General features: G+C 69.6%; 244 protein-coding genes, 3 tRNA genes, 3 pseudogenes and 1 riboswitch (1 of these 251 cut by a window edge). Of the genes and pseudogenes, 136 read left to right on the top strand and 114 right to left on the bottom strand.

Annotated features, from left to right (window positions below):
• Positions 1 to 84: 84 nt before the first annotated feature.
• On the bottom strand, positions 85 to 648 hold the full coding sequence (locus KIS93_RS33675; protein ID WP_080043865.1) for a YceI family protein: 564 nt from the start codon (positions 646 to 648) through the stop codon (positions 85 to 87).
• Positions 649 to 744: 96 nt separating this feature from the next.
• Between KIS93_RS33675 and KIS93_RS33670 the strand changes: the two genes are divergently transcribed.
• Positions 745 to 1,266, top strand: a complete 522-nt coding sequence (locus KIS93_RS33670) for a MarR family winged helix-turn-helix transcriptional regulator (protein ID WP_080043866.1) — start codon at positions 745 to 747, stop codon at positions 1,264 to 1,266.
• Here the strand turns inward: KIS93_RS33670 and KIS93_RS33665 are convergent.
• The gene (locus tag KIS93_RS33665; RefSeq protein WP_080043867.1) at positions 1,235 to 1,741 is read right to left on the bottom strand and encodes a SigE family RNA polymerase sigma factor; all 507 of its coding nucleotides are present in this window, start codon (positions 1,739 to 1,741) and stop codon (positions 1,235 to 1,237) included. The genes KIS93_RS33670 and KIS93_RS33665 overlap by 32 nt on opposite strands.
• Before the next feature lie 218 nt (positions 1,742 to 1,959).
• Between KIS93_RS33665 and KIS93_RS33660 the strand changes: the two genes are divergently transcribed.
• The gene (locus KIS93_RS33660) at positions 1,960 to 2,901 is read left to right on the top strand and encodes a hypothetical protein (protein ID WP_080043868.1); all 942 of its coding nucleotides are present in this window, start codon (positions 1,960 to 1,962) and stop codon (positions 2,899 to 2,901) included.
• A 6-nt stretch (positions 2,902 to 2,907) separates the two neighbouring features.
• On the top strand, positions 2,908 to 3,699 hold the full coding sequence (locus tag KIS93_RS33655) for a MauE/DoxX family redox-associated membrane protein (protein ID WP_230465680.1): 792 nt from the start codon (positions 2,908 to 2,910) through the stop codon (positions 3,697 to 3,699).
• Between the two features lie 103 nt (positions 3,700 to 3,802).
• On the opposite strand, the gene KIS93_RS33650 is transcribed toward KIS93_RS33655, so the two are convergent.
• Positions 3,803 to 4,984: an ATP-binding protein gene (locus KIS93_RS33650; protein WP_080043869.1), complete on the bottom strand. Its 1,182-nt coding sequence runs from the start codon at positions 4,982 to 4,984 to the stop codon at positions 3,803 to 3,805.
• A gap of 235 nt (positions 4,985 to 5,219) precedes the next feature.
• Here KIS93_RS33650 and KIS93_RS33645 point away from each other — a divergent pair, with 235 nt between their 5' ends.
• The 5 genes from KIS93_RS33645 to KIS93_RS33625 all read left to right on the top strand — a co-directional run bounded on the left by KIS93_RS33645 (position 5,220) and on the right by KIS93_RS33625 (position 9,043).
• The gene (locus KIS93_RS33645) at positions 5,220 to 5,702 is read left to right on the top strand and encodes a SigE family RNA polymerase sigma factor (protein ID WP_230465681.1); all 483 of its coding nucleotides are present in this window, start codon (positions 5,220 to 5,222) and stop codon (positions 5,700 to 5,702) included.
• A 79-nt stretch (positions 5,703 to 5,781) separates the two neighbouring features.
• Positions 5,782 to 6,879, top strand: coding sequence for a TolB family protein (locus KIS93_RS33640; protein WP_186404554.1), 1,098 nt, complete (start codon positions 5,782 to 5,784; stop codon positions 6,877 to 6,879).
• Between the two features lie 11 nt (positions 6,880 to 6,890).
• On the top strand, positions 6,891 to 7,349 hold the full coding sequence (locus tag KIS93_RS33635) for a MaoC family dehydratase (protein WP_080047354.1): 459 nt from the start codon (positions 6,891 to 6,893) through the stop codon (positions 7,347 to 7,349).
• A gap of 39 nt (positions 7,350 to 7,388) precedes the next feature.
• Complete coding sequence (locus KIS93_RS33630) at positions 7,389 to 7,856, top strand: SigE family RNA polymerase sigma factor (RefSeq protein WP_230465682.1); 468 nt, start codon at positions 7,389 to 7,391, stop codon at positions 7,854 to 7,856.
• On the top strand, positions 7,853 to 9,043 hold the full coding sequence (locus tag KIS93_RS33625) for a TolB-like translocation protein (protein ID WP_080043873.1): 1,191 nt from the start codon (positions 7,853 to 7,855) through the stop codon (positions 9,041 to 9,043). Before KIS93_RS33630 ends, KIS93_RS33625 begins: the two co-directional genes overlap by 4 nt.
• Here KIS93_RS33625 and KIS93_RS65875 read toward each other — a convergent pair.
• From KIS93_RS65875 to KIS93_RS65870, 7 genes are all read right to left on the bottom strand, one after another.
• The gene (locus KIS93_RS65875) at positions 9,033 to 9,374 is read right to left on the bottom strand and encodes a hypothetical protein (RefSeq protein ID WP_230465683.1); all 342 of its coding nucleotides are present in this window, start codon (positions 9,372 to 9,374) and stop codon (positions 9,033 to 9,035) included. The two genes, KIS93_RS33625 and KIS93_RS65875, sit on opposite strands and share 11 nt — an antisense overlap.
• The gene (locus KIS93_RS33615) at positions 9,371 to 10,891 is read right to left on the bottom strand and encodes a radical SAM protein (RefSeq protein WP_080043874.1); all 1,521 of its coding nucleotides are present in this window, start codon (positions 10,889 to 10,891) and stop codon (positions 9,371 to 9,373) included. The genes KIS93_RS65875 and KIS93_RS33615 overlap by 4 nt, the downstream gene beginning before the upstream one ends.
• A complete protein-coding gene (locus KIS93_RS33610) occupies positions 10,888 to 11,619 on the bottom strand; it encodes a prolipoprotein diacylglyceryl transferase (RefSeq protein ID WP_080043875.1) in 732 nt (243 codons plus the stop codon). Before KIS93_RS33610 ends, KIS93_RS33615 begins: the two co-directional genes overlap by 4 nt.
• 6 nt (positions 11,620 to 11,625) lie before the next feature.
• Positions 11,626 to 11,904: a hypothetical protein gene (locus tag KIS93_RS33605; protein WP_222107683.1), complete on the bottom strand. Its 279-nt coding sequence runs from the start codon at positions 11,902 to 11,904 to the stop codon at positions 11,626 to 11,628.
• A gap of 1,070 nt (positions 11,905 to 12,974) precedes the next feature.
• Complete coding sequence (locus tag KIS93_RS33600) at positions 12,975 to 13,619, bottom strand: response regulator (RefSeq protein WP_080043877.1); 645 nt, start codon at positions 13,617 to 13,619, stop codon at positions 12,975 to 12,977.
• Positions 13,620 to 13,677: 58 nt separating this feature from the next.
• Positions 13,678 to 14,631 (bottom strand): sensor histidine kinase, encoded by a 954-nt coding sequence (locus KIS93_RS33595; protein ID WP_246005390.1) that lies wholly within the window; start codon positions 14,629 to 14,631, stop codon positions 13,678 to 13,680.
• Positions 14,625 to 14,816: a hypothetical protein gene (locus tag KIS93_RS65870; protein ID WP_246005389.1), complete on the bottom strand. Its 192-nt coding sequence runs from the start codon at positions 14,814 to 14,816 to the stop codon at positions 14,625 to 14,627. The genes KIS93_RS33595 and KIS93_RS65870 overlap by 7 nt, the downstream gene beginning before the upstream one ends.
• Positions 14,817 to 15,225: 409 nt before the next feature.
• On the opposite strand from KIS93_RS65870, the gene KIS93_RS33590 reads away from it, so the two are divergent.
• Entirely contained in the window at positions 15,226 to 15,495 is a 270-nt protein-coding gene (locus KIS93_RS33590) for a hypothetical protein (protein ID WP_080043878.1), read from the top strand.
• A gap of 150 nt (positions 15,496 to 15,645) precedes the next feature.
• Positions 15,646 to 15,718 (top strand) — tRNA-Arg (locus KIS93_RS33585).
• A gap of 54 nt (positions 15,719 to 15,772) precedes the next feature.
• Here the strand turns inward: KIS93_RS33585 and KIS93_RS33580 are convergent.
• The 18 genes from KIS93_RS33580 to KIS93_RS33495 form a co-directional block, all read right to left on the bottom strand.
• Entirely contained in the window at positions 15,773 to 17,221 is a 1,449-nt protein-coding gene (locus KIS93_RS33580) for a tyrosine-type recombinase/integrase (RefSeq protein WP_080043879.1), read from the bottom strand.
• Positions 17,221 to 17,412: a helix-turn-helix transcriptional regulator gene (locus KIS93_RS33575; RefSeq protein ID WP_080043880.1), complete on the bottom strand. Its 192-nt coding sequence runs from the start codon at positions 17,410 to 17,412 to the stop codon at positions 17,221 to 17,223. Before KIS93_RS33575 ends, KIS93_RS33580 begins: the two co-directional genes overlap by 1 nt.
• Positions 17,413 to 17,545: 133 nt before the next feature.
• A complete protein-coding gene (locus KIS93_RS33570; RefSeq protein ID WP_080043881.1) occupies positions 17,546 to 18,757 on the bottom strand; it encodes a DUF3631 domain-containing protein in 1,212 nt (403 codons plus the stop codon).
• Positions 18,758 to 18,782: 25 nt separating this feature from the next.
• On the bottom strand, positions 18,783 to 19,625 hold the full coding sequence (locus KIS93_RS33565; protein ID WP_246005427.1) for a bifunctional DNA primase/polymerase: 843 nt from the start codon (positions 19,623 to 19,625) through the stop codon (positions 18,783 to 18,785).
• Positions 19,626 to 19,668: 43 nt separating this feature from the next.
• Positions 19,669 to 20,547, bottom strand: coding sequence for a deazapurine DNA modification protein DpdA family protein (locus tag KIS93_RS33560; RefSeq protein ID WP_420895877.1), 879 nt, complete (start codon positions 20,545 to 20,547; stop codon positions 19,669 to 19,671).
• A 323-nt stretch (positions 20,548 to 20,870) separates the two neighbouring features.
• Positions 20,871 to 21,341 (bottom strand): single-stranded DNA-binding protein, encoded by a 471-nt coding sequence (locus KIS93_RS33555; RefSeq protein ID WP_080043884.1) that lies wholly within the window; start codon positions 21,339 to 21,341, stop codon positions 20,871 to 20,873.
• A 67-nt stretch (positions 21,342 to 21,408) separates the two neighbouring features.
• The gene (locus tag KIS93_RS33550) at positions 21,409 to 21,654 is read right to left on the bottom strand and encodes a hypothetical protein (protein WP_155128763.1); all 246 of its coding nucleotides are present in this window, start codon (positions 21,652 to 21,654) and stop codon (positions 21,409 to 21,411) included.
• 5 nt (positions 21,655 to 21,659) lie between these two features.
• Positions 21,660 to 22,346 (bottom strand): helix-turn-helix domain-containing protein, encoded by a 687-nt coding sequence (locus KIS93_RS33545; RefSeq protein WP_080043886.1) that lies wholly within the window; start codon positions 22,344 to 22,346, stop codon positions 21,660 to 21,662.
• Between the two features lie 232 nt (positions 22,347 to 22,578).
• Positions 22,579 to 24,858 carry a DNA translocase FtsK gene (locus KIS93_RS33540; protein WP_080043887.1) on the bottom strand — a complete coding sequence of 760 codons (2,280 nt, stop codon included), beginning with the start codon at positions 24,856 to 24,858 and terminating at the stop codon, positions 22,579 to 22,581.
• Positions 24,858 to 25,223, bottom strand: coding sequence for a hypothetical protein (locus KIS93_RS33535; protein ID WP_222107682.1), 366 nt, complete (start codon positions 25,221 to 25,223; stop codon positions 24,858 to 24,860). The genes KIS93_RS33540 and KIS93_RS33535 overlap by 1 nt, the downstream gene beginning before the upstream one ends.
• 11 nt (positions 25,224 to 25,234) lie before the next feature.
• On the bottom strand, positions 25,235 to 25,573 hold the full coding sequence (locus KIS93_RS33530) for a hypothetical protein (RefSeq protein ID WP_080043889.1): 339 nt from the start codon (positions 25,571 to 25,573) through the stop codon (positions 25,235 to 25,237).
• On the bottom strand, positions 25,570 to 25,812 hold the full coding sequence (locus KIS93_RS33525; protein ID WP_155128765.1) for a hypothetical protein: 243 nt from the start codon (positions 25,810 to 25,812) through the stop codon (positions 25,570 to 25,572). The genes KIS93_RS33530 and KIS93_RS33525 overlap by 4 nt, the downstream gene beginning before the upstream one ends.
• Before the next feature lie 2 nt (positions 25,813 to 25,814).
• Positions 25,815 to 26,066, bottom strand: a complete 252-nt coding sequence (locus KIS93_RS33520) for a hypothetical protein (protein ID WP_080043891.1) — start codon at positions 26,064 to 26,066, stop codon at positions 25,815 to 25,817.
• A complete protein-coding gene (locus KIS93_RS33515; protein ID WP_080043892.1) occupies positions 26,063 to 27,028 on the bottom strand; it encodes a hypothetical protein in 966 nt (321 codons plus the stop codon). The genes KIS93_RS33520 and KIS93_RS33515 overlap by 4 nt, the downstream gene beginning before the upstream one ends.
• Complete coding sequence (locus KIS93_RS33510) at positions 27,025 to 27,420, bottom strand: RRQRL motif-containing zinc-binding protein (protein WP_080043893.1); 396 nt, start codon at positions 27,418 to 27,420, stop codon at positions 27,025 to 27,027. The genes KIS93_RS33515 and KIS93_RS33510 overlap by 4 nt, the downstream gene beginning before the upstream one ends.
• Complete coding sequence (locus KIS93_RS33505) at positions 27,420 to 27,983, bottom strand: hypothetical protein (RefSeq protein WP_080043894.1); 564 nt, start codon at positions 27,981 to 27,983, stop codon at positions 27,420 to 27,422. Before KIS93_RS33505 ends, KIS93_RS33510 begins: the two co-directional genes overlap by 1 nt.
• Positions 27,983 to 28,351: a WhiB family transcriptional regulator gene (locus tag KIS93_RS33500; protein WP_080043895.1), complete on the bottom strand. Its 369-nt coding sequence runs from the start codon at positions 28,349 to 28,351 to the stop codon at positions 27,983 to 27,985. Before KIS93_RS33500 ends, KIS93_RS33505 begins: the two co-directional genes overlap by 1 nt.
• 270 nt (positions 28,352 to 28,621) lie before the next feature.
• Positions 28,622 to 28,780 carry a hypothetical protein gene (locus KIS93_RS33495; protein WP_155128767.1) on the bottom strand — a complete coding sequence of 53 codons (159 nt, stop codon included), beginning with the start codon at positions 28,778 to 28,780 and terminating at the stop codon, positions 28,622 to 28,624.
• A gap of 677 nt (positions 28,781 to 29,457) precedes the next feature.
• Between KIS93_RS33495 and KIS93_RS33490 the strand changes: the two genes are divergently transcribed.
• Positions 29,458 to 30,297: a transcriptional regulator gene (locus KIS93_RS33490; RefSeq protein WP_080043897.1), complete on the top strand. Its 840-nt coding sequence runs from the start codon at positions 29,458 to 29,460 to the stop codon at positions 30,295 to 30,297.
• A gap of 56 nt (positions 30,298 to 30,353) precedes the next feature.
• A complete protein-coding gene (locus KIS93_RS33485; protein ID WP_080043898.1) occupies positions 30,354 to 31,106 on the top strand; it encodes a protein phosphatase 2C domain-containing protein in 753 nt (250 codons plus the stop codon).
• Positions 31,107 to 31,454: 348 nt separating this feature from the next.
• On the opposite strand, the gene KIS93_RS33480 is transcribed toward KIS93_RS33485, so the two are convergent.
• The gene (locus KIS93_RS33480; RefSeq protein ID WP_080043899.1) at positions 31,455 to 31,883 is read right to left on the bottom strand and encodes a hypothetical protein; all 429 of its coding nucleotides are present in this window, start codon (positions 31,881 to 31,883) and stop codon (positions 31,455 to 31,457) included.
• A 211-nt stretch (positions 31,884 to 32,094) separates the two neighbouring features.
• On the opposite strand from KIS93_RS33480, the gene KIS93_RS33475 reads away from it, so the two are divergent.
• Both KIS93_RS33475 and KIS93_RS33470 read left to right on the top strand, forming a co-directional pair.
• Positions 32,095 to 33,525: a M20/M25/M40 family metallo-hydrolase gene (locus tag KIS93_RS33475; protein ID WP_080043900.1), complete on the top strand. Its 1,431-nt coding sequence runs from the start codon at positions 32,095 to 32,097 to the stop codon at positions 33,523 to 33,525.
• Positions 33,526 to 33,565: 40 nt separating this feature from the next.
• Positions 33,566 to 34,051: a hypothetical protein gene (locus KIS93_RS33470; RefSeq protein WP_080043901.1), complete on the top strand. Its 486-nt coding sequence runs from the start codon at positions 33,566 to 33,568 to the stop codon at positions 34,049 to 34,051.
• A 4-nt stretch (positions 34,052 to 34,055) separates the two neighbouring features.
• On the opposite strand, the gene KIS93_RS33465 is transcribed toward KIS93_RS33470, so the two are convergent.
• A complete protein-coding gene (locus KIS93_RS33465) occupies positions 34,056 to 34,799 on the bottom strand; it encodes a class I SAM-dependent methyltransferase (RefSeq protein WP_080043902.1) in 744 nt (247 codons plus the stop codon).
• A 145-nt stretch (positions 34,800 to 34,944) separates the two neighbouring features.
• Between KIS93_RS33465 and KIS93_RS65865 the strand changes: the two are divergent.
• Positions 34,945 to 36,060: pseudogene (locus KIS93_RS65865) on the top strand (BTAD domain-containing putative transcriptional regulator); the annotation flags it as partial.
• A 2,052-nt stretch (positions 36,061 to 38,112) separates the two neighbouring features.
• On the opposite strand, the gene KIS93_RS33455 reads toward KIS93_RS65865, so the two are convergent.
• Together KIS93_RS33455 and KIS93_RS33450 are read right to left on the bottom strand one after the other, a co-directional pair.
• Complete coding sequence (locus tag KIS93_RS33455) at positions 38,113 to 38,949, bottom strand: ABC transporter permease (RefSeq protein ID WP_080043903.1); 837 nt, start codon at positions 38,947 to 38,949, stop codon at positions 38,113 to 38,115.
• Positions 38,946 to 39,950, bottom strand: coding sequence for an ATP-binding cassette domain-containing protein (locus KIS93_RS33450; protein ID WP_080043904.1), 1,005 nt, complete (start codon positions 39,948 to 39,950; stop codon positions 38,946 to 38,948). The genes KIS93_RS33455 and KIS93_RS33450 overlap by 4 nt, the downstream gene beginning before the upstream one ends.
• Positions 39,951 to 40,082: 132 nt before the next feature.
• Here KIS93_RS33450 and KIS93_RS33445 point away from each other — a divergent pair, with 132 nt between their 5' ends.
• Both KIS93_RS33445 and KIS93_RS33440 read left to right on the top strand, forming a co-directional pair.
• Positions 40,083 to 40,907 (top strand): hypothetical protein, encoded by an 825-nt coding sequence (locus tag KIS93_RS33445; RefSeq protein WP_186404552.1) that lies wholly within the window; start codon positions 40,083 to 40,085, stop codon positions 40,905 to 40,907.
• Entirely contained in the window at positions 40,904 to 42,115 is a 1,212-nt protein-coding gene (locus KIS93_RS33440; RefSeq protein WP_186404551.1) for a S8 family peptidase, read from the top strand. Before KIS93_RS33445 ends, KIS93_RS33440 begins: the two co-directional genes overlap by 4 nt.
• Here the strand turns inward: KIS93_RS33440 and KIS93_RS33435 are convergent.
• The 5 genes from KIS93_RS33435 to fxsA form a co-directional block, all read right to left on the bottom strand.
• On the bottom strand, positions 42,112 to 43,395 hold the full coding sequence (locus KIS93_RS33435) for an HEXXH motif domain-containing protein (RefSeq protein WP_080043906.1): 1,284 nt from the start codon (positions 43,393 to 43,395) through the stop codon (positions 42,112 to 42,114). The two genes, KIS93_RS33440 and KIS93_RS33435, sit on opposite strands and share 4 nt — an antisense overlap.
• A complete protein-coding gene (locus KIS93_RS33430; protein WP_230465685.1) occupies positions 43,392 to 44,588 on the bottom strand; it encodes an FxsB family cyclophane-forming radical SAM/SPASM peptide maturase in 1,197 nt (398 codons plus the stop codon). The genes KIS93_RS33435 and KIS93_RS33430 overlap by 4 nt, the downstream gene beginning before the upstream one ends.
• A gap of 48 nt (positions 44,589 to 44,636) precedes the next feature.
• Entirely contained in the window at positions 44,637 to 46,274 is a 1,638-nt protein-coding gene (locus KIS93_RS33425; protein WP_080043908.1) for an nSTAND1 domain-containing NTPase, read from the bottom strand.
• A 10-nt stretch (positions 46,275 to 46,284) separates the two neighbouring features.
• Entirely contained in the window at positions 46,285 to 46,989 is a 705-nt protein-coding gene (locus tag KIS93_RS33420) for an SIR2 family NAD-dependent protein deacylase (RefSeq protein WP_080043909.1), read from the bottom strand.
• A 265-nt stretch (positions 46,990 to 47,254) separates the two neighbouring features.
• Complete coding sequence (fxsA, locus tag KIS93_RS33415) at positions 47,255 to 47,419, bottom strand: FxSxx-COOH cyclophane-containing RiPP peptide (protein ID WP_080043910.1); 165 nt, start codon at positions 47,417 to 47,419, stop codon at positions 47,255 to 47,257.
• Positions 47,420 to 47,569: 150 nt separating this feature from the next.
• Between fxsA and fxsT the strand changes: the two genes are divergently transcribed.
• Positions 47,570 to 50,101: an FxSxx-COOH system tetratricopeptide repeat protein gene (gene fxsT / locus KIS93_RS33410; RefSeq protein WP_155128769.1), complete on the top strand. Its 2,532-nt coding sequence runs from the start codon at positions 47,570 to 47,572 to the stop codon at positions 50,099 to 50,101.
• A 7-nt stretch (positions 50,102 to 50,108) separates the two neighbouring features.
• Here the strand turns inward: fxsT and KIS93_RS33405 are convergent, their stop codons facing one another.
• A complete protein-coding gene (locus KIS93_RS33405) occupies positions 50,109 to 50,327 on the bottom strand; it encodes a hypothetical protein (protein WP_155128771.1) in 219 nt (72 codons plus the stop codon).
• Between the two features lie 97 nt (positions 50,328 to 50,424).
• Between KIS93_RS33405 and KIS93_RS33400 the strand changes: the two genes are divergently transcribed.
• Both KIS93_RS33400 and KIS93_RS33395 read left to right on the top strand, forming a co-directional pair.
• The gene (locus KIS93_RS33400) at positions 50,425 to 51,183 is read left to right on the top strand and encodes a PAS domain S-box protein (protein ID WP_080043913.1); all 759 of its coding nucleotides are present in this window, start codon (positions 50,425 to 50,427) and stop codon (positions 51,181 to 51,183) included.
• On the top strand, positions 51,167 to 51,622 hold the full coding sequence (locus KIS93_RS33395; RefSeq protein ID WP_155128773.1) for a hypothetical protein: 456 nt from the start codon (positions 51,167 to 51,169) through the stop codon (positions 51,620 to 51,622). Before KIS93_RS33400 ends, KIS93_RS33395 begins: the two co-directional genes overlap by 17 nt.
• Here KIS93_RS33395 and KIS93_RS33390 read toward each other — a convergent pair whose 3' ends face one another.
• The 3 genes and pseudogenes from KIS93_RS33390 to KIS93_RS33380 form a co-directional block, all read right to left on the bottom strand.
• A complete protein-coding gene (locus tag KIS93_RS33390; protein ID WP_080043915.1) occupies positions 51,623 to 52,606 on the bottom strand; it encodes an LLM class flavin-dependent oxidoreductase in 984 nt (327 codons plus the stop codon).
• A 66-nt stretch (positions 52,607 to 52,672) separates the two neighbouring features.
• Positions 52,673 to 53,955 (bottom strand): annotated as a pseudogene (locus tag KIS93_RS33385) (glycoside hydrolase family 6 protein).
• Positions 53,956 to 54,120: 165 nt separating this feature from the next.
• Entirely contained in the window at positions 54,121 to 54,681 is a 561-nt protein-coding gene (locus KIS93_RS33380) for a TetR/AcrR family transcriptional regulator (protein WP_080043917.1), read from the bottom strand.
• 96 nt (positions 54,682 to 54,777) lie between these two features.
• Between KIS93_RS33380 and KIS93_RS33375 the strand changes: the two genes are divergently transcribed.
• The 5 genes from KIS93_RS33375 (at position 54,778) to KIS93_RS33355 (ending at position 58,714) form a co-directional block, all read left to right on the top strand.
• On the top strand, positions 54,778 to 56,589 hold the full coding sequence (locus KIS93_RS33375; RefSeq protein WP_080043918.1) for an MDR family MFS transporter: 1,812 nt from the start codon (positions 54,778 to 54,780) through the stop codon (positions 56,587 to 56,589).
• A complete protein-coding gene (locus KIS93_RS33370; RefSeq protein ID WP_080043919.1) occupies positions 56,586 to 57,014 on the top strand; it encodes a hypothetical protein in 429 nt (142 codons plus the stop codon). Before KIS93_RS33375 ends, KIS93_RS33370 begins: the two co-directional genes overlap by 4 nt.
• A complete protein-coding gene (locus KIS93_RS33365; protein WP_080043920.1) occupies positions 57,011 to 57,247 on the top strand; it encodes a hypothetical protein in 237 nt (78 codons plus the stop codon). The genes KIS93_RS33370 and KIS93_RS33365 overlap by 4 nt, the downstream gene beginning before the upstream one ends.
• 13 nt (positions 57,248 to 57,260) lie before the next feature.
• Complete coding sequence (locus KIS93_RS33360; protein ID WP_080043921.1) at positions 57,261 to 57,749, top strand: universal stress protein; 489 nt, start codon at positions 57,261 to 57,263, stop codon at positions 57,747 to 57,749.
• Between the two features lie 194 nt (positions 57,750 to 57,943).
• A complete protein-coding gene (locus KIS93_RS33355; protein WP_186404549.1) occupies positions 57,944 to 58,714 on the top strand; it encodes a M15 family metallopeptidase in 771 nt (256 codons plus the stop codon).
• 15 nt (positions 58,715 to 58,729) lie between these two features.
• Here the strand turns inward: KIS93_RS33355 and KIS93_RS33350 are convergent, their stop codons facing one another.
• Positions 58,730 to 60,004: a site-specific integrase gene (locus KIS93_RS33350; protein WP_186404548.1), complete on the bottom strand. Its 1,275-nt coding sequence runs from the start codon at positions 60,002 to 60,004 to the stop codon at positions 58,730 to 58,732.
• Between the two features lie 23 nt (positions 60,005 to 60,027).
• On the bottom strand, positions 60,028 to 61,404 hold the full coding sequence (locus KIS93_RS33345) for a helix-turn-helix transcriptional regulator (protein WP_080043924.1): 1,377 nt from the start codon (positions 61,402 to 61,404) through the stop codon (positions 60,028 to 60,030).
• Positions 61,405 to 61,766: 362 nt separating this feature from the next.
• Between KIS93_RS33345 and KIS93_RS63675 the strand changes: the two genes are divergently transcribed.
• The 12 genes from KIS93_RS63675 to KIS93_RS33285 all read left to right on the top strand — a co-directional run bounded on the left by KIS93_RS63675 (position 61,767) and on the right by KIS93_RS33285 (position 68,293).
• Complete coding sequence (locus KIS93_RS63675; protein WP_080043925.1) at positions 61,767 to 62,054, top strand: helix-turn-helix transcriptional regulator; 288 nt, start codon at positions 61,767 to 61,769, stop codon at positions 62,052 to 62,054.
• 10 nt (positions 62,055 to 62,064) lie between these two features.
• Positions 62,065 to 62,853, top strand: a complete 789-nt coding sequence (locus KIS93_RS33335; protein ID WP_155128775.1) for a hypothetical protein — start codon at positions 62,065 to 62,067, stop codon at positions 62,851 to 62,853.
• Between the two features lie 126 nt (positions 62,854 to 62,979).
• Entirely contained in the window at positions 62,980 to 63,930 is a 951-nt protein-coding gene (locus KIS93_RS33330; protein WP_155128777.1) for a helix-turn-helix domain-containing protein, read from the top strand.
• Entirely contained in the window at positions 63,911 to 64,642 is a 732-nt protein-coding gene (locus tag KIS93_RS33325) for a P-loop NTPase family protein (protein WP_080043928.1), read from the top strand. The genes KIS93_RS33330 and KIS93_RS33325 overlap by 20 nt, the downstream gene beginning before the upstream one ends.
• Positions 64,643 to 64,656: 14 nt before the next feature.
• Entirely contained in the window at positions 64,657 to 65,007 is a 351-nt protein-coding gene (locus KIS93_RS33320; RefSeq protein WP_080043929.1) for a hypothetical protein, read from the top strand.
• Positions 65,007 to 65,543: a hypothetical protein gene (locus KIS93_RS33315; protein WP_080043930.1), complete on the top strand. Its 537-nt coding sequence runs from the start codon at positions 65,007 to 65,009 to the stop codon at positions 65,541 to 65,543. The genes KIS93_RS33320 and KIS93_RS33315 overlap by 1 nt, the downstream gene beginning before the upstream one ends.
• Positions 65,544 to 65,615: 72 nt before the next feature.
• Positions 65,616 to 66,041: a hypothetical protein gene (locus KIS93_RS33310; RefSeq protein WP_080043931.1), complete on the top strand. Its 426-nt coding sequence runs from the start codon at positions 65,616 to 65,618 to the stop codon at positions 66,039 to 66,041.
• Entirely contained in the window at positions 66,038 to 66,454 is a 417-nt protein-coding gene (locus KIS93_RS33305; protein WP_080043932.1) for a hypothetical protein, read from the top strand. The genes KIS93_RS33310 and KIS93_RS33305 overlap by 4 nt, the downstream gene beginning before the upstream one ends.
• A complete protein-coding gene (locus tag KIS93_RS33300; RefSeq protein WP_080043933.1) occupies positions 66,451 to 66,882 on the top strand; it encodes a hypothetical protein in 432 nt (143 codons plus the stop codon). The genes KIS93_RS33305 and KIS93_RS33300 overlap by 4 nt, the downstream gene beginning before the upstream one ends.
• Before the next feature lie 181 nt (positions 66,883 to 67,063).
• Positions 67,064 to 67,744, top strand: coding sequence for a hypothetical protein (locus KIS93_RS33295; RefSeq protein ID WP_080043934.1), 681 nt, complete (start codon positions 67,064 to 67,066; stop codon positions 67,742 to 67,744).
• Positions 67,741 to 67,950, top strand: a complete 210-nt coding sequence (locus KIS93_RS33290; RefSeq protein ID WP_080043935.1) for a helix-turn-helix domain-containing protein — start codon at positions 67,741 to 67,743, stop codon at positions 67,948 to 67,950. Before KIS93_RS33295 ends, KIS93_RS33290 begins: the two co-directional genes overlap by 4 nt.
• A 202-nt stretch (positions 67,951 to 68,152) precedes the next feature.
• On the top strand, positions 68,153 to 68,293 hold the full coding sequence (locus KIS93_RS33285; protein WP_155128779.1) for a hypothetical protein: 141 nt from the start codon (positions 68,153 to 68,155) through the stop codon (positions 68,291 to 68,293).
• 7 nt (positions 68,294 to 68,300) lie between these two features.
• Here KIS93_RS33285 and KIS93_RS33280 read toward each other — a convergent pair whose 3' ends face one another.
• Positions 68,301 to 68,759, bottom strand: coding sequence for a hypothetical protein (locus KIS93_RS33280; protein ID WP_080043936.1), 459 nt, complete (start codon positions 68,757 to 68,759; stop codon positions 68,301 to 68,303).
• A 128-nt stretch (positions 68,760 to 68,887) separates the two neighbouring features.
• Here KIS93_RS33280 and KIS93_RS33275 point away from each other — a divergent pair, with 128 nt between their 5' ends.
• The 28 genes from KIS93_RS33275 to KIS93_RS33140 all read left to right on the top strand — a co-directional run bounded on the left by KIS93_RS33275 (position 68,888) and on the right by KIS93_RS33140 (position 89,883).
• On the top strand, positions 68,888 to 69,136 hold the full coding sequence (locus KIS93_RS33275; protein ID WP_080043937.1) for a hypothetical protein: 249 nt from the start codon (positions 68,888 to 68,890) through the stop codon (positions 69,134 to 69,136).
• Between the two features lie 36 nt (positions 69,137 to 69,172).
• Positions 69,173 to 69,511: an HNH endonuclease gene (locus tag KIS93_RS69160; RefSeq protein WP_080043938.1), complete on the top strand. Its 339-nt coding sequence runs from the start codon at positions 69,173 to 69,175 to the stop codon at positions 69,509 to 69,511.
• 326 nt (positions 69,512 to 69,837) lie between these two features.
• Entirely contained in the window at positions 69,838 to 70,359 is a 522-nt protein-coding gene (locus tag KIS93_RS33265; RefSeq protein WP_080043939.1) for a P27 family phage terminase small subunit, read from the top strand.
• On the top strand, positions 70,349 to 71,917 hold the full coding sequence (locus KIS93_RS33260) for a terminase TerL endonuclease subunit (protein WP_155128781.1): 1,569 nt from the start codon (positions 70,349 to 70,351) through the stop codon (positions 71,915 to 71,917). The genes KIS93_RS33265 and KIS93_RS33260 overlap by 11 nt, the downstream gene beginning before the upstream one ends.
• On the top strand, positions 71,914 to 72,084 hold the full coding sequence (locus tag KIS93_RS33255; RefSeq protein WP_186404546.1) for a hypothetical protein: 171 nt from the start codon (positions 71,914 to 71,916) through the stop codon (positions 72,082 to 72,084). Before KIS93_RS33260 ends, KIS93_RS33255 begins: the two co-directional genes overlap by 4 nt.
• Entirely contained in the window at positions 72,081 to 73,448 is a 1,368-nt protein-coding gene (locus KIS93_RS33250; RefSeq protein WP_080043941.1) for a phage portal protein, read from the top strand. Before KIS93_RS33255 ends, KIS93_RS33250 begins: the two co-directional genes overlap by 4 nt.
• Positions 73,445 to 74,215 carry an HK97 family phage prohead protease gene (locus KIS93_RS33245; RefSeq protein ID WP_080043942.1) on the top strand — a complete coding sequence of 257 codons (771 nt, stop codon included), beginning with the start codon at positions 73,445 to 73,447 and terminating at the stop codon, positions 74,213 to 74,215. The genes KIS93_RS33250 and KIS93_RS33245 overlap by 4 nt, the downstream gene beginning before the upstream one ends.
• Positions 74,212 to 75,657 (top strand): phage major capsid protein, encoded by a 1,446-nt coding sequence (locus KIS93_RS33240; protein ID WP_080043943.1) that lies wholly within the window; start codon positions 74,212 to 74,214, stop codon positions 75,655 to 75,657. The genes KIS93_RS33245 and KIS93_RS33240 overlap by 4 nt, the downstream gene beginning before the upstream one ends.
• 54 nt (positions 75,658 to 75,711) lie before the next feature.
• A complete protein-coding gene (locus tag KIS93_RS33235) occupies positions 75,712 to 75,912 on the top strand; it encodes a hypothetical protein (RefSeq protein ID WP_080043944.1) in 201 nt (66 codons plus the stop codon).
• The gene (locus KIS93_RS33230) at positions 75,913 to 76,344 is read left to right on the top strand and encodes a hypothetical protein (RefSeq protein ID WP_080043945.1); all 432 of its coding nucleotides are present in this window, start codon (positions 75,913 to 75,915) and stop codon (positions 76,342 to 76,344) included.
• 10 nt (positions 76,345 to 76,354) lie between these two features.
• On the top strand, positions 76,355 to 76,633 hold the full coding sequence (locus KIS93_RS33225; RefSeq protein WP_080043946.1) for a hypothetical protein: 279 nt from the start codon (positions 76,355 to 76,357) through the stop codon (positions 76,631 to 76,633).
• A 4-nt stretch (positions 76,634 to 76,637) separates the two neighbouring features.
• Positions 76,638 to 77,393 carry a hypothetical protein gene (locus KIS93_RS33220; RefSeq protein ID WP_080043947.1) on the top strand — a complete coding sequence of 252 codons (756 nt, stop codon included), beginning with the start codon at positions 76,638 to 76,640 and terminating at the stop codon, positions 77,391 to 77,393.
• On the top strand, positions 77,390 to 78,232 hold the full coding sequence (locus KIS93_RS33215) for a hypothetical protein (protein WP_080043948.1): 843 nt from the start codon (positions 77,390 to 77,392) through the stop codon (positions 78,230 to 78,232). The genes KIS93_RS33220 and KIS93_RS33215 overlap by 4 nt, the downstream gene beginning before the upstream one ends.
• Positions 78,233 to 78,284: 52 nt before the next feature.
• On the top strand, positions 78,285 to 78,746 hold the full coding sequence (locus tag KIS93_RS33210) for a hypothetical protein (protein ID WP_080043949.1): 462 nt from the start codon (positions 78,285 to 78,287) through the stop codon (positions 78,744 to 78,746).
• Positions 78,746 to 79,180: a hypothetical protein gene (locus tag KIS93_RS33205; protein WP_080043950.1), complete on the top strand. Its 435-nt coding sequence runs from the start codon at positions 78,746 to 78,748 to the stop codon at positions 79,178 to 79,180. The genes KIS93_RS33210 and KIS93_RS33205 overlap by 1 nt, the downstream gene beginning before the upstream one ends.
• Positions 79,181 to 79,195: 15 nt before the next feature.
• Complete coding sequence (locus tag KIS93_RS33200; RefSeq protein ID WP_080043951.1) at positions 79,196 to 79,699, top strand: hypothetical protein; 504 nt, start codon at positions 79,196 to 79,198, stop codon at positions 79,697 to 79,699.
• 241 nt (positions 79,700 to 79,940) lie between these two features.
• Positions 79,941 to 80,426, top strand: a complete 486-nt coding sequence (locus tag KIS93_RS33195) for a phage tail tube protein (protein ID WP_080043952.1) — start codon at positions 79,941 to 79,943, stop codon at positions 80,424 to 80,426.
• Positions 80,423 to 80,926, top strand: coding sequence for a hypothetical protein (locus KIS93_RS33190; RefSeq protein ID WP_080043953.1), 504 nt, complete (start codon positions 80,423 to 80,425; stop codon positions 80,924 to 80,926). Before KIS93_RS33195 ends, KIS93_RS33190 begins: the two co-directional genes overlap by 4 nt.
• Complete coding sequence (locus tag KIS93_RS33185) at positions 80,899 to 81,234, top strand: hypothetical protein (RefSeq protein ID WP_080043954.1); 336 nt, start codon at positions 80,899 to 80,901, stop codon at positions 81,232 to 81,234. Before KIS93_RS33190 ends, KIS93_RS33185 begins: the two co-directional genes overlap by 28 nt.
• Positions 81,221 to 84,721 carry a coiled-coil domain-containing protein gene (locus KIS93_RS33180; protein WP_080043955.1) on the top strand — a complete coding sequence of 1,167 codons (3,501 nt, stop codon included), beginning with the start codon at positions 81,221 to 81,223 and terminating at the stop codon, positions 84,719 to 84,721. The genes KIS93_RS33185 and KIS93_RS33180 overlap by 14 nt, the downstream gene beginning before the upstream one ends.
• A complete protein-coding gene (locus tag KIS93_RS33175; protein WP_155128783.1) occupies positions 84,718 to 86,562 on the top strand; it encodes a hypothetical protein in 1,845 nt (614 codons plus the stop codon). The genes KIS93_RS33180 and KIS93_RS33175 overlap by 4 nt, the downstream gene beginning before the upstream one ends.
• On the top strand, positions 86,562 to 87,128 hold the full coding sequence (locus KIS93_RS33170; RefSeq protein ID WP_080043957.1) for a hypothetical protein: 567 nt from the start codon (positions 86,562 to 86,564) through the stop codon (positions 87,126 to 87,128). Before KIS93_RS33175 ends, KIS93_RS33170 begins: the two co-directional genes overlap by 1 nt.
• An 87-nt stretch (positions 87,129 to 87,215) precedes the next feature.
• Complete coding sequence (locus KIS93_RS33165) at positions 87,216 to 87,506, top strand: hypothetical protein (RefSeq protein ID WP_080043958.1); 291 nt, start codon at positions 87,216 to 87,218, stop codon at positions 87,504 to 87,506.
• A complete protein-coding gene (locus KIS93_RS33160) occupies positions 87,503 to 87,703 on the top strand; it encodes a DUF7620 family protein (RefSeq protein ID WP_080043959.1) in 201 nt (66 codons plus the stop codon). Before KIS93_RS33165 ends, KIS93_RS33160 begins: the two co-directional genes overlap by 4 nt.
• Positions 87,696 to 88,013 carry a putative phage holin gene (locus tag KIS93_RS33155; RefSeq protein ID WP_080043960.1) on the top strand — a complete coding sequence of 106 codons (318 nt, stop codon included), beginning with the start codon at positions 87,696 to 87,698 and terminating at the stop codon, positions 88,011 to 88,013. The genes KIS93_RS33160 and KIS93_RS33155 overlap by 8 nt, the downstream gene beginning before the upstream one ends.
• Entirely contained in the window at positions 88,010 to 88,756 is a 747-nt protein-coding gene (locus tag KIS93_RS33150) for a peptidoglycan recognition protein family protein (RefSeq protein ID WP_080043961.1), read from the top strand. Before KIS93_RS33155 ends, KIS93_RS33150 begins: the two co-directional genes overlap by 4 nt.
• A gap of 275 nt (positions 88,757 to 89,031) precedes the next feature.
• A complete protein-coding gene (locus tag KIS93_RS33145) occupies positions 89,032 to 89,526 on the top strand; it encodes a lamin tail domain-containing protein (RefSeq protein ID WP_080043962.1) in 495 nt (164 codons plus the stop codon).
• Positions 89,527 to 89,685: 159 nt separating this feature from the next.
• Positions 89,686 to 89,883: a hypothetical protein gene (locus KIS93_RS33140; protein WP_222107681.1), complete on the top strand. Its 198-nt coding sequence runs from the start codon at positions 89,686 to 89,688 to the stop codon at positions 89,881 to 89,883.
• A gap of 81 nt (positions 89,884 to 89,964) precedes the next feature.
• Here KIS93_RS33140 and KIS93_RS33135 read toward each other — a convergent pair whose 3' ends face one another.
• On the bottom strand, positions 89,965 to 90,219 hold the full coding sequence (locus tag KIS93_RS33135) for a GntR family transcriptional regulator (RefSeq protein ID WP_080043963.1): 255 nt from the start codon (positions 90,217 to 90,219) through the stop codon (positions 89,965 to 89,967).
• Positions 90,220 to 90,721: 502 nt separating this feature from the next.
• On the opposite strand from KIS93_RS33135, the gene KIS93_RS33130 reads away from it, so the two are divergent.
• Positions 90,722 to 91,051: a hypothetical protein gene (locus KIS93_RS33130; RefSeq protein ID WP_080043964.1), complete on the top strand. Its 330-nt coding sequence runs from the start codon at positions 90,722 to 90,724 to the stop codon at positions 91,049 to 91,051.
• A gap of 665 nt (positions 91,052 to 91,716) precedes the next feature.
• Here KIS93_RS33130 and KIS93_RS33125 read toward each other — a convergent pair.
• The 6 genes from KIS93_RS33125 to KIS93_RS33100 form a co-directional block, all read right to left on the bottom strand.
• Positions 91,717 to 93,807 carry a cell division protein FtsK gene (locus KIS93_RS33125; protein ID WP_080043965.1) on the bottom strand — a complete coding sequence of 697 codons (2,091 nt, stop codon included), beginning with the start codon at positions 93,805 to 93,807 and terminating at the stop codon, positions 91,717 to 91,719.
• Positions 93,804 to 94,709 carry a hypothetical protein gene (locus KIS93_RS33120; RefSeq protein WP_080043966.1) on the bottom strand — a complete coding sequence of 302 codons (906 nt, stop codon included), beginning with the start codon at positions 94,707 to 94,709 and terminating at the stop codon, positions 93,804 to 93,806. The genes KIS93_RS33125 and KIS93_RS33120 overlap by 4 nt, the downstream gene beginning before the upstream one ends.
• A 76-nt stretch (positions 94,710 to 94,785) precedes the next feature.
• Positions 94,786 to 95,574, bottom strand: a complete 789-nt coding sequence (locus tag KIS93_RS33115) for an RNA polymerase sigma factor (protein WP_080043967.1) — start codon at positions 95,572 to 95,574, stop codon at positions 94,786 to 94,788.
• A complete protein-coding gene (locus KIS93_RS33110) occupies positions 95,571 to 95,885 on the bottom strand; it encodes a hypothetical protein (RefSeq protein WP_080043968.1) in 315 nt (104 codons plus the stop codon). Before KIS93_RS33110 ends, KIS93_RS33115 begins: the two co-directional genes overlap by 4 nt.
• A complete protein-coding gene (locus tag KIS93_RS33105; RefSeq protein WP_080043969.1) occupies positions 95,882 to 96,244 on the bottom strand; it encodes a hypothetical protein in 363 nt (120 codons plus the stop codon). Before KIS93_RS33105 ends, KIS93_RS33110 begins: the two co-directional genes overlap by 4 nt.
• 78 nt (positions 96,245 to 96,322) lie before the next feature.
• Positions 96,323 to 96,952, bottom strand: coding sequence for a hypothetical protein (locus KIS93_RS33100; protein WP_080043970.1), 630 nt, complete (start codon positions 96,950 to 96,952; stop codon positions 96,323 to 96,325).
• A gap of 599 nt (positions 96,953 to 97,551) precedes the next feature.
• Here KIS93_RS33100 and KIS93_RS33095 point away from each other — a divergent pair.
• The gene (locus KIS93_RS33095) at positions 97,552 to 98,397 is read left to right on the top strand and encodes an NUDIX hydrolase (RefSeq protein WP_080043972.1); all 846 of its coding nucleotides are present in this window, start codon (positions 97,552 to 97,554) and stop codon (positions 98,395 to 98,397) included.
• 117 nt (positions 98,398 to 98,514) lie between these two features.
• Here KIS93_RS33095 and KIS93_RS33090 read toward each other — a convergent pair whose 3' ends face one another.
• Positions 98,515 to 98,868: an STAS domain-containing protein gene (locus tag KIS93_RS33090; protein WP_186404545.1), complete on the bottom strand. Its 354-nt coding sequence runs from the start codon at positions 98,866 to 98,868 to the stop codon at positions 98,515 to 98,517.
• A gap of 24 nt (positions 98,869 to 98,892) precedes the next feature.
• Between KIS93_RS33090 and KIS93_RS33085 the strand changes: the two genes are divergently transcribed.
• Positions 98,893 to 98,982: transfer RNA gene (locus tag KIS93_RS33085), tRNA-Ser, on the top strand.
• Between the two features lie 161 nt (positions 98,983 to 99,143).
• Positions 99,144 to 99,584, top strand: coding sequence for a BP74-related protein (locus tag KIS93_RS33080; RefSeq protein ID WP_186404544.1), 441 nt, complete (start codon positions 99,144 to 99,146; stop codon positions 99,582 to 99,584).
• 56 nt (positions 99,585 to 99,640) lie between these two features.
• On the opposite strand, the gene KIS93_RS65860 is transcribed toward KIS93_RS33080, so the two are convergent.
• Positions 99,641 to 101,917, bottom strand: a complete 2,277-nt coding sequence (locus tag KIS93_RS65860; protein ID WP_230465687.1) for a nucleotide-binding protein — start codon at positions 101,915 to 101,917, stop codon at positions 99,641 to 99,643.
• A gap of 114 nt (positions 101,918 to 102,031) precedes the next feature.
• Here KIS93_RS65860 and KIS93_RS33070 point away from each other — a divergent pair, with 114 nt between their 5' ends.
• Positions 102,032 to 102,988, top strand: a complete 957-nt coding sequence (locus KIS93_RS33070) for an NAD(P)H-quinone oxidoreductase (RefSeq protein WP_080043974.1) — start codon at positions 102,032 to 102,034, stop codon at positions 102,986 to 102,988.
• A 5-nt stretch (positions 102,989 to 102,993) separates the two neighbouring features.
• Complete coding sequence (locus KIS93_RS33065) at positions 102,994 to 103,515, top strand: bacterial proteasome activator family protein (RefSeq protein WP_080043975.1); 522 nt, start codon at positions 102,994 to 102,996, stop codon at positions 103,513 to 103,515.
• A gap of 152 nt (positions 103,516 to 103,667) precedes the next feature.
• On the opposite strand, the gene KIS93_RS33060 is transcribed toward KIS93_RS33065, so the two are convergent.
• Positions 103,668 to 104,438 (bottom strand): HAD family hydrolase, encoded by a 771-nt coding sequence (locus KIS93_RS33060; protein ID WP_329607653.1) that lies wholly within the window; start codon positions 104,436 to 104,438, stop codon positions 103,668 to 103,670.
• 250 nt (positions 104,439 to 104,688) lie between these two features.
• On the opposite strand from KIS93_RS33060, the gene KIS93_RS33055 reads away from it, so the two are divergent.
• On the top strand, positions 104,689 to 104,892 hold the full coding sequence (locus KIS93_RS33055; RefSeq protein WP_080043977.1) for a cold-shock protein: 204 nt from the start codon (positions 104,689 to 104,691) through the stop codon (positions 104,890 to 104,892).
• A 241-nt stretch (positions 104,893 to 105,133) separates the two neighbouring features.
• A complete protein-coding gene (locus tag KIS93_RS33050; RefSeq protein WP_080043978.1) occupies positions 105,134 to 106,501 on the top strand; it encodes a hypothetical protein in 1,368 nt (455 codons plus the stop codon).
• On the opposite strand, the gene serS is transcribed toward KIS93_RS33050, so the two are convergent.
• The 4 genes from serS to KIS93_RS33030 all read right to left on the bottom strand — a co-directional run bounded on the left by serS (position 106,465) and on the right by KIS93_RS33030 (position 110,493).
• On the bottom strand, positions 106,465 to 107,727 hold the full coding sequence (serS, locus tag KIS93_RS33045; protein ID WP_080043979.1) for a serine--tRNA ligase: 1,263 nt from the start codon (positions 107,725 to 107,727) through the stop codon (positions 106,465 to 106,467). The two genes, KIS93_RS33050 and serS, sit on opposite strands and share 37 nt — an antisense overlap.
• Before the next feature lie 123 nt (positions 107,728 to 107,850).
• The gene (gene pheA, locus KIS93_RS33040; RefSeq protein WP_080043980.1) at positions 107,851 to 108,771 is read right to left on the bottom strand and encodes a prephenate dehydratase; all 921 of its coding nucleotides are present in this window, start codon (positions 108,769 to 108,771) and stop codon (positions 107,851 to 107,853) included.
• Positions 108,772 to 108,842: 71 nt separating this feature from the next.
• Positions 108,843 to 109,262 (bottom strand): DUF4446 family protein, encoded by a 420-nt coding sequence (locus KIS93_RS33035; RefSeq protein WP_230465688.1) that lies wholly within the window; start codon positions 109,260 to 109,262, stop codon positions 108,843 to 108,845.
• 22 nt (positions 109,263 to 109,284) lie between these two features.
• Entirely contained in the window at positions 109,285 to 110,493 is a 1,209-nt protein-coding gene (locus KIS93_RS33030) for a glycosyltransferase 87 family protein (protein ID WP_230465689.1), read from the bottom strand.
• Positions 110,494 to 111,272: 779 nt separating this feature from the next.
• Here KIS93_RS33030 and KIS93_RS33025 point away from each other — a divergent pair.
• A complete protein-coding gene (locus KIS93_RS33025) occupies positions 111,273 to 113,702 on the top strand; it encodes a hypothetical protein (RefSeq protein WP_230465690.1) in 2,430 nt (809 codons plus the stop codon).
• A 625-nt stretch (positions 113,703 to 114,327) separates the two neighbouring features.
• Here KIS93_RS33025 and mptB read toward each other — a convergent pair.
• The 4 genes and pseudogenes from mptB to KIS93_RS33010 form a co-directional block, all read right to left on the bottom strand.
• Positions 114,328 to 115,539: pseudogene (mptB, locus tag KIS93_RS65855) on the bottom strand (polyprenol phosphomannose-dependent alpha 1,6 mannosyltransferase MptB); the annotation flags it as partial.
• Between the two features lie 34 nt (positions 115,540 to 115,573).
• Positions 115,574 to 116,113 carry a DinB family protein gene (locus KIS93_RS33020; protein WP_080043984.1) on the bottom strand — a complete coding sequence of 180 codons (540 nt, stop codon included), beginning with the start codon at positions 116,111 to 116,113 and terminating at the stop codon, positions 115,574 to 115,576.
• A gap of 44 nt (positions 116,114 to 116,157) precedes the next feature.
• Complete coding sequence (locus KIS93_RS33015; RefSeq protein ID WP_080043985.1) at positions 116,158 to 116,883, bottom strand: glycosyltransferase family 2 protein; 726 nt, start codon at positions 116,881 to 116,883, stop codon at positions 116,158 to 116,160.
• A 33-nt stretch (positions 116,884 to 116,916) separates the two neighbouring features.
• Positions 116,917 to 117,264, bottom strand: coding sequence for an STAS domain-containing protein (locus KIS93_RS33010; protein ID WP_080043986.1), 348 nt, complete (start codon positions 117,262 to 117,264; stop codon positions 116,917 to 116,919).
• A 310-nt stretch (positions 117,265 to 117,574) separates the two neighbouring features.
• On the opposite strand from KIS93_RS33010, the gene KIS93_RS33005 reads away from it, so the two are divergent.
• Positions 117,575 to 117,847: a hypothetical protein gene (locus tag KIS93_RS33005; protein ID WP_230465691.1), complete on the top strand. Its 273-nt coding sequence runs from the start codon at positions 117,575 to 117,577 to the stop codon at positions 117,845 to 117,847.
• A 17-nt stretch (positions 117,848 to 117,864) separates the two neighbouring features.
• Here KIS93_RS33005 and KIS93_RS33000 read toward each other — a convergent pair whose 3' ends face one another.
• Complete coding sequence (locus KIS93_RS33000) at positions 117,865 to 118,971, bottom strand: sensor histidine kinase (protein WP_080043988.1); 1,107 nt, start codon at positions 118,969 to 118,971, stop codon at positions 117,865 to 117,867.
• Between the two features lie 63 nt (positions 118,972 to 119,034).
• Positions 119,035 to 119,727, bottom strand: coding sequence for a response regulator transcription factor (locus KIS93_RS32995; RefSeq protein WP_080043989.1), 693 nt, complete (start codon positions 119,725 to 119,727; stop codon positions 119,035 to 119,037).
• Between the two features lie 94 nt (positions 119,728 to 119,821).
• On the opposite strand from KIS93_RS32995, the gene KIS93_RS32990 reads away from it, so the two are divergent.
• From KIS93_RS32990 to KIS93_RS32980, 3 genes are all read left to right on the top strand, one after another.
• Positions 119,822 to 119,995 (top strand): hypothetical protein, encoded by a 174-nt coding sequence (locus tag KIS93_RS32990; RefSeq protein ID WP_155128785.1) that lies wholly within the window; start codon positions 119,822 to 119,824, stop codon positions 119,993 to 119,995.
• A gap of 6 nt (positions 119,996 to 120,001) precedes the next feature.
• A complete protein-coding gene (locus KIS93_RS32985) occupies positions 120,002 to 120,199 on the top strand; it encodes a DUF6412 domain-containing protein (protein WP_080043990.1) in 198 nt (65 codons plus the stop codon).
• A gap of 84 nt (positions 120,200 to 120,283) precedes the next feature.
• The gene (locus KIS93_RS32980; RefSeq protein ID WP_080043991.1) at positions 120,284 to 120,931 is read left to right on the top strand and encodes a YidC/Oxa1 family membrane protein insertase; all 648 of its coding nucleotides are present in this window, start codon (positions 120,284 to 120,286) and stop codon (positions 120,929 to 120,931) included.
• On the opposite strand, the gene KIS93_RS32975 is transcribed toward KIS93_RS32980, so the two are convergent.
• Together KIS93_RS32975 and KIS93_RS32970 are read right to left on the bottom strand one after the other, a co-directional pair.
• Positions 120,932 to 121,363 carry an ATP-binding protein gene (locus KIS93_RS32975; protein WP_230465692.1) on the bottom strand — a complete coding sequence of 144 codons (432 nt, stop codon included), beginning with the start codon at positions 121,361 to 121,363 and terminating at the stop codon, positions 120,932 to 120,934. It lies immediately after the preceding gene.
• Between the two features lie 142 nt (positions 121,364 to 121,505).
• A complete protein-coding gene (locus tag KIS93_RS32970; RefSeq protein ID WP_080043993.1) occupies positions 121,506 to 123,374 on the bottom strand; it encodes a sensor histidine kinase in 1,869 nt (622 codons plus the stop codon).
• A 94-nt stretch (positions 123,375 to 123,468) separates the two neighbouring features.
• Here KIS93_RS32970 and KIS93_RS32965 point away from each other — a divergent pair, with 94 nt between their 5' ends.
• On the top strand, positions 123,469 to 124,047 hold the full coding sequence (locus KIS93_RS32965) for a methylated-DNA--[protein]-cysteine S-methyltransferase (protein WP_080043994.1): 579 nt from the start codon (positions 123,469 to 123,471) through the stop codon (positions 124,045 to 124,047).
• On the opposite strand, the gene KIS93_RS32960 is transcribed toward KIS93_RS32965, so the two are convergent.
• The 3 genes from KIS93_RS32960 to KIS93_RS32950 form a co-directional block, all read right to left on the bottom strand.
• Positions 124,007 to 125,323 carry a purine-cytosine permease family protein gene (locus KIS93_RS32960; protein WP_080043995.1) on the bottom strand — a complete coding sequence of 439 codons (1,317 nt, stop codon included), beginning with the start codon at positions 125,321 to 125,323 and terminating at the stop codon, positions 124,007 to 124,009. The genes KIS93_RS32965 and KIS93_RS32960 overlap by 41 nt on opposite strands.
• A riboswitch (TPP riboswitch) is annotated at positions 125,314 to 125,426 on the bottom strand. Its footprint overlaps the gene before it by 10 nt.
• A gap of 54 nt (positions 125,427 to 125,480) precedes the next feature.
• Complete coding sequence (locus tag KIS93_RS32955) at positions 125,481 to 125,804, bottom strand: rhodanese-like domain-containing protein (RefSeq protein WP_080043996.1); 324 nt, start codon at positions 125,802 to 125,804, stop codon at positions 125,481 to 125,483.
• Positions 125,801 to 126,190, bottom strand: a complete 390-nt coding sequence (locus KIS93_RS32950; protein ID WP_246005388.1) for a winged helix-turn-helix transcriptional regulator — start codon at positions 126,188 to 126,190, stop codon at positions 125,801 to 125,803. Before KIS93_RS32950 ends, KIS93_RS32955 begins: the two co-directional genes overlap by 4 nt.
• Positions 126,191 to 126,313: 123 nt before the next feature.
• Here KIS93_RS32950 and KIS93_RS32945 point away from each other — a divergent pair, with 123 nt between their 5' ends.
• Positions 126,314 to 127,708 (top strand): MFS transporter, encoded by a 1,395-nt coding sequence (locus KIS93_RS32945; protein WP_080043998.1) that lies wholly within the window; start codon positions 126,314 to 126,316, stop codon positions 127,706 to 127,708.
• Positions 127,709 to 127,714: 6 nt separating this feature from the next.
• Here the strand turns inward: KIS93_RS32945 and KIS93_RS32940 are convergent, their stop codons facing one another.
• Positions 127,715 to 128,593, bottom strand: a complete 879-nt coding sequence (locus KIS93_RS32940) for an Fpg/Nei family DNA glycosylase (protein WP_080043999.1) — start codon at positions 128,591 to 128,593, stop codon at positions 127,715 to 127,717.
• Positions 128,594 to 128,638: 45 nt separating this feature from the next.
• The gene (locus KIS93_RS32935) at positions 128,639 to 129,244 is read right to left on the bottom strand and encodes a TenA family protein (protein WP_080044000.1); all 606 of its coding nucleotides are present in this window, start codon (positions 129,242 to 129,244) and stop codon (positions 128,639 to 128,641) included.
• 24 nt (positions 129,245 to 129,268) lie between these two features.
• Here KIS93_RS32935 and KIS93_RS32930 point away from each other — a divergent pair, with 24 nt between their 5' ends.
• Complete coding sequence (locus KIS93_RS32930; protein WP_080044001.1) at positions 129,269 to 129,967, top strand: GOLPH3/VPS74 family protein; 699 nt, start codon at positions 129,269 to 129,271, stop codon at positions 129,965 to 129,967.
• Positions 129,968 to 130,000: 33 nt separating this feature from the next.
• Here KIS93_RS32930 and KIS93_RS32925 read toward each other — a convergent pair whose 3' ends face one another.
• Complete coding sequence (locus tag KIS93_RS32925; protein ID WP_230465693.1) at positions 130,001 to 131,290, bottom strand: LCP family protein; 1,290 nt, start codon at positions 131,288 to 131,290, stop codon at positions 130,001 to 130,003.
• A gap of 244 nt (positions 131,291 to 131,534) precedes the next feature.
• Between KIS93_RS32925 and KIS93_RS32920 the strand changes: the two genes are divergently transcribed.
• Positions 131,535 to 132,887 (top strand): hemolysin family protein, encoded by a 1,353-nt coding sequence (locus tag KIS93_RS32920; RefSeq protein ID WP_080044002.1) that lies wholly within the window; start codon positions 131,535 to 131,537, stop codon positions 132,885 to 132,887.
• Between the two features lie 2 nt (positions 132,888 to 132,889).
• Positions 132,890 to 133,894: a hemolysin family protein gene (locus KIS93_RS32915; RefSeq protein WP_329607655.1), complete on the top strand. Its 1,005-nt coding sequence runs from the start codon at positions 132,890 to 132,892 to the stop codon at positions 133,892 to 133,894.
• A gap of 311 nt (positions 133,895 to 134,205) precedes the next feature.
• Here the strand turns inward: KIS93_RS32915 and KIS93_RS32910 are convergent.
• Positions 134,206 to 134,288, bottom strand: a tRNA-Leu gene (locus KIS93_RS32910).
• Between the two features lie 199 nt (positions 134,289 to 134,487).
• Here KIS93_RS32910 and KIS93_RS32905 point away from each other — a divergent pair.
• The 7 genes from KIS93_RS32905 to pknB all read left to right on the top strand — a co-directional run bounded on the left by KIS93_RS32905 (position 134,488) and on the right by pknB (position 143,226).
• Positions 134,488 to 135,228: an FhaA domain-containing protein gene (locus tag KIS93_RS32905; protein WP_080044004.1), complete on the top strand. Its 741-nt coding sequence runs from the start codon at positions 134,488 to 134,490 to the stop codon at positions 135,226 to 135,228.
• Between the two features lie 17 nt (positions 135,229 to 135,245).
• The gene (locus tag KIS93_RS32900) at positions 135,246 to 135,716 is read left to right on the top strand and encodes an FHA domain-containing protein FhaB/FipA (RefSeq protein WP_080044005.1); all 471 of its coding nucleotides are present in this window, start codon (positions 135,246 to 135,248) and stop codon (positions 135,714 to 135,716) included.
• Complete coding sequence (locus KIS93_RS32895; protein WP_080044006.1) at positions 135,713 to 137,017, top strand: Stp1/IreP family PP2C-type Ser/Thr phosphatase; 1,305 nt, start codon at positions 135,713 to 135,715, stop codon at positions 137,015 to 137,017. Before KIS93_RS32900 ends, KIS93_RS32895 begins: the two co-directional genes overlap by 4 nt.
• Positions 137,018 to 138,406 carry an FtsW/RodA/SpoVE family cell cycle protein gene (locus tag KIS93_RS32890; protein WP_080044007.1) on the top strand — a complete coding sequence of 463 codons (1,389 nt, stop codon included), beginning with the start codon at positions 137,018 to 137,020 and terminating at the stop codon, positions 138,404 to 138,406.
• Positions 138,403 to 139,866 carry a peptidoglycan D,D-transpeptidase FtsI family protein gene (locus KIS93_RS32885; RefSeq protein ID WP_080044008.1) on the top strand — a complete coding sequence of 488 codons (1,464 nt, stop codon included), beginning with the start codon at positions 138,403 to 138,405 and terminating at the stop codon, positions 139,864 to 139,866. The genes KIS93_RS32890 and KIS93_RS32885 overlap by 4 nt, the downstream gene beginning before the upstream one ends.
• 21 nt (positions 139,867 to 139,887) lie before the next feature.
• Positions 139,888 to 141,273: a serine/threonine-protein kinase gene (locus KIS93_RS32880; RefSeq protein WP_080044009.1), complete on the top strand. Its 1,386-nt coding sequence runs from the start codon at positions 139,888 to 139,890 to the stop codon at positions 141,271 to 141,273.
• An 84-nt stretch (positions 141,274 to 141,357) separates the two neighbouring features.
• Positions 141,358 to 143,226: a Stk1 family PASTA domain-containing Ser/Thr kinase gene (gene pknB / locus KIS93_RS32875; protein WP_080044010.1), complete on the top strand. Its 1,869-nt coding sequence runs from the start codon at positions 141,358 to 141,360 to the stop codon at positions 143,224 to 143,226.
• Positions 143,227 to 143,358: 132 nt separating this feature from the next.
• Here the strand turns inward: pknB and KIS93_RS32870 are convergent, their stop codons facing one another.
• From KIS93_RS32870 to KIS93_RS32860, 3 genes are read right to left on the bottom strand one after another with little or no spacing between them, the layout of a single operon-like run.
• A complete protein-coding gene (locus tag KIS93_RS32870) occupies positions 143,359 to 143,931 on the bottom strand; it encodes an anthranilate synthase component II (RefSeq protein ID WP_080044011.1) in 573 nt (190 codons plus the stop codon).
• Between the two features lie 10 nt (positions 143,932 to 143,941).
• The gene (locus KIS93_RS32865) at positions 143,942 to 144,100 is read right to left on the bottom strand and encodes a hypothetical protein (RefSeq protein WP_186404542.1); all 159 of its coding nucleotides are present in this window, start codon (positions 144,098 to 144,100) and stop codon (positions 143,942 to 143,944) included.
• 1 nt (position 144,101) lies between these two features.
• Positions 144,102 to 144,710: a class E sortase gene (locus KIS93_RS32860; protein ID WP_080044012.1), complete on the bottom strand. Its 609-nt coding sequence runs from the start codon at positions 144,708 to 144,710 to the stop codon at positions 144,102 to 144,104.
• A 145-nt stretch (positions 144,711 to 144,855) separates the two neighbouring features.
• Here KIS93_RS32860 and KIS93_RS32855 point away from each other — a divergent pair, with 145 nt between their 5' ends.
• Positions 144,856 to 145,101 carry a cell division protein CrgA gene (locus KIS93_RS32855; RefSeq protein ID WP_080047363.1) on the top strand — a complete coding sequence of 82 codons (246 nt, stop codon included), beginning with the start codon at positions 144,856 to 144,858 and terminating at the stop codon, positions 145,099 to 145,101.
• Between the two features lie 35 nt (positions 145,102 to 145,136).
• On the opposite strand, the gene KIS93_RS32850 is transcribed toward KIS93_RS32855, so the two are convergent.
• Both KIS93_RS32850 and KIS93_RS32845 read right to left on the bottom strand, forming a co-directional pair.
• Positions 145,137 to 146,003 (bottom strand): rhomboid family intramembrane serine protease, encoded by an 867-nt coding sequence (locus tag KIS93_RS32850; RefSeq protein WP_080044013.1) that lies wholly within the window; start codon positions 146,001 to 146,003, stop codon positions 145,137 to 145,139.
• A 128-nt stretch (positions 146,004 to 146,131) separates the two neighbouring features.
• Positions 146,132 to 146,668 carry a peptidylprolyl isomerase gene (locus tag KIS93_RS32845; RefSeq protein WP_080044014.1) on the bottom strand — a complete coding sequence of 179 codons (537 nt, stop codon included), beginning with the start codon at positions 146,666 to 146,668 and terminating at the stop codon, positions 146,132 to 146,134.
• 186 nt (positions 146,669 to 146,854) lie between these two features.
• On the opposite strand from KIS93_RS32845, the gene KIS93_RS32840 reads away from it, so the two are divergent.
• Positions 146,855 to 147,328 carry a YtxH domain-containing protein gene (locus KIS93_RS32840; protein ID WP_080044015.1) on the top strand — a complete coding sequence of 158 codons (474 nt, stop codon included), beginning with the start codon at positions 146,855 to 146,857 and terminating at the stop codon, positions 147,326 to 147,328.
• A 184-nt stretch (positions 147,329 to 147,512) separates the two neighbouring features.
• A complete protein-coding gene (locus KIS93_RS32835; RefSeq protein ID WP_080044016.1) occupies positions 147,513 to 148,589 on the top strand; it encodes an Rv3169 family protein in 1,077 nt (358 codons plus the stop codon).
• A gap of 4 nt (positions 148,590 to 148,593) precedes the next feature.
• Here the strand turns inward: KIS93_RS32835 and KIS93_RS32830 are convergent, their stop codons facing one another.
• Positions 148,594 to 149,088 carry a hypothetical protein gene (locus KIS93_RS32830; protein ID WP_080044017.1) on the bottom strand — a complete coding sequence of 165 codons (495 nt, stop codon included), beginning with the start codon at positions 149,086 to 149,088 and terminating at the stop codon, positions 148,594 to 148,596.
• A 124-nt stretch (positions 149,089 to 149,212) separates the two neighbouring features.
• On the opposite strand from KIS93_RS32830, the gene KIS93_RS32825 reads away from it, so the two are divergent.
• Together KIS93_RS32825 and KIS93_RS32820 are read left to right on the top strand one after the other, a co-directional pair.
• Positions 149,213 to 149,884, top strand: coding sequence for a response regulator transcription factor (locus KIS93_RS32825; protein ID WP_080047364.1), 672 nt, complete (start codon positions 149,213 to 149,215; stop codon positions 149,882 to 149,884).
• On the top strand, positions 149,881 to 151,239 hold the full coding sequence (locus KIS93_RS32820; protein ID WP_230465694.1) for a sensor histidine kinase: 1,359 nt from the start codon (positions 149,881 to 149,883) through the stop codon (positions 151,237 to 151,239). Before KIS93_RS32825 ends, KIS93_RS32820 begins: the two co-directional genes overlap by 4 nt.
• Here the strand turns inward: KIS93_RS32820 and KIS93_RS32815 are convergent.
• Positions 151,224 to 152,018, bottom strand: coding sequence for an MBL fold metallo-hydrolase (locus KIS93_RS32815; RefSeq protein WP_080044018.1), 795 nt, complete (start codon positions 152,016 to 152,018; stop codon positions 151,224 to 151,226). The genes KIS93_RS32820 and KIS93_RS32815 overlap by 16 nt on opposite strands.
• A gap of 43 nt (positions 152,019 to 152,061) precedes the next feature.
• On the opposite strand from KIS93_RS32815, the gene KIS93_RS32810 reads away from it, so the two are divergent.
• Complete coding sequence (locus KIS93_RS32810) at positions 152,062 to 152,493, top strand: VOC family protein (protein ID WP_080044019.1); 432 nt, start codon at positions 152,062 to 152,064, stop codon at positions 152,491 to 152,493.
• Positions 152,494 to 152,496: 3 nt separating this feature from the next.
• On the opposite strand, the gene KIS93_RS32805 is transcribed toward KIS93_RS32810, so the two are convergent.
• The 5 genes from KIS93_RS32805 to KIS93_RS32785 form a co-directional block, all read right to left on the bottom strand.
• Positions 152,497 to 153,138, bottom strand: a complete 642-nt coding sequence (locus tag KIS93_RS32805) for a response regulator (RefSeq protein WP_080044020.1) — start codon at positions 153,136 to 153,138, stop codon at positions 152,497 to 152,499.
• Positions 153,139 to 153,154: 16 nt separating this feature from the next.
• Complete coding sequence (locus KIS93_RS32800) at positions 153,155 to 154,318, bottom strand: sensor histidine kinase (protein WP_080044021.1); 1,164 nt, start codon at positions 154,316 to 154,318, stop codon at positions 153,155 to 153,157.
• A gap of 23 nt (positions 154,319 to 154,341) precedes the next feature.
• A complete protein-coding gene (locus KIS93_RS32795) occupies positions 154,342 to 154,797 on the bottom strand; it encodes a hypothetical protein (RefSeq protein ID WP_155128787.1) in 456 nt (151 codons plus the stop codon).
• Between the two features lie 76 nt (positions 154,798 to 154,873).
• Complete coding sequence (locus tag KIS93_RS32790; RefSeq protein ID WP_080044023.1) at positions 154,874 to 155,317, bottom strand: hypothetical protein; 444 nt, start codon at positions 155,315 to 155,317, stop codon at positions 154,874 to 154,876.
• Between the two features lie 15 nt (positions 155,318 to 155,332).
• Positions 155,333 to 157,135, bottom strand: coding sequence for a flavin-containing monooxygenase (locus tag KIS93_RS32785; RefSeq protein WP_080044024.1), 1,803 nt, complete (start codon positions 157,133 to 157,135; stop codon positions 155,333 to 155,335).
• Positions 157,136 to 157,283: 148 nt separating this feature from the next.
• Between KIS93_RS32785 and KIS93_RS32780 the strand changes: the two genes are divergently transcribed.
• From KIS93_RS32780 to KIS93_RS32770, 3 genes are read left to right on the top strand one after another with little or no spacing between them, the layout of a single operon-like run.
• Complete coding sequence (locus KIS93_RS32780) at positions 157,284 to 158,612, top strand: hypothetical protein (protein WP_080044025.1); 1,329 nt, start codon at positions 157,284 to 157,286, stop codon at positions 158,610 to 158,612.
• Positions 158,613 to 158,660: 48 nt separating this feature from the next.
• A complete protein-coding gene (locus KIS93_RS32775; protein ID WP_080044026.1) occupies positions 158,661 to 158,996 on the top strand; it encodes an ArsR/SmtB family transcription factor in 336 nt (111 codons plus the stop codon).
• Positions 158,996 to 159,262, top strand: coding sequence for a hypothetical protein (locus tag KIS93_RS32770; RefSeq protein WP_080044027.1), 267 nt, complete (start codon positions 158,996 to 158,998; stop codon positions 159,260 to 159,262). Before KIS93_RS32775 ends, KIS93_RS32770 begins: the two co-directional genes overlap by 1 nt.
• Positions 159,263 to 159,268: 6 nt before the next feature.
• Here the strand turns inward: KIS93_RS32770 and KIS93_RS32765 are convergent, their stop codons facing one another.
• The 3 genes from KIS93_RS32765 to KIS93_RS32755 form a co-directional block, all read right to left on the bottom strand.
• Positions 159,269 to 159,706: a protein-tyrosine phosphatase family protein gene (locus KIS93_RS32765; protein WP_080047366.1), complete on the bottom strand. Its 438-nt coding sequence runs from the start codon at positions 159,704 to 159,706 to the stop codon at positions 159,269 to 159,271.
• A gap of 88 nt (positions 159,707 to 159,794) precedes the next feature.
• Positions 159,795 to 160,505, bottom strand: a complete 711-nt coding sequence (locus tag KIS93_RS32760; RefSeq protein ID WP_080044028.1) for an aminoglycoside phosphotransferase family protein — start codon at positions 160,503 to 160,505, stop codon at positions 159,795 to 159,797.
• Positions 160,502 to 161,290, bottom strand: a complete 789-nt coding sequence (locus KIS93_RS32755; RefSeq protein WP_080044029.1) for an SGNH/GDSL hydrolase family protein — start codon at positions 161,288 to 161,290, stop codon at positions 160,502 to 160,504. The genes KIS93_RS32760 and KIS93_RS32755 overlap by 4 nt, the downstream gene beginning before the upstream one ends.
• Positions 161,291 to 161,384: 94 nt before the next feature.
• Between KIS93_RS32755 and KIS93_RS32750 the strand changes: the two genes are divergently transcribed.
• A complete protein-coding gene (locus KIS93_RS32750) occupies positions 161,385 to 161,990 on the top strand; it encodes a TetR/AcrR family transcriptional regulator (RefSeq protein WP_080044030.1) in 606 nt (201 codons plus the stop codon).
• Here the strand turns inward: KIS93_RS32750 and KIS93_RS32745 are convergent.
• The 3 genes from KIS93_RS32745 to KIS93_RS32735 form a co-directional block, all read right to left on the bottom strand.
• Positions 161,950 to 162,402: a DUF5946 family protein gene (locus KIS93_RS32745; RefSeq protein ID WP_080044031.1), complete on the bottom strand. Its 453-nt coding sequence runs from the start codon at positions 162,400 to 162,402 to the stop codon at positions 161,950 to 161,952. The genes KIS93_RS32750 and KIS93_RS32745 overlap by 41 nt on opposite strands.
• Before the next feature lie 25 nt (positions 162,403 to 162,427).
• On the bottom strand, positions 162,428 to 162,631 hold the full coding sequence (locus KIS93_RS32740) for a hypothetical protein (RefSeq protein ID WP_080044032.1): 204 nt from the start codon (positions 162,629 to 162,631) through the stop codon (positions 162,428 to 162,430).
• A gap of 74 nt (positions 162,632 to 162,705) precedes the next feature.
• A complete protein-coding gene (locus KIS93_RS32735) occupies positions 162,706 to 163,158 on the bottom strand; it encodes an Lrp/AsnC family transcriptional regulator (RefSeq protein ID WP_080044033.1) in 453 nt (150 codons plus the stop codon).
• A gap of 63 nt (positions 163,159 to 163,221) precedes the next feature.
• Here KIS93_RS32735 and KIS93_RS32730 point away from each other — a divergent pair, with 63 nt between their 5' ends.
• The 6 genes from KIS93_RS32730 to KIS93_RS32705 all read left to right on the top strand — a co-directional run bounded on the left by KIS93_RS32730 (position 163,222) and on the right by KIS93_RS32705 (position 168,686).
• Complete coding sequence (locus tag KIS93_RS32730; RefSeq protein ID WP_080047367.1) at positions 163,222 to 163,956, top strand: AzlC family ABC transporter permease; 735 nt, start codon at positions 163,222 to 163,224, stop codon at positions 163,954 to 163,956.
• A 6-nt stretch (positions 163,957 to 163,962) separates the two neighbouring features.
• On the top strand, positions 163,963 to 164,295 hold the full coding sequence (locus KIS93_RS32725) for a branched-chain amino acid transporter permease (protein ID WP_080044034.1): 333 nt from the start codon (positions 163,963 to 163,965) through the stop codon (positions 164,293 to 164,295).
• Between the two features lie 129 nt (positions 164,296 to 164,424).
• A complete protein-coding gene (locus KIS93_RS32720) occupies positions 164,425 to 164,862 on the top strand; it encodes a Fur family transcriptional regulator (RefSeq protein WP_080044035.1) in 438 nt (145 codons plus the stop codon).
• 33 nt (positions 164,863 to 164,895) lie between these two features.
• Positions 164,896 to 167,130 carry a catalase/peroxidase HPI gene (gene katG, locus KIS93_RS32715; protein WP_080044036.1) on the top strand — a complete coding sequence of 745 codons (2,235 nt, stop codon included), beginning with the start codon at positions 164,896 to 164,898 and terminating at the stop codon, positions 167,128 to 167,130.
• 196 nt (positions 167,131 to 167,326) lie between these two features.
• Positions 167,327 to 168,442 (top strand): AAA family ATPase, encoded by a 1,116-nt coding sequence (locus KIS93_RS32710; protein ID WP_080044037.1) that lies wholly within the window; start codon positions 167,327 to 167,329, stop codon positions 168,440 to 168,442.
• On the top strand, positions 168,435 to 168,686 hold the full coding sequence (locus KIS93_RS32705; RefSeq protein ID WP_155128789.1) for a hypothetical protein: 252 nt from the start codon (positions 168,435 to 168,437) through the stop codon (positions 168,684 to 168,686). Before KIS93_RS32710 ends, KIS93_RS32705 begins: the two co-directional genes overlap by 8 nt.
• A 6-nt stretch (positions 168,687 to 168,692) precedes the next feature.
• On the opposite strand, the gene KIS93_RS32700 is transcribed toward KIS93_RS32705, so the two are convergent.
• Genes KIS93_RS32700 through KIS93_RS32690 form a run of 3 tightly spaced genes read right to left on the bottom strand, consistent with a single transcriptional unit; the run spans position 168,693 to position 171,706 of the window.
• Positions 168,693 to 170,198, bottom strand: a complete 1,506-nt coding sequence (locus KIS93_RS32700; protein WP_080044039.1) for a tripartite tricarboxylate transporter permease — start codon at positions 170,196 to 170,198, stop codon at positions 168,693 to 168,695.
• A 24-nt stretch (positions 170,199 to 170,222) separates the two neighbouring features.
• Positions 170,223 to 170,684, bottom strand: a complete 462-nt coding sequence (locus tag KIS93_RS32695) for a tripartite tricarboxylate transporter TctB family protein (RefSeq protein ID WP_080044040.1) — start codon at positions 170,682 to 170,684, stop codon at positions 170,223 to 170,225.
• Positions 170,681 to 171,706 (bottom strand): tripartite tricarboxylate transporter substrate-binding protein, encoded by a 1,026-nt coding sequence (locus KIS93_RS32690; protein ID WP_080044041.1) that lies wholly within the window; start codon positions 171,704 to 171,706, stop codon positions 170,681 to 170,683. The genes KIS93_RS32695 and KIS93_RS32690 overlap by 4 nt, the downstream gene beginning before the upstream one ends.
• Positions 171,707 to 171,885: 179 nt before the next feature.
• On the opposite strand from KIS93_RS32690, the gene KIS93_RS32685 reads away from it, so the two are divergent.
• Together KIS93_RS32685 and KIS93_RS32680 are read left to right on the top strand one after the other, a co-directional pair.
• Positions 171,886 to 172,608: a response regulator transcription factor gene (locus tag KIS93_RS32685; protein ID WP_080044042.1), complete on the top strand. Its 723-nt coding sequence runs from the start codon at positions 171,886 to 171,888 to the stop codon at positions 172,606 to 172,608.
• 6 nt (positions 172,609 to 172,614) lie between these two features.
• Complete coding sequence (locus KIS93_RS32680) at positions 172,615 to 174,015, top strand: sensor histidine kinase (RefSeq protein ID WP_080044043.1); 1,401 nt, start codon at positions 172,615 to 172,617, stop codon at positions 174,013 to 174,015.
• Here KIS93_RS32680 and KIS93_RS32675 read toward each other — a convergent pair.
• A complete protein-coding gene (locus tag KIS93_RS32675) occupies positions 174,012 to 174,986 on the bottom strand; it encodes a TAXI family TRAP transporter solute-binding subunit (protein ID WP_080044044.1) in 975 nt (324 codons plus the stop codon). The genes KIS93_RS32680 and KIS93_RS32675 overlap by 4 nt on opposite strands.
• Positions 174,987 to 175,084: 98 nt before the next feature.
• Complete coding sequence (wrbA, locus tag KIS93_RS32670; protein ID WP_080044045.1) at positions 175,085 to 175,693, bottom strand: NAD(P)H:quinone oxidoreductase; 609 nt, start codon at positions 175,691 to 175,693, stop codon at positions 175,085 to 175,087.
• Between the two features lie 144 nt (positions 175,694 to 175,837).
• Between wrbA and sigJ the strand changes: the two genes are divergently transcribed.
• Positions 175,838 to 176,737, top strand: coding sequence for an RNA polymerase sigma factor SigJ (sigJ, locus tag KIS93_RS32665; RefSeq protein WP_080044046.1), 900 nt, complete (start codon positions 175,838 to 175,840; stop codon positions 176,735 to 176,737).
• Positions 176,738 to 176,766: 29 nt separating this feature from the next.
• On the opposite strand, the gene KIS93_RS32660 is transcribed toward sigJ, so the two are convergent.
• Together KIS93_RS32660 and KIS93_RS32655 are read right to left on the bottom strand one after the other, a co-directional pair.
• Entirely contained in the window at positions 176,767 to 177,192 is a 426-nt protein-coding gene (locus tag KIS93_RS32660; RefSeq protein ID WP_230465695.1) for a GNAT family N-acetyltransferase, read from the bottom strand.
• 97 nt (positions 177,193 to 177,289) lie between these two features.
• Positions 177,290 to 177,940: a hypothetical protein gene (locus tag KIS93_RS32655; protein WP_155128795.1), complete on the bottom strand. Its 651-nt coding sequence runs from the start codon at positions 177,938 to 177,940 to the stop codon at positions 177,290 to 177,292.
• A gap of 183 nt (positions 177,941 to 178,123) precedes the next feature.
• On the opposite strand from KIS93_RS32655, the gene KIS93_RS32650 reads away from it, so the two are divergent.
• Positions 178,124 to 179,668, top strand: a complete 1,545-nt coding sequence (locus tag KIS93_RS32650) for a type 1 periplasmic-binding domain-containing protein (RefSeq protein ID WP_168014671.1) — start codon at positions 178,124 to 178,126, stop codon at positions 179,666 to 179,668.
• Here the strand turns inward: KIS93_RS32650 and KIS93_RS32645 are convergent.
• From KIS93_RS32645 to KIS93_RS32630, 4 genes are read right to left on the bottom strand one after another with little or no spacing between them, the layout of a single operon-like run.
• Positions 179,655 to 180,848: an FHA domain-containing serine/threonine-protein kinase gene (locus tag KIS93_RS32645; RefSeq protein WP_080044049.1), complete on the bottom strand. Its 1,194-nt coding sequence runs from the start codon at positions 180,846 to 180,848 to the stop codon at positions 179,655 to 179,657. The genes KIS93_RS32650 and KIS93_RS32645 overlap by 14 nt on opposite strands.
• Complete coding sequence (locus KIS93_RS32640) at positions 180,849 to 181,919, bottom strand: protein kinase family protein (RefSeq protein ID WP_155128797.1); 1,071 nt, start codon at positions 181,917 to 181,919, stop codon at positions 180,849 to 180,851.
• A gap of 21 nt (positions 181,920 to 181,940) precedes the next feature.
• A complete protein-coding gene (locus KIS93_RS32635) occupies positions 181,941 to 182,921 on the bottom strand; it encodes a protein phosphatase 2C domain-containing protein (RefSeq protein ID WP_080044051.1) in 981 nt (326 codons plus the stop codon).
• On the bottom strand, positions 182,918 to 183,619 hold the full coding sequence (locus tag KIS93_RS32630; RefSeq protein ID WP_186404541.1) for a vWA domain-containing protein: 702 nt from the start codon (positions 183,617 to 183,619) through the stop codon (positions 182,918 to 182,920). Before KIS93_RS32630 ends, KIS93_RS32635 begins: the two co-directional genes overlap by 4 nt.
• Positions 183,620 to 183,757: 138 nt before the next feature.
• Between KIS93_RS32630 and KIS93_RS32625 the strand changes: the two genes are divergently transcribed.
• A complete protein-coding gene (locus KIS93_RS32625; RefSeq protein ID WP_080044053.1) occupies positions 183,758 to 184,570 on the top strand; it encodes a hypothetical protein in 813 nt (270 codons plus the stop codon).
• On the opposite strand, the gene KIS93_RS32620 is transcribed toward KIS93_RS32625, so the two are convergent.
• On the bottom strand, positions 184,546 to 185,451 hold the full coding sequence (locus tag KIS93_RS32620; RefSeq protein ID WP_080044054.1) for a hypothetical protein: 906 nt from the start codon (positions 185,449 to 185,451) through the stop codon (positions 184,546 to 184,548). The two genes, KIS93_RS32625 and KIS93_RS32620, sit on opposite strands and share 25 nt — an antisense overlap.
• A gap of 203 nt (positions 185,452 to 185,654) precedes the next feature.
• On the opposite strand from KIS93_RS32620, the gene KIS93_RS32615 reads away from it, so the two are divergent.
• Positions 185,655 to 186,065 (top strand): hypothetical protein, encoded by a 411-nt coding sequence (locus KIS93_RS32615; protein ID WP_080044055.1) that lies wholly within the window; start codon positions 185,655 to 185,657, stop codon positions 186,063 to 186,065.
• 47 nt (positions 186,066 to 186,112) lie between these two features.
• Here the strand turns inward: KIS93_RS32615 and KIS93_RS32610 are convergent, their stop codons facing one another.
• Entirely contained in the window at positions 186,113 to 186,469 is a 357-nt protein-coding gene (locus KIS93_RS32610; protein WP_080044056.1) for a hypothetical protein, read from the bottom strand.
• Positions 186,470 to 186,764: 295 nt separating this feature from the next.
• Between KIS93_RS32610 and KIS93_RS32605 the strand changes: the two genes are divergently transcribed.
• Positions 186,765 to 186,932: a hypothetical protein gene (locus tag KIS93_RS32605; protein ID WP_155128799.1), complete on the top strand. Its 168-nt coding sequence runs from the start codon at positions 186,765 to 186,767 to the stop codon at positions 186,930 to 186,932.
• 111 nt (positions 186,933 to 187,043) lie between these two features.
• Here KIS93_RS32605 and KIS93_RS32600 read toward each other — a convergent pair whose 3' ends face one another.
• Entirely contained in the window at positions 187,044 to 187,457 is a 414-nt protein-coding gene (locus tag KIS93_RS32600) for a hypothetical protein (RefSeq protein ID WP_080044057.1), read from the bottom strand.
• A 275-nt stretch (positions 187,458 to 187,732) separates the two neighbouring features.
• Between KIS93_RS32600 and KIS93_RS32595 the strand changes: the two genes are divergently transcribed.
• Together KIS93_RS32595 and KIS93_RS32590 are read left to right on the top strand one after the other, a co-directional pair.
• Entirely contained in the window at positions 187,733 to 188,371 is a 639-nt protein-coding gene (locus KIS93_RS32595; protein WP_080047369.1) for an HD domain-containing protein, read from the top strand.
• A gap of 33 nt (positions 188,372 to 188,404) precedes the next feature.
• Complete coding sequence (locus KIS93_RS32590) at positions 188,405 to 189,325, top strand: NADP-dependent oxidoreductase (protein ID WP_080044058.1); 921 nt, start codon at positions 188,405 to 188,407, stop codon at positions 189,323 to 189,325.
• Positions 189,326 to 189,438: 113 nt separating this feature from the next.
• On the opposite strand, the gene KIS93_RS32585 is transcribed toward KIS93_RS32590, so the two are convergent.
• Complete coding sequence (locus KIS93_RS32585) at positions 189,439 to 190,182, bottom strand: SDR family oxidoreductase (protein ID WP_080044059.1); 744 nt, start codon at positions 190,180 to 190,182, stop codon at positions 189,439 to 189,441.
• A gap of 163 nt (positions 190,183 to 190,345) precedes the next feature.
• Between KIS93_RS32585 and KIS93_RS32580 the strand changes: the two genes are divergently transcribed.
• The 4 genes from KIS93_RS32580 to KIS93_RS32565 all read left to right on the top strand — a co-directional run bounded on the left by KIS93_RS32580 (position 190,346) and on the right by KIS93_RS32565 (position 194,423).
• Positions 190,346 to 191,383 carry an AraC family transcriptional regulator gene (locus KIS93_RS32580; protein ID WP_080044060.1) on the top strand — a complete coding sequence of 346 codons (1,038 nt, stop codon included), beginning with the start codon at positions 190,346 to 190,348 and terminating at the stop codon, positions 191,381 to 191,383.
• Between the two features lie 211 nt (positions 191,384 to 191,594).
• Positions 191,595 to 192,089 carry a hypothetical protein gene (locus KIS93_RS32575; RefSeq protein ID WP_080044061.1) on the top strand — a complete coding sequence of 165 codons (495 nt, stop codon included), beginning with the start codon at positions 191,595 to 191,597 and terminating at the stop codon, positions 192,087 to 192,089.
• A gap of 479 nt (positions 192,090 to 192,568) precedes the next feature.
• A complete protein-coding gene (locus tag KIS93_RS32570) occupies positions 192,569 to 193,588 on the top strand; it encodes a hypothetical protein (RefSeq protein WP_080044062.1) in 1,020 nt (339 codons plus the stop codon).
• A 286-nt stretch (positions 193,589 to 193,874) separates the two neighbouring features.
• Positions 193,875 to 194,423, top strand: coding sequence for an EF-hand domain-containing protein (locus tag KIS93_RS32565; protein ID WP_080044063.1), 549 nt, complete (start codon positions 193,875 to 193,877; stop codon positions 194,421 to 194,423).
• 151 nt (positions 194,424 to 194,574) lie between these two features.
• Here KIS93_RS32565 and KIS93_RS32560 read toward each other — a convergent pair whose 3' ends face one another.
• Complete coding sequence (locus KIS93_RS32560; protein WP_155128801.1) at positions 194,575 to 194,919, bottom strand: hypothetical protein; 345 nt, start codon at positions 194,917 to 194,919, stop codon at positions 194,575 to 194,577.
• Between the two features lie 618 nt (positions 194,920 to 195,537).
• On the opposite strand from KIS93_RS32560, the gene KIS93_RS67680 reads away from it, so the two are divergent.
• Genes KIS93_RS67680 through KIS93_RS32545 form a run of 3 tightly spaced genes read left to right on the top strand, consistent with a single transcriptional unit; the run spans position 195,538 to position 196,844 of the window.
• Positions 195,538 to 195,660 (top strand): hypothetical protein, encoded by a 123-nt coding sequence (locus KIS93_RS67680; RefSeq protein ID WP_268966908.1) that lies wholly within the window; start codon positions 195,538 to 195,540, stop codon positions 195,658 to 195,660.
• Between the two features lie 57 nt (positions 195,661 to 195,717).
• Positions 195,718 to 196,371: a helix-turn-helix transcriptional regulator gene (locus KIS93_RS32550; RefSeq protein ID WP_155128803.1), complete on the top strand. Its 654-nt coding sequence runs from the start codon at positions 195,718 to 195,720 to the stop codon at positions 196,369 to 196,371.
• Positions 196,368 to 196,844 (top strand): hypothetical protein, encoded by a 477-nt coding sequence (locus KIS93_RS32545; RefSeq protein ID WP_155128805.1) that lies wholly within the window; start codon positions 196,368 to 196,370, stop codon positions 196,842 to 196,844. The genes KIS93_RS32550 and KIS93_RS32545 overlap by 4 nt, the downstream gene beginning before the upstream one ends.
• A gap of 783 nt (positions 196,845 to 197,627) precedes the next feature.
• Here KIS93_RS32545 and KIS93_RS32540 read toward each other — a convergent pair.
• Entirely contained in the window at positions 197,628 to 197,822 is a 195-nt protein-coding gene (locus tag KIS93_RS32540; RefSeq protein WP_155128807.1) for a hypothetical protein, read from the bottom strand.
• Positions 197,823 to 197,979: 157 nt separating this feature from the next.
• Positions 197,980 to 198,309 carry a hypothetical protein gene (locus tag KIS93_RS32535; RefSeq protein WP_155128809.1) on the bottom strand — a complete coding sequence of 110 codons (330 nt, stop codon included), beginning with the start codon at positions 198,307 to 198,309 and terminating at the stop codon, positions 197,980 to 197,982.
• Between the two features lie 241 nt (positions 198,310 to 198,550).
• Here KIS93_RS32535 and KIS93_RS32530 point away from each other — a divergent pair, with 241 nt between their 5' ends.
• The 4 genes from KIS93_RS32530 (at position 198,551) to cutA (ending at position 201,407) form a co-directional block, all read left to right on the top strand.
• Positions 198,551 to 198,781 carry a hypothetical protein gene (locus KIS93_RS32530; RefSeq protein ID WP_155128811.1) on the top strand — a complete coding sequence of 77 codons (231 nt, stop codon included), beginning with the start codon at positions 198,551 to 198,553 and terminating at the stop codon, positions 198,779 to 198,781.
• Between the two features lie 473 nt (positions 198,782 to 199,254).
• Positions 199,255 to 199,776: a hypothetical protein gene (locus KIS93_RS32525; RefSeq protein ID WP_080044069.1), complete on the top strand. Its 522-nt coding sequence runs from the start codon at positions 199,255 to 199,257 to the stop codon at positions 199,774 to 199,776.
• Positions 199,777 to 199,967: 191 nt separating this feature from the next.
• Entirely contained in the window at positions 199,968 to 200,747 is a 780-nt protein-coding gene (locus KIS93_RS32520; protein WP_155128813.1) for an SMI1/KNR4 family protein, read from the top strand.
• A 327-nt stretch (positions 200,748 to 201,074) separates the two neighbouring features.
• Positions 201,075 to 201,407, top strand: a complete 333-nt coding sequence (gene cutA / locus KIS93_RS32515) for a divalent-cation tolerance protein CutA (RefSeq protein WP_080047371.1) — start codon at positions 201,075 to 201,077, stop codon at positions 201,405 to 201,407.
• On the opposite strand, the gene KIS93_RS32510 is transcribed toward cutA, so the two are convergent.
• The gene (locus KIS93_RS32510; RefSeq protein ID WP_230465696.1) at positions 201,373 to 202,842 is read right to left on the bottom strand and encodes a helix-turn-helix domain-containing protein; all 1,470 of its coding nucleotides are present in this window, start codon (positions 202,840 to 202,842) and stop codon (positions 201,373 to 201,375) included. The genes cutA and KIS93_RS32510 overlap by 35 nt on opposite strands.
• 376 nt (positions 202,843 to 203,218) lie before the next feature.
• Between KIS93_RS32510 and KIS93_RS32505 the strand changes: the two genes are divergently transcribed.
• The gene (locus KIS93_RS32505; RefSeq protein ID WP_155128817.1) at positions 203,219 to 203,452 is read left to right on the top strand and encodes a hypothetical protein; all 234 of its coding nucleotides are present in this window, start codon (positions 203,219 to 203,221) and stop codon (positions 203,450 to 203,452) included.
• A gap of 146 nt (positions 203,453 to 203,598) precedes the next feature.
• Entirely contained in the window at positions 203,599 to 204,330 is a 732-nt protein-coding gene (locus tag KIS93_RS32500) for a GntR family transcriptional regulator (RefSeq protein ID WP_186404540.1), read from the top strand.
• A gap of 11 nt (positions 204,331 to 204,341) precedes the next feature.
• Here KIS93_RS32500 and KIS93_RS32495 read toward each other — a convergent pair whose 3' ends face one another.
• Entirely contained in the window at positions 204,342 to 205,595 is a 1,254-nt protein-coding gene (locus KIS93_RS32495; RefSeq protein ID WP_230465697.1) for an SNIPE associated domain-containing protein, read from the bottom strand.
• Positions 205,596 to 206,023: 428 nt separating this feature from the next.
• On the opposite strand from KIS93_RS32495, the gene KIS93_RS32490 reads away from it, so the two are divergent.
• From KIS93_RS32490 to KIS93_RS32455, 8 genes are all read left to right on the top strand, one after another.
• A complete protein-coding gene (locus tag KIS93_RS32490; protein WP_080044074.1) occupies positions 206,024 to 206,440 on the top strand; it encodes a plasmid replication, integration and excision activator in 417 nt (138 codons plus the stop codon).
• Positions 206,437 to 206,727, top strand: a complete 291-nt coding sequence (locus KIS93_RS32485; protein WP_080044075.1) for a hypothetical protein — start codon at positions 206,437 to 206,439, stop codon at positions 206,725 to 206,727. The genes KIS93_RS32490 and KIS93_RS32485 overlap by 4 nt, the downstream gene beginning before the upstream one ends.
• Before the next feature lie 82 nt (positions 206,728 to 206,809).
• Positions 206,810 to 208,228, top strand: a complete 1,419-nt coding sequence (locus KIS93_RS32480) for an FtsK/SpoIIIE domain-containing protein (protein ID WP_080044076.1) — start codon at positions 206,810 to 206,812, stop codon at positions 208,226 to 208,228.
• Complete coding sequence (locus tag KIS93_RS32475; protein WP_155128819.1) at positions 208,225 to 208,380, top strand: hypothetical protein; 156 nt, start codon at positions 208,225 to 208,227, stop codon at positions 208,378 to 208,380. The genes KIS93_RS32480 and KIS93_RS32475 overlap by 4 nt, the downstream gene beginning before the upstream one ends.
• Complete coding sequence (locus KIS93_RS32470) at positions 208,377 to 209,984, top strand: replication initiator (RefSeq protein ID WP_080044077.1); 1,608 nt, start codon at positions 208,377 to 208,379, stop codon at positions 209,982 to 209,984. The genes KIS93_RS32475 and KIS93_RS32470 overlap by 4 nt, the downstream gene beginning before the upstream one ends.
• Positions 209,985 to 209,998: 14 nt before the next feature.
• Positions 209,999 to 210,205, top strand: coding sequence for a helix-turn-helix domain-containing protein (locus KIS93_RS32465; RefSeq protein ID WP_080044078.1), 207 nt, complete (start codon positions 209,999 to 210,001; stop codon positions 210,203 to 210,205).
• Complete coding sequence (locus tag KIS93_RS32460; protein ID WP_080044079.1) at positions 210,205 to 211,386, top strand: tyrosine-type recombinase/integrase; 1,182 nt, start codon at positions 210,205 to 210,207, stop codon at positions 211,384 to 211,386. Before KIS93_RS32465 ends, KIS93_RS32460 begins: the two co-directional genes overlap by 1 nt.
• 786 nt (positions 211,387 to 212,172) lie before the next feature.
• A complete protein-coding gene (locus KIS93_RS32455; protein WP_080044080.1) occupies positions 212,173 to 213,597 on the top strand; it encodes a DNA sulfur modification protein DndB in 1,425 nt (474 codons plus the stop codon).
• A 599-nt stretch (positions 213,598 to 214,196) separates the two neighbouring features.
• On the opposite strand, the gene KIS93_RS69155 is transcribed toward KIS93_RS32455, so the two are convergent.
• The 3 genes in view from KIS93_RS69155 to KIS93_RS32440 are tightly spaced (at most 39 nt apart) and all read right to left on the bottom strand, a layout consistent with a single transcriptional unit that may run on beyond the window.
• Positions 214,197 to 215,246 carry an MBL fold metallo-hydrolase gene (locus KIS93_RS69155; RefSeq protein ID WP_186404539.1) on the bottom strand — a complete coding sequence of 350 codons (1,050 nt, stop codon included), beginning with the start codon at positions 215,244 to 215,246 and terminating at the stop codon, positions 214,197 to 214,199.
• Positions 215,230 to 215,958 (bottom strand): DNA-binding transcriptional response regulator, encoded by a 729-nt coding sequence (locus tag KIS93_RS32445; protein ID WP_155128823.1) that lies wholly within the window; start codon positions 215,956 to 215,958, stop codon positions 215,230 to 215,232. The genes KIS93_RS69155 and KIS93_RS32445 overlap by 17 nt, the downstream gene beginning before the upstream one ends.
• Before the next feature lie 39 nt (positions 215,959 to 215,997).
• Positions 215,998 to 217,414 carry the 3' portion of an ATP-binding protein gene (locus KIS93_RS32440; RefSeq protein ID WP_155128825.1) on the bottom strand. It continues 740 nt past the right edge of the window, so only the last 1,417 of its 2,157 coding nucleotides appear in the window; its start codon lies beyond the right edge, outside the window; it ends in the stop codon at positions 215,998 to 216,000.

Raw genomic sequence — 217,414 nt, 5'->3', positions numbered from 1 at the left:
TGTGGGTAACTGCCTGTGGATGAAGCCCGCCCAGAGCTGGAGCGGGCTTCATGCCTGTGGATAACGTACCGCGGGAGCGCGGGATCAGGCGGCCGGGTTGGCCTCGCCCTCGATCTCGATCTTGATCTTCTTGCCCACGAGCACGCCGCCGGTCTCGAGCGCCTGGTTCCAGGTGAGGCCGAACTCCTCGCGGTCGATCTCCGTCTTGATCGAGAAGCCCCAGACCTCCTGACCCCACGGGTTGGTGCCGACGCCGCCGTACTCGACGGCGAGCTCGACCTCCTTGGTGACGTCGCGGATCGTCAGGTTGCCGGCGACGACGAACTCGTCACCGGAGTGGCCGACGACGCGGGTGCTCTTGAAGGTGATGTTCGGGAACTTGTCGGCGGCCAGGAAGTCGTCGCTGCGCAGGTGACCGTCGCGGTCCGGGACGCCGGTGGAGATGCTGTCGGCCTGGATCGTGAGCTCGGCGGCGGACTCGAGCGGGTTCTCCGCGATCGTGACGGAGCCGCTGAACGTGCCGAAGTGGCCGCGGACCTTGCTGACCATCATGTGCTTGACGACGAACCCGATCGTGGTGTGGGCGGCGTCGAGGTTGTAGGTGCCGGCGGCCGGGATGGTCAGGGACTCCCAGGTGCGCGTGGTCATGGGGTTCTCCTCAGAGAGTGTCGGTCGAGCGGATGTCTGCGGCAACAACTTTCTACATGAGGAATATTCCGCGCGTCAACTAACGTCGGATAAGGTATGAGCGTGACGAACTTCGACGACTCCCGGCTGACGGCCATCGGACTGCTGACCGAGGTTCACTCCGGGTTGATGAGCCGGTTCCAGCCGGTGCTGAGCGCGGCGGGGTTGTCGGAGATCGACTTCGAGACCGTCATCCGATTGGCACGTTCCCCGCATCAGCGGCTGCGGATGAGCGATCTCGCCGCGCAGACGCAGCTGTCCACGAGCGGGGTGACGCGCGTCGTCGACCGGCTCGAACGGGAAGGGCTGGTCAGGCGCGAGTCGTGCGCCAGCGACCGCCGGGCCTCCTACGCCGTCCTCACGGACGCGGGGCGGGAGCGGATGGAGTCGGTGCTGCCCGATCACCTGCGTGACATCGAGGAGTGCTTCACCGGGCTGCTGGGGGCCGATGAGCTGGAGGCGTTCCTCAAGAGCCTGCGCAAGATCAGGGACGTCGTGCGACCCTGCGCCACCGCCGGCGCCACCGGCGCTACAGATGAGGCCTGCCCTACTGAGCGGGAAGCTCCAGCGCGGTCCTGAGCTTGGCCATCGCGCGGGACACCGTGCTCTTGACCGTCCCCACGCTGATCCCCAGCGTCTTGGCGATCTCCAGCTCGGTCATGTCCTCGTAGTACCGCAACACGATCGCGGCCCGCATGCGTTCAGGCAGCTCCCGCAGCGCCTGTTCGAGCGCCTCGTGGACCTCCGAGGACGACGACCCGGCCGGGTCGCAGGCCGCCGGCCGCTCGGGCAGCTCGTCGGACGGGTACTCCTCCAGCTTGCGCCGCCGCCACTGCGAGATGTTGATGTTCACCATGGCCCGCCGCACGTAGCCGTCCAGGGCGCCCCGGTCCTCGATGCGCTCCCAAGCCTGGTATGTCTTGGTCAGCGCGCTCTGCAACAGGTCCTCCGCGTCGAGCGGATGTCCGGTGAGCTGATGGGCCGCGCGCAGCAGTGCGGGGCCGCGCGCCGTGACGTACTCGCGGAACTCGTCTTCCCAGCTGGTGGTCTGCATCGTGGCCAGAATCGCAGCCCGATGCCCTATTCGGCCTGAACCGCAATTCAGGTTTCGGCCCGCCGAGGATAAAGGTCCGTCAAGGTCGGTGGTGGTTTGTACGCCGCCGTAGGTGAAGGCACTTCCCCGGGGATGCGTATTTTGCTCTGTTCTGGGCCACTACGGTGGGAGCCGCCCTCAAGTCATGTGAATCTAGTACCCGAGCGAGGGAGGGGCGGATGGTCTATCCGAGCGTTGAGCGCCGCCGGGTGCTCGCCGCGGCCGCGCTCGGCCGGCAGAGCGGGGTTCCCGGGCCCGAGCCGGGCGACGGCGAGCCGCTGCGGGCCGTCGCCGGCGAGGTGCTGGACGTCAGCCCGCACCTGATCACCATCGAGACCCCGTCGGGCACCGAGGAACGCCTGGTCATCGCCCCCTGGGCGACCGCCTGGCACGGCGCCGAGGTCGCCCCGGCCGACCTGCCCGTGGGCTCCATGGTGCTGATGCGCGCCCTGCGCGACGGGCGCGTGGTCGACCGCATCTGGGCCGACACGACCCGCATCACGGGAACGCTCCTGTCGATCGAGGGCCGCAGGGACCTGACGGTCGAGCTCGACTGCGGGCCGCATCGCGGCCACCGCACGGTGATCATCCCTTACCGCTCGTCGGGACGGCTGCAGGTGCGCCATCCCAAGCTGGAGCCCGGTTACCTGTTCGACGCGATCGGCGTCAGGCGTGACGGGGCGAGCCTGGCGCTGCTGCCCGCGACCTCCCAGCCGCCCTACCCGGCGCGGTCCGTGCCGCCCGCGCCGCCGGCGTACAAGCAGTCGCGCATCGGTGGCACGGTGACCTGGTCGGACACGTTCGACGAGGAAGAGCGCGGCGCCGCGTACCCGATGCTGGAACGTACCGACACCGGCTGCGCCCGCGCGGGCGTGTCGTGCGCGGGCCTGCCGTACCTGTCGGTGGGGTCGCTGCTCCAGGTCAGGAACGTGTGCACCGACCGCACCGCCAACGTGCCGGTGATCGCGTGCGGGTGCGTGGCGGGGCGGTTCTGCGACCGGTGCGTCGAGTGCGACACCTCGCCGCGCGGGCGGATCGCGGAGCTGTCGCCGTCCTCCTACGTGGAGCTCGGCGGCGAGCTGGTCAAAGGATGCTTCAACGCGCAGCTCGGATTGGGGTGAGGCTTGGTGCTCGGATCGCAGCTCCCGCTCCTGATGGCCATGCTCCTCCTGGGGACGGCGGCCAAGGTGCTCACCGTCGCCACGAGGAGCGAGCCGGGCGGGCTGTCGAGGCTGGGGCCCGCGGTGCTGGTGCCGGAGCGCGTCCAGGGCCCGGCGCTGCTGGTGTGCGCGGTGGGCGAGCTGGTGCTGGCCGGGGGGCTGCTGCTCACGACGCATCCGCTGTTCCGCTGGGGCACGGTCGCGTTCTTCGCTTTGTCCACGTACGTGCTGCTGGAGCTGCGCAGGCGGCGGCCCGACGCGGGATGCGGCTGCTTCGGCGAGGTGAGCTCGGCCCCGGTCGGGCTGCGCTCGATCGGCCGGACGGTGGCGCTGACCGGGATGGCGGCGGTGTCGGTGTGGTCGCCGGTGCCGGGCTGGCAGGCCGCGCTCGCGCCGTCGTGGCTGCTGGCGGCGGGGGTGGCGGTGCTCGCGGCGCTGTCGCCCGAGATCGAGGAGCTGATCGACCGCGTACGGTATCGCGCCCCTTGTGAGCAACGCCCGGCCCCGGCCGAGTCGGTCACCCTGTCGCGCCTGAAGGCGAGCGGCACGTGGCGGGCGCACGAGGGCGAGCTGGTCTCGGCCGACCCGTACGACACGTGGCGGGAGCTGTGCTGGCGTTTCTTCGCCTTCCGCAACCACGACGATGACGACGTCGTGTTCGCCGTCTACCTGAGCGGCCGGCGCCCGGCGGTGCGGATGGCCGTGGTCAGCAGGGAGGACAGCGGATCTCTGCCGGAATATACGCCCGTATCGGCATGACGCTAGAAAGCCGTATACGACTCTCGAAAAGCATGGCGATATAGCTCTATTGGGCTGTCTAGCTTCCCCACTAGACAGCCCAATAGAGGTCTAGGGGCGTCGCTCAGATCGGCTGAGCCCGCAGGAACTTCCCGAAGTGCGGCACCGTGAACGCGATCAGCCCGCGCTCGGCGCTGTAGATGAGACCCTTCTTGATCAAGCTGTCGCGAGCGGGCGAGAGGCTGGACGGCTTGCGCCCCAGCGCGTCGGCCACCTCGGAGGTCGGCACCGGATCGTCGCCGATCTGCGCCATGGCGTGCATGTAGTCGCGCTCGGCCGGCGTGGCCCGCTCGTAGCGGCTGCCGAAGAACCCGACCGCCAGCTCCTCCTCGGCCTCCGGCGCGGAGACCTTGACGTCGTCGAGGGTGATCGGGCTGCGCGGCGCGAGGTCCCAGGCCACCTTGCCGTAGGCCTGCACGAAGTAGGGGTAGCCGTCGGCCGCCTCGTAGAGCGCGTCGAGCGCCTCCTGGGTGAACTCGACCTCCTCCTCGCGCGCCGGCAGGATCAGCGCGAGGTCGGCCGCCTCCCGGTCGAGCTTGTCGATGCGCGCGTAGCGGAAGAGCCGCTCGGAATAGCTCTTGCTGGCCGAAAGGACGCTCGGCAGGTGCGGCAGCCCAGCGCCCACCACGATCAGCGGCCCGCCCGTCTGCGACAGCTCGTGGCAGGCGGCGCAGAGCGCGGAGACGTCGGCGGGCTGGACGTCCTGCATCTCGTCGATGAACAGGGCGATGCCCACCGCCAGGTCGGTGGCCACGCTCGCGGCGTCGACGAACAGCTCGGTGAGGTCGATCTCCAGGTCGCCCGAGTCGGCGCGCCCGCGGCTGGCCGGCACCTCGATCCCGGGCGACCAGTGGGAGGTGCCCTTGGCCGCGGCCGGATCGCGCATCGCGAACGCCTTGAGCACGCCGAGGAACTCCTCGATGCGCTCGGGCGCGCGGTGTCGCGGCGCCAGCTCGCGGATGGCCATGTGCAGGGCGGCGGCCACCGGCCGCCTGATCGACTGGTCGGGGCGGGCCTCGATCTTGCCCGTGCCCCACAGCCGCTGCATGGCCATGGACTTGAACGTGTTGAGCAGGACGGTCTTGCCCACTCCCCGCAGGCCGGTCACGACCATGCTGCGCTCGGGGCGGCCACGGGCCACCCGCTCCAGCACGACCTCGAACTGCTGGAGCTCACGATCACGGCCGGCGAGCTCAGGCGGGCGCTGCCCGGCGCCTGGAGCGTAGGGGTTTCGCACAGGGTCCACGCTCTCGGACTTTATTGCCGGATATAGCGGCCGTCTTAGATTTGGGAAGAAAGTGCTACGGCGTGTCCGAGCAGGGGCGGGCGCGAGCACCGTCATCGGACACACCCCCTCTCACCAGGCCGAACCTCTGTTCGATTGCGGTACCTAGAACTGTAGCGCGGACTCGAACACCTATGCGATGGTTTCGAGTAAAGATCTTTGCAACAGCCCGGAGCCCCAGCCGCGTCCAGGAGATGTGGAGTTCGAGGATTTCGTACGGGCGCGGGGCCCCGCCCTGCTCCGCTACGGCTACGTGCTCACCGGCAACGCCGACGACGCGGCCGACCTGGTCCAGGAGGCGCTGCTGAAGCTGAGCGGCTCCTGGGCCCGGGTGCGCAACAAGGACAACCCGGAGGCGTACGTCCGCACGACGATGGCCAGGCAGCACGTGAGCTGGTGGCGCAGGCGGCGCAGGGAGCACCTCACGAACGACGTGCCCGAAGGCTCCTACACCGACGTGCACACGTACGGCGAGCTGTGGAGGGAGCTGGCCACGCTGCCGCGCAGGCAGCGGGTCGTGCTCGTGCTGCGGTACTACGAAGACCTGTCCGACAAGGAGATCGCCGACATGCTCGGCATCTCCCGGGGGACCGTGCGCAGCCAGGCGTTCCACGCGCTCAACGCGTTGCGCGTCAAGCCGTCCGTACGCGCGTCACTACGAGGGGAGCAGCGGGCATGAGGAGCGAGGAAGAGCTGATCGGCGCGCTGCGGACGGCGGGCGAGCACGCCCCGACGACGCCGGCGGCCTGCTGGCGGGCGTGGCGCTGCGCAGGCGGCGCAGGACCCGGCGGCGGCTGCGCGTGCTGGCGGCGGCAGCGGCCGTGGTGGTGCTGAGCGTGGGGATCAGGGGCGTCGTCCTGACCGGCGGGGGCGAGGGCGACGTGGCCACGACCCCCACCGCGACGCCCCCCACCGAGACGCAACGGCCGCGATCGGGACCGGTCGGGCAGGTCTGGCCGCGCGCGGTCTTCACGGTGCCCACCGAGAACGCCTCCGGCGACACCCGCCTCCCGCTCACCGGCGTCAGCGCGACGCAGATCCTGCTGCTGTCCCTCCCCGCGCAGAAGAGCCCCCTGCTGGAGATGTACGACTCCACCACCGGGCAGACGCGCGTGCTCGCCGAGCTGCCCTCGTCCCAGAAGCACATGGGGCCGATCGTGGCCGCCGACGGCGCGAACATCGTCTGGTCCGTCGGCGGCCGATCCTCCGCCGAGATCTGGACGATCCCGCTGACGGGCGGCGAGCCCACGGCGGTCACCGGCCTGTCCGGCGAGCGGGCCGATCTCGAGGCGCTCTCGGTGAACGGCGGCCAGGTCATCTGGTCCGAACGGTCCGGCGACGTGTGGCGCGCCCCCCTGACCGGCGGCGGCGCCCCCGAGCGCATCCCGTTCGGCAACGGCCTGCATCTGCTGCGCTGGCCATGGGCCGGCGACGTGCCCGGCGGCCCCGACACCAGCGACCGCAGCCAGACCGAGATCGTGGACCTCACCCTCGACACGCGCGTCCCGATCACCGTGCCCGACGGGGTGAAGGGCCTGCGCTGCGGCCCGCACTGGTGCTCGGGCCGCGACGCCAAGGGCGTCTTCGTGCAGCGGATCAGCGGCGGCGAGGTGCACCGCGGGCTCGACGGTTTCGGCCACCCGAAAGCGCTGTCGATGGCGCCGATACTCAATCGGTTCGTGGTGCTGAAGAACGGCGTGTACGACGCCGAGACCGGAGTGACGGCCACCATCCCCGCGCGGGCGTCGTGGCTGAGCATCGGCACCTCGGCCGAGCCCAGCACCGTCGTCTACTGGGAGGGCCGGTCCGGCACCTACGAGGTGCTGAACTTGGCAGCCGTCCCGTCGGCCCAATAGCGTTCGTGGCCATGCGGACCTTCGCGAACGTACAGGAACTCAAGGCGGCCGTCGGCGAGAAGTTCGGCCCGACCGAGTGGCGCACCGTCACCCAGGAGCAGGTCAACACCTTCGCCGACGCCACCGACGACCACCAGTGGATCCACGTGGACGTGGAGCGCGCCAAGGAGGGGCCGTTCGGCGGCACGATCGCCCACGGATACCTGACGCTGTCGCTGCTGCCGTCGTTCATGTTCTCCCTGATCAAGGTGGAGGGCATCGCGATGGGCGTCAACTTCGGCCTGAACAAGGTCCGCTTCCACAAGCCCGTCCCGGTCGGCGCGCGCATCAGGGCCGTGGGCGAGCTCATCGACGTCAAGAACAGCCCGGCCGGCTACCTGTCCACGCTGAAGATGACCGTCGAGATCGAGGGCGAGAAGCGGCCCGCCTGCGTCGCCGAGACCCTGTCCCTCTACGTGGCCGCCGAATAACCGTGCAACAGATGGTCCCCTGACGCGATCCCTGGGTTCGTGGAGGAATTCGACGAGTTCGTCCGGGCCCGGGGCGACGCGCTTCTCCGGTACGGCTACGTGCTGGCCGGCAACTCCGAGGACGCGGCCGATCTCGTCCAGGAGGCGCTGGCCCGCCTGGGTGACGCCTGGCCCAGGGTGCGCAAGAAGCACGACCCCGAGGGTTACGTCCGCACGACCATGGTCCGGCTGCACATCAAGTCGTGGCGGCGGCGGCACCGGGAGGACCTGGTGGCCGCCGTCCCCGATCACGGTGAGCCCGACCGCTACGCCGACGCCGACCTGTGGGCCGAGCTCCAGGAGCTGCCCCGCAAGCAGCGGGCCGTGCTCGTGCTGCGTTACTACGAGGACCTGCCGGACCACGAGATCGCCGCGATCCTCGGCGTCTCCCGTGGCACCGTACGCAGCCAGGCGGCCCGCGCCCTCGACAAGCTCCGGATCATTCGAGAGGCACGGGTGCTGCGATGAGAAGCGAAGAGGACCTCGTCCTGACCATGCGGGCCGCGGCCGGGCAGACCCGGCTGCCCCCGGACCTGGCGAGCGGCGTGGCGGGGCGGCGGCGCGCCCGCCGGGCTCGCAAGCGGGCGGGGGCGGCGCTGGCGGCCGCGGCGGTGGTGATCGTCATCGGCGGCATCTCCGTGGGGACATCAGGGCAGGAACGGACGATCCCGCCCGCAGCCTCCCCGGCTGGGCAGGAACCCGCCGCCTCCCCCTCGTCCGCCATCAGGCCCGCCACCGAGGTGTGGCCGGAGGCCGTGACCAGGATCCCCGCGACGGACCGCCCCGTGACCGCCCTCAGCGCGACGGAGGTGCTGCTCTACAAGGACGAGCGGTTCGAGGTGTACGACTCCGCCACGGGCCGGACGCGCGTCCTCGGCCGGGTGCCCGCGGCCCCGTCACGGGTGGCCGTCGGCACGCAGGACATCGCCTGGGCCGACACGAAGCTCGGCCTCTGGGTCCTGCCGAGGCAGGGCGGCCAGGCCAGGCGCGTCGGGACGGCGGCGGCCGACGTCTACGAGCTCGCCGTCACCGACGGCTTCCTCGTCTGGTCGGGCGAGCGCCCCGGCGTCTACCGGATGCCGCTCGCCGGCGGCACGCCCGAGCTGATGCCCGGCGCCGGCGAGCTGCGCCTCGCCTCCTGGCCCTACGCGCACGCATGGGACGCCGCCGGCAACGTGACCAGGATCGTCGACCTCGAAACGGGCAGATCCACCCCGGTGGCGGTGCCCGAGGGCGCCGACCGCTGGCAGTGCGGCCCCGAATGGTGCACCGGCCTGGTGAACGAGCGCCCGATCGTGCAGCGCGTGGACGGCTCCGGCCGCCGCACGCTGCCGCGCACCTTCATGGGGTACGGCCTCTGGTGGCTGCTCGACGACCGGCACGCCCTCTACCGCGTCTACGAACCCGACGTGAACAAGGCGGGCGTGCCCCTCGCCATCGTGTACGACCTGGCCACCGGGGAGATGGGCGGGGTCGGCGAGCGCACGCCGGGCGTCGAGGGCGGCGACGTCGGCCGCGTCCAGGACTTCCCCACGCTCTTCTGGGACGCCGGCGCCCGGTTCTACCGGCACTGCGCCGACCGGTCCTGCGAGATCAGGACGCGGGGCGGCGGCAAGGAGTACACCGTCCTGAACGTGGCCGCGATCAGAGGATGATCGCCGCCACGGCCGCCAGCGCGATGAGGCCGAGGTAGGCCAGCACGAGCCGGGTGTCCCGGAGGAAACACTTGCTCCGGGTCAGCCCGGCCCGCCGCGCCCTCCAGTAGCCCGCGAACCCGAGCGCCGCGAACCCCAGCACCGCCCAGGGGCCGAGCAGCCAGGCCAGCAGGGCGACGGTCGCGTATATGCACAACCGCAGCGGATCGTACGGCGCCTGCGCGTTCTTCTCCGTGTCGGTTCGGCCCGCGCTCGTTCGGCCCGCGCTCGTGTGGCCCGCGCTCGTGTGGCCCGCGCTCGTGTGGCCCGCGCTCGTTGGACCCGCGCTCACTTGGCCACCACCGAGAGTCGTTGCCTGGACAGCTCCGGCCACGCCTGCACCGCGCAGAACGGCGCGCACTGATCCCGCTCACCCGCGCGCGTGCCCACGTGCACGCAGCACTGCGTGAGCCGCTCCTCGATCATGGTCGACAGGTCCATGAACGGCTTCACCGTGATCCGCACCACCCGTTCCCCCAGCATCCTGCGCAGCTTCCTGCGCCGGCCCGGCAGCGCCGACGACGCCAGCGCGAGCAGCGTGGAGACGCCGAGGTCGCAGTTCTCGCAGATGGTCCGCCACAGGTCTCCGACCTGCGGATGCGACAGCGACGACTGCTCCGACAGCAACCCGAGCAGCGACTCCTGGACGGCCAGGCGCAGCTCCTTCGGCAGCTCGGTGTCGGCGATGCGGTTGGAGACCAGGCCCAGGTTCGCCTTGAGCCGGTCGTGGCCGATCAGCGCGGTCAGCGAGCGCCACTGCCGGGCGTCGTCGCGGATGAGGTAGCCGACCGAGCAGCAGTGCGGGTGGGAGCAGGGCAGGGCCGTCAGGTCGCGCCAGGTCACCAGGCCGTCGGTCTGCGGGCCGAGGCGCTTGAGTACGCCGGTGTGGGTGAGGCGGTCGTTCGGGTCGATGGTGGCCGACCTGCCCGAGCCGAACTGGGGTTGCAGGGAGACGCCTCCGACGTACGGGGTGTCGAGCGCGAGGCGTACGACGTCGCCGATCTCCCCGTCGTTCACGCCGAGGGCGGCCGTCATGACCAGGGTCGTGAAGATCTCGCGCTCGGACAGCCTGGCGACGGCCTCGGCCTTGATCCGGGTCAGGTCGCCGCCCCGGTGGTGCCGGGACGCGTCGGCCGACGTGCCGTCGTACTGGAGGTAGACCTCGACGCGCTCCCTGTGCTCGGTGAGCAGGTCGAGCAGGGAGTCGTCCTTCGCCAGAAGGACGCCGTTCGTGTTGATCAGGATGCGGGTGATCGGTCGGGCGGTCAGCTCGGCCAGCAGCGTCTTCAGCTCGGGGTGGAGCGTGGGCTCGCCGCCGCTCAGCATGAGGACGTCGAGCTTGCCGTTCTCCCGCTCCAGGCGCTGGTCGACGTTGGCCAACACGTCCGGCACCGGGACGACGCCGGCCAGGTCGGGGGAGCTGTCGGCGAAACAGGTGGGGCAGCGCAGGTTGCAGGTCTCGGCGATGTCCTCCAGGAGGATGCACGTGTGCTGGGTCTGCAGCTCGGGCAGGCCCCGCAGGTAGGCGGAGGGGATCGGGTCGAAGTTGCCGGCGGTGTCGGGGACGTGCTGCTTCGTGGGGGCCGTCCACTCCTCCAGGTACCTGAGGATCTCCGGGTCCTCGTCGTACAACGTCCGGATGAACCCGTGCTCGCGGCAGCCGCGCTCCAGCCACACGCGGCCGTCGCGTTCGGCCAGGTAGCCGCTCAGGCGCTGCACCCGGTCGAGGGGGCGGTCGTGGCAGCTCGGGCAGAACGCGTTGACGTACCTGAGGATGCGGTCGCCCCGCAGGCCCATGCCTGCGCTCATGTCATGACCTTTCGTCCGAAGAGGGGTGCGTAGTGGCCGCGCCGCCAGCCGTAGCCGAGCCGGACGGCGAGCAGCAGCATCCCCGGGATCAGGAACCACTGCGGCCTCGTCAGGTCGAGCCACACCGTCTCGTTCGCCCTGGTGAACTCGACGAGGAAGCGGAAGACGGCGTACCCGGCGACGTACAGCGTGAACAGCTCACCCGGCCGGGTCAGCCGCTCGCGCGCCCACAGGAGCGCGGCGAACGCGGCGAGCTGGAAGATGATCTCGTAGATGAACGACGGGTGCATCGCCTGGCCCGTGAGACAACCCGGGCACTCGGGGGTCGTCGGCGGGGCGTGCACACCCCACGGCAGGTCCGTCGGCCGGCCCGGCGCCTCCGTCAGATGGCAGCCGATCCGGCCCACCGCCATCCCGAGCGCCACCGCCGGGGCGAACAGGTCGCCCGTCCGCTCCTTGTAGCCGATGATCCGCTTGGCCACCAGCACGCCCACGTACGCGCCGGTCAGGCCGCCCAGGATGCTCCTCGACCCGTACAGCCACAGGCTCTGCAGCTCCAGCGTCTCCATCCAGCCCGCCAGCCGCATCCCGATCGCGCCGCCCACCAGCGCGCCCGCCACCGCGATCAGCGACTGCTCGTTGAGCGCGCCACGCCTGCGCGCCTCCCGGACGAAGACGACGGCCGCCACCGCCACACCCAGTCCGACGAAGATCTCGTGATAGGGCATGGGCCGTCAGCCGTACAGGCTCGGGTTCAGACCGGTGCAGATCCCCGCAGAAAGGATCGACCACAACGCCCAGCCGATCATCAATCCCAGACCCAGGCCCCTGCTCCACGGCTTCCGCACAAAACACAACCCGACCCCCGCCCCTAGCCCGGCCACCGCCAGGATCACGGCACCCGCCGCCAAGTACGGGTTGGCGCTGCCGCTGGCGCCCATGGCGGCGAAGAACAGGAAGAAGCCGACCACGAGGTTGAGGACGCTGTAGATCGCCAGACCGGCGAACAGCATGCCGATGAGCATGCCCGTGGAGCCGCTGCTCGGGGGTGGGGGCGGCGGCGCATACCCACCACTTCCCGGCCCGTACCCCGGCCCCCCACCGTAGGGCAGCGGCCCACCGTACGGCTGCCCACCATGCCCTTGCCCCTCGTACTGAGGCTGCCCGCCGTACTGCGACTGCCCTTCGTACTGGGGCTGCCCGCCGTACTGCGGCTGCCCACCGTGCTGGGACTGCCCACCGTACTGCGGCTGCCCCTGCCCGGGACCCGTCCCGTACGGCGGCTGCCCCAGAACCCCTCCGTACGGCTGCTGCCCCTGATCCGGCACCCCGTATGGCGCCTGCCCTTGCCCTGGGCCACTGCCTTGCTGCGGCTGCCCCGCTCCAGCCCCGGGCTGCCCCTCCCCCAGGCCGCCCTCATACGGCGACTGCCCCGCACCAGCCCCGTACGACGGCTGCCCCTGAGACGGCACACCCCCATAAGGCCCCTGGCCCTGCCCCTGCCCGTGCGTTTGACCCTGCGCCCAGCCGTGAGACGACGACCCGCCTTGAGCGGGCTGCCCCGAAGGCGGCTCCCACGGCAGCTCCTGTCCCCGAGACACCCCCTCTCGGGCAGGGCTCCCAGGCCCCGCATCCGGCGGCAGGAACAACGGCCGCCCACCATGCCCATGCCCCAGCTGCCCCGGTTGCTCCGGTTGCCCCTGCCCTGGCTCGCTCTGACCTCGCTCGCCGAGACCCGGCTGGCCCGGCCCACGCTCGCCCTGACCCCGCTCGCCTTGGCCCGGCTGGCCCTGACCTCGCTCGCTCCGGCCTTCGGAATCCGCCACCTCGCCTTCACCGCCGTCCAGCCCCGGAGGCGGCATGAACACCGGCTCCGGCCTCCCGCCCGGAGGAGCAGCCGACGGCGGAGTCCCCGATCCCTCATCCGGCGCCGCCCCGGCCCCTGATGCGTCGTCAGGCTCTTCGGGCGGCGAAGGTGGTGGCGTTGTACTCATTGGCTTGGTCTACCCCTCTAGTCATGATCAGACTAGGCACCCGAGATTGCCATCGGATCAACACCCCACCACATCACCGCCCGCCCCCTCTACAGCCCCTCCGAGTAGTAGATCGCCGCCTGCACCCGGCTCTTCAGCCCCAGCTTGTTCAGCACCCGGCTGACATGCGTCTTGGTAGTGGCCTCCGCCATGTCCAGCTCCTTGGCGATCTCAGCGTTGGACAACCCCCGCCCGATACAGGCCAGCACCTCCCTCTCCCGGGGAGTCAGCTCCGCCGGCCCACCCGGTTCGGCCCCCACCTCCCGCCGCGCGACAGGCGCCTGCTCGGCAAAGGCCGCGATCAGCCTCCGCGTGACCCCGGGCGAGATGAGCCCATCCCCCCGAGCCACCACCCGGACCGCCTCGACCAACGCCTCGGCCTCGGTGTTCTTCAGCAGGAACCCGGCCGCCCCGGCCCGCAACGCCCCGAACACGTACTCATCGACATCGAACGTCGTCAGGATCAGCACGTCACAGACACCCGCCAGCTCCCGCGTGGCGGAAATCCCATCGAGCCGCGGCATCCGCACGTCCATCAGCACGACATCGGGCCGCAGCTCCCGAGCCATGGCGACCGCCTGCTCCCCGTCTCCCGCCTCGCCCACGACCTCGATGTCGTCCGTCCCGTCCAGGATCAGCACGATCCCGGCCCGGACCGCCGCGTGATCGTCGGCCACCAGCACCCTGACCGTCACCAGCCACCACCTTCATCCACTCCACCGCACGCCGACAGCCGGAGAAAGACCAGCCCCGCTAAACCTCCACAGCCGTGGGGAGGACGGCCGAAACCCGCCACCGCCCTTCATCCCGGACTTCCCCCGCGTCGAACAGGCCTCCGACCAGCGAGGCCCGCTCCCGCATCCCGATGAGCCCCGCCCCGGCCCCCGGCAGCCCCGCCTCCCGCCGCCCCTCGCCCAGGCCGTTCTCCACGCTCACGCGCACCTGCTCACCCTCGTACACGACGGCCACCGACACAGGCGGCTCCCCGTGCTTGAGCGCGTTGGTGAGCGACTCCTGCAAGATCCGGTATCCGGCGAGATCGACGGCCGCCGGCAGCTCCCGAGCCTCCCCCTCGACCCGCAGCTCCACCGCCATCCCGGCCTCCAGCACCCGCTCGACCAGGGTCTCCGCATCGGCCAGCCGAGGCCGGGTGGGCTCACCCTCGTCCCCCTCCTGCCGCAGCAGCCCGATCATGGCCCGCATCTCGGCCATCCCCTGGACGCTGTTCTCCCGTACGGACTCCATCACCCGCCGCACGGTCTCCCGATCGAGATCCTTACGCGAGAGCGCGGCAGTGGACTGGATCGCGATGGCACTGAAGTGGTTGGCGATCATGTCGTGCAGCTCGCGCGCCATCCGCGTGCGCTCGGCGGCGACCGCCGCCTGCCGATCCAGCTCGCTGAGCCGGGCCACCTGCTCGGCACGCACCCTCTCGGCCGCCGCCCGGTCCCGCTGCTCCCGCAGCACGACCGCCGTGGTGACCGGCGTGACGAGCACCAGCCCGGCCTGCACCCCCATGACGGCCAGCATCCGCCAGTCCGCCATCACGAACCCCGCCACGGCCCCGGCCACCACGGCCAGCACCCCGGTGACGCCGAGCAGCACCCGCGCGAACCGGGCCGGGCCGTAGAGCGCGGCGGCGTACAGATTGTCGGTGAAGACCAGCACCGTCCCCAGGGACGGCCCCACGAACCCGTCGATCACCACCCCGACCACCCCAGCCCCAGAGAGGCCAGGGGAGCCCGCTGCCGCACCAGAACCCCCGCACAAGTGAATGCCAGCGGCACGCACAACACCCACTCCGGCACCCCGCGATGCACATAGGACTCGCCCGCGATCAGCACCACCCCCACCGCGAAGGCGAGCCCGGCCCCCAGCACCACCTGTTTCATGCCCTCATCCCACCACCTCCCGCCCGCCGCTCCCTCCTACGAAGGTCCTCCTGTGGATACACCCTTCGATGTATCCGCGGACAACGACTTATCCACAGCTCCTGCGACCGGAAGCCCCACCATGAGGAGTTCATCCACACCGGTCGTGCATAACTCTCCACCCGCTCGACGAGAGGGGTTTCCCCAACCGCACACTCATTGCGACGATGTGCTCACGATTCGTGGGACCCGGGCCCCGGACAGCAGCCGGACCCAAGGGATCCCTTCCAGCTACCGCAAGGGGTAGGGGCACGTGAACATAGAAGCGGAGATTCGCACGCTGAAGCTCCGTGTGGACGCCCTCGAAGCAACCGCGCGCGCCGGCAGGGCCACCTCCGGCCGCCGTCGCAAGAGGGCACGACGCCGCCGCATGACCATCCCGGCACAGAACTGCACCCCACTGGAGGACACCCCACTCGTCGGCACCCCGGCCGACCTCACCACCATCACAGAGCTCCGGGCCGAACTGTCCCAAGACGTCTCCGCCCTGAACGACGAGATCGGCGGCTTCCGCAGACAGTCGAACGACCACTTCTCGAAGCTCCGCGGCCAGATCCAGGACCAGCACCACTCCGTCCACCGCAGACTGACCGACCTGGCACAGGTCATCGAACGCCTGGCCAAGAAACTCGACACCTAGCCCACGTAGGGACCCTAACCCCAGGTCAAAACCCCGATCACCCCTCCACGACCACCCGGCACACCCCCCAACCCCGGACCAGCGACCCCATGATTGCCGTTTCTGGTTCGAGGTACTCCTCAGAACCCGCTATGCTTGCTTACGCAGCGAGCGGCCGTAGCTCAATGGATAGAGCATCTGACTACGGATCAGAAGGTTAGGGGTTCGAGTCCTCTCGGCCGCGCAAGGCGAAAGCCCTGGTCATCACCTCGATGACCAGGGCTTTTTCGTTGTTCGATCACCTCTCGCTGTCCGGCTGCGTCCGGTTCTCGCCGGTCGTCTCCGGGTGATCCTTCCCAATGCCTTCCCGAGGGATGGGGCCCAGAACTTCGGCGATCCGGCGCATGGCTATCTCGTCATGGCCCACGAGGCACTTCTCGTAGGTGCGGTGCAGGATCTCCACACTGTTGCCTGCCCACTCGGCAACCTGCTTGGGTGAGACGCCAGCGTTGAGCCAGGTGGAGAGACAGGCGTGCCGTAGGTCGTAAGGGCGCTTGGCCAGCGGTGATGCGTACTCCTCTGAGGTCAGCGCCTCCTTGCGCGCCTTGTCCCAGATTCGTTTGATGGTGCTCGTGGCCAGCACGCCACCGTGGGTCCCGTAGAACACGCGCCCCGCGGGACCGGTGCCGTTCTCCTTGAGATGCTTGCGAAGAATGGCCACCAGCTCGGGCGGACACGGGACAGAACGGGTTTCTCCCTCGGCGCGGTGCTTGAGGCCACGCGTATCGCGCTGATCTCCGGTGTCGGTCCACTCCTTACCGGCGTCTGGTGTCGCGCTGGTCAGGTAGAACTCTCCCCAGGTGTCGGCCGCGTCGGGCAGAGTCATCTCCTTCTCTCTCAGATTGACGGCCTCTTCGGGCCGTAGCCCTGCGAAGTAGAGCGCCGCGAAGAAGGGCATGAGTAGAGCACCACTCGGCTTCTGTCGCTCCACTGCAGCGAGCAGGGCGCGGGCTTGGTCAGGATTGACCACGGAGCGCCGGTCTACTTGAAAGGTCGTCTTGACGACTTTCCACTTGAGGTCTGGGATGGGGTTCTTGTCCAGCAGTTTGAGTTCCACAGCGTAGGTCATGGCGTTGGTGAGGATCACGCGGTGTCGCCGGTTGGACGTGGCGGCCACGCGTTTTCCGTCCAGTCTCGTCGTGGCGGCGTTGAGCATTGCTCGGGCGGTGACCGCCATGGACAAGGCCGAAACCCGAAGGGAGTGCCTTTCTACCCATTCGAGGATCTCGCGCGTCCCGCTCGGACACCTGGGACGCGCTTTGGTGTTGAATCCCCACCGCCGAAGCGCAGTCCTGATGTCCCGCGCGTCGTATGGGTACGTGCTGCTGTCGAGCATGCCGAACGTGGCCATGGTGAGGGCGTAGGCGATGCCGGCGCGGTGCTTGGCGGACGCGTCGGTCCACTTCATGTCTACGAACTTGCAGGCGAATCGGTACCAGCTCATGTCCGGCCGGTCGGCGCGCGCCCACGAGATGGGTTCTCCCGTGGTCAGGCTGAACGGCTCACCGTTTCTTGCGGCGGTGACCAGCTTGCTGCGAAATGCGTCCGCTTGAGCTTCCTTCTGGAATGACCTCTTCCAGTTCAAACCGTTGGTCTGCCATAGAACGCGGTATGAGGTGACCACGCCCTTTGCGTTCTTCCGCCTCTCGGTCTTGAATACGCGAACGTTGAAGGTCGTGTCACTCATCAGGCGGCAACCTCCAGGCTGGCCAGCCAGCGCTCGTAGTCGATGCGGCGGATGCGAAGGTCGCCGTTGGGCAGCTTGATGCAGCGCGGGGCGCGGCCCTTCTGACGCCAGTCGTAGAAGGTGGAGCGGGCTATGCCAAGTTCAGTGCAGAGGTCGGTGACGGTCATGGGCTTGCCTGCAGTGGTCGCCATGAGCGTGTTTCCTTCCGAGTTTCTGTGATCGACTCAGGCAGGTGGATGCGCGTTGTGAGGGGGGTAGCCGTACCAGCCGTACCAGCCTCGTTTTTGCTGGTCAGGACCGGTACGGCTTTTTGGGTGGTACGGCTCAAGCCGTACCAGGGGTGCAAGCCGTACCGCTTTGACCTGGGGATTCGAGGCTGGTACGGCTGGTACGGCTTCCCCTCCCGAAGTGCACGACTTCGCCGTTGTCGGCGGCCTCGCCGGGGTCGTCGTCGCGGTCCGGGGCGGGCTCGATGGGCGGGCAGTAGCGTGCCCAGGCGTCGGCGAAGTCGGCGCGGTGGTAGCCCTTGGCCTGCCCGACCGGCTTGGGGAAGCGGATGGTGTCGGAGCGGATGTCGTATTCGCGCAGCATGGTGCCGAGCTTCATCGCGGTCAGGCCGGCCGGTCCGTGCTCGTGCCATTCGGCTTCCGGGTTGGCCTTGAGCCGTTCCAGCAGCATCGCGGTGGGCAGGGCGGTGTCGGTACCGAACGCGGTGCGGCAGTCGGTGAGCAGGCGCAGCCCGGGTGAGGGCCGGCCGTGGTCGTCGGCTTCGGCGGTGAGGGTGAGGGCGGCGGCGCGGGCGCGTTCGGGCCAGGTGCCGCCGGCGTGGTCGGCGACGATGACCAGGGGTTCCCAGGTGTCAGCGGCACGGTCTTCGACGGGCATGGCGGGTTGGGCCTCCTCCAGACGGGGCAGGTCGGCGCGGAGCCATTGGTTGAGGGCGGCGGCCAGGTCGCGCAGCGGGGTGCGGTCGCGGCGGTGCCGGTAGGGGGCGGCTTTCTCGCCGGGGCCGCGGCGGCGCATGCGGATGACGATGGCGCGGTCTTCGATGGTGTCGGGCATGGCGCCGATGCCCGCGAGGGCGGCCATGGCGAAGGTCGGAATGCTTTCCACGCGGTTGGCGGCGGCGTCGTAGCGTTTGGCCGGCCGGTTGCGCTGGTGGCCGGCGTTGAGTAGGCCGCGCAGGTCTTCGTTGCCGTCTGCCTTGGGGCCGAAGATGGTGTCGGCCTCATCGACCAGCAGGGTGGGCGGGTCGTCGGAGATGGACCGGTAGACCGCGGCCGGGCTGGAGTTGACGGTGATGAACGGCGCGTGGCAGGTGGCCTCGACGATGTCGAGGAGCCGGGATTTGCCGCATCGCTTCTCGGGGCCGCGGATGACCAGGCGCGGGGCGTGCGGCCAGGCGGGTTGCGCGTGACTGGCGGCGATCCACAAGGTTACGGCGTCGGCGGCCTCAGGACGCGGCAGGATGACGTAGCGGGTCAGGGCGGCGCGCAGCCGGTCCAGCAGGTCCGCGCCGGGCGGGTGGTCGGTCATGGTGGGGCCTCCCAGATGGTTCGGGTCAGGCGGCAGACAGGTGGCGCGGGCGGCGGGCGCCGTGCCGCAGCCCGGAGGCCACGGTGCGGGCGGCTTCGCCGCGGGACAGTCCGAGTTCGACCCCACCCTGTTCAAGCAGCTCTTTCACCTCCGCTTCGGGCAGGGCGCCGCCGGCGATGAGTTCGCCGAGAGCGGCGGCGGCGCCGAACAGGGCGCGGTTGCGCTGGCCGGGCCGGGCGGCGGCCAGGTGGTCCAGCTCGCGGTTCAGGGCCGCGCGCAGGTAGGCGGAATGGCGGTTGTCGGGGATGGGGACGTGCACGGGCCTCTTGGCCGGTAGCGGGGCGGGTTGCAGGAGCTTGAACAGGGCGGGCGGGAGCGCGGGCGGGGCGGTAGCGTGCTGCACCGTGTACCGTCCGGTGCCGTCTGGCAGGGTGACGGTGCTGCCGGGGGCGACGACGTAGCCGCCCCAGGCGCGGGTGTCGATCAGCCACCCGAGGGTGCCGTTAGTGCTGGGTAGCCGGGTGCCGGGCGGGGCGGTGAAGTACAGGTGCAGGCCGCCGCGGCGGGTGCGCACCTGCAGCGTTTCCCACGGCACGCCGATGCCGGCGCGCTGGCAGAGCAGCGCGAACACATCGGCGCCGTCGCCGATGCCGGGCAGGTTCCAGGCGGGGGGCGGGTGCTGGCCGGGCTTGGGCACATCGAGGTCGATGACGACCAGCCCGGCGGGGCCGGTGGCGATGCCGGCGTTGTACGGGCGGTGCTGCCACCAGGCGTGAACCTGTTCGGGGTCGCAGGTGGCGCGCTTCTCCCAGTCGGTGAAGCCGCGCGGGGCGCCTTGTCGCCGGCGGCGAGGGGGAAGACGGGCCAGCCGCGTGCGGCGGCGGCCAGGGCGTAGCGCAGGGCGGGTACGGTCATGCGGCGCTCCGCGTGGCTGGTTTAGTGAGCAGGTCGAACAGGTCTTGTTGGCGGCAGGCGTGCTCCAGTTCGGTGATGACGCGCTGCCGCCAGGCGGTGGCGTAGGTCAGGCAGTTGGCGCAGTTCTTGTGGGTGTGGCCAGGCAGGGGCGGTTGCCGGCGGGCGGCGTAGCTCCACGCCAGCGAGTCAGCCGAGGCCAGGTAGCGGCCGTACTTGTGCAGGCCGCCGGTCTTGACGCCGAACCCGTGCAGGCGCAGGCCGCCTTGTGCGAGGGTGGCTACGATGTGGGCGATCTCGGCGGTGGATTGGCGCCGGCAGACCGAGCCAAGTCCGACGCGGGGCAGCTCTGCCAGGCGTACGCCGGCGGACTCATACAGCTTCACGCAGCGCAGGTAGTCGGCCAAGCTCCAGCCTTGCAGGACGGGGATGAAGGGCAGGTCCGGGGCGATCTCGCGTAGGTGCAGGTAGTTGGCGACGGTGCGGTGTTGGTGCTCGGTGATGCTCAGGCCGGTGCGGGCGAGCATGACGGGTTCGCACATCCAATCTTGGGGTGCGGCGAAGTCCAGGCCGCCGATTGTGGCGGCGTAGCCGGCGACGGCTTCGGCGTAGGCGTCCGGCGGGATGGTCCAGGTGCCGTGCAGGCTCAGTTCGGTGAAGCCGCCGGAGTCCAGCGCCCACCGGCAGCCAGCAGTCAGGGGGCGGCGGCGCGGTCGGCGTGCGAGCTGGCGGTGGCTGACGAACAGCGGGAAGGTGACCTTCTCCAGCACGTGGGGTTGGTGCATGCCGAGGTAGAACCGAACCGCTGGCGGCGCGATGTGCCGTGGTGCGAGGGCGGGCGCGACGGGTCGTGTCGTGCCGGTAGGGGCGTGGGTCATGCTGCTGCCCACCCCTCGGATTTAGTGAGGGCGGCGGTCAGCGCCCGTTCCAGGCAGAGCTTATGAACGGGGCGCTGGTCATCGTCGAGCAGGAAGCACGGTCGGCTGCAAAAGCGGCAGGGGCGGCGGCGTCCCCCGCCCCAATGCTCGCGGCCCTTGTGCCAATCCAGGGACACGCGCCCCTGGTAGATGCGGTGGCCGCTCTGGGCGGTGGCTGTCATGCTGGTAGGCGCCTTCCTTCTGTGGGTTGGAGGGGCGGGCGGCCTCGGCGTGTGCTTGGCGGCTGTCGCCGAGGCCGCACGGATGCGCTGACTGCATGCGGGCTAGAACGGTGGCTCGTCTCCCATGCCGGCGTTGGCCGGGGCGGCGCTCGCCCACGGGTCGTCGGGGCCGACGTCGAACCCGTTGGCGTGGCCGTTGCTGCCGGTACGGGCGGCCTTGTGGGGTTTGGCGGTGGCGAAGCGCAGGGACGGGCCGATCTCGTCTACGGTCATCTCGGTGACGGTGCGGCGGTCTCCGTCGCTGGTCTCGTAGGTGCGCTGGCGCAGCCGGCCGGTGGCGATGACGCGGGTGCCGCGGGTGAGGGATTCGGCGACGTGCTCGCCGAGGTCGCGCCAGGCGCTGCAGCGCATGAACAGCACCTCGCCGTCTTCCCACTTCTCGATGCTCTTGTTGTAGGTGCGGGCGCTGGAGGCGATGGTGAAGCCGGCCACGCCCACGCCGGTCTGCGTGTAGTTGAGCTTGGGGTCGTCGGTCAGGTTGCCGATGATGGTGATGGTGGTTTCGCCGGACATGGCAGGCCCTTCCTTCCAGGGTTTCGAGGCCAGGCGAGAGGGGTTCGAGGGTGCCGCTCGGTGGTGGTCAGCGGACGTTGAACAGGCGCACGCCAGCGCGGAGCTTGAGCCCGCGCCCGTCGCAGTCGGGGCAGTAGCCGAAGGAGTGCGCGAACAGCCGGGAGCGGCGTTCGCCGGTGCCCTTGCAGCGGCGGCAGTCGGTGTAGGGGTGGCGCTTGAGGCTGATCCGGTAGGTCAGCAGGGCCGCAAGGATGAGCACGGCCAGCGCGGTCAGGCAGATCATGATGGTGAGCAGCGCATCGAGGATGGACATGCCGGTCACAGCGACCCCACCTCCACCATGCCGGGGTCGCTGTAGCGGCGGCCCAGCTTGGTGAGGGTGACCAGCGGGGAGGGCACCAGCACCCTGTTCTTACGGCGGGCGCACGGGTCGCAGTACCGGTCGGCGGTGCGGAGGTTCAACCAGACGGTTGCGCCGGCCAGAGTGCGCCCCTTGCAGCCGGTGCAGGTGTCGCTCGGCTCGACGCGCAGCACCGCCCGGTAGACGTGGACGGTGTGCCCGTCGCGCCAGGCGGCGTAGGAGCCGCTCGTGGTCGTGGTGGTATAGCCGACCTGTTCGAGCTGGGCCAGCACGTCGGTGGGGACGCCGATCTCGGCCTGTAGGAAGTCGGACGGCAGCGGGCCGTAGACACGCAGGTGCAGCAGAGCGTCCGTGGCGGCGTGCAGCAGCTCGGCGGCCTTCTTGCCGGGCGCGGTCAGGTGGACGTTCAGCTTCCTCGGGTTGGTGACGTCGTGCACGACGTCGGGGGCGGGCCCCCAGGCGCTGCCGTGCTCGCGGCCGGCGATGTACTCGGCGTCGGCCAGGTCGTGCAGGTCGTCCAGGCGGGTGCTGGTGCGCTCGCCCAATTGGTCGGCGCGGAAGCCGACGCGGGCGGCGCTGGCGCTGTAGGTGAGGAGGTAGCGCAGGATGCGCCACTGGGGCGGGGTGAGTCGCAGCGGGTTCATGATCGTGCATGCCCTTCCGCTTGGTGATCGGGAAGCCGGGCCGTGACACGCGGTGCTGTCACGGCAAGGGGCTGGGGATGGGAGTTACAGGTCAGAGGGGTCGTGACAGTCGTGACAGCACCCCCGTGACAGGGGCGTGACACGTGCTCGTGACACGCCCGTGACAAGATCGTCCGCGCGCAGGCGCGCGCGTCTCACGCGCAGCCGCACGGGCGCGTGCGCGGGCGGAGCGTCACGCCGCGCGGCCGGGCTCGTCCCTGTCGAGCGGGCCCAGGTCGACGATGGTGAACGTCTTGCTGGTGCCGGACTTGCCGGCGTTGAGCACTCCCCGCCCGGTCAGGTCGGTGAGGACGTTGTAGATCCAGGTGCGGCCCTGGCCGGTGCGCTGGCGGACCTCGGTGAGGTCGTCGTCGGAAGCGGTGAACGTCAGCCGCCCGGCCTGGTGGCGTTGGCGCAGCCAGGCGTACAGCAGGGCCCGTGACTGGGCCGGGTCCAGCTTGAGGGTGGGCCCGTCGGCCTGCAGCGCTGATGCCTCCTCCGGTGTGGGCTGCTGTATGGCGTCGTCCGGGCCGGCAGTGATGGCCGGGTCGGGGTCGTCGCTGTGGGCGAGCGCCGCGGCGACGGGGTCGCCGGCCTGGCGGAGTTGCTCGACCAGGTCGCGGGCGGCGTCGTCGGCGGCCACCAGGGTGGGCCGGGCATCGCTGTCCGGGGCGGGCGGGCCTACCACGCCCTTGCGTTCCAGGGCTTCCAGCAGGCGCAGGCAGTCTTCCCAAGTGATGCGCAGCTTGCGCTGCAGCATGGCGGGCGTGGCGCGCTGCGCGGCGATGACCAGTTCGGCGGCGTCGGCGAGCAGTTCGGCAAAGTCGGCGGCGAACTGCTCCCGCTCGTCCAGGTCGGCCTCTTCGGTCGGGGGGTTGGATGCCGCGGCCAGTGTGGTGGCCGGGGTGGTGGTCCGGGACAGGGCGGCGGTGAAGGGGTCCACCTGCTTGGCCGCGGCCGGCCAGGCGGCGGCGTGCGCCTTCATCGCGGCCCGCTCCTCGCGGCTGTCGCGCCCCCAGGAGTAGGTGCGCAGCGGCATCGCGTAGTGCGTGGTGCGGATGCCGGGCGCATCCAGCAGCGCCATGCCCGGGTAGTGCACCTCCCACTCGTGCGGGGCGGCGTCGGCCTTGCGCTGCCGGGCCGACACCCCGTACTTGACGTCGTCGGGGTCGTTCAGCCCGAAGCACATCTTGGCCATCTGCGACCGGAAGATGGTCGGGATCTGCGTGTAGTCGGCGCGCTGCAAGCTCAGGATGACGCTGCCGCCGGCCGAGCGCAGCTCCTTGAGGATCTCGCTCAGCTTCTCCTCATCGTCGGCGCTCAGCTCGTTGACCAGCTTGGCGATCTCCTCGATGTGCAGGTACCAGTACGTGAGCCCGCAGCCGGGCTCCCACTTGCTGTAGTTGTGCTCCGACAGCCACTTGGTGCGCTGCGGGATCGCCTTGTGCAGGGCGCGGATCAGATCCACCGCGCCGGCCTTGCTCGTCTCCAGCCGGTGCAGGCCCTCGCGCAGCGGCCCCATCGTCTGGTCGTCTTTCGAGATGTCGATGGAGAAGATGGCCGCATCGGTGCGGGTCATGATCTCGGCGCACAGATTCCAGGCGCCGCCGATGCTCTTGCCAGACCCGGACATGCCCATCACCTGCAGATGGAAGCCGACGAACCGCACCAGCACGTCGTCACCGTCCTGGTACAGGCCGGGCCGCACCGGCTGGTCGATGGACGCGCCCGGGTGGGACGGGCCGGGCCAGGGCACCGGCTCGCGGATGGTGCGCGGGTTGGAGACGGTCACGAACGCCCGGTCGGCGCGGTCGTCGTCGCGGGCGATGGTGACGCTGCCCGGCGGGAGCTGCATGCCGGACTCCAGCCGGTCGGTGGCCTTGATGGCGTCGTCGGCGGTCTTCTCCCCGGGCGGGAGCTGCATCTGGCCCTTGACCTTGTGGTCGGTGACCTCGATGACGCGCGCCTTGGCGCCCTTCAGGCCGGCCTGTTCCTTGCTGCGGTTAAACAGCGCCGACAGCGCGTCACCACCGGAGGCGAAGTCGCTGTCGTCGCCGGCGGCCAGCCGGATCACGGTGCGGATGTTCCACGACACGGCCAGGGTGAGGCCGCCGAAGAACAGTGACCCGTAGATGACCGGCACGTCCAGGCCGGCGATGGTGGCGGCGGTGAACCAGGCGCACGCGCACGCGGTGGTCAGCGTGGCGTGCAGCCGCCCCACCATCCGGCGGGCGTGGGTGATGGCCCAGGTCAGCCCGGTCAGCACCACGGTGCCGAGGGTGCAGCCGACCGCGGCCCAGGCCACCTCGGGCGGCTCGCCCCACAGCCGGTTCGACAGTGCGGCGGCGCCGGTGACGATGAGGATCAGGATCCACGGCGGTACCAGCACGCCGACCTTGGACACCGCGGAGACGACCAGGCGTTCGGTGGTGGCGTCCTGCACGAGCTGCAGCGACGGAGTCTTGCCGCGCATCACAGATCAACCTTCCCTTTGTAGTCCGCCCGCTTGTTGGGGCGCTCCTTGTCGGCCAGCGCATCGGCGAACTCGGTGCGGAATTGGATGTTGAACTTGACCACCTCCGCGGAGATGCCCTGCGCCAGCTCGCACGCGTCGGCCAGCACGCCGGCCACTCGCCGGGCGCGGCGGCGAACCCCCTTGCCGCGCAGCAGCGGGTGGTCCTTCAGCTCCTCCATCGCCGTTTCAGCGTCCGAGCGGGCCTGGTCCAGCTCGCGCGCCATGTCGTGCGCGAACTGCTGGGTGGCGGAGCTGTAGGCGGCGATCTGGGCGGGAACCTGCCCGTGGAAGACCATTTCGGCGATCTCGTCGAGTCGCTCCATGCCGGTCCCCATCAGGACGACACCTTCCATTCGTCGGCGCCGCCGAAGTTGCGGCGGTAGGTGGCGGGGAACGTCTGGCCCTTGTCAGCCAGCGCTGCGACCAGGTCGCGAGCACGCTTGAGCCGCTTGGCCACGCGCCGGGACCGGGCGCGGGTGTCCAAGCCGAACATGTACCAGCGGCCCCGCATGGTGGACATGGCCGCCTCGGCGTCCGCCGCGGCGATCTCCAGCTCGATGCCCCACCGCTCGGCCAGCTTGGTCAGCTCCCGGCCGTACAGGTGGAACGCCTGGCCGAGCGAGCCCACGAACTCGATCGTGGACAGTTCAGTGATCCTGCGGTTGTGCCTCACCGGCGCACCTCCTGGGCCTCGTCGGGGGCGGTGTCCGCCCACGTCCGCACCTCGCTAGTGAGGCGCAGCAGCGGGCGGACGCCGAGCACGGAAGTAACCCACTCATCAGCCGCGGTGACCAGCAGCAACACGGCGATCAGCGCCAGGCGCAGCCAGAGCCGCCACCCGCCGCCCCGTCCCGGCTTGGGCCGCGGCGGGGCGTCGGTGATGACGTACACGACCGGGGTCTGGGTCGTCACGGTCACCGCCTCCTCGACCGCCGACGCCGGGCCGCGGGATACCGGCGACCCGGCTTCCCGGCAGCCAGCACGAGCACCCTGCGCAGCGGCGGGCCGGCCAGCAGGCCAGCGGCGACACCGGACAGCCAGATCGCCATCTCGGCGGGCCAGTTGGTGAACCACGCCACCGCGACACCGATGACGACGGCGAACACGGCGATCGTGGTCAGCGCGCCGGCCAGCGCGTCGGCGACGGGACTACGGCGGCGGCTCATCGCGGCACCTCCCCACCCGCGGGGGCTTCCTGGGCGAGGGCGTCGCGCACCGCGCGGGCGCTGTCCATGCCGCACCGCAGCAGGTCGCGGATCTTGCCCGCGCCCGGTTGCGGCGGCAGCACACCGGCGGCGATCAGGTCGCGCGCCTGAGCGATGAGGGCGTCCACGTTGACGGCGGAACGCCTGTACGACGGACCGGTACCCCTCCCGGTAATGCCGTGATCCAGGTGCGCGAACGCGGCCAGGATGATCGGCAGGGCGGTGACGACGGCCACCGCCACGATCGGCCCCAGGATGTGCAGGACCAGCCGCGACAGCGAGAACGGTTCGGCGACCCAGGGCAGGTACGGCCAGGCGTTCATACCGAGCGTGAGCGCCAGGAACAGCCGCTCGATGCGGATCAGCTTACGATCGTCCAGCGGCCGACCGCGGGTGGCCAGGTAGGCGCGGGCGCCGACGACGACCAGCAGGGCGATCGACAGGAACGGCTCGACCAGCCAGGCGAACAGCCAGCGCGGCGACCAGGATTCGGCGCCCTCGGCGGCGAAATGCTGGACGCCGGCGGTGGACCAGGCCAGCGCGAGCGTCAGCGCCACCATGGCCGCGACGACCAGCAGGCGGCGGGCGCGGGCGGCCTGCCAGGCGCGCATCGTCGGGTCCTGGCCCAGCAGGTGCAGCCGGGCCGCCTCGTGTGCCTTGCGGCGCCGACGCCGCACCTTGGCCGTGTCCAGCAGGAACGGCGTCTCGTCGTCCTGCAGCGCGGCCAGAGCGCGGGCCTCGGCGACCTCGGCACGCAGCCGCCGCACCCGCCGGCTGTCCGGCAAATCACCGGGCAGGTCGTCGGGTAGGAGGTCGCCCGGCACGGCCGACGACGCGGCGAAGTGCCGTTCCAGCGCAGCCAGCTCGCGGGCGACGTCGTCCGGGTCGGGGTCAGGGGGCGGGATAGCGGTCAGGGTGGTCATGCGGCACGCTCCATCTCGCGCCGGTCGGCGCAGTCCAGGCACAGGCCCAGGTGACGGGGCAGCACGTAGCCCGCATCACGCTGGCAGTGAGGGCAGGTCCGGCGGGCGGCGTTCGCCTTGGCCAGCGCGGCACGCTGCCGGACGGTCGCAGTGCGCTTGGGCAACGCGAAGCGCACGTCGTACAGGTAGGCGGCGCGCACCCCGCCGCGGGCGCGGTAGCGGCGCGAGGCCCACAGCACCTGCCCCTGCACGCCCTGCCCGCCGGGCCGCAACCCGGCGGCGGTGAGCTGGCGGCGGGTGAGCAGGTGCGGCGGGGCCATCCGCCACGGCCACGTGGGCAGGCCGTAGTGCCGGCCAGTCGGATCCCAGAAGCGGGCGCGGATACGGGACATCAGCGCCCCGCCTCATCCGATGCCGGACCGTCGGCGACCTCGACCTCCGCGGCCACGGGCACGGGAGCGCGGCGGTAGCAGGACACGCGCACGTCAACGCCCTTGTAGGCGCCTTGGGCGAGGATCAGCGTGCTGGTCCCGTAGCGCTCGGTTTCCTGCAGCTCCAGCCCCAGCGCGCGGGCGTACTCGCTGACCTGCTCCGGGGTGTTCGCCGAACCGCACAGGATGCCGGGATCCAGGTTATTTACGGTCCAGGCCAGGCGCGGCAGGCCGTCGAGGGTCAGGATGCAGGCCAGCGTGCGCGCGGCGATCAGGTCCGCGATCCGGTCCAGGTCGGCCTCGGTGACCTCGCGCCAGGCGCCCAGATCGCCATCGTTGAACAGGCCCTGCAGCATCGACCGCGGGTAGGCCCGCCGCACCCTCGACAGCGTCTCGCGCGCCTCGGTGAGCAGCGGGGTGCCGTCCAGGCAACCGAGGCAGGCGCCGGTGTCGTCGCGGACCGCGACCCGGAATTCGCGCACCGAGAAGCCGGCACCGCCGGCCAGGGTGAGGGGCGCGGCCATCACGCCACCTCCCGCGGGCTCGGCGCCGAGGCGTCGCGCCCGCCGGCCAGGCCGGCGATCTCCTCGGCGGTCAAGCCCGCCCACACGCCCGTCTCCGGGCGCGCGTCCAGGGCGTAGAACAGACACGAGGCCCACACCGGGCACTCGGCGCACACCTCGCGCGCCACCCGCTCACGCGCCACCCGCTCCTCCGCGGACTCCGTCGTGAACAGGTCTGGGCCGGTGTGCAGTTCGGGGTCGAACCCGCACGCGGCTTCGTCGGCCAGATGCCGCGGCATGTCCCGGGTGACGGCGGACAGCAAGGCCAGCGCCGCGCGGTCGCGGGCCGGCACCCTCGCGCGTGGAGGGACAGTCAGGTCATGGGTCATGATGGGTGGTGCTCCTTTGCAGGGAGTCGAACGGGGGCGGCTCGGGTCTTGGCGGATCAGCAGCCGCCCCCGGCGGGCAGGGGAAGGTCAGCGCTTGACGAGCGCTTGCGCTGGACACGGGCAGTCGTGGCCGCTTCGCGGCGACTGTGCGACCGTCCAGCGGGCGGGCGATGCCCGGCGTGCCCCGGCGGGGAGTCGAACCCCTGTCTGCGACCATCGGGGCGGACATGCGCAGAGGGGGCGGGCTAAACGGGAAGTCACCAGGCCAGGTCAACCGGCGGTGGCCACCTCGACATAGACGCGGACCTCGGGCTGAACGGGAGCCGAAGGGCACAACCCCTTGATCGCGGTGACGGAGAACGTCTCACGCAAGGTGAGCACGGCATCGGCGACGTCGCCGGGGGTTCCAGTCAGACGGATGGACAGCATGAAGCACTCCCTTTGGGCGAGTAGCAGAGACGTGAAGCGGAGATGGGGACGTGCCCCGGCGGGAATCGAACCCTGCCTACGACCATCGGGGCGGTAGACGATCAGTGCGATGGATGGCAGCTCCAGCACGGCCAGGGAGCACCGCCGTAAACCAGGACCGTGCGCTCATGCAGATCGGGGCGTACGCGTCGAGTGATAGCAATCCACCCCGGGCAGTCACCCGTGTACCTCTCGATGCCGTCCGGACTGTAGAACTCGATGGCCTTACGCCGCTTCATAAGGTCAATCCCTTCGGTGTGGCAGTCGGTGGCAGCGCCCCGGCAGGGAGTCGAACCCTGTCTGCGACCATCGGGGCTGAAAGATGAAGGTCCGCACGGCCGGATGGCCCGTGCGGTCGGGCTCTTTGCGGGAGGTATGTGTTGCTCCCGCTGTAGGCAGAACCCCTGCCCTCCGGCTGCCAAGGTGCCGGGAACCTCGGCCCCCTCTGTCCGGGGCCCCTTGTGGTTTACCCCTACAAACCATGCGGTTCACCGGGGCTAACGACAGCGAAGCATGGCCCGCCAAGGAGCGTCAACCCCCCTAAACGAAAAAGTGCTGGGGGGCGAACGACGCGAGCGTGGCGTAGCCCCGCTAAACGTCGCTAGAGTCGTCTAGGGGGGTCTAGACGGGAGAGCGGCATGAGCAAAGAACTCGAAGCACTGAGCGCCATCACGGATCCGCGAGAGCGAGCCAAGAGGGTTGGTGTCCTCATTGACGATCATCAAGCGGCCATCGCGGAGCTGTCACGCGTCCGGCGCGAAGCCATGGAGGAGATGCTCGCTTCCGGCATGAGTCAGTCCCAGATCGCCGCCTTCCTCGACATGTCCAAGGGGCGCATCTCGCAACTCCTCTCGGCCGGCGTGAAGCCGGAGCGGGCGTTCCTTGGCACTGGCAAGCTCACGGTTGCCATCGGTGCGAAGCGCGAGGTGAATCGGACGGACCCGAGCGACACGCTCTCCGCGGAGTCGTTCACGGCGTACGAGCTGATCGCGGAAACGGCTCGAAGCGTTGGCTTGGATGCGACGAACGAAGTGGTGCCGGCCCCAGGGTTGGTGCATCTCAATAGGCCCAACTTGGTGGTCCTGACAAATCCCAGGCTTCTACCATTTCTCAGTCAGGTCATGGAAGCGGATCCACATATTCGCTACATGAACGACGACAAGGGGTGGTATCTCCTCGACTTGACCGATGGAACGGAATATCGCTCCCCCAGGGATCACGGTGAATCAGCCGACTTCGGGTACCTCGGCCGCTTGCCAAGGCCGGACGGTAAGGGCAATTTCCTCTATCTTGCTGGCACGCATGCCCCAGGCACTCTCGGCGCAGCGCAATACCTCGCTGAAAATCTCGTCGATCTACACCGAGAGCTCAAAGTTCGCAGATTCTCCATGATAGTCAGGTACGAATTCGAGCCCGGAAATCAGCTAAAGATGCGCTCGGTGGAGCGCGTTACGCCTGTCTATCGGCATGAGGGGTGACGTTGCGAACCCAAATCGCAAGTGAAGCAGGGTCGCCGTCCAAGCCAAACGAGGATATGGCCATCATCGGACCGCGCATTCTGGCTGTCCTAGACGGGCTCACAGAACGCACCGAGTCTGGCTGCGTTCACGGCGTATCCTGGTACGTGGCACACTTGGCCGGCGCGATCGTAGCGCATGCCAACCATGACCCCGTGGAGACGCTGAAAGCCGCAATCGCTCACACCGCCCACCTACACAGGGAGTCCTGCGACCTTTCTCACATCGGCACGCCATCTGCAGCGGTGGGAATAGTTCAGCTGGATGAAGAATTCCTACAATACCTGGTGCTTGGCGACGTGACAGTTGTCATCGACTCAGGAAATTCTGAGCGCGTAATATTTGACGACCGAATCGAGCGCGCCACCAAAGAATTTCGGCGTGAAGTTGACTCGCTCACCGCGAATTCACCAAAGAAGGAGGAAGCGCTTATACGCATGAAGCATGCGGAACTTGCGGTGCGCAACACAGAAGGCGGCTACTGGATTTCAGCCGCAATCCCCGACGTGGCAAATCACGCTCTTGTCGGGAAAGTTCCTCTCTCTGAAATAAAGAGCGTTTCGATGCTTACGGATGGCGCAGCTCGTGCGGTGGATACGTTCGGGCTTGGCGAGTGGCGTGAGATAATTGATCTCCTCTCCACCGAGGGACCCAACGCTCTGATACGCCGTGTGCGTACTGCGGAGCACTCGGACCCCGTCGCACGAAAATGGCCACGGAACAAGGTGTCCGACGACGCAACTGTGATCATTTGTGATCTGACTGCCTAAGCAGAGGAACCCAGAGTCGGCGGTGGGCCTTGGTCTGAGGGCGCGCTGTGCTGCTCGCTGCGAGACGTTCCCCGGTCAGCCGATGGCCTTACTACACCAGGGCCTTGACGGCTACAGAGGTGGCTCTCAGGGATGATCCTTTCCCAATGCCTTCCCGCTCTGCGGTACATGCTCGGCTCTCTAACGCAGAGTCGCAGGTCAAGTACCTGACGAGCTGTTCATGAGTCTCCCCCTACGGATCAGAAGGTTAGGGGTTCGAGTCCTCTCGGCCGCGCACAGCAGAAAGGCCCGCTACCAGGGGTTCCTGGGAGCGGGCCTTCGTGTTCGTCCAGGGAATGCGCGCCTGCGTCAGGCCGGAATCTGCTTCTCGTACCAGGTGTAGTAGAGGTAGGTGCTGCCGGGCCCGGTCAACGTGCCGTACACCTGCCAGAAGCTGTTGGGGCCGACCGAGTAGCGGAAGATCTTGTCCCCGGGCTGGTCGTCCACGAACACCGTCTGTTTCTGGTCCGCCCAGATCCGTATCTCGATGGTGAAGGTCGAGGTGTCCGGGATGTCGAGGCAGATCTCGAACGTGTACGCCGGCGGGCCGCCGATGTTGTAGCTGCGACCGTCCACCGCGGGCCGTTGGACGTTGGTGGGGACGTAGCTGTTGACGACCCGGGTGTATCCGCCTGCGGCGCAGTCGATCGCGGAGGTGGCTGCGGACGCGGGGCTGGTGCCGGTGAGCGTGGCGCCGAGGACGCCGGTGGCGACGAGAGCGGAAATGATGCGCTTCATACCTCTCCTCATCGTGCGGGGGCTCTTCACTAAGTAGTTGAAGGCTGAACTGATTCTGGCGAGACCGCCATATCCGAACACGCCCGAGCAAAGATCTGTGCACCCTTGAGTAAAGCGAGGGGAGGTTCCGTCTCTCTTCGGCGAACTTTGCCGACGCGTTCCCGGCGAGATCGGAGCCGCCAGGGCGCGGCGTTTGCGTCAGTATGGCCGCATGGACCATCAGAAACTTCGCGAATCGATCAGCGAGACCTGGGCGACGGACGTGCTGCCCAGCCTTTCCGGGCTGATCGAGATACCCGCCGTGTCGCCCGCCTACGACGCCGCCTGGGAGGAGCACGGGCAGCTGCGGGCCGCCGTCGAGCACGTCCGGAGCTGGGTGGCGGCGCGGGGCCTGCCCGGCGCGCGGTGCGAGGTCCTGCGGCTCGACGGCCGCGCCCCGCTCCTGCTCGTGGACGTGCCCGCGACGCCGGGCGCGGCGGCGGCCGGGACCGTCCTGCTGTACGGGCACCTCGACAAGCAGCCGCCGCTCGGCGACTGGTCGGAGGGGCTGGGCCCGTGGCAGGCGGTGCTCCGCGGCGACCGGCTCTACGGCCGCGGCGCCGCCGACGACGGGTACTCGGGCTATGCCGCCACGACCGCGCTGGAGGCCGTACGCGAAGCAGGCGGCGAGCACGCCCGTGCGGTGCTGCTGCTGGAGACCGGCGAGGAGTCCGGCAGCCCGGACCTGCCCGCGTACCTGGAGCGGATCGCCGACCGGCTCGGCGAGGTGTCGCTGGTGGTCTGCCTGGACGGGGGCGGCGGTGACTACGAGCGGCTGTGGCTGACCACGAGCCTGCGCGGCGCGGTGCAGGCGACCGTCACGGTGCGCGTCCTGGAGACGGGCGTCCACTCCGGGCTCGGGAGCGGCATCGTGCCGAGCTCGTTCCGGATCATGCGCCAGCTGCTCGATCGGGTGGAGGACCCGGAGACCGGCGAGGTCAAGGTGCCCGAGATGGTGGCGCCCATCCCGGACGAGCGGCGCGCCGAGGTGGCCGAGCTCGTCGCGCTCCACCCGAAGGTCGCCGTGCCCCCGCTCCCGCTGCTGCCGGGGATGCGGCGGGCGTCCGACGACGCCGTCGAGCTCGTCCTCAACAACACCTGGCGGCCGACCCTGTCCGTGACCGGCGCCGGCGGGCTCCCGGACCCGTCGGTGGCGGGCGCCGTGCTGCGCGCCTGGACGTCCTTGCGGCTGAGCTTCCGCCTCCCGCCCTCGGTCGACGCCGAGGTGGCGCGGGCCGCGCTGGAGAAGATCCTCACGACCGACGTGCCGTACGGGGCGCAGGTCGAGGTCGGCGACTTCATGATCCTGAACGGCTGGCACGCGCCGGCTCCGGCCCCCTGGCTGACCGCGGCATTGCGGGAGGTCGGTGATCGTGTGTTCGGCAAGCCGTGCCAGAGCCTGGGCATCGGCGGCGGCATCCCGTTCATGGAGATGCTGGGGAGGCGGTACCCGCGGGCGCAGTTCGTCGTCACGGGCGCGCTCGGCGCGGACTCCAACGCCCACGTGCCGGACGAATGGCTGCACGTCCCGTTCGCCGTCCAGGTGACCGAGGCCGTCGCGTACCTCCTCGACGCGCACGCCCGCGACGGCGGGCCCGCGTAACCACCGGGCCCTGGGACGCGGCGCGTTAGGATCCCGCCCCATGGAGGAGACGTTCCCGTCGCGGGCGGTGCGCGGGGTCGCGGTGCGGTGCGGGACGGTGGGCAACTGCGATCCCGACTTCGCGTCCTTCAGCCTCGACTTCGAGCCCCTTCCCGGCGGGCGCACCGGGTACGAGTTCGTCGCCGACCGGGACTACGGGCTGGATGAGTACGACCTGGAGCTGCACGAGCTGTTCGCGCCCATGATCGATCGCGGGGTCCGGCTCAACCTGACGGGGGAGCCCCGGCCCCGCTTCGTCACGTTCATGGCCGACACGGCGCCACGCGCGTTCCCGATCGGGCGGCTCGACGGAGCGGCCGACGGGCCGGTGATCGCGCTCCGCGTGGTTCTGGTGAGCGTCCGCTACCACGCGGTGGACTCCAGCGAGGGCATTCACCAGTACGGCGGCTGGCGGGCCGCGCACAAGGCCCGGTGCCTGCTCGCGGGCGTCCGGCCCGACCCCGATGCGAGAGATCGCGCCTCTTGAGGGGTCACGATGGTACGAGCGTGGTCACGTATCCGGGGAAGAGCACGACCAGCTCTTCGTCGCCGAACACCTCGGTGAGGGTGCTGCGGCACCAGGCTCGGATGTCGTCGAGGGTGCCTGCTCCGCGGGCGATCGCGCTGTGCACGCTGACCTCGCTCAGCACGTAGCGGAGGTAGTCGTCGAGGGTCATCGGCAGGGGGATCTCGACGTCGGTGTGGTTGAGAAGGTGCAGTCCCGTCCCGGTGAGGGGGAGTCGCGGGCGCCGGCCTGGGGATGAGGGGAAGTGGTGCTCGAACGACTGGTACCAGGCCGCCAGCGCGTCGTTCGTGGGTGAGTGGCGGCCCTTGGCGAAGTCGTACACGAGGAAGAGCCCGTCCGGGGTCAGGACGCGGGCCACCTCGGCGAGCGCCGCCGGCAGGTCGGTGTAGTCGAGTGAGCCGGCCGCCGCCACCAGGTCGAACGAGGCCGCGGCGAACGGGAGCCGCTCCGCTGCGCCGAGGGCGAAGCGGGCCGTGGGAGCGACGGTGTGGCGGTGGGCGAGCATTGCCGGGATCGGCTCCAGGCCGACGACGTGCTCGGCCAGGGGAATGAGAGCGGCGGTGGAGACGCCGGCACCGCAGCCGATGTCCAGCGCTCGGACGGCCGGGCGGGCGGGGAGTGAGGCTGATGCGAGAAGGTGGCGGTGCACGGGAGGGCGGTCGAAGGCGTAGCCCGCCGCCAGGCGTTCGCTGTCGTAAACGCTGGTCATGGCTCTTCTCCTGGTGATCTCCTTCGCCGCGTCCAGGCGGTCCGCGTCACGTCGGCACGATAGCCGGTTCCGGGGGCTCAGGCCGGTCGGGCCGGGGACGTTTCGGGTGATTCGGTGGAGGGGTGGCGGTCCGTAAGCTGAGGGGGTGTCCCCCGTACTGGTCCTGCTGGATGGCGTTCGATGGCAGGGTGTGCGCGTGGTCGGTGATCGCGCGCACACCCTGCTCGCCGTGCTCGCCCTGGAGGGGCGGGCGGGGGTAGGGGACGAGCGGCTGGTCGAGGAGTTGTGGCCGGAGGAGGCGCCGGCGAATCCGACGAAGGCGCTGCAGGTGGTCGTGTCGCGGACCAGGGCGGCGACCCGGCCGGATGTCGTGGAGCGGATCCCCAGGGGGTACCGGCTGGGGTTGCCGGCCGAGCAGGTGGATGCGTTGCTGCTCGGTGTGCTGGTGGAGGAGGCGCGGGCGGCGCTGCATGCGCATGATGTCGCGCTGGCGCGGCGGCGGGCCGAGGAGGTCATGGCCATGGTCTCCGTGGAGGCCGCCGCCGGTGGAGGGGATGGCGCGAACGGGGCGCTGGGTGAGTTGCGGCGGGTCGCGGCGCGGTGGGTGGGTGAGGCGCGGCGGGTGGCGGCGATCGCGCGGGCGCGCGGCGGCGCGCACGAGAGCGCGTTGCCGCTGCTGGAGGAGGTGGCCGGCGAGCGGCCGCACGACGAGGAGCTGCTGGCGTGCCTGCTGCGCAGCGAGGCCGCCGTGCGGGGGGCGGGCGCGGCGCTGGAGCGGTACGAGCGGTACCGGTCGGGGCTGGTGGCGCGGCTGGGCGCCGAGCCGGGGCCGGAGCTGGCCCGCGTGCACGCCGAGTTGCTCGTCGCGGATCGCCCGGTGCGTGACGGCATCCAGTTCGACGGATCCTCGCTGCTGGGCAGGGACGCCGACATCCGGGCGGTGCACGCGTTGCTGCAGACGAACCGGGTGGTTTCGATCATCGGCCCCGGCGGGCTGGGCAAGACCCGGCTGGCGCACGTGGTGGGCAGGAAGGCCGCGCAGCCGGTGGCGCACTTCGTCGAGCTGGTCGGCGTGTCCTCGCCCGAGGGCGTGGTGGGCGAGGTGGGCTCGGCGCTGGGGGTGCGGGACTCGGTCGGCGGGCGGCGCACGTTGACGACGGAGCAGCGGGCGGACGTGCGGGCGCGGCTGGCGCAGCAGCTCGACCAGGTGCCGGCGCTGCTGATCCTGGACAACTGCGAGCACGTGATCGGGGCGGTGGCGGACCTGGTCGGGTTCCTGACGGTGACGACGCGCGACCTGCGGGTGCTGATCACGTCGCGGGCCCCGCTGTCGATCCCGGCCGAGCGCGTCTACCTGCTGGGCGAGCTGCCGGCGGGTGACGCGGTGGAGTTGTTCCGGCAGCGGGCGACGGCGGCGCGGCCGGGGGTGCGGCTCGACGGGGCGGCGGTCGGAGAGGTGGTCGCCCGGCTCGACGGGCTGCCGCTGGCGATCGAGCTGGCCGCGGCCAAGGTCCGGGTGATGTCGGTGGAGGAGATCGCCCGGCGCCTGGCCGACCGGTTCGCGTTGTTGCGCGGCGGCAACAGGACGGCCCCCGACCGGCACCAGACGTTGCTGGCGGTCATCGACTGGTCGTGGAACCTGCTGGACGAGCCGGAGCGGCGGGCGTTGCGGTGGTTGTCGCTGTTCGGCGACGGTTTCACGCTGGAGGCGGCCGAGCACGTGCTCGGCCCGGACGCCCTGCACGTGGTGCACGCGCTGACCGAGCAGTCGATGCTGAGCGTCCGCGAGACCTCCTACGGCCTGCGTTACCGCATGTTGGAGACCGTCAGGGAGTTCGGCCGGATGCGGCTGAAGGAGGCCGGCGAGGAGGCGGCGGCTCGGGAGGCGCAGCGGGCGTGGGCGGTGGAGTACGGGCTCGCGCACGCGTCGAGGCTGTTCGGCCCGGAGCAGTTCGAGGCGGCCGACGCGCTGCGCGCCGAGGAGGGCAACCTCGCCGACCTGCTGCGGCAGGCTCTCAGCGAGTCCGAGGCGGATGCCGAGACCACGGTCCAGCTGCTGGCCGGCATCGGCGCGTTGTGGTCGATCCGCGGCGACCATCCGCGGGTGCTCGCCCACCGCGACGCGATCATCCAGGTGGTGAGCGGCTGGCGGCCGCCGCCGCACCTGGTCGAGGTGACCAGGGCCGCCATGCTGATCGCGCTCATGAACATCATGGTCACCAACGACTCCCGTGACGAGCCGCTGCGTGACCTGCTCCGCACGCTGCCCACGAGCGAGGCGACGAACGCCCGGGTGGCGGCGATGGCGGAGGTGGCCCTGGTCTGCCACACGCCCGACGGCGCCGAGATGCGCCGCCGGCTGGCGGTGCTGCGCCGCAGCCCCGTGCCGGAGGTGGCGCTGTCGGCGGCGCACGCGAGCATGCACGTCCTGGAGAACGCGGGCGACGTGCACGGAGCGATCGAGGCCGCCGAGCGTACGCTGGAGATGATCGGCGAGGACGACGGGCCGTGGCAGGTCGCGATCGTCAACGCCGTGCTGGCCCACCTGACGTTGCACCTCGGCGACCGTCACCGGGCGGTCGGGCACGCGCGCGCGGCCATCCCGGTGCTGAGCCGGCTCGGCGCCGCCGACGACGAGACCCAGCTCCGGGCGTTGCTGCTGGCCTCCGCGCTGGCCGACGGGGATCTCGGCACCGCGCAGGCGGAGCTGGAGGCGATCCACCGGGTCAGCGAGAGGGAGATCGTGCTCGGCGGGGTGGCGATGGTCTCGTTGTGCTCGGCCGAGATCGCGCTGGCCCGCGGCGAGACGGCGGCGGCGCTGCGGGAGTACCGCACGGCCGTCCAGCGGGCCCGCGACCTGCGGATGCCCGGGGTGCCGGCGTCGGGGCGCACGCCGTGGACGATCGTCGCGGAGTCGGTCACCCTGGCGGCGCACGCCTACTACGCCGGGCCGCAGGACGTCCCGTACGGCGCGGAGCTGTTCGCCGACGCCCTGGGCCACGACCTGCTGGCGGTGGACGATCCCGCTCTCGACTACCCGATGTGCGGCTCGATGATCTTCGCGTTGGGCGCCTGGGGCCTGCTGCGGGAGGCCATGGCCCCGCGTGACGCGATCGGGCTGCTGGTGCTGGCGGAGCGGTTCGCGTACAACGCGACCCTGCCGAGCATGGCGTTCGAGCGGATCGTGCCGCACGCGGAGCGGGCCGCGCCGGGGGCGCTGGCCGCCTGGCGGGCGGAGTACGGCGAGCGGCGCGGCGCCGACCTGCTCGACGAGGCGCGTGCCTGCATCGAGCGGGTACGTGGCCGCCGCGCCTCACATGTGCCGCTTGTAGCTGCGCACCGACAGCGGCGCGAAAATGGCGATGACGATCAGCGACGCGAGGAGCGTCCAGGCCACCGAGCCGCTGACGAGCCCGCCGTTGGCGAGGTCGCGGGCGGCCGTGACCAGCTGTGACACCGGGTTGACCCGGACGAACGCCTCCAGCCAGCCGGGCAGCGTCTCCACGGGGACGAACGCGTTCGACAGGAACGTCAGCGGGAACAGGATCATCATCGAGATGCCCTGAACGGCCTGCGCGCTGCGGGCGATCGTGCCGACCCAGGTGAAGACCCACGCCAGCGACCATCCGGTGAAGATGGCGAGCAGGATCGCGCCGAGCACGCCGGCGACGCCGCCGCCCGGCCGGTACCCCATGACCAGGCCCATGCCGAACGTCAGGGTGGCCGCGATCGCGTACCTCAGCAGGTCGGCCACCATCGGCCCGGCGAGCGGCGCGATGCGGGCGATCGGCAGCGACTTGAACCGGTCGAAGACGCCCTTCTCCATGTCCTCACGCAGCTGCGTGCCGGTGGCCATGCAGGTGGTCAGCACGGTCTGGGCGAGGATGCCGGGGATCATCAGGGGCAGGTAGCTCTCCACGTCGCCCGCGATGGCGCCGCCGAAGATGAAGGCGAACATCGCGGTGAACAGGATGGGCTGCAGAGCCACGTCGAAGAACTGCTCGGGGTTCCTGCGCATCTTCTTCAGCGCGCGCCACGCCATCGTCAGCGTCTGGGCGATCGTCTCCCCCACGGTGACGCGCCGGCGGGCCGCGGCCACCCGGTCGGCGGCCTGGACCGCCTCGCGGGCGGGGGCGATGGTGCTGGTCATCGGCTCTCCTCCAGGGCTCTGTCGCCGTGGTCGTCCGTCTCGTGTCCGGTGAGAACGAGGAACACCTCGTCCAGGCTGGGCTTGGCCACGCTCACCGAGGAGATCGACAGCCCGGCGGTGCGCAGCGCGATGAGCACGTCCGCGGCGAGGTCGGCGCGGTCGAGCGCGACGTTGAGCCGGCCCTGCTCGGGGCTGAGCACCGGCTCGGAGCCGAGCACGCGCCGGACGACCTCCACGGCGGCGGGCACCTCGGCGGGCTCGGCGAGCAGCAGCTGGAGGGTGGAGTTGCCGACGGCGCTCTTCAGCTCGTCGGGGGTGCCCTCGGCGACCTTGCGGCCGTGGTCGATGACGGCGACGCGGTCGGCGAGCTGGTCGGCCTCGTCGAGGTACTGCGTGGTCAGCAGCACCGTGCAGCCGTCGGCGACCAGGCTGCGGATGGTGTCCCACATCTGGCCGCGGGTGCGCGGGTCGAGGCCGGTGGTCGGCTCGTCGAGGAAGATCAGCGGTGGTCGGGTGATGAGGCTGGCCGCGAGGTCGAGGCGCCGGCGCATGCCGCCGGAGAACTGCGCGATCGGCTTGTCGGCGGCCTTCTCCAGGCCGAACTGGGCGAGCAGGTCGATGGCGATGCCGCGCGCACGGCCGGCGGGGACGCCTTGGAGGCGGCTGAAGAGCCACAGGTTCTCGCGGGCGGTCAGGTTCTCGTCGACGGAGGCGTACTGTCCGGTGACACCGACGAGCTGGCGGATGACGTGGGGGTTGCCGGCCACGTCAACGCCGAAGATCTCCGCGCGGCCGGCGTCGATCTTGAGCAGGGTGGCGAGCATGCGGAGGGTGGTGGTCTTGCCGGCGCCGTTCGGCCCGAGGACGCCGAAGATCTCGCCGGGGCGCACCTCCAGGTCGATCCCGTCGACGGCACGGTGCTCGCCGAACGACTTCGCCAGACCTTCCGTACGTACGGCCGGTTCGCCGCCCCCGGTACGTCCGAGTTCTGCGATGTTCATGGCTCCACTGTCGGGGACGGCGGTTTCACGACGCCCTCACGTGGTTTCACCAGGTCTCACGAACGATAAGGTCAAGACGCCCAAACTGACCGAAACCGAGCGGCCCGGCTCGCACGACAGGAGAGATGACTGATGTACCCCCCGTCCGGCTCCGGGCCGGGGATCCATCCCCCTCACGCACCATGGCCACCCCAAGCACCGCCCCCGCCTCCTGCCCGGCCGCCCCGCAAGGCGTGGCGGATCCTCCTCGGGCTGGTCGCCGCGGGCTTCGGGTTGCTGGCCCTGCTGGGCGGCGGCGCGTTCATCGCGAAGGCGTACACCAACAGCCGGCAGGTCATCCACAACCCCGCCTACACCAAGGACCTGTGGCGCAACGTGCCCGTCGAGACGCTGTTCCCCGCGCGGCTCGGCCGCGAGCACCCCGACAAGACCTACCGCGACCCGAACGACGAGCGCGGCTGGACCAGGGCGGCCATCTCCTCCGACACCTCGTGCGAGAAGGCGCTGTCCGGCGGGCTGGCCGCCGCTGCCGTCAAGGGCGGCTGCGTCGCCGTCCTGCGCGCCACGTACCTGGACGACACCGGAGGAACCGCCGCCACCGTCGCGTTGATCGCCTTCCGCGACAACCAGTACGCCCGCCAGGAGCTGCAGGACGTCATGGAAGCGGCGGACGACCAGCCGGAGCACGTCGTACGCGCCCTGCCCGCGCCCGGCACCCAGTGGAAGGACGCCACCCGCGCCGGCAACGGCGGCTGGAGCATCGGCGACACGCCCCTGTACGTGGCGGTCACCGCCGGGCCCGCCGACGGCCGCGTTCCTGGACGGCTGCCGCTGCCGTGGGGCAGGCGGGCCTACCCGCAGAAGGAGGACCGCGAGCCGTGGGCGCACACCGCCCAGGGCCTCGCGGAGAGCATCTCCACGAGGGTGCAGGCCGAGGCGAGGAAGGTGGGCGCGTGATCCGCCGGCTGGCCACTGTGGTCATCGGCCTGGTCGTGGCCACCGCGACCCCCGCCGTGGCCGAGGCGCCGCGCGGATGGGAGCAGACGGTCATGCGGGTGCCCGCCGCCCAGCGGCTCGGGCAGGGCAAGGGCGTCACGGTCGCGGTCCTGGACTCCGGGGTGATGCGCGACCATCCCGAGTTCCGCGGCCGGGTCACCACCGGCCCCGACTTCATCGGCGGCGGCGCCAGGCCGGGGCAGTCGTACTGGGGCGAGCACGGCACCGCGATGGCCTCCAGCGTGCTGCGGGTCGCGCCGCAGGCCAAGGTGCTCGACGTGCGGGTGCTGTGGGACAAGGAGGACCCGGCGCGCAAGCGCGCCGAGCGGGCCGCCGAATCGGGCGGCCCCGCCGGCGAGCAGAGCAGGAAGGCCGCCACCGCGCTGGCCAAGGGCATCCGGTACGCCACCGACAAGGGCGCCCAGGTGATCTCCATGTCGCTCGGCAGCGACGAGTGGGGCCTCGGCAGCGACTACGACGAGCTCACCGCGGCGGCCGTCGACTACGCCCTCGGCAAGGGCGTCGTCCTGCTGGCCAGCGCCGGCAACGGCGGCTCCACCGACCCGCTGGAGGTGGACGCGAACAACGTCGTCTCCTACCCGGCCGCCTACCCGGGGGTGATCGCGGTGGCCGCCATGGGGCCGGACGGCGGGCGGGCCTCGTTCTCGCAGGTGCACACGTACAACCAGATCGCCGCGCCGGGCGTGGACATCTACGCCGCCGACAACGGCGGCGGCTACCGGATGGGGGACGGCACCTCGCCCGCGTGCGCGCTCGCGGCGGGCACCGTGGCGCTGATGTTGTCCCGCAACCCGGACCTGACGCCCCGCCAGGTGCGCGACATCCTGGTGAAGACCGCCCGCAAGCCGCCGTCCGGCTACACCGTGTTCCTCGGGTTCGGGCTGGTCGACGCGGCGGCGGCGGTGCGGGCGGCGGGCTCGGCCAAGGACTCCGAGATCGCGGCGGCGCCGTACAAGGGGGAGAAGTACTTCGGTGACGGGCCGGTGGCCGCGCCGACCACCAACCCGCCGATGGACATGTCCTACGTGGCCGTCGGCGGGGTGGGCGTCGGCGTGGGGCTGCTGTTCCTGGTGGTCGCCGCGCTGCTCATGCGCCGCCCCAAAGCCCGCCCCGTACACCACCCCCGGATGCCCGGGCCTGGTTTCTAGGAGCGGGAGTTGCGTTCCCGCCACAACGACCGATGCCGGTCGGCGGCCCCCTCCGCGAGGGTGGCCGCCGCGGCGGGCACCGGCTCGCGGGCCCACGCGTCCAGCCGCCGGGCCATGCCGCGCACGAAGCTCACCCCGGGCGGCGTCAGCGCCCCGCTGTCGAGCAGCGTGCCGGCGACCAGCCGGGCGGCCGAGCGCCAGCGGGCGAACTCGGCGTTGGCCCGCACCTCCGACTCGCCGCTCTCGTGGTGCCGCTGGCGCTCCCAGAAGTCGGTGACCCCGACGTAGGCGTAGGTGCCCTGGAGCAGCCCGGCGGCGGGCCGCGGGTCGGGGCGCCACGGCGCGTAGTAGCGGGAGCCGTCGTCGGGCCTGGTCAGGGGCACGATGTCGAGCAGCGCCGAGAGCTTGGCGTGCTGGGTCTCGTGCGCGAGCGTGACCGCGAGCGCGTGGGCGTCGGGCGGCGTGGACATGGCGATGCAGCCGAACGTCTCGCGCGAGGTGGCGCTGGACATGCCGTCGGGCGGCGGCGACAGCGGGGTGAAGACGGTGATGGCCGCCGACACCTGCTTGGCCATGGGCAGGTGGTTGCGGACGAGCAGGTCCCAGCCGCCGTCGAGGAGCTCCTGCCAGTGCCCGGCCTCCTGCGGGGTCAGCGGGTCGCGCAGCGCCCCCGAGCCCGGCATGCGGTGCGGGTCGAGGTCGTCGATGAGCACGTCGATGTGCTCGCCGCCGGCCCGGGCGGACAGGCGGTGCAGCGGCCGCCAGGCCGGCTCGTCGTCGCTGATCTGCAGGAACCTGCCGCCCACGGAGACCTCGGCGCCGTCGGCGGAGCAGTGCACGGTGACGGCGGTGACGCCGGGGCCGACGGTGAGCCGGCCGAGCGAGGGCAGGTTGAGCACGCCATCGGCCACGGCGACGTCGAGGTCGCAGGCGAAGCGGGCACGGATGGCGGCGGCCGCGGCGATGGCCGACATGCGCTCGGGGCTTTCGAGCGTCTGGATGGTGTGGCGGGCCCAGGCGCCGACGGAGGGGTGGTGGAGCACGGCGTTGACCGCCTCCGGATGGGCGGCCTGGATGCTCGCGAGCAGGTCGTAGGCCCGGCGCACCTCGGGCCAGCGGGCGTGGCCGGCGTCGCGGGTGGTTTCCAGCACGCCGCGGACGAGGAGGAGGTGCCTGCTGCGCTGGCCGGCCTTGAGCCGTTCGACGGTGTCCGTCCCGCCGGCGCCCGAGGCGAGCTCGTCGAAGGCCGAGGCGGGGATGCGGTGCTCTGCGAGGTTCATCGGAAGTCCTTCTGCAGTGCCATGAGGTCACGTTTGATCGTGTTTGCGACGTGAGTGATGAGTCGCAGCAGGTCGGCGCAGTAGACCGAGGGGTTGCGGAATCCGCTGCCAGGCCGATAGCGATGAGCATAGTGGCCGCCGCCACAGACGCGCGCGACCTCGCAGGCGCGGCACGTGTCCGACAGCGCGTCCCAGCCGATCTGACGTGCGGCGATGCCGGGCAGGCGGAGCGCGTCGTCGAAGGAATCGCGCGACACGTGCAGCCCGGTGAGTGGTGCACCCTCGTAGGCGGACTTGAGGATGTCCGACTGCTCGATCGTGCCGTCCGTCTCCACGACCACCATGGCAGTGGGTGACAGGCCGATCTGCTCGCTGGCCGACGCCCCGCCGACGAGCAGGTAGATGATCTCGTCGAACAGGCGCACGTTCGCGGGCCGGGCGGGCGCGGCGTACCACTGGTCGAAGATCTCGATCAGCCAGTCCGCGTACGGCGTCGCGCCGTCGTCGCGGCCCAGCCCGGGCGGCGGCTGCGCCCAGGTGCCGTGCGGCAGCAGGAAGTCGATCGTGGGCGGCCCGAAGCCGAGCAGGGCCCGGTAGGTCTCCGTCGGGTCGTTGCGCAGGTCGACGATGCACAGCAGGCCGCGGAACAGCCGCTCGAACGGCGGCTCGGCCAGCAGTCGCAGGCCGGCGGCCACCTTGTGGTAGCTGCCCCGCCCGTCGGCGGTGGTGCGGCTGCGGTCGTGCGCCTGCCGGTCGCCGTCGAGGCTGACGCCGACGCCGATGCCGAGCCGGTCGAACAGGCTCAGGTACGTCCGGTCGAGCCGCACCCCGTTGGTCTGCGCGGTCACGGCGACGTCGGCCTCGACCGCGTCGCGCACGGTGCCGACCAGCCGCTCGATCTCCTCGGGGCTGACGAGGAGCGGCTCGCCGCCGTGCAGGATCAGCTCGACGGACGGGAGGTCGTGCGCGCGTACGTGCTCGGCGATGCGCGCCGCGACCGCCGTCACCACGTCGGGCGCCATGCGCAGTGGTTGTGACCGCCAGCTCTGGTCGGCCATCTCGTACATGTAGCAGTACGTGCAGGCGAGGTCACATCTGCTGTGAATTTTCAGGATGAACTGCCGGAACGGGGTGGGCCGCCAGCCGCTCGCCGCCAGCGCGGCCAGGTCGAGTGTTAGAGGCCACTCAGGCAAGGCCGGCCTGCCCCCGGGTCTGGTGTCATGGCCGTCGAGCATAATCAGTCACGAAGGGTCGCGAAGCTTTTTCAGGGTCTGCTGGGCAAGATCTGAAGGCAGGCCGCTGATGATCGCGTCGGCCGCCTTCGGAGTGCCCGATTTGAGCAGCGCCTCGGCCAGCGCGACGCGGGCGGCCACGTCGTTCGGCGCCCAGTTGAGAGCGGCGCTGATGCGTTCGATGGCCCGCATCGGATCTCCCTGAGCCAGCCACAGGAGGCCGTCGGTGGTCAGCGCCCTGGCCACGCCGTCGAAGCGCTGCCGCTCGGCGAAGATGCCCGCCGCCTCCTCGCAGTACTTGCGGGCGATGTGGATCTCCCCTCTGGCGGCGGCGACGCTGGCGAAGATCTCCGCCGCCTCCGCGCGTACCCAGGAGGCGCCCGCGTCGGCGGCCCGCACGGCGGCGTCGGCCAGCCGGCTGGCGCCTTCCCAGTCGCGTTCCTGCAGCGCCAGGCGGGCCTCGCGCAGGGACGACTCGGGCGAGTCGGAGCGGGAGACGGGGGCGATGAGCCGGTCGTGGGTCAGCTCGTACCAGCGGATGCCGAGCCGCTGCTCGGCGCGCAGCAGGTGGCGGTCCTCCAGCGCGCGCACGATCTCGTTGGGCATGCCCTGGGTGGCACGCAGCCCTTCGTACACGGCGTTCCTGGTGCCGTGCTCGGTGATGAAGACGTTGCGCATCCAGTAGCGGATCTCGGTCGCCGGCACGTTGTACTCGCTTGCGACCTCGGCGATCGTGCGTTTGTAGAACTCGAAGAGGAACTCCTCGACCTGGGCGTAGAGGCGGGCGTGGTCCTCGGTGATCTCGGTGACCTCCGCGGGCAGGGACGCCCAGAGCGCGGAGCACACCACCTGGAGCTGGATCGGCTCGACGGTGTCGAGCTGGATGGTCGAGGTCTCGCCGATCTCGTTGACGAAGTCGACCGTGCGCAGCTCGTCGATGAGCAGGTCGGCGGCGGCCCGCGTGATCGTCCGGTGCGTGTGGACGAGCGGCTTGCGCACGGCCTCCTTCGCCTTGGCGAGGCTGAGGGGGTGCAGGTGGAAGCGGGTGCGCGAGCCCTGCCCGATCGGGCGCTCGTAGGGCAGCACGAGGAAGAGGTACTCCTCGCGCAGCGACAGCAGGACGTGCAGCCCGGGGTGCTTGCGCACGGCGGTGGCGAGCTGCTCCAGGAACGCCTTGCGCTCCTTCTCCAGGAACGGGGAGCCGTGGAAGATCTCCTCCGCCTGGTCGATGGCCGCGAGGATCGGCACGGGGTCGCCGTAGAGGTCGGTGCGCTCGGGCCTGTCCGCCAGGTATTCGCTGATCGTGGACGCCGCGAGCCGCTCCGGGCTCAGCTCGGGGCTCCACGACGACAGCAGCGCCACGACGTACGGGTTCCCGCCCGACTCCGACGGGGCCAGGTGCGCGCCGATCCGCGCCACGGGCAGCACGTCGGTGCGCTCGGGGTCGAGCAGCGGCAGGATCCCGGCGTTGAGCAGGGAGGTCTTCCCCACGCCCGAGGCGCCGTAGAGCACGGTGAGCCCGGTGGCCTGCCAGAGGGTGGCGACCTCCTGCGCCTCCCGCTCCCGGCCGTAGAACAGCATGCTCTCCTCGCGCCGGTAAGGGCGCAGGCCCACGTACGGGTTCACGCGCGGATCGGTGTCCGGCATGCGCCGCCCCTCACATCCTCCACTGCAGTTGCTCGAAGAACTCCTGCGTGGTGCCGATGAAGATCGTGATGCTCCAGTCGTTGAGATACTTCTCCAGATATTCGTGCGCGCGCTCTGCCGCGTCGGCCACGCTTTCGTTCAGATCCGGCATCAGTTGCACGCTGATGTGCCGGCGTCTCATGATCAGCGGCATGGCCTTGAGCAGCCCGTGGAACAGCACACGAAAGTTCCAGTCCTGGAGGCTGTAGCCCACGAACAGGAGAGGGTGGGAGGTCATCGCCTGGATCACGGTGCTGGGCAGCGGCGGCTGGTCGTTGGCGGCGCGCGCCTCGACCATGTTCACCAGGTACGTCAGGTAGTCGTCGTCGGTGAGCACCAGCGAGCCCGGCTCGTCCCAGCGGCCGTGCAGGTGGTAGATCAGCGGCTCCTCATGAGTGGGCAGCTCGATGTGGGGCTCTTCTTCCTCGGTGTCCCACCATTTCGGGAACGTGCTGGTGGGGTTCTTGCGGCACGACTTCTCCTGGAGCAGCGCGTTGGCCATGAAGTCGTCGTAGTTGGTGGTGAGGAAGGTCTTGATGGGGAACTTGGCCAGCACCTCGTGGGGGTCGATCGCGGGCGGGGGATCCCCGGCGGGCGGTTCGTACTCCTGGAGGTAGGTGCAGACCTGATGCTTGAGGTCGACCGGGTCGCCGTTGGCCGTGACGGCGTAATGCATGACGCGCGGTAAGTTGTGGACGTCAGTGAACGGGTATCGGTAGATGCCGGCGAATTTTTGGCTGAGCTGTTTGCCGGTCGGTAACCGTCCGGAACACGCGCCGGCGCCGAGAAGGGGCGTGCAATCCCCGCGACGCAACTGCCGGACCAAGCGGTCCCAGTCGGCATCCTTCACGCGCCCATCCCGACATCACATCATGTGCCTTGAGAATTAAATATCTGTCACACAATCCTGATGATTCAGGCCAAGTCACGGCAACGGCGTTTCACAACGCCGACTGGAACCCCGCGACCGGGCCGGACCCCGCCTCGTCGACCAACCGGCGCAGGGCCGACGTCAGGGGGGTGGAGGGCAACCCGTCGAGGTCGCTCAAGCTCCATCCGCTGACGTCGAGAAGACCGCCGCCGTATTCTCCTTCTGCGCTGTCCATAACACTCTCCGGGCCCGGAAGACAACTGTGCGGGTCTCATCCTTGCACGGTTGAGAACTGAAGGCGAGAGTGGCAGTCTATGTGGGCTTCACCTGCATCTGCACGACGTCTAAGCTCCAATAAAGACCGGGTCTAGCGGAGGCGGTAATCGTGTCGGTTTCGCACTATTCGCCGGAATCCGGGCAACTTCCCGCTATTTGGGGCCGGGTACCGCAGCGGAACATGAACTTCACGGGTCGCGTCGACCTGCTGCGGTCGCTCCACGAAGGGCTGATGTCCGACGTCACGGCGGTGGTGCCGCACGCCCTGCACGGCCTCGGCGGCGTGGGCAAGACCCAGCTCGCCATCGAGTACGCCCACCGCTTCCGCAAGGAGTACGAACTGGTCTGGTGGATCCCCGCCGACCAGCCGATGCTGGTGAAGTCCTCGCTGGCCGGGCTCGCCCGCGAGTTACGGCTGCCGATCGGCCCCTCGACGGGCGTGGAGGAGGCGGCCGAGGCCGCGCTCGACGCGCTGCGCCGCGGCGTCCCGTACACGAAGTGGCTGCTGATCTTCGACAACGCCGACGAGGTCGACGAGATCAACGCGATCGCGCCCAGAGGCCCGGGGCACGTGCTGATCACCTCCCGCAACCACAGCTGGCAGGGCGTCGTCGACACCCTGGCGGTCGACGTCTTCCCCCGCGCCGAGAGCATCGAGTTCCTGATCAAGCGGGTGCCGCACGGCATCACCGAGACCGAGGCCGACGAGCTGGCCGAGGCGCTGGGCGACCTGCCGCTGGCGCTGGAGCAGGCGGGCGCCCTCCAGGTCGAGACCACGATCTCGGTGAAGGACTACCTCAGGCTGCTCGACGAGCAGACCACCCGGCTGCTCGGCACCAACAAGCCGGCCGACTACCCGCTGTCGATGTCGGCCGCGTGGGCGCTGTCGGTCTCGCAGCTGACCACCCGCATGCCCATCGCGGTCGAGCTGCTGCGCTGCTGCGCCTTCTTCGGCCCTGAGCCGATCCCGCGCGACCTGTTCGACCGGCTGCCCCCCGAGTTCGCCGAGGGGTCGATGCTGGCCGAGACGCTGGCCGACCCCATCCTGACCAGCCGCATCCTGCGCGAGCTGGGCCGCTACGCCCTGGTCAGGATCGACTCGGCGAGCCGCACGCTGCAGATCCACCGCCTGGTCCAGGCGCTGCTGCGCGACGAGCTGTCAGCCGAGGAGCGCGAGGCCATGCGCAAGGAGGCCCACCTGCTCCTTGCGGCCGCGGCAGACCCGTACGAGCCCGACGACACCGCCGCCTGGCCCCGCTTCGGCGGCCTGCTCGGCCACGTCACGCCCTCGCAGGTGGACCAGTCGGAAGACCCGCGCATCCGGCGCTTCACGCTGACGATGATGCGCTACCTCTACTCCTCCGGCGACTTCAAGTCGGCGCAGTCGCTGGTCGACCGGTGCATCGCCCAGTGGCGGGCCACCAGCGGCGACGACGACCAGAACGTTTTGTCGGCACAGCGGCACCAGGCCATCATCCTGCGCGAGCTGGGCAACCTCGGCGAGTCGTTCTCCCTCAACCAGCGCCTGCTCGTGCGGATGCGCGAGGTCCTGGGCGAAGACCACGAGGAGACGCTGCTCCTGCTCAACAGCCACGGCGCCGACCTGCGCTTCCGCGGCGACTTCGCGGCGGCGCTGCAGCACGACCTCGACTCGCTGCGCCGCCACGAGGAGGTCTTCGGCCGCGAGCACCGGCGCACCCTGCGCGCCATGAACAACCTCGCCCTCGACTACCTGCTGCTCGGCGACTACGAGCGCGCCCTCGACCTGCAGTCCACCACGTTCCGCCTGCAGCGGCGGCCGGGCTCGCAGGTCAGCAGCATGAACGTGCTGTCGTCCTGGAACGGCCTGGCCCGCGTCGTACGGCTGAGCGGCAAGTACCGCGAGGCCTGCGACATCGGCGAGGACGCCTACGAGTTCGGCGTCGAGCAGCTCGGCGTCGAGCACCCGTGGACGCTGCGCGTGGCGAAGGACCTGTCGATCGCCAAGCGCCGCGACGCCAAGGCCGAAGAGGCCCTCGACCTGGCGCACCGCACCTTCGAGCTGCAGGTGCGCAACGTCGGCATGCACCACCCCGACACGCTGGCCGCCGGCCTGTGCCTGGCCAACGCGCAGCGGACCTCGGGCGAGACGGCCGAGGCCCTGGCCCTGCTGGAGGAGCTGACCCCGCAGTTCGAGACGATGTACGGCGCGGACCACCCGTTCAAGTACGGCTGCGACACCAACCTCGCCCTGCTGCTGCGGGTCAACGGGCGCGCGGACGAGGCGGTGCGGGTCGACAACCAGGCGCTCGACGGGCTCGACCGCCGGCTGACCCGCGACCACCACTTCACGCTCACCTGCGCGATCAACCTCGCCAGCGACCTGGCCGAGATGGGCGAGCACGAGCGGGCCAGGCGGCTGGGCGAGAACACGCTGAGCCGGCTGCGCGAGCTGCTCGGCCCCGACCACCCCCTGACGCTCGCGGCGGCCGCGAACCTGGTGGTCGACCTGGCCCAGCTCGGCGAGAAGAACGAGGCGGAGGCGCTCAAGGCCGACACGCTCCAGCGTTACCTGCGCGTGCTGGGGCCGGGCCACCCCGACGTCGACGTGGCGGAGCAGCGCCGCCGCCTCGACTTCGACTTCGACCCTCCCGTGCTGTGACCCGGTGCTATGACATGGCGGCCACGCGCTCCTGGTCTTGGAGGAGGTCGACCACCGTTTCCACGTCGTTGGCGCTGACCGTCTGGTGCAGGCCCTTGAGGATGTCGGCGTCGTCGAGCCGGACTCCGCGCCTGGTCGCGTAGAGGACCCCCTCGTCGCTGAAGAAGAACGACCAGTCGGGGAACGCGGTGCGGAGCGCTTCTACGTCGTAACCCACTGTAGTCATGCGGTTACTCTAACGAGCCGCCACCGGCCGGTCCAGTGGTCGGTTCGCTTCCTGCAACCACCCGCAAAAACTAACTAAGTGCATTAATCTAGCGACCGTGAGTAACGGAACCCTCACGCGCGTCCTGCACCGCATCGGCCGGCGCGGCGCGTCGCTGGCTTTCGTGGGCCTGCTGTGCCTGGCCATCGCCGCCTCCCTGGCGTTCCCCCCGGCCGCGCCGCGCATGGCCCCCAACTACGCGGCGCTGGCCGCCGTCGCCCCGCTGCGCGTGTGGGCGCTGGCCTGGTGCGCGACGGGGGCACTCTGCCTGGTGCAGATGTTCCTGCGCTCCGACCGCATCGCCTTCGCGGCGGCCACGGCACTCCTCCTGCTGTACGGCCTGGTCTACCTGATCTCCACCTTCACCGGCGACAACCCGCGCGGCTGGGTGGGGGCGGCGGTGTGGCTGGCGTTCGGCGGCTGGATCGCGCTGATCGCCACCTGGCCGGAGGCCGTCACGGTCGAAAGCGCCACCGGCGGCGCGGCGGTCATCGTCGCCGACGCCCAGGGGCTCATCCAGTCGTGGAACCCGCAGGCCGCCAAGTTATTCGGGTGGAGCACCGAAGAGGCGGTGGGCCGGCCGCTGACCATCCTCATGCCGCCACGCCTGCGCGAGCAGCACGCCGCGGGCCTGGCCAAGGTGCGCGCCACCGGGGTGTCCGGGCTGGCGGGCCGCATCATCCCGCTGGTCGGGCTGCGGCGCGACGGCAGCGAGTTCCCCATCGCGCTGACCGTCAACGCCTGGCACAGCGACGACGGCATCTCCTACACCGGAGTGATCAGGCCCATGCGAGGCGCCGATGTCGAGCCTGACTGACATCCTCATCCAGGTCGCGATCGGCGCGGTCCCGCTCGGAGTGGCCTACCTCGCCTTCCGCTCGGCCACCGACGCCAACAGGAAGACCCACCAGACCGCGCTGCTCCAGGTCGAGCGGCAGGCGGAGCTGGAGCGCTCCAAGGTGGACGCCGAGGCGTTCCTGCGTGCCAAGACCATCTACGAGGACGCGCTCGACCAGCTGGAGAAGCAGCTCACGCGGATGCAGAGTCAGGCCAGCCAGGTGAGCACGGACCTGGCCGCCGAGCAGAGCGCGTCCACGGCGATGCGCGACCAGATCCGCCGCCTTCAGGCGCAGATCCGGGCGCTCGACCGTACGGTGGTCACGCTCCGTGCACAACTCCTGGCGGCGGGGATGTCGCCGGCGCCGACCTCCGAGACCACCGGCCCCTACCAGCTCCGCCACCCCCAGCAGGAGTGATCAGGCGCTGATGAGCTGCTCCGCGAGCAGCTCCGCCGAGCGCAGCCACGCCTTCCTGTCGGGCGCCGAGAACGCCACGATCAGCTCGTCCGCCCCCGTGTGCGCGGCGAAGCGCTCCACGTACGCCTTCACCTCGGCGGGGTCGCCGACGGCCGAGTACTTCGCCATCTGCACGAGCTGCTGCCCGGCCGGCGAGTCGAGGATCATGTCGGCCTCCTCGGTGGTGAACGTGCGGCCCCGCCCGAGGAACCGGCTCACCCTGAGCCGCTTGGAGGCCAGGAACTGCTCCTCGGCCTCCTCCTTGGTCTCGGCCGCGATCACGTTCAGGGCGGCGATCACGTACGGCTCGGCGAGCTGCGCCGACGGCTTGAACTCCTGCCGGTAGACCGCGATGGCCTCCTCCAGCGCGGCCGGCGCGAAGTGCGAGGCGAACGCGTACGGCAGGCCGAGCATGGCGGCGAGCTGCGCCCCGAACAGGGAGGAGCCGAGGATGTAGAGCGGCACGTTCGTGCCCTTGCCGGGGGTGGCGTTGACGCCGGGGATGCGGGTCTCGCCGGTCAGATAGCCCTGCAGCTCCAGCACGTCCTGCGGGAAGGAGTCGGCGGCGGCGGGGCTGCGGCGCAGCGCCCGCATCGTGTTCTGGTCGCTGCCGGGCGCCCGGCCGAGCCCGAGGTCGATGCGGCCCGGGTGCAGCGTCTCCAGCGTCCCGAACTGCTCGGCGATGGTCAGCGGGGAGTGGTTGGGCAGCATGACGCCGCCCGCTCCCAGGCGGATCGTCCGGGTGTGGGCGGCGACGTGGGCGATGAGCACGCTCGTGGCCGACGAGGCGATGCTGTCCATGTTGTGGTGCTCGGCGTACCAGATGCGCCGGTAACCGAGCTCCTCGGCCCGCTGGGCCAGGGTCACGCTGGCGGCGAAACTGTCCGCCGCGGTCTCGCCCTCGCCTATGTGTGCCAGATCAAGGATGGACAGCGGCAGAGCCATGAGTACGCGCCTTTCGCAGAGCGGTTCGACCTGGCAGTGGACAACAGCCGCGAAAGGCGCGTTATTTCATGACGCGGTACAGGTGACCGTTGACGGGGTGCCGCTCTGGCCGTTGACGAGGAAGCCGAACGTGGTGCTCGCCCCCGCGGCCAGCGTGCCGTTCCAGTTGAGGTTCGTGACGCTGACGGAGCCGCTCGTGCCGGACAGGTTGCCGTTCCAGAGCTGCGAGATGGTCTGGCCGCTCGGGAGCGTCCAGGCGACCTTCCAGCCGCTCGTCTGCGACGAGCCGGTGTTCTTCACGCTGACCTCACCCTGGAAGCCGCCCGACCAGGAGCTCGTCACCTTGTACGTGGCGGTGCACCCGCCGGGCCCGCCCGTCGGGCCCCCGGTCGGGCCCCCGTCGGCTCGGAGGTGCCGCCGGCCGCCACCGCCAGGTCGTACGCGCGCTGCGGCACGAACTGCCCGGCCGCCGCGATGCAGCCGTCCGCCTCGCCCGGAGGCTTGACCCACAGGTAGGCGTCGATCGCGGAGTCGCCCGTCTGGGTGGTGCTCCAGGTGCCGGTGGCGCGGCCCGCCGGGTCGCACCACTCGCTGCCGGCCGGGCCGTTGCCGTTGCGGCTGGTGTCGATGACCGCCTTCAGCCTGGACACGCCGGTCGCCGCGATGATGCTCTTCGCGTACGAGACGAGGCCCGGCGTGGCCCGGTAGTTCGAGGTGTTGAGCGCGATGCCGTCGGCGCTGTTGGCCACGTCGGCGCCGTTCAGCCGGGAGGCGGCCTCGGAGGCCGACAGCCAGCCGTCGTGGCCGATGTCGAAGTACACCTTGGCCTGCGACGACGCCTGCTTGAGCTTCTTGCCCGCGTACGCCATGGACGCCTTGACCTGGGCCTGCTCGGAGGCGTTCATGCAGTTCGTCATGATCGCCAGGGCGTCGGGCTCCAGGATGATGGAGGCGGGCCGGCCCGCCAGACCGGCCGCGATCTGGTCGATCCAGGCGCGGTAGGCGGTGTGGTCGGGCGCGCCGCCCGCGCTGGCGCCGCCGCAGTCGCGGTTCGGCATGGCGTACACGGCCATGATCGGGATCTTGCCGGCCGCGGCGGCGGCGCCGACGTAGGCGTCCACCTGGCTGCGCACGGTGGAGGGGTTGTAGCTGGCGAACCAGCGGCCCTGCGGGACGGCGGCGATGCGGTCCCTGATCACGGGGGTGCGGCTGTCGTTCGGGTTGGCGGCCACCCATTTGGCGGCGTTGGTCTGCGGATCCACGTAGAAAGCGGAGTCGGCGGCCTGCGCGCTGGGGGTGGACAGGACGACCGCCCCGGCCGCCGCCATCGCGGCCGCCGTGACGAGCATCGCCAACATGGGCCTTCTGCGAGACATGTAGATAACTCCGTCCGTCGGGTGGGAGCGCTCCCACGGGCACCCCGGATGCTAGGTAGCGTTCGGGGCCGGACAAAGACATCGGGTCGATCCGCACCGCACCGCCGCAGGTCAGCGGCCTGATGAGCGGTGAAAGTTTCAATCGGCCAGGCACGCGCGGAAGACGGCGGTCAGCCGGTCGACGTCGGCAGGCGTCGGCTCCTCGGGGCCGACGCGGCGGCGCATGGCGCCGATGCCGAGCACGACGGAGACGGCCATGCGGGCGCGGGCGTGCGCGTCGGGGCCGCTGAGCGTGGCCTCCAGCGGGCCGAGCACCGCCGAGATCAGCCGCTCCCTGGCCGCCGCCGCCACCTCCGGGTGGTAGGCCGAGCGTTCGAGCGTGCGCAGGATGGGGCTGTCGGGCGGGTGCCGCATGCGCTGGGCCGCGTACTCCGCCAGCCGCCGGGGCAGCTCCTCGCGGCTGCCGGTGAAGAGCTCGCTGAAGGTCGGCTCGCCTTGCAGGACCGCGGCGAAGAGCCCCGCCTTCGACCCGAAGTAGCGGCCCACCAGGGCGATGTTGGCGTCGGCCGCCGCGGCGATCGCGCGGACGGTCACCTGCTCGTAACCCTGCTCGCCGAACAGGGTGCGAGCGGCTTGCAGGATGCGCTCCCGGGTGGCCTCACGGTCGCGCGGCCTGGCCTCAGTCACCTGGGGGTTCATGCCCGCACTCTACTGGGCGCACACCCACTTACCGCGCGGCTAGTAAACATGCGTATACTCAAGTGGGATAAATCTGTAAGAAGGGGATGTTGTGTCTTGGTAGCCCAGGCGCAGGCCGCATCACCCACGAAGCAGCGCACCTACACCCACCGCGAGATCCTCGAGGTCATGTCCGGGCTGATGCTCGCGATGCTCACGTCGATGATCTCGACCTCCGTGGTGGGCACCGCGCTGCCGACGATCGTGGGCGAGCTAGGCGGTCAGGACCAGTACTCATGGGTCGCGAGCGCGACCATGCTGACGATGACGGTCTCCACGCCACTGTGGGGCAAGCTGTCCGACCTGTTCGGCCGCAAGTTGCTCTTCCAGACCGCGCTGGGGTTGTTCGTCGCGGCGTCGCTGGTGGCGGGCCTGTCCCAGAACATGGGGCAGCTCATCGCCGCCCGCGCCGTACAGGGCCTGGGTGTCGGTGGCCTGTCGGCTCTGGCCCAGGTGATCCTCGGGGACATCGTCTCCCCCCGCGAGCGTGGCCGCTACTCCGGCTACATGGGGGCCGTCTTCGGCATCTCCACCGTCGCGGGGCCGCTGCTCGGCGGGTTCATCGTGGACGCCGACTGGCTCGGCTGGCGCTGGTGCTTCTACGTCGTCGTGCCGTTCGCCCTCGTGTCGTTCATCGTCATCCAGAAGGTGCTGAAGCTGCCGAAGGTCAAGCGCAGCACCTCGATCGACATCTGGGGCGCCACGACCATCACGGCCAGCGCGAGCGCGCTGATGCTGCTGCTGACGCTGGGCGGCAACGAGTTCGAGTGGAACTCCGGCTGGACGTACTTCCTGGGTGCGGTCGCCCTGCTCATGCTGGCCCTCGCGGTGCTGTCCGAGCGGACCGCCCGCAACCCGATCCTGCCGCCCCGCCTGTTCCGCAACCGCACGTTCGTGCTGACCAGCCTCGCCTCGCTGTTCGTCGGCATGGCGATGTTCGGCGCGATGATCTACCTGCCGCAGTACCTGCAGATCGTCAAGGGGCTCAGCCCGACGAAGTCCGGTCTGATGACGCTGCCCATGGTGGTGGCGCTGTTCCTGGCCGGCGTGATCTCCGGCAAGATCGTCACCCAGACCGGCAAGTGGAAGATCTTCCCGGTCGCCGGCCTGCTCATCGTGGCGGTCGGCCTGTTCCTGCTGTCCCGCCTGCACGTCGACTCCAGCGAATGGCTGATCGGGTTCGACGTGGCCGTGCTGGGCATCGGGCTCGGCCTGTCCATGCAGATGCTCATCCTGGCCGCGCAGAACGGCTCCGAGCTGCGCGACATGGCCTCCACCACGTCCGGCGTGTCGTTCTTCCGGTCGCTGGGCGGCGCCGTGGGCGTGGCCGCGTTCGGCGCCATCCTGACGAGCCGCCTCAAGGACGAGATCGCCGAGATGTTCGCCGCCGCCCACATCCAGGCCGCCGGCGGCGCCGACGTCAAGCTCGGCAGCCCCAGCCAGATCCAGATGCTGCCGGCGCCGATCAAGAACATCGTGCTGGAGGCGTTCACGCGCGGCCTGGAGACCGTCTTCATGGTCGGCGTGCCCATCGCGCTGCTCGGCTTCCTCGCCACGCTCTTCCTCAAGGAGCTGCCGCTGCGCGGGACGAGCGGCCCCGCGACCCCCGAGCCCAAGCCGCTCAGCAAGGACGACCTCGTCCTCGCCGGGCTGCTGCTGGAGCTCATCTCCCAGCGCGTCGAGCGGGTGAACGGCGAGCGCTCCGCGCTCCTCACCGCCGTCGCCAAGCTGGCGCCGCCTGACGACCGCTCAGAGCGCGAGCGGGCGAGATCGGTCGTGCACACCGTGCTGCGGCCCACCTCGCGCGCTCTGATCGCGCAGGCCACGCCCCCACAGAAAGACCTCGTCACAGGAGGAATCTCTCAATGATCCGCAAGTTCGTGGGCGCCGTCGCGGCGGCCCTGGCCGTCCTGGCCGGGCTGTGGCTGATGATCGCCCCCTTCGCCCTCGGCACGCAGCCGGAGGACGCCGACTGGACGAACGCCACCCAGTCCGAGTTCTTCACCGGCCTCGGCGTCGCCGTCGTGGGCCTCGTGGGCGCGATCGCCTTCGTGCTCGCCATCCACGAGGAGCTCGTCGTCCGCGGCCTCGTCGTGCCCAAGCCGCGCCAGGCCGAGCCCGAGCCGGAGCCCGTCCCCGTGGCCGCCGCCCCGCAGGCCAGCTCCGCCGAGCTGGCCACCCTGCTCGCACCGCTCGTCGAGGCGCTGCGCGAGGACCTCAACCACAACCCCCGCACTGGCGAGCACCGCCAGAACGGCAAGGCCCCCCTGGTCGGGATGGAGGAGAACCGATGAAGGCCAAACTGGGCGTCGGCGCCCTGATCGTGCTGTTCCTCGCCGGCCTCTGGCTGGTCGCGGCCCCCTTCGCGGTCGGCTACCAGCCGCGCGGCGCCTCCTACGTGGACGCGACGGTCAACGACCTGTGGCTCGGCGGCGGGATCGCCGCGCTCTCGTTCGTCGCCCTCGTGATCTACGCGGCCGACGCCCTGCGCGACCTCGCCCGCCGCGGCAAGCACGCCGACTCCTGACGCGAGTCATGCCGTGTACGGCAGTGGTGCTGACCCTGGTGCCGACCCGCGGTGGGAGCCCACGACGGGCCGGCTCCCCGCGGGGCGGTTCGAGATCGGCAAGGACGGCGCCGGCCTGCTCGTGGTCGGCTTCGATGGATCGGGCCCGAGCCGCAACGCGCTCGCGTACGCGGCCGGGCTCGCCCGGCGCGACGGCGCCGCGTTGCTCATCGCGTTCGTGGAGTCGCTGAACACCGCCTCCCTCTGGTTCTTCGCCGGGTCGCCGATCATCCCCGACTCGGCCGCCGACCTCGCCGAGGAGCTGCGGGACGAGCTGCGCGACGCCGGGGTGCCGTGGCAGTTCGTCAGCCTGCGCGGCGACCCGGCCAGGGCGCTGGAGAGCCTGGCCAGCACCCACATGGCCGACGGCATCGTGGTGGGGCGCTCGCGGTCGCCGTGGCGCGGCTCGGTGGCGGCCCATCTGGCCAAACGCGCCCATCGTACGGTGCTGGTCGTCCCCTGACCCGCGCCCCGCCTCGTCGCTCGCCCCCGCGCGCACCCTCGACCCGCGCGCACCCTCGACCCGCCCGCCTCGCTCGTCCCCTGACCCTCGCTCCTCGCCCGCTCGTCCTCTCGGCCCTCGCCTCAGGCGACGCGAGGGTCACGGACGGCGCCGATAGTCCCCTGACCTGGCCGGACGTCGCATATGGTGGCCAGATGAGACGTGCTGCCGCCTTGGCGCTCGTGGTGCTCGGGGCCGTTTCGTGCGGCGCGGGACAGCCGGCCAGTGTGCCCGACACCGTGCCAGACACCGTGACCGACACCGTGACCGACACCGTGCCCGCGCCTGCCTCCACGACCTCGGCGCCCGACGACCAGGCGCTCGAAGAATCGCCCGCGACGCCCTCGTCCACGGGGCCGCCCGCGTTCAGTTCCAAGGTCTCGCGGGTCTCCCGCGACCGGCTCCCGTACTCGTGGCGCCCCGGCTGCCCGGTCCACTACCGGGACCTGCGGCTGGTCACGCTGTCGTACTGGGGCTTCGACGGCAAGCCGCACACCGGCGAGCTGGTGGTGCGCGCGACGGTCACCGGCGACATCGAGAAGGTCTTCAAGAAGTTGTACGACTGGCGCTGGCCGATCAGGCAGATGAAGCTGGTGGACGCGTACAAGGCGGACGACTTCGACTCGATCGACGCCGACAACACCTCGGCCTTCAACTGCCGCCGTGCTACCGGGTCGAGCAACTGGTCAAATCACGCATACGGGGAAGCAATAGACATCAATCCCCGAGAGAACCCATATGTCACCGCGAGTGGCAGCACGGCACACCAAAATGCCAAGAAGTTCACCGAGCGCCCAATTAGCGGTAAAGGTGTGGTTAACCCTGGCGACAAGGTCGTCAAGGCCTTTGCCAAGGTGGGCTGGGAGTGGGGCGGCTACTGGTCCGGAGCCAAGGACTACCAGCATTTCTCCAAGGGCGGAGGGTAAGACCTGCGGAAACGCTCATTCCACGCCCTCCTGGGCCGTCTGTGGGCCGTCAGCCGCCGAGCGGGGCCGCTGCAACGCGGCGTCGATGGCCCTCCGCATCCGCTGCTCGGACTTCGGCATCAGGTGCGCGTACGTCCGCAGCAGCAGCGCCCCGCCGTCCGCGTGCCCCATCCAGTCGGCGACCGCCTTCGGGTTCTCCCCGTCCGTCAGGAGCACGCTCGCGAAGTAGTGCCTGAGCATGTGCATGCCGTGCTCCCGGTAGCGGTGGCCGCGCTTCTCGCCGGCCGCGAGCTTCGGCACGATGCCGACGCGCTCCAGGCGCTTGTTCCACACCTCGCGGAAGGTGACGGGGTGGACGGGGGCGCCCAGGGTGTTGGTGAAGAACAGCCGCACCGTGACCGGATCGCCCTCGACGTCGCCCCACGGCAGCGTCACCTCGACCGGCGGGAACAGCCGCATGTGCTCGGCGAGCGCGACTTTGACCCGCTCGGGCAGCGGAACCTCGCGCGTCTTCTCCCCCTTGGGCAAGTCGAAGATGAGCGTGCCGTCGTCGAGCTTGAGCTGACGGTTGACGGCCGCCGTGCCACGCAACCACTCGACATCATCGGGGCTGAACCCGAAAATCTCGCCCTGTCGCAAGCCAAGACCGGCGCCGGCCTCGACGACCGCCTGGTACCGATCCGGTAAGTCGTCGGCCATGTCCAGCACCTGATCGGCCGTCCACACGACCAGCTTCTTCTTGACCACCTTCGGCAGCTTCACGACCGGCGAGCGGAGCGGGTTCTTGACGATCAGCTCGTCCTCGATGGCGACAGAGAACACCAGGCCGACATGGGCCATGATGACCTCGATGTACGAGGGCGCCAGCTTGGCCGCCTCAAGGTGGTTCACGAGTTGCTGCAGGGCGCTCGGCCGGCGCGACAGCCAGCCGATCTCCTTGCCGCCGATGACGGGGTACACGTGGTTGGCCAGCCGTTCGCGCATCTTGCGCCGCGAGCGAGGATCGAGGGTGCGGTTTTCCAGGACCTCTTCGGCCTGCTTGCGAAAGGTGATGCGGCCGGCGTCTGGGTCGATGTAGGTGCCGCGCTGCAGGTCCGCCTCCACCTCGATCTTCCGCCGTTCGGCCGCCGTCTTCTTCGCGAACGACTCATTCTTCTCGCGGCCGTCCGGGCCGTCGTACCGGAGCCTCCAGCGCGAGCCCTTGCCGTACCTGGCGGGATCGCGCTCGAGCACGGGCTTGCCCTTGTCGTCGAGCAGCACCTTGCCGTCCGGGCCGCGCGCTTTTCTCATCCAGCGATCTTCAACGTGTGCCATCAATCCTCCCAATTGTCCCGAAAGCCGGGAACATCGAAGCCGAAGAAGTTCAACACCTCATTCACCGCTCGCCGCATATCATCAGCAGATGCCGAACCTTGCAATGGCATTACGTCGTTGAGCAGTTTCCCCGCTATATCAACGGCAAGGTCCATACGGATTGCTGCCATTGAAATATCTCTGATGCTGACAGACTCCGGAAAATCCTTGGGCTTCACCGTGAGAATCACATGAGCCAGGCCGGGAACTTCAGAAGCGTTAACCACGGTGGTATCCACTACCTGACCGTGACGGAGGAGATCTTGCACCTCAAGGTCGAGGCGCCGAAACTGCCTGGCTGCGTCGGCGGGCTCATCCTTGAACTTGGTAAGCGCTTGACTCAGTTCGTCTACCTTCTGTGCAGCAGTTCTGGCAGACACCTCGGCTGCCATAAGCCGTTCCTGGTGCGCTGCTAGTTCTCGGCGATAGAACGAACCGATCGTCTTCGCTTCAGCAAGTTCCTCTCGAAGCCTTTCCAGTTCTCGACGCTGCGCTTCTAGGGAAGCCTCGTGTTGCACCGCGACCTGGTATTTCATCCGCACATCTGCAAGTTCGCTTTGTGTGCGTATAAGATCTGCTTCGAGCCTATAGATACGCTCGCGCTCCATCTCCGACTGTGTCAGAACACGCTCATACTCCTCCCCTAGATCTAGGTCGTGTCCCGATGAGTAAGAGACGTCCGCGCCGGTGTGCATCTCAAACCGGCGCGGCGTGGTACGCAGAGCAGCCTTTGGTGCGCCAACTCCGTGCGGCAAGTCGGCTGCACGCTGTGCGAGCTTCAGAAATTCATGATCTTTCCACTGCTCGAAAAATCGGATGATCGCTGCATCCAGCGTGGAAGCCTGATCCAATAGAGGCATGAGGCTCTGTTCGATAGCCGCGAGACTTCCCTGAATTGCTCTCGCAACAAGGTCAGGTTTGCGCTCTTCCCAGGCTTGAACGAATCGACGATAGCTCTCAGCGGCCAGCTCCCCGCGCACAGGGTCTGCGGTGGATGCCTCTGCGATTACATCGACGATCCTGCTGCACACGTCAAGAGACGTGATGACCTCAACAATGCGCGCCTCCTGTCGGTGGTCCGGCGGTGAATACGGTGCTGGGCCGATGATTGCCACGCCAAGAGCTGCACCCACCGCCAGCACGGTCTCCGCCTCCGGACGTGGACCCGAAGCATCCTTCTCAAGATTGATCAACGTGCCACGGGACACGCCGGCGACGACAGCGACCTTGTTCTGAGCGAGTTTCAGCTTCTCCCTGCGCTCACGAAGGTAGACAGCGGCACCCTCAGGGATGCGCGAAGCCTCCTCTTGTGCAGGTCGTCGCGACTTCCTTGCCACCGTGCCTCACATCCTGACTGCTCAGAAGTACCGTTGTACTCACTGTGTTCATCAGTGTCCAACGGTCTCCAGCAAGTGTCAACGGGCATGTCGGCGCTGATACCGATAGACAGACGAATCCGGCTCCCGTGATGAGCATACGTAGTTGGGAGAAGTCTGCTGAAGCCTGCGGTGAGTGGACCACTCGTGTTTAGTGGTGCTACCGTGAGCCAGTCGTCGTTCTCACGTTCGACGTACCGGGACTGACCAGGCCCCACGAATGACTGTGGGCCTGGGGGGAGCTCTCACCTTCCCCGCCAGGCCCGCTGCGCAGTACCCCGTCCTGTATCGCTTGCCAACGAGTACAAACAAGGAACGCGCACATGCACGGTAGCACCACGACGCGCGGAAGCGGTAAGTCTTCCCGCAGTAAGGTCAACGCGTCTCCGCAGGTCGCAGACCTGATCGCTGACCGCTCCAACGACAGGCTGCTCACCTTTCCTGACGAAGTGGTAGAGCTGACCCGCATCGAAGAGGCCACCTGGCGCTGGAAGCGTCACCGCGGTGAGGCGCCCTTCCTGTTCCGCATGGGGAGGCGCTTGTACGCGTGGCGCTCCGACGTGGTCGCCTGGATCGAGGCGCAGCGTCTCGCCGACCAGGCCGACGCGTAGGCAGCCCACCATGAGCGACCTTCTCCCCGAGCCGTTCGAGTACGACGGCATCCAGTTCCCCGTTGTGCGCATGCCCAACGGTGATCTGGGGCTTCCCCTGCGTCGCCTGGCCATCCCCGCTGACCTCGATCCTGATGGTCAGCGCAAGCTCATCGAGCGTTCGGCCTGGTCAAAGGGACGGACGGACAATATGTACGTCCGTCTTCCCGATGATGACCGGGTCCGCAAGCACTTCGTGATCAGCTATCGGATCGTCCCGATGTGGATCTCGAACATCGGTACCTCCCAGATGGAGGACGCGGTCGCGCGCCAGCGCATCGAGCGGTGGCAGGTCGAGTTCGCCGACGCCCTGTACGACTACGTCTTCAAGGGCGGCGCGATCAACCCGCGTGCCACGGTCGAGCAGCTCGACGAGATCGACCGGACGATCCGCCGCGCCAAGGAGCAGGCGGCCGTTCTCGGCAACCTTAAGGGCGTCGTGGACTCGTCGTGGCTGGACGCGAAGGGCCGGCACGTCGCCGCCGTCGCCCTGGGCATCGAGCCCGACATCGACCCGGCGACCAGGCCGCTCACCGTGGGCGAGTTCCTGGAGGGGCACGGTATCAAGGGCGCGACGCTGCGCTCCATGTCCACCAGGTTCGGGAAGCGGCTGAAGGCCCTGTACCGCGAGAAGTACGGCACCGAGCCGGGCACCGTGGACCGGTTCATCGACGGCGCTCTCCGGCCGGTCGCCTGCTACAACGAGTCCCACCGCGACCTGTTCAACCAGGCATGGGTGGCCATGCTCGACACCCGCTAATCCCTGCTCGCACGAGCCCGGCGTCCCGATCGGTCGCCGGGCGGTCCGCCTTACCCAAAACACAGGACAACGAGCGAGCGGGGACGCGGTGCCCAACATGGTGTACGAGATCAAGGACTCCACTTGATGGGGATCAGGCTCGTCGTCGAGGTCCTCGACAACGCCCCCGAGGACCTAACCCCGGCCGAGCGGCTGCTGCTGGTGGCGCTGGCCGAGGACGCCCGCGACGAGACGCGTGTGTGCTTCCCCGAGAAGGACAAGCTTGCGCGGCGTACGGGCTTGCAGGAGGACGGGCTTCGTCGGACGTTCCAGCGGCTGGCGAAGCGCGGCCTTGAGGTGCGTGTCCCGATCGGTTACGGCAAGGACGGGCGGGCGGTCTTCGCTCGGACCGGCGTGCGGTCGACGTATCGCCTGCCGCCCTTGGCGAGGCGGGACGACAGTGCCACCTCGAATGCTGAGGCGGTATCCGAGTCCCGCCTGTCAGGCGGTACCAGCGTCCCGCCTGACCCTATTCAGGCGGTACCAGCGTCCCACCTGGACGCCGATTTTCAGGACGGTCTTTTCCCTGCTCAGGAGGCAGGCGGAAAGGATCACCCCAGCTCAGAGGAGGCGGTATCCGAGTACCGCCCTACCCCTCACCCTCAACAACCAGAGAAGAAGAAAACCTCTTCTTCCTCCCGATCGAAGAAGCCGAAGGCCGACACCCCGCCCCGCGAAGACGTCGAGCAGCTCTGCGGACGCCTCCTGGAATGGGCGATCAAGAAGGAGTACCACGGCCGCCCGAAGGCGGTCCCGGACGAGTGGCGGACCGAAGCCCGCCTACTCCTCGACAAGGACAAGGTGACCCTGCAGGACGCGCTCGACGTCCTCGACTGGTCGCAGCGTGACCTCTTCTGGCGCGACAACATCCACGCGATGCCGAAGTTCCGCGCGAAGTACGGCGACCTGGAGATCAGGTCTCGCGGACGTCGCGGCGACGGCGCCGGTCAGCAGCGCTCCACGTCGCGCACCTCAGCGCCGGGCGCCAACCCGAACCAATTCACAGAGGAAGACTTCAATGACCCGAACTTTGGTTGACGACACCCCGATCGCGGACCTCTTCCGCGACCTCGGCATGCCACCCCACCACGAGAACTGTGACGGCTACGGCTGGGCGAACGTCGATGACGAGAACGGCCACATGGGTGCCATCAGGTGCATGGGCTGCGCTGGCGAGAACGTCGCTGCCGGCGTCCTGGCCCTGATCCCCGTACGGTTCCGCAAGCCGATCGAGCTGTTGCCCGCGGTCGCCGAGTGGGTGAAGCGCGGCAACCAGGCCGAGGGGCTCTTCCTCTGCGGCAACGTCGGAACGGGCAAGACTCACCAGGCGTACTGGGCGATGGCCGCGTGGTGCTTCCGCACCCTCACCACCCCAGCGAGCGCCCGCGTCAGTGAGACCTACGGCGAGCAGCGGCGGATCCCCCCGTCGGTGAAGTTCATCCGGGCCACCACCCTGTTCGACGAACTCCGACCCAGCAATCAGAACACCCGCCAGCCGGTCGTCGACAGCCAGGGCGCCAGGCTCCTCATCCTCGACGACCTCGGAGCAGAGAAGCCCAGCGAGTTCACCTGCGAGAAGCTCTACGAGATCGTCGACCAGCGGTACGCCGATGCCAAGCCCATGATCGTGACGAGCAACGTTCCGCCGCGCGCTCTCTCCGACCAGGTGGGTGAGCGTGTCGCCTCTCGCTTCGCCGAGTACTGCGAGGTCGTGCCCGTGACCGGCCCTGACCGGCGCAAGAGCGCCTGACGGGCTGGAGATCCATGAGCGCCAACCAACTTCCCCGACCGGGCGGCGGCCTGACCCACAACATGAGCCGCGACCACGCCCGCCACGACTGCCCGAACTGCCTCCGCAACGGCGGCCACCACGTCAAGGCCGACGAGGAGATGCTGCCGCTGTGGGCCCAGCCCGCGATCAAGCCCATCGGGCAGACCTCCGCCCCCACCCGCTGGAAGTGCTCTTACTGGAGCGCCCGCAACCACGAGCACTGCGGCACCACCGAGAAGATCCGCAACCACCCCGGTATCGGGCCGCGCTGCCCGGTCCACGACCCGAACACCCTCAACATCGCCTACCGAGCGCTCATACTCACGGCCGACAAGGAGAAGTAATGATCAAGGCAATCCTCATCAACAGCAGCACCCGCTGGGGCAGCGGCAAAACCCGCTGCTTCCTGTGCGGCATCGCCGTCGACTACACCCCCTCCACCGAGGACACCCTCCCGCACGTCACCGCGCATGACCTGTGCAACAAGCGCTGCGAGAACGCGCCGCACGCCCACAGCGGCACCTGCCACGCGCTCGGTGGGGACCTCTGCGACGGCTGCGAGGACCTCGTGAAGCGGAAGGACACTGCGGCCATCGCGGCCCTGCTCAGGGGCCGCATCGGGTCGCTGCTCGACGAGTCCCGCAAGCTGCTCAACTGGATGACCGTGTCCGATTGGGTGACCCGCGCCCACCAGGTCCTCATCGGCGACCAGACGATCGACGTCTACCCGGGCGAGAAGCCCAACACGTACGTCGGCTCCTGCCCCTCGTGCGCCTCCTCCATGACGGTCAGCTTCGACCCGGACGTCTGGGGCTGCGCTGCCTGCTGCGACGGCGGAACAGTCGAGCGAGTCACCGACTCTGCTCATGCTGCTCACTGAGACAACAACGGCTGGCCCCGTCTCCACCGGGGCCAGCCACCCCCAGAATGCCATGACCACCGAGAGGCAAGGATGACCAAGCCCGCCAACATCGCCATGGAGCTGGGCTTCTTCCACGGAGAAGCGGACGGCGAATGCCACCGGTGCCGCAGCATGTTCGAGGTCAACGCCTACGCCGCCTTCCACGACGGCGAATGGACGTGCCCGGACTGCGCCGACGCGATTAGCCCCGGCTTCGGCGACATCATCCGCGGCCTCGACCGCGTGTACGACGGCATCACCTGCGACCTGTTCACCCGCCGCGTCCTCATCGAGGACCTGAACACCGTCACGCACGCCCTTCGCAGGCTCGCCGAAGTCGTAGACGACATCGCCGCCGGCCGCACCAAGCTCCATCTCGACGTCCAGGCCGTCGAAGGCTCCTTCGAGGAGAACGGCCAACTCATCGGCGTCAGCATCGACCGACAGATCGTCACCAGCAAGGAGAACACGCAATGAGGCAGAACAGCATGACCCCCGAGTGGGAGATCGACGACTTCACCAAGACGTGGCTCCTGCAGCACGCCGACGGCTTCCGCTCCGGCACCATGTGGCTGGCCACCAACCCGCCCAAGACCGAGGTGTACGAGGTCGCGAAGATCTACCGCGACCTGCACGACGGCGGGTTCACGGGCACCGACTCCTGCACCTACGACGCCACCCTCGTGCCGGCCTTCCTCGACTACCTGAAGGGCTCCCCGAACGAGCGGGAGATCTACGACGGCGTCGAGGAGATGCGCGACATCAACGAGCGGCAGGGCACCAACTACCCGCTGAACTCCTGGCCCAAGGAGGCGTACGGCGTCGGCTTCGACGACTCGTTCATGATCGGCTTCTCGAACGCCTGCTACGTCGCGGTGAAGATGCGATGAGCACCGTCACCACAATGCCGCCCCGCGGCGAGATCTTTGACTTCGCTGACACCGCCCGCAAGCTCACCCGCGAGTACGTGGACGGCTACCAGGCCGGCATCGCCTGGCTGGAGTCCGGCGCCCCCGTCTCCGAGGTGGACGCGATCGCCGACTTCTACGAGCGCACCCGCCCCGGGCAGTCGGCCGAGGAGTCCACCCACTACCTGGATGCTGAGCAGTTCCTGTCTCTGCTGGCCTCCATGCACGCTCAGGGGCACACTCAGGGCTTCACCATCGAGAACGGCTCCGAGGTGCGAGCCGAGTACGTCCGCGACTACGGCCAGCAGTTCGCGGCCTGGGAGCTACCCGACCGCGTGTTTGTCCTGACTGCTCTCGACTCTTTCGACGACGGTCTGGCCACCGCGGTCTGGCAGGCCCGCCGAGGCTGACCCTTTCGCGCCCGTCACCCTGACGGACGCGACGAATGTCCTTTTTCCCACATCCGGGAAAAAGGACATTCTAGACAGAACAACTTTGCGCACATCCGCAAAGAAGCAGGTCCCGGACCTGGACGACCATTCCGGTTGTCCAGGTCCACCCGTACAACGAGCACAACCCCAGGGGGACGGATTGAGGACCGAGTTCACCTACGAGCATCTGGCCGCAGTGCGAGCGTTCCTGCCCGAGCTGGACCGCGCCATCGTCCCCAGCAGCGGCCGGCGCCGCCACTGGAACGAGCGTGACCTGTCCCCCGAACGGCGCGCCGCCATGGACGCCCAAGCGCTAGCCGAGCGAGAAGCGAAAGAACGCAGCCTCGCCCTCGGGCTGAAGCCCTCCGGAGCGTCGCCGGCGCCGCTCGACCTGTCCGTGTTCGACGCCCGCGCCCACATCGTCCTGGCCGTCGTCGAGCTGGAGGAGGCGGTGTGCGACAAGCTCGACCTCACCCCCGCACCCGGCAGCACCGCGGACACCATCACCCGCCTCATCTCGCTCCTCGACCGGATCGCCCTCCACGACGACCTGGCCGACCACGTCCACAACGAGTCCACACGCCTCCGCCAGACCGCGCGGATCGTGCTCGGCGAGCAGGAGCCCGTCGTACGCCTCACCGGCCGCTGCCCGAACTGCCGCTCGCTGAGCCTCCGCGCCTACCCGGAAAGATTCACTGTGGCCTGCGTGGACACGACCTGTCGGTGTGACGATGAGGATTGCCCCTGCCAGCGTGAGGAGTCGTGGCGCCACGTCTGGCCGTACGAGAGGTGGCCGTGGCTGGCCGCCGTCCTTCGTGAAGGGATCGGAGTCGCCCCATGAACCTGGACGAGCTGTACACCGCCGACGAGGCCGCCACCGAGACCGGCTTCAGCCGCTGGGCAATCTACAACTGGGTCAGACGCGGTGTCCTGCGGCCCGTCCCCGGGGCCAAACGGGGCCACTCCAGCCTCTTCCGACTTGAAGACGTGTTCAACGCCGAGAAGACGCGCGACCATACACGCAGGAAACGGGCGTCTCGGTGCTAGGCTGATCACTGAACAATCCCAGAACAGACGGACGACGTATGCCCAGAGCCCGGTCACCCCGGGCTCTTCGCGTCTCCAGGACCTGCGGGGAGGACGTCCATCCCCCCGAGTGGATGACCTCCCCGCACCCAAGACCCCGGGCGGACGGGCTGTCTGCACGCCCCCGCCCGCCCGGACCTCACCGCAGGAACGGAGAACCCTCGTGAACGTCCTCCTGCTGCTGGCCCTCGTCTGCCTCCTGTCGTCCGCCGTCATCGCCGGCGTGCAGAAGGCGTGGCCCCTCACCCTGCTCAGCCTCGGACTAGCCCTCGCCATGCTTAACGAAGCGGGCCTGATCTCCTAGCGGCTCGTCACTTACCGAAGGTGACCTCGATCGGCTCGTTCATCTGCGCGGCGGTGTACTGCTGTCTCCCTTGATGCGCGATCTCGACCCCGTAGAACTCATGCCCAGCGGGAACCGCCATCGAGAACTCGAAGACGCAACCGCGCTCCTGGTGCATCCCGTCGTCCAGGCGCCCGAGAGCAATGGTCTTGGCCGCCGCATCGGTGACCACGATCTGCGCCCCCAGGTTCACGTCAGCGAAGTCGCCCTTGCCGTAGCAGTCCGGGTGGTCCCCCAGGTCCACGGAGTCCGGCGTCACCTTGAGGATGACCGTCCCGCGGACGAGGAGCGCGGGGAGCGTCGTCTCAGGCGTCACTGGTGCTGGAGGCGGGTCCGTCTCTGTGCCCGGCGAGAGAACGATGAACACGGCGGCGACCCCCGCCAGCACTACGAGCACCACTCCGGCCACGGCCAGCACCTTCACCATGCGAGCATCCTGTACCGCTCCGGATCTGCGACACCAGACCCAATCAGACCCCTCCAGTGCGCGACTGGAGGTAGAGACCCCCGAGACCTCCCGGACTCGGGGGTCTCGCCCATCTCCGGGAGGAAACCATGACCGACCAGGAACAGCCTGAGCCTGGCAGTATGCAGCACATCGCCCACGACGACACCGGATGCGATGCCTGGATCCTGACGATCCGCTTCGAGGCGGACCATCGGCCGCAGGTGGAGGCGGAGCTGCTCATCCGCGAGATCGACGTGACCGTCATGGGCGTGAAGGACTCCGACGTTGTCATCTCCATGAGCGACGCCGTACGGGAAGCGCTGATCGGACTCGGCTGGATTCCACCCGGGGGCTGATCAAAACAGGGGGCGGCATCAACAAGGGGGCAGGCCATGACCAGGCGGGAATGCCTCGACTGCCGGGCCCTCCATTCAGGGCGAGGGCCACGCTGCCCCGGGTGTGCAGGGGTACGGCAACGGCAGCGAGACCAGCAGCGAGGAACCACCACCGAGCGCGGCCTCGGCTGGGACCACCAGCAAGCACGCGAGCAGCTACTCGCCACCGCCACGGTGTGCGCCATATGCAAGCTGCCACCCACACCCGATGACCCGCTCACCGCAGGCCACATCACCCCACGCGCACAAGGTGGAACCAGCGACCCGAGCAACTACCAGGCAGAGCACGCCTCCTGCAACTACAGCAAGGGCGCAACCACGGGGCACACCGGGTAGAGGGCAGGCACCCCACCCCTGCCCGTCCCCCCTCCCAGCCCCCATGCCCCTCCCTGCACCCCACCCCTGAGCCCTGACCCATAGCTCAGACCAACACCTGATGACCAACGTCGATCACGCAACAGCGACCAACGACAACACGACAACGCCACACAGCACAACAGGACACAAAGCAGCAGGTCAGAGGGCAGGAGAGGGGACCAGGGGGGCACCTAGATCACGCAAAGATGATCAAGGGGTCCTGACCCGTCCCCATCGCGCCATTTTTCGGAGGTACCACCAGCCGGGATTTGCCCGGCGCGGGCTTTCGTGAGGGGAGGTACCTGATGCCCCGAGCGAAGAAGACGGCCGGGACTGCGGTCGACAAGCGGAACGGGCAGCAGGTCCTCGGTGTGGTGGCCGGGCTGAAGGTGGAGAAGTTCGCGGCGCCGCGCGGGCTGTCGAAGCCCGCGAAGGTCGCGTGGGACGACTTCTGGGAGGACCGGCCCGCGCACCTGGTGACGCCGGCGGCGAAGGTCGTGCTGCTGCGGTGGATCGACGCGCTGGACCGGTATCTGCGGACGATCGCGGAGGCGGACCAGAACCCGCTCGTGACGGGATCGCAGGGCCAGGAGGTCATCAACCCGCTGTACAAGGTGGCCGAGCAGGCGATGTCGACGGTGCGGGACTGTGAGAAGCAGCTCGGCATCGGCGGCCTGAACGCGGCTTCGCTGGGCCTGGCCGCGATCTCCGAGCAGCGGTCGCTCGCCCAGATGAACGCCCGCTACAGCGAGCCTGGCGACGTCGAGGAGGACGACGAGCCGGACCCGCGGATGCGTATCGTGCGTGGGGTCGTCGATGAGCCGTGACCCAGGCTGTACGGCGTGCGGGTGGCGGCCAGGCAAGGGCGAGCTGTGGCCGTCCCTCGGCGGGGTGGCCGTCCGATGGATTCAGGACAACCTCATCTTCCCCGAGGGTGACACGTTCGGGCAGCCGTTCAAGCTCCGCCCGGACCAGAAGGAGTTCCTGTACCGCTGGTACGAGTACTGCCCAGCCTGCGATCAGTGGCACTACGACGAGGGCGTGCGCGGCGCCGCGACCGGCGACGGCAAGACCACGTTCATCGCGGCGATCGCGCTGCTGGAGTTCGCCGGCCCGCCGCAGATCGCGCCCGTCTCGCCCATCATCAACATCGCCGCCGCCTCCTACGAGCAGGCCGACGAGCTGTTCGCCAAGGCCGGCCAGATGGTCGGCGGCCGGGACGACGAAATCACAGAGGCGCCGCTGTGCGGCTTCTTCGCCGTCTACGAGAAGGTCATCCAGTTCCGCGACGGCCGGCCGGGCGAGATCCGGCGCGTCGCGGCGGTCGCCGGCACGAACGAAGGCGGCATCCCGCACCTGTTCATCTGCGACGAGGTCCACGAGTGGGGCGACGTCGGCTCGAACAAGGCGCGCGTCCACACAGTCATCTCCAAGTCGACGAAGAAGCGGAAGACGGCCCGCGGCTCCGGCCGGGTGCTCAACCTCTCCACGGCCGGGTTCGACGTGGACCACTCCCTCCTGGGCGCCATGTACAAGCGAGGCCTGCGGGTGCTGAAGAATCCGGCGCTGGCGCCGCGCCTGTACTTCGACTGGCAGGAAGCCCCCGAGGACCTCGACTATGAGGACCCCGAGCAGCGCGCCATCGCCGTACGGGCCGCGTCGAGGGCGGCCGGGGTGCTGTGGAACGTCGCCGACCGGGTCAACGACTGGGGCAAGCCGTCGATGCCGCGCCACGAGTGGCTCAGGTATTACGCCAACCGCTGGGTGGACATCGCTGAGGACTCCTGGCTGAAGGACTACCCGGGCGCCTGGGACCGGTGCGCCGGCGACGCCACCATCCCCGGCAAGGCCGAGGTCAAGGTGGCCGTCGACATGGCGCTGCGCCGGGACTCCGTCGCCGTGCTGGTCGGCTGGGAACGCCCGGACGGCAAGGTCGCCGTCAAGGCGAAGATCTGGAACCCGGACGGCACCGGCAAGATCGACCATCAGGCCGTGGTGGACCACATCCGCTACGACCTGGCCAACACGTACACGGTCGTCGAGGTCACCTACGACCCGCGGTTCTTCGAGGTGCCCGCCCGGATGCTCGAAGACGAGGGCTTCAACATGGTGGAGTTCCCGCAGTCGCCGGAGCGGATGGCGCCGGCGTGCGGCCACGCCCTGGAGATGATCGTGGGCGGTGAGGTCGTCCACGACGGAGACCCCGACCTGGGCGCGCACGTGAAGTCCGCCGCGATGAGGCCGGGCGAGCGCGGTTTCACCCTGTCCAAGGGCAAGTCCAAACGCAAGATCGACGGCTGTATCGCGATGGTCATCGCGCTGTGGCGGATCGCCGCCCCCGAACCGGAGGAGGCCCCGCTCGTGCCGCTGGTGGCGTTCCGATGAAGAAGCTCACCCGGGCCTGGCTCGGCTACGTGGCCGGATGCGTGTGCATCGTGGCCGGGGTGTGGATCCAGTTCGGGACCGGTTACGCACTCATCGTGGCCGGCGCCGTTCTGACCGCCTCGTACCTGCTGCTGGCCGACGTTGATGACAGCGAGGAGGCACCGTGAACCTCCTGCAGCGCATCCGCCGGCGCCGCTCCCTGCCCGACCCGTTCGACTCTCCCGCGCTGCCCTACCTGGGCATGACGCGTTCGATGAACGGGCAGGAACAGCCGAACCCGGCGGAGTTCCTGGCGCTCGCGCGGCAGGTGTTCAAGCGCAACGGCGCGATCGCGTCGCTGATGTTCGTCCGGCAGTCGGTGTTCAGCGAGGCCCGGCTCTGCTTCCGGCAGATGCACGATGCGGGCCCCGGAGAGTTGTCCTACGGCAGCGGCCTGGACATCCTGGAGCGTCCGTGGCCCGGCGGCACCATGCAGGACCTGATGTCGCGCACCATTCAGGACTCCGACCTGGCGGGCAACAGCTTCTTCGCTCGCCGGCCGAACGGGACGTTGAAGAGGCTACGGCCGGACTGGGTCACCATCGTGACCGGCTCCGAGGAGGAGCCCGACCTGTACGGCGACGCCCTCGACGGCGAGCTGCTCGGCTACATCTACAGCCCGCGGGCGCCCGGCAGCGGCGCCGGCGAGGTGCTGCTGCCGGACGAGGTCGCCCACTTCGCGCCCATCCCCGACCCCGAGTTCCAGTTCCGCGGCATGAGCTGGATCACGCCGCTGCTGGGCGAGGTCGAGGCCGACAGCGCCGCTACCACGCACAAGCGGTCGTTCTTCCGCAACGGCGCCACCCCGCGCGTGGTCGTGTCGTTGGACGCCTCGGTGAGCCCGGAGCTGTTCGACCGGTTCATCGAGAAGATGGAGGCCGCCCACAGCGGCGCGACGTCGGCGTACAAGACGATGTACCTCGGTGGCGGCGCGGACGCGAAGGCCATGCAGATGAGCATGCGGGACCTCGATTACAAGGCCGTCCAGGCGATCGGCGAGTCCCGGCTCGCCGCCGCGGCCGGGGTGCCGCCGGTCATCGTGGGTTTCTCCGAGGGTCTGGCCGGCAGCTCGCTGAACGCCGGCAACTATGCCTCCAGCCGGCGGCGTTTCGGCGACGCCACCATGAGGCCCTTGTGGCGGCGGGTCGCAGGCGTGTTCGCCAACGTGGTCGACGTGCCGGATGGCAGGCAGTTGTGGTGGGACGCCCGCGACGTCGCGTTCCTGCGTGAGGACTTGGGCGACATCGCCGAGATCCAGGCGAAGAAAGCGTCCACGATCCGCACCCTGACCGATGCCGGCTACACCGCAGACAGCGTGGTCGCCGCGGTGGAGGCCGACGACCTGAGCCTGCTCAAGCACTCCGGCCTGTTCTCGGTCCAACTGCTGCCGCCTGACAAGATGCGGCCCGAGCCCGCCGAGCAGGAGCCGCCCGCCGAGCCGGACACCGACGAAGGCAGCGACGACGAGCAGCCCGAGGAGGGCCAGGAATGACGTACTTCACCAGGGCCTTCCCGCTGGACGACATCGCCATCGCGCCCGGCGGGGACGGCCGCACCGTCACGGCGTACGCCGCAGTGTTCGACACCCCGGCAGAGATCCACGACCGTGATGGCCACTACATGGAGGAGATCGCCCGCACGGCGTTCGACAAGACGCTGACCGAGCGTGGCCTGCGGTTCGGCGTGTTCTACAACCACGCCGCGACCCTGCACGGCACCCCGTCCGAGCGGGCCAGCGTCCCGCTCGGCACGCCGCTGGAAGTGCGCGCGGACGCCAAGGGTCTACTGACCATCACCCGCTACAACAAGACGCCTCTCGCCGATGAGGTGCTCGAGGCCATCCGTAACGGCGACATCACCGCGCAGTCCTTCAGCGGGCGGATGATCCAGTCGAAGCCGTCCAAGCCCGTCAGCCGGCCGTACCGGGCCACCCGCGGCGGCGATCTGGTGACCGTGGTGCGCAGCGAGATCGCGCTGCGCGAGTACGGGCCCACCCCGCTGCCCGCCTACGAGCCCGCCACCATCTTGGGCGTGCGCTCGCTGGCCGAGGAGTTCGCCAGCCTCGACGACGCCGAGCGCGCCGAGTTGGCCCGCATGCTTTCGTCCACCACCCCGCCTGGGGCCGGAGGCGATCCCACCACCCCCGAGGAGGGGGCCGGTTCGGAGGAGTCGGAGCCCAAGCAGGGCCACCGCTCTGGTCCGGTCATGTCCCGCGCACAGGCGCGGGCTCGACTGATGAAGAGAGGGATCCTCCTGTGAACCGACTGGCTGAGATCGACGAGCGGCTGACGGCGATTCGCGCCGAGCTGCTCACGCTCGCGGACACGGACCTGGACGAGACGCAGTCCGCCCGGTTCGACGAACTCGAGACCGAGTACGCCGAGCTGGAGACCGAGCGTGAGCCGCTCGCCCGCCGCGCCGAGACCATCGCCCGGGTGCGCACCACCGCGGCCACCGCCGCCCGCAACGGGCGCGGCCTGGAGCCGGGCGGCACCGACCGTGGGCCGGAGCTGCTCACCCGGACCGACCCGTACGACGGACTGGACCAGGTGCGCGCCCGCGCGGTCGCCGCTCCAGACCTGCGGGCGCGGGCGCTGGCCGCCGTCGAGCAGGCTCCCGCCGAGCTCGGCGACGACGGGCGCGAGCACGTCACCCGGCTGCTGGAGCGCGGCGACCGGCACGGCCGGATTGCCCGGCACATGCTGCTCACAGGCAGCCCCGCCTACCAGCGGGCGTTCGAGGCGATCCTCGCCGGCGTCCAGCCGTGGCAGCTCGACGACGAGGAGCAGCGAGCGCTCCGGTTCGCTGACGAGCACCGCCGCGCCATCAACGAGGGCTCCGGCGCGGCCGGTGGGTTCCTCGTGCCGTTCCACCTGGACCCGACGCTGATCCTGACGAACGCCGGCAGCACGAACCCGTTCCGGCAGATCGCCCGCACCGAGACGATCACCACGAACGAGTGGCACGGCGTCTCCACGGCGGGTGTGACCGCGCAGTGGCGGGCCGCGGAAGGCACGCAGGTGCCGGACAACAGCCCCACGTTCGCGCAGCCGGCCGTGCACATCCACTCGGCCGACGCCTACCTTCAGGCGTCGTTCGAGGCCACGATGGACACCAACATCGCCTCTCAGGTCGGGATGCTGCTCAACGACGCGAAGGACAACCTGGAGGCTACGGCATTCGCGGTCGGCACCGGCTCCAACCAGCCGTTCGGCGCCGTCACCGCCGTCGCTGCGGTGGCCGGCTCCCGCGTCACGGGCGGCGCCACCTACGACGTCGCTGACGTGTACGCGACCAAGGACGCGGTGCCGCCGCGCTGGCGTTCGCGCGCCTCGTGGGTCGCCAACGAGTCGATCCTGTCGCTGACCCGCCAGTTCGCCACGGGCACCGGGCCGCAGCACGCGTTCTGGACCGACCTGGGCATGGCCACGCCTTCGCTGCTGCTCGGACGCCCCGTGTACGAGTCGTCGGCGATGGACGGCACGCTCGCCGCCGCGTCCACGAACGACATCCTGCTGTGCGGCGACTTCTCCCAGTACCTGATCGTGGATCGGGTCGGCATGACGGTGGCCTACGAGCCGCTGGTGAAGGGCGCCAACCAGAGGCCGACCGGCGAGGTCGGCTGGTACGCGTTTTGGCGTGTAGGCGCGAACGTGCTGGTCCCGGACGCGTTCCGGGTGCTGCGCGTCGTCACGGCCTAGCAAGTCGAGGGCGGGGACGTCGTGTCCCCGCCCTCCCCACGGGAAGGAGGCGCCGTGCAGCGCGCCGCACAGACGTTCCACATGCCCACCCCCGATGGGTGGCGCACTGTCGCCGCCGGTGACGAGCTGGCGGACGACGACCCCGCCGTCCAGGCGGCCCCGCAGTACTTCACGCCGGCCGGCGCCGACAGTGCCGAACCCGAGCAGCCTGCCAAGCGGACAGGGTCCCGGCGCACCAGTACGAAGAAGGCGTAGATGGCGGTCCGCATCTCGACTGCGGCCCGCAACGCCGCAGCGGACGCCATCGCGGCGCTGGCCAACGGCGGCACCGGGCCGGGCGTCATCCGTGTCTACACCGGCTCTCAGCCCACCGGCCCTGGGTCGGCGCCGACGGGCACTCTGCTGGCCGAGTTCGTGCTGTCCGACCCGGCGTTCGCTGCCGCAGTGGCCGGGTCCGTGGCGCTCGACACCACGCCCTCGCTGACGGACGCCGGGCTGGCCGACGGCACCGCCGGATGGTTCCGGATGCTCGACTCCACCGAGGCGGCTGGCGCCGGGCTCGGGATCGTGGACGGCAGCGTCACGGGCAGCGGTGGCGGTGGCGACCTGACGATGAACACCCCCGTGATCAACACCGGCGTCACCGTGACCATCACGGCCGGCACCGCGACCATGCCCGCTGGATGAGGAGACACACGTGCCGTACCTGACCGTGGAAGTCCGCCACGATCCGCTCTACCAGGCGGGCCCCTACAGCTTCTTCATGAACTGGTGCGCCTCGGAGAGCATCCCGCACGACGCCTCCTGGTACATCGAGGTGTTCGACGAAACCCCGGTGCGGGCGGTCGCCGACATCATCGACGTGGACGAGAACGACGAGTGGGTGATGAACCCGGAGACGGGCGAGCCGGTCACCCACCAGGAGACGTTCACGGCGTCGGCGCTGCCGCCCTTGCAGGGCACCATCATCCGGTAGTGCCGTGGCCACCCGGCACAACACCTGCCTGAACCCGGCCTGCGCGAACGACAACGCCGGCTGGGGCGGCGGCTCGACCCCGGCCCGGACCGCGGTATCCGGGTTCAGCCGCCCCTTCGCCGCCAGATACACCAGCGGCACCTTCTCCAACTCCAGCCGGGGCACGGTTGTCGCGGGCCAGCAGTACACGGTGTCCATGTACTGCTACTTCGACAACCCGCTGGCCACCATCAGCGGCGCCGTCTACATCGAGTGGCGCAACGCCGCCAGCTCCGTGATCACCTACAGCAACGGCTCCTACAGCGTCCCCGCACGGGCCGTCTCCCGGGTGTCCCTCACCGCGACCGCGCCTGCCAACGCCGCGTTCGCCAGCCTGATCACGGACAACTACAACTTCGGGTCGGGCCCCGCAGACTTCACGATGGTGCTGGTCGAGGCCGCCCCCACCCTCGACTCCTACTTCGACGGCGACTCGCCCGGGGCATCGTGGGACGGCGTCCCCGGCTCGTCTGCCTCGACGCTGCCCGACAGCGGCGTGACCGGCGTCATGGCCGCCACGCTGCCCGCCCTCACCATGAGTCTGACCGGCGAGGTGCGCGTCGAGGGCGTGCTGAACATCGTCCTGCCGCCGCTACAGGTGGCACTCAGCGGCACCTCGGACGTCGTCCCGCAGCGTCCCGGAACGATGACCGCCGCCGACCGGGCCGCAGTCGCGATGACCGCCGTCGACCGGCGCGGACCCAGGATGGAGGGCGGATGAGTTTCGATCTCGGCGCCAAGGTGCCGCTGTCCATCACCATCACGGACCCGAGCGGCGCGCTGGCCAACGCCGGCACTGTCGCACTGACGATCACGCTGCCGGACGGCACCGTTTTCGTGCAGGACCCGGTCGCACCCGCGTCGACCGGCGTGTACACCTACGACTACGCGACCGTGCAGGCCGGCGTACACCAGGTGCGCTGGCTGGCCACCGGAGACAACGCCTCGTCCTACACCGACGTCATCGACGTCGAACCGGCCGAGGGCGCCCCATTCGTCAGCCTGGCCGACGCCAAGGAGCACCTGCGGAAGGACCGGCTGCTCACCGAGGACGACGAGGCGTTGCGCCGGATCATCGGCGCGGCCTGCCAGGTCATCGAGGACCGGGTCGGGCACGTCACCCCGCAGACTGTCGTCGCGGATGTGTCGGCTTGCCGCGGCGTGGCGGTGCTGCCGGACCGGCCGGTCATCTCGATCGTGAGCGTGGTCCGGCTACCCGGTGGCGCGGCGGTGCCGGCGGCCGACCCGCTCGCGGGAACGGACGGCTACCGGCTGAAGCACTCCGAGGGTGTGCTGCTGCTGCCCGACTGGTACGGGGACTTCCGGGTGACCACGCGGGTCGGACGCACACCGTTGCCGCTCAACTTCCGTCTGGCCGGCCTGGATTTGATCAAGCACTTGTGGCAGGGCTCCCAGCACAACAACGGCGGAGGACGCCCGATGCTGGGCGACTCCGACGCCATTGCCGCCAGCATCCGCCCCTTCGCCTTGCCCTTCCGGGTGATGGAGCTGCTCGGCTTGAAGAAGACCCAGGAACGAGACGAACCACTCGTCGGCTGACATGCCCTGAACGTCTCTGAACGGCTTGTAGCCGAGTGAGGAGGCTTGCCCGGTGTCTACCATCCCCGCAGTCCTGGACGCGCTCGTAGCGCTCGCTGAGCGCGCCTGGCCGCACGTTCAGGTCCTCGACGGCGGCCCGACCACGAACGTCGAACGCGACGTGATCGAGATCGGCTACAGCGGCAGCCCGACCGAGCCGGACGTCCGCTCGACCATGACCCGCGAGCAGCTCGACATGCAGCCGGACATGGAGCGCTACGACGTCATGTGCCTGGTCAGCTCGTGGCGCGGCGACGCGCACCGCGGCGGCCGGCCCGACGCTCGCACCACTCGCGAGCGGGCGTTCGAGCTGCTGACCGGATTCCGCAGCGAGCTCGCCAAAGACTCCCGGCTGGGTGGCCTGGTGATGATGGCCACCATGTCCACCCTGGACATGGTGGCCGACCAGACGGACGACGGCCCCGTCTGCACGGTGCGGTTCGTCGTCCACGTCGACGCGTTCGCGGACGCGTGATGGCCGACCCGGCAGACCCGACAGAGGCGATCCGCGTCCTGCAGAAGGATCTCGGCTCGATCGAGCCGGATCTGCGCAAGAAGCTGCGGCCCGCGCTGAAGACCGCTGCCGAGCCGATCGTCGCCGACGCGAAGGTTCGCGCCTCCTGGTCGGCGCGGATCCCGCGCGCGATCTCGCTGTCGATCAGGTTCAGCAAGCGCGACCCCGGCGTGTCGATGCGGGTGCGGCGCGCGGTCGCCCCGCACGGCCGCCCGTACGAGGGCATCCGGGGCAACGCCACCTTCCGCCACCCGGTGTTCGGCAACCGCGACCGGTGGGTGACCCAGCAGACCCGCTCCTACCTGGCACCCGCGGCCGAATCAGGCATGGACGGCGCACTAGCAGCCACCGTCGCCGCGGTGGATGAGACAGCGAGGGAGCACGGCTTCCGATGACCGAGAGGACCCCTGATGGCCTTTAGCTTCCGCGCGGGCTGGCAGCTCGAATCAGAGCTGACCTCCCCGCTGGACCTGTCCACGCCGTCCAGCGTGATCAAGCTGGCCCGCCAGATCGCCTTCAGCGAGGGTGCGGGTGCTGGCGCGGCGAACATGATCTGGTCGGACCGGCGCACGGTGGCCGCGTCCGCGACCGACGCGATCGACCTGGCGGGCTCGCTCACCGGCCCGTTCGGGACGACGCTCACCTTCGCCCGGATCAAGATGCTGCTGGTGCTCGCCGCCTCGGGCAACACCAACAACGTCAACGTCGTCATGCCCGCCTCCAACGGGGCCCCGCTGTTCCTGGCGGCCGGCGACGGGATCGGGGTCAAGCCCGGCGGCATGTTCTGGTGGTACGACCCCAGCGCGGCCGGCGTCGTCGTCACCGGCGGCACGGGCGACCTGCTCAACCTCGTCAACTCGGGCGCCGGCACCAGCGTGACCTACGACGTGGTCATCGTCGGCGCGAGCTCGTAGGAGGACGCGTGGACAAGATCTGGATGACCCACCCGGACCTCGACGGGCGCAAGGTGCAGGTGCCCGCCGCGAGCCGCCCGCAGCGGCGCCGCGCCGGCTGGGAGGACACGGACCCACCTCCTCCTCCGGAGCCGCCCAAGCCCCGGACCAAGACCGCTGAAGCCCCGGTGACAACCACCGGGGCTTCTTCTTTGCCCGCATCTGAGTCGCCGAAGGGTCGGCGCGCGAAGGGAGAGCAGTAATGGCTGCTACGCCGATCACTCCGGCCAAGCGGTTCTTCCGCCCTGGGATCACCCGCTGCCTGTGGGTGCCGTCCATCGCGGTCATCTCGGCCGTCACCCGACTGGAGATCAACTCCGGCGACGACCTGTCGAAGGACATCCTGGACATCGCCGGGTGGAACGTCACCGGCGCCAAGATCGACACGCCGGATTTGAACTCCCGCTACGTGTCGAACATCCCCGGCCTGATCTCAGCCGAGGACTCCAGCATCACCTTCTACCAGGGCCAGGACGGGCTCGACGTACGCAGCCTGATGCCGCGCGACGAGGACGGCAACATCATCTGGATGGACGGCGGCGACGTGCCCGGCAACCTCATGGACGTCTACCCCGTCCGCGTCCTGTCGGTGGGCAAGCAGCGCAACATGGCGGCCAACGCCGCCCCGCTGGTCATCCAGTACGCGATCACGTCCGAGCCCAGCGAGAACGTGGTGATCCCGGCGTGAGCCTGCGCGATCGCCTGCTCAACCGGCCGCGCCCGACCGGTTCGTTCCCGCTGCGGGTCGACGACGACACCGCGGCGCGGGACGAACTGGAGCGGGCGCGGCGCCTGCACACCATGCTGCTGCTGCAGGGCGGTGTCGACGAGTCCGCCCTGGAGCAGGCCCGCACCGACGTTCGGGAGGCGGAGGAGCGACTCCGGGACTGCTTCGAGTTCGTCACCCTGCGCGCGGTGTCCGCGGCCGACTTCGAGGCGCTCGTCACCGCGCACCCGCCCCGGCCGGACACGAAAGACGAGATGTACAACCTCGACACCTTCCCGAAGGCGTGCTTCCTGGCCTGTGTCGAGGGCGAGCTGTCGCAGGAGGAGTGGGAGCGGCTGTGGGACACCGGGCTCAGCAACGCCGAGCAGATCGCCGCCGGTAACGCCGCGATCCGCGTCAACATCCGCACCCCGGACGAGTCGCTCCCAAAAGGATGGGAGCGGACCGAACCCTCCGGCTAGAGCTGGACGTCTGCGCCGCCTACGGCATCCCGCACAGCACGTTCCTGTCCTGGCCCGAGGACGACCGGGACAAGGCGCTGTGGCACCACATCTGGAAGCAGCAGGAGTGCCCGAACTGCCGCACGCGACCGGACGAGTGGGACGAGACCAAGGGCGGACACCGCTACGCCTACATCGCCGAGCCCCGCCAGTGCCGCGGCTGCCAGGTCAAAGAGGGCGCCCAGGAGGCGTTCGAGGGATCCAAGGACCGCGGCGTGCACATCGTGCTGATCCGCAACGAGGAGGTGCTCCGCCGTGCCGACGCGTGACCTGGTGATCGCCCTCAAATCGAAGTGGGACAGCTTCGGCACCAAGGAGGCCGAGAAGGGGCTGAAGGCCACCGAGGACGCCACCAAGAAGGCCACCGACGAGCTGGCGCGGATGGAGAAGCAGGCCCGCCAGCAGGGCGAGGCGCTCGCCCGGTCCGGCGCCCAGGCTGACCGGTTCGGGCGGGAACTGGAGGACGTCGGCCGCACCGCGATCACGACCCGCCGCCTGCTGGAGAACGCCACCAAGCGGCTGCCGCGCATCGAGATCAACGCGGACGCGTCCGACGCCGAACGCGAGGTGGCCGGCCTGGCGCGGCGGCTGGCAGACCTGTCCGGCAAGCGGATCGGCATCGACGTGGACGCCCGCCAGGCCGCGGAGGAGACGGAACGGATCCGCCGGGACCTGATCACGCTGGCCGCGCTCCACCCCGAGATCGTGGTCGGCGCCAACGTGGAGCGCGCCATCCGCGACCTGGACAAGGCCGAGCGGGCGGCGCGCGACCTCGACGGGCGGCGCCTGAACGTCACCGTGGACGTGGACGGCGCCGCCGCCGGCGCGGCGCAGATCGGCCTCGTGCAGGCGGCACTGAACGCCGTACGCGGCACAGCGCCGATGACCGGCGCCGCGGCGACGGCCGCGATGGCGGCACTGCCCTCAGTGGCAGCGCTGGCGGCCACCGGTATCACCGCCGTGCTCGGCAGCGCGCTGGCCGGCATCGGGCTGGCGGCGGCGCACGGCAGCGATGAGGCGCAGGACGCGATCGCCCACCTGCGGGAGGCGGCCAAGCGGGAGGCGGCGCAGATCGGTGCGCCGTTCGAGCGTGTGTGGCAGACGATCGTCCGCGTCGCTGAGCGGGAGCTGAGGGAGCTGTCGCCGGTGCTGCAGCGCAGCCTGGCCAACCTCGCCCCCGCCTTCGAGGATTTCGTCGAGGACGCGGGCGATTCGCTGGGCGAGCTGGCGCCGGCCATCGACGGTGTCGAGCGGGCGTTCTCGGCGGTGCTGCGCGATCTCGGACCTCACCTGCCGGAGATCATGGAGCACATCGCGACGGCAATCACCGAAGTGACCAGCGCGGTCGAGGACAACCCCGAAGCGCTCACGCGCCTGATCCGTGACCTGGCGTTCCTGACCGAGATCGCCGCCCGGGTGGTCGGCTGGCTGACCCGGGTGTCGGAGACGTTCAACTCCGTGTTGCCGCCCGGGATCAGCGGCGCAAGGCAGCTCTTTTCGGGCACGTCGGACGCCGCCGAGAAGCTGGGCCAGTCCGCACGGCAGGCTGGCGACGACCTGATCACCTTCGCCGACGACGCCGACGAGGCGTCGGTGAAGATGCGCGAGTCGTGGTCGTCCGCATACTCGGAGATCGTCAAGCTGGGCGGCATCGAGTCCGCCGCCCGCCAGCGGACCGCCGGTCTGGAGTCCATGTCGCAGGCGTGGACTCGCGCCGCTGAGACGCAGCGGCAGGGCGCCGAACGCATCAAGGAAGCGGAGCGGGAGCTCGCCGACACCCAAGAGCAGTCGGCGGAGCGGGTCGCCGCCGCCAAGGCCCGGGTCAAGGACGCCCAGCGGGCGGCGGCCGAAGCCGCAGAGGCGGCGCAGGAGCGGATCCGGGACGCCCAGGAGGGGGTCACTGCCGCCGTCGAGGAGGGCGCAGAGCGGGAGGCTGCCGCCCAGCGGCGGGTGGAGGACGCTCGCGAGCGTATGGCGGACGCCGCCGTAGAGGGTGCCCGCCGGATCGAGGACGCGGAGCGTCGGCTGGCGGACGCCCAGCAGGACGCGGCAGCCCGGCAGGTGGACGCTGAGCGGCAGGTGCAGGACGCCCACCGCCGCACCCAGGACGCGATCGAAGATCTGACCGCCGCCAGGGAGCGGGCGCAGGAGCGGATCGAGGACCTGATCGCCGCCGAGTCCGGCGCCGCCCTGGACGAAGAGGGGGCGCAGCTCGCGATCGAGCGGGCCCGCCAGCGGCTCGACGAGATCAACGCGGACCCCGAGGCGACCGACCTCGACCGGCGCGAAGCGGAGCTCGCCTACCGGCAGGCGCTACAGCGGTTGGATGAGGTGCGGCGCCGCAATCAGGAGCTGCGCGAGGACCTGGCGGACGCGCAGCAGCGCGGCATCGACGGCTCGGCCGAGGTCGTGGACGCGATCGGCCGGATCGAGGACGCCCGCCGGGCCGAGGCGGACGCCGAGCAGGCCGCGGCCCGGCAGCGGGAGGAGTCGGCCCGCCAGGTGGCTGACGCCGCTCAGGCGGTCGCCGACGCTCGCGCGGACGCGGCCCGGCAGCAGGAGGACGCGGCCCGCGCACTCGCGGACGCCGAGAACGAGCTGGACCGCACCCGGGTCGAGAACGCCAAGGCGGTGCGGGACGCCCAGGAGGAGGTGTCCCGAGCGCAGAAGGACGCGGCCGAGGTCGCCAAGGACAGTTCGCGGGCGGTGGCTGAGGCGCAGGCCGAAGCGGCTCGCGCCACCAGGGACGCGGCCCGCGATGTGGCCGAAGCAGAGGAGAAGGTCAAGGCCACCCGGCAGGACGTCGCCCGCGAGACGCGCGCCGCCAACGAGTCGGTGATGGAGTCGTACGGGAAGCTGCGCGGCGACGCCAAGCTTACGAGCGAGGAACTGCTGCGCGAGCTGGACAAGCAGGTCAAGGACCAGGAGGCGTGGGCTGAGAACCTGGTCCGGCTCGCCGGCCGGGTGCCAGACAGCATGCTGGACGAGCTGGCCAAGCTGGGGCCGGGCGCGGCCGGGGTTGTGGCCGCCGCGGCGGACATGACGGACGACGAGCTGGCCAAGTTCATCAGTCTCCACGGCAGGTCAGGCAAGGAGGCCGGTGACGTCTTCGCCGCGAATCTCGACGCGGCCGGGCCGGTGCTGCGGCACATCGCCCAGACCAGGGGCGAGGAGGTTGCCGACAAAGTCCGCGAAGGCATGCACGGCGGACGCCAGTCGGTGTACGAGGCGGCCAAGGCGCTCGGCATCGAGATCGACCAGGGCATCGGCGGCGACAGGTCGGTCACGATCTTCATCAAGTCCGATTTTCAGGACGAGCTCAGCCGGGAAGCGCTGCGTCAGGCGGCGGCCATGGCGAACGGCGGCATCTTGACGTTCGCGGATGGCGGGATCCGGTACTTCGCCGGTGGCGGCGAGAACCACATCGCGCAGATCGCGCCGGCGTCGACGATCCGCGTGTGGGCGGAGCCGGAGACTGGCGGCGAAGCCTACATCCCACTCGCCGCGAGCAAGCGCGCCCGCAGCGAGGAGATCTTGTCGCAGGTGGCGGAACGCTTCGGCGGCCGGTTCTACCGGACGATGCCCGTCTCCAGGTCGAGCACGTCGGCGGGGGGAGGCGGCATGTGGCGGCCCAGCGTCACCTACAACATCAACAACCAGGTCGCCCCGGGCGCCAACCTGGCCGAGGTGGGCGCTGCGACCGTGCAGGCCATCCAGGAGTTCGAGCGACGCTCCGGGGACGGGTGGCGCCGATGACGCTGCCCACCATCTCGGTCGAGGTGATGTTCGACAACATAGCGCCGTCCGGCGTGGCCAAGACGAACTCGTTCAACGGCGGCACCGCCGGCGTGACCATCTCCACGGGCAACTCGGGTGGCACGTCGGGCAGCGCGTTCAACGTCATCACCGGGTCGCCCCAGTACACCACCACGCAGGCGTTCGGTGGCAGCGGCCTGGCCGCGTTCAACCCGAGCAGCGGCGTGGACTGCCACATGGACTGGACCGGAGTCACGCAGGTCGGCGACACGTTCTGCCTGCGCCTGTACATGTACCTCGTCAGCGCGACGACCAACATCCAGCGGGTGGCCGTCGTGCAAGGTCCGGGCGGCGTGGTGTCGGCCGTGTGGATGACCTCCGGGAGGATCCTGCGCGTCTACCTCGGGTTCTCCATCTCGATCGCTGCCGCGCTCACCACGCCCGTACCCACCGGCCAGTGGGTGCGGGTCGAACTCCGCTACAAGATCGACCCGTCGGGGAACGGTACGGCAGAGGTCTGGCGGTACGACGACCCGAACTCGGCGATCGCCAGCGATTACGCCATCAGTTCCACCCAGGCGTGGCCTAGCGGCAAGCCCGGCATGGCCGAGTTCCACCTGCAGAGAGATGCGGGCGGCTACTGGTTCCTGGACAACGTGGCCGTGGCCGACTCCCGCATCGGCCCCGTCCAGGGGACGTGGACGAACGTGACTCTGGCGGGCAAACGCGGCATCAGCACGCGGCGCGGCTCCAACCGGGTCGTGTCGCCGGTCATCCGCTACGAGGCTGGGACGGCGACCTGCTACGTCAACAACACCGACCGGCGTTTCGACCCGACCGCGCTGGACGGACCGTACGCGACCGGCGTGCGCAGCAAGGTCACGGCGATGAAGCCGCTGAGGATCAGGGCCACCTGGAACGCGGTCACCTACGACGTGTTCCGAGGGTTCGTCGACCTGTGGGACGTGGACCATGTGGCCAACGTCTACTCCGAGGTCACGGTGATCGCCAGCGACGGGTTCAAGGTGCTGGCCAACCGGAAGAGGGCGCCGGTTGCGGCGGTTGGCGCGGGCGAGCTGTCGGGGGCGCGCGTGAACCGCATCCTGGACAGCGCGGGCTGGCCGGCCGCAGACCGGGTGATCGCCACCGGGAACAGCACGCTGCAGGCGACCACGCTGGAGGGCCCGGCGCTGACCGAACTGCAGGACGTGGCCGAAAGCGAGATCGGCGAGCTGTATATCGACGCGTCCGGCCGGGTCGTGTTCAGGAACAGGCAGGCTGTCATCCTGGAGTCGCGCAGCAACACCGTCCAGGCGACGTTCGGCGCGGGAGCCACGTTCACGCCTGCGCGGGCCAAGCTCGTCACCGACGACGTCACTTTCTACAACGAGATCAGGGCGACGAGGACCGGCGGGAGCGAGCAGGTCGCCGGGGACGTGGCGTCGCAGGCGGAGTTCCTGGTCAAAACGTATGAGGCGTCGAATCTGCTGCTGGTGGACGACACCGCCGTGGCCGGATACGCGTCCTGGATCTTGTACGTGTCGAAGGAGCCGGAGGTGCGTTTCGACACGATCGAGATCCACGCGCACGCGGACCCGGCCGTGCTGATGCCGATCGTGCTCGGCCGGGAGATCGGCGACCGGATCCGGATCATCCGGCAGCCCAGCGGCGGCGGCGATCCGATTCAGCGGGATGTGTTCATCAGGGGCATCTCGCACCAGACGACCGGCGCCACGTGGATCACCACGTGGAACCTGCAAAGCGCGACGAAGTACGGGTCGTTCCTGGTGCTCAACAACTCGACATTGGGGCGGTTGAATGAGAATGCGCTGGGGTTCTGATGGCGCTCGATAAAACCTTCGCGGCAGGCGAGATCCTGTCGGCGGCCAACGTCAACGGCTACCTGCTCAGTATGTGGATCCCGATCGACAAGCGGGTCATCACGTCAGGATCAGCAGCGGCGTCCGTGTCATTTCAGAGCCTCGACTCGAACTTCCGGGTGTTCCGGCTGACTGCGTCGGTGGTGACAACGGGAAGCGGTACCGAGGTCGGACTGCGCTTCAACAACGACTCCGGCAACAACTACGCGCACCACCGACTGTATGGGAGCACCAGCGGTGGAACCCCAAGCGGCACGGCAACAACATCAACCAACCTGGTGAACCTTGGCATTGGGGCGACAGCGCATCATCACATCTCCTACACCATCGCCAAATATGGGACTGCCGACATCGGGGCAGTGACTGGCCACACTGCCTCCGTCTTCACCAACGGCGCGCAGAACGTGCTGACGGCCGGAGAGTGGAACAACACATCCGCGCTTATCAACCGGATCGACATCCTCGCCCACAACGGCGGCGTGAACTTCTTCGGCGTGTTCGCCCTCGAAGGCATCCGCGGCGTCTGACCGCTCCCCGATCGTGCCGCCGCGCTGCTGGGGTGCGGGCGCGGCGGCACCCCCCTTCACCCAGATCGACGAGAACGAGGTACCTGTGTGACCGACCCCAACATCATCAGCTACCTGCTCAACGCTGGTTTCGGCGGGGTCATCCTCTTCCTGTTCCTCAAGGGCTACGTGTTCGGCAAGCCTTCCATGGACAAGGAGACCCGGACCGCCGATCAGTGGCGGAAGCTGTACGAGACCGAACGGGCCGCGCACGAGCTGACCCGCAAGGGCCACGCGGAGGAGACGAGAGCGGCGCTCCAGTCCGCTGCGGAAGGCAGTAAGACGGCGGCGGTGCTGCTGGCCGAGATCAAGTCCCGCCTAAGCGAGGGCCCGAGATGACGCGACCAGAAGATCACGACATCGAGCAGGCCAAGCGCGAGGCAGAACAGTCGAAGCTGCAGGCCCAGCAGGAGTTCCGCGACGCCAAAGAGCGGGCGGCGCGGCACCGCTCGTGGGCGCAGACGCTGCGCGAACTGCGTGAGGCGAACGGCTTCTCCCGCCTGCTCGACGACGCGTTCGGAGGCGGCAGTGCGTGACGCCTTGTTCGACCTCGGGAACGTGCTGCTCATTCTGACGGCCCTCCTCGCTGACGCGTGTGTGGTCGCCCAAGCCCTGCTGGCGCGCTGGTGGCAGACACCCGCGGGCAGGCATGTGATGGCGTTCCAGGCGGTTCTCGCCGCGATGGCGTCGCTGTGGGCGCTGCGCGTGTGGCTGCCGGACGAGACCTGGCTGCTCACGGCCCGGTTCGTAGCGTTCGCCGGCCTGCCCGTCGTGCTGGCGTGGCGGCTGGCCATCATCATCCGCACCTGGCGTGCCAAGCGCCGCGAGCATCGGGAGGCGCAGTGAACATCTTGAGCCGGGCAGCGTGGGACGCCCGCGCCCCGAAGAGCCAGAACACGGTGTCGTGGGCCACCCGAACCGAGTTCTTCGTCCACCACACGGACGGCCCCACCACGCAGACCGTACGCAGCATCCAGGACTTCCACATGGGCCCGTCCCGCGGGTGGTCGGATGTGGGCTACAACTTCCTGGTCCGCGACGACGGCACCATCTACCAGGGCCGCGGCTGGCTCGTCGTCGGCGCCCACTGCCCGGACCACAACCGGACCGGCATCGGCGTCGCCTACATCGGCAGAAACAACCCGACCGACGCCGCGAAGAAGTCGATCCGCTGGCTGTACGACGAAGCGTGCAGGCGGGCCGGCCGGAAGCTGAAGAAGCTCGGCCACGGCGACCGCTACCCAACCGAATGCCCCGGCCCGGCACTGCACGCCTGGGTGAAAGCAGGCATGCCGGTCGACCACGCCGAGACCGACGACTCGTGGACGGAGACGCTCGTGAAGCAACTGCCCCTGCTGAAGCCGGGCGACGACAACTGGGACGTCAAGACCGCCCGCGGCCTCCTCATGCAGCGCGGCTACCTCCCCGAGGCCGTGTACGCGACGGTGGGGCTGAAGGGGTGGCTGGACCGCACCGTCTACGATCCCGAGCTGGTCGGGCTCATCAAGGGCTTCCAGCGGATCAAGAAGCTCGACGACGACGGCCTGTGCGGGCCGCTCACCTGGACCGCGCTGCTGCGCCTGTCATGACCCCGATGTGGCGGGACTACTTCCCCTATCAGACGTCTCTCCCCCGGCATCCCGAGCCCGAGGAAGAGCAGCCCGGAGACGGGCGCACACCTGGCCTCGTAGACGAGGCGAACTGAACGCCGTTCGGAACCTTAAATCCGGGCGTGATTTTATCGCGCCGATTCTTTAGGTCCTGACCTGCGCGATTAATCGTATTTCCGGAAAGTACACCCCTCGGACGCCCCGGGCATCGCCTGGGGCTTTTCCATGTCCCCTACAGAGGAGCACCCTCGATCATGCGCATCCCCAAGAGCGCGACCCTGCTGTCCGCCTCCGTCGTGGCCCTGGCCGCGTTCGGCCTGTCCGCGTCCGCCACGGTGGACCCGGACCTGTCGGTCACCCGCGTGAACTACAACGCGGTCGGCGCCGACACCACGGCGAACCGGTGGCAGGAGGCCATCTACCTGAAGAACACCTCCGGCGCTGAGCTCGACATCTCCGGCTGGAAGGTGCACGACACCTACCGCAACGCCGAAGACGAGTACACCAACGCCTACACGTTCCCGGCGGGCACCACCGTGAAGGCCGGCGGGCTCGTGGTCGTCACCTCCGCCGCCGGGGTGAACAAGACCGACCCGAACGCGACGCAGGCGTACTACATGGACTTCAAGAAGGGTCTGAACGGCCACTGGCTGAACAACGGCGGCGACACCGTGTTCGTGGAGAAGGCCAACGGCGACCAGGTCACGAAGTTCGTCTACGACTTCGACAATGGGTATTACGTGCGCTGATCAAGGTGTTGCGGATCGGCTAATTTTATCAGCGGGTTCTCAACACCCACGGGGGCGACGAACGGCCCGGGAATATACCGGCTCGCATACCGCCCGTCCTGAGCAGCACGAACACCGCTGCTCTTATAGTTTTGCGACCTGATCTGAGAGACAAACGCCATGATCAAGGTAGGTTCCGCCGCCAAGTCCATCGTCGCCGGCCTGTCCGCCGGTACGGCCGCGCTGGTGACTGCGATGGGCGACAACGTCATCGTCACCGGCGAGTGGGTGACGATCGGCCTGGCCGTGCTGACCGCGCTCGGCGTTGTGTACGCCGTGCCGAACGCGGAGCGGTCCGAGCAGCGCCGTCCGTACTGACCGGCGGCTCATAGACCACGGGTGTGAGGCCCGTGCTGGGGAAGCCCCCGTCACCTCCTTCGGGAGGTGGCGGGGGCCGTTTCATGCGTCCTTGGGCCAGGACTCCTGTGGGGCGACGAAGCTGCCGCGCCCTTGGACGGTCACTGTCCAGCCCTCTTCGGCGAGTGCTCGCATGGCTCGGCGGACGGTTCCGCGAGCGATCCCGAACTCCTGCTGCATCTGCGATTCGCTCGGGAGCGGCTGCCGCGGGGCGTAGTCGCCGGCCTTGATGCGGTCGCGGATGATCGCGGCGAGTTGGACCCACAGCGGCGTGGGGTCAAGCTGGTCGATCGTCACGCATAACACGTTACGGACGGCACTCACAGGCTTTGCGGCCGGTCCGGATAGCCTGGATAGCCGGGATAGCCTGTACATCCTGTCCATTGCTTGTCTATCGTCGAGGCATGCCCTCCAGGCCCCCTCTGAAGTGCCGTTACTGCCAAAAGACGATCGTCGAGGAGCGTGAAGGCTGGCGCTCCGACGAACGCAACCTCGCCGTTGATCGCGTTCTCTGTCCGGACTCGCCAGAACCGGACAGGTGGAAGCGGAAGCACCAGCCCGCCGCTCGGGAGATGTGTGCGGTCACCGCCGTCATGCGCCGTGTCTCCCCTCCGTGGTCGGGAACGCAGCACGTCGCCGGCGACGCCCCGTTGTGCCTGGGATGCGGGCACGAGGTGCGGCTCAACCGAGACCATCAGTGGGAGACCGAAGACGGATCCACCGTATGCACAGGCGGCGGCTCGCACCGGGTTGAGCAGGTCGTCCCGGATCAGCACATGTTCCGTGCAGGTGACCGGCCGTGAGCGTGTTCGACCCGACGCCCTGCCGCCGCTGCGGAGACCCCGTGCTGACGGCCCACGTCCTCGACGGGGACCGAGTCCTCCTCAACGCCGAACCGGTCGTCGGCGGCACCATCACCGCATGGCCGGTCGGCTCGAACCCCGGCAACATGTTCCTGCGGTGCGCCGTCCGCCCCGATCGGGCGCTGCCCCCGTACGACATGCCCGCCCACGAGAAGAAGCGTTGGGACGGTCGAGCAGCAGCCGCTTCACGGGCCTGGTACGTCCTTCACGTGCACGGCAAGACGTCACAGCAGATCGTCGAGATGCCGAGACGGCAGACCACCTAGACCGCCCGGCCCCCGCCTCCCGGGGTTCCTTGGAGAGGTGAACGACAGGTCGCGGGAGTCGGGCGCACAACCCTCCGGGGAGCTGGGAGGCCCTCCCGGAGGAGGTGGCCCCGCCGAGCAGACGCTCACGAGGCGGCGCGGGGCCACCAGCGCAAGCGCCCCCGCCCGAAAGCCTGTGGAGGGAGTCCGGGCGGGGGTCCAAGAGTCTGTCCGCCCCTCAGCCGCCAGGGGCGGGCAGACCCCGGCACGTCACTGCCGGGTACGGGTGGCCCCGTCTGACTCTGCCTTGGAGGGCCAGACCAGGAGGGCGGGGCCGCCCGGTTATCTCCTACCGAACCGTGCTCGCACCTCCCCCGAGCGGCGGCAGCGCGTACACGGCCGGAACCGCCACGGCAGGACCCACGATCGGATCGACCCCATGCCGCCGCACCGCCAGCACTTGACGAGCGGGTTCCGCGCGCCCGCCACGATGAGCACGATCACGACCGCCACAGCGATCAGGACAGCCGTTCCCGGATCCATCAAGGACCCCTCCTCCTGTAGCGGCACACCCGCTACGTGTGGCGGCACCGCTACAAGACCCGCCACGCGCTGACATGGGAAAACACACCCTTGTAGCGGGTAGCGGCCAGCCCCTGCCGGCCGCCGAACCCGCCGTTTCCGCCCTACCGGGAGGCCGCCCGGCCGCTACCGCTACCGCTCGACTCCAGCTCCCGCCGCTCCGCCGCCTGCCGAATCGCGGCCAGCTTGCAGCCCTTCAACGTGTCGCCCGTCTCCGAGTCGCGCACGTTCTCGCTCGGCACCCCGAGCTCCCGCAGCAGGGCACTGATCGACTCCTGCGTCTCCTGCGCGTACCCCTCCGGGAGCTGCTGCCGCAGCCGATCCGCCAGCAGCCGCCACGTCAGCTTGTCCTCGCCGCCGTAGAACACCTGCTGCACGTCGTACAGCACGTCCCGCACGTCGCGCGTCACGTCCTCGCCCGCCGCCATCCCAGACAGGGTGCCGGCCTGCTCACGCAGTCTCCGCGCCGCGATGAGGATCTTCTCGGCGTCCTCGGCGTCGGCCAGATGGAAGCGCACCGTCGGAGTGTCGTCGGACGCGCCGCGCAGCAGCCCCACACCCTTGTAGGTGGGCAGCAGCGCGGAGGAGTCGTAGCCCTCCGTCGCGGAGCCCTGCCCGAGCACCAGGTCCGACACCTGGCCCGAGCCGGTCCGCAGCGCGATCCGCACCTGGTGCTGATCCCGGTAGGAGATGAACGAGTTGGCCACGTCGCCGGTGCCGACCCCGGACGGCTTCTGCGTCGCGTCGACCACGATCACCCCGGCCGCCGGCGCCACCTTCACCAGGAAGACGAGCAGCTTGGCGATCTCCTTGTCCAGCTCTTTGTCGCCGGTGTCGAAGTACTCCTGGCACTCGTCGATCAGCACGAACCGCACCGGCATCCCGAACCGGGGGTCACGCGCGAGCTCGCGCGTCAGCTTGCCCTCCGGGCACACGTCCACCGGCAGCTCCGACAGCCGCTGATACCGCCACTGCACCTCGTCCTTCAGCTCGCGCAGCGTCTGCACGAAGATCTCCAGCGGGTCGCCGTCTCGGGACATGGCGAACCCAAAGCTGCATCGGTCGGCGACCAGCTTGAACTTGCGCCAGTCCGGAGAGCCCTTGCCGTCGAAGACGCACATCTTCACGTACGGGTCCAGCGCCGCATACAGGGCCAGCAGCCGGGCGGTGAAGGACTTGCCCTGCCGCGGTTGGGCGCCGACCAGGATGGACACCCACATCATGAGCAGCGTGACGGGCTTGCCGCGCTCGTCGAGGCCGAGCGGCGCGGGCTGCCAGATGTCGGTGGGCTGGAGCTTCAGCAGCGGGGTCCGCCCGGCCGGGATGGACAGCGGGTCCCGGTCGGCCACCCACAGCTTGTGCCGCCGGTTCGACGAGGGGTCGCGGGTCAGGAACACCTGGGAGACGGCCACGTCGAGGCCGGAGGCGAGGTCCTCCTTGGCCTTGAGCACGTGGCCGAATCCCTTGCCGTACGGAAGGTCGACCAGGACGGCGCTGCCGTCGCCCTCGCGCCGCATCACCGACCCGAACGTGACCTGCTGGCCCTTCTTGTCGGGGTCGCCGAGCTTCGCGGCGTAGTAGGCGCGCAGCACGATGTCGGGGTTCAGCTTGCGAAACCGGGGGGTGACCACCGCCGCGTGCACGATCCGCTTGTCCGGCGGGTGGCCGACCTTGGCCAGCACGGGCAACAGCACCGCGGCGGCGAGCACCTTCCCCCACCACGGGGCGAGGACCATCAGCGCCGCGGCGGCGGCGACGGCGGCGAGCAGGCCGACGCCGAACCAGGGCAGGCGGTTGCGGCGGTGCTTGTCCGCGACCGCCATGAACTTGAGCGCCATGTCCGGGTCAGGCGTCACCTTCGCGCGGGCCATGGTGTCGGAGTCGAACGCCCACCGGGCCGCGTACGCCAGCACCTTCCACAGCCCGGCCGGCGCCCACCAGAGGGCGAGCGCCGCGTACCAGGGGGTGCGCAAGGAGTGGTAGCCGAGCCGGTGCGCCAGCCGGCCGAGAAAGCGGCGGGCGGCGGCCTTGCGGTTCCCGCGCCGCAGCGACGCGGGAATGATCGGGCGCGTGTCGTGGTCGTGGGTGACGACGTCGGCGTAGACGGGCTTGCCGGCGTCAGGGTCGGGCTCGGTGTCCAGGTCGACCTCGTAGTGGGTGTCCCTCGCACCCTTCTCCGGTTCGGTGTCGCTCAACGGGACACCTCCACGAGCTGTCCGAGATACGACTGCAGGCGGCGGGCACGGTCTGTACCTACGCCCAACCGATCCTTGATCGTCCGGACGGGTGGCGGGGTGCCCATGGCGACGTCGGCGAGGAACTCGCGCAGCGCGACGGGGCCGAGCGGGTCGGCAACGGCGATGGGCTGGTCCGGCTGTACCTGCTCGCTGAACACCGGCTCGGCGTTGACGTCCTCCGTGTCCGCCTTCCCCGATCCGGGAAGGCGGACTACCTGCGGAGGTACACCCGCGAACGGGTCAGGTACAGGAGGCGCGGACGGGACCTCTGCGCCCATCACTTCGGCATCCACCGAAGTGATCGCAGGGGTCTCAGTGACCCTCTCGGCCTCCTCCGTGGCGGGGTCGGCCACTGGGGCAGGTACAGCGGGCGCGACCGCCGCCTCGGCCTCCTGGACGGCGTGCACGAGCGAGGGCGACTCGCGTAGCAGCTCGTGCAGAGCGGCCAGCGCCATGAGGTCGATGACGATCGAGAAGAACACCGCGGGCTCGTGGATGGGTACGCCTGGGATGGGGTCGGGTACGGCGTGCCGCAAAAGGTCGTAGATCCCCAGGAAGCTCAATCCGAGGCCGCCGAGCACGAGACCGAAGGTCAGCGTCCGCCGGAACGGCCCCACCTTCTCCTTGCGCAGCGCTCGCAGGGCGACGGCGTGGGACTGCATCGCGGCCAGGGCGACCGGGGCGACGCCGTACAGGAAGGCGAGCGGCTTGGGCAGGCTGGTGGCGGTCCAGGCGTGCCAGGTGTTCATGCTCATGGACACCAGCGCGGCAAGAACGAGCACGCCGATCGCCCAGAAGCGGCCGGGCGGGCTTGGAGGTCGCTCTGGCTTCTGATCGTCGGGGGCCCTAAGTTCGGACATCAGATCCTCTCCTGGTAGCTCAGGAACGGGGTCGAGGTCCCCTGCCGGCGCCGTAATCGCCGACAGGGGACCGGCTTCAGTGGGTGGCGTCCAGGATCCCGAGGGCGCGAGCGTCCCCCAGATAGACGGTCACGCGGCGAGTGCTCACGCCCAGACGTGTACCGATCTGTTCCCTGGTCAGCTTCTCGTCCCGCAACAGCCGAGCCGCTTCGGCAGCTCGGGCGCGAGCAGCGTCGGTCAGCCTCTGCGGGTCCACTCTCCGGACGGGGACGTGCCGTGCGCTATGGGCCGACTCCCCGAAATGGACGCGGATCTTCCTCGCTGCGCGCTTGATGGTGGACTTGACCGCCGCCTCGGTAGTCCCGACCGTCTCGGCCACCGTCGAGCAGGAGAGTCCGTCGACCCAGTGCATCTGGACCGCCTGCCGTTCGCGCGGCGTGAGGATCGCGAGGGCTTCGGTGACCTTCGCGCGGCACGCCTGCGAGTGCGCTTCCGCGGCACTCCCCTGACCGTGATCGTCCTCGTAGTGCCGGGCCGGATCCCACGTGTGGTCGGCGAACGCGCGCGGACTGACGTAGCCGGACTCCCAGTAGCCGGCGGTGAAGTCGACCAGGAGCGGCGGTCGGGGCCGGTCGGAAGCGGGCCGCGTCTTCATTGCCATGTATCGCGTCCACACGGCCATGAACGCGACCAGATCGCCAAGGAGCGCCCCTTGGCTCTGCTTCTCCAGCGCCTTCAGGTACGCCGTCTGGACCGCGTCCTCGATGTCTGCACGCCGTTCGACGTAGGCGGCGGCGATGCTCAGCAGCAGGTTCTGCTTGGTGCGGGCGACCGTCTCGAGGTCGTGGGCGATGCCGACGCTCATGAGTGCGCACCGCCGTTCCGCCCGGCCCGGTAGAGCGCCTGGGAGAACGCCGCCAGGTCTCGCACGTCAAGGCCGGCCAGCAGTTCCGACCAGTCGACGGCGGCCTGCGGGTACACGTACAGCTCGCGCTCGCGGCCGTGGACCTTGTAGACGAGCTGCACCCACGGCTCGTCGGGCAGGTCGCCCGGCCACTCGTGGAGCATCTGCCGGACCGTCAGCGAGGAGCCGATCGAGACGGCGGCACCGCCGTGGATGTGTTTGGTGCCCGGCTTGGCGTGGGTGGCTACGCACCAGGGGATGTGGCAGCTCACAGCTCGGTCACCCCGCTGATGCGGCTGGCGCCGATGAAGAGCAGGGTGGAGAAGTCGCGCAGGCCGCGCCGGTCGTTGAGGCCGGGCCCCTCGAACATGCGGATGATGTCCACGAAGGCGCCGGCGACGTGGTTGTCCAAGTCGATGTACGGGGCGTCCCCGCCGGGGTAGGCGACGCGGATGGAGGGCGGGGCGGATCCGTCCGCGGGGGCGAACAACCCCACCTCGATGATCACGTTGCGGTCGTCGATGTGCTCGATGAGGTCGATGTCGTCGCGATGATCCATGTTGGGGCGCTGGTGCGAGCTGGTGCACCAGTCGTAGACGGTGCACCGGTGCTGCGGTACGTTCGCGTTCAAGATCTCTCCCTGGTCCGATCAGGTGATGAGGTCCCAGGCCCCCGGCTGGTGTTTGCGCACCGGCCGGGGGCCGTTCCGCTATGTGGAGCTGCTCGTGTCCTCGCGCGCCTCGGAGTTGCAGGCGCACGAGGTGGCGTTGCAGCGGTTGTTCGCGTGGTCGAACGTGACGCCCTCGCGCTCGTCGAGGATGCTGAACAGGGTGGACAGCAGGCGGTGGCACTCGGCGTCGGAGAACGGCGACCGCTTCCGCTCGTCGAGGGCGGTCCGGGCGATGTCGATCGCGCTCATGTCGAGTTCGCTCGCGATCTGCCACGCGGACATGGCGCCCCACTGGAACGCCTTGAGGACGTGCTCTTCCAAGATCTTGGCCTTGTCCGCGAGCGCGTCGATCTCGGCGCTCATCTGGTCGGCCTTGGCTCGTGTGGCGTGCATCTCGACGGTGAACGCCTCCATGAACTCGCGGCTGAGCCCGACGTCCATGCCTCCGTCGATGAGGTCGCGAAGGTGCTGCAGGGCCTTGTCCGTGGTCGCGCGGGCCTGGTCGAGGGCGCTCGGCTGGGGCTTGTACAAGACGAGCCCGTCGTCCCTCCGGGTCACGGCGTATGTGACGTCTCCGTGCGTTTCCACGGTGGTCCGTGCCGTCTCGGCGTCGGAACGGACTGTGTTGCTGTTGGCCTCCTCGTTGAGGCCCGTCGTACGCTCTTGCATGGGCTGGGAGCCTTCTTCCCGGTCAAGGTCCTCGTCTGGTGTTGCGAGCGCCTGGCGAGGGCCGCCTAACCGCTGAGGGGAATCGCTTCTCTGTGGCGATTGCGGTAGTGCCCACACTACAAAGCGCTGATAGGAATCGCAAGAGACTTGCGCTAGTCTTTTGTCCATGGCCCAACAGGACCCACTCGGCAAGCTCGACGAGAGCACCCGCCGATACCGCGAGACAGAGTCCGAGCATGAGAAGGCGCGCAAGGCCGTCACTGAGGACGTCCTAGCCGCCCTGAGGGCCGGCGAGCGACCGACAGACGTTGTCGCGCACTCGCCCTTCACGGCCGCGCATGTACGGAAGCTCGCCCGAGACAACGGCATCGAGCCTGCCCCCCGAGGGGGTGGCCCGAAGAAGCGACAGTGACTCCCCTCGGGCCGCCCGTGGGCCGTCTGTGGGCCGTCAGAGAGCCGAATGCAGCCAATCACAACCAATTGCAACAAGCGGCGTTTTGCCATTTCAGGGAACGTTTGACGAATCCCTTCCGAGGTCAGGAAAACGCAGCAGGAACTACCAGCATTTCTCCAAGGGCGGAGGCTGAGAGAATTGCCCCATGGCGGCTAAGGACGGCGACGGGTGGGCCGAGTGCGCCCAAGGTCACCGGCACTGGGGGGTGCACGGCGCCTCCGGGCTGCTCGTCGTGCACCACGACGAGGCCGGGGTGCCGTACGTGCTGATGCAGAAACGCTCCTGGTGGAGCCACCACGGCGGCACGTGGGGGCTGCCCGGCGGCGCCCGCGACAGCCACGAGGACGCCGTCACGACCGCCCTGCGCGAGGCCCGCGAGGAGGCCGCGCTGGCCGGCGACGGGCTGCGCGTCCAAGGCGTCTACCTCGACGACCACGGCGGGTGGGCGTTCGAGACGGTGATCGCCGAGTCGGCCGAGCTGCTGGCCGCCGTGCCGGCCAACCGCGAGAGCACGGAGCTGCGCTGGCTCCCGCTGCCCGAGGTCGCCGAGCGCAAGCTGCACCCCGGCTTCGCCGCCACGTGGAGCGACCTCCAGGGCGCGATCAGGCCGGAGACCGTCGTGCTCGACGTCGCCAACATCGTCGGCGCGCGGGCCGAGCACGGCTGGTGGAACGACCGGCTGGGCGCGGCGACCCGGCTGCTGCACGACGTCTCGGGGCTGCGGCTGGCGCATCCCGTGCTGGCGCAGTGGTATCCGCGGATGGTGGCGGTCGTGGAGGGCGCCGCCAGGAGCGCGCCGGCCGTGCAGGGCGTCCACGTGGTCGCGGCCACCGGCAGCGGCGACGACGCGATCGTCGACGTCGTGCGCCAGGCCAAGCCGTGGGAGCGGGTGCTGGTGGTCACCGCCGACCGCGCGCTGAAGGAGCGCGTCACCGGCCTGGGCGCCGAGACGGTCGGCCCCAAGTGGCTGCTGTCACAGCTCGGCGGTTAGGGCCGCGGGCGCGGCCCTCTGGGCGGCTGAGGCTCGGCTCTCGGCGTGGCTGGAGCCCAGCTCTCGGCGTGGCTGGAGCCCGGCTCTCGGCGTGGCCGAGGCTCGGCGGGCCCGTGACTAGAGCTCGGCGGGCACCACGCGGTCGAAGGCGGCCTTGAGGCCGGTCACGTCGAGCACGCGTTGCAGCACCCCGTGGACGTTCACGATGCCTAAGGAGCCGGCGTGCGCGGAGACCCTGCGCTGATGCTCCACCAGCACCCACAGGCCACTGGAGTCGCAGAAGTCGAGCTCCGCGACGTCGATCACGACCGCCACCCGGCCCTCGGTGAACAACCGCACGAGGGCGTCTTTCAGCAGTGGCGCCGTGAGCTTGTCGAGGTCACCGGTGAGGCGCACGAGCGCGTCGGAGTCGCCGCGCTGCACCTCGACGTTGAGATCCGCCACCTCCTGAACGTACACCCCTGTCACCACAGCCGCTATCGTGGTTTCCGCACAGGAGGGTTCGCATAGTGGACGAGTGCAGCCGCCTTGAAAGCGGCCAGGTCAGCGATGGCCTCGTGGGTTCGAATCCCACACCCTCCGCCACCCGCTCCAGGGCTTCTGACCTGCCCTGGTGCACAGCTGAGCCACCCTGGTCAAGCCAGAACTGTGTGGCGCCCCCGCTAGTGTCACAGAGAGTAGTTGAATCGCTACCTTCCGTGTCGAAGGGTTGTGGATCTCCCCGCCCCCCGACTCGGAGGTACCTCGTGGCACGTATCGCTCGTAAGGTCATCGCTCCGCTCACCGCCGCCCTCACCGCCCTGACCGCGGCCGCGCCCGCCTCGGCCGCCCAGCAGGCCGCCCCGGCCGCGTACTTCGTGATGACCGACATCACCCGCGAGCAGTTCGTCGTCCAGATCACCGATCCGGACAAGATCCGGCACGCCCGCGAGCTGGTCAGCGGCGAGACCGGCGAGCGGCCCCACGTCGTCGGCCGGATCGCGAAGCAGAGGACCCCCTACAACGCGCGCTGGAGCTACCACTTCCGGCCCGAGACGGTCGACTTCTTCGACGTGGCCATCGAGGTGTGCGACGCCACGATCCCCTACGTCGAGGACCACCTGGACGAGGCCGGCGGGCCGTTCCTGCCCGGGCTCGTCTTCTGCCCATGGACCTCGCGGCTGGTCAGGGAGCTGCCCGCACCCTGACCCCCGCCAGGGAGGTGTGCCGCGCTGCCGGCCGCTCGCACCGGCAGCGCGCCGCCTCACTCCCTGATGCCCGCGAAGCCGTCGCCCACGCAGGCGGCGAGCTGCAGGTACGCATCCCGCGTCGGCTCCTGGAGCCGGTCGAGGTCGATCTCCGCGCCCTCCTCCAGATGCGGGTCGTACGGCACCCGGATCACCGCCCGGCACCGGGCCGCGAAGTGGGCCTCCAGCTTCTTGATGTCCACCGCCGACTTCGACCGGGGCCTGACGCTGCACAGCACCACGGTCGCGTTCTTGACCAGGTCGGCGTAGTGGTGCGCCTCCAGCCAGTCGAGCGTCGCGGAGGCGGCCCTGGCGCCGTCGACGGACGGGGAGCTGACCAGCACGATCTGGTCCGCCAGCCCGAGCACGCCGCCCATCGCGGAGTGCAGCAGGCCCGTGCCGCAGTCGGTGATGCAGATCGAGTAGAAGTTCTCCAGCACCTGCGAGACGGCCTGGTAGTCGGAGCCGCTGAACGCCTCCGAGACCGACGGGTCGCGGTCGGAGGCCAGCACCTCCAGCCGCGACGGCGCCTGCGAGGTGAACGCCCTGATGTCGACGTACCGCTTGACCTGGTCGCGCTCGTTGAGCAGGTCGCGCACGGTGGCCGAGGTCTCCAGGACGAGCTTGTCGGACAGCGTGCCCCGGTCGGGGTTGGCGTCCACCGCGATGACGCGGTCGCCGCGCACCTGGGCCAGGGTGGCGCCGAGGCCGACCGTGGTCGTGGTCTTGCCCACGCCGCCCTTCAGGCTCAGCACGGCCACGCGGTGGTGCCCGGCCGTGACCGGGGTGCGGGCCCTGGTGACGAGCTCGCGGCGGCGGCGCACCTCGGGCGACTCGCCCGGCTTGATCCAGCCGCCGGACGCCTTGTAGACGAGGCGGCGCCAGCCCTTGGCGGGCGCGTTACGCCGTCCGCGCAGCAGGGACTCCGGGTCGAGGCTCTCGGCGGTCGGCCGGCCGGTGAGCGGCGGCTTCGGCGACGAGGTGAACACCGGCGTGGGAGCCGGGCGGCGGCGCGGCGGCGGCGGGATCTCGCGCTCGGCGGGCCGCCACTCGGGCTGATCGGTCCGCTGCCGGTGCTCGGGCTGGTCGGTGCGCTGCCGCCGCAACTGCCGCTGCTCGGGTGCGTCGGCGCGTTGCTGCCGCAGGTCGGACGTCTCCTGCGAGCGGCCTGCGGTCTCCTGGATGCGACCGGACGTCTCCTGAGCGCGGTCGGAGATCTCCTGGGCGCGATCCGAGGAGGAGCGCTCGCCCCAGTGGGAGCGGTCCTGCTGCTGCTCCGACCACGTGAGGCGCTGCTCCTGGCCGCGGCCCTCCGGCTCGTCCCACTGCGGGCGGTCGCTCCTCGGCAGCGTCTCCGGCGACTCGGCGGCCCACTGCGGGACGTCGGCCCGTGGCAGGGTCTCCGGTGACTCGGCGGCCCACTGGGGGACGTCGCCCCCCGGCGCCTCGGCCCATGAAAGCGCGGGCTTGTCCTGCGACTCGGCCCACTGCGGCAGGTCGGCGCGCGGCGGCTCGGCCGGCGCCGGGACGGGCTCCTCCGCTGCCGGAGCCGCCGAGGCCGCCGGGGTTGCCGGCTCCTCCCAGGACGGCCGCTCGTTGCGGGGCTGGGTGTCGGCCCACGCGGCCTTCTCGGGGGCCGGCGGCGGCTCCTCCGCGCGTACCTCCGCCCGTGCCTCCGCACGTACGGACTCATCCGCGCGAGCGGGCTCATCGGCAGGAGCGGCCGGGGGCTCCTCCGCGCCCGGGCGCGGCCAGTCGGGCGGCTGCACCCAGGCCGTCTCCTCCCCGGAGGGCGGCCATGCCGTCTCCTCGCCCGAGGGCGGCCATGCCGTCTCCTCGCCCGAGGGCGGCCATGTGGTCTCCTCGGGCCGTTCGGGACGGGCCTCGGCCTGCTCCGGCGGGACGAACGACAGCGAGGGATAGGCATCGGTGTCGTCGGGGCGCGGCAGCGGCTTCAGCGGCGCGTGGAAGGGGTCGTCCTCGGGCGCGGCGGGCTCTTCCTTGACGGCGGCCCGGCCGAGCCACTCCCCGGCCTCGCTCTCCCGCTCGGGGACCTCCTCGGCCGCCTCGGCGCCGTACACGGAGTCGACGGCCGCGCGGAACAGCGGCGGCGTCGGGGTGTCGTGGTGCTGGGGCACTAGGGACCACGGGTCCTGGGGGTACGGCGATGCGACCGGCTCGTCGGCGGCAACGGCCGAGGCGCTGACGGGAACGGGCTCCTCGTCCGACTCCTTGATCGCGTCCAGCCAGGCCAGCTGTTCCTCGAGAGATTCCTCTCGATCGTGTCTTGCCACCGTGTTCCCCCTCGGGTGGGTCTAAAGGGGCAGCAAATACCTTGCAGATTATCGCCATGGGTAACCGTGGAGCCCGGCAACCCACAACTTCTTTGCCCGGCTACCGTGGTTCGCATGCGAGCCATTGAGATCGCCGGGCCGGGCGGACCAGAGGTGCTGGAGTGGCGTGAGGTGCCGGATCCACAGGTGGAGCGCGGGGACGTGCTCATCGACGTGACCGCCTCGGCGGTGAACCGGGCCGACGTCCTGCAACGGCAGGGATTCTACGACCCGCCGCCCGGCTCGCCGCCGTACCCGGGGCTGGAGGTCTCGGGGGTGGTGGCCGAGGTCGGGGCGGACGTGGAGCAGTTCAAGCCGGGGGACGAGGTGTGCGCGCTGCTCGGCGGCGGCGGTTACGCCGAGCGCGTAGCCGTGCCGTGGCAGCAGGTCATGCCGGCGCCTGCCAATGTGCCGCTGCGCGCGGCCGCGGGGCTGCCCGAGGTGGCGTGCACCGTCTGGTCGAACGTGTTCATGGTCGGCCGGCTGCGCAGGGGCGAGACGCTGCTGGTGCACGGCGGCGCCAGCGGGATCGGCACGTTCGCGGTGCAGCTCGCCAAGGCGCTCGGCGCGCACGTCGTCACCACCGTCGGCTCGGCCGCGAAGGCCGAGCAGGTCAGGGAGCTGGGCGCGGACGAGGTCATCAACTACCGCGAGGAGGACTTCGCGGACAAGGTACGCGCCGACGTCATCCTCGACATCATGGGCGCGAAGTACCTCACGGGCAACGTCCGCGCGCTGCGCACCGGCGGGCGGCTGGTGATCATCGGGCTGCAGGGCGGCCGCAAGGGCGAGATCGACCTCGGCGCGATGCTCTCCAAGCGGCTGTCGGTGCACGCCACCACGCTGCGCGCCCGCCCCGTCGACGAGAAGGGCGTCATCGTACGCAGCGTCGTCGACAACGTCTGGCCCCTGGTCGAGGCGGGTGCGGTGAAGCCTGTCGTCTACGCCGAGGTGCCCATGGCCGAGGCCGCCGAAGCTCACCGAATGTTGGATTCGGGAGAGCACGTCGGCAAGATCCTGCTAGTACGGTGAGTGTTATGAATGCTGAGGACAACAACACCCCCCACATCGTGGTGGTGGGCCCCGACTTCCAAGGTCAGGGCGATAACGGCGAAGATGATCGATCGGTGACCAACCTGGTCGAGCAGCCCGCCAAGGTGATGCGCATCGGCAGCATGATCCGCCAGCTTCTCGAAGAGGTCCGCGCGGCCCCGCTCGACGAGGCCAGCCGCAAGCGGCTGAAGGAGATTCACGAGTCCTCCATCAAGGAGCTCGAGGACGGGCTGGCGCCGGAGCTGGTGGACGAGCTGGAGCGGCTCTCGCTCCCGTTCACCGACGACAACGGCACCCCGCCCAGCGAGGCGGAGCTGCGCATCGCGCACGCCCAGCTGGTGGGTTGGCTCGAAGGGTTGTTCCACGGCATCCAGACCACGCTGTTCGCGCAGCAGATGGCGGCTCGTGCCCAGCTTGAGCAGATGCGCAGGGCGCTGCCCGGCGCGCCTGGCGTGCCGGGTGAAGAGGGCGGGCGCCCGCACGGCGGCTCCGGCCCTTACCTGTAGCGGCGCCGGCGCCCCTGCCGCCCGTAACGGCTGCGGCGGCCCCTGCTGCTGTCCGTAGCGGCTTCGGTGCCCCATGCTCTCCGTAGCGGCTTCGGTGCCCCCTGCTATCCGTAGCGGCGCAAGCGCCTGCTGCGGATAGCCGCTGGACGCGGCTATCCGTAAAGCTCCTCAAGCACTCGGGCGACGCCGTCGTCGTCGTTGGCGGCGGTCACGTGATCGACCGCCGCCAGCACGTCCGGATGCGCGTTGGCCACCGCGTACGACGTGCCTGCCCAGCTCAGCATGGGCAGGTCGTTCGGCATGTCACCGAACGCGACGGTCTGCGTGTCCTTGATCCCGTGCTGCGCCGCGAACGCCGCGAGCGCGCTCGCCTTGGTGACGCCCTGGGCGCTCATCTCGATCAGGCCCCTCCGGCTGGAGTGCGTGGCCGTGACCAGGTGCCCCACCAGCTCGTCCACGATGGCCTGCAGCTCGTCGGCGCCCATGGCCGCGTGCAGGGCGAGCAGCTTGGCGCAGGGCCGGGCGGTCACCGAGTCGACCCGCACCGCTCCCTGGTGCCGGTCCAGGCCGCCCAGCAGGAAATCGGACTCATGCGCAAAACCGGCTTCATACTCGACCGAAAATACGAGTTCGGGCACGTTCGCTCTTAGCTGAGCGACGACTTCCTCGAGTACCTCCACGGTGATGAGGTGAGATTCCACTATCCGTTCGGTATGGAGATCGTAGATCAGGGCTCCGTTCGCGCAGATGGCCAGGCCACGGTGGCGGACGGCGGCGGCGACCCCGCCCATCCACCGGGGCGGACGCCCGGTCACGAAGGCGAGCACAGCGCCGGATTCCTCGACCTTGCCGAAGGCGGCGACCGTGCGGGGAGACACGGTTCCGTCCGTACGCAAGGCGGTACCGTCGAGGTCGGTGGCCACTAGCCGCGGCGCGGGAAGACTCTGCATAACAGGTTCCAGTTTGCCCGGTGATGCCGCCGGACAGAAATCTTCCTGAGGACGGGAACACCAACGCTCCAGAATGGTGTTAGATGTGATGGCGTTGTATTAGCTGATCCCGTAGTGAAAACCAGCATGACTTTGTCTGAGCCACCCCGGGTGCTTGCTGTACGACACACCGGGACCCACGAGGTGTGGGTCCCATAGATTCACATCCTGAGGGAGAGCTTTTATGGCTCAGGGAACCGTCAAGTGGTTCAACGCCGAGAAGGGCTTCGGCTTCATCGCCCCGGACGGCGGTGCGCCGGACGTGTTCGTTCACTTCTCCGAGATCGTCGGCAACGGCTACCGCAGCCTTGAAGACGGCCAGCGGGTCGAGTTCGAGATCACGCAGGGACAGAAGGGGCCGCAGGCCTCTCAGGTCCGGGCCCTCTAACCCACCTGTAGCAGCGAGATAGACCGGGGTTCGCTCCCAGCGGGCTCCGGTCTTTTGCTTGTCCGGGGCCAGGGGTTTCGGTCCTCCCGGCGCCCGGGTCTCGGGCCGGCCGAAGCGTGAGAAAGATCACGAAGGCGGTGTCGGATCGGTCACGGGTGTGACTCGACTCACACATCTCCCGAACCGCCCGCCTTGCCCGGCCATCGACCTGAGTATGAGGTACGCGTGGTTGTGTCACCCCGTGACCATTGCCGGGGTCCTCGTGCTCTTGGTCAACGACCACCTGCTCAAACAGTCGTGGCCCGGCCCCGTCACGGGCAAGCTCAGCGACGTCGCCGGGCTCGTCGTGGCGCCCGCGCTGGTGGCCCTGCTCTTCTGGCGGCGCGCCGACCTGGCGGCGACCGTACTCACCGGTGTGCTCTTCACGGCCGTCAAAACGACGGAGACGGGCGCGGAGCTCGCCTCCCAAGCCTGGACCCTCGTGGCGGGCCCGTCGCGCGTCCTGGCCGACCCTACGGACCTCCTGGCGCTGCCCGCCCTCGCCCTGGCGTGGTGGGTACGGCGGCGCACCCTCGGCCACCCCGGCTCGGCCCGCCGGCGGATCATCGTGACGATGCCGCTGGCCGTGCTCGCCGTCGCCGCCACCTCGGGCCCGATCCCACCGCCCTCGGCCACGGCCGTGGAGGTGAGCCCCTCCGGGCGCATCACCGTCCACACGGACCGGATGCTGGACCTGGTGTCGGAGGACGGCGGCCGCACCTGGACGGAGCGGACCGGCGAGGACAAAGGACGGCCGGCGCAGAGCGCCCAGTGCGTCCCCTGGCAGCCCGCCCGCTGCTACCGCCTGGTCCAGGGCCGGATGGCCGTGGAGCAGTCCGACGACACCGGCGTCACGTGGCACACGTCCTGGGAGCCGTCGGCGGATGACCTGAAGCGGCTGAGCCGGCAGTACCGGCCCGACGGGCTGCGCTCGCGGTCACTGGCCGTGCGGGAGCAGCCGAACGGGCAGCACGTCGTCGTCGTGGCGGACGGCATGGCGGGCATCACCGTCCGCGACGCGTCGGGCACGTGGCGGCAGATCGGCTGGCCCGGCACCGAGGCGGCCGAGGTGGGCGTGGAACCCGAGCAGAACGTGGCGATCTTCCTTGCCGCCTGCATGCTGTTCGCCGGGGCGGGGGCCGGGATGCGCCAGTTCACCCTGGCCTACACCGGCTCCGCGCTCGCCGCCTGCTCGGGTCTGCTGCTCCTGGTGCGCTCCGAAGTCCTGCCGCCGTACCCGGAGGTCGTCCTGGGCGTGCCCGTCGTCCTCATCGGGGCGGCCCTGCTCCTGGCGGGCGTCACGGTCTGCCTCGTGCTGGCCATAGCCGGCAAGGCCCGCCCGGCCTCCGCCGCCATCGGGGCGCTGGCCGCGCCGCTCGTCTACGGGGCCGTCTACCTGCCGTTCACGGGCTGGGCGCGGGGCACGCCGGACTCGTACACGCTCGCGCTCGCGCTCGCCGTCCTGCTGACCGGCCTGGTCGTGCTGGCGAGCGCCGCCGCCATCAGGAGGGACGCCCGCCGCGCGACTTCCGGCTACTTCGCCGGCTCCAGCACGTCGAGGCCCACGTAGGGCCGCAACGCCTGGGGGACCACCACGGAGCCGTCGGCCTGCTGGTGGTTCTCCAGGATCGCCACGATCCAGCGGGTCGTGGCGAGCGTGCCGTTGAGCGTGGCGAGGTGCTGCGGCTTGCCGTCCTTGTCGCGGTAGCGGACGGCGAGCCTGCGCGCCTGGAACTCGGTGCAGTTGGACGTCGAGGTCAGCTCGCGGTAGCGGCCCTGCGTGGGGATCCACGCCTCGCAGTCGAACTTGCGGGCCGCCGACATGCCGAGGTCGCCCGCCGCCGTGTCGATGACGCGGTACGGGACCTCGATCTTGGCCAGCATCTCCTTCTCCCAGCCGAGCAGCCGCTGGTGCTCCTCGTGGGCGTCCTCCGGCCGCACGTACGAGAACATCTCGACCTTGTCGAACTGGTGCACCCGGATGATGCCCCTGGTGTCCTTGCCGTAGGAGCCCGCCTCGCGGCGGAAGCACGACGACCAGCCGGCGTACCGCAGCGGCAGGTCACCGGCGTCGAGGATCTCCTGAGCGTGGTAGCCCGCCAGCGACACCTCGGAGGTGCCGACGAGGTAGAGGTCGTCTTCAGGCAGCCGGTAGATCTCCTTGTCGTGGGCCACGTGGAAGCCGGTGCCCTGCATGGTCTCCGGCTTGACGAGCACCGGCGTGATCATCGGCGTGAACCCGGCCTCGATCGCCTGCTGCATCGCCATGTTGAGCAGGCCGAGCTGCAGCCGCGCGCCGACGCCCTTGAGGAAGAAGAAGCGCGAGCCCGAGACCTTGGCGCCCCGCTCCATGTCGATGGCGCCCAGGGCCTCGCCCAGCTCCAGGTGGTCCTTCGGCTCGAAGTCGAACGTGCGCGGCTCGCCGTGCGTCTCCAGCACGACGTAGTCGTCCTCGCCGCCGGGGGGCGCGCCCTCCTCGACGATGTTGGGCACCGTCTGGAGCACCTCGTCGAGCTCGGCGCCCAGCTTCTCGGCCTCCGACTCGGCGGCCTTGACCTGGCCCGCGAGCTCCTTGGCGCGCTGGAGCAGCGCCGCCTTCTCCTCGCCCTGCGCCTTGGAGACCGACTTGCCCATGCTCTTCTGCTCAGCGCGCAGCGACTCGAACGAGGTCAGCGCGGATCGGCGGCGCTCGTCGAGGTCGAGCAGCGTGTCGACGACCGAGTCGTCCTCACCGCGGGCACGCTGCGACGCCCGTAGCCGGTCGGGGTCCTCACGAAGGGTACGCAGGTCAATCACAAGGGCAAGGCTACCGGCGGACGGAGGCGCCGCGCCCCTGCTTTCCCGCGTACGCCGTCAGGTGCTCAGGCCTCCCCGGCCCTGACCTTGGCCAGCCACTCGCCCGCGTACGCGGTCAGGTGCTCAGACCTGCCCAGCCCTGACCTTCGCCAGCCACTCGCCCGCCTCCGCGAACTCCGGGTCGGACGTGCCCCGCTTGATCTGCGGCGCCACGCCGTCGGCCCGCGGGTAGCTGCCGAGGAAGCGCACCTCGCCGCAGATCCGGTGCAGCCCCGCGATCGCCTCGCCCACGCGGGCGTCGGCGACGTGCCCCTCGAAGTCGAAGTGGAAGAAGTAGCGCCCGATGCCGTCGCCGGTCGGCCGCGACTCGATGCGCGTCAGGTTGACCCCGCGCACGGAGAACTCGGTCAGCATCTCCAGCAGCGCGCCCGGGTGGTCGTCGGCCAGGAAGACCACCAGCGTGGTGCGGTCGGAGCCGGTCGCCTCCGGCAGCGGCCCCGGCCGGCTCACCTTCACGAACCTGGTCACGGTGTCGGAGCGGTCGCCGATGTCGCCGGCCAGCTCCACCAGCCCGTAGTGCTCGCCGGCGATGCGCGCGGCGATCGCGGCGTCGTACGGCGAGCCGGGCAGCGACACCTCCTGCGCGGCGGCCGCCGTGGACGGGGCCGCCACCACGACGGCGTCGGGCAGCTCGCGCGAGATGTAGGCGCGGCACTGCGTGATCGCCGCCGGATGCGTGTAGACCCGCTTGATGTGCGGGATCTCGGTGCCGGGCCGGGCCAGGAGCGAGAACTGCACGGGCAGCAGCAGCTCGGCGTTGATCAGCAACGGCTCGCCCCAGGCGAACTCGTCGAGCGTCGTGGTGATCGCACCCTCGATGGAGTTCTCCAGCGGCACCACCGCGCCGTCGGCGTCGCCGGAGCGGGCCGCGTTCAGCGCGGCGCTCACGGTGGCGCAGGGCAGGCGCTCGGCGGTGGGGTCGAGGAGCCGCAGGGCCTCTTCGGTGAAGGTCCCTTCCGGTCCGAGATAGGCGAGTCTGGGCATACTTACAGGCTATCCGCAGGTGGACAGCGCCCGCCGCCATTTCGGCCACCGAGTCACCGTACGGACTGAACTCACAGCAGCTCGGCGGCCCGGCACGCGACCACGGGACCGTGCCCCAGCCTGGCGGCCCGCACCGCCTCTTCCTCCTCCGGCGACAGCGGCTGCTGCCCCTTCCCGCCCACCACGCCCCGCACGTACGTGCGGGTCTCGCTGCGCCCGTTGATGGACGTCAGCACGATCCCGTCACCCAGCCCGTTGATCATCGCCACGGAGAACGACAGCCGCCCGGTCATCTCCGACAGCGCGTCGTACCGGCACACCGCGACGTCCCTGATCGCCTTGAGATCGCCGCGCCCCTCGCTGATCTGCCGCGAGAGCATCCGCTGGCAGTCTTCCACCGTGGCCCTGGCCTGGCGCAGCGCCAGGTAACCGATCATCACGCCACTGATTCCGGCGACGACGCCCACGATCACCCATGTGGTAACGAGCACGGCACCGAGCGTAATGGCTGGGTCAAGCGATCCGGCGGCGTTTCGGCAGCCAGGACACCAACAACCACACCAGGGCCACCGCACCCAGCCCGAACCCGTTCTGCACGATCTTGCCGAGCACCAGGCTGACCCCAGGGATCTTCAGGCTGATCAGCGACACCCCCCACCACGGGACCGGCACCACGTAGAACAGCCACACACCCGCCGCCACCCGCAGCCGCACCGGGTCCCGCCCGTCGCCCACGATCGCCGCCAGCACCACGACCACCCACGCCAGGTGGTGGATCCACGCCACCGGCGACAGCAGCACCGCCATCAGCCCCACCAGCGCGACCGCCGTGAGCGTGTCACCCGCCCTGTACGCCTCCCGCGCCCCCCGGAACCCGAACCAGCCCACCACGACCACGATCGCCGCCCACACCAGCAGCGTCAGCCACTCCTGCGGCAGGTACAACCGGATCAGCATGCCGCGGATCGACTGGTTCGTCGTGGCCGCGTTCGCGCCCAGCCGTTCAGGATCGAGCAGCGCCGAGAACCAGAAGTCCGCCGCATCCTGCGGGATCACCGCGAACGGCAGCAACGTGAGCACCGCCGCCGCGAACGACGCCATGAAGAACGTCCGCCACTGCCTCGTCACCAGCAGGTAGATCAGGAAGACGCCCGGAGTCAGCTTCACCGCCGTCGCCAGCCCGATCAGGAACCCCCGCGGCCACCACGGCCGCCGCACCACGCAGTCCGCCAAGCACAACGCCACCAGCAGGATGTCCACCTGCCCGAACCTGACCTGGTCCCTGATCGGCATCAGGTACGTGCACAGCACCATGAGCAGCGCGAACGCCCACGGCACGTACCTGCGCAGCGACTCCCGCTCCAGCACCTGACGGAACGACAGCCACACCGTCACGGCGAGCGCCACGAAGATCCCCGCCGTCCAGACCCACTGCGCCGTCTCCCACGACATCCACGCCAGCACCACCGCCAGCATCGCGGCGATCGGCGGATACGTGAACGGCAGCAACTGCGGCGCGGGCGTGACGTAGTCGTACACCGGCCGCCCGTCGAGCAGCATCTGCCCGCCCGTACGGTAAACGTCCAGGTCCACGAGCCGCTGATCGTCGGGGTTCGTCAGCCACGTGTCCACCAGCGGCGCCACCGCGACCGCGACGACGAGCACCACGACCGCCCACGCCCACCACTGCCGCCGGATCACGCCCACCTCGCCACTTGTCACGGTGTGGCACGTTACCGTGGCTGTTGTTGATCGAGGGGCAGACTACTGGGGGTCCGTACATGCCGAACGCCACGCCGCGCCCGCGCGAGGCCCGGTACGCACCACACCACCCCGCCCGCCGCCCCACCCGCACCCTCGCCACCGCCCTCCTCGCCCTCCCCCTCACCCTCCTCCCCACCGTCCCGGCCACAGCCCTGAGCACGGCACCCGCGCACATCACCACGGGCGTTGGCGCGGACGCCGGCACCAGCAGGGGCCCAGCCGCAGTGGCGAGCACCAGTCCACACACAAGCACCGGCACAAGCCCGGCCGCAGCCCCGGCAGCCGGCACCGCCCCAGGCCGGGACACAGCCACGGCCGGCACCACCGCAGGCCCGGCCGCCGCGGCGGGCGCGGCCATCACCCGATCCGCGGGCACAGGCACGGATGCGAACGCCGGCCGGCACGCGAGCACCCGCACAGGCGCATGGGCGAGCACAGGCGCCGAGGCTGGTGGCAGCACCAGCCCCGCCGCAGTGGCGAGCGGAAAGGCGCACACGGGCAGGATCGCAGCGGCGAGCATCGCCACAACCCCAAGCACCCGCGCAGGCGCGGCGGCGAACACCGGCCGACTCGCAGGCGCGGGCACGGCGGCGAGCACAGATCGGCACGCGGGCGAGGGCACGACGGCCAGCACAGAACGGCACGCGAGCACGGACACGACGGCCAGCACAGAACGGCACGCGGGCGCGGAGGCAGCGGCCGTCGCGCTCCCAGCCACGAGCGCGCCGCAGGGGCGGGTGGCGCTCATCGGGGTGCCCGGGCTGGAGTGGAGCGACCTCGACGAGGCGCGGACGCCCGCCCTGTGGCGGCTGGTCACCGAAGGGGCCTCAGCGTCCCTGTCCACGCGGGCCGTCCCACCTCCCGACCGTGGCATCACGTGCCCCACAGCCGGCTGGCTGACCGTTTCGGCGGGCCAGCGAGCCGGTGCGGAGGGCAAGGGCTGCCCGGTCCCACCCACTCCTCAGCAGGAAGGCCAAGGCGCCACCGTCCCGAATTGGGCCGCCCTGACCGCGTACCAGGCGGAGACCGGCTACGACGCCAAGCTGGGCACGCTGGGCCAGCTCGTGACGGACGGAGGCGGGAAGGTCGCCGCGATCGGCCCGGGCGCCGCCTTGGCCGCCGCCGACAAGTCCGGAAATATCGCCAGATACACCCCCACCCTCGACACTCTCGACTCCCTGGGCGACCTCACCCCCTACAACCTGATCGTCCTCGACGCATCCGCCCTCTCCGACGCCTGGTCGAAGCAGCCCCTCGACGAGTACGGCGTCCCCACCCCCCTCACGCCCACCGCCCGCCAGGCCGCGGTGTCGCGGGCGGACCAGCAGGTAGGCACCCTGATCAGCCGCCTCCCCCAGGGCACCACCGTCCTCCTGGCCGGCATCTCGGACGTCACCCCGAACGCCCACCTCCACGTCGCCATCGCCACCGGCCCCTCCCCGGACGGCCGCCCGTACCCGCACGGCCACCTCACCGCGACCTCCACCCGCCAGGACGCCCTGGTCGCGATCACCGACCTCACCGCCACCACGATCCAGCTCCTCGGCCTGCCCGCCGCCCGCGAGGTGGTCGGCCGCTCCTGGCAACCCGGCGGCCCCGCCCCCGCCACACCGGCCGAGACGGTGACGGAGCTGGCGGACGGTGACCTGGCCAGCCAGGTGCTGCGCGAGGTCCGCGGCCCGTTCTTCGCCGTCCTGGTCACGGCCCAGCTCCTCTTCTACGCCTTCGCCGCCCTAGCCCTCCGCCTCCGCCGCCGCCGCTCCGAGGCCCCAAGCACGGACGCAGCCGCGAGCACGGGCACGAGCATGGGTATGGGCACAGGGCCCGCCGCGGGCACAGGCGCCGACATGGACGCAGGCGCGAGTGCAGGCGAAGGCGCTGGCCTGAGCACCGACGCAGGCGCAGGCTCGGGCATGAGCGCGAACGCAGGCACGGGGACGCCCTCGAGCCTGGCCGCAAGCGCGGGCACGCCCTCGGACCTGGCCGCAAGTGCGGACGCAGGCGCGGGCACCTCCATGGGCCCACTCGCGACTGCGGACACGGGAGCGGGCACGGGAGCGGGCACGGGCGCGGAGGCAGGGGTGGTGCGGGCGAGCGCCTCCAAGCTGCTCAAAGCCGTCCAACTCGTAGCCGTGCTCAGTGGCGCGATCGCCATCTCCACCTTCCTGGCCCAGCTAGTCCCGTGGTGGACCCTGCCGGTCCCGATGTTGTCGGTGATCGTGACGATTCTGGGCATCGCCGCCCTCATCACCGCCCTCGCCTTCGCCGGCCCCTGGCGGGCGCACGTGCTGGGACCCCTGACCGTGGTGGCCGCCGTCACCTCGCTCGCGCTCCTGATCGACGTCATGACCGGGTCGAAGCTCCAGGTGAACGCCGTCACCGGGTACGAGCCCGTGACGGGCGGGCGGTTCTACGGGTTCAGCAACATCGCCTTCGCCATCTACGCCACGGGCACCGTGCTCGGGCTGGCCGGGGTGGCTCAGTGGCTGCTCGGCCGGGGGGTGTCGAGGGTCGTGGTGGTCGGGTTGTGTTCGGTGTACGGGGCGTTCGCGGTCTTCGCGGACGGGTGGCCTTCCTGGGGGGCGGACTTCGGGGGTGTGCCGGCGTTCGTGATCGGGCTGGCGGTGTTCCTGATGTTGCTGTCGGGCAAGCGGGTGTCGTTGCTGCGGCTGGTCGTGGTCGGGCTGGCGGGGGCCGCGATCGTGGGGGCGCTGTCGGTGGTGGACTGGTTGCGGCCGGAGACCCAGCGCACCCACCTGGGCACCTTCGTGCAGCAGATCATCGACGGCCAGGCGTGGACGGTCGTCGGGCGCAAGTTCGGTGCCATGGTCGGGGTGACGGTGGGGAACTGGTCTCTGACCCTCCTCTCGCTGGTCGCGCTGGCCTTCCTGTTTCTGGTGCTGGCCCGCCCGTCACGCTGGGGCGCCGCCGCCCTCGGGCTGGCCTACCGGGAGGCCCCGGCGTTCAGGGCGGGCTTGTTCGGGGCTCTGACGTGCGCTTTCGTCGGCTTCCTCATGAACGACTCGGGCATCGCCATCCCCGCTATGGCGCTGACGGTGGCGGTGCCGCTGACGCTCGCGGCCTGCGTACGGGCCTTGCAGCTCGCCACGCCCACACCACCAGCGCCACCGTCAGAGCCAGCAGCACCCAGGCAAGCTGGGGCCTGAGCTCCTTGCTGAGCCAGTCGAGCTCGGCCGGCACCCCGTCCACGCGGGCGGGCAGGTACGCCACCGACAGCACCAGCAGGTGCGCCACCATGAACGTGTCGAGGGCGGAGGCCGCTACCAGGGCCAGCAGCCCGAACGCCAGCCCGTCGTACCAGGGCAGGATGTACGGCGTGGCGAACAGGTAGGCCACCATCAGCCCCGCCGCCACCACCGGCGCCTCCACCCCCCGGCCGACGCCCATGCCTGTGCCCAGGGCGTCGGGCGTGCGCCCGGCGCCCGGCATGCCGAGTGTGCGCGGTGAACCCGCCACACCCAGCGCCCCAGGCACGCCCGCCGTATCCGGCATGTCCGGCTTGCCGACCGCATCCAGCTTGCCCAACGTGCCCGCCGTGCCCGCTGTGTCCGGTATGCCGCCCAGCGCGTCGGGCTTGTCCAGCACCTCCGGCCCGCCTAGCGCCTCCGGCCTGCCCAGCACGTCCGACTTGCCTAGCTCGTCCGGCTCACTCAGCGCCGGTTTGCCTAGCGCGCCCGGCTCGCTTAGCGCACCGCCCCGTGTCCTAGGCCTGTCGGAATTGCCTGGCGTGCGCAGCGGGGTCAGCATCCCCCGGAGGGAGGCCAGGCGGAGGAGGGCCCAGGCGATGAGCGCTAGGAGCAGGAGCGAGCCGATCTGGATCTCGCCCCGGTACGCGCTGCCCGGGCCCACAATGACCTGGATCCAGCCCTGCACGAGCTTCCACGGGGAGGCGTGCGAGATCGACTTGCTCGTGCGGGTCATCGGGGCGATCGCCTCCGGCCCGACGATCGCGTAGCCGGCCACGACCACCGCGACCGCACAGCCCGCCATGAGGGCCAGCCGGCGGGGGTGCCGGCGCAGCTCCCAGGCCGGGCCGAGGGCGACGAGGCCGGCGTTGACCTTGATCGCGACGCCCAGGCCCAGCAGGGCGCCGGCGCCCATGGGGCGGCTTCTGGCCAGGAGGGCAGCGACCATGCAGGCGATGGCGAGCGTGTCGGCGTGCATGCCCGCGACGAGCTGGTAGAGCAGGAGCGGGTTGGCCGTCCACAGCAGCGCCGCCCGCAGGCGCCTGGCGGGGTCGTCGCGGGTGAAGCGGTCGATGAGCAGGGCGGTCGCGATGAACGCGGCGGCGTTGACGGCGGCCAGGACGAACATCGTCAGCCTGAGCGAGTCTCCGCCGATCCAGCTCGCCAGCGCCTGCACGGCGGTGGCCACGGGGCCGTAGACGCTCGGCTCCTCCCGCCACGGCCTCTCCACGGCGTCGGCGATGGGGTCGCCGGGGAGGTCGTCGGCCCCGTGCGTGTACGGGCTGAGGCCCAGGGTCACCATGCGGCCGTACGCCGCGTAGTTGAGGTGGTCGCCCGAGCCCGAGGGTGGCAGGAACGCCAGGACGCCGGCCGCCACGCACCCCACCAGCACGAACACCTGCGCCTTCGGGAGCCGCCCGAACCCGGGCTCGCGGAGGGCGAGCAGCAGCCCGAGGCCGCCGAGGACGACGGCGGTCGCCGCCAGGGCGATCACCAGGCGCGCATCGGGCTCGACGCCCAGCGAGAAGGGCGGGTGCCAGGCCGGGCCGCTCAGGGCGGGGACCATCGCCGACGGGCCCAGGAGCCCGATGGTGATCGTCAGCAGGATCGAGACGCCGATCGCCGCCGTGGCGGCCCCTGCCGGCCGGGCCCGCGCCCGGATGCGATGCGTCTGCGAAGTCACCGGGAAATTCCAGCACACTCGCGAGACGCCTACCGACGAACGGCCCTCGCCTGTGGACAACCCGCGCCAGAACGATCCCTGCGACCGCCCGCCTGTGGACAACCCGCCGTCCATCGATTCCCGATGGCGCCGACCTGCGGAAAAGCGGTCACTCCCCGGTCAGTCCGTCCACGGACTCCCGGATGAGGTCGGCGTGGCCATTGTGCCGTGCGTACTCCTCGATCATGTGCACGAGGATCCACCGCACATTGACCTTGCGCCCATCACCCCACGCCCGCGTGGACAGCCGGTCCAGGCCGCCATCGGCCAGCGCCTCGTCCAGCAGGGCGCGGGAGCGTGACACGGCGTCCTGCCACAGCTCGCGCAGCTCCTCAGGGGTGTTCCCGGTGGCGGAGTGCCAGTCCCAGTCGGGGTCGGCCTTCCAGTCCACCGTGCCCCACAGGGGCTGGCCCTCGCGGTCGTGCAGGAAGCGGGCGAACCAGAAGTCCTCGACGTACGCCAGGTGCTTGAGCATCCCGCCCAGCGTCATCGAGGACACGCCCACGGTGGCCTTGAGCCCGGCAGCGTCCAGTCCGGCGGTCTTCCACGCGAGGGTGGCGCGGTGGTACTCCAGGTAACCGACGAGGGTGGCGAGCTCTCCCTCGGCGAGCGGTGGTTCGGGGCGGCCTTGCTCATCTATGTCCGGCATGCCGGAAGTGTAGGCGCCGGGACGATCAACCGCACCGCCGATGGTCACCGGTGCCGGAGCTTGTCGAGGTTGTGGACGACGACGGGCTCGCGCACCGCCAGCGCCCGCGCGACGTCCCGCAACTGCCGGGCCCGGTGCAGCTGCGCCCGCCAGTCGGTGCCGGTGGCCCGGTGGGCCATGTCCACCTCGACCTCGAGGACGCGGTATCCCTTGCGCAGCAGGTCGATGGTCAGCGCCGTCTCCACGCCGAACCCGTGCGCCAGCGGGCGCGCCGCCTCGAACGCGGCCCTGGTCAGGCAGCGCTGGCCGTTGAGCGGCTGGGCCGGGTCGAAGCCGGTGGCGCGGCGGATGCCCTCTTTGGACAGCCGTACGACTAAGCCGTGCCCGCCCAGCTTCACCCGCGTGGTGAACACGGCGATCGTCATGTCGGCCGTGCCCTCGCGCACGGGCGCGATCAGCGGCGCGGCGGCCTGGGCCGTCTCGCCGAGGTCGGCGTCGAGGAAGAGCAGGTGGCGCGGGGCGGCGTCCTCGTCGAGCAGGCGTACGGCCTCGGCGCCCGTCTCCATGGCGGCGGCCTTGCCGCGGTTGCGGCTGTGGCGCACCACCCTGGCTCCGGCCGCGCGGGCCACCCTGCCCGTCTGGTCGGTCGAGCCGTCGTCGACGACCACGACGAGGTCGACGCCGGGCAGGGCGGCGGCGGCCTTGACGGTGGCCTCGATGCGGTCGGCCTCGTTGACGGCGGGGATGACGACCGCCGTGTCACCACTCACCGGTCATCGCCTCCACAGCGGTGTGTGCACCCGTCATGAGCCCTCTGCGACGAGGAGCTCCTGCGGCACCTCTTCGTGCACGGTGAACACCGAGTCGAGCCCCGTGACCTGAAGGATCTTGCGTACGGCGGGACGCGGCGCGGCCACCTCCAGCGCCCCTCCCTGCTCTTTCATCCGCTTCAGCGCCGAGAGCAGCACGTTCATCCCCGTGGAGTCGCAGAAATCCACGGCGGACATGTCGATGACCACCCGGCTTGGCCCGTCCTGCAGCAGCCGAGTGAACTCGGACTGCAGGTGAGGCGCCGTATAGAGGTCGATTTCTCCGGTGATGGCAACGAGTGCGCACCCGGCATGTGATCGAGTCGAGACCTTGAGCTCCACATGGGCAGGCTAGCGGCGCGAGCGCTTCCGGTCACGTTGTCACGCCGATAGGGGAACCACAGGTTTTTGTCCTCCGTTTGGGCTCCATGAAAACGGAGAGTACGCGAAGCTTGACAGCGTGACACGGGAACCGCCACCGCTTCGTGGAGAAGGAGGGGCTGGGGCACGACCGACGGGCCCCGGATCGATGAAAGCTGAAAAACCCGAAGACGCTCAGCGCCAGGGCCTCCGAGAACGCCTGGAGACCATCCAAATCAGCACAGAGAAGGCGACGTCATGGCATGACCAAGCGGGGCGCCTGCGCGGCCTGGTGAACCACGAAGGCTACGTCCCCATCCGCACCCGGCTCGCGATCGAGGACCTGGAGTTCCTCGCGGCGGCGCGTACCGAGCTGCTCAGGTTCTCGGAGCTCGGGCTCAGGTTGCTCGATCTCCACCAGCCGCGTGACGCGGGGGGCATCACGAGCGACACCGCCCATCCGATACTGCGCTGCCGGAGCTGCATGTGGCGCTGGCCGTGCCCGACGTTCCGCGCGATGGCGGAGTCGTTCGGCGAGCCCCGGGACCTGCCGGAGAGCGCCTGAGCGGGGGGACGAGGAGGTCAGCCGCCGACCAGGGGCAGCCGGATCTCGAACCGGCACCCGGGCCCGTCGTTGACCACGTCGATCACCCCGTCGTGCGCCTCCACGATCCCTTGCGCGATGGCCAGCCCGAGCCCGGCCCCGCCGTCAGCGGTCGGGGTACGAGCCGCCTCCCCCCGGAAGGCCACCTCGAACACCCGAGGGAGATCCTCCTCGGGTATCCCCCCGCAACAGTCCGTGACGGACAGGCAGGCCATTCCGGCCGCGTCCACCTCGGCCCTGAGCACCACGGTCCGGTCCGACGGCGTGTGCCTGATGGCGTTGACGACCAGGTTCCCCAGGGCCCGTCCGAGGGCGCCCGCGTCGGCCTCCACGGGCACGGCGGCCGACGCCTCGGCCGTGAGCACCACTCCCTTGGCCCTGGCCAGCGGCTCCGCGCCGGCCATCGTGTCGGCGAGCAGGTCGGCGAGCCCGATCCTGGCCCGTGAAAGCCGCAGCGCACCCGCGTGGATCCGCGACAGCTCGAACAGGTCGTCCACCATCGCGGACAGCCGCTCGACCTCCAGCTTGATCTGCCGGTGGTAGCGCGCGACCGTCGCGGGGTCGGACACCACGCCGTCCTCCAGCGCCTCGGCCATGGCCCGCATCCCGGCCAGCGGCGTGCGCAGGTCGTGGCTCACCCACGCGACGAGCTCCCGCCGCGCCCCCTCCAGGGCCCGCTCGCGCGCGTACGCCTCCTCAAGGGTGTTGGCGATCGTCTGCAGCTCCGCGGGCAGCCCCCGAGGGGCCACGAACGGCGCCGCGCGCACCGCCTGGACCAGCCGCCTGCTCTCTCCGACGACCCGCCTGGCCAGCACGAACGCCACCCCCAGCCCCACCAGCCCGCCGACGGCCACCACGCTCAGCACGAAGTCCTTGGCCGGCCCCTCGATGAACATCTTCGTGATGATCGCCACGACGCCGGCCAGCGTGGCCGTGACGGCGACCACCACGACCACGGCCAGCATCACCCCGATGGACCTGGCACGCAGCCGCCACATGAGCCAGATGCCGGCGAGCGCGATGAGCAGCCCGAGCCCGGCCGTGACGGCCACGATCATGGGCAGGTCGCCCGGCCTCGGCATCATCGACCCTCCACCCTGCCCGGCCTCGGCATCATCGACCCTCCACCCTGCCCGGCACCGGCGTCATCAGCCCTCCAGAGGCTCGTACCGGTACCCGACGCCCCACACCGTGACGATGCGCCGCGGATCGGTCGGGTCGGTCTCGATCTTCTCCCTGAGCCTGCGCACGTGCACGGTCACGGTGGAGGAGTCGCCGAACGACCAGCCCCACACCTGGTTGAGCAGCGCCGACCGGCTGAACGCCTGCCGCGGGTTGCGCATGAGGTGGGCCAGCAGGTCGAACTCGCGGGCCGTCAGCAGCACCTCCTCGCCGCGCAGCCGTACCTCGTGGGCGCCGACGTCCACCACCAGGTCGCCGTCGCGCAGGATGCCGGTGCCGCTGGTGACGGCGGCGCCGCGGGCCCGCCGCAGCACCGACTGCACGCGCAGCGCCAGCTCGCGCGGGCTGAACGGCTTGACGACGTAGTCGTCGGCGCCGGTCTCCAGCCCGACGACGCGGTCGATCTCCTCGCCGAGCGCGGTCAGCATGATCACCGGTACGGGCCAGCGCTCCCTGAGCTTCCTGCACACCTGGAGCCCGTCGATCTTGGGCAGCATCAGGTCGAGCACCATGAGGTCGGGCGGCCGGGCCAGCGCCCTGCGCAGCGCCTCGGCGCCGTCGCCGACGCACTCGACCTCGTGCCCGTCACGCTCCAGATAGCGCGCCACGACCTCGGAGACGGTCGGATCGTCGTCGACCACCAGGATGCGTGTGTTCACGGTTTCACGGTACGGCCAGGGAGGCGGGGAGTGATGTACGCGTCATCGCTTCGTAAGGCTCGCGGATCATGGGCGGAGGACGTACGGTGGCCTCATGGGTAGAGTCGTGATGCTCGTCATAGGGACCTTGCTGGGTCTCTTCGTGCTGTTCAACTTCCTGCTGCCGATGCTGGCAGGCCTGATCAAGCTCGCTCTGATCATCGGCGTCATCGCGGTCCTCGTCTTCGTGGCGGTCGCCGTGGTGGGCAAGTCCTCCCGCTCGCACTGACCTTCGATGCAGTTCCTGTTCGATCCGTGGCTGGTGGGGATCACCATGGTGGCGATCCTGCTGCTGGCCACGTGGGCGGCCGCGCTGCTGCCCGCCCTCAGCGGGGAGCCGCCGAGCTTCCCGCTGTCCTACGCGCGCCGCACGGCCTTCCAGCGGCAGCGTGACCCCGACGCGGCCGGCCGGTCGCGGCCACGAGCGCCTTAGGCGTGCCCCGCTTTCACGTCACGTAAGCGGGGCTCGCTCGCTCATGAGTGAGCCCGGATCTCCCTTTTCGAGGAAACAGGGCTCATGATCGATTCTCTTGTCACGTTCGTCATCGGCATGTCCGGCGGCAGTGCCGCGCTCGGGATCGTGCTGTTCACGCTGGCCGTACGGCTCCTGCTGCTCCCGCTGAACGTCCGCCAGGCCCGGACGATGAAGATCCGCGAAAGGCTCGCGCCGAAGCTGCGTGAGCTGCAGAAACGCCACGGGCGCAACCCCGAGCGGCTGTCGCGGGAGATGAACGCGCTGTACGCCAAGGAAGGCACCTCGCCGTTCGCCGGGTTCCTGCCGATGCTGGCGCAGCTGCCGTTCCTGTGGCTGATGTACCAGGTCGCCACGCACCCGACGGCGCTCGTCGGCCATCAGCTTTTCGGCGCACCGCTGGGGCAGCAGGTCGCCGGGGTGATCGCCAATTACGGTCTGGTCAGCGGACCATTTTTGGTCTTCGTCTTGGTCATCGCGCTGGTCGCAGTGGTGGCGTGGCTGTCGGCGCGGCAAATGAAGATCGCGGAGGAGCAGCCGGAGCTGCTGAAGAAGATTATGCGGCTGCTGCCGTACGGCACCGTGCTGGCCACGCTCGTGCTGCCGCTGGCCGCCGCGCTCTACCTGCTCGTCTCGACGGCGTGGGCCGTCACCGAGCGGGCGGCGCTCAACAGGCGGCTGCAGCCCGCCTAGCTAGCTGACCTCTCGCAGGGCCGCCACCTGCCCGTTCATCGACTGGCTGGGAGCGGGCAGGATGGCCCAGACGGTCGTGGTGTCGCCGTCGTGCCTGACTCCCCAGCTCTCCGCCACGTACTCCACGATGCCCAGCCCCCGGCCCCCGAGCGAGGACAGGGTCGGGCGGCCCGCCCGCGGCTCCGTGGCCGCACCCCCGTCGCTCACCGCCACTTCGATGTGATCGTCACTGCGCAGCCAGGCGACCCTCACCATGCCCGACGGCAGCGGATGCGCGTGCCGCAGCGCGTTGCTCAGCAACTCGCTCACCACCAGCACCGCATCGTCGATCGCGGCGGCAAAGACCCCGCTGTCCTGCAGGTCAGTGCTCAGACGCTGGCGGGCGACGGCAACGCTGGACGGCGCGTACGGCAGCAGCACCACGCTTGACACACCCACCTCCCCGTTACCTGTGCCCCCCGCGGGAACACTCCCCGGTACGACCGAAATGCCCCGTTACTCGATCCCAGAAACCGCATCTCGATCACAGCTTGTACACATTGGACGATAGATCAGCTCAACCGTGACCACCTCGTTACCGCATCGGTGTGTCGGATCGGATAGGGGAAGCACACCTGAGGACGAGCCGCATTCTGGTGCCCCCTCCCGGTCTCGGATGCGCGCTGACATCTCCCCCCTGTGCTCTGGCGAGGCTGCGGACGATGTAGAGCCCGAGCCCTACTCCACCAAACCGTCTCCGGTCGCCGCTGTCCACCTGGACGAACCGCTCAAAGATCCGCTCCCGGTCAGGCGGGGCGATACCGACCCCCTCATCATCGACCACGACGACCACGTTGTCCTCCTCCGGCCAGGCCCCCACGCTGATGAGCCCACCCCTGGGCGAATACTTGAACGCGTTCTCCAGCAGCTGGCCGAGGATGATATCGGTGGCCAGCGCGTCGCCCAGCACGTACGGCAGCCCCTCGGCCAGCTCCACCTCCACCCGGTGCCGGTCCGACAAGGAGGGCAACCCAAGTGTGGCCCCGTCGATCCGCTCGGCCAGGTCGAACTCCTCGATCCGCACCTTCAGCTCGTCCGCGCCCGCCCTGGCGCCCAGCAGCAAGTGGTCCATCAGCTCGCCCAGCGACCTGGCCCGCTCGGCGATCGTGTGCACGGCGGCGCGGCGCTCGGGGTCGCTCATCTTGTCCCAGCGCGAGTCGAGCGTACTGGCGAACCCGCGCACGATCGTGATCGGGGTGCGCAGCTCGTGGCTGGTCGTGGCCAGGAACAGGTCCTTGGCCTCCTCCAGCTCCTTGGCCGCGGTCACGTCGCGGAAGTCGACGACGACCTCGCCGGTCTCCTCGATCCGGGCGCTGACGACGTCCAGCCAGCGCCCGTTGTCGAGCTGGAAGGTGCCCTTCTCCCCGGCCGACGGCACGGGGAACGGCGGCGGCCCGCCGAGCACGGACTCGACGGGCAGCGCGGTCAGCCCGGCCGCCGCCGGGTTCCAGCGCACGACCCGGCCGTCCTCGTCGAGCACGGCGATGCCGTCGGCGCTGGCGTCGAACACCGCCCGCTCGTACGCCCGCTGCCGCACCGCCTCCTGGTAGGCCACCGCGTTCCCGACCGCGATGCCCGCGTGCCCGGCCAGCAGCTCCAGCAGCTCCAGCTCCAGGTGGCCCGGTGTGCTGTTGGCGAACAACGCGTAGAGCGCGCCGTACGGCCGCCCGCCCACGGCGGCCAGCCCCAGCGCGATCGTGTGCAGCCCGCTCAGCCGGGCCCACACAAGGTCGTCGAGACCGTGCGACTCCAGCAGCACGGTCTTCCCCGTCCGTAAAAGTTTGTCCACGAGGCTCGTGCGCAGCTCGGTGGTGGTGCCCCTGATCGAAGCGGGCAGCTGGTACGTACTGACCAGCCGCAGCCGTTCCCCCTCGATGAGCACGAAACCACCCGCGTCCGCGCCGGTCAGCTCGGTGAGGCTGGCCGAGATCCGGTCGAGCACCGCCGACAGCTCCAGCTCGGAGTTGATGTCGCCCACGACGTCGGTGAGCCGGCGCACGAGCCTGGCCCGGCGCGCCACCCGCTCCCTGGCCACGTGGTCGGCCAGCGCCGGATGGTAGACGCACACGTAGCCGCCCACGGCGCTGCCCAGGCGCAACGCGCTGATGTCCACCCGCAGGTCGAGCAGGGTGCCGTTGCTGTGCAGGCGCCTGGTGCGCAGCGACACGGGCTCACCCGTGCGCACCCGCTCCAGGGCGGCGGTGTGCTCGGTGGTCAGCTCGTCCGGCACGATGGGCGCCCTGCGCCCGATCACCTCGTCCGCGCTCCAGCCGAACACCCGCTCCGCCGCGGCGTTCCACACCAGCACGCTCTGGTCCCGGTCGAGCGCCACGACGGCGTTGGGCGAGCTGGCGAGCGCCGCGCGAGCGATCTCATCGTCACTACCGGCCCATTCGTCCCCCACTACTCCATAGTGCACGTGGTGCGGTGGGTGCGTCGGGAGATCCGTCCGATACGCTGCGGTCACGGTGATTCCCGGCGGTGGGAGGGTGCGAGGCATGTCGAGCAACGATCTCGATGCCCTGTTGCGGGTGACCTCCAGCACCTATCGGGGCGAGACCCCGCCCGACATCGCCTTCGGCACCTACGACGGCGCCGTGGGCAGGCTGGTGCTGGCCGTCACCGGCAAGGGCATCGCGGCGTGCAGCTTCGAGGCAGAGAACGACGTGTACGAGCTGGTCAGCCGGCACGTGGGCAGGTTCATCGGGCCCGACGCCAGGCGGCTCGACCCGGTGCGCAGAGAGCTCGACGCGTACTTCTCGGGGCGGCTGCGCACGTTCGCCACACCGGTGGACCTGGCGCTGGCCACGCCGTTCGCGCGCACGGTGCTGCAGAAGACCATGGCCGTCCCCTACGGCACCACCACGACGCTGGAGCGCATCGGCGAGAGCATCGGCCGGCCGCGCGCGCTGCGCGCCATCGGCAACGCCCTCGCCTCCAACCCCGTCTGCGTGATCGTGCCCTGCCACCGGGTGGTGCGCGAGGACGGCGCGCTCGGCGACTACGCGGGCGGGCAGCACGCCAAGCAGCACCTGCTCAACGTCGAACGGAAGGCCTCCGCACCAGCAGGCCGATGAGCAGCGTGACCACGGCGGCCACCAGCGCGCCGCCCAGCGCGCCGTTCATCCACACCTGCCGGGTGAAGCCGATGGCCTCGCGCACGCCGGCCCAGAACGCGTCCCACGCCGCGATCGTCGGCGTCGAGGTCGTCAGCCAGTAGGCCGCGAAGCCCAGCGCCCACGGCACCAGCATCGACCAGCGCGACGGCGCCCACTCCTCGGTGTTCCAGCGCCGGGCGCCGCCCAGCAGGAAGTAGTCCACGGCCAGCACCGCGAACATCGGCACGAACACCGCGCCGATCACGCCCAGGAACGCGCCGTACGAGGTCACGTCCACGAGCAGGGCGATCACGACGGTGAGCACGCCGATGGCGACAGAGAAGACCCGGCGGTCCACGCGGGGCATCAGGTTCTGCAGCGAGACCGTGGTGGAGTAGACGTTGGCGAACGACTGGTCGGTCTCGCGCAGCACCAGGATCGCGAAGAACAACGCGCCCAGCGGCACCGCGACGAACGTGCCGAACACCGAGTCGGCGTCGCCCGCCAGCGCCACCGCGTACACGCCGAGCCCCAGGCAGGCCACCTGGGCCAGCGTGTAGCCGCCGACGACCCCGGTGAAGGCGGCGCCGGTGGAGCGCGAGTGCCGGGCGAAGTCGGCCGCCATCGGCACCCACGACACCGACAGCGCGATCACGTAGTCGACCGCGGCGGGGAAGGCCGTCCACGAGCCGCCATCCTGCGGCGGCGCCTCCCGCAGGAAGAACCAGGCGAACCAGACCAGCGCGACGATCACCCCGACGGTCACGTACCGGCGCAGGACCCGGATCGAGCCGAGCGGCCAGATCGTCAGCGCCGTGGTCAGCACCCCGGCCACGATCACCCACACCGCGTACGGCACGGGGAAGATCGTGCCCGCGGCGGTGGCGATCACCCACAGCTCGAACGCGCCCCAGCCGAGCATCTGCACGATGTTCAGCACCGTCGGCACGTACGAGATCCGGGCGCCGAACAGCCCGCGCAGCAGCACCATCGCCGGCTGCCCCGTCTGCGTGCCCGGCACCGCCGACAGGCCCACCATGGCCGTGCCGATCAGGCTGCCGACCACGGTGGCCACGAGCGCCGCCGCGAGGCTCAGCGGGGCGTTGCCCAGCGGGTCGACCAGGAACATCGCCCCGGAGAAGCCGAGAAGGCTGACGCCGAGGTTCGCCCAGAGCGCGCCCTGGTCGAGCACGCCCAGCGTCTTCGGCGGCCGCCCTTCGAGTGTCAGCGGAACTTCGTCGGCGACATGCGACATCGCACACTCCCTACGCCGGCATTACCCGGACAGGTTCAGGCGGTCGGCAGCAGCGGTATCTGCCCTCTCAGCCTGGTTGCCCCAAGCTCCCGCGACGATCTGTAGTTTGTGCCCTCATCATGCCTCAATGACGGCAGAACCACCATAGTGGGCGAGTTCACGCGACGTACGGCGGCTGTCCCGTTTCGCTGACCATCGGCCGGCGGGCGGACTCCCACGCCTGCATGCCGCCGCCCACGTTGATCGCCTCGCGCCCGAGCTGGTTGAGCCAGGCCGCCACGTTCATGGACCGGCCGCCCACCCGGCAGACGACGTAGACGGGACGGTCGCTCGGCACCTCGTCCACCCGGCCCTGGATCTGGGTCATGGGGATGTGGACGGCCTCAGGCGCGTGGCCGGCCAGCCATTCGTCCTGCTCGCGGACGTCGAGCAGGTAGGCGTCTGCGGGAACGGCGGTGGCCTCGATCTCGGGAACGGTCATGTCTCCATCATCTCGCGCCTGGCATCGTAGGAAGCACGGGCGGCGATGATCTCCTCCTGGTGCTGCTCGGTCCACGTCACCAGCGACTTGATGGTCTGGTGCAGCGTGCGGCCGAGCGGCGTCAGCTCGTAGTCCACGCGCGGCGGCACGACCGGGTGCACGGTGCGGCTGACCAGGCCGTCGCGTTCGAGCTGGCGCAGCGTGACGCTGAGCATGCGCTGGCTGATGCCGTCGATCTCGCGGCGGAGCTGGGTGAAGCGCAGGCTCTGGCAGTCGAGCAGGGCGATGACCAGCAGCGACCACTTGTCGGCGATGCGGTCGAGTATCTGGCGGACCTCGCAGTCTTCACGCACGTCCCACTGGCGCACGTCGTAGTCGTCGTCCACGGTGCCTTCGCAGTAACCGAGTGATTGAGAAGTGCCTTCTTCCACGACAAATCATGCTGGCGCATGATGTGGGGCGGTTACAAGAGAGAACCGAATGCCTATTCGTAACCGGGGGTCTTTGTCATGCCTGTGCCCACCCGATCCTGGGGTGTCCTGATCGTGTTGTGCGGTGCCATCTTCCTTGAGGGCATCGACGTCGCCATGCTGAACGTCGCGCTCCCGTCCATCCGGGCCGACCTGGGGTTGTCCACCGGCATGCTGAGCGGGGTCGTGAGCGCGTACGTGCTGGGTTACGGCGGTTTCATGTTGCTCGGCGGGCGGGCGGCCGACCTGCTGGGGCGGCGGCGGATGTTCCTGCTCTGGCTGGTGGTGTTCCTGCTGTTCTCAGGGCTGGGCGGCTTTGCTGAGGAGGGGTGGGTGCTGCTGGTGGCCAGGTTCGTCACGGGGGTGGCCGCCGCGTTCATGACGCCTGCCGGCCTGTCCCTCATCACCACGAACTTTCCCGAGGGCCCGCAGCGCAACCGGGCCCTGCTGATCTACGCGGGCACCGCCGCCGGCGGCTTCGCGCTCGGCCTCGTGATCGGCGGGCTGCTGGCCGCGCTGGGCTGGCGCTGGGTGTTCTTCGCCCCCGTCCTGCTGGCGCTGGCCATCCTGGTCGCCGCCATCCCCCTGATCAAGGACCGGGGCGACCGCGCGGAGGGGAGCTTCGACGTGGCGGGCGCGATCACCGTCACGGGGGCGATGATCCTGCTCGTCTACGGCGTCGTACGCCTGGAGCACCCCTCCGACGGCCCGCTCCTGACCATGGGGGCCTTCGCCGCCGGCCTGGCCCTGCTCGCGCTCTTCGTCGCCGTCGAGCGCCGCTCCGCCAGCCCCCTCGTCCGCCTCGGGATCCTGCGCTCGGGCCCGCTGGTCCGCGCGAACGTCATGGCCGCGCTGCTCACGGCCTCGTTCTTCGGCTTCCAGTTCCTGGTCACGCTCTACCTCCAGGAGCTGCGCGGCTGGTCCACCGTCCAGACGGGCCTGGCCCTGCTGGCCGCCGCCGCGGACGTGGTGCTGGCCCCCACGCTCACGCCCTGGCTGGTCGACCGGTACGGCAACGCCAAGGTCGTGCTCGGCGGCCTGCTGTCGGGCCTGCTGGCCTACGCGTTGTTCCTCGGCGTGGGTCTGGACTGGACGTACGCGGCCATGCTGCCGTCGATGCTGCTGATCGGCCTGATGTTCGCCTTCGTCTACGGCCCGCTGACGATCGTGGCCACGGACGGCATCGCCGAGCACGAGCAGGGCCTGGCCGGCGGCCTGATCAACTCCTCGTTCCAGTTCGGGGCGGCCCTGGGCCTGTCGATGGTGACCGCCGTGAACGTGGCCGCCCTCGGCGGCGCCACGGACGCCGGCGCCGGGCTGGAGGCGATGCGCACGGCCCTGGTGGTGCCCGTCACGGCCACGCTGCTGGCCGCCGTCATCGCGGTCGCGGGCCTGCGCACGCGCGTACGGGAAAGGGCCCTCAGCACTATTTGAGCAGCACTATTTGAGCAGCTTGGACAGGCGGCGGTCGGCCAGCGGCTTGCCGCCTGTCTGGCAGGTGGGGCAGTACTGCAGCGAGGAGTCGGCGAACGAGACCTCCCTGATCGTGTCGCCGCACACGTCGCAGGGCTGCCCCGCGCGGTTGTGCACGCGCAGGCCCGACTTCTTCTCCGCCTTGAGATCCTTGGCCGCCAGCCCGTGCGCCCGCTCGACGGCGTCGCGCAGCGTGGTGACGATGGCCTCGTGCAGGTCGGCGATCTGCGCGTCGGTCAGCGTGGCGGCGATCTTGAACGGGGACATCTTCGCGGCGTGCAGCACCTCGTCGGAGTAGGCGTTGCCGATGCCCGCGATCACCTTCTGGTCGCGCAGCAGCCCCTTGATCTGGGTGCGGTTGCCACCGATGATCCGCTTGAGCGCGTCGACCGTGAAGCCCTCGGCGAGCGGGTCGGGGCCGAGCGCGGCAATGCCCGGCACTTCGTCCGGATTTTTCGTGACATAGACGGCGAGGCGCTTCTGCGTCCCCGCCTCGGTCAGCTCGAACCCCGGTGCCAGCCCCTCGTCGTCGGGCGCCAGCCGCACCCGCACCGCCAGCGGCCCCTTGCCCGGCCGCACCGGCTTGGCGCCGGACAGGTCGTCACGCCAGCGCAGCCACCCCGCGCGGGCCAGGTGGATCACCAGGTGCAGGCCGTCGCAGTCGAGGTCGAGGAACTTGCCGTGCCTGGCCACGCCCGTGACGGTCAGCCCGCCGAGCGCGGTGACCGGCGGATCGAACGTCTTGAGCGCCTGGATGGCGACCACGTCGACCCCCAGGATCGTGCGGCCCACCGCCCGCTCGCGCAGGAAGTGGGTGAGCGACTCCACTTCGGGAAGTTCGGGCATGCCACCAGGGTACGTGCCACTCCCCGGTGTCCACGTTCGCCGGGCTCAGGGCACGTCCCAGAACGCCAGCTCGTGCATCATCCCCTCGGTGAACAGCTCCTCCGCCCGGTCAGGATCGGGCCCCGCCTCGTCGATCATCTGCCCGATCCGCGCCGTCAGCGCCGCGAACCCCGGATCCGCGTACGTGTCCACCCACGCCCGATAGCGCGGCTCCTTCGGCGGGTTCTCCGCCAGGATCCGCCCGAGGTTGGAATATCCCCACATGCACGGGTACAGCGCCGCCAGCCCCTCTCCGTACGAGGCCGCCGACTCCAGCAGGAACGCCGTGTACGCCGCGCACGCCGGCCCCTTCACCGCCCCCTCCAGGTCGGCCCCGAACTCCGCCGACATCGACCGGTGCAGGCTCAGCTCGTCGTGAAAGGTCGTGTGCGCCAGGTCCACCAGGTCACCCAGATGCCCGTCGGGCGCCTGCCAGGCCAGCCGGGCGAAGACGCGCACGTAGTCCAGCAGGAACAGGTAGTCCTGCTCCAGCCACGACCGGAACACCGCCTCCGGCAGGTCCCCGCGCCCGATGCCCCGCACCGTGGCGTGGCCGAGCTGCGCCTGGAGCAGCGGGTGCCCGATCGCGTGCAATCTCGCCGAAATGCTCATGGCTGGGAGATTAGTGTTCACGGCATGACGGTGACGATCGCCGAAGAGCTCCTCCTGCTCGCCTACAGCGACGACAAGGGCAAGCCGCTCATCAGCGTCACGCGGCTCGACCCGGCGATCGCCGGAGCGGTCCTGGCCGAGCTGGCCGTGCGCGGGCGGATCGAGCTGGCGGGCCGGGTGCGCAAGAGGCTGACGGTCACCGACCCGGCCCCGCTCGGCGACCCGGAGCTCGACGCCGCCCTGGCGCTCATCGCCGCCAAGAGCGCCGGCCGCAGCCCCGTCTGGTGGGTGCGCAAGCTCCAGTCGCACAAGCTGCGCGACCGCCTGCTGTCCCGGCTGGCCGCGGCGGGCGTCCTGAGCGAGCGGCGCGGCAGGGTGCTGGGCCTCTTCCCGGTCACCCGCTGGCCGGAGGCGCACCCCGGGGTGGAGGCGGACGTCAGGGAGCGCGTCTCCGCCGTCCTGGCGGGCGCCCGTCCGGACGAGCGTACGGCCGCTCTGATCGCGATCACGCGCGCGGCCGGGCTGAGCCGCACGGCGTTCGGCGGCGCGAGCAGGAGGCGCGTCAAGGAGATCGCCAAGGGCGCGTGGGCGGCCGACGCGGTGGCCCAGACCATCGCCGCCATCGAGTCCGCCGTCCTGCTCACCGGCACCTCCACCTCCTCGGGAAGCGGTGGCGGCGGCGGGGACGGCGGAGACGGGGGCGGCGACGGCGGAGGCGACTGACCCCTCTCGGCCAAGCGACCAACCCTATGGACGTCAGCCCGCGTCGAGGATCTCCTTCGGCACCGGCTTGTCCGCCTTCAGCGCGTCGAACAGCGCCAGCGCCTTCGTCCGGTCCCACTTGACCGCCGACCCGCCGCCCGCGATCTCGGTGCCGCCGAACGGCACCACCGTCGTCACGGGGCTGTCGCCCATGGCCAGCCCCAGCGAGAGCAGGTTGAACGCCCCCGTGCCGGAGTCGACCTCGACCGCGTCGGTGGCGCTGAACGCCAGCGGGACCGAGGTGAACGGGTTGAGCAGCACCCCGGGGCTGGCGGCCTTCTTCACGACCGCGCCGAGGAACTGCCGCTGCCGCTTGGTCCGCTCGAAGTCGGGCAGCGCGCCGCCCTTGCGGGTGCGGACGTAGCCGAGCGCCTGGGAGCCGTTGAGCACCTGGACGCCCTTCTTGAGCTTGAGCCCCGCCTTGGGGTCGTCGACGGCCGCCCGTACGTTGATCTCGACGCCGCCGATGGCGTCGACGATGCCGACGAACCCGGCGAAGCCGATCTCCATGTAGTGGTCGATGTGCACGCCGGTGACCGTCTCGACGGTCTGGACGAGCAGCTTGGGGCCGCCGATGGCGTAGGCGGCGTTGAGCTTGTTGCGCCCCTTGCCGGGGATCGTGACCGCGGAGTCGCGCGGCAGGCTGACCAGCGTGGGCTTGTCGCTGCCGTCGGGGATGTGCAGCAGCATCATCGAGTCCGTACGCTGCCCCGCGGCCCGCCCGGTGGCCAGCTTCTTGCGCTGGGCGGCGGTCAGGCCCTTGCGGCTGTCGGAGCCGACGAGCAGCCAGTTGGTGCCGGGGGTGTCGGCGGGCCGGCCCTGGTAGTCGTCGAGCACGCCGTCGATGCCCGCCAGCCGCGAGTCGATCACGAAGAACAGGGCGATGGCCGCGACCAGCAACACGACCAGGAGCCCGGCGACGACGGCGACGATCGCCTTCCAGGAGATCCTCCTGCGCGGCCCCTTGAGACCGCCGCCGCGCCCTTCCTGGCCTCCGGACCCGCCGGGCGGCTCGTCACCGCGCGACCGGAACGGCCTGACCGGGCTCTTGCCGGAGCGTTCGCGGCCGTAGACCCGTGAGCTCGCCCGGGGCGGCTCGTCGGCCCGCGGCGACTCGGGAGCCTGGGCGGCGGTGGGAAGCTGGTGCGTGGGCGCTCCCGGCCCTCCCGAAGGGAGCCGGTGAGCGGGCGCGCCCCCCGAGCGCAGGCCGTCACTGGGCCGTGGGGGCAGCGGGCGGCCGTCGCCTGGTGAGCGCATGGCCCGGGTACGGTCGTCCTCGGTCACTTCGCCTTCTTCCCTTCGCTTTGTCATAGACGCTACGTCCAACCCCCCAGCAGTGAAGACGTTCCGCCAAGGTTTTCCCACGGAAAAGTACTCAGAACTAGCTGAGAGTCACTGCGGAAACATAGATGCCACCTGCGTCGTTACGGTTATGGACGACCTCTACCGAAGGGATGATCGTGTCCGATCCGGACCCGTGGAGTCTTCGCCCGTGCTCGGGCACGGGTTCCTCTGAGGGCTCACTGCGGTGAGCGCCTATCTCGGGCTGCTGGCCCTCTTGCTTCTCACCGCGGCGACCGGCTATTTCGTCGCCCAGGAGTTCGCCTTCGTCGCCGCCGACCGGGCCGCGCTGCGTGAGCAGGCCGCCGCCGGCGACACCTCCGCCGACAAGGCGCTCCAAGTCACTTCCCGCCTGTCCTTCATGCTCTCCGGCGCGCAGCTCGGCATCACGGTGACGGCGCTGCTGGTCGGCTTCCTGGCCGAGCCGGCGATCGCCGTGATCGTGCGGCCGTGGCTGGCCGGCGCGGGCCTGTCCGAAGCGATGATCACGGGCTTCTCCGTGGCGATCGGCGTCTTCGTGGCGACCGTGGTGCAGATGGTCTTCGGCGAGCTGGCCCCCAAGAACCTCGGCATCGCCAGGCCCGAGCAGGTGGCCAAGACGCTGGCCGGCTCGACGCTGGTCTATCTGGCGATCGTGGGCCCGGTGGTCAAGCTGTTCGACAACGCCGCCACCGGGCTGCTCAGGCGCGTCGGCATCGAGCCCGTGGAGGAGGTGGAACACGGCGCGACCCCCGAGGAGCTCTCCCGCATCATCGCGGAGTCGACCCAGGCGGGCGAGCTGCCCGCCCGGCTCTCCGACCTCCTGGAGCGGGCACTGGAGTTCGGTGACCGCACGGCGGAGGAGATCATGGTGCCCCGCCCCCGGGTGGTGGTCCTGCGTGCCACGCAGCCGATCGGCGACCTCCTCGCGGTCATGCGCGACTGCGGGCACTCCCGCTACCCCGTGGTGGGCGAGGACGGCGACGTGGTGGGCGTCACGGGCGTCCGCGAGCTGCTCGCCTCCGGGCTTGAGGAGGGCAGCGTCGCGGCGATCACCCGGCCGGCCCTGCTGGTGCCCGACTCGGTGCCGCTGCCGGCGGTGCTCGACCGGATGAGGGCGGCCAAGGACGACATCGTCTGCGTCATCGACGAGTACGGCGGCCTGGCGGGCGTCATCACGATCGAGGACCTGGCCGAGGAGCTGGTCGGCGAGCTGGTGGACGAGAACGACCCCGAGCCGGTGGGCGCCGTCGAGCACCCGGGCGGCATCTGGGAGGTGCCGGGCAGCCTGCGGCTCGACGAGGTCGAGCGCGCCACGGGGGTGTCGTTGCCGGAGAGCGACGACTACGACACCCTCGCCGGTCTGGTGCTGGCCCGGCTGGGCCGGATGCCCAATCCCGGCGACACGGTGACCGTACCGATCGAGGACGCCCACACCGATCCCTTCGCGGAGGACGTGGAGGAGCACCAGGCGGAGCTGACGGTGATCTCGCTCAACCGGCGGGTGCCCGAATGGGTGCGTCTGACGCCGCTGCGGCACGCGGAGGCGACGTCCCGATGACCATGATCATTCTAAGCCTCGCGCTGCTGGCCTTCAACGCGCTCTTCGTGGCGGCGGAGTTCGCCTTCGTCTCCTCGCGGCGGCACCGCCTGGAGGAGATGGCGGCGGGCGGCAACCGGCTCGTCAGGGTGGCTGCCAGGTCGGCGGCGGGCGGCAGCAGGCAGCTGTCGCTGATGCTGGCCGGCGCCCAGCTCGGCATCACGCTGTGCACGCTGGGCCTCGGCCAGGTGACGGAGCCGGCGCTGGAGCACTACCTGGAGCCGGTCTTCGCCGTGATCGGCGTGCCGGAGGCCATGCGGCTGCCGATCGCGCTGGTGATCGCGCTGGCCCTGGTGACGTTCCTGCACATGGTGATCGGCGAGATGGCGCCGAAGTCGTGGGCGCTGACGCACCCCGAGCGGGCGGCGCTCGTGCTGACGTTCCCGTTCAGGGCGTTCACCACGGTCATGCGCCCGCTGCTGTCGGCGCTGAACGCGCTGACGAACCTGATCCTGCACCTCTTCGGCGTGCAGGCGCGCGACGAGCTGGCCACGACGAGGACGCCGCGCCAGCTCGCCATGCTGGTCGGCGAGTCGGGCCGGATGGGCCTGCTGGACCGGGAGGAGCACGACCTGCTGACCCGGGCCCTGCGGCTCGACGACGAGGGCATCGAGCGCCTGATGGTGCCCCTCGACCGGGTCGTGAAGGTCAGGGCGACGGCGACGGCCGCGGAGATCAGGAAGACCGCAGCGGGCAGCGCCCACCTGCGGCTCCTGGTGGAGGGCCCGCACGGCGTGGAGGGCGCCCTGCACGTCAGAGAGGCCCTGCTGAAGCCGGACAGCAAGGCCGCTGATCTCACCAGGCCGCTGCCGAGGCTCCCGTGCACCACTCAGGTGCCCGAGGCCGTCACGGCGCTCCAGGAGGCCAGGTCCCACCTGGCGCTGGTGACGAACGCGGCGGAGGAGGTCATCGGCATGGTGAGCCTCACCGACCTGGTGGGCGAGCTGCTGGACACCCGGGCGGCGTAGGACGAGCGGTGGGCGGGGGCGTACCCCCGCCCACCGCGATATTGTCGTACGGTAGGCGAACGACTGCGTTCCGTTTACACTGGGACGCACAAGCGGTCGGCCGGTGTCCGGGCCTCGGTGGCTGCGCCGTCGAACAATGTGAGCTAAATCACTCAAGTCATCCGAAAGTGATCTGCAAGTGAGGGCATCTACGGTCTCCATGCGGAGCACAGCCGCCCTGACAAGGTCGCGACAAAGAAGTAGCCCCGGCTCTTGCGAACCGGGGCTTGTTTCGTCAGTGTGGGTCTGCCGATTTCATCGGCGACCCGGAGTGGGCGAGGAGGGATTTGAACCCTCACGTCCTTTCGGACACACGGACCTGAACCGTGCGCGTCTGCCGTTCCGCCACCCGCCCTTGTGGGTGCGGAAAGAACATTAGCACGGAACAGCCACTGGTACTGAACCCGGATACGATCGCATAAGACACGGGAGCGGAGGAGCTGGGCGCGACAGCCGACGGGCGCCTGGAAGACCGTGACGTGGAACGAGCGGAGACCGGGCGCCGATAGCGTCTCGGGGCCGCGATCATATGCACGGAGGAAGGGAGGTACCCGGTGGGAGTCCTTCAGCGCTTCGAGCGAAGGCTCGAAGGCTTGGTTGAGGGAGCCTTTGCGCGGGCGTTCAAATCTGACCTTCAGCCGGTCGAGGTCGCCAGCGCGGTTCAGCGGGAGATGGATGAGCGTGCGGCGATCGTCGCGCAAGGTCGCACGCTCGTGCCCAACGACTTCGTGGTGGAGCTGTCCACGACCGACAGCGAGAGGCTTGAGGTCTACGCCGACAGCATCAGCCACGAGCTGGCCAACCTCGCCAGGGAGTACGCCAAGGAACAGGGCTACTCCTTCGTGGGACCGGTCCGGGTGCGCTTCGAGACCGCGGGTGACCTGGCTGTGGGCTTGTTCCGCATCAGGTCGGGCGTCATCCGCGGCGCGACGGTCGAGCAGGACGAGATCCGCCAGCCGGCGAGCGACCTGCCTCCGTCGCGGCCTCACGCCTTCAACGGGCGGCCCCGGCTGCTCGTCTCCACTCAGGACGATCCGCAGGGCGACCGCTCCTACGAGCTCACCACTCCGGTGACCTTGCTCGGCAGGGGCACCGACTGCGATCTTCGTCTCGTCGATCCCGGAGTTTCGCGGCACCACGCGGAGCTGCGCGTCGAGGGCCAGACCGTGGTTCTCGTGGATCTCGGATCGACGAACGGCACTTTCGTCAATGGCCAGCCGGTGCGCAGGATCGAGCTCCAGAACGGCACGCGAGTGACGTTGGGGCGCACGACTCTGGTGTTCCGGCGCGATTAGGGGTAGACAGACGGTCCATGTCCGAGCTCACGCTGCTGCTGATCCGGCTCGCTTTCCTGGCGGTGCTGTGGTTCTTCGTCATTGCCGCAGTCGGCGTGATCCGGACTGACTTGTTCGGCTCACGCACGGCTCCGGCGGGCGCACGTAAGGCCGCGAAACCCGCCAAACCCGTGGCCAAGCCCAAGAGCAAGAAGGGCGAGCCACGCCAGCTCATCGTCACCGGTGGCCCACTCCAAGGCACCACCATCGACCTCACGGAGACGCCCATCACCATTGGCCGGGCCAATGACGCCACGCTGGTAGTCACCGACGACTACGCTTCCAGCCGGCATGCCCGGCTCTTTCCTCAGGACGGTCAATGGATCGTGGAAGATCTTGGGTCCACCAACGGCACGTATCTCGACCGCTCGAAAGTCACCCGCCCGACCCCGGTGCCGCTCGGTGTTCCGATCCGCGTCGGCAAGACAGTCATTGAATTGCGCAAATGACCATCGCACTCCGCTACGCCGCCCGCTCGGACGTCGGCCTCCTCCGCGAAGGGAACGAGGACTCGGCGTACGCTAGCGGCCGCCTGCTCGCCGTCGCCGACGGCATGGGCGGGCACGCACACGGCGAGGTGGCGAGCTCTGTCGCCATCGCCGCCATGGCCTCTCTGGAAGAGGCCCAACAGGGGGGTGACCTGCTCAACGCCATCGAGGCAGCGGTACGCGACGCCAACCGCAAGCTGCACGAGATGGTGGGGCGGGATCCCAGCCTCAAAGGCATGGGCACGACTCTTACGGCCATGCTCTGGAACGGCACCCAGGTCGCACTGGTGCACGTGGGCGACTCGCGCGCCTACCTGCTCAGACGCGGGGAGCTCTACCAGATTACGCATGACCACACGCTGGTGCAGCAGCTCGTCGACGACGGGCGCATCACGCCGGAAGAGGCGGCCACGCATCCGCAGCGCTCGATCCTGCTGCGCGCGCTCGACGGCAGCGGCGAGGTCGATCCCGACCTCACGCTGCGCGAGGCGCAGGTGGGCGATCGCTACCTACTGTGTTCCGACGGCCTGTCGGGCGTGGTGAGCGCCGAGACGCTGCACGCCACGCTCACCAACATCGACGACCCTGAAGAGGTCGTCCGCCAGCTCATCGACCTGGCGAACCGAGGGGGCGGGCCCGACAACATCACGTGCGTGCTGGCCGACGTGCTGGAGATCACCGATGGGCAGCAGGTGCCCGCCGAGGCCGCCGTGGTCGGCGCCGCGGGCATGACCCGGCTGCACGGGAGCCCCCAGGACACCTCGCCGGGGCGAGCCAACGCGGTGACCGCACCCCAGCCGGTCCTCACCGATGACGCGTTCGACGAGCAGGACGCCCCCCAGGCGTCCCGCCGTGCGGGCAGGCGTCGCCGGGTGTGGCCCGTGCTGGTCACCGTGTTCGGTGTGGGCGTCGTAGCCGTCGGCGTCGGCGGCTACTTCGGCTGGCAGTGGACTCAAGACCAGTACTTCGTCGGAGCCAGGGGCGACGAGGTGGTCGTGTTCCAAGGGATCCAGAGGGAGCTGGGGCCGTTTCCGCTCTTTCACGTCGCGAAGCAGACGGGCAAGCAGTTGTCCAAGCTGTCCGAGGCCGACCAGGCGCTGATCAAGAGCGGCATCCCCGTCACCACCGAGGCCGAGGGCATAACGAAAGTCAACAGCTTGAAGACCGTCGACCAAGAACCGAAGGAAGAGACCTCCGCGGAGCCGACCGCGTCCTCCACGCCGTCCGCGACCGCGACCGCCACCAAGACGAAACAGCAGTAGATGAGCGAAGTCGCCGTCTCCCCCGTCCCCATGCCGGCCAAGCGGCGCGGGGCGCAGCTGATCATGCTCGCGCTCGCGGTGCTGATCGTCATGGGCGCCTACGCCAACGTGGGCCTCGCCATGGACGGCCAGGTCCCCGCGGGCATGCTGACGTACGGCCTGAGCCTGGGCGGCCTGATGCTGGCCGCCTACCTGGTGCTGGCCAAGTTCGCCCCGTGGGCCGACCCCTTGATCCTGCCGCTGGTGACGCTGGTCAACGGGCTCGGCCTGGTGATGATCTACCGGCTGGAGCAGTCGGACCTGGTCGGCATGGCCGGCGCCTCGGCCACCAGCCAGATCATCATGACCGGCATCGGCGTCGTGCTCTTCGCCGTGACGCTGCTGGTCCTGCGTGACCACCGCACGTTGCAGCGGCTGACGTACACGGCCGGGCTGGTCGGCGTGGTGCTGCTCGTCTCGCCGCTGGTGCCCGGGCTGGGCAAGGAGATCAACGGCGCGCGCATCTGGATCGGGTTCGGCTCGGCGACCATCCAGCCGGCCGAGTTCGCCAAGATCGCGCTGGTCATCTTCTTCGCCGGCTACCTGGTCGCCAAGCGCGACGTGCTGGCGCTGGCCGGGCGGCGGCTGCTGTTCATCGACCTGCCCCGCGCCCGCGACCTCGGCCCCGTGCTGATCACGTGGGCGGTCGCGATCGGCGTGCTGGTGCTGCAGAAGGACCTGGGCTCGTCGCTGCTGCTGTTCGGCGGGTTCGTGGTGATGCTCTACGTCGCCACGCAGCGCACCTCGTGGGTGCTCATCGGCATCCTGCTCTTCGTCGGCGGCGCGTTCCTGGCCGGGCAGCTCTTCTCGCACGTGGGCGACCGCTTCGACGTCTGGCTCAACCCGACCTCCAACGAGTACTACGAGCGCCAGTACGGCGGCAGCTACCAGATCATGCAGGGCCTGTTCGGCCTGGGCGCGGGCGGCATCCTGGGCACCGGCCTGGGGCAGGGCCACCCCGACCTGATCCCGCTGGCCTACTCCGACTTCATCTTCAACGCCACCGGCGAGGAGCTCGGCCTGACCGGGCTCATGGCCATCCTGATGATCTACGCGCTGATCGTCGAGCGCGGCCTGCGCACCTCGCTGGCGGCCCGCGACCCCTACTCCAAGCTCCTGGCGGGCGGCCTGTCGTTCATCCTGGCCTGGCAGGTCTTCATCATCGTCGGGGGCGTGACGAACCTCATCCCGCTGACCGGCCTCGTGACGCCGTTCATGTCACAGGGCGGCTCGGCGCTCCTGGCTAACTGGATCCTTATCGCGCTGCTGGTACGAACGTCAGATGCCGCGAGACGCCCCCCGCCTCAAGCGATCCAGAACGAAGGACTGACGCAGGTGTTCCAGAGATGAACGGCACCCTGAAGCGCGTGGCCGTGGCATGTCTGGCCATGTTCGCGCTCCTGATGATCAATGTGAACTTCCTCCAGGCCGTGCGGGCCGAGGAGTTCCGTTCCGACGCGCGCAACACCCGCAACTACTTCGACCGCTACGCGATCGAGCGCGGGCGCATCACGGCCGGCGGCAAGGTGATCGCGCAGTCGGTCGAGACGAAGGACAGCGACTTCAAGTTCGTCAGGAAGTACACCGACGGCAAGCTGTACGCGCACGTCACCGGCTACTTCTCGCCCGAGAGCGAGAGCGCGATCGAGCGCAGCGAGAACGCGCTGCTCAACGGCTCCAGCGCGGACCTGCTGCTGCGCCGCAGCATCGACCTGTTCACCGGCGAGCCGGCCAAGGGCGCCAACGTCGACCTGACGATCAACCCGAAGGCGCAGAAGGCGGCCTACGACGCGCTGCGCAACAGCGGCAAGCGGGGCGCCGTGATCGCGCTCGACCCCAAGACGGGCGGGATCCTCGCGATGGTCTCGCTGCCCACGTTCGACCCGGCCGAGCTGTCGGGCACCAACAAGAGCGACGTCTTCGCCCGCTACAACGAGCTCGACAAGGACAAGAGCCAGCCGCTGCTCAACCGGGCACTCAACCAGACCTACCCGCCCGGCTCGACGTTCAAGGTCGTGACGATGGCGGCGTACCTGGAGGAGGACTCCTCGCGCGGCCCGCAGACGACCGTCGAGGCGCCGCAGCGGCTGCCGCTGCCCAACACGAACATCAGCCTGCCCAACTACGGCGGCTCGGCCTGCGGCAGCGGCCAGGTGACGCTGGTGTACGCGCTGGAGAAGTCGTGCAACACGCCCTTCGCGTCGATGGGCATGGAGCTGGGCTTCGAGAAGATGAAGGAGCAGACGGAGAAGTTCGGCATGGGCACGCCGGTGTCGGTGCCGATGCAGGTCGCGCAGAGCGACTTCGGCTCCGACTACGACAAGGCCGCGCTGGCCATGGCCTCGATCGGGCAGCGTGACAACCGCATGACGCCGCTGCAGATGGCCATGATCGCGGCGGGCATCGCCAACGACGGCACGGTGATGAAGCCGTACCTCGTGAACAAGATCACCGACGCCAAGGGCGACACGATCGACGAGGCCAGCCCCGAGGAGCTGAAGACCGGGGCGGTCAGCTCCGAGACGGCCGGCAAGCTGCGCGAGATGATGGTCAGCGTCGTCAGCAACGGCACCGCGAACCTCGCGCAGGTTCCCGGCGTCCAAGTAGCGGGTAAGACAGGCACCGCGGAGACCGCCGACGGCGCGCCGCCGCACGCCTGGTTCATCTCCTTCGCCCCCGCGGACAACCCGAAGGTGGCCCTGGCGGTCATCGTCGAGTCCGGAGCAGCCAACGTCGGGGCGGAGGCCACCGGCGGCCACACCGCCGCGCCGATCGCAAAGGCTGTGCTGGAGGCGGTGCTGAACAAGTGAGTGACGGTAACCTGCTGGGTCATGCGGCTCCGTAACCGCTACCTCCTGGTCTCCCGCATCGCCACAGGCGGTATGGGAGAGGTGTGGCGTGCCCGTGACGAACTGCTCGGGCGCGAAGTGGCGGTGAAGATTCTGCGCAGCCACATCTACGCCGACCCGTCGTTCCGCGAACGGTTCCGCAACGAGGCGCGGCTGACGGCCGCCCTCGCCGACCCCGGCATCGCGCAGATCTTCGACTACGGCGAGCAGAGCGACCTGGCCTACCTCGTCATGGAGCTGGTGCACGGCGAGCCGCTGTCGGCCATCCTGGCGCGCAACGGAGCCATCGGGCCGGAGGTGGCGCTCGACGTGGTGCACCAGACGGCCAGGGCGCTGCACGCGGCCCACTCGGCGGGCATCATCCACCGCGACATCAAGCCGGGCAACCTGCTCGTCACCTCCGAGGGCACGATCAAGGTCACCGACTTCGGCATCGCGCGGGCCCTGGAGGCGGCGCCGGTGACGCAGACCGGCACCGTGCTGGGCACGGCCCAGTACGTCAGCCCCGAGCAGGCGCAGGGCTTCCCGCTCACGCCCGCGACCGACCTCTACTCCCTCGGCGTGGTGGCCTACGAGTGCCTGGCCGGGCGCACGCCGTTCCGTGGCGACAGCCAGGTGGCGATCGCGCTGCAGCACCTCAACGAGCAGCCGCCGCCGCTCGGCGTGGACGTGCCCGCGCCGGTGCGGGAGCTGGTCATGGCGCTGCTGGCCAAGGAGCCGGAGCGGCGGCCCGCCTCGGCGCTGGAGGCGGCCGACCGGGCGTACGTGCTGCGTGAGGCGCTGGCGGGCGCCGATCAGGGCGTCCAGCAGGGCGCCGAGCTGAGCATGCTGACCGACCCGGCCGGTTTCCGCGTCCGGGAGCCGGCGCCCGAGGACGAGCGGCAGACCGACGACCTCGCCCCGGCCACCACCGTGCAGGCGCGGCCGTCGGGCGGGCGCAAGGGGGCCAGGACGCTGGCGCTGGTGGCCACCGCGGGCTGCGTGGCCGCGGTGGGGCTGGCGGCGGTGACGTTCGCCGACCGCGAGCAGTCGCGGGCGACGCCGGAGGTGGCCGAGCCGTCACAGACGCCGTCGGTCACGGTCACGCCCACGCAGGCACGGGTGCGGCCGACGAAGACCAAGACGCGGACGCGCAGACCCTCGGCGGTTCCGGTGAAGTCGACGAACCCTATACCCTCACCGTCGGCTACGGTAAGCAAGTCGGCTACTCCCACCAAGAAGCCGACGCCGAAACCAACCCGAACCACCACCACCCGGACCCCTACACCCACCCCGACGACCCCAACGCCCACCACTACACCGACAACGCCGACACCCACCGCCTCGCCGGACCCGGGTGATACGAACCCGCCCAAGGAGGAGACGTGATGCGCCATGGGGTCGATGATGGACACCGGCGGCCCCCCCGAGCAGGCCGGTACCCAAGATGAACGGTAAGGGACAGTGCAGGAAATGACTCAGCCTCGGCTACTCGGAGGTCGCTACGAGCTCGACGGCGTCGTCGGGCGCGGCGGCATGGCCGAGGTGTATCGCGCCCGAGACATCCGGCTGGACCGCATAGTCGCGATCAAGACCCTCCGCTCCGACCTGGCGCGCGACCACACCTTCCAGGCCCGGTTCCGCCGTGAGGCGCAGTCGGCGGCCTCCCTCAACCACCCGGCCGTCGTGGCGGTCTACGACACCGGCGAGGACGTCACCGACGGCACCCCCGTGCCGTACATCGTCATGGAGTACGTCGACGGCCGCACGCTGCGCGACCTGCTGCGCCAGGACCGGCGGCTGCTGCCCGAGCGGGCCGTGGAGCTGGTCGACGGCATCCTGCGCGCGCTCGACTACAGCCACCGCGGCGGCATCGTGCACCGCGACATCAAGCCGGCCAACGTGATGATCACGCGCGCGGGCGACGTCAAGGTGATGGACTTCGGCATCGCGCGCGCGATGGCCGACTCCGCGGCCACGATGACGCAGACCGCCCAGGTGATCGGCACCGCCCAGTACCTGTCTCCCGAGCAGGCGCGCGGCGAGCGGGTCGACGCGCGCAGCGACATCTACTCCACCGGTTGCGTGCTGTACGAGCTGCTCACCGGCCAGCCGCCGTTCACCGGCGACTCCCCGGTCGCGATCGCCTACCAGCACGTACGCGAGGAGCCCATCCCGCCGTCCCAGATCGACCCGGAGATCCCGCAGTGGGCCGACGCCATCGTGCTCAAGGCCATGGCGAAGGACCCGGCGCACCGCTACCAGAACGCGGGCGAGATGCGGGCCGACATCCAGCGCGCCATGTCCGGCATGCCGGTCGACGCCCAGACGATGGCGATGACGGGCAACTTCAACCAGGGCACGCGCATGATGACCGCCACCCAGGCGGCGCAGGGCCCGGCCACGCAGCGCACCACCGCGGTGCCGCCGTACGAGTACGACGAGGGCGGCGGCCGGGGCGGGCGGCGCAGGGCCGGGGGCGGCGGCAACAACGCGCTCAAGACCGCGCTGTGGATCGTCATCCCGCTGCTCATCATCGGCGCGATGGTCGGCATCGGCTACGTCGTGTTCAGCGGCGGCGGTGGCACGGCGACCGAGACCCAGGTGGAGATCCCCGACCTGGCCTCGCAGGAGCGCTCCTACGCTGAGCAGCAGCTCAAGGATCTCGATCTCCAGGTGCAGGTGGTGCAGGAGGCCAGCAGCGACGTCGAGAAGAACGCCGTCATCGGCACCGACCCGAAGGCCGGCACCAAGGTCGAGAAGAAGTCCCCGGTCAAGCTGATCGTCTCCAGCGGCCCCAAGAAGGTCAAGGTGCCCGACGGCCTCGTCGGCATGCCGCAGGCCGACGCCGAGAAGGTCCTCGAGGAGGCCGGCCTGACCGGCGTCATCAAGACACGAAACTCGACCAAGCCGCAGGGCCAGGTCATCGCCACCGACCCCAAGGCCGGCACGGAGATCGAGGAGGGCGGCTCCGTCACCCTCTTCGTGCCCAAGGCGCTCAGCGAGGTGCCCAGCGTGATCGGCCTCACCCAGCAGGACGCCACGGCGCAGCTCAAGGCCGCGGGCTTCAAGGTCAAGGTCAACCCGCAGCCGTCCAACGAGGCGCCCGAGGGCACCGTCGTCCAGCAGAACCCGCCGGAGGGCACGCAGCTCGTCGCGGGCACCACCATCACGATCGTGGTGTCGACCGGCCCCGAGGAGCAGACGTCCAACCCGTTCCCGACGGACGAGCCGACCAGCGACACCCCGTCGGAGGAGCCGACCGACGACTTCCCGTCCGAGGAGCCCACCGAGGACAACCCGATCGGTGACGACGGCCTCGGCGGCGGCTTCGGCGGCTGAGGTTCCCCGTCCACGGCGAAGGGCCGCCCTCCGGGGCGGCCCTTCGTCACGTGTGGCAACAAAGAACGCCCCCGCCGCTCGGGGGCAACGGCGGGGACGCTCACTTGTACGTCGCTCTACGCGAGACGTTTGTTACACGATTCGGCGCAGCCAATTTTCGAGCAGCCGATGACCATGCTCGGACAGCACGGACTCGGGGTGGAACTGGATGCCCTCGATGGGCGCCCGGCGGTGCCGCAGGCCCATGATGACGCCGTCCTCCGTGCGGGCGGTCACGTCGAGCACGTCCGGCACGGTCTGGGGCAGCACGGCCAGCGAGTGGTAGCGGGTCATGCGCACGGGTGAGGGCAGCTCCTCGAACACGCCCTTGCCGTCGTGCGTGATGGCGCTGGTCTGCCCGTGGAAGAGCTCCGGGGCGCGGCTCACGGTGGCGCCGTAGGCCACGGCGATGGCCTGGTGGCCCAGGCAGACGCCGAGCAGCGGCCGGTTGCTCTCGGCGGCGTGGTGGACCAGCGGGACGCTCACACCGGCCGCCTCGGGCGCCCCGGGGCCCGGGCTGACGAGCACGCCGTCGAAGCCGTCGGCGTCGTGTACGCGGACGTCGTCGCGCGGCCGCACGTCGCAGTCGGCGCCGAGCTCGCGCAGGTACTGCACGATGGTGTGGACGAAACTGTCGTGGTTGTCCACCACCAGCACGCGGGTCATCTTCTCGCGGTCACCTTCTTACCGTCACCTCGTCGAGCGTCACCGCGGGCTCCAGGAGCGGGAACACCGCGTACCAGAGTACGGCCCCCGCGGCGGCGGCCAGCGCGACGGCCGTCAGGACGCGGGCGAGCGGGCGGCCGGGCAGCTTGCGCCAGAGCCAGGCGTACATGTCACTCCTCGCGGGGTTCGCTCTCCTTCAGCACGCCGTAGACGATCAGGCGCTCGGCGGCCGAGTATTCCGGATGGCAGGTGGACAGCGTGATGAAGGCCCGGATGGGGCGGATGTCGGGCTTGCCGGGCACGGGGGCGAGCACGTCGATCTCGTCGGGCCGCACGATGTCCTGGGAGGTCACGCGGTAGGTGTGGCGGGCCTCGGGGGTCTCGACCACGATCTCGTCGTCGCGTTCGAGCTCGTCGATCTCGTTGAACGGGGCCGCGTACGTGGTGCGGTGCCCCGAGAGCACGAAGTTGCCCACCTCGCCCGGCATGGCGCTGTCGGGGTAGTGGCCGGGGCCCCTCTTGAGCTGCTCGGCCCCCACGCCCTCCACCACGGCGTACTGGTAGTCGCGGCCCAGCCTGGGAATGCGCAGCATCGCCAGCGCCTGCCCCGGCCGGATGCGCTCGGCGCGCGGCTTCTTCGCGGCCAGCTCGCCCTTGAGCAACGACTGCTGGCTCTGGGTGTAGGCGCCGGTGCCCCAGAGCAGATACGCGCAGAACAGCATGAGGATCAGGCCCGCGGTGATGCTGAGCTCCCCCACGGCCCGGAGCGTGGCCCGCATGCGATCAGGTTATTCGGCGACGATGCGGGCCCCGGGGATCGCCATGTCGTGCGCGTGGCGACTATCCTGGGGCACGCTTCAACTACGCTAAAACGAAGAGCCTGTGGACGATCCGGAAGCCCAGGCCCTCAGCAGGAGTTACCCAGTGCCCAAGTCCAAGGCTCGCAAGAAGGCGGTTTACACGCCGCCGCAGAGGTCCCAGCAGGTCAAGGTCAGCCCGCGCTGGCTGGCCCCCACGATGGTCGCCGCGTGGATCATCGGCATTCTGTGGATCGCGATCTATTACGTCGCCCCACGGGCGCCGTTCTTCAGCGATCTGCAGAACTGGAACCTGCTGATCGGGTTTGTTTTCATCATCTTCGGTGTGGTTCTTTCCACCCGCTGGCGTTAGTTCTTTCCACAGCCTTTTCCACAGCCTGGGGAAGGTCAGGCAGCGGTCAGGATGGCTGACGTCCTGACAAGCACGAGCACGGCCAGCAACACCAGTGCCGCCGCGATCGCCAGCACCTGCCAGAGGGTCCTGCTGTTCTTGGGGGCGTAGGCAAGCGCCCCCGCCAGCAGTGATCCGGTGATCAGGCCACCGACGTGCCCGGTCCAGCTGATGCCCGGCACCAGGAACGTGATCGCCAGGTTGAGCGCGATGAGCACGGCCATGCCGCGCACGTCCATGTTGAGCTTGCGGCCCACCACGAACGCCGCGCCGAACAGGCCGAAGATGGCCCCTGAGGCGCCGACGGTGGGCTGGTTGAGCGGGTCGAGCCAGAGGCCGAGCACCGAGCCGCCGAGCGCGCTGATCAGATACAGGGCCGTGTAGCGGACGTGCCCGAAGGCGCGCTCCAGGTAGGGCCCGACCACGAACAGCGCCCAGCAGTTGAACAGGATGTGGAAGACGCTGCCGTGCACGAAGGCCGCGGTGATCAGGCGATGGTATTCGCCGAACACGGCCACGCCGCCCGGCCACATCGCCAGCTCGCCGGTAAGCCGATCGCCCACAAGGTATTGGGCGCCGAAGACCAGCACGTTGATGACCAAAAGCGCGTACGTCACGAACGGGGTGCGGACGACGTTGCCGCCGAACGTGGACCTGGCCTGGCGGATGCCCTTGTTGCCCTCGGCGACGCACTCGGGGCACTGGAAGCCGACCGCGGCGTCACGCATGCAGTCGGGGCAGATGGGACGCTCGCACCGCTGGCAGCGTACCCAGGTCTCCTTGTCGGGGTGGCGGTAGCACGTGGGCACCGCCTCAGCGGGCTGCTCGGGCTGCGAGGGCGGGCTCGGCGGCTGGCTGGTCATGACCGAAGCCTAAGGCTTGCGCGAGCCTGCCGCGTCGGCCCAAAACGGGCAGCGCGGGAGGGGTGGGGCAGGCGGCACCCCGGCCGGCGCCCCCGGCGGTGCGGGGGCGGGGCGGGGCGTGCGGGCCGTCAGTCCTTGATGTGGTCGATGGTGACCGACTCAAGGACGACGTCCTCCACCGGGCGGTCGCGGCGGTCGGTGCGGGTCTTGGCGATCTCGTCGACCACCTCCTGACCCTCGACGACCTCGCCGAAGATCGTGTGCTTGCCGTTGAGGTGCGGCGTCGGCACGACCGTGATGAAGAACTGCGAGCCGTTGGTGCCCTTGCCGAAGCGGATGCCGGCGTTGGCCATGGCGAGCAGGTAGGGGCGGTTGAAGTAGAGCTCGGGGTGGATCTCGTCGTCGAACTCGTAGCCGGGGCCGCCGATGCCCTGGCCGAGCGGGTCGCCGCCCTGGATCATGAAGCCGGAGATCACCCGGTGGAAGATGGTGCCGTCGTAGTAGCGGCCGGTGCTCTTCTCGCCGGTGCCCGGGTGCGTCCATTCGCGGGAGCCTTCGGCCAGCTCCACGAAGTTACGGACCGTTTTCGGGGCCTTCGTCGGGAAGAGTTCTACCTTGATATTGCCGCGGTTGGTCTGCAGGTTTGCGATCAGCTTCTCAGCCACGAGACAGCTGCCCCCCTCTATGCACAGGGTTGGTTTTGTGGTGTTTTGAGGATTATGGCCGTACGGCCTCCCGAGCCATCCTCCCATGGACGGCGATGATTGAGCCGCCTTGTCCGGGGCAGGTCAGGCTGCGGGGCCCCAACGACAGGGGAGGTTGTCGTGTCCCTGAGAATGAGAAGACGCCGCGTGGTCATGGAAGTGCCAGCCACGTGGATGGGCCGCATGAAGGCCCAGGCCATGCGAACCGGCCAGCGCATGCAGCCCATGGCGGACCAGGCCAAGGTGGCCGCCGCCCATCGCATCGAAGACGCCCGCCACTGGGCGGCGCCGCGGCTGGAATCGGCGGCGCACGGGTTCGAGGAGCAGATCGCGCCCAAGGTCAGCACCATGCTGACCAACGCGGCCCGGCGAATCGACCCGACACCGTCGCGCTCGCGGCGGTGGCCGATGCTCGTTCTGCTGACCGGTGTCGCGGTGGGAACGATCGGTTACATGTTCTACCGCCGCAACGCGCAGCAGTGGACCGAGCACATGAAGGACTCCGCCTCCGATGCCTCACGCTGGGTCAATGAGAAGGCTGAGAAGGCATCCGAGTCCGCGGACCGCATGGCCGCCAACGTGTCGAACAAGGCGGATGAGGCGTCACGCAAGATGTCGTGACCGCTGCGGCACACAGGAGGCGCGCCCCCGTGACGAGCTCTGTCACGGGGGCGCGCCTGCGCCCGGGGCCGATGACCGCTTGCGGCGCGAGGTTGCCGCGTGAGCGCCTGGGACGCCCGGCTGACGCGTGACCGCTTGCGGCGCCTGGTTGACGTCCGACCAAGCGCTTGTTAGAACACCGGGCATGGCGCTGTCACCGCTCGACGACTACCCCGTCCACCAGGCCGCCCAGGTCATGCGGCACGTGACCACCGGAGACCGCAACTTCTACGACCGCTACTACTTCAACTGCCACGCCGCCTCCGACGAGCTCATGCTGATCGTCGGCCTCGGCCAGTACCCCAACCTGGGCGTCACCGACGCGTTCGCCTGCGTGCGCACCCCCGACCTGCACCGCGTCGTCCGCGCCTCGCGCGAGCTGGGCGCCGACCGGATGGACACCCGGGTCGGGCCGTTCCGCGTCGAGGTCGTCGAGGGGCTCAAGCGGCTCAGGGTGGTCCTGGAGCCGAACGAGCACGGCCTGTCGTTCGACCTCCTGTGGGAGGGCACGATCCCGGCCGTGCTGGAGCCACGGCACTTCCTGCGGTGGCAGGAGCGGGTGGTGTTCGACTCGGTACGGATGGCGCAGACCGGGCAGTGGTCCGGCCACATCAGGCTCGGCGAGAGCGACTTCCCCGTCACGCCCGACCGCTGGATGGGCACCAGGGACCGGTCATGGGGCATCAGGCCCGTCGGCGAGCCGGAGCCGCCCGGGATCATGGCCAAGAACTCCGGGACGTTCTACTGGCTCTACGCGCCGATGCGCTTCGACGACCACGCCATCCTGTGCATCGTCCAGGAGGACGAGCGCGGGCGGCGGCTGCTGGAGGAGGCCGTGCGCGTGTGGTCCGACGGCCGCGAGGAGGAGTACCTCGGCAGACCGGAGTACCGCCCGGTCTACGCCCCCGGCACCCGCGACGTCGTCGAGGCCACCATCGCGTTCGCGCCGCCCGGCGGCAAGCCGTTCGACGTGCGCTGCACGCCGCTGCTGCCGGTCCATCTCATGGTCGGCACCGGCTACGGGCTGGAGCAGGAGTGGCGCCACGGGATGTACCAGGGGGCGGGGCCCGTCGTGCAGGGCGTGACGTACCGGCTGCCCGACGACGCCGCCAGGATGTGGGGGCTGGTGGACGCCGTCGGGCGTTTCGAGTACGACGGGCTCGTGGGCCACGGGCTCTTCGAGTACTGGGCGCTGGGGCCGCACCCGTCGTTCCCGGGCTGAGCCGCTACTCGGGCTTCTTGCAGATGATCTTGACGGTCTTGGCCGGGCCGTCCTCGCCCGGAGCCGTGGCCACGACGGGCGCGCCGCCCTCAGCGGCGGGCTCGGCGGGCTTCGCCTTGACGATGTCACCGGCCGCGACCAGCTTCTCGATCTCCTCCTGCGAGAGCTTCTTCACCTTGGAGAACTTCTCGGCCTCCTCGGGCGAGAGCGGCTCGGCCTTCTTGACCGCCACGCCCCCGTCGGGAAGCTTCTCGACCTGCACGGTGTCGCTGTCGGCCAGGTGCGTCACCTTGCCGTCGGGCCCGACCACGACGCCCCCCTTGCCGCCTTCCTTGGCCGGCAGCGCCGGGGTCATCTCGATGGTCTTGCCGTCCTCGGTCGTGCAGGTCACCTTCGTGCCCGCGGTCGGGGACGGCTCGTCGGCCATGGCGGAGCCCGCCAGGCCGGTGATCGCGAGCACCGCGACCGCACCGAGCACCGCGAGACGACGCTTGAACATGGATTCTCCTCACTCGGGACTGACGTTCGCCCCCGAGGATGGCCGCCCGTACCTGAAGTGATCCTGAAGAGCACCGAAATGATCTTCAGGTTGGCTTTAGGTGCGCTACGGCACCCTGGAGCGCGTGCGAGTGTTACTGGTGGAGGACGAGGAGCGCCTGGCCGACCTGGTCAAGGGCGGCCTGGCGGGCGAGGGCTTCGCGGTGGACGTGGCCCACGACGGGCGCGACGGGCTGTGGATGGCCACCGAGAACACCTACGACGTGATCGTCCTGGACGTGATGCTGCCCAGGCTCAACGGGTACGCGGTCTGCGCCAAGCTGCGCGAGGCCGGCGACTGGACGCCGATCATGATGCTCACGGCCAAGGACGGCATCTACGACGAGGCCGAGGCCCTGGACAACGGGGCCGACGACTACCTGGCCAAGCCCTTCTCGTACGTGGTGCTGCTGGCCAGGCTGCGCGCGCTGGTGCGGCGCGGCGGGCGCGAGCGGCCGGTGTCGATCAGCGTCGGCGACCTCGTGATCGACCCGGCGGGGCTGCGCTGCCGCAGGGGCGAGGCGGACATCCAGCTCACGCCGAAGGAGTTCGCGGTGCTGCACGCGCTGGCGCGCCGGGCCGGCGAGGTGGTCTCCAAGCAGGACCTGCTGGCGCAGGCGTGGGACTTCTCCTACGACGGCGATCCGAACATCGTCGAGGTCTACATCAGCGCGCTGCGCCGCAAGATCGACGTGCCGTTCGGCAGGACCACGCTCATGACGGTGCGCGGCGCCGGCTACCGGCTGGAGGCGGCGTGAGGCGCTGGGAGTGGCTGGTGACCGGGGTGTCGTCGGTGCGGGTGCGGGCGACGGCGGCGGCGACGCTGGTGGTGGCGCTGGCCCTGGGGCTGGCGGCGCTGATCCTGGTGCTGGCGCTGCGCGGCTCCCTGGTGAGCAGCGCCGACGCCGAGGCGGCCAAGAAGGCCATGGCGGCGGCCCCGTACGCGCAGACGATCGAGATCAAGAAGGCCGACGACGAGGGGGTGCGACCGGTGACGCCGGCCTCGCCGGCGCAGACCGCCCCGCTCGTCTCCGGCAAGGACGGCGAGGTCTACACCAACGACGGCAAGGTGGTGCGGCTGGCCGACCCCGACCTCCTGGTCACCAAGAAGAAGGCCGTGGAGACGCAGGCGTGGGCGGCCCCCGGCGAGTACGCGGTCGCCGGCGTCGAGGTGGCCACCGCGAACGGGCCCGCCACGCTGCTGGCCAGGGTCTCCCTGGACAGCGTGCAGCAGGCGTTGCAGACCCTGTACCAGACGCTGCTGCCCGGCGTGCCGGCGCTGCTGGTCGTGGTGGCCGCGATGACCTGGCTCTCCGTGGGCCGCGCGCTCGGCCCCGTGGCGGCGATCAGGGCCAAGGTGGCCGACATCACCGCCCGCGACCTGAACCAGCGGGTGCCCGTCCCGCGCTCCAGGGACGAGATCGCCGCGCTCGCGACCACCGTGAACGGCACCCTCGACCGGCTGGAGACGGCCGTGGAGCGGCACAAGAGGTTCGTCGCCGACGCCGCGCACGAGCTGCGCAGCCCCATCGCGACGCTGCGGGCCCGGCTGGAGCTGGCCGAGCCGAGCGAGCTGACCAAGGAGGCGCTGGCCGACGTGGAGCGGCTGCAGTCGCTGGCGGCCGACCTGCTCATGCTGGCCAAGCTGGACGCGGGCGAGCCGCTGCGCGCGACCGAGCTGGACCTGGGGCAGGTGGCCGCCGAGGCGGCGCTGCGGGCCAGGCGGCGGCCGGAGGTGCGGGTGGAGCTGGACGTCGAGCCCGACGTGGTGATGCGCGGGTCGAGCGCGCACCTCGACCGCCTGGTGACGAACCTGGCCGACAACGCCGTCCGGCACGCCGCCGCGACCGTACGGGTGCGCGTGGCCGCCGAGGACGGGCAGGCGGTGCTGGAGGTGTCGGACGACGGGCCGGGCATCCCGCCCGAGAAGCGGGAGGCGGTGTTCGGCCGGTTCACCCGGCTCGACGAGGCGCGGGCCAGGGACGCGGGCGGCGCCGGGCTGGGGCTGCCGATCGCGCGGGACATCGCGCACCTGCACGGGGGCTCGCTGGTGTACGGCGACGCGGGGTTCGTCGCCCGCTTCCCCCTCGGCGCGACTCAGGCGTCGAGCTGAAGGAAGGCGCGGGCGATCGCCTGCCGGGAGACGTCCTCCGGGTAGGGAAAGGAGGTGATCACGTCGCGCAGCCCCTCGACGTGGGCCCGCTTGGCCAGGTCGGCGACCAGGGCCAGCTCGTCGTGCTGCCGGGCCACGTACGACCGGTCGACCACGGCGCCGTGCCCCGGCACGATCACCTGCTCGGGCATCTCGGCGAGCATCGCCGCCAGCGTGCCCGGCCAGTCGAGCGGGTAGGAGTCGCCGAACGCGGGCGGCGCCCCCTCCTCCACCAGGTCACCGGCGAACACCACGCCCGCGTCGGGCACCTGCGCCACCACGTCGTTGCTGCTGTGCCCGAGCCCGAAGTGCCGCAGGTTGACGATGCGCCCGCCGATGTCGAGCCCGGCGGCCACGGTGAAGGTGTGGTCGGGCGGCACGATCGCCACCTCCTCCATCTCCTGGCGCCGCTCGGGGCGGTACTCGATGATGCCGGCGCGGTGCTGCTCGCCGTACTGCTCGATCTCCTCGGCGCACCTGGCGTGGCCCCAGATCTCGGCGCCGCCGAAGAGCGCGTTGCCGAAGTAGTGGTCGAAGTGGGAGTGGGTGTTGACGACCGTCCAGGGGAAGGCGGTGATCGTCCTGATGGCCTCGATCAGGTCGGCGGCCTCCTGGTGCGAGCCGCGGGTGTCCAGCACCAGGCAGTGCCCGTCGCCCACGATGAGCCCGGTGTTCACGCCGAACGACCGATGACGCCGGACGTACACCCGGTCGCCTACCTCCTGCCACTGCTCGTTCATGGCACCCGACTCTAACTTTTGCTCCTACTTTTAGGATCGTCGCATGGCATATGACTTCCAGGTCGTCATCGACTCGGGCGACCCGCACCCCCTTGCCGACTGGTGGGCCGACGCGCTCGGCTGGCAGGTCGAGGCGCAGGACGAGGCGTTCATCAGGGAGTTGATCGACAAGGGGCACGCCTCCGCCGACGACACGACCACGCACAACGGCGCGCTGGTGTGGAAGGCCGGCGCGGCCATCAGGCATCCCGACGGCCTCGAACGGGCGCCGCGCGTGCTGTTCCAGCTCGTGCCCGAGCCGAAGACGGTCAAGAACCGCGCGCACCTCGACATCCGGGTCGGGGCGGGCAACATCGAGGCGGAGGTCGCCCGGCTGACCGCCAAGGGCGCCAAGGAGCTGCACCGGGGCCGCCAGGGGCCCAACTGGTGGGTCACGCTCGCCGACCCGGAGGGCAACGAGTTCTGCGTGTCCTGAGGGTCAGCTCCGCAGGTACGCCAGCACCGCCAGCACCCTGCGGTGCCCGTCGGAGGCGGGCGGCAGGTCGAGCTTGGCGAAGATGTTGGCGATGTGCTTGGCGACGGCCGCCTCGGTGACGTGCAGGTGCCTGGCGATCGAGGCGTTGGCGCGGCCCTCGGCGATCAGGCCCAGCACCTCCAGCTCGCGGGGGGTGAGCCTGGCCAGGGGGTCGCGCCGCCGGCTGAGGAGCTGGCGCACCACCTCGGGGTCCACGACCGTGCCGCCGGCGGCTACGCGGCCGAGGGCGTCCACGAACTCGCGTACGTCACCGATGCGGTCCTTCAGCAGGTAGCCGACGCCGGCGCCGCCGCCCGACTCCAGCAGCTCGGCCGCGTAGGTCTGCTCGACGTACTGGCTGAGCACCAGCACGGCCAGCTCCGGGTGGCGGGCGCGCAGCTCCAGCGCGGCGCGCAGGCCCTCGTCGGAGTAGCCGGGCGGCATGCGCACGTCGGTCACGACCGCGTGGGGGCGGTGCTCGGTGACGGCCTCGACCAGGGCCGGCGCGTCGCCGACGGCGGCGGCGACGGTGTGGCCGAAGCGTTCGAGCAGGCCGGCCAGGCCCTCGCGGAGCAGGACGGCGTCCTCGGCGATCACCACACGCACGTTGCCCCCTTGGCTGTCAGCACGGGATCTCCGCTCGCAGGCGGGTCGGGCCGCCGGGCGGGCTCGACAGGGACAGTCTGCCCTCGACCACGGCCAGCCGGTCCGCCAGGCCCGTCAGCCCCGTCCCCCTGGCCGGGTCGGCCCCTCCCGTGCCGTCGTCGCACACCTCGACGACGAGCGTGCCGCGCTCGACCAGCCCCGTGACGGTCGCCCGGGTGGCGCCGCCGTGCTTGGCGAGGTTCGTCAGGGCCTCGGTGACCACGTAGTACGCGGTCACCTCGACCGGTGCGGGCAGCCGTCCCGGCAGGTCGACGCGCACGTCCACGGGCACGGGCGAGCGCCCCGCCACGTCGTGGACGGCGGCGGCCAGCCCCCGGTCGGTGAGCACCTGGGAGTGCACGCCCCTGATCAGCTCGCGCAGCTCGGCCAGCGCCCGCTTGGCCTCGTCGTGGGCCAGCGCGACCAGGCGGGCCGGCTCGGAGCCCGCGGGCAGGTCCAGGCCGGCCATCCCGAGCGCCATGGACAGCGAGACGAGCCGCTGCTGGGCGCCGTCGTGCAGGTCCCGCTCGATCCTGCGGCGTTCCAGCTCGAACGCGTCCACCAGCCGCGCCCGCGACCGCAGCACCTCTTCGAGCTCCGAGCCCGCCGGCGCGAGGATCGCGCGCACCATCGCGCCGCGCGCGCCCGCCCAGGCGGTGATCGTGTACGCGGCGACGGGCAGCAGCAGGAGGCCCGCGACGACGGCCAGGGCGCCGGCGAGCGGCGTCAGCTCCTCCTGCAGCACCGGCGACAGGGCCAGGACCACCGGGCCGCCGATCGTGAACGCCAGCATGACCAGGTCGATCCACCACAGCGCGAGCAACGTCATGATCACCAGCCCGGCCTCGCGCCCGCGCCGGTGGGGCGCCCCTGGCACGGGGACGGGGTCCACGAGACGCAGGCGCAGCCGCTCGAAGGGGGCGATCACCACGATGCTCAGCGCCAGCGCGGCCAGGCCGGCGACGACCGCCAGGGCCGGGCCGAGCAGCGCACCGCTCGCCGCGGCCGCCACGACGAGCCCGGCGGCCACGCCCGGCACCGCGCCGGCCGCCAGGTACGCCGCGCCGCGCCACGGCCAGGAGGAGCCGAGGAACGGCAGCGGGCGCCTGGTCAGGGCTTCGAGCGCGGTCCGGTCGATCACGCTTGTGACCGTATCGGCCGAGCTCAGGGCAGGTCAGTAGTGCTGGGGCTAGCTTTCCTCACCTGGGCAGGCCGCCGGACGTAGGGCAGCACCCCGATCTGGAACGCGTCCTCGTAGATGATCGTGCCGGGGTCGGGCGAGCGCACGACGTCGTACGGGACGGCGTACCGGCGCAGCAGGTCCTCCAGCGGCGCGAGCGCGGCGATGAGGGCGGCCGCGCCGGGCTTGAACCAGGGGACGGCGCGGACGGTGTTGCCGTCCGCGTAGAAGGGCGGGTACGGCAGCCGCGCGATGAACCAGCCGTCCACCTCGGTGAACAACCGGTCGTCGGCCGGGGTGAGCCGGCCGGCGCGGCGAAGGTGGTGACAGGCGGCGAAGATGCCCACGGGCACGCCGAGCCGTCCGTAATAGCGGACCTGGAACCGTACGTAGGGGCCGCCGTCGCCTTCGCGCAGGGGTTTCCGGCTTCCATGAGTCACATGGCAGGGTTTACCCCGTCTGATCGCGGCGCCCACGAAAGACCCACCCCGCGGACACGCTTGTCGAACGCCGGGGTCAGGCGTTCGCGGTGCCCCGCCGGCCGAACTGGTCCGCCACCGCGTCGAACACCGGCACCGCCGCGGCCAGGTCCGCGACCTGCGCCTTCGGCAGGCCGAGCTGCGGGTCGAAGCACTCGAACCCGGACTCGCGCTCCACCACGGACGCCACCTCGTACAGCAGCCCGACGACCCGCCTGGCCTCCGCGCCGTGCGTCCAGTAGGGGACGCTCATCTCCCAGCCGCCCTCCCAGTGGTTCACGGAGATGCCGGTGCCCTCGTGGTCGAGCTCCCAGTTGGGCGGGTACTCGACGATGCGGACCTCGCCGAGCAGGTCGCGGGTGCCGGTCACGATGTTGCCCCAGGCCGTCAGGTCGGGCTGCCGCGTGACGGGGACCGCGTCCAGCGCGTCGTCCCAGGACTGGCCGGGGTCGCGGCGATAGAAGTACAGGTCGTAGCTCATGGTGGACGAAGGCTACTACCGATCTTGGCTGCCGGGGCGGAAGTCGAGGCCGTCGAACGTCCCCGAGCTTCGCCAGCCGTCGATGAAGGCGAAGTAGGCCATCGCCCCGTGCGGGTGGCCGACGCCGAGCCAGCTCTTCCTGCCCGGGTCCTGGCCCTCGTTGTTGTAGTAGCCCGGCGTGCAGTCCTGGGAGCCCAGCAGGCGGCCCGTCCCCGACAGGAGGAACTCCACCCAGGCGTCCTCGGCCTCCTTCGTGGGCTCGACCTCCGCGTACCCGTGGTCGAGCGCGTGCCGGACGGTCACGGCGATGGTCCGGCCCGCCTCCGTCAGGTTGTGCGGGATGTTGGAGATGAGGTTGGCGCCCTGCGTCGGCTGGACGAGGAAGGCGTTGGGGAAGCCGTGCACGTGGACGCCGTGCAGCGTGCGCATGCCGTCGGCCCAGTGCTCCGACAGCCGCACCCCGCCCCGCCCGGTCAGGTCGTAGCCGGCGCGGCGGGTCCAGTCGGTGCCGACCTCGAAGCCCGAGGCGTAGATGACGCAGTCCACCTCGTACTCCTTGCCCGCCACCACCACGCCCCGCTCCGTGATGCGCTCGACGCCCTTGCCGCCCGTGTCGACCAGGTGCGTGTTGGGGCGGTTGTACGCCTGGAGGTACTCGTCGTGGAAGCAGGGGCGCTTGCAGAGCTGGCGGTACCACGCCTTCAGGGCGCGCGCCGTCTCCGGGTCCTCGACGACGGCGTCCACGCGGGCGCGGATCTCCTCCATCTTCTCGAAGTCGGCGTCCTCGAAGGCGGCCAGCATGCTCTCCTGCGTCAGCTCCTCCGGCCGCAACTGCTTGATCTTGGCGCGGAAGCGGCGGGAGATGTCCGTCCAGCCGTCCATGACCAGGTCCTCCTCGACCTCGGCGCCGGTCTGGTTGGCCGTGAAGTTCTCCAGCCAGCGCTGCTGCCAGCCGGGCGTCGCGATCGAGGCGAACCACTCGGGGTCGGTGGGCCGGTTGTCGCGCACGTCCACCGACGAGGGCGTGCGCTGGAAGACGTACAGCTCGCCGCAGGCCCTGGCCAGGTGCGGCACGCACTGCACGGCCGTGGCGCCGGTGCCGATGACGGCCACCCGCTTGTCGGCCAGCCGGTCCATGGGCGCGCCGGTGGGGTCGCCGCCCGTGTACGCGTAGTCCCAGCGGCTGGTGTGGAAGGCGTGGCCGCGGAAGTCGTCGATGCCGGGGATGCCGGGCAGCTTGGGCACGTGCAGCGGGCCGATGCCCATGGCGACGAACCGGGCGGTGAACGCGTCGCCGCGGTTCGTCCTGACCAGCCAGCGGGAGCGCGTTTCGTCCCAGGTGAGGTCGGTGACCTCGGTGTGGAAGAGGGCGTTGTCGTAGAGGCCGTAGTGCTTGCCGATGCGGCGGCAGTGCTCCAGGATCTCGGGCGCGTGCGCGTACTTCTCGGTCGGCATGTGGCCGGTCTCTTCCAGCAGCGGCAGGTAGATGTACGAGGCCGTGTCGCACTGCGCGCCCGGGTAGCGGTTCCAGTACCAGGTGCCGCCGAAGTCGCCGCCCTTCTCCACGATGCGCACGTCCTCGACCCCGGCCTCCTTCAGCCGGGCGCCGGTGACGAGCCCGGCGAAGCCGCCCCCGATGAACGCGACCGTCACGTGGTCGGTCCTCGGGGCGCGCTCGGTCAGCGGCGTGTACGGGTCGTCGAGGTAGTGGGCGAAGCGGCCGGTGAGGCGGAGGTACTGGTCGTTGCCGTCCGGGCGCAGCCGCTTGTCGCGTTCCTCGCGGTAGCGGCGGCGCAGGGCTTCCTTGTCGATGGTCATGAAGGTCCTCCGCGAGCGGCGACGGCAGCAATTTCAGAATGTCATTCGGTAATGGTGCCGACAAGGGGACCCGCCCGCCGTCTCCCCGACCGCTGACCGGGATGTCCACTATTGTGGGGTGCCGGACACACGAGGAAGCGGATCTGCCTTGGCCCATCGCGCACTGGTCATCGCCATGTTGCCGGCGATCGGGCTGCGGGTGCTCGCGGTGCTCGGCTTCCCGCCCGCGATCCTCTTCTACGGCGACTCCTTCGCGTTCATGAAGGAGGAGCTGACCCCCGGCACCGCCCGCCCCTCCGGCTACTCCCTACTGCTCGCGCTCCTGCGGCCCGCCCACAGCCTCACGCTGGTCACGGTCCTGCAGCACCTGCTGATGCTCGGGCTCGCCGTCGCCCTGTACGCGCTGCTGCGCCGCCGCGGCCTGCCCGGCTGGGGCGCCGCCCTGCTGGTCACGCCCCTGCTCTACGACGAGTTCATGATCCTGCTCGAGCACATGATCATGGCGGACGCCGTCTTCGTCGTGCTCGTCACCGCCGCCGTCGCGCTGATCGTCTGGCGCGTCACCCCCGCCACCGCCGCCGTCGGCGGCATGCTGCTCGGCCTGGCCGGCATCACCAGGACCGTCGGCCTGCCGCTGCTCATCCTGACCGCCGCCTACCTGCTGATCAGGCGCTACGGGTGGCGCCCCCTCGTGGCGCTGCTCGTCGCCGGGGCCATCCCGCTCGGCGCGTACGCGACCTGGATGAAGGTGGAGAAGGGCAAGTTCGGCCTCACCGAGGCCGACGGGAACTTCCTGTGGTCCAGAACCATGAGCTTCGCCGACTGCGCCATCATCAAGCCGCCGGAACGGCTGGCCGTGCTGTGCCCCACCATGCCCGTCGAGCAGCGGCCCTACCCGCCGCACTGGCTGTGGGAAAGCTTCTCACCGCTGCTCAAGGTGCCCGGCACCGCCAACCGCAACCAGCTCGCCGGCGAGTTCGCCCGGCAGGCCATCCTCGCCCAGCCCGGCGCCTACCTCGGGTCGGTCGCGACCGACCTCAAGCAGCTCCTGCGCTGGGAGCGCACGGCCGCCGACGAGAAGACGCCGTACAAGCTGCCCGCCGCCGAACGGCCCATCAGCGCGTCCGTACGCGGCGTGGCCGAGGCGTACGAGGGCGGCCCGGCGGCCACCAGGGTCGTCGAGCCGTTCGCCGGCTGGCTGCGCGCCTACCAGCGCTTCGGCTACGTGCCGTTCCCGCTGCTCACCCTCGCCCTCGTCGCGACCCTCGCGGCCGCCCTGGTCAGGCGCCGCTGGGACGCGCTGCTGCCCGGCCTGGCCGCGCTCGCGCTGATCGCCTCCCCGCCCTTCCTCGCCGCCTTCGACGTCCGGTACGTCATCCCCGCGATCCCGCTGATCTGCCTGGCCGCCGGCCTCACCCTGACCCGTACCGACCGCACGGCGCCGGCCGAACCACGGGAAGCGATCAAGGTGGCGTAGCGCTGTGTTACGGTGCCGCAAGGTAACGCATCCAGGTGACGGGAAACCATGACAGAGGCCGGGCAGCCGACCGGTGACGACCTGGTCGAAATGCTCGCCGCCCTGGCCAACCCGCTACGGCTGCGCATCATCGCCCAGCTCGCCACCGGGCGCGACTACGTCAGCCACCTGGCCCGCGTCATCGGCGTCAGCCGCCCCCTGCTGCACATGCACCTGCGGCGGCTGGAGGCCGCCGGGCTCATCGCCGGCAGCCTGGAGCTGTCGGACGACGGCAAGGCCATGAAGTACTACGAGGTCACGGACTTCAGCCTGCACCTCACCGCGTCGGCGCTCGCCGAGGCGGCCAAGACACTCACGAGGCCAGAACCCGAGGAGGGCTCCTGATGTCGTACACCTGGCCCGAGGTGATCTTCTTCCTCGGGGTGCTGATCCTGGTCACCTTCCTGATCAGCATCTTCACCGTGGGCATCTTCGAATCCCGCCGCTCCAAACGACAGGCCGACGCCGCCGAGGAGCTGCGGGAGCTGGCCCGGCGGTACGAGGAGCTGGCCCGGAGCACGGCGGAGACCCAGGAACGCATCGCCGCCGACCTGGCGGAGCTGCGCAACCGTACGGCGTCGATCGAGCAGATCCTGCGGACGGTGGAGTAGCCGGTTTTATCCGGTTGGGGAGAAGCGGGCGACGAAACGCCGCTGCCACGGGGTCTCCACGGCACGCTTGTCGTAGTGCTCGCGCACGTACGCCACCGCCTGCTCGGCGGGCACACCGTCGAGCACGGCCAGGCACGCCAGGGCGGTCCCGGTCCGCCCCTTGCCGCCACCGCAGGCGACCTCGACCCGCTCGGAAAGGGCCCTCTCCCACGCCTCCCGCAACGCCTCGGCGGCGGCGGCGCGGTCGGACGGCAGCCAGAAGTCGGGCCACCGCACCCAGCGATGCTCCCACTCGACCCCCGGCGGCTCCTTGCCCAGCAGGTAGAGCGCGAACGCCGGCCGCGCCCCGGCGGGCACCGGATAACGCAGGCCCCGGCCACGAACGAGGCGCCCCGACGGCAGCCGCAGCACACCGGGCGCGGCAGGGTCCCAGGTCTCGGTCATGTAGCCGAGCGTAACCACCCCGCCCAGGCCGGGCACGATCTTCCGCTTTCGGCTGACCCCCTGCGCTCCTGGCGAAAGCCCCGCGCTTTCATTGCAGCAACATCGCCCGGTGGCGCAGGACGAGGGCGCGGTCGGCCGTGGCCCAGGCGATGGCCGCTTCGGCATGGCGGCGCCGCCGTGGAGGCAGGTCCCGGGTGCGGAGGCGCGCGGTCTCGGCTTCGATGATGTGCTCCTGCCGGCCGATCATGGCCTCAACCAGCCGCTCGGGCGAGACGTCACCGTAGCCGTCACGCAGCTCGCGCAGGTGGGCGGCCTGGTCGGCGATCGGCACCTGGCCCTCGGCTTGGACGCACCACGTCCACGCCAGGTAGCCGAGATCGTCCATCCGGTCTCCTGGACGGCAGGAGGACCAGTCGATGAACGCCACCGGCAGCCCCTCCCGGAAGATCGTGTTGAACGGGCCGGGATCGCCGTGAATGACGCACTCGCGCGCGCCCGCCAGCGGGTGACCGGCGGTGGCCGCGTGCAGGTCGCGCAGCATGCGCCCACCCAGCGCGTACGCCCCTGGGGCTCGCTGGCTCGGGTGGTCGGTGGTCGTGCCGGGGATGAAGTCGAGCACGTCGCGTCCGCGCTCGTCGATGCCCAGGTGGCGCGGGGCGTAGGGGTAGCCGGCCGCTTCCAGGTGGGCCAGGACCTGGGCGGCGAAGGCGGAGCCCGGGTCGCGGGCGCGGCGGACCGTGTCGCCCACCCGTACGACCTCCGCCGTCTGGTGACCGCCGGCGAGCGGTTGCTCGGTCATGAGGAAATGATGCCGTTCAGCCAGTCGCCGGTCAGCTTCGTGACGAGGGCGGCGGCGCGGTCGGTCAGGTGGATGTGGTCCACGAGGAGTTCGCGGCCGCCCGAGCGGGCGATCTCGTCCCAGGTGCGGCGGAGCAGGTAGTGCTGGGCGGCGGCGGTGAAGGCGAGGGGGAAGCTGAAGGCGTACGAGGTGCGGGGGCCGTGGCGGAGGATGTCGGCCATGCGCTCGTGCACGGGCAGGTAGTCCGTCCCCATCTCGGTGGCCAGGCTCTTGATGGCGGCGTTGTAGCCGGTGAGGGTGCGGTTGATGGGGGTGTTCAGGTTCTCGCCGAGCGGGGGCAGGGACATGAGGGCGATGCGGGCGCCGGTGCCGGTCCTGACGCGTTCGACGATGGCGCGCAGGTTGGCGCGGTACTCGTCCAGGGGGACGCCGTTGCGGACGTCGTTGGTGCCGATCAGGAGCGTCACGGCGGCGGGGCGGCAGGCGAGGATGTCGGTGTCGACGCGCTGGAGCAGGTCGGCGGTGGTGTTGCCGTTGCTGCCGGCGTTGACCAGCTCGTACGCCGGATAGGCGGCCCGCAGTGCGGCGACCCAGTCGGCGCCGAGTGAGCCCTGGGTCATGCTGGCCCCGGCGGCGACGACGCGTGGCCGGGTGGGCGTGGTCGCGCAGGCGGCGGCGGGCGGGTGGTCGGCGGGGCGGAGGAACGTGAGGTAGGCGACGGTGCCGGCGGCGCAGAGCGCGGTGGCGAGCACGAGGCTGAGGGCGATGGTGATGGGTCGTTTCATGGTCGGTATCCTCGGTTGGTAAACGCTCACTAACCTACGTCGTGGAGGCTAGTGAGTGTTTACTAACCATGTCAACGTGAGCGGGAGGGCCAACATGGGCACCAGAGACGTGATCCTCGACGCGGCGGCCGAGGTCATGGCCGAGCAGGGCCTGGCCAACGTGACCACGCGGCAGATCGCGAAGGCCGCCGGGCTCACCGAGGCGGCGCTCTACAAGCACTTCGCGAGCAAGGCCGACCTGATGGTGGCGGTGATGCGGGAGCGTTCGCCCGGCTTCTCCCCCCTCGCCGAGGCGCTACGCGGCGGAGGCGACCTGGTGGGCAGCCTCACCGCCGTCGCCAGGGCGGCCATCGACCTGTACCGGGCCGGGTTCCCGATGTTCGCCTCCGTGTTCGCCGACCCGGCGACCCTGGCCGCGCACAAGGAGGAGCTGCGCCAGGAGGGCGCCGGGCCGCACAAGGCGAACGAGGCCCTGGCCGCCTACCTACGCGCCGAGCAGGAGGCCGGCCGGGTGCGGGCGGGGGCGGACGTCCGGGCGGCGGCGGGGCTGCTGCTCGGGGCCTGCTTCCAGTACGCGTTCCTGGGTCACATGTCGCGGGCGGGCTTCGCGGACGACGAGGAGGCGGCGGCCTCGTTCGTACGGACGCTGCTCGAAACCCTCACGCCCACGCCGCCACCGTGTCACGAGCCCAGCGCCTGACCCGCTCCTCGTGGCCGTCGGCGGGAAAGCCGCCGTCGACGGCCACGTCGGCGATCGTCGTGGCGAACCCGGACGGCGGGGCGGCGTGCGCGGGGAAGGGCGGCACGCCCGGGAAGTCGGCCGCGCCCGGCGTGTGGCCGCCGCGGCGGTGGGAGTTGAGCCGGCGCAGGCGCCGCGCCATGGGGAGCAGGGCGTCGAGCCCGCCCTCCAGGTAGACGTGCAGCAGCGCCCACTGGCCGGGGGCGGCGGAGGGCGCGCGGGAGGGGTGCTGGAGGTGGAAGCAGGAGACCGAGACGGCGTGCACCGGCGCCCACGGCGGCCGCATCGAGTAGTCGAGCGTCAGCAGCTCCCCGAACAGCTCCGCGCAGGGCCTCGGGGCGCCGGCCCCACCGCATTCCGGACATCGCGACATGCCGCCCCTTCCCCGAGGTCGTGGCTCAGCGCCGCCGGAACACCCCGAACTCGACCAGCAGTCCCAGGATGCCACCTCCTCCGAAGGCGATGAGCTCGTCCAGCCCGAGGGCGGGGTCGCGGGTCATCACCAGCGTGAGCAGGACGTTCCCCAGCACCATCCCCGCGACGACGAGGATGACGAGCCGCACCGCCGGCCAGATGGTTCCTCCGGCCTGTTCCTCATCCATCAAGGAGTCCCTTCTCACTCATGTAGACACCCTACATATAGGCAGCCTACTCATCGAGCGGCGGGACCGCGCGGCTAATCCTTGATGCGCTTCATCGTGAGGTGGGAGTCCACGCGGGAGACCGCGGGCAGCGGCAGGATCTGCTGGCTGAGGAACTTCTCGTACGCGAACTGGTCGGCCACCGCCACCCGCATGTAGTAGTCGGGCCGCCCGAACATTCGCCGGAACTCCAGCACCTCCTCCAGCGCCGCCACCCGCGACTCGAACTCCTCCACCGTCTGCAGGTCGTTGACCGCGATCTCCACCGACACGACCACCTCCAGCGAACGGCCGAGCGCCTCGGGCGAGATCTGCGCCCGGTACCCGGCGATCACCCCCGCCTCCTCCAGGCGCTTGACCCGGCGCAGGCAGGGCGGCGGCGTCAGCCCCACCCGGCGGGCCAGCTCCACGTTCGACATCCGGCCGTCCTGGGCCAGTTGGAACAAAATTTCCCGATCAACCTCGTCCAGGACAATTGTGTTACGCATATGCCCGATTTCTCCTAACGCAGGAAACCATATTATCCACCAAACGCACTAAAATTGCTTTTCATGCGAACGCGGGACTTCACGGCGGCTGCGGCCGACACCGCCTCGGTGGGGCTGAGCCTGTTCCCCCTCGGGGTCAGCTTCGGCGTGCTCATGGTGCACGCCGGGCTCGACTGGTGGTGGGCGACGGTGTTCACCGCCGTGATCTACGCGGGGTCGCTGGAGTTCCTGCTGGTGGGGCTGGTCGCCACCGTCACCCCGCTGGGGCAGATCGCGGCGACGGCACTCCTGGTGAACCTGCGGCACGTCTTCTACGCCCTGTCGTTCCCGCTGCGCCAGGTCCGCCCGGCCGGCCGCGTCTACGCCACCTTCGCGCTCACCGACGAGGCGTACGCGCTGACCGCCGGCGGGCGCGCCCGCGACTGGAGCGGCGCGCGCATCCTGTGGATGCAGGTGCTGTGCCAGGCCTACTGGGTCGGCGGCGCCACCGCCGGAGCCCTCGCCGGCGCCCTGGTGCCGGTCACGCTGCACGGCCTGGAGTTCGCGCTGACCGCCCTGTTCGTGGTGCTCACGATCGACGCCTGGCGCGACCTGCGTGACCTGCCGACACCGCTGCTGGCCGCCGGCAGCTTCGCCGCCGCCGCGCTCCTGATGCCCGGCTCGCTCCTGCCGGTCGCGATGGCCCTGTTCACGGCAAGCCTCCTCATCCGGTACGCCCTGCGTCACCGCCGCCCCGCACCGGCCGTCCCCCAGCCGGCGTCCGAGCCCGTCGTCTGCGGCTCAGGTCTGGAGAGGTAGAACCCCGTGCCCACCCCGCTCTACCTGGCCGCCGCCGTCGCCGTCAGCACCGCGATCACCTGGGGCCTGCGCGCCCTGCCGTTCGCCGTGCTCGGCCCGCTGCGCCGCTCGTCCGTCACCCGCTTCCTGGCCCTCCAGATGCCCACCGGCATCATGCTGATCCTGGCCCTCTACACCCTGCGCGACCTGCGTCCCACCCCCTGGACCGCCATGGTGCCCACGGCCGTGGCCCTGGCCGCCGCCGTCGGGCTGCACCTGAAGACCCGCAACGCGGTGATCAGCGTCCTGGGCGCGACCGCCCTGCACGTGCTGCTCTCGACGTTCTGGCACGCCGGCTGAGCCGTCGTCCGGACGGATGAACCCAGGTCAAAGCGCGATCATCCGGCCGGCAAAGACTTGGCACGGCATATAACTGGGACGGTTCGTTATCTTGTATCTCTCGTGTTTATGGCGGTATGTTGTGGCGCCATGACCGCACCCAGGACTCCGACCACCGCCGAGGAGCTGCGCGGCGCCGGCCTGCGGGTCACCGCCGCTCGCGTCGCGTTGCTCGAGACCGTCCGGCACGGCGACCACCTCGACGTCGAGGCGATCGCCTCCGGGGTGCGCGATCGTGTGGGTCACGTCTCCCTCCAAGCCGTGTACGAAGCCCTCCACGCGCTCACCGCGGCAGGACTGGTCCGCCGGATCGAACCGGCGGGAAGCCCGGCTCGTTTTGAGGGGCGTGTGGGGGACAACCACCACCACATCGTGTGCCGGTCGTGCGGCGCGGTCGCCGACGTCGACTGCGCGGTCGGTCATGCCCCGTGCCTTCATGCAGCCGACGACCACGGCTTCACCATCGACGAGGCCGAGGTCATCTACTGGGGCCGGTGCCCCGATTGCTCCACCAACCGCACTTCGTGAGCACGCTCATCGCCATGTCCTGGAAGGATTCCCATGACTGAGAACCATGACGCCATCGTCACAGACCCGAAGGTAGAAGGCGAAGCCGCCGGCTGCCCGGTGGCCCACACCCGCGCTCTGCACCCCACCCAGGGCGGCGGCAACCGTCAGTGGTGGCCCGAGCGGCTCAACCTGAGGATCCTCGCCAAGAACCCCGCCGTCGGCCGCCCCTACGGCGACGACTTCGACTACCGGCAGGCGTTCCTCAGCCTCGACCTCCCGGCCGTCAAGCGGGACATCGCCGAGGTGCTGACCACCTCGCAGGACTGGTGGCCGGCCGACTTCGGGCACTACGGCCCGCTCATCATCCGGATGGCCTGGCACAGCGCCGGCACGTACCGGATCAGCGACGGCCGCGGCGGCGCCGGCGCCGGCCAGCAGCGCTTCGCGCCGCTGAACAGCTGGCCCGACAACGCCAACCTCGACAAGGCGCGCCGCCTGCTGTGGCCGGTCAAGAAGAAGTACGGCCGCAACCTGTCCTGGGCCGACCTCATGATCCTCGCCGGCAACGTGGCGCTGGAGACGATGGGCTTCGAGACGTTCGGGTTCGCGGGCGGCCGCGAGGACGTCTGGGAGGCCGAGGAGGACGTCTACTGGGGCCCCGAGACCACATGGCTCGGCGACGAGCGCTACACCGGCGACCGCGAGCTGGAGAACCCGCTCGGCGCCGTCCAGATGGGCCTCATCTACGTCAACCCGGAGGGCCCGAACGGCAACCCCGACCCGCTCGCCGCGGCCAGGGACATCCGTGAGACGTTCCGCCGGATGGCCATGAACGACGAGGAGACCGTCGCCCTCATCGCCGGCGGCCACACCTTCGGCAAGACCCACGGCGCCGGCCCCGCCGACCACGTCGGCGCCGACCCCGAGGCCGCCTCGATCGAGGAGCAGGGGCTCGGCTGGCGCAGCACGTACGGCACCGGCAAGGGCGGCGACGCCATCACCAGCGGCCTCGAAGGCATCTGGACCAACACGCCGACCCAGTGGGACAACAGCTTCTTCGAGATCCTGTACGGCTACGAGTGGGAGCTGTTCAAGAGCCCCGCCGGCGCCCACCAGTGGCGGCCGAAGGACGGTGCCGGGGAGGGCACCGTCCCCGACGCCCACGACCCGGCCAAGCGGCACGCGCCGACGATGCTCACCACCGACCTCGCGCTGCGCGTCGACCCGATCTACGACCAGATCTCGCGCCGCTTCCGCGACAACCCGCAGGAGTTCGCGGACGCGTTCGCCAAGGCCTGGTACAAGCTGACGCACCGCGACATGGGCCCGATCGTGCGTTACCTCGGCCCGGAGGTTCCCTCGGAGGTGCTGCTCTGGCAGGACCCGCTGCCCGAGCGCACGTACGACCTCATCGACGAGGCCGACGTCGCCACGCTCAAGAGCCAGATCCTGGCCTCGGGCCTGTCGGTGTCGGAGCTCGTGTCCACCGCGTGGGCCTCCGCCTCGTCCTACCGCAACAGCGACAAGCGGGGCGGCGCCAACGGCGCCCGCGTCCGCCTGCAGCCGCAGATCGGCTGGGAGGTCAACGACCCCGACCGCCTCGCCACCGTGCTCGGCACCCTTGAGGGCATCCAGAAGGCCTTCAACGGCGCCCAGACCGGCGGCAAGCAGGTCTCGCTCGCCGACGTGATCGTCCTGGCCGGCGGCGTCGGCGTGGAGAAGGCGGCCAAGGAGGCCGGCTTCGACGTCGTCGTGCCGTTCACGCCCGGCCGCGTCGACGCCACGCAGGAGCAGACGGACGTCGAGTCGTTCGCCGCTCTCGAGCCGACCGCCGACGGCTTCCGCAACTACCTCGGCAAGGGCAACCGCCTGCCCGCCGAGTACCTGCTGCTCGACAAGGCGAACCTGCTGAACCTGTCCGCGCCCGAGATGACCGTCCTCGTCGGCGGCCTGCGCGTGCTCGGCGCGAACCACCAGCAGTCGCAGCACGGCGTCTTCACCACCAACCCCGGCACGCTGACGAACGACTTCTTCGTCAACCTGCTCGACCTGGGCACGAGGTGGCAGGCGACGTCCGAGGACCAGACCACGTTCGAGGGCCGCGACGCCGAGACCGGCCAGGTCAAGTGGACCGGCACCCGCGCCGACCTGGTGTTCGGCTCCAACTCGGAGCTGCGGGCGCTGGCCGAGGTGTACGCGAGCGACGACGCGAAGGAGAAGTTCGTGAACGACTTCGTCGCGGCGTGGACCAAGGTCATGAACGCCGACCGGTTCGACCTCGTCTGATCCTTCCAGGCATTTCGCCGGGCCGGTCCCTCGTTCGGGGGCCGGCCCGGTCTCTTATGTGCGGCGGTCGGCGGTCGGTGGTCGGCGGTCGGCGGTCGGCGGTCGGTGGTCGGCGGTCGGTGGAAAATGCGTCGACACGGGAGAACCGGATGGCGACAATTCTCACCATGGCCTCCATCTCCGTGCCGGGAATGTCGTGATCCCTGTTCTGTGGCTGTGCGGCCCGCCGGGAGTCGGCAAGACCACCGTCGCCTGGGAGATCTACTCCCGTCTCAAGCACGACGGCGTCGCCGCCGCCTACGTCGACATCGACCAGCTCGGCATCTGCTACCCGGAGCCCGCCGACGACCCCGGCCGGCACCGCATGAAGGCCCGCAACCTCGACGCGGTCGCCGCCGGCTTCCAGGCGGCCGGCGCCCGCTGCCTCGTCGTCTCGGGCGTCCTCGACCCCGTCAACGGCGTCCGCCCGGGCCAGGTGCCGCGCACCGCCCTGACCGTCTGCCGGCTGCGGGCCGGCCGCGAGGAGCTGCGACGGCGCTTCACCGGCCGCGGCGGCAGCGCCGATCAGATCGAGGACGTCCTGCGGGAGGCCGGCGCGCTCGACGCGAGCGACTTCGCCGACGTGATCGTGGACACCGACGGCCTGGCGCCGGCCGAGGTGGCCCAGCTGGTCTCGGAACGCATCGGCACCTGGCCCGGCCCGAGCGAGGAACCGGTGCCCGAGCTGCCACAGGTGACGTTCGACGGCGACCCGGTGATGTGGCTGTGCGGCACGACGGCCGTCGGCAAGTCGACGGCCGGCTTCGAGCTCTTCATGCGCGCCCTGCGCGCCGGCCGCACCGCCGCGTACGTCGACCTCGGCCAGATCGGCTTCCGCAGCCCCGTCCCTTCGGACGACCCCGACGACCACCAGCTCAGGGCCCGCAACCTGGCGTCCCTGTGGCGCACCTACCGAGCCGCCGGGGCCCAGGTCCTGGTGGTGACCGGCCCCGTACGCGACGAGACCACGATCAAGACGTACACCGAAGCGCTCCCCGGAGCCCGTCTCACGCTGTGCCGCCTGCACGCGGGCCGCGAGGAGCTGACGCGCCGCATCGTACGACGCGGCCAGGGCAGCGACTGGTCCCAACCGGGCGACCCGCTGCGCGGTCAGCCCACGGCGCGGCTCCTCCAGCTCGCCGACGAGGCGGTGGCCACCGCCACCGCCCTGGAACGGGCCGGCATCGGCGAGGTCCGCATCCCGACCGACGGCCGCACCTCCGGCCAGGTGGTCGACGCCATCCTCGCCCGGACCGGCTGGCTCGGTGGCTAGGGTGACCGGCGTGGAGCCGGAGGCCGCGGCCGCCATCGAGCGGTACTTCGCCCGGTTCGGCAGGCGGCGGCACAGGCTGGCGCGCCTGTACGGGAGCACGGTGCAGTTCCTGGTCGCCGCGCACGGGCTGGACGTTCTTGGGCGGGTCGAGGTGGACGCCCCGTGCTCGTGCTGCGATGAGGAGCAGGCACGGCGGGCGCGGCTGTCGGCGATGAGGGCCGAGTACCGGCGGCGGCGCGCGTAAGGGGCGTCAGTCGTCCTCGGCGAAGACGACCTCGCGGCGTTTGCGGATCGCGGGCAGGACGGTGATCGCGAGGGCGGCCCCCGCCAGGAGCAGGAGGGCGCCGGAGATGGGGCGGGTGACGAAGACGGTGGCGTCGCCGCGGGAGATGATGAGGGCGCGGCGCAGGTTCTCCTCCAGCAAGGGCCCCAGGACGAAGCCGAGCAACAGCGGGGCGGGTTCGCAGCCGCACTTGATGAGGACGTAGCCGAGCAGGCCGAAGAAGACGATGGCGTAGACGTCGAAGGCGTTGAACGACAGCGAGTACGTTCCGACGGCCGCGAACAGGATGATCATCGGGAAGAGCACCTGGTACGGGATGTGCAGCATGCGGACCCAGATGCCGATGAGCGGCAGGTTCAGCAGCACGAGGAGCACGTTGCCGATCCACATCGACGCGATCAGGCCCCAGAACAGCGCGGGTTCCTCGGTGATGACGTTCGGGCCGGGGGTGATGCCGTGGACGATGAACGCGCCGACCATCAGCGCCATGACGGGGTGGGCGGGCAGGCCGAGGGTGAGCAGGGGGATGAACGAGGTCTGGGCGGCGGCGTTGTTGGCGGATTCGGGGCCGGCGACGCCTTCGATGGCTCCGTGGCCGAACTCCGCGCGCCGTCTGGAGATGCGTTTCTCCACGGCGTACGAGGTGAAGGAGGCCAGCACGTGCCCGCCGCCGGGCAGGACGCCGAGTGCGGCGCCGAGGCCGGTGCCGCGCAGGATGGGGCCGACGATCCTGCGCCGGTCCTCGCGGGTGGGCCAGAGGCCGCGGACCTTGCTGACGAGCAGGGTGCGGGTGTGCTCGTTCTCCAGGTTGCGCAGGATCTCGGCGACCCCGAACATGCCGACGGCGACGGAGACGAAGTCGATGCCGCCGTACAGCTCGCGCTGCTCGAAGACGAATCGGGGGGTGCCGGTGTAGATGTCCTGGCCGATGGTGCCGAGCAGGACGCCGAGCGCGATCATGGCGAGGGCTTTGAGCGTGGTGCCGCGGGCCAGTGCGACCGAGACGATGAGGCCGAGCAGCACCAGCGAGAAGTATTCGGCGGGGCCGAACCGCAGCGCGACGCGGGCGAGGGGTGGGGCGGCGACGGCGAGGACGACGGTGGCGATGGTGCCCGCGATGAACGAGCCGACCGCGGCGGTGGCCAGCGCGGAGCCGGCGCGGCCCTGGCGGGCCATCTCGTGCCCGTCGAGTGCGGTGACCGCGGCCGACGACTCGCCGGGCAGGTTGATGAGGATGGCGGTGGTGGAGCCGCCGTACTGGGCGCCGTAGTAGATGCCGGCCAGCATGATCAGCGCGGTGACGGGCTCGAAGCTGAACGTGATCGGCAACAGCATCGCCACCGTCGCGGTCGGCCCGATGCCGGGCAGCACGCCGACGGCGGTGCCGAGGAGCACGCCGACGAAGCAGTAGAGGACGTTCTGGACGAGGAGGGCGGTCGAGAAGCCCAGTGCGAGGTTGTCGAGGAGTTCCATGCCCTCTCGATCCGAAAGGCCGTGTCAGGCCCCCAGCCACGGGCCGACGAGCGGGATCCGCAGCTGGAGTCCGACGACGAAGATGAGCGTGCCGGCCACGGTGAGCCCGGCCGCCACGGCCACGGCCATGAGCGGGCGGACGCGCGTGCTGGCCAGCGTCGTGAGCAGGGCCGTCACGGCCGACGCAGGGACGAACCCGAGCCCTCGTACGGTGAACCCGAAGAACAGCAGCGCGAGCACGATGACGGCGACGGCCCGCCACGGGATCGTCCCGAACACGATCAGCTCGCCCGCGACGAGGCCCTTGACGACGATCGCCAGGCCGAGCGCGGCGACGATCGCGCCGACCAGCAGGGGGAAGGCGCCGGGGCCCATCCGCAGCGGGGTGCCCAGCTCGTAGCCGAGCGACCCCAGCGCGAACGCGCCGCCGATCAGGACGAAGACGGCTCCCGCGAGGACGTCGGGGAGGGAGCGGCGGCGCTTCACCCGGCCTTGACCCCGGCGTCGGCGATCACCTTGCCCCACGTGGTGATCTGCTCCTGGAGGCGGGCCCGGTGCGCCTCGGGGGTGGCGTCCGCGGCCTTGACGGGGGCGGTGCCGAGCTTGGCCATCTGGTCGATGACCTTCTGGTCGGCCAGCGCCGCCTTCAGCGCCTCCGACAGCTTCTGGACGACGTCCTGGGGCGTGCCCTTGGGCACGTACAGGCCGTGCCAGACGCTGACCTTGAGCTGCGGCAGCCCGGCCTCGGTGGTGGTGGGCAGGTCGGGCAGGCTCTTGACGCGCTCGGGCGTGGTGACCGCGTACGCCTTGACCTCGCCCGCGGTGATCTGGCCGCTGGTGTTGGTCGTCTGGTCGCACATGAAGTCGACCTGGCCGCCGACGAGGTCGGTGAGGGCGGGCCCGGTGCCCTCGTACGGGACCTCCTGGAGCTTGACGCCGGCGGCGGTCTGGAACAGCAGGCCGCACAGGTGGGAGGCGGCGCCGATGCCGGCGTTGGCGAGGGTGACCTTGGAGGCGTTCGCCTTGACGTAGGTGACGAGCTCCTGGAGCGTCTTGGGCTCGAAGTCCTTGCGGGCGACGATCGTCATCGGCACCTCGGTGACGAGCCCGACCGTCTGGAAGTCATCGAGGGGTTTGTAGCCGAGGCTCTGGTAGAGGGCGGGCGCGGTGGACATGCCGATGTGGTGCATGAGCACGGTGTAGCCGTCGGGCTGGGCCCGCGCGACCTCTCCCGCGCCGACGGTGCCGCCCGCTCCTTCCACGTTCTGTACGACGATCTTGCCGCCGAGCTTGGCGGCCATCGGCTCGGCGATCATGCGGGTGACGGTGTCGGTGGGGCCGCCCGCGCTGAACGGCACGACGAACGTGATGTTCTTGTCCGGGTAGCCGCCGCCGGCGGGCGCGGTGCCGTTGCCCCCGTTTCCTCCGGAGCAGGCGGCGACGAGCGACAGGACGCCGATCGCGGTGATCATCCGGGTGATGCCCCGGTGTCTGCTGGTCGTTCTCATCTCGCGACCTCCTCGTCAGCGCATGCCCGTGTGTCGGTGAGTGCGCGGCTGCCTCAGTCTCGGCTGGCAGGGACGCGGATGGTGTCAGAGAAATCCCAAGGAATGCGCTGGATGTCAGAAGAATCCCAAGAAGTGAAGGGCTAACACAAGCGTTGATCCTCGCCGTACAATCCGCCGGTATGCGGATCACGATCATCGAGGATGACGACCGCGTGGCGCGGGGCCTGGTGACCGTCCTGGCCCAGGCGGGCTTCGAGGTGCACCGCCTCGCCACCGCCGCAGAGGCCGTCCGCGCCGCCCCCTCCGACGTGGTCCTCGTCGACCTGGGCCTGCCCGACGGCGACGGCCTCGACGTGATCCGCAAGCTGCGCGACCGTCCCGAGACGGCCGTCATCGCCGTGACCGCGCGCTCCGAGGAGCACGAGCGGGTACGCGGCCTGCGCGCCGGCGCCGACGACTACATCGTCAAGCCGTTCGGCGTTCCCGAGCTGCTCGCCCGCATCGACGCCGTCCTGCGGCGCACCCGCGTGGCGCGGGCCATGAGCGAGCCCGGCGAGCCGCTCACGCTCGGCCCGATGCGCATCGGCGTCGGCACCCGCGAGGTCACCGTCGAAGGCGCGCCGGTGACGCTGACGCGCAAGGAGTTCGAGCTGCTCCTGCTGCTGGCCCGCCGCGCCCCGAACGTGGTCAGCCGCGACGTCATCCTCGACCAGATCTGGGGCGCGACCTGGGAGTCCTCCAGCCGCACCCTCGACACGCACATCGCCGCGCTGCGGCACAAGCTCGGGCCTTCCGTGCCCATCCGCACCCTTCACGGGGTCGGCTACCGGCTCCAGGCCGGCCCCCTCACGAAGCCGGCCCCCGGCCCCGGGCCGACCGGCCGGCCGGAGCCGACCGGCTGACGCGCCGTGCGCCGTCGCCTGCTCGTCGTTCTCGTGCCGCTCGCGGTGCTGCTCGTCGCGGCGCTCGGCGTGCCGCACAGCGTCACCCTGGCCGAGCGCGAGATGCAGGAGACGTACGTGGACCGGCTCGGCGACGTCGGCCGGTTCGCCTCGCTGGCCGAGACGGCGCTGTCGACCGGGCGCACCGAGGCCCTGCAGCGCGAGCTGGAGCGCTACCACGAGCTGTACGGCATCCCCGCCGCCGTGATCGACACCTCCGGCACCGTGCTGCTCGGGCCCGCCCGCGCCTACCGGGAGGCGGCCGGCGCCGAGCCCGCGCTGCCCAGGATCGTGACCGCGGCGCTGGCGGGCACCCGCTCGGAGCCGTCCGGCGCATGGGCGCCCTGGGACGGCTCCGCCCTCGTCGTCGCCGAGCCCGTCGGCCGGGACAGCGAGGTCGTCGGCGCCGTCGTCACCATCTCCGACCTGTCGCGGACCCGCTCCCGCGTCCTGCTGCAATGGGCCCGCCTCGCCGGCCTCGGGCTGCTGCCGCTCATCGCGCTGGTCGCGGTCGCCTGGCCGGTGTCGGCGTGGGTGCTGCGTCCGGTGCGCGAGCTGGACGCCGCCAGCTCGCGCATCTCCCAGGGCGACCTCACCATCCGCGCCGACGCCGAGGCCGGGCCGGTCGAGCTGCGGCGGCTCGCCGGCTCGTTCAACACCATGATGGACGCCGTGGAGAACGCCGTGCAGCGGCAGCGCGCGTTCGTCTCCGACGCCTCCCACCAGCTCCGCAACCCGCTGACCAGTCTGCGGCTCGCCGTCGAGAGCCTGGAGCCGCACCTGGCCGGGGACGGGCGGCCGGTGTACGAGGTGGCCGTGGACGAGGTGAAGGCCATGCAGCGGCTGCTGAACTCGTTGCAGGCCAGCGCGCGCATGGAGAGCATCAAGACGGCCTCGCCGGTGGAGCTCGACGCGGTGCTCGCCACCCGCGTGGATCGGTGGCGGGCGCTGACCGGGACGGCGGGGCAGACGCTCACCGTGGACGTGCCGGGCGGGCTGCGGCTGCTGGAGCCCACCGGAGGGTTGGGGAGCATTCTGGACGAGCTGGTCAGCAACGCGTTGCGGCTGTCGGAGGCGCGGGTGGTGGAGGTGAGCGCGCGCACCGGCTCCGGGGACGTGGTGATCATCTCCGTGCGGGACGACGGGCAGGGGATCGACGTGGGCGAGCGGGCGCAGGCGTTGCGGCGGTTCTGGCGGTCGCCGCGGCACCAGAACGTGCCGGGGACCGGGCTCGGGCTGGCCATCTGCGCCGACCTCGTGGGGGCGGCCGGGGGTGAGCTGCGGCTGGAGGACGGGCTGCCGCGGCCGGACGGGGCGGGGCACGGGTTCGCCGCCGTGGTCACCTTGCCCGTCGCACCACCGGATTAGCGTTTGTGGTCGCGGAACCAGGCTGCCGCTCCCGGGTGCAGCGGGACCGACGCGGTGGCGATCCCCGTCCGCACGTTGATCTGCCACGCCTCGGGCACCGCGTCGGGCACGGCCGCACTGTCCTCGTCGCGGCTCACCGAGGTGATCGTGCCGGTGTGGGTGAAGATCGTGTCGGTGATGGCGTACACCAGGTCGGCGGGCAGGTCGTCGCGGGCGAGCAGCACGTTCGGGACGGCGACCGTGCGGGTGGCCGGGACGCCCGCGTACGCGGTGGCGGGGATCGTGGCCGGGGCGTAGGGGCCGGGGAAGGCGGTGAAGAGCGCGTCCGCCTGGGCGTCCAGCGGGATGAGCCGGATCGGCCGCCGCTGCGCCAGCTCCGTGATCGCCGGCGTCGGGACGCCGGTCAGCGAGAACATCGCGTCGATCTCGCCGTCCCGCAGCGCCGCCGCCGACTCGGCCTGGCTGAGGTAACGAACGTCGGCGCTGACCGGCCCGAGCCCCAGCACCCGCAGCGAGATGAACTCGGTGCCGGAGTCGCGGGCGCCCAGCGACACGCGCCGCCCCTTCAGGTCGCCGAACGCGTCGATCGCCGAGCCGGCCAGGACCACGAGGTGCAGGTGGCTGTCGTACAACCGGCAGACCGCCGAGAGGCCGCCGGGCGCCCGGCCGTCCGTGCTGATCAGCGCGTCCAGGCTGGTCAGGCCCAGGTGCACCGCGCCGGCCCGTAACATCCGGATGTTGTCGGTGGACGCCCGGCTCGGCACGGTCGTCACCGTCGCTCCCGGCACCTGCTCGGAGATGTGCGCGGCCAGCGACCCGCCGATGCGCCGGTAGACCGCCCCGGCCGGGCCGGTGGCCAGCCGCAGCCGCACCTCGCCGGCCTCGCGCCGCCGGGAGCACCCGGCGAGCAGCCCACCGGCGCCCAGCAGCACCACCCGCCGGCTGAGGCGTGACTCGGGGGTGCGCACCATGCCGAGATGATACGGACGAACGCCGGGCGGCACGGCCGAGCCCGGCGCCGGCTCACGACGCAACCGAGCCCGGCTCGGGCCGCACAACCGAGCCCGGCTCAGGCGGCGCGGCCCGTTTTGAAGGCGGCGGCGGTCTCGGTGACGCGGCGGGCCTGGTGGCGGGCCGACTGCAGGGCCACCTCGCTCACCGGCCCCTCGCCGGCCACGTGCGAGGCGCCGTACGGGTTGCCGGACTGGAACTGGATCGGGTCGGTGTAGCCGGGCGGGACGATGATGCCGCCCCAGTGGTAGAACGTGTTCGCCAGCGCCAGGATCGTGGACTCCTGCCCGCCGTGCGCGGTGTTGGAGGCGGTGAACGCCGAGTACACCTTGTCCGCCAGCTTGCCCTGGAACCAGAGGGGCCCGGCGGCCTCGATGAAGGCGCGCAGCGGGCTGGCCGGGTTGCCGAAGCGGGTCGGCGTCCCGAACAGCACGGCGTCGGCCCAGGCCAGGTCGTCCACCGTGGCCACGGGGACGTCGGCGGTGTCGCGGACGTGCTGGGCCCACTCCGGCCGGGTGTCGATCACCTCCGGCGGCGCGGGCTCGGCGATCTTGCGCAGCCGTACGTCGGCGCCGGCCTTCTCCGCGCCCTCGGCGGCGGCCCGCGCCAGGGCGTGCACGGTGCCCGTGGCGCTGTAATAGACGATGGCCACGTTGACGGTTTCCATGATCGGGTCCCTTCTCGGGGGTTCTGTTCGCCGGTACGACGACGTAGCCGCGCGTGATGTGAGGCGACCCCCGGCCTCACATTCCGGCCCGGTGTTTCGTCGTACCGGGGAGAAGGCAGAACGACCGAGGGAGCCGGCGCCGTCATGACCACCTCACCAGGGCAGGACCCGAGCCTGACCGCGATCATGAGCGAGCGCCGCCACCTGATCAACCTCGCCTACCGGCTGCTGGGCTCGCTCGCCGACGCGGAGGACGTCGTGCAGGAGACGTACGCCCGCTGGTACGCCATGTCGCGGCGGCAGCAGGAGGCCATCGAGTCGCCGGCGGCCTGGCTGACGAAGGTGGCCGGCCGCATCTGCCTCGACCTGCTCGGCTCGGCCCGGGTCCGGCGCGAGCGTTACGTGGGCGAGTGGGTGCCGGAGCCGCTGCCCGACCTGCCCGAGGGGGATCCGGCCGACCGCGTCACCCTCGACGAGTCGGTCAACATGGCCTTCCTGGTCGTCCTCGAGTCGATGACGCCGGCCGAACGGGTCGCGTTCATCCTGCACGACGTCTTCCGCTACCCGTTCGCGGAGGTCGCGGAGATCGTCGGGCGCAGCCCGGCGGCCTGCCGGCAGCTCGCCACCTCGGCCCGCCGCCGCATCCGCGACTCCCGCGCCGCGCAGGCCCCCGCGACGCCGGCCGCCCAGCAGGCCGGCGTCGTCCGGGCCTTCAAGCGGGCCTGGGAGGGCAAGGACATCGGCGCCCTCATCGCCCTGCTCGACCCGGAGGCCACCGCGACGGGCGACGGCGGCGGCCTGGTCACGGCCGCTCCCCGCCCGGTGCGGGGGGCCGAGGAGATCGCCCGCTTCCTCGCCGGACGGATGGACGCGGTGTCCGGCCTGCGGCTCGTGGAGCGCATGGTCAACGGCCGGCCCGGGCTGGTGGCCCAGCTCGACGGCGTGACCGTGTCGGTGCTGGCGTTCGACGTGGCGGGCGACCGGATCCGGCACATCTGGGCGGTGCTCAACCCGGACAAGCTCCGCCCCTGGACCACGAGCTGACGCGCGCAGGGCCGCACACCAGCTCTGAACTACGGGGTGACCTGCGCCGGGGTGCGCACCATCCAGATGTCCACCTCGTCCTGCGATTCGACGGTGAACCCGTGCCGCTCGTACAGCCGCCGGGCCTGGCTGCCCCGCAACACGTTCAGCCGCACCACTGCGCCCTCGCGGTCGCACCGCTCCAGCAGCCGGCCCAGCACGGCCGATCCGATGCCCCGGCCCTGCAGCCGCGGGTCCAGGAAGAAGTGCTCCAGCCAGTACTCGTCCGGCTCGGGCCGCAGGGCGACGCAGCCGGCGAAGGCGCCGTCCACCTCGATGATCCAGGCGTGGGCCGGCTCGTACGCGTCCCTGAACCGCTGCCGGACGCGGTGCTCGTCGTACCGTCCGAGCCGTTCGAGGTCCGGCCGCATCACGACGGCCCGCAGCTCGGCCACCTTCTCCACATCCGACGCCAAAGCCGGACGAAGCCCCCAATTCTCCACGAACGCGATCGTAGCCCTAGGAACCGGACCCGCTCCTCCCACGGCGGAAGGGCTCAGGAGGACCGCGGGCTCAGCTTGTGAGGGCCGGCTCGCGGAAGAGGAAGTAGTTCAGGTGGTCCGCGTGCAAATACTGGTGGAAGCGGGCGGCCTTGGCCTGGGCGGTCTTGTCGGCGGTGACGGCCGTGTAGACGACGTACCGTTTACTGGCACCCGACCGGATCCGCCCGTAGACGTACGTGCCGAGCACCTTGTCCCGCCGCCACTTCACGCCACGGGAGGACTTGGCCAGGCGTTCGGCCGTGGCGGCGGCGGCCTTCTCGGTGGGGAAGGCGAGGATGACCTGGACGGCCTTGAGGTGGCCCTTGTAGGCGGAGTAGGCGAGCTGGACGGCACGGGCGCACCGGTTCTCGGCCAGCAGCCCGTCCCTGTCGACGGGGGCGCAGGAGTCGTACGTCCAGCGGCCGACCCGCTCGGCCTGGAACGCGACGCCGTCCATCCGGAAGCTCCAGTCGCCGAACTCGGCGGCGTCGAGCAGCCGGTCCTGGCTCTTGGGGGTGGGGCTCGGTGCCGGTTCGTGCAAGGCCACGGCCGGGGCGGGGCCTTTCAGGTACTTGTGGACGCTGAAGGCCAGGCCGCCCGGCAGGAGCACCACCAGGATCACGACCAGGGTGGCGGCCACGCCGGGGTAGTCCCGCGGGTCGGGGTGCCGAGGGTTTCCCATGCCTCGATTGTGCTGTAGTACGTCCCCTTGTGCCCCATCTATCCCTGGGCTCTCTGACTGTGGTTGTCCGCCCGCCGTTGATCACGTTTTAATGACGATGAGTTTAGGCTCCCGCCGCCCCAGGGAGAGAAGCGTGCGAGAGCGCTGCACGGTCCTGGGATCAGTGACGGCTTGGAGTTCCCCATGTATGACGAACCGGCACCGGCACCCTCCCCGGCCGCGCGCGCCTTACGCCTGTTGAGGCAGGCCGGCATGCTCTTCCAGCGCCGCCTGGTGGTGATCGTCGTGGTGGTCGCCGTCCTGATCTCCACCGTCGTGCTCGTGAACTACACCCAGGGGTGGTGGCCGTTCGGCGGCTGCGAGACGAAGAGCGGCGACGTCGTGGCCGTCGACGACGAATGTGTCGGGCTGATGGACCCGGCCGACGGCACGATGGTGCTCGGCAAGCAGTACCAGCAGGTGCTGGAGGCGATCGCGGCGGAGAACCGCCAGGTCGCCCAGGGCAAGGACTACAGCACGATCGCGCTCATGGCCCCGATGGGCGCGGGGCCCCGGGGCCTGGTCGGGGAGCGGGCGCTGCACCAGCTCGAAGGGGCGTTCATCGGGCAGTACCGCGCCAACCGGTCGGAGACGTTCCCGAAGATCCGGCTCCTGCTCGCCAACACCGGCCACGACGGCTCGAAGTGGCGGACGACCGTGCAGGCGGTGCGGCGCAACGCCGCGACGGGCGCCACGGGCAGCCCGGGCCAGATCGTCGCGGTCACCGGGATGGGCCCGAGCCAGCAGGAGAGCATCGACGCCGCCCGGGCGCTGGCGAAGGACCCGGGGATCCCGATGGTGGCCGACTTCATCACGGCGGCCGGGTTCAACACCACGGGCGAGATCGACGGCGCGGGGCCCATCCCGGGGCTCACTCGCACCGCGGTCAGCACGTCGGCCCAGCTCGCCGCCATCGCCGAGGAGTTCAAGAAGAAGAAGGTCGGCGGGAACGCGGCCCTCATGTGGGCGGACGTGACCCCGCAGGGCACGAAGGACCTGTACGCCCGCTCGCTCAAGGACGCCTTCCTCGACCCGAAGCTGGGGCTGAAGCCGTACGTCGACAGGTCCGGGCTCAGCTTCCCCTTCGACCCGCGCGGCGGCCCGTCCCTCCTTCGGACGATCAGCGACACGATCTGCGGGACGAAGACCGACATGATCTTCTACGCGGGCCGCCAGGCGTTCATGCCCACCTTCCTCAAGCTGCTGCGCAGCCGCCCCTGCCGCTCCACGCCCATCACGGTCGTGACCGGCGACGACGCCCAGGACCAGGACCCGAACGACCCGTCGCTGCACGACCCGGAGGCGCCGATCAAGGTGATGTTCGTGCCGCTCGCCGACCCGGTGCGGCTCGACCGCGAGGACAACCCGCACCACCAGCTCTACCGTGACTTCCGCGCCGAGTTCGTGGCGCCGCATCACGGGGTGACGTTCCCGGCGGGGCATCTGGGCAGCGGGCTGGCGATCCTTTCGTACGACGCGGTGACGGCGGCCGCCACGGCGGTGCAGAAGGCGGCGATCGGCGTGGACCCGTCGCAGCTCAGCCTGCCGTCCGCGGCGGCGGTGCGCGGGCAGCTCTACCTGTTCACCGGCACGAACGTGATCCGCGGCGCGAGCGGCGCGTTCACCCTCGACTCCAAGACGGGGGAGCGGGTGAACGTCACCACACCCACCCCCGTCACGATCCCCTGACCACCGCAATCACCGTTACTGCGAGGAGTGCGGCGAGGAGGAGCAGGAGCCACCATCGCGCGCTCGGCGTGCGCACGAGCCGCACGTGCTCCAGCTCCCCCTCCTCCCCGAGCCGCAGCACCGCCGTGCCGATCCTGAACCGGTCGCCGGGCCGCAGCGTCGCGTAGAGGACGGGCCGGCCGTCGATGAACGTCCCCAGCCCGCCGCTGTGATCGTGCAGCCGGTAGCCGGCGCTCACCCTGCGGACGGTGGCGTGCGCGGGCGCGATCCCCGACCCGGGGACGACGATGTCGGCGGCGGGCCCGCTGCCCAGGGTGGTCGTCTCCTTCAGCGTCCCGAGCGCGGCCGGCAGGATGACGGTGCGCGGCATCGTCGCGCGCTCGCTCTCCGCCTGGTAGCCGACGAGGCGGCCGAGCAGTTGCATGGCGGTCGGCCGGCGCGACGGGTCCTTGTCGAGGCAGCCGGCGATCAGCGAGCGCAGCGGCTCGGCGATCATCCCCAGGTCGGGCGTCTCGTTCAGGACGCGGTTGATGATGAACGCCACGTTGCTCCCCGAGAACAGCGCCTTGCCGGTGGCGGCGAAGTACACCGTGGCCGCCCACGCGTGCACGTCCGCGGCGGGGCCGACCTCGGCCTCGGCGCCGCCGACCTGCTCGGGCGCGAGGTAGGCGGGCGTCCCCACGGGGGTGGTGATCGCGGCGGTCGCCTCCAGCGCCCGCGCGATGCCGAAGTCCACGACCCGGGGCCCGTCCGGGCCGATGATCACGTTCGCGGGCTTGAGGTCCCGGTGGACGACGCCCGCGCCGTGGATGGCCGCCAGGGCCGTGGCCGTGTACGTCGCCAGGCGTTCGAGCGCGGACCCCGACAGCGGCCCGTGCGTGTCGACGAGCTCCTGGAGGGACGGGCCCTCCACGTACTCGCTCACGATGTACGGCTGGTCCCCGTCGACGGCCGCGTCGATGATCATCGCCGTGTACGCCCTGGGCACCCGCGACGCGATCGCCACCTCGTCCGCGAACCACCTGCGTGCCCGCGGATCCGCCGCCCCCTGCGCGTGGATCACCTTGATCGCGACCCGGCCCATCTCGCCCCGCGCGAGGTAGACCGTCCCCTGACCGCCGGCCCCCAGACGGCCGAGCACCTCGTAGGGCCCGATGCGCCGCGGCTCGCCGGTGCTCATTCAGACTCCCCACGTGACCAGGGCGACGACGGCGATCGCCACCAGGACGACGATCAGCACCACGACTCCCCCGCGCCGGGCGGCCGAGCCGTTCCCCACGGCGGACCTGCCCCGGCGCCACGCCTCGCGCAGGTTCGCGTCGGTTTCGACGTAGATGCGCCCGGGGGTGACGAGCCAGCGCCACGACTCGCCCGCCGCCCGCCAGCGCGCGGTGTCCACCGACTCCGGCGGGCCGTCCAGGCACTGCCTGATCAGGGTGATGTGGCGGGACGGCAGGACCCTGGCCAGCGCGGCCTCGTCCAGCGTCCAGGTCTCGGCGCTCTCCTGGAGGCACCGCACGAGCGCCCAGGCGAGCTTGTAGTAGTCGGACTCCGGCGTGAACGCACCCTCGCGGGGCAGCTTCCACTGCTCCGGGTCCGCCTCCGGCAGGGCGCCGTGCCCGCCGGCCGGCACGCACGAGTCGCAGTCGAGCAGGTACACCGCCGGCGCCGGGTCGATGGTGAAGACGGCGTTGCGCAGCTGCAGGTCGCCCACCACGTACCCGCGCTCGTGCAGCCACTGCACGGTCGAGAGCAGCCGGCCGAGGACGGCCAGCTTGTACGGCGGCTCGTAGTAACGCGTGCCGTACTGCTCGCGCAGGGCCTCGACCCGGTCGGGGGAGCGGGTGAGCTCGTCGAGGTGCCGCGGCACCATCCGGTCGCGCAGCCCGACGAACATCTGCTCCGGCGCGGGCCTGATCAGGATGCCGACGATCCGCCCGTCCCCATGCGGCGCCGCATCCGAGCTTGTGGAAGAACGCACTGCCGCGACCGGCCACGCGCAGCGGCGGTCGAGGGCGGCGCGGTCCTGGCGGGGGAGCTCGCGGCGCCAGCGGACCATGGCGAGCAGGGCGTCCTCGTCGAGGCCCGCCAGCGTCTCCTCGTCGTACCGCTTGAACAGCAGCCGCCCGGGGACGCCGGCGACCTCGCACGGCGTCAGGCTGCGCGCCTGACCGCCGGGGCGCAGCTGGTAGGTCGCCGCGTCCGCGGCGGGCTTCAGGTCGGCTTCGTCGACCACGTCTGGGGGGTTCATGCTCGGGCCGCCGCGCTCCTGTCACAGGACGGCCGTGTCGTGGCGGCCCGCCCACAACGCCAGCACGGTCCGGTCGTCGTCGTAGGTCGAGAGCTGGAAGTCCACGTCGCACAGGAAGCTGCGCAGCGCCGGCGGGGAGCGCCACGAGGTGACGAGCCGCTGGGCGAGCAGGCTGCCGCCGCCGCCCATCGCCGTCCCGAACCCGTCGCTGCACAGGACGAGCACATCGCCCGGCCCCCAATCGATCTGCCGTTCGCGCAGCTCACCGAGGTCGTCCGGCAAGGACGAGGTGACGTTGCCGGGCCGCCGGCCCTCCGGCGGGAACAGCTCGGTCCACATGCCGTCATGGAGCCACAGCGCCGGGGAGTCGCCGATGGCCGCGCACGCCGCGATGCCGCGCCGGCCGTCCGCAGGGACCACGCCGATCGTCAGCGTCGTGGCGGGCGGGTCCGACGCGCTCCGCCCGCCACGCTGGAGCCGGGCGGTGGCGCGCATGACCTCCCCCGCGACGGTGGCGAAGGCCGCGTGCCAGCCGAGGTCGGGGGTCAGGGAGAGGTTCGTCGCGGCACGAACGGCCACGGCGGCGGCGTGCTCGGCGTGCGACGTGCTGCCGAGCCCGTCGGCCACGGCCGCGATCACCCAGCGGCCGTCCGCGCTCAGCCGCACGGCGTAGGCGTCTTGCAGCGGCTCGCCCCGATAGCGGTGGCGCCGGCCGCGCAGGCTCGCCGCCCGTACCGTGGTCTGCGCCAGCATGCCGGCGTCGAGCGCGACGCCCGGCGCGCGCGAGTCCGCGCCGCCCGCCAGCAGCACGGGCTGGGGCTGCGGCAGCGGGCCGAGCGGCGTCCTGCCGTCGGTCGTGGTACGGGCCCGGCGCCTGAGCAGCAGCTGCCCGGCCAGAACGGCCCCGCCACCCCCGACGGCCCCGGTCACCATCCACAACGCCGACCCCCAGCCCACCCATCCCCGGGCCAGGAGCAACCCCGCCAGCGCCGCCGCGATCATCGCAGTTGCCGCATCCCGTCGGGCCCGCGCAGCACGGCCGTGTTCCGGTTGACCGAGGCGCTGATGCTGTCGGAGACGGCCTGCGCGATGCCGTGCAGCACCGTGGCCGCCCCCGTCGCGACCTCGCCCGCGAACGCCAGCACCTCGCCCCTGAGCGTGGACGCGACCCGCCGTAAGGTCTCCTCCCGCACCGTCCCGAACCCGAGCGCCACGATGTACGGCGCCGGCTGCAGCGCCGCCAGCCGGTCGCGCGCCGGCCCCCAGATCTCGACGTCCTGGTGGGATTCGCCGACGTACGGCTCGCCGTCGGTGATGAAGAAGACGACCGGCGCCCGCACGTCGAACTGCCTGGACAGCTTCCGGTGATCCTTCTGCAGGATCTTCACCAGCTCGCTGAAGACCCCGAGATAGTCCGTCTGCCGGCCCGGCCGCAGCGCCGGCACCCTTATCGCGTCGCACGGCCTGGTCAGCGGGAGCACCAGCTCGACCTTGTCGGAGAAGGACACCACGGCGACGTGCGCGGCCTCGCTGACGCCCGGATCGCCCGCCTCCAGCTCGAAAAGCAGCTCCCCGACGCAGTTGGAGAGAATCTCGAAGGGGGTGGGGCGTCCGTCGTCGCGAGCCGTGTGCATCGAGTGCGACACGTCGCAGACGATGTAGAAGGGGAAGGCGCGCGGGCGCCCGTTGGCCGATCTCATCGGCTTTTCATCCTGATGGCGATTGCCGGTCTTGGCAAGCATCGATCTGCGCTCGATTGTTACGCGGCATCGCTTATCTCACCGGCACCATGCCTTTACTGTTTTCCCTGCCCTATCTCTCCCCTTGTAAGGACGCTGATGAAAACCTTCCTCGCCGCAGCGGCCGTGACCTTGTGCGCGCTGGCCTTACCCGCCCAGACGGCCTCCGCCGCGACCGCGCAGGCGGCGAACCCGGTGAAAGCACTCAAGGCCCAACTGGCCCCCGGCAAGGGCGTGAAAATCGTCGAATCCAGCAGCATCACCGTCGATTTCAGCGTCGACGAGCAGGCGATGCAGGTGCAGGTGAACACCCGCTCCACCGGCACCCTCGCCTTCGGCAAGGGCACCGTACGCGGCGCCGACCTGCGCGTCAGCATGTCCTCCCGCCAGAAAGCGGCCAGCCCGCCCTACCGGGTCGTCGCCGAGGGCAAGAACGCCTACGTGACCAACCCCGGCATCGCCAAGGCACTGCCCGCCGGCCGTTCCTGGATCCAGGCGCGCACCAGCGAGCGCGAGAACAGCCTCCTCGACATGGGCGTCACACCTGCGGACCTGCAGTTCATGCTGGACAACTCCGCGGAAGTGACGACCGGCGAATATGCGGGCACCGCGAAACTCGCCGACTTCCGCCACGACAAGTCGGCCGGCGAGGGCGACGTCGAATTCCAGCTGTACTTCGACAAGAACAACCTGCTCACCCGCGCGATTGTCGACACCACGACCTATCCGGACGGCGACAGCACCTCATATGACAAGATGGCCTTCCACACCGACACCCGGTATTCGGGTTGGGGCGCCACGGTGAAGATCAATCCGCCGGCTCCCGGCAAGGTCATCAGCGAGAAGAAACTCGACGCGAAGACCCGCAAGGCCGTCATCAAGGCCGGCTACCCGGACGTCGGCCCCTTCTGACCGCCACCCGTCCCTTCGGCCCAGGTCTCCTCGGCGCACAGCACCCGCGCCGCCTCGTGCGGCTCCGCGTCGCGGACGTAGTGACGGCCGTCCTCCTCCTCGCCGAGTAACGTCACGATCCCCGAGGCCAGAACGCGACCGCCCGGCACGTCACGCACGTGCACGATCCTGCCCGCCAGGAGGTTGCCGTCCTCAGGCCGGCCGTCGGCGGTGCGCCGCTCCCAGCGCCACGCCCGGTAGGTGCTGCCCGGCTCCTTGTCGCGCAAGTCGAGCTCCTCGTGGAGCGGGCGCGACGGGAGCAGGAACGTGGGCATGCGGCCGGGGTTCAGAGCGCGGGCAAGCGGGCTCTCCGCGAACGGGTGGAGCCTGCGGCCGGCCGGCCACCACTGACTGCTTCCGGAGCGGCCGGTCGCGTCCGGCCGCATGGCCGCCCACTGGCCTGCCGTGGTCACCGGCACGGGCACCCGGCGGGACACGGCCTCGACCGGGCCCATCGGTCTCGCGTGCACGAGCGGGTCGAACACATCGCGAACCGGCCAGAACCGCAACGACCACCGCAGGCAGTTGACGGCATGAACGTGCACCGTCAGGCCGTACTCGAACCAGGGCGGGCCGATCAGGAACGGGGTGCCGCTGTCGTCCAGCACACCCATCTCGATCACCCCCGTCACGGCCGTGAAGCTCCGCCGCCCGATCGGCCTCCAATCGGGGCCCAGGCCGGGCGGCTCGGCGTCCCACGCCTCCAGGCGGACGTCCACGTTCTCGTGGTACATCTCCTCCTCCTCGTCGCTGAACTCCGGGCAGTCGGTGGCGCCATAGAGGCAGAGCCGGCCGTACTGGGCGTAGAGCACTTCGTCGAGATGGCGGAGCAGGCGGGCCACAGATGTCCTTCCTGGGTCGTCGTCGTTCAGGCGGCAGCCTGCCGTACGGGACCGACAGAACAGGCGCGGCGCCGCATGCCGTGTCAGCGGGCGCGTCAGTGCGGTGTCGGCCCCGCGTCAGGGCGGTCCGCGATCGTAGCGGCATCAACGGTTCAGCGCCTGTCCGTTCCACCGCAGCTCGACCAGCCGAAGGAGCACCCGCCATGTCCGTCACCCTCACCCTCACCGACCAGGACCAGCTCACCCTCCGGATCGCCGCCTGGGGCGCCGTCTCGCTGATGTCGGCCGCCGGCGCCGCCGGGTCGGCCCACAAGGTCGCCACGCACGGCTCCATCGCCCTGACCTCCGCGACCGGCCCGGTCGGGCACGTGCTGGCCAAGGCGCCCAAGGGCGTGAAGTACGGCAAGACCGTCGCCGCCCTCGCCGACCAGGTGCTTCCGGCGCTGACCGCGTCCATGGCCCTGCTCAAGCGGCAGTCCCCCGCCGAGGCCGCGAACTTCCGCGGCACCGTCCTCGTCGCCGTCGAGGCGGCCACCCGGAGCGGTCACGGCGACCCCAGCCCCACGCTGACCGACATGAGCCGCAAGATCACCGAAGCGCTCGACGCCGCCTGACCTCCGCGGGTCGCGGGGCCCGATCCGGCCCCGCGACGCCGCCCGGATCAGCAGAACAGCGGCTTGCCGGCGTCCTTCGGGACCTTCGGCATGGAGTCCACGACCTTCACGGTGATCACCGCCGAGCCGGCCCCGGGAAGCTCCCTGACCCGGCCGCCCTCCCGCAACCCGATCCAGCTCCGATACCCGAGGAACCGGTAGGTGTCGGGCTCGAAGATGAGCTCCCCTCGCTCCCAGCCGCCGTCCGGGGTCTCCAGCGTGATCGACGCCCCCACCCCGCGCCGTCCCGCGGGGTCGGTGAGGTCGGGGACGACGGTCACGGCCGGCATCCTCGCCAGCACGCCGAAGACCGTGGCCCTCGCCTTGGAGGAGGTGAGCGGGTTCTGCGCCGCCCGCAGCAACACGCGTAACGGTGGATAGAGGCGAAATAGCGGTCGAAAACGACGGCGAACCGATCGGGGTCACGCCAGGACGCCTCGATCACCTGGGCGTCGGTGGCCTCATGGGGAGGCGCCGAGTCCTTGGGGTGATCCTTGGGGGGAGCTGTCATGCACGCCGGCCTTTCAGGCGGTTACCTCGGAACATCCGTACTTCGGCGAACCACCGATCCGTCTTCACGCTGACAGCCGGATTCCTGGGAAGGGTGAGTGATCGTACGTACGTCGAAGGCCCCAGTAAGTCTGAGGCGAGGAGGAGCACGTGGAGCCGACAGACAAGACCGACTACGAGAACGCCGCCCGGCAGGCGCTGCAACAGGGGGATGTGGGCGCGGCCCAGGTGTGGGCGACCTTACATCAGGCGGAGGTTCTCAGGCAGGGGCTGGAGAAGCTGGAGGAGGCCGTCCACGCCCTCGCGATGAGACCGTGACCCTGGCGGGCTGTATGCCGGCGCTCGCCCCTCGGACGTGTCCGGATCAGTGCCCGCGTCACGGGGTCCGGGTGGGACCCCGTGACGGGCTGTGGGAGGTCGGCATCGTCGTCAGGCGGCGTCCAGAGCTCCGGCGATCTTGGCGATCATGTCCGTCAGGACGGGGCCGGGGCGGCCCTGGTGGACCTGGGTGGCCGCCTCGATGGCGGTGAGGACGATGCCGCGGAAGTTGTCGGCCTCCGCCGGGTCCTGCCGGTTGAGCAGGGTTATGGACTGCGTCAGGGCGGGCAGGACGCGGTCGGCGAGCTCGGCCACCGACTTGCCGTACAGGTCGATGTCCCTGGTCTTGGCGGCGAGCACGTGGCCGGTGGCGCCGATGGCCGAGGACAGGGCGATGGAGCCGGTGGTGGCGATCTTGTGGGGCTTGCCGGTGGCGTCGGCGGCGGAGAGCAGGGCGACGGCGCCGTACGCGGCGGTGCGGAGGGTGGCCTTGTCCTGGTCGGTGAGGGCGAGGGTGATGGTCATGGTGGTGTGCTCCTGTGTTCGTGTCCGGTTCGGTACGGTTCCGTGTCGGCCTTCAGGCCGTGGGCGCCGTGCCGTTCATGGGCTCAACCTTCGCCGACCGTCCTGATACGGGAGCGTCACCGTCCTGACGCGGCCACTGACATGACAGCGCCCGACACGGGCGGCGCGGTCCGTCCGGGTATGTGAGCTTTTTGCCGTGGCGAGGCGGTGCCGTGCCCCGTGAGGTAGGCAGCATGGAAGGCGGACGCACCTGCCTCACAGAGAGCCCGAAGATCATGTCAGAGGTCATCGCAGGGCTGGAGATCCCCGGGACGGCGGCGGCCACCGAAGCCACCACCCTCATGCGCGAGATGACCAGCCCGCTCATCTACCACCATTCCCGGCGGGTCTTCCTGTTCAGCCTGATGCACGCCCACCGGCTCGGCGTGGAGCCGGACCCGGAGCTGCTCTACCTGGCGGCCATGTTCCACGACACCGGCCTCACGAACCGCTTCTCCGACGTGGAGCAGCGTTTCGAGGTCGACGGCGCCGACCACGCCCGCGCGTTCCTCCTCGACCGGGGCTTCCCGCAGGACGCCGCCGAGAGCGTCTGGACGGCGATCGCGCTGCACACCACGCCCGGCATCCCCGAGCGGATGGCTCCGCTGATCGCCACCACGCACCTCGGCGTCCTGACGGACATCCTCGGCTTCGGCCTGGGCGAGCTGGAGCAGGAGCGGCTGGACGAGATCGTCGCCGCCCATCCGAGGGGCGACTTCAAGAACGAGTTCCTGCGCACCTACTTCGACGGGCAGAAGGACCGTCCGGAGACCACGAACGGCACCGTGAACTCCGACGTGATCGAGCACTTCATTCCCGGCTACCGTCGTACGACGATGGTCGAGCGCGTCGCCGGCTCAGCGTGGCCGAGCTGACCGGGCCGGCGTCCCTGGTGAAAGGATCCGCGTATGCGAGCGATCATCGCGCAAGACCGTGACGCGGGGGTAGACGGCCTCACCCTCGCGGACCTGCCGTACCCGCATGCCGCCGAGAACGACGTCATCGTCCGCGTGCACGCCGCCGGCTTCACCCCTGGGGAGCTCGACTGGCCCGCCACGTGGACCGACCGCGCCGGCCGCGACCGGACGCCCACCATTCCCGGGCACGAGGTGTCCGGCACCGTGGTCGAGCTCGGCTACGGCACCACCGGGCTGACCGTGGGCCAGCGGGTGTTCGGGCTGACCGACTGGGCCCGCAACGGCTCCCTGGCCGAGTACACGGCGGTGGAGGCCCGCAACCTCGCTCCGCTCGCCGCCGACCTCGATCACACCGTGGCCGCCGCGCTGCCGATCTCGGGGCTGACCGCGTGGCAGGGGCTGTTCGACCACGGCCGTCTCACGACCGGCCAGACCGTCCTCGTCCACGGTGCGGCGGGCGGCGTCGGCTCGATCGCCGTGCAGCTCGCCCGGGAGGCCGGCGCCGTCGTCATCGGCACCGGCCGGGCCGCCGACCGTGACGTGGTGCTGGACCTCGGCGCGCGGGCGTTCCTCGACCTGGACGCCGACGAGCTGGGGCAGGTGGGGGAGGTGGACGTGGTGTTCGACGTCATCGGCGGGGACGTCCTGCGGCGCTCGGCCGAGCTGGTCCGCGCGGGCGGCACCCTCGTCACCATCGCCACGCCGCCCACCACACAACCCAAGGACGGGCGAGCCGTCTTCTTCGTCGTCGAACCCGACCGGGCACGGCTCTCCGACCTCGCCCAACGCGTCCGGGACGGCCGGCTCAAGCCCATCGTCGGCGCCGTGAGACCGCTTTCCGAAACGGCCGCCGCCTTCGCCCGCCGCCACCGTACGCACGGCAGGACGATCATTCAGGTCGCGGACGAGTAAGGGACACCGCGCACCCGTATGGAATCACCGGCTTCGGTCACTCCTGCGACCGGACCACCTCCCCATCGCGCATTTCGAGCCCCTTTCGAGGGACGGCCACGGCCTCGTACCGCTTATCCAGCCGTCACGGCATCCAAGACGAAAGGGCTCGGATCGCCGGCGAGCGAAGCCTTCGCCGCCACCCCATAACCGTCGGCGAGAATCTCGACTTTCCCGGCTTCGATCCCGTCGAGCGCGGCACGGACAATGTCCACAGGGTCGTTCATCACGCCGTCCGGAAGCGATCCGCCTCCCAAGTTCTTTTCGGCGAAAGCCCGCATCGTCTCGGTCGCCGTCGGCCCGAACACCAGCCCGGCGACCAGGGTGCCCTGGCCGGCGAGCTCGACACGAACACCATTGGTCAGGCTCCACTGCGCGGCTTTGGCGACGGCATAGGCGTTGTTACCGAGAAAGCTCTGAAAGGACAGGACCGACAGGACGTTGAGAATGGCGCCACCGCCGTTGGCGGCGAGGATGGGGGCGAAGGCGCGGATCATGGCGAGGGTGCCGTAGAGGTGGGTGTCGAGGGTCAGCCGGATCCGGTCGAGGTCACCGTGGATCAGATCCACCCCCAAGGAGACGCCGGCGTTGTTGACCAGCAGGTCGACATCGCCCGCCGCCTCCGCCGCCGCGGCCACCGACTCCGGGTCGGTCACGTCGAGCCGCAGCGGCACGACGCCGGGAAGGTCGATGAGCTCCGGACGGCGCGCGGTCGCGTACACCTTCGCCGCACCCCGCTCCAGCAGTTGCTCGGCGAAGTCGCGGCCGAGGTCGCGGCCGGCGCCCGTGACGAGGGCGGTGGCTCCGTGCAGTCGCATGTTCTTCTCTCCTCAAAGGTTCTTGTACGTGCGTGCGTGCCCGGTACGTCCGAGCCCGCACGAGAAACCGTACGAAGCCCGCCCTGCGACAGTCGATGCTCTTCTGGCTCGAAGAATTGACCGTCTGCCTCATCCCTTCTGGCGTGAATGGTAAGATCGCCGTATGGACCTGCTCGCCGACGTGCTCTCGGTGTCCGGCGTCCGAGGCACGCTGGGCACCCGCATCGAGGCGGGCGACAGCTGGACCCTCAAACTGGACGGCCACCCCGGATCGGCCATGCACGCCGTCACCTCGGGCAGCGCCTGGCTCACCGTCCCGGACCGCGAGCCGCTGCAGCTGACCGCAGGGGACGTCGTCCTCCTGCCTCCCGGTACCCCGCACACGCTGGGCGACGCGCCCGGCGCCGCCCAGGATGTGGCACGCACCCACGCGAACGGCAACGGGCCGGCTGGGCTCGGCACACCACCCCTGCACGAACGCGGCGGGCCAGTCGGGCTCGGCACCCCACTCGCACATGGGGAGAGCAGGACGCTCCAGCTCGGCACCCCACCCGTCCGAACGCGGCTCGTCACCATCCACTACGTCTGCGACCCGGCCGTCCGCACCCAGGTGCTGACCAGGCTCCCCGACCTCGTGCACGTCGGCGCCGAGGTGGGCGCGGCCTGCTTCGACGACGCCGTCCGCATGCTCGGCCGCGAGCTGGCCAACCCGCAGATCGCGACGACGGCCGTACTCAACAGCCTGGTCGACATCATGCTGATCCAGCTCCTGCGCGCCTGGCTCGCCACCCGCCCGCCGGAGCAGCGCGGCACCTGGCTGGGCATGCTCGACGACCCGATCGTCCGCCAGGCCCTGGAGCTCATCCACCAGAACCCCGCGGAGCAGTGGACGACCGCCACGCTCGCGTCCGCGATCGCGGTCTCCCGCGCGACGCTCTCGCGCCGCTTCCCGGCGGCCATCGGCCAGAGCCCCGCCGCCTACCTGACGCAGTGGCGCATGGACCTCGCGGCCGTACGCCTCCGCGACACGCACGACTCCGTGGAGACCATCGCCGCCACCGTCGGTTACGGCTCTGTCCCGGCCTTCAGCCGCGCCTTCACCCGCGCGTACGGCATGTCCCCCGGCCGCTACCGCACGCATGCCTCTCCAGGCATGAGACAGCCGAACGACGTCTCACCGGAAGCCTCACCCGGAAGATGAAAATTTCACCACTGACGCCGACATTACGGCCCCACACAACCACTCCCTGACCTGCGGGCACATCCGCCCGCCCCTCCTCACGAGATCAACCAAGGAACGGGTTAGATCCCGCCCGAATCAGCGGCCCCCATCGTCTCCCTGGACGCCCGCGGGCCCCGCCCGTACTCTCCGTGCGCGCCCCGCCGACATCCACACCGAGATGAGGTTGGAATTGACACGTTCCAAGCGCTCCACCGTGCGTCGCATCGCCGCCTCCGTCACCATCGTCCTCGCGACCCTCGCGGCCATGCTGTCCCCCGTCACCCCCGCCCACGCCGCCTACGGCCCCGACCAGCCCGTCTACATCGCCGTGACGTCGAACGCCGGCCCTCCGCTCCTGCTCGCCCAGCTGACCGGCACCGTCGCGTTCGACGACGGCAACACGAAGTTCAAGTACTCGCTCCAGCTGTGCTGGGGCAGCGGCTCCTACCCCAAGCCGAACTTCTACGTCTCAGTGAACGGCAGCACCGTCATCTACCCCTCCCAGACAGGCACCGCGACGGCTCCCCCCGGATGTCAGCTGTACCTGTACCTCCACGACGGTGAGTACACCCACTACACGACGGTCACGAACATCACCGTGTACGTGACGGGCGGCTGGTTCTATCCCGGCCAGACGTACAACAGCCGCACGAAGTCCGTGACCTACGACAACCCGTACAACTGACCGAGCCGTCAGAAGCTCTCGGCGCGAACCGGAAAGGCGCGGGCTTCACCTGCGCCTTTCCTGGAACGACGATCTCTACGACCCGCACGGTCGCGCATATGGCACCCGCGATGCCGTCGAGGACGAAGATGCCCTTCGGTGAGGCCGGCCTCGACGCGCCGGCACTCCCATGAGATAACCCTTCCCTCCTTCCTTCCTTCCGACATGATGAACTATTGCATTCGCAATCATCCAATGCAACGTTTCATTGCATTAAGCTCCAGCGCCAACGCATCAATATAACGCCCTCTACCTGCAGCAATGCACATTCTCGCATTGACACAATTTCTGAAGGCAACGTAGCTTTCGATTGTGATGAACACGTACTATCGCGGCGATTCGGCATCTCCATCCCCCGACCGCGAACCCACCCACCCCTTCAATCCCGCCCCATCGCGGACGCCCCTGCTCCCAGAGCTCCCCACGTGGTGAGCGCAGACGTGTTCAAACGCACTCTTCCAGCACTGGGCCTGCTGATTCTCGCGCCGCTGGTCGGCGAGTACCTGCTGGGCAACATCGCCATCAACGCCCTACCGATGATCATCGGATTGATCCCCCTCTACGGCGGCGGCGCGCTGCTGATCCGCGAGGTCGCCCGCCGGTGGCGGTTGGGGTGGCCGGGGATCATCCTGCTCGGGCTCGCTTATGCCGTGATCGAGGAGGGCCTGCTCACCCGATCGCTGTTCGACCCGAATTATGTGGGTCTGCGGTTGCTCGACTACGGGTTCATCCCGGCGCTGGGCATTGGCGCGTACTGGACCGTGTTCGTGCTGGCCATCCATGGGGTGTGGAGCATCGCAGTACCGATCTCGATGGTCGAAACGGCCTCACGCCGGCCGGACACGCCCTGGCTCGGCAAGGTCGGCCTCACGGTGTCAGCCCTCCTGTTCCTGCTGGGCGGCGCGGTCCCCATCGCCTTCGCCGGCCCGACCCTCTACCCGTTGTCGGCCGCTCAGATCACCTGGACACTGATCACAGCCACCGCCCTGATCACCGCCGCATTCCTGTCCGCCCGATTCCGCCGCCCCGTCCTCTCAACCGCATCACCCACCCCCTGGACCGTCCTCGCCACCACATCACCCGCCCCATGGACCGTCTTCACGATCACCATCGCGGCCGGGCTGGCGTTCTGGCTCCCCACTCTGCTCGCCCTGGTGGGCATCAAGCTGGAGTCCGTCGTTCCCGCGTGGATCACGGTCGGCTTCTACCTGACGCTCTACACCACCATGACCCTGCTCATCCTGCGCTGGTCCCGCCGCACGGGCTGGGGCCCCTGGCACAAGCTCGCCCTGAGCGCCGCCGGCCTGCTCACCTACGCCTGGCACAGCTTCCCTCAACCGCCGAGCTTCCCCGCACCCGCCCATGTGGACCTCATCGGCAACGCGATCTTCTCGCTGGCCGCCCTCGGGCTGCTCGCCTTCGTTGTGGTACGACTCCGCCGCACCTCTCCGCCATCCTGACCATCACCCTCGGCCGCATGGCCCAGCCAAAGCGGCCACGCAGGGCGGCCACGGAGAGCGGACACGTAGGCCGGACACCGCTTCGTCCAGGTCCATCCACATTGCCTCTGAGCGCTGACCCAACGCCAGGCGGAGCGGCCAGCGCCCGCTCGGCGTCAGCACCGGCGTATCAAGCAACGCGAATGGCATGGGAGCGTGACCACGCGTTTACCTGCAGTAATCCTGCTGCTACGTTGAGCGAGCTTCGAGGGAATAACGTTCCTTCCCCCTGATCCGGAGGCTTGCCATGTCCTCATCGCTCACCGCGTCCAACCTCGCCCTCATCTTCGCCGCCCTGGACACCAACGGTGACAACCGACTGACCGCCGCCGACTTCACCCTGAGGGCCGACCAGTTCTGCGCCGCCCTCGCCCCCGACCCCGACTCTCCCCACCACCAGGCCATCAGGCAGGGCTTCGCGGACTGGTGGGAGCACCTCCGCACCGTGGCCGACATCGACCACGACGACTCGGTGAGCTCCACGGAATACCTGACCGCCGCAACCAACGGTGCGGGCCGATCGGCGGACGGTCACGCCGAGGTCGTCCTCCGCCTGGCCGCTCCCCTGTTCGACGCCACCGACACCGACGCCGACGGATCCATCTCCCTCCAGGAGTACGTCCGCTTCTACACCGCCATGGACCTCGACGGAAAGATCGGAGAGCTGGCCTTCACCCGCCTCGACAACGACGGCGACGGCCGGCTCAACCGCCAGGAGTTCCTTGAGGGCGTCCACGCCATCCTCACCAGTGAAAACCCCTCCGACCCCGGCACCTGGATGCTGGGCCGCACCTGAGCCCGCGTACTTGTGCGGCGGCACCTTCACACAAGCCGCCAATCTCTAGAGCGGCAAGCCCGCCCCAGTCGGCCACGAAGAGCTTTCTCACCGGAGAATGGCCACTTCGACGGCACGAGCTGCCCGGGCGGGCATCAGCCGGTCGCAGGTGCTATTCCTTGTCACCAACCTCGTCCTGAGCCTCGTGCGGGTAATGCCCGTAGTGTCGCTGCTGGAAGCGTCCGTAGTAGCCGAGGGCGATGAAGGCAACCGCCGTGACGACCGCACCGCCGATACACACGAGCAAGGACGTCAGCGTCAAGGCGTGTTCTGCTCCGAGCGCGGCACTCATCAGCACGATGACCCCGAGAAGACCTCCGGTAGAGGCGCCCACGATCAACCCGAGGCGCACGGGGTGAGCCGCCGCAAACCGCTGACCTCGATGTGGCCTGACATCGCCTCCCAATAACGTGTCTACTCGCCAGAACCACTCCGCAAGGAGCCTCAACAGGCGCATAGACGCCCCCTTCGCACCCTTCGACGGGCGCTTCGACTTCGGTACCGAGATGCTGCCATACGGAGTGCAATAACCTTAGGCAGCCGAAGTGAGTACCTAACCGTAGCCAGTCCGCCGGGGATCGCGACTTCCCTTTTTGGCCACCCTTGATGGCACGCTGAAGGCACGACGGACATACTTCCCGTCTGCATCTTCTCCGCAGCCCGACGGCGACCGACCTGTTTCACAGCGGGCCGACATTCACGACTGCATCCGGCCCCGACCCAGTAGTGCGGCTCTCGCCCCCTCGTAGGTGAAGATCATCCCGCCGATATCGCGCGAGGCAGCGCCGGCCTCGACCCTGGGGGCTGTGAAGTGGATCAGACCAGGAGAAAGCGGTCCTTTTATCCGCGTAGCGTCGATCGCCTTAACGAAATCCCAAGAGATGGCAAACTGAGCCTTCGTCACGCACGGGAGGGCCAGGTGATGACGGGAAAATCGATGGACCCGTCCGAGCACACAGACAAGGACATCAGGAGAGCCCTCAAACACTGGGTGGACATGGGGTGGAGCCTTCGCCGAGAGGGCCACGGCTTTCGACTGTACTGCCCGTGCGAGAACAAGTGCACAACCATCCCTGTGGGCAGCACGCCCGCCAACGTCGGGCGCACTGTACGCAGGATCAACAACGCCGCCCAGCTCTGCCCCATGGATTCCGACGACCCCCGCAGGGCGCTGACCGGCATGGATCGGCAACACTGAAGATACTGTTGACGATTGTCAACAGGGCTGCGAAGCTCAACGGTAGAAGGGGGCGTCATGGAATACGAGTTCCGCTTCGTGGTTGACGGCGCGTCTGTCGACGACGCCACGGCCGTCGAGGTCCTAGAACGGGAGCTCGACGCATTGCTCTTCCGTGGTGGCGGCGTAGATCTCCTCGACATCGCCGCCGACGGAGACGATGCACTCGATGCAGCGATGAACGCTGCAAGGTCGGTCGCCGACCACGTCCCCGCCCTGCGACTGCTGCGCCTGCATAGAGACCTGGTAGGCATCCCAGAGATCGCCGAGCGGGTCGGGGTGACACGCCAGAACGTGCACCAGTGGGTCACTGGTCAGCGCCGGCACAAAGGTGTGACCCCATTTCCCGCTTCGGAAGGAACGGCCGGCCGTACGCAAGTGTGGCTCTGGGTAGAAGTCAACGCCTGGCTCAAGCAACAGGGCTTGGATGATGGCGTTGCTCGTCCCAATCGAATCGACATGGCTGATATCGATTCCGCTTTGAACTGCAAGTTGCAGCACAGGACAAAGCCATCGATAGAGCGTTGGCGCCGCAATCGCGATATCGGCGTCCTGGCGACCTATGAGGCCACTCTTGAACTGATTGAAGTCGAAGAGAGCCCTCAGATTCCCATGGCATCCAACAACTGGACCATTTCAGGATCTCTCGATTGCAAGGTAGCAATTAAATGAGCCTTCAGCGTAGCACCCGCGAGATAGATCTCGAAGCCGAGCTGGAGCTCAAGAACATATACTTCATCGAAGTCTCCAGCCGACACTGGAATGCCATACCCGATGAACAGGAGAGCCCGCCGGAGCGAACCACGCATCACCTCAGCGTGCTGCAGAACATAAACGGGCGAAGCATATCAGTGCGCGGCCGCTTGGTAGTCAAGACCCCTCAGGCCCTACTCATTGCCGACGCTGCGGCTGTCTATGAACTCAAGGAGGACAAAGGAGGCGCTCAAAACGATACAGCAGAGGAGCAGCAGATCGAGCTCAGCGAAGAGGCGCTGAAAGCCTTTGCCGAGAATGAGGGCGTGCCCGCTATTTTTCCGTTTCTTCGCGAGGCCATCACTAGTGGCGCCAGGAAGATCAATACCAAAGCTCCGGTGCTTGGGATACTTCACCGAGGAAGCGTAGAACTCAGTCGCCATGACAAGTGACAGGTAGCTTGCCGACGGGTTGCCCGAACCCAGCCGCATATACTCTTGCGGAAACTCAAACATGGAATACCGTCCTCGGCTTCACGTGTTCGAGCAGCCACGCAACAAACGCTACGGTGTCGGACCACGCCTCTCGATGAGCCAGAATGAAAGAACGGCTGAGCGAAGCAACGGCATGCAGGGTCGAGGCTTGGCTCGACTGGAAGAGTACGGCTGAAGCCCCCCGTTCGCGAAGCGCCGAGTGCGCAGGCCTTTTGCCGCGTGAAGGCGCGCCCAAGGGAGACAGCCCGAGCGGAGCGAGGACCGCTTGCGGCGGTCACAACAGGCAACCACTCAGACGGGCAACGGATGGGTGAGCTTGGCCTGCCTACTCGAACCCGTCGAAGGTGGGCCCTGAAAGATTCGAACTCCTGACTTCCTGCTTGCAAATCGGTCTGATCTTCGAGGACAACCACTTCGACCTGAGCAACAGGCAGTCCGCCAGTGACCGTGACTGACCCCTGTTGATGCCCTTGATGGCACGATAATGGTACGGCGATCAGTCTGCGGCCTGGCCGAAGGGAAAGCGGCGAGAGCCACGGGGACCAGATGGAGCGCCTTACCGGACGAACGATCTGGTACCCGTGGCCCTGGGCTGCTCGGCTTGTCCCGCGTCGATGGCGGACGGGATGATCAGGCTTCCATGTCAGCCATCTACGGCTCTGCGCGTACCTCGGCGATCATCCTGGAGCTGGAGTGTCCCGCCGGAGGCTTGTTTTGACGTTGGAAGGTGTGCGGGAGCTATTAGCGATCTTTGCGTTCGTTCAGGACCAGCACTCCCGCGGCGAAGACGAACCCTATGCCTACCAGGGCCAAGGTGATCGGGCGTCCGGGGTACCAAACCCAGTTTCCCGAGAAGGCAACAGCCTGATAGGCAGCCACGGCAAGAACCGTAACTCCTAAAGCCATGAAGACTCTGATTAAGGGGTGCTTGTCCATGGGCTGAGCATAGGGGACGCGTCTGTCATGGAACGTTCGAACGCGGCCAGAGCGGCGGGCCACGCGCGAGAACGGCCCCCAGGCCGCGCGGCGGTGCGTGCGCCGCCGTCTGATACTCACAGCAATTCGGCAATGCACGGCAGCTTATCTGATGTGCTCAGGCAGGCGATTGGCTTAGGCTGCGGTGTGCCGAGTTGATGGTGGCCAGTAGTTCGCGGGCGCTGGCGTCTCTCTTGCCGGTGAGGGCGTTCTCTACTACGGCGAGTTGTTGGAAGGCCCAGCGGGATTCGGTGCTCTGTGCGGTTTCCAGGGCCAAGTGTCCGCTGGTGATGCCTTGGTTGAGGTCGCCGATGCGGAGTTGGACGGCGGCGATGTCGGCGTGGACGGCGGCAGATTTTCTTGTGGTCGGTCTCGTGTGCCAGCGCGTTGAGGGCAGCTTGGCTGAGGATTCCGGCTCGGGATGGGTGGCCTTGTCGCATGTGAACACGCTTGGCCCATGACGCACATCGATCGACCGACAAGTGAGGGGTGCTGTGTCTGCCCGGCGACGGGATGGTGTTTTGAGCGCAGGAGCCGCATGGACGCGCTGCGTCGCATCGACGGGAGGGCGGCCGAGCTTGTGCGGGTGGACTGCTTCGAGTGCTCGAGAGTCGAAGGAAGCGGGCAGAGCAATGGAGATCATCACGGACTGTACGAGTCCACACGTCGAAGAGGCTCAGGAAGGGCACATGCAGTTGGTCTGGCACGAGCGGCCCATGCGTGACCAGCGTGCCCGGGTAATGGCCTGGACGTGCCCCTGCCGGATGACCTCGTGCGAGCTGTGCCGCCTGGGCGGGCAGTCGCACATCCGCCGGATCCTGAACACCGACGACGGCGAGGTGATCCACGAGACCTACCAGTGGTCCTACAGGAAAACGGACGAGGTCTGGAAGGCCCTGCTCGAAGGCGACGTCGTTTAAGAAGCCAGGACTGCGGCGCGGTTGACAGCGCTGGCGAAGCCTGCGCCCCTAGAAAGGACGGCTGAGCGAAGCGAAGGCATACAGGGGTCGAGGCTTGGCTCGACTGGAAGAAGACGGCTGAAGCCCCCGTGCGCGGAGCGCCCTACGCGAAGGCCTTTTGCGCGCCGGAGGCGCGCCCAAAGGGGGGCAGCCCGAGCGGAGCGAGGACCGCTCGGGGCGGGTCACAATCGGCAAGCACTCAGACGGGCAACGGGTGGGTGAGCTGGGCCCACCTACCCGGTCCCGTCGATGGTGGAGCCTAGGAGATTCGAACTCCTGACTTCCTGCTTGCAAAACGGTCTGATCTTCAGGCGCAACGGCCTCGACCTGCGCTGAGGACGGTCCGCGAGTGACCGTGCTTGACCGCTGCTGACCGCCCTTAATGGCACGCTAATGGCACGACAGAAGCGAGGGCATTCCGGCACAATCGCTGGATGTTCAACTTCGGGGTCCCCGGATACAGGCCGGAGTGGTTGAGTGGACGCTCAGCGATCACGGCCGCTCATGGAGTGAGACTGGCCCACCTCACAGGCCGGCGGCTGACCCGCGCACTCCTGGTGTGGGATCTCGATCAGGATGAGTGGTTCGCCGACTGCCCGATCCTCCTGGACTTCGATGGCGAACAGGTCGAGATCAACCACTGGAAGTTCGACGAGGTCTCCATCACCTGGAACACCATCGATCCGAAGCTCGCGCTGGACTGGCCGGACTTCCACCTGGCATGGCGAGATGACGCACCAGACGAGCTCACTGCACTGGTAGGGCAGCCTTGTTCGGCAGTGGAGCTGCTGATGTGGAGAAACAGGGATCTCGTGGAGGGGACGATCGTGTCTCTGGGGTTCAGCTTCCCGAACGGCCAAGTGACGATCTACAACGCGCTCGATGAAAATGGCACCGAGTTCGCTTCTCCTGGCGACCGCTACGCGCGATACACGCTCGGACCGTCTGATCCGTAGGTCCCCAAGCGATCTCCATAGCCGTCCGGACGCGTTCGCCGGGCTGGTCACTGTGCCCAAGCCGTTCAGATCCGTTCAGCTCAGTTCTTGATCGTTCGCCCCGGTAGCTCCCAAGGTGGCTCCCAACGCAGCACTCCAGCATGGTCTTCGATCATCGTAGTCACTAGGCCTGCGCTGGCATTCTGTCGTGCATGTCACATGATGATCTGATCCAGCGCATTCGACGACGGGCCTGGGATCCCGCACGCCGACACGACATGGTCTACGTCCCGATGGACTGGCTGAAACGTGAGTACGGCGAGAACATCAGTAGCCGCATCCACCACACACTGCAGCCGCTCCGTGAAGGCGGAAGCATTTTCCAACTCAGCTTCGACGACCCCACGCCTGATCACCTCATAAGGGCCGCGTTGGAAGCGGGAGCCCCCGAAGCCGTTAAGTACTTCAGCGATGTCCCGCATGAGCCCCCGTATCCGCCGATCTCCCAGGCAGACTTGCATGCCTGCGAACAGCGCATCGGACACGAGTTACCCGAGCTGCTGCGGAGGGTGTACACGGAGGTAAGCAACGGCGGCTTCGGCCCCTCTTACGACCTCCTGGGCCTTCCACCCGGTGGGCACCGGCAACTCGAGTCCGGTCCGGACGCGCTTGATAGATACGAAGAACGCCCGGAAGTGAGCAGCGTACTGGGTTTCCCTCTCGTATACGCCGGATGCTCTATGTACTGGTACATGTCGCTTACTCAGCCCGGTAACCCCGTCTGCCTCTGGGATGATGACGCGTGGGACTTTCCCGAAGAGCAGTCACCCGAGGCCGGGATCGTGACCGTCGCCCCTTCCCTGGCTGATTGGTTCGACGGCTGGGTCAACGGATACAACTGGTTCGATCATCCCCCTATCCCGGGAAACGACCCCGGCAGAGAGCCGCCGACCCAACTGGATGGCGACGCCCTGGACCAGATCCCGTACTAGCTCGCATGCGGTGATCAGCCACGTTGCCCGGTGGGCCAGGGCTGAGGTACGAAGCCCTGGACCTTCGATCGCCCCGACCATGTACGACGGCCAGCCATGCCGTGGCGATCGTCGTGCTGCATCTGTGCGGCGGCGTGGCAACCCCGTCGGAGCGTTCGGTTCGTACGGCGGGGCCGGCGTGCGGCGCCCGGCCCGGTGTCCCGCCGCCGTCCGGGACCGGCCCCCAGGCCGCACGCCCGGACGGCGGGCGGGCGGAGGGCCGGGGGTACGGCGGCACGCCGCGCCGCCGCTTGATACCTACAAGAACAATTCGGCAGTGTGATCGGCATGGCCGAGTTCGTCGAGGTCCATGTGACCGTGCCGGATCGTGACGCCGCTGAGCGGATCGCTGATGTGGTGGTGGGGGAACGCCTGGCCGCCGCTGCACAGCTCGTCGCACCAATCACGTCCGTCTACTGGTGGCGTGGGGAGGTCAACCGGGCCAAGGAGTGGCTGCTGTTCATGAAGACGACGGCTGAGCGGTTCGACGAGCTGGCCGCTGCGATCCGGGAATTGCACCCTTATGAGGTGCCGCAGATCATTGCCGTGCCGCTGGTTGCCGGGACGGCGGACTATCTGGAATGGATCAGGCAGGAGACGAGCCCAGAGCCCGGCGTGTAGAGATCAGGTCGCCCAGGAGCTCGCGAGCGGCAGGATCACGGTGACCGGCCAGCGCCTTCTCGACGTTGCCCAGGTGTAGCAGGCCCCATGTCGACTCAGTCCGTTGGGCTGAGTCCAGGGCGCGGCGGGCGTACGTGACACCGGTCGGGACGTCACCGATCTGGAGCTGCGCTTCGGCGATGTCAGCGTAGATGACGGCGAGGCGCTTGTGGTCGCCGTCGCCCTCAACGGAGGTAAGAGCCTGTTGCCCGGCTGTGGTCACCTGTCGTTCGTCGCCCAACCGTACATGGATGGAGAGCTGGAACGCGGCCATGCGGCCGGTGTCCAGGAAGCGCGTCCAGGCGCGTTCGCGGTGGGGACGGGCGCGGTCGAACGCTTCTTCCGCCTGTCGTAGCCGTTCGGCTGCTTGCGGGTCTCCCAGGCCGGCCAGGTGTTCGGCTTCCAGGCAGAGCAGCCATGCCCGTGTGGCGTCGTCGCCTTGGGCTGGTAGATACTGCTGCGCCCGCCGTATCGCTTCCAGGGCGGCTCGTCCCTCCAGGGCATATGAGTGGTAGGCGTGGGTGCATGCCTGGATGATCGGGTGCCCGCTCTCCTTGGCTGCGAGCGCTGAAACCCGGTCGAACGCTGCTGACTGCGCGGGCCGCTTGAGGTCCCAGGCCAGCCACGAGGCCAGCGTCGCCGCCTCCCCGGCCGTGGCGGCAAGCCGCCTGCGGAACCGCTCGGGCGCGCCATGAAGAAGGGTGCTCAGCTCGTTGAGGTGGCTAGTGAGCCCTTGGTAGAGGGCGCCAGCCGGGAGTTCGTACTCCAGGCGGTGGAACCCGATGGTGCGGGCTTCGAGGTGTTCGACGGTGTCTTCGTCGAGTACACGAGGGCCGGCAAGGGCACGGGCGAGCCGTTCCCAGGGGTCGGCGATGGGGGAGGCGGCTTCGGCGGTCAGTCCGGCTGCAATGAGGAGCATTGTTCGGCGGTTCACGTGTGCGTCCAGCCTTCCCACGATCCAGGCCAGCGTCAGTACGTCAACGTCGCAAGCGTCGTTCGGCTGGCGCGAGCCGATGACTACTTGTTCCACGTTAAGAAGGCTGCTTGCTGGTGTTCCATCCCGTGCCGGGATGGGTGTGGGTGGGTGCGTGACACCGGTAAGAATCCGCGGGGCGAGGCCGAGGAGCATGCGAGCGGGGTCGGGCATGTCCAAGCCGTCAGCGATGCGTTCGAAGACGTCGAGTGCGGTGACTTGGGCCTTGTCCTTCATGTACTCGCTGACTTTGCCCTGGCTGAAGCCCACGGCGACGCCGATGCGGGTCTGGCTGATGCCTGCGTACTGGCGGACGAGTCGGAAGAGGTGGCCGATGTCGCGATTTGTGAGTGCTGCGCGCATTTCGGGGCGTTGCCACAGGTCAGCCGGTACTACGACCGGTTCGGCCCCGTCTGCGGGCATGTGCCGTTTCCCCTTGCGTCCTTGGACTGCCGGTGACTCCACGCTCACGCCTCGCAGTTATCCCGTCAAGGGATATCGCTGATCCTGCCTGAGGATTCCGGCTCGGGATGGGTTGCCTTGTCGCAGGTGAAGACGCTTGTCCCATGACTCGGAGCGATCAACCGACAAGTGAGAGGTGCCGGGCCTGCCGGGCCAAGGGCTGGCGCTGGGTGCGCAAGAGCCGTGCCGATGCGCTGCGCCGTCTCGACGGTACGGCCGTGGAGCTTGTGCAGGTGACCTGCTTCGAGTGCTCGGGAGTCGGGAGAAAGCGAGCGACGTAGTGGAGATCATCACGGGCTGCATCAGTCCGCACGTCAGAGAGCGCCGGGAGGGGCACATGCGGTTGGTCTGGCACGAGCCGTCCAAGGTCCAAGACCGCGCCCGGGTCGTGGCCTGGTCGTGTCACTGCCGGTCGATCGTGTACGAGCTGCGCCGCATGGGCGGGCAGTCGTACATCCGCCGGACTGAGTACGACAACGACGGCGGGGAGAGGGTCCTTGAGACCTATCGGTGGTCGTACAAGAAGGCTGCCGAGGTCTGGGCCGCCTTGCTTCAAGGCCAGGCGGTGTAGGCGGCGTTCGGCGGCGTGGTGCCCGCGATGGGGCCGCGCCGTCGCCGTTCCCGGGGTACGTCTATCTGTCTCAAGGAGGGGTTGCCCAAGCATCATGCGCTGATAGCCTGCTTGGCTAGACAGGCATGCTGAATGCGGGAGCCCTGATGTCATTTGAGTACACGCCTCCGAAGTACGCGCAACTGATCGCGGAACTTGAGCGGCGCATCGACTCGGGCGAGTATCTGCCCGGCTCTCTGCTGCCCAGCGAACACCAGCTCATGGCCGAATTCGGCATGGCGCGCCCGACCGTGGTCAAGGCCCTTGGCGTCCTGCGGGACCAGGGCTGGATCGTCACCCATCAGGGGAAGGGTCGGTTCGTGCGCGGCCGTCCCGCCATCCCCACAGGCCAGCAGATACGCACCGGGCGAGAACTGCTTGACCGCAAAGAAGTCCAGGTCTCCAGCCGTTTGCTGGCGGCGGAGGAGACTGAGGCGCCGAACCGGATCGCGTCCTATCTCGGGCTCAAGTCCAAGTCCTCTGTCCTGCTGCGCCGATCCCTGATCGAGCACGACGGCGAGCCGACCGAGATTTCCTCGGCGTGGCTGCCTGTCGAGGTGGCGCAAGGAACGGCCCTGGCCGAGTCGGAGGAGTTGAAGCAGGGCCTTCGCCGGTACGTCGAGAGCGCGGCCGGCGCCTCGCTGGATCACATCATCGAGCACGTCACCGCTCGCAATCCGACCAAGGAGGAGTGCGGGCTGCTCGGCGTCAAGGGCTCGGCTGCGCTGCTCGTCGTCTATGCCGTGGCCTGCGATGCCACCGGCAAGCCGTGGGTGGTGGTGGAGTCTGTGCTGCCTGGTGACCGGCACGAATTGGAGGACGCCTACCCCATCCGCTGACTCGCCTGACGCTACGTCGGCAAAGGCGTTTGAATCGCTCCAACCGACTGCCGCCATTCGAGAGCTTCGGCCGTGTCGCGGTACTCCAGGAGATGCTGACCGGCGATCTTCTGGAGCAGGTCCCGCACCTCGGCCGGGGTGGCATGGAAGAACTCCCGGCGAAGGTTCACCTTGTTGAGCCGCCGATCGCTCAGCTCCGCATGCAGCCGCGCCTCCAGCCCTACCGCGTCCTCACTGAAGATCAGCGCGTGCGTGTCGAATCTGAAGGGAACCGACGCGTCGCCCAGTTCGCGTACGCGATCTTCCGGCTCCAGCCGACGAGTCATGCCGATCTTTACGACGTTGTCGCCGAATGCGCCGATGTTGGAGATGACGTACACGTAGCCGGCCCTGATGTTGGCCTCACGAGCCTCGACGTCGGCGACCGCCGCGCCGATCTCCTCCAGTTTCGCCCTCAACTCGTCCACGCTCTCCGCGGGCGCGTCACCGTTCTTCAGCAGCTTGGCCAGCGCCGACCGGTAGTGCGACTCCTCCTTGCGCAGACGCGCCTTCTCGCGCTCGAACTCGCGGCGCGCGGCCTCCTCTTCGCGCTGCTGCTCGCGCTGTGCCCTGATGAGTTCCTTCTCCTCCTCCTGCTTGGCCAGGTAGTCGGCCGTCAGCTCCAGTTCGTGGATCCGGGTGCGGTGATAGTCGGGATGGACGTGGATGTGCATCGTCCGGCCCAGCTTGACGATCGTCTCCACGGCCTTCTCCAGGCGATCGATCGCCGACTGCAGCTTGTACGGGCGCATGGTCCGTACGCAGTTGTCCGCTTCAGCGTTGTAGGCGCGCAGCATCAACTTGGAGAAGTCGCGTACCATCTTGCGCCCTTCTGCTGCTGACCCGTTGACCTGCCAGTTGGTGGCGCCGACGACGGCACGGCCTTCTCTGGCCATCTCCTTGATGCGGGCCTTCACCTGCGCGAGCTGGTCTTTATAGGCCACGGCGTCACTCAACGGATGCCGGTACTCGTAGACCCCTACCTCCTGGAGCAGGACGGTCTCCTCTGTCTGCACGACCCGGGCCTCCGTCTCGCGCAGCCGCCGAGTGGCGTCCCCGATAGCGGTCTGCAGTCCCGCGTGCTCCACGTGCAGGGCCTCGGTCATCGCGGCAATGCTCATGGCGTCCATCCCGCCCAGGCGTTCCACCCATTGCCGTAGCTGGGCGTTCTCCTCTTCGAGTCGCTTCTTGCCACCGAACAGGCCGGCGCTCTTACGTTCGGGCATCTGCGGCGTGCTTGGAGTTCCTGTCGGCGTGTCTTCGGGAACCCAGAACTCCCAGCCCGCGGGAGCCGGTGGCCACGACGGATCCGGTTGCCATCCCTGCGGCGGCTTCCATCCGCGAGGTGGAACGGGCCAGCCAGGAGGCGAGTTGAACCGGTACTCGGGCATGGGCTCTCCTCAGTGCACGCGACAAGCCATACACAGGTGAGATAGCCGTGAGCGCCATTGGGGTTACACCAAGCGAGCATACGTAAGCGTTTATCCGGTTTCGGGCGAATTTCTATTACGCCCTAGTTTGGCGCGCCGGAGTTCCAACTTCTTAGCGAAGGCCGCTTGGTGCACTTGACTGGCCAAGTGAGCTTCATGCTTAATGGGCTTACAACTTGGTCAGTCAAGATGGCTGGCCGCACAAGAGAGGGAGTGATGCAAACATGGCAATCCAAGGTCCCATCCCCGTCACGTTCGCCCAGGTCTTCCCGCACGGCTGCTACACGGTCGGGGAGATCGAGCCGGTCAAGGACTTCGAAGCCTCCACGAACGGCCGGTTCGTCCAGGCACGGGACAAGCAGACGGGCGAACTCGTCTGGCAGATCCCCGTCATGGACGCCGACCCGTCGCTGAAGGCCGCCCAGAAGACCGTGGCCGTCAAGATCCTCAGCCCCACACAGCCGGTCGCCCCGGCTCCCGTCGCGGGGCTGCCGTTCACGCCGGTCGAGTTCGACGGCATGACCGTCACCCCGTACGTCAACGGGTCCGGGCGGCTCGCCTACTCCATCAAGGCGCGGCAGATGCTCGCGCCCCGCACCAACACCACCAAGTCCAACGGCAGCAAGGAGGTCGCAGCATGAACGACAGCTACAGCTACACGGTCATCCGGGTCCGACCCGACGAGGAGCCCCGCATCGGCGTCTCGATCTACCCGGACAGTTCGGCTGAGGTGACTTACTACCCGGCCGGCCAGGGCTCCCACGCCTTCATCGACATCGCCTTCGCCGCCACGCACGTGAGCATCGGCACGACGAGGGACGCCGAGGTCACAGCCGAACGTGTCGCCTTCGCCCGCCAGTTGTGCGACGCGGCGGTGGCCTTCCTCGCCGACTGCGAGCGCCTGCACGCCGAACAGCAGGCGGCCTGACAAGCAAGCGGGGCCGCTGGAACTGGTCCTTCCGGCGGCCCCTCATCTCCCCTGACGCGAATCACGAGAGGTCTTCAGCCTAATGTTCAAGAGGCTTCCCGGTGACGAGGCGCGCAACCTCGTCACCACCACTCCGGACACCGCAATCGTCTTCCAACCGGCCGTCGTCCGCACGCCCGCCCTCGTCACCCTGCTCATCTACCTCAACCGCTTCCTCGTCGCCCTGTTCCGGACGATCTGGCGGCACCCAGTGGCCACGGCCGTGCCTGCTGCCCTCGGCTTCACCTGGTATCAGTACGGTTGGCCGCTGGCGGCGTCCCTGTTCGGGATCGTCGTGCTGAGCCTGGTCTCCTGGGCCTTCATCGACCGGCGGTCCTTCGCCCGGCTCGTCGGTTGGCGACTGCTGGCCTGGTGGCGGCTCATGTCGGTCTACCGCCGTCACTGGCAGTCCGTCATGGACGTCTCCGGCCTCGGCAAACGCGTCAACGGACGCACCTACCTGCCCCGGCTCCTCCGCGTCCAATGCGACGGCTGGGCCGACCGCATCACCGTTCACATGCTGCGCGGCCAAGCGGTCAAGGACTGGTCCGACCGCATCGACAACCTCGCCCACGGCTTCGGCGCCACCTCCTGCCGCGTCGCCCTGATCAAGGGCGGCAGACTGCTGCTCATCTTCCCGCGCCACGACCCCTTGGCCACGCCCATCCCAGCGCTACCCGTTCCCGACCAACCGACCGTGGGACCGGTCGAAATCGGCAAGCAAGAGGATGGCCGACCGCTCCGGCTCAAAGTCCACGGCACCCACGTCCTGATCGCGGGCGCGACCGGGGCCGGCAAGGGCTCCTTCCTGTGGGACACCATCCGCGGCTTGCTCCCCGCCATGCGGGCGGGCCTGGCCGAAGTCTGGGCGCTCGATCCCAAACTGATGGAGCTGTCCTTTGGACGCGAGCTCTTTCAAGGCCGCTACGCCGCCGACCCGGCCGACTGCGCCGACCTGCTCGACGAGGCGGTCAGCGTCATGCAGAAGCGCGCCGCCCGCTTCGCCGGTCTCCAACGCTCCCACGTCCCAACGATCGAGGACCCGTTCGTCCTGGTCCTCGTCGATGAAGTCGCGTTCCTGACCGCCTACCAGCCCGACAAGCAGCTCCGGCATCGCATCTCCGCCGCCCTGGCCACGCTCGCCACCCAAGGCCGCTCGGTCGGCGTCGGCGTCATGGCCGCTCTCCAGGACCCGCGCAAGGAGGTCATGAACATCCGCAACCTGTTCCCCGACAAGATCGCGCTCCGGCTGGACGAGTCCGAGCAGGTGGACATGGTTCTTGGCGACGGCGCACGCGACCGGGGCGCCCTGGCCGACCACATCTCACCTATCCCCGAGCAAGGGGCCGGCGTCGCCTACATGCGCCTGGAGACCTCGCCCGAACCCATCCGGGTCCGCGCCGCCTACGTCTCCGACACCGACATCCGCGCCATGGTCGCCCAGTTCGGGGAGGCCGCATGACACTCGCCCACGTCCTTGACGGGCTGCGCTGCGCCTCCTGCGGCACGCTGAACACCCTGTGGCTCGACCTGCCCCGCGCACTGGTCGAGTGCAGCGAATGCGGCCAGACCGCACTCATCCTCACCGACACCGACGAAGGGAGGTCCCTATGACCCATGCGCACGACCGCGCCCTACCTCGGGCGGTACGGCTGGCGATGCCCCTGGCCCGCGACGTCGTCGAAGAGGTCGCCAAGCTGAACGGCGTCTGCATCCGGCCCGTCCCGCTCAAGAGGCTCGACACCCACACCGGCCAGTGGGAGATCATCGACGTCCCGTGCGGCTCGCCGATGGACAGCAAGTGCCCGCCGTGCGCCAAGCGCAACAAGCAGCTCCGCAAGGCCCAATGCCGGGAAGGATGGCACCTCGACGAGGAACCCGCGATCACCCCGGACGACCCGAACGAGGAACAGCGCTGGCTGGTCGAGTTTCGCGCTGACGTCCAAGCCCAGCGCGACGAGGCAGAACAGGTCGGTGACGACACGACCGACTTGGACGCGGTCATCGAGGGCCTGGACGAGGAGATCAACGCGGCTGGCATGCGCGGCAACGTGCTCGGCCGTACGGCGTCCAAGCGCTCCCGCTCGACCAAGCGGCGGCAGGACGCGCCGGACCTGCCCAAGCGCAAGATGGCCCACACCACGCTGGGCCGAACCTTCCAGGCCCCGGACGGCAAAATCTACCGGCCCTCGCTGTTCGTCACGCTCACCTTGCCCTCGTACGGCAAGGTCCGCGACGGCGCACCGGTCGATCCGGACACCTACAACTACACGCGGGCGGCTCGGGACGCGCTGCACTTCTCCAAGCTGGTGGACCGGTTCGTACAGAACCTGCGCCGCGTGGCGGGCTTCGACGTGCAGTACTTCGCGACCGTGGAGCCTCAGAAGCGGCTCGCCCCACACCTGCACATGGCCATCCGTGGAACGCTCCCACGAGCAGAGATCAAGCAGATCGCGGCGGCCACCTACCACCAGGTCTGGTGGCCCTCCGTCGATCGCGTGGCCTTCGAGGGCGAGCACCTGCCGATCTGGCAGGAAGAGGCCGGCTACCTCGACCCCGACACCGGAGAGGTCCTGCCCACTTGGGACGGAGCCCTCGACGACCTGGACGCCGACGAGGACGCCGAACCGCTCCACGTGATCCGTTTCGGCGAGCAGGTGGACGTCAAGGGCGTGCTCGCGGGCAGCAAGGACGCCGACCAGTGCATCCGTTACCTGTCCAAGTACCTGACCAAGAGCCTCGGCGGCGGGCTCGACAATCAGGCCCAGCACGAGCACGCGGCCCGCTTCGTCGATGCCCTGCGCTACGAACCCTGCTCACCCACTTGCCCGAACTGGCTCCGCTACGGCATCCAACCCAAGGGCGCCAAAGCCGGAATGACACCCGGCCGGTGCCGCTCCAAGGCCCACAAGCCCGAACACCTCGGCTACGCCGGACGCCGCGTCCTGGTCTCCCGCAAGTGGAGCAACAAAACCCTCACCGAGCACAAGCAGGACCGCCGCACCTGGGTCCTGGAAGCCCTCGGCCAGGCCGACCAACCCACAGACCCACACCGCTATGTCTGGAAGCCGGTCCCGGCCGGTGAAGCCAATGTCGCCCCTCTGGCAGTTCGGCTACTGCGATCAGTCCGCGAACGGCAACGCTGGCGCACTCACATGGCCGAACTCCAGGCCAGAGCAGACGGACAAGATCTTTCGGCAACTCTGCAAGCAGCGTGAAGGGAGGCAGACACATGGACCAGCTACTGACCGTCGATGAAGCGGCCGGACTACTGCACACCTCGGTGCGCTTCGTCCGTCGCCTGATCTCCGAGCGACGTATCGAGTTCGTGAAGGTCGGCCGACACGTCCGCATCCGCGAATCAGCCCTGATCGCCTTCGTTGTCGCGGGCACCGTCACACCACTCACACGCAGCAACGTCACGGGGAGGGCCGCCTGATGGCCAACAAGGACGGACACCGGCGCTTTGGCAATATCCGCAAGCTGCCCTCCGGACGCTTCCAGATTCGCTATCCCGGCCCAGACGGGGTGATCCACACAGGTGCGACGACCTACGGCACCAGAACGGACGCCGATCGGGCGTTGACACTCATCGAGGCTCAGATGATCTCGGGGGAATGGACCGACCCGGAGCGTGGCAAGGTCGAGCTGGCGGTCTACGCACGCGACTGGATCAAGGAGCGTCCGGGGCTTCGGCCCAAGACCCTGGAGCTGTACACGTGGTTGCTGGAGCGTCACATCGTCCCGACGCTGGGAAAGGTGCCTGTCGGCAAGATGACGGCGAAAACGGTCCGTGCGTGGCGTGCCGGACTTCTCGACCGTGGGGTCTCCGTTTCCACTACGGCGAAGGCATATCGCCTGCTCCGCGCCGTGCTGATGACAGCGGTCGAAGAGGACAAGATGATCAGTCGCAACCCGTGCCGGATCAAGGGTGCGGGCAACGAGCACACACCGGAGCGCCCGGTGCTCACTGTCGCCCAGGTCTTCGAGCTGGCCGACCGCATGGCAGACCGCCGTTTCCGCGCCATGGTCCTGCTGACCACCTTCGCCAGTCTGCGCTGGGGTGAGGTGACGGCTCTGCGGCCGTCCAGCATCGACCTTCAGACCCGCACAGTCCGGGTACGGGAACAGCTCCTCGAACTCGACAACGGCGAGATGCGCCTCGGCCCGCTCAAGTCGAAGGCTGGCCGGCGTACCGTCAGCATCCCCTCGGTGATCGTCCCGGTCCTCGTCGAACACCTGGCGGCGTACGTTGACGACGACGAAAACGCCTTCGTCTTCCTCGGCAAGCGTGGGGCGTTCCTTCGAGGGAGCAACTTCCGCCGTGAGTCCAAGTGGGCTGACGCGCTCAAGGAGATGGGCGTGCAAGGGCTCCACTTCCACGATCTCCGGCACACCGGCAACACCCTGGCGGCGCAGTCAGGAGCAAGCCTCGCTGACCTGAAGGCTCGGATGGGGCACGACAGCGACCGGGCCGCACTCATCTACCAGCACGCGACCCGTGACGCCGACCAGAAGATCGCCGACGCTCTCAGCGCCCGTGTGGAGGCAGAGCAGAAGAAGGCGAAGAAGGATGATGATGACGACGGTATGGCCGGAGCGCTGGTGCCCGCGAGCTAATGGCACGTGAATGGCACGAACACCCCGTCACATGATCAGTGACGGGGTGTTTTAGCTGGTGGAGCCTAGGAGATTCGAACTCCTGACTTCCTGCTTGCAAACGGGAGCCAGTCACCACCTGAAACCTGCATTGCCCAGCTCAGGGAGCGGTTCACGACCGACAGCGTGTGCTCGTGTAAGGCCCCGTTGCTGTACTTCTCTGCTGTACAGCACCACCACCGCAGTGACCAGCCAACTCATCCGGTGGCAAGGGGACCCGTACTGCAGGGCCGCCAGGCCTGAGGAGACGGAAGCTCTGCGGCAGCCCGATCTTCCGGTTTCAGGCGGAGCAAGCACCCTGCTCAGCTGATGTAGGCCGTGGTCAGGGGCGTGCGGACGGTGGCGCGCATGCGTCGGCGTGTGGGGACGTTGCTGTCAGCGCTGCTGCCACCTTCGCTCGTGTAAACCAACTGCGCAGCCTAAGGGGCTTCTTTCGGACCTCCGTCGAAGGCGTGGTGCTCGGGCCATCGAGAACGGTCGACACCTGGGCCGTGAGACGTCAGTGCCTTCGCTTCCAACCGCCCGCCACCAGCCAGCCTTCACTGCCTCTAGGGCATATCGGACATCAATAGGCCTGGCCATTTTTAGAATGATTTTTGATTAACAGTCTCCGCTTCGTTGCCGCTGGTAGCGTGGCAGGCGTCACAGGACATAGCTCGGCCCGGCGACATTGCTTGTCCAGAGCTTCGTATCGCCGGGCCGATCCCCTACTTCGCGGACCCAAGGGCCCGCAGAAACGAGGTTATCGTGACCGCCACCTCGACGGACATCGAGCAGTTACGCGCCAAGCTCAAGGGCAAGAGGCCCATCCGCTTCGAGCGGATCGCGTTCATGTCTCGGGCCGGCAAGCTGGACAAGCTCACCTGGTCCGAACCCATGCCAGCGCTGGCTGAGGTTTGGAACTTCGAGTCTCTGCTCCAGCGCAACGACTACGACCTGGATGACGCCAGCCGTCCAGGACAGCGGGACGTCTACGAGTCCCACATCAAGAAGATCGCCGAAGGTATCCGTACGTCCGACCGCCCGTACTTGGGGACGCTGGTGATCGGCATGGACTCGGACCCGGAGTTCGTGGAAATCGAGGAGATCCAGGGACTCGCCACCGGCGTAACCCTAGTCAAGGTCACCGTGTATGAGGGGGCGCCGGTCGCGTGGTCCGTCGACGGGCAGCACCGCGAGATCTCCCTGAGCCGGGTCTGGGAAATGGTGCGAGACGCCACCGAAGGTGACGCGCTGGTGGTCCGCAAGTACCTCGAACAGTCCGCCGTGGAGATGACCCTGCTGCTCGAAGGCGACCCCGACATCCTGTCGACGCTCTTCATCAAGATGGCGAGCACCAAACCGATCTCGCCCTCGCTGATCGCCGTCATGGACAAGGGAAGCGTGCAGAACCGTCTCGGCCAGTACGTCATCAAGAACGCGGTGCTGTGCCAGGGCCGGGTCACCTACCTGGCCAACGCGTCACACAAGAAGCGCGCCGAGAAGAACGGCAGCAAGTTCGAAGGCCTCTACCCCGCAGCCGCGGTCCGCTCAGCCGCTGCCGCTATCGCTGGCGTCGGTGTCCGCGACCGGACTCCCGACGCCCGGGAGGAGCATCTGAACAACGTCATCAAGCAGCGTACAACCGGGGACACCTCTGGCGAAGAGGTGCTTCTCGAGATCGGTGCGGAGATCGTGGAGATTCTGGACTACGCATTCCAGAACATCCCTGGCTGGCAGGAGATCAACGATGGCAACCTGACCGTCGCCGAGTTCCGCGAGAAATACTTGCACTCGGCAGCGGCCGGGCTACATGTCATCGCCAACACCGTCGCCGCCGCCCGGATGGCCGGCGTATCTCCGCACGAGGCTGTAGACGCGCTCGCCGAGATTCCTTGGCAGCGCGACGCTCTCAAGACGGGCGACGATGACAAGACGATGACCCACGAGTTCTTCGAGGGCACCCTCGCGAAGACCACATGGGACCTGCGTGGCCTTCGCTGGCGCGCGGGCGCGAGCGGCGCTACCCGCTCGAACTACGAGGCAGCCATCAGCAACGTGCTGACGCACATCGCCCAGGAGCACCCCGATCTCAGCACCCTGGGAACGGACGAGACCTTCACCAAGCTCGGCCTGATCGCACGCAAGCGCGGTCGTGGCCGCCCAAAGAAGACCGCAATCGCCACGCAGTAAAGCCGACCTCAATCGGAAGCCCCGTACCCCTTGTTGCGAGGGCTTCCGCCACAGATACCGCCATAACCAGTGCCGAGGCCCGACGAAGGAGGGCCTCGGCGGCGATCGCCCCGGCCCGTGAGATGGGCACCGAAGTCCGCGATCGTCACGGCCTCAGCCCGGTTGCGACGGGGTTGTCGAGTTCACCGTGGCGCGTCGCGGTCCTACGTGGACTCAGCCTTCTGATCCGCAGCAAGGCCGGAGACGTCCATCACCACCCAGCACCGATAGAAACGCCTGCTCATCAGGGCTTTTTGGCCTCGGAGACTCCAGAGCCGTCCAGGGGTGTTCAAGGGTGTTGTTACAGTAGCGCCGACGTTAGCAAGATCGTTACGGTTCAAAGTGTTGTCGGCCCGAATGGCTACTCTCCAGCACATGGCAGTCCCCGAGATCATCCCCATCGTTTACGAACCCGACTACCACACCGGCACGATCGGCCAGTGGGAAGGCGGCGGCCAGTTCTTCGCACCCGACCACCTCCGCCGCCGCGAACGTGGATTACCGGAGTCTGTCCCGGCGTCCCCCCATCTGGGCTCCCCATTCCCCTCCGACCCGCAATGTCATGTTGTAGTTACGGGAGCTAGCCTACACATGGGGGATTCAACGAGGTCGACAAACTGCGCATGCTTTTCCCGAGAGGGGGTCCAACTTACAACCCCGTCAACCAGGCGAATAACAATGCTGCCAGCACAACAAGCGTTACTGGAGCGTCCCATAGCCGGCCGCTCAGTAAGGTGATCGACTATAAGCGACTCAGTCGAGGCGTGGCAGTTACGGCTCAACTGAGTGCAAGCTATATCGACATCCGTAGAAGCATCACGTATACCTGCCACAATATCAGCCCGTGGATTGCTGAACATGTTGCGGCCATGGGAGAAAATAACGAGTCGCGGTCGAACTGCTTCACATAGCTGTCGGGCAAAATCCCGATTGCTTGACCCCCCCGAGCCACCTCCGTGATGAGGAAAAACTAGAACAGGGGCTGAAATATCTGAAGCAGTTTCCAGAATAGTCCGAAGCCCTCTGTCATCTAAGTCGCCAGGAAGTAGTACGGCGGGAGCACCGTCGAGGCTGACGCGAAGTACCGCCGACATCCCATTGGATGAAATCTGTCCCTGAGGGCGGCGCGCTCGAGATTGTCCACTTATTGCATAGACAATGCCGGGGTGAACAATCTCCACCCCGATGCGATTTGAGCAGAGAGCCGGATTTGCTCCGATATTTAGATTCGTGGACACATTGAGCCGACCAGCTAGAAACTGGTCCTGTGCGATGTACATTAAATCTATGAATAGTTGGCTGATTTTCGTAGGGTCCGGATTTACCCAAAGACTTCCAACCTGCAGGTCAGCATGAGCTAAGAGAGCTGCAGCACCCCGTATATGATCCGCATCTGCATGCGAAAGAACCAAATGTGAAATCTCTCGAGCCTTCGAGAGGTCGAGCTCCTTAATAAGAGTCAATTCCTGTGCTACATCCACTACGAGATGAGCTTCGCCATCATAGACAATAGCGCTATTTCCATGGCCGACATCCAGAATGACTACCCGGAGTTCAGCAGGATCTTCGCTCGGCGATTCACAGGAGCCGGCCTTACTGTTCGATATCACTAACCACACCTCCTAGCCACGAATCGGGGGGAGGTGTAGCTACTTGAAATGATGAAAAATACAAGTCTTCATGAGAAAGGGCATAGATGTTTACTTCGGCCATAAACCTCATACCGACTAGCTCGTCGCACGAAACGTCAACACAGTCTGTGATCAAACTAGTAGAAAGCTCGACCTTCTGCGTAGGGTTCCACGCCGGAATAATAACTTCTGCGATTGGCTCGATCCCGTCCGTGCGCACCTTTGTCACGCGCACCAAAGTTCTATATGAGACCCTATCTGGGGCAGGTCCGAGCTGTTGCTCTCTCTGAGCCGCGAATAGTGCCTCGGTGAGGTCCTCTGGCTCGAAACGCTTGCTGAGAAGGCGAGGGATACCGGCTCGATATCGCCGGATTGACGACGACTCGTCCAGGTTGATGTATCCAGAGATGAGAACTGCTGGAATCTTACGTGAGTTGGATGCAGCAACTACTTGGGCTCCATCGAAATTCACATAGGCGCCACGCGACAAGCGATGATCACAAACCAGACCGCGGGCCTTTTTGGCTACAGCATCGAGGAGCGCGTCAATGTTCGGGTACTGTAACGGTACGATGACTGGTTCGAACTCACAGTCGATAAGCATCTCCGCGGTTCGCTCCGCGTCATCCGCTGAGTCGTCGACGACAGCTACGCGGTCTCCTGGCCCAAGAGGAGCTACCAGCACCGACATACGACTCCTTGGCTACCCCGATGCTCTGAGGCCTCGATTTTAGGCCAACGTGCGCACGCGTGGAATACTGATGTGGAACTCCGCCCCGCCCAGTTCACCTGTACTCTGAGCCCAAACCTTGCCCCTCAGGTCGGCCACGATGTCCCGGACAATCGTAAGACCCAAACCTGTGCCGCCCTCTCTTGTGCTACGACCGGGAAGCCATACTTCTTCAGGCGTGAGCCCGCGGATACCGCCTCCGTTGTCGCTAAAGACAAGATGGACGCTCTCTGGACTTAGAGTGCAACGGATAACGAGCGTACGCGTGTCATTATCGTTACCCGCGCGATTACTTTCATGGGCACGTGACTGCGTACTCACCTCGGTCGCAGAAAACTCAGCTACCGCATTTGCGATTATATTAGCCGTAATTGCCTCTACCGATGCAACCGTTGACTGTATCTTGGCTGGCTCGTCAGGAAATTCCAGGACAACCGAGACCTGTGAGTCGTCAAGATAAGGCTTAAAGGTACGCAGTAGGTCTGCTACAACTGGACCTACTTCTACGATGCCGGGGCGACGCTTGCGATTCTTGAGAAGCATTAGTGGCAGCTCAGCGAAAGTACGAAGGGATCCTGCAGCTCTTTCGATAAGCTGTACTGGTTTCGCGATCGTCCTTGCATAATCTTCACCCAGAGCCCGCTCGCCGCGTCGTTTAACCGCCTTGGCCATCTGCTCGATAGCATCGACTGGACGTAGGGTCTCGTGCGCGAAGACGGCCGTCGTCGTTCCTACCGTGCTGAGAGTGCGATAGAGTTCTAGGTCATGCTCCATGACTTCGAGGCGCTCTTTTATGGCAGCCCGTTCCTCTTGGACGGCCTTGCGAACAAGTTTCTGCGTTTCCCGAGGAGCTAGCTTGATTGCCTCATCAACTGCTTCCTGTGTTTCTTTTATTCGGCTCTTGGATTTCCTCTTTCGTTCTTGATTGGTTTTATCGCGCCACTCGACGCGAACATCTGCAGCCCACTCAAGGACCGATCTGACGAACTCACGAAGCTCTCGGAATGAAAGATTCTCTACGTAGCCGCTGCGGTCAGTTTTTGGCGTTAGATTAGTCTCATCATCCGCAAGGATGATACGTCCAACCGATGTGTACGTCGCAGGACGAAGCTCCGGGTTGGCGGTCCGCAGCGCGTTCATCGAGACCCAGTCATTTCCTGGGTCTCCATAGGGATGCACACGCAAGCCTCGATGAAAAAGATGGAATCCACCGACTTGTTTGAGCCAATTGCTTACTGACTTCTGCAGGCCTGGTATGCGGTGTCCATCTGCGTCGAACGACACCGTTTGTAGGTTGAAAATCCAAAGTTTCAGCTCTGCTTTTGGTGGGGCCATAAACTGTGGCGGCGATACGGCTTTGTGATCGGGATTGTGCCGCATGATTTCGTCTGTGCCGGCCGAGGCTTGAACAGCCCCA

Origin of the sequence: [Actinomadura] parvosata subsp. kistnae, assembly GCF_900323885.1 — a bacterium.
GTDB lineage: Bacteria > Actinomycetota > Actinomycetes > Streptosporangiales > Streptosporangiaceae > Nonomuraea > Nonomuraea composti.
The sequence above is the reverse complement of the archived record's forward strand: the minus strand, read 5'-3'. Positions and strand labels throughout refer to the sequence as shown.

What these genes read in the sequence shown, in the direction of transcription:
- KIS93_RS33675 (WP_080043865.1), bottom strand. Translation starts at nt 648, where the DNA reads ATGACCACGCGCACCTGGGAGTCCCTGACCATCCCGGCCGCCGGCACC.
- KIS93_RS33670 (WP_080043866.1), top strand. Translation starts at nt 745, where the DNA reads ATGAGCGTGACGAACTTCGACGACTCCCGGCTGACGGCCATCGGACTG.
- KIS93_RS33665 (WP_080043867.1), bottom strand. Translation starts at nt 1,741, where the DNA reads ATGCAGACCACCAGCTGGGAAGACGAGTTCCGCGAGTACGTCACGGCG.
- KIS93_RS33660 (WP_080043868.1), top strand. Translation starts at nt 1,960, where the DNA reads ATGGTCTATCCGAGCGTTGAGCGCCGCCGGGTGCTCGCCGCGGCCGCG.
- KIS93_RS33635 (WP_080047354.1), top strand. Translation starts at nt 6,891, where the DNA reads ATGCGGACCTTCGCGAACGTACAGGAACTCAAGGCGGCCGTCGGCGAG.
- KIS93_RS33625 (WP_080043873.1), top strand. Translation starts at nt 7,853, where the DNA reads ATGAGAAGCGAAGAGGACCTCGTCCTGACCATGCGGGCCGCGGCCGGG.
- KIS93_RS33615 (WP_080043874.1), bottom strand. Translation starts at nt 10,891, where the DNA reads ATGAGCGCAGGCATGGGCCTGCGGGGCGACCGCATCCTCAGGTACGTC.
- KIS93_RS33610 (WP_080043875.1), bottom strand. Translation starts at nt 11,619, where the DNA reads ATGCCCTATCACGAGATCTTCGTCGGACTGGGTGTGGCGGTGGCGGCC.
- KIS93_RS33605 (WP_222107683.1), bottom strand. Translation starts at nt 11,904, where the DNA reads ATGCTGTTCGCCGGTCTGGCGATCTACAGCGTCCTCAACCTCGTGGTC.
- KIS93_RS65870 (WP_246005389.1), bottom strand. Translation starts at nt 14,816, where the DNA reads ATGAAACAGGTGGTGCTGGGGGCCGGGCTCGCCTTCGCGGTGGGGGTG.
- KIS93_RS33590 (WP_080043878.1), top strand. Translation starts at nt 15,226, where the DNA reads ATGACCATCCCGGCACAGAACTGCACCCCACTGGAGGACACCCCACTC.
- KIS93_RS33580 (WP_080043879.1), bottom strand. Translation starts at nt 17,221, where the DNA reads ATGAGTGACACGACCTTCAACGTTCGCGTATTCAAGACCGAGAGGCGG.
- KIS93_RS33575 (WP_080043880.1), bottom strand. Translation starts at nt 17,412, where the DNA reads ATGGCGACCACTGCAGGCAAGCCCATGACCGTCACCGACCTCTGCACT.
- KIS93_RS33570 (WP_080043881.1), bottom strand. Translation starts at nt 18,757, where the DNA reads ATGACCGACCACCCGCCCGGCGCGGACCTGCTGGACCGGCTGCGCGCC.
- KIS93_RS33560 (WP_420895877.1), bottom strand. Translation starts at nt 20,547, where the DNA reads ATGACCCACGCCCCTACCGGCACGACACGACCCGTCGCGCCCGCCCTC.
- KIS93_RS33555 (WP_080043884.1), bottom strand. Translation starts at nt 21,341, where the DNA reads ATGTCCGGCGAAACCACCATCACCATCATCGGCAACCTGACCGACGAC.
- KIS93_RS33550 (WP_155128763.1), bottom strand. Translation starts at nt 21,654, where the DNA reads ATGTCCATCCTCGATGCGCTGCTCACCATCATGATCTGCCTGACCGCG.
- KIS93_RS33545 (WP_080043886.1), bottom strand. Translation starts at nt 22,346, where the DNA reads ATGAACCCGCTGCGACTCACCCCGCCCCAGTGGCGCATCCTGCGCTAC.
- KIS93_RS33540 (WP_080043887.1), bottom strand. Translation starts at nt 24,858, where the DNA reads ATGCGCGGCAAGACTCCGTCGCTGCAGCTCGTGCAGGACGCCACCACC.
- KIS93_RS33535 (WP_222107682.1), bottom strand. Translation starts at nt 25,223, where the DNA reads ATGGAGCGACTCGACGAGATCGCCGAAATGGTCTTCCACGGGCAGGTT.
- KIS93_RS33520 (WP_080043891.1), bottom strand. Translation starts at nt 26,066, where the DNA reads ATGAGCCGCCGCCGTAGTCCCGTCGCCGACGCGCTGGCCGGCGCGCTG.
- KIS93_RS33515 (WP_080043892.1), bottom strand. Translation starts at nt 27,028, where the DNA reads ATGACCACCCTGACCGCTATCCCGCCCCCTGACCCCGACCCGGACGAC.
- KIS93_RS33510 (WP_080043893.1), bottom strand. Translation starts at nt 27,420, where the DNA reads ATGTCCCGTATCCGCGCCCGCTTCTGGGATCCGACTGGCCGGCACTAC.
- KIS93_RS33505 (WP_080043894.1), bottom strand. Translation starts at nt 27,983, where the DNA reads ATGGCCGCGCCCCTCACCCTGGCCGGCGGTGCCGGCTTCTCGGTGCGC.
- KIS93_RS33500 (WP_080043895.1), bottom strand. Translation starts at nt 28,351, where the DNA reads ATGACCCATGACCTGACTGTCCCTCCACGCGCGAGGGTGCCGGCCCGC.
- KIS93_RS33495 (WP_155128767.1), bottom strand. Translation starts at nt 28,780, where the DNA reads ATGCTGTCCATCCGTCTGACTGGAACCCCCGGCGACGTCGCCGATGCC.
- KIS93_RS33490 (WP_080043897.1), top strand. Translation starts at nt 29,458, where the DNA reads ATGAGCAAAGAACTCGAAGCACTGAGCGCCATCACGGATCCGCGAGAG.
- KIS93_RS33485 (WP_080043898.1), top strand. Translation starts at nt 30,354, where the DNA reads ATGGCCATCATCGGACCGCGCATTCTGGCTGTCCTAGACGGGCTCACA.
- KIS93_RS33480 (WP_080043899.1), bottom strand. Translation starts at nt 31,883, where the DNA reads ATGAAGCGCATCATTTCCGCTCTCGTCGCCACCGGCGTCCTCGGCGCC.
- KIS93_RS33475 (WP_080043900.1), top strand. Translation starts at nt 32,095, where the DNA reads ATGGACCATCAGAAACTTCGCGAATCGATCAGCGAGACCTGGGCGACG.
- KIS93_RS33470 (WP_080043901.1), top strand. Translation starts at nt 33,566, where the DNA reads ATGGAGGAGACGTTCCCGTCGCGGGCGGTGCGCGGGGTCGCGGTGCGG.
- KIS93_RS33465 (WP_080043902.1), bottom strand. Translation starts at nt 34,799, where the DNA reads ATGACCAGCGTTTACGACAGCGAACGCCTGGCGGCGGGCTACGCCTTC.
- KIS93_RS33455 (WP_080043903.1), bottom strand. Translation starts at nt 38,949, where the DNA reads ATGACCAGCACCATCGCCCCCGCCCGCGAGGCGGTCCAGGCCGCCGAC.
- KIS93_RS33450 (WP_080043904.1), bottom strand. Translation starts at nt 39,950, where the DNA reads ATGAACATCGCAGAACTCGGACGTACCGGGGGCGGCGAACCGGCCGTA.
- KIS93_RS33445 (WP_186404552.1), top strand. Translation starts at nt 40,083, where the DNA reads ATGTACCCCCCGTCCGGCTCCGGGCCGGGGATCCATCCCCCTCACGCA.
- KIS93_RS33435 (WP_080043906.1), bottom strand. Translation starts at nt 43,395, where the DNA reads ATGAACCTCGCAGAGCACCGCATCCCCGCCTCGGCCTTCGACGAGCTC.
- KIS93_RS33425 (WP_080043908.1), bottom strand. Translation starts at nt 46,274, where the DNA reads ATGCCGGACACCGATCCGCGCGTGAACCCGTACGTGGGCCTGCGCCCT.
- KIS93_RS33420 (WP_080043909.1), bottom strand. Translation starts at nt 46,989, where the DNA reads ATGCATTACGCCGTCACGGCCAACGGCGACCCGGTCGACCTCAAGCAT.
- fxsA (WP_080043910.1), bottom strand. Translation starts at nt 47,419, where the DNA reads ATGGACAGCGCAGAAGGAGAATACGGCGGCGGTCTTCTCGACGTCAGC.
- KIS93_RS33405 (WP_155128771.1), bottom strand. Translation starts at nt 50,327, where the DNA reads ATGACTACAGTGGGTTACGACGTAGAAGCGCTCCGCACCGCGTTCCCC.
- KIS93_RS33395 (WP_155128773.1), top strand. Translation starts at nt 51,167, where the DNA reads ATGTCGAGCCTGACTGACATCCTCATCCAGGTCGCGATCGGCGCGGTC.
- KIS93_RS33390 (WP_080043915.1), bottom strand. Translation starts at nt 52,606, where the DNA reads ATGGCTCTGCCGCTGTCCATCCTTGATCTGGCACACATAGGCGAGGGC.
- KIS93_RS33380 (WP_080043917.1), bottom strand. Translation starts at nt 54,681, where the DNA reads ATGAACCCCCAGGTGACTGAGGCCAGGCCGCGCGACCGTGAGGCCACC.
- KIS93_RS33370 (WP_080043919.1), top strand. Translation starts at nt 56,586, where the DNA reads ATGATCCGCAAGTTCGTGGGCGCCGTCGCGGCGGCCCTGGCCGTCCTG.
- KIS93_RS33365 (WP_080043920.1), top strand. Translation starts at nt 57,011, where the DNA reads ATGAAGGCCAAACTGGGCGTCGGCGCCCTGATCGTGCTGTTCCTCGCC.
- KIS93_RS33355 (WP_186404549.1), top strand. Translation starts at nt 57,944, where the DNA reads ATGAGACGTGCTGCCGCCTTGGCGCTCGTGGTGCTCGGGGCCGTTTCG.
- KIS93_RS33350 (WP_186404548.1), bottom strand. Translation starts at nt 60,004, where the DNA reads ATGAGAAAAGCGCGCGGCCCGGACGGCAAGGTGCTGCTCGACGACAAG.
- KIS93_RS63675 (WP_080043925.1), top strand. Translation starts at nt 61,767, where the DNA reads ATGCACGGTAGCACCACGACGCGCGGAAGCGGTAAGTCTTCCCGCAGT.
- KIS93_RS33335 (WP_155128775.1), top strand. Translation starts at nt 62,065, where the DNA reads ATGAGCGACCTTCTCCCCGAGCCGTTCGAGTACGACGGCATCCAGTTC.
- KIS93_RS33330 (WP_155128777.1), top strand. Translation starts at nt 62,980, where the DNA reads ATGGGGATCAGGCTCGTCGTCGAGGTCCTCGACAACGCCCCCGAGGAC.
- KIS93_RS33325 (WP_080043928.1), top strand. Translation starts at nt 63,911, where the DNA reads ATGACCCGAACTTTGGTTGACGACACCCCGATCGCGGACCTCTTCCGC.
- KIS93_RS33320 (WP_080043929.1), top strand. Translation starts at nt 64,657, where the DNA reads ATGAGCGCCAACCAACTTCCCCGACCGGGCGGCGGCCTGACCCACAAC.
- KIS93_RS33315 (WP_080043930.1), top strand. Translation starts at nt 65,007, where the DNA reads ATGATCAAGGCAATCCTCATCAACAGCAGCACCCGCTGGGGCAGCGGC.
- KIS93_RS33310 (WP_080043931.1), top strand. Translation starts at nt 65,616, where the DNA reads ATGACCAAGCCCGCCAACATCGCCATGGAGCTGGGCTTCTTCCACGGA.
- KIS93_RS33305 (WP_080043932.1), top strand. Translation starts at nt 66,038, where the DNA reads ATGAGGCAGAACAGCATGACCCCCGAGTGGGAGATCGACGACTTCACC.
- KIS93_RS33300 (WP_080043933.1), top strand. Translation starts at nt 66,451, where the DNA reads ATGAGCACCGTCACCACAATGCCGCCCCGCGGCGAGATCTTTGACTTC.
- KIS93_RS33290 (WP_080043935.1), top strand. Translation starts at nt 67,741, where the DNA reads ATGAACCTGGACGAGCTGTACACCGCCGACGAGGCCGCCACCGAGACC.
- KIS93_RS33280 (WP_080043936.1), bottom strand. Translation starts at nt 68,759, where the DNA reads ATGGTGAAGGTGCTGGCCGTGGCCGGAGTGGTGCTCGTAGTGCTGGCG.
- KIS93_RS33275 (WP_080043937.1), top strand. Translation starts at nt 68,888, where the DNA reads ATGACCGACCAGGAACAGCCTGAGCCTGGCAGTATGCAGCACATCGCC.
- KIS93_RS69160 (WP_080043938.1), top strand. Translation starts at nt 69,173, where the DNA reads ATGACCAGGCGGGAATGCCTCGACTGCCGGGCCCTCCATTCAGGGCGA.
- KIS93_RS33265 (WP_080043939.1), top strand. Translation starts at nt 69,838, where the DNA reads ATGCCCCGAGCGAAGAAGACGGCCGGGACTGCGGTCGACAAGCGGAAC.
- KIS93_RS33260 (WP_155128781.1), top strand. Translation starts at nt 70,349, where the DNA reads ATGAGCCGTGACCCAGGCTGTACGGCGTGCGGGTGGCGGCCAGGCAAG.
- KIS93_RS33255 (WP_186404546.1), top strand. Translation starts at nt 71,914, where the DNA reads ATGAAGAAGCTCACCCGGGCCTGGCTCGGCTACGTGGCCGGATGCGTG.
- KIS93_RS33245 (WP_080043942.1), top strand. Translation starts at nt 73,445, where the DNA reads ATGACGTACTTCACCAGGGCCTTCCCGCTGGACGACATCGCCATCGCG.
- KIS93_RS33230 (WP_080043945.1), top strand. Translation starts at nt 75,913, where the DNA reads ATGGCGGTCCGCATCTCGACTGCGGCCCGCAACGCCGCAGCGGACGCC.
- KIS93_RS33215 (WP_080043948.1), top strand. Translation starts at nt 77,390, where the DNA reads ATGAGTTTCGATCTCGGCGCCAAGGTGCCGCTGTCCATCACCATCACG.
- KIS93_RS33205 (WP_080043950.1), top strand. Translation starts at nt 78,746, where the DNA reads ATGGCCGACCCGGCAGACCCGACAGAGGCGATCCGCGTCCTGCAGAAG.
- KIS93_RS33200 (WP_080043951.1), top strand. Translation starts at nt 79,196, where the DNA reads ATGGCCTTTAGCTTCCGCGCGGGCTGGCAGCTCGAATCAGAGCTGACC.
- KIS93_RS33195 (WP_080043952.1), top strand. Translation starts at nt 79,941, where the DNA reads ATGGCTGCTACGCCGATCACTCCGGCCAAGCGGTTCTTCCGCCCTGGG.
- KIS93_RS33185 (WP_080043954.1), top strand. Translation starts at nt 80,899, where the DNA reads ATGGGAGCGGACCGAACCCTCCGGCTAGAGCTGGACGTCTGCGCCGCC.
- KIS93_RS33175 (WP_155128783.1), top strand. Translation starts at nt 84,718, where the DNA reads ATGACGCTGCCCACCATCTCGGTCGAGGTGATGTTCGACAACATAGCG.
- KIS93_RS33170 (WP_080043957.1), top strand. Translation starts at nt 86,562, where the DNA reads ATGGCGCTCGATAAAACCTTCGCGGCAGGCGAGATCCTGTCGGCGGCC.
- KIS93_RS33160 (WP_080043959.1), top strand. Translation starts at nt 87,503, where the DNA reads ATGACGCGACCAGAAGATCACGACATCGAGCAGGCCAAGCGCGAGGCA.
- KIS93_RS33145 (WP_080043962.1), top strand. Translation starts at nt 89,032, where the DNA reads ATGCGCATCCCCAAGAGCGCGACCCTGCTGTCCGCCTCCGTCGTGGCC.
- KIS93_RS33140 (WP_222107681.1), top strand. Translation starts at nt 89,686, where the DNA reads ATGATCAAGGTAGGTTCCGCCGCCAAGTCCATCGTCGCCGGCCTGTCC.
- KIS93_RS33120 (WP_080043966.1), bottom strand. Translation starts at nt 94,709, where the DNA reads ATGTCCGAACTTAGGGCCCCCGACGATCAGAAGCCAGAGCGACCTCCA.
- KIS93_RS33115 (WP_080043967.1), bottom strand. Translation starts at nt 95,574, where the DNA reads ATGAGCGTCGGCATCGCCCACGACCTCGAGACGGTCGCCCGCACCAAG.
- KIS93_RS33100 (WP_080043970.1), bottom strand. Translation starts at nt 96,952, where the DNA reads ATGCAAGAGCGTACGACGGGCCTCAACGAGGAGGCCAACAGCAACACA.
- KIS93_RS33095 (WP_080043972.1), top strand. Translation starts at nt 97,552, where the DNA reads ATGGCGGCTAAGGACGGCGACGGGTGGGCCGAGTGCGCCCAAGGTCAC.
- KIS93_RS33070 (WP_080043974.1), top strand. Translation starts at nt 102,032, where the DNA reads ATGCGAGCCATTGAGATCGCCGGGCCGGGCGGACCAGAGGTGCTGGAG.
- KIS93_RS33065 (WP_080043975.1), top strand. Translation starts at nt 102,994, where the DNA reads ATGAATGCTGAGGACAACAACACCCCCCACATCGTGGTGGTGGGCCCC.
- KIS93_RS33055 (WP_080043977.1), top strand. Translation starts at nt 104,689, where the DNA reads ATGGCTCAGGGAACCGTCAAGTGGTTCAACGCCGAGAAGGGCTTCGGC.
- pheA (WP_080043980.1), bottom strand. Translation starts at nt 108,771, where the DNA reads ATGCCCAGACTCGCCTATCTCGGACCGGAAGGGACCTTCACCGAAGAG.
- KIS93_RS33020 (WP_080043984.1), bottom strand. Translation starts at nt 116,113, where the DNA reads ATGCCGGACATAGATGAGCAAGGCCGCCCCGAACCACCGCTCGCCGAG.
- KIS93_RS33000 (WP_080043988.1), bottom strand. Translation starts at nt 118,971, where the DNA reads ATGATGCCGAGGCCGGGCGACCTGCCCATGATCGTGGCCGTCACGGCC.
- KIS93_RS32990 (WP_155128785.1), top strand. Translation starts at nt 119,822, where the DNA reads ATGGGTAGAGTCGTGATGCTCGTCATAGGGACCTTGCTGGGTCTCTTC.
- KIS93_RS32985 (WP_080043990.1), top strand. Translation starts at nt 120,002, where the DNA reads ATGCAGTTCCTGTTCGATCCGTGGCTGGTGGGGATCACCATGGTGGCG.
- KIS93_RS32980 (WP_080043991.1), top strand. Translation starts at nt 120,284, where the DNA reads ATGATCGATTCTCTTGTCACGTTCGTCATCGGCATGTCCGGCGGCAGT.
- KIS93_RS32965 (WP_080043994.1), top strand. Translation starts at nt 123,469, where the DNA reads ATGTCGAGCAACGATCTCGATGCCCTGTTGCGGGTGACCTCCAGCACC.
- KIS93_RS32960 (WP_080043995.1), bottom strand. Translation starts at nt 125,323, where the DNA reads ATGTCGCATGTCGCCGACGAAGTTCCGCTGACACTCGAAGGGCGGCCG.
- KIS93_RS32955 (WP_080043996.1), bottom strand. Translation starts at nt 125,804, where the DNA reads ATGACCGTTCCCGAGATCGAGGCCACCGCCGTTCCCGCAGACGCCTAC.
- KIS93_RS32945 (WP_080043998.1), top strand. Translation starts at nt 126,314, where the DNA reads ATGCCTGTGCCCACCCGATCCTGGGGTGTCCTGATCGTGTTGTGCGGT.
- KIS93_RS32940 (WP_080043999.1), bottom strand. Translation starts at nt 128,593, where the DNA reads ATGCCCGAACTTCCCGAAGTGGAGTCGCTCACCCACTTCCTGCGCGAG.
- KIS93_RS32935 (WP_080044000.1), bottom strand. Translation starts at nt 129,244, where the DNA reads ATGAGCATTTCGGCGAGATTGCACGCGATCGGGCACCCGCTGCTCCAG.
- KIS93_RS32930 (WP_080044001.1), top strand. Translation starts at nt 129,269, where the DNA reads ATGACGGTGACGATCGCCGAAGAGCTCCTCCTGCTCGCCTACAGCGAC.
- KIS93_RS32915 (WP_329607655.1), top strand. Translation starts at nt 132,890, where the DNA reads ATGATCATTCTAAGCCTCGCGCTGCTGGCCTTCAACGCGCTCTTCGTG.
- KIS93_RS32900 (WP_080044005.1), top strand. Translation starts at nt 135,246, where the DNA reads ATGTCCGAGCTCACGCTGCTGCTGATCCGGCTCGCTTTCCTGGCGGTG.
- KIS93_RS32895 (WP_080044006.1), top strand. Translation starts at nt 135,713, where the DNA reads ATGACCATCGCACTCCGCTACGCCGCCCGCTCGGACGTCGGCCTCCTC.
- KIS93_RS32890 (WP_080044007.1), top strand. Translation starts at nt 137,018, where the DNA reads ATGAGCGAAGTCGCCGTCTCCCCCGTCCCCATGCCGGCCAAGCGGCGC.
- KIS93_RS32885 (WP_080044008.1), top strand. Translation starts at nt 138,403, where the DNA reads ATGAACGGCACCCTGAAGCGCGTGGCCGTGGCATGTCTGGCCATGTTC.
- KIS93_RS32880 (WP_080044009.1), top strand. Translation starts at nt 139,888, where the DNA reads ATGCGGCTCCGTAACCGCTACCTCCTGGTCTCCCGCATCGCCACAGGC.
- pknB (WP_080044010.1), top strand. Translation starts at nt 141,358, where the DNA reads ATGACTCAGCCTCGGCTACTCGGAGGTCGCTACGAGCTCGACGGCGTC.
- KIS93_RS32870 (WP_080044011.1), bottom strand. Translation starts at nt 143,931, where the DNA reads ATGACCCGCGTGCTGGTGGTGGACAACCACGACAGTTTCGTCCACACC.
- KIS93_RS32865 (WP_186404542.1), bottom strand. Translation starts at nt 144,100, where the DNA reads ATGTACGCCTGGCTCTGGCGCAAGCTGCCCGGCCGCCCGCTCGCCCGC.
- KIS93_RS32860 (WP_080044012.1), bottom strand. Translation starts at nt 144,710, where the DNA reads ATGCGGGCCACGCTCCGGGCCGTGGGGGAGCTCAGCATCACCGCGGGC.
- KIS93_RS32850 (WP_080044013.1), bottom strand. Translation starts at nt 146,003, where the DNA reads ATGACCAGCCAGCCGCCGAGCCCGCCCTCGCAGCCCGAGCAGCCCGCT.
- KIS93_RS32835 (WP_080044016.1), top strand. Translation starts at nt 147,513, where the DNA reads ATGGCGCTGTCACCGCTCGACGACTACCCCGTCCACCAGGCCGCCCAG.
- KIS93_RS32830 (WP_080044017.1), bottom strand. Translation starts at nt 149,088, where the DNA reads ATGTTCAAGCGTCGTCTCGCGGTGCTCGGTGCGGTCGCGGTGCTCGCG.
- KIS93_RS32815 (WP_080044018.1), bottom strand. Translation starts at nt 152,018, where the DNA reads ATGAACGAGCAGTGGCAGGAGGTAGGCGACCGGGTGTACGTCCGGCGT.
- KIS93_RS32810 (WP_080044019.1), top strand. Translation starts at nt 152,062, where the DNA reads ATGGCATATGACTTCCAGGTCGTCATCGACTCGGGCGACCCGCACCCC.
- KIS93_RS32790 (WP_080044023.1), bottom strand. Translation starts at nt 155,317, where the DNA reads ATGAGCTACGACCTGTACTTCTATCGCCGCGACCCCGGCCAGTCCTGG.
- KIS93_RS32785 (WP_080044024.1), bottom strand. Translation starts at nt 157,135, where the DNA reads ATGACCATCGACAAGGAAGCCCTGCGCCGCCGCTACCGCGAGGAACGC.
- KIS93_RS32775 (WP_080044026.1), top strand. Translation starts at nt 158,661, where the DNA reads ATGACAGAGGCCGGGCAGCCGACCGGTGACGACCTGGTCGAAATGCTC.
- KIS93_RS32770 (WP_080044027.1), top strand. Translation starts at nt 158,996, where the DNA reads ATGTCGTACACCTGGCCCGAGGTGATCTTCTTCCTCGGGGTGCTGATC.
- KIS93_RS32765 (WP_080047366.1), bottom strand. Translation starts at nt 159,706, where the DNA reads ATGACCGAGACCTGGGACCCTGCCGCGCCCGGTGTGCTGCGGCTGCCG.
- KIS93_RS32760 (WP_080044028.1), bottom strand. Translation starts at nt 160,505, where the DNA reads ATGACCGAGCAACCGCTCGCCGGCGGTCACCAGACGGCGGAGGTCGTA.
- KIS93_RS32755 (WP_080044029.1), bottom strand. Translation starts at nt 161,290, where the DNA reads ATGAAACGACCCATCACCATCGCCCTCAGCCTCGTGCTCGCCACCGCG.
- KIS93_RS32750 (WP_080044030.1), top strand. Translation starts at nt 161,385, where the DNA reads ATGGGCACCAGAGACGTGATCCTCGACGCGGCGGCCGAGGTCATGGCC.
- KIS93_RS32745 (WP_080044031.1), bottom strand. Translation starts at nt 162,402, where the DNA reads ATGTCGCGATGTCCGGAATGCGGTGGGGCCGGCGCCCCGAGGCCCTGC.
- KIS93_RS32740 (WP_080044032.1), bottom strand. Translation starts at nt 162,631, where the DNA reads ATGGATGAGGAACAGGCCGGAGGAACCATCTGGCCGGCGGTGCGGCTC.
- KIS93_RS32735 (WP_080044033.1), bottom strand. Translation starts at nt 163,158, where the DNA reads ATGCGTAACACAATTGTCCTGGACGAGGTTGATCGGGAAATTTTGTTC.
- KIS93_RS32730 (WP_080047367.1), top strand. Translation starts at nt 163,222, where the DNA reads ATGCGAACGCGGGACTTCACGGCGGCTGCGGCCGACACCGCCTCGGTG.
- KIS93_RS32720 (WP_080044035.1), top strand. Translation starts at nt 164,425, where the DNA reads ATGACCGCACCCAGGACTCCGACCACCGCCGAGGAGCTGCGCGGCGCC.
- katG (WP_080044036.1), top strand. Translation starts at nt 164,896, where the DNA reads ATGACTGAGAACCATGACGCCATCGTCACAGACCCGAAGGTAGAAGGC.
- KIS93_RS32700 (WP_080044039.1), bottom strand. Translation starts at nt 170,198, where the DNA reads ATGGAACTCCTCGACAACCTCGCACTGGGCTTCTCGACCGCCCTCCTC.
- KIS93_RS32690 (WP_080044041.1), bottom strand. Translation starts at nt 171,706, where the DNA reads ATGAGAACGACCAGCAGACACCGGGGCATCACCCGGATGATCACCGCG.
- KIS93_RS32685 (WP_080044042.1), top strand. Translation starts at nt 171,886, where the DNA reads ATGCGGATCACGATCATCGAGGATGACGACCGCGTGGCGCGGGGCCTG.
- KIS93_RS32675 (WP_080044044.1), bottom strand. Translation starts at nt 174,986, where the DNA reads ATGGTGCGCACCCCCGAGTCACGCCTCAGCCGGCGGGTGGTGCTGCTG.
- wrbA (WP_080044045.1), bottom strand. Translation starts at nt 175,693, where the DNA reads ATGGAAACCGTCAACGTGGCCATCGTCTATTACAGCGCCACGGGCACC.
- sigJ (WP_080044046.1), top strand. Translation starts at nt 175,838, where the DNA reads ATGACCACCTCACCAGGGCAGGACCCGAGCCTGACCGCGATCATGAGC.
- KIS93_RS32655 (WP_155128795.1), bottom strand. Translation starts at nt 177,940, where the DNA reads ATGGGAAACCCTCGGCACCCCGACCCGCGGGACTACCCCGGCGTGGCC.
- KIS93_RS32650 (WP_168014671.1), top strand. Translation starts at nt 178,124, where the DNA reads ATGTATGACGAACCGGCACCGGCACCCTCCCCGGCCGCGCGCGCCTTA.
- KIS93_RS32645 (WP_080044049.1), bottom strand. Translation starts at nt 180,848, where the DNA reads ATGAGCACCGGCGAGCCGCGGCGCATCGGGCCCTACGAGGTGCTCGGC.
- KIS93_RS32640 (WP_155128797.1), bottom strand. Translation starts at nt 181,919, where the DNA reads ATGAACCCCCCAGACGTGGTCGACGAAGCCGACCTGAAGCCCGCCGCG.
- KIS93_RS32635 (WP_080044051.1), bottom strand. Translation starts at nt 182,921, where the DNA reads ATGATCGCGGCGGCGCTGGCGGGGTTGCTCCTGGCCCGGGGATGGGTG.
- KIS93_RS32630 (WP_186404541.1), bottom strand. Translation starts at nt 183,619, where the DNA reads ATGAGATCGGCCAACGGGCGCCCGCGCGCCTTCCCCTTCTACATCGTC.
- KIS93_RS32625 (WP_080044053.1), top strand. Translation starts at nt 183,758, where the DNA reads ATGAAAACCTTCCTCGCCGCAGCGGCCGTGACCTTGTGCGCGCTGGCC.
- KIS93_RS32615 (WP_080044055.1), top strand. Translation starts at nt 185,655, where the DNA reads ATGTCCGTCACCCTCACCCTCACCGACCAGGACCAGCTCACCCTCCGG.
- KIS93_RS32600 (WP_080044057.1), bottom strand. Translation starts at nt 187,457, where the DNA reads ATGACCATCACCCTCGCCCTCACCGACCAGGACAAGGCCACCCTCCGC.
- KIS93_RS32595 (WP_080047369.1), top strand. Translation starts at nt 187,733, where the DNA reads ATGTCAGAGGTCATCGCAGGGCTGGAGATCCCCGGGACGGCGGCGGCC.
- KIS93_RS32590 (WP_080044058.1), top strand. Translation starts at nt 188,405, where the DNA reads ATGCGAGCGATCATCGCGCAAGACCGTGACGCGGGGGTAGACGGCCTC.
- KIS93_RS32585 (WP_080044059.1), bottom strand. Translation starts at nt 190,182, where the DNA reads ATGCGACTGCACGGAGCCACCGCCCTCGTCACGGGCGCCGGCCGCGAC.
- KIS93_RS32580 (WP_080044060.1), top strand. Translation starts at nt 190,346, where the DNA reads ATGGACCTGCTCGCCGACGTGCTCTCGGTGTCCGGCGTCCGAGGCACG.
- KIS93_RS32565 (WP_080044063.1), top strand. Translation starts at nt 193,875, where the DNA reads ATGTCCTCATCGCTCACCGCGTCCAACCTCGCCCTCATCTTCGCCGCC.
- KIS93_RS32560 (WP_155128801.1), bottom strand. Translation starts at nt 194,919, where the DNA reads ATGCGCCTGTTGAGGCTCCTTGCGGAGTGGTTCTGGCGAGTAGACACG.
- KIS93_RS32550 (WP_155128803.1), top strand. Translation starts at nt 195,718, where the DNA reads ATGGAATACGAGTTCCGCTTCGTGGTTGACGGCGCGTCTGTCGACGAC.
- KIS93_RS32545 (WP_155128805.1), top strand. Translation starts at nt 196,368, where the DNA reads ATGAGCCTTCAGCGTAGCACCCGCGAGATAGATCTCGAAGCCGAGCTG.
- KIS93_RS32540 (WP_155128807.1), bottom strand. Translation starts at nt 197,822, where the DNA reads ATGGACAAGCACCCCTTAATCAGAGTCTTCATGGCTTTAGGAGTTACG.
- KIS93_RS32530 (WP_155128811.1), top strand. Translation starts at nt 198,551, where the DNA reads ATGCAGTTGGTCTGGCACGAGCGGCCCATGCGTGACCAGCGTGCCCGG.
- KIS93_RS32525 (WP_080044069.1), top strand. Translation starts at nt 199,255, where the DNA reads ATGTTCAACTTCGGGGTCCCCGGATACAGGCCGGAGTGGTTGAGTGGA.
- KIS93_RS32520 (WP_155128813.1), top strand. Translation starts at nt 199,968, where the DNA reads ATGTCACATGATGATCTGATCCAGCGCATTCGACGACGGGCCTGGGAT.
- cutA (WP_080047371.1), top strand. Translation starts at nt 201,075, where the DNA reads ATGGCCGAGTTCGTCGAGGTCCATGTGACCGTGCCGGATCGTGACGCC.
- KIS93_RS32510 (WP_230465696.1), bottom strand. Translation starts at nt 202,842, where the DNA reads ATGCCCGCAGACGGGGCCGAACCGGTCGTAGTACCGGCTGACCTGTGG.
- KIS93_RS32505 (WP_155128817.1), top strand. Translation starts at nt 203,219, where the DNA reads ATGCGGTTGGTCTGGCACGAGCCGTCCAAGGTCCAAGACCGCGCCCGG.
- KIS93_RS32500 (WP_186404540.1), top strand. Translation starts at nt 203,599, where the DNA reads ATGTCATTTGAGTACACGCCTCCGAAGTACGCGCAACTGATCGCGGAA.
- KIS93_RS32495 (WP_230465697.1), bottom strand. Translation starts at nt 205,595, where the DNA reads ATGCCCGAACGTAAGAGCGCCGGCCTGTTCGGTGGCAAGAAGCGACTC.
- KIS93_RS32490 (WP_080044074.1), top strand. Translation starts at nt 206,024, where the DNA reads ATGGCAATCCAAGGTCCCATCCCCGTCACGTTCGCCCAGGTCTTCCCG.
- KIS93_RS32485 (WP_080044075.1), top strand. Translation starts at nt 206,437, where the DNA reads ATGAACGACAGCTACAGCTACACGGTCATCCGGGTCCGACCCGACGAG.
- KIS93_RS32480 (WP_080044076.1), top strand. Translation starts at nt 206,810, where the DNA reads ATGTTCAAGAGGCTTCCCGGTGACGAGGCGCGCAACCTCGTCACCACC.
- KIS93_RS32475 (WP_155128819.1), top strand. Translation starts at nt 208,225, where the DNA reads ATGACACTCGCCCACGTCCTTGACGGGCTGCGCTGCGCCTCCTGCGGC.
- KIS93_RS32470 (WP_080044077.1), top strand. Translation starts at nt 208,377, where the DNA reads ATGACCCATGCGCACGACCGCGCCCTACCTCGGGCGGTACGGCTGGCG.
- KIS93_RS32465 (WP_080044078.1), top strand. Translation starts at nt 209,999, where the DNA reads ATGGACCAGCTACTGACCGTCGATGAAGCGGCCGGACTACTGCACACC.
- KIS93_RS32460 (WP_080044079.1), top strand. Translation starts at nt 210,205, where the DNA reads ATGGCCAACAAGGACGGACACCGGCGCTTTGGCAATATCCGCAAGCTG.
- KIS93_RS32445 (WP_155128823.1), bottom strand. Translation starts at nt 215,958, where the DNA reads ATGTCGGTGCTGGTAGCTCCTCTTGGGCCAGGAGACCGCGTAGCTGTC.